192 protein-coding genes, 1 other RNA gene and 1 pseudogene (1 of these 194 cut by a window edge) are annotated in these 230686 nt (G+C 62.1%); 77 read left to right on the forward strand and 117 right to left on the reverse strand.

What is annotated here, in order from left to right:
• Positions 1-25: 25 nt before the first annotated feature.
• Entirely contained in the window at positions 26-1459 is a 1434-nt protein-coding gene (locus tag HB860_RS07620) for a glycoside hydrolase family 1 protein (protein WP_247626224.1), read from the reverse strand.
• 158 nt (positions 1460-1617) lie between these two features.
• On the opposite strand from HB860_RS07620, the gene HB860_RS07625 reads away from it, so the two are divergent.
• Both HB860_RS07625 and HB860_RS07630 read left to right on the forward strand, forming a co-directional pair.
• A complete protein-coding gene (locus tag HB860_RS07625; RefSeq protein WP_247626225.1) occupies positions 1618-2520 on the forward strand; it encodes a LysR family transcriptional regulator in 903 nt (300 codons plus the stop codon).
• Between the two features lie 135 nt (positions 2521-2655).
• The gene (locus HB860_RS07630) at positions 2656-4230 is read left to right on the forward strand and encodes a sensor domain-containing diguanylate cyclase (RefSeq protein WP_247626226.1); all 1575 of its coding nucleotides are present in this window, start codon (positions 2656-2658) and stop codon (positions 4228-4230) included.
• A gap of 12 nt (positions 4231-4242) precedes the next feature.
• Here the strand turns inward: HB860_RS07630 and HB860_RS07635 are convergent, their stop codons facing one another.
• From HB860_RS07635 to fdhD, 3 genes are all read right to left on the reverse strand, one after another.
• Positions 4243-5370 (reverse strand): hypothetical protein, encoded by a 1128-nt coding sequence (locus tag HB860_RS07635; RefSeq protein ID WP_247626227.1) that lies wholly within the window; start codon positions 5368-5370, stop codon positions 4243-4245.
• A 260-nt stretch (positions 5371-5630) separates the two neighbouring features.
• Positions 5631-7928: an FdhF/YdeP family oxidoreductase gene (locus tag HB860_RS07640; RefSeq protein ID WP_247626228.1), complete on the reverse strand. Its 2298-nt coding sequence runs from the start codon at positions 7926-7928 to the stop codon at positions 5631-5633.
• Positions 7912-8697 carry a formate dehydrogenase accessory sulfurtransferase FdhD gene (gene fdhD / locus HB860_RS07645; RefSeq protein ID WP_247626229.1) on the reverse strand — a complete coding sequence of 262 codons (786 nt, stop codon included), beginning with the start codon at positions 8695-8697 and terminating at the stop codon, positions 7912-7914. The genes HB860_RS07640 and fdhD overlap by 17 nt, the downstream gene beginning before the upstream one ends.
• Positions 8698-8858: 161 nt before the next feature.
• On the opposite strand from fdhD, the gene HB860_RS07650 reads away from it, so the two are divergent.
• Positions 8859-9737: a LysR family transcriptional regulator gene (locus HB860_RS07650; protein WP_247626230.1), complete on the forward strand. Its 879-nt coding sequence runs from the start codon at positions 8859-8861 to the stop codon at positions 9735-9737.
• A gap of 107 nt (positions 9738-9844) precedes the next feature.
• Here HB860_RS07650 and HB860_RS07655 read toward each other — a convergent pair whose 3' ends face one another.
• A complete protein-coding gene (locus HB860_RS07655; RefSeq protein WP_247626231.1) occupies positions 9845-13138 on the reverse strand; it encodes an ImpA family metalloprotease in 3294 nt (1097 codons plus the stop codon).
• A gap of 348 nt (positions 13139-13486) precedes the next feature.
• A complete protein-coding gene (locus tag HB860_RS07660) occupies positions 13487-14338 on the reverse strand; it encodes a type 1 glutamine amidotransferase domain-containing protein (protein ID WP_247626232.1) in 852 nt (283 codons plus the stop codon).
• Between the two features lie 130 nt (positions 14339-14468).
• Between HB860_RS07660 and HB860_RS07665 the strand changes: the two genes are divergently transcribed.
• The 5 genes from HB860_RS07665 (at position 14469) to yjfF (ending at position 20282) form a co-directional block, all read left to right on the forward strand.
• Complete coding sequence (locus HB860_RS07665) at positions 14469-15383, forward strand: LysR family transcriptional regulator (protein ID WP_247626233.1); 915 nt, start codon at positions 14469-14471, stop codon at positions 15381-15383.
• A gap of 314 nt (positions 15384-15697) precedes the next feature.
• Complete coding sequence (gene ytfQ / locus HB860_RS07670; protein WP_247626234.1) at positions 15698-16657, forward strand: galactofuranose ABC transporter, galactofuranose-binding protein YtfQ; 960 nt, start codon at positions 15698-15700, stop codon at positions 16655-16657.
• 89 nt (positions 16658-16746) lie between these two features.
• Complete coding sequence (locus HB860_RS07675) at positions 16747-18255, forward strand: sugar ABC transporter ATP-binding protein (RefSeq protein WP_247626235.1); 1509 nt, start codon at positions 16747-16749, stop codon at positions 18253-18255.
• Between the two features lies 1 nt (position 18256).
• Positions 18257-19279, forward strand: coding sequence for a galactofuranose ABC transporter, ATP-binding protein YtfT (ytfT, locus tag HB860_RS07680; RefSeq protein WP_247626236.1), 1023 nt, complete (start codon positions 18257-18259; stop codon positions 19277-19279).
• Positions 19272-20282: a galactofuranose ABC transporter, permease protein YjfF gene (gene yjfF, locus HB860_RS07685; protein WP_247626237.1), complete on the forward strand. Its 1011-nt coding sequence runs from the start codon at positions 19272-19274 to the stop codon at positions 20280-20282. Before ytfT ends, yjfF begins: the two co-directional genes overlap by 8 nt.
• Positions 20283-20497: 215 nt before the next feature.
• Here yjfF and HB860_RS07690 read toward each other — a convergent pair whose 3' ends face one another.
• The 4 genes from HB860_RS07690 to HB860_RS07705 form a co-directional block, all read right to left on the reverse strand.
• Positions 20498-21337: a MetQ/NlpA family ABC transporter substrate-binding protein gene (locus HB860_RS07690; protein ID WP_247626238.1), complete on the reverse strand. Its 840-nt coding sequence runs from the start codon at positions 21335-21337 to the stop codon at positions 20498-20500.
• A 118-nt stretch (positions 21338-21455) separates the two neighbouring features.
• Positions 21456-24623: an efflux RND transporter permease subunit gene (locus HB860_RS07695; RefSeq protein WP_247626239.1), complete on the reverse strand. Its 3168-nt coding sequence runs from the start codon at positions 24621-24623 to the stop codon at positions 21456-21458.
• Positions 24624-24652: 29 nt separating this feature from the next.
• Positions 24653-25843 carry an efflux RND transporter periplasmic adaptor subunit gene (locus HB860_RS07700; RefSeq protein WP_247626240.1) on the reverse strand — a complete coding sequence of 397 codons (1191 nt, stop codon included), beginning with the start codon at positions 25841-25843 and terminating at the stop codon, positions 24653-24655.
• Between the two features lie 168 nt (positions 25844-26011).
• The gene (locus tag HB860_RS07705) at positions 26012-26332 is read right to left on the reverse strand and encodes a hypothetical protein (RefSeq protein ID WP_247626241.1); all 321 of its coding nucleotides are present in this window, start codon (positions 26330-26332) and stop codon (positions 26012-26014) included.
• A gap of 310 nt (positions 26333-26642) precedes the next feature.
• Between HB860_RS07705 and HB860_RS07710 the strand changes: the two genes are divergently transcribed.
• Positions 26643-27536 carry a LysR family transcriptional regulator gene (locus HB860_RS07710; RefSeq protein ID WP_247626242.1) on the forward strand — a complete coding sequence of 298 codons (894 nt, stop codon included), beginning with the start codon at positions 26643-26645 and terminating at the stop codon, positions 27534-27536.
• A gap of 113 nt (positions 27537-27649) precedes the next feature.
• Here HB860_RS07710 and HB860_RS07715 read toward each other — a convergent pair whose 3' ends face one another.
• The 8 genes from HB860_RS07715 to HB860_RS07750 form a co-directional block, all read right to left on the reverse strand.
• Positions 27650-28501: an aldo/keto reductase gene (locus HB860_RS07715; protein WP_247626243.1), complete on the reverse strand. Its 852-nt coding sequence runs from the start codon at positions 28499-28501 to the stop codon at positions 27650-27652.
• A gap of 128 nt (positions 28502-28629) precedes the next feature.
• Positions 28630-29691: an alpha/beta hydrolase gene (locus HB860_RS07720; protein ID WP_247626244.1), complete on the reverse strand. Its 1062-nt coding sequence runs from the start codon at positions 29689-29691 to the stop codon at positions 28630-28632.
• Positions 29692-29796: 105 nt separating this feature from the next.
• Positions 29797-30384 carry a flavodoxin gene (locus HB860_RS07725; protein ID WP_247626245.1) on the reverse strand — a complete coding sequence of 196 codons (588 nt, stop codon included), beginning with the start codon at positions 30382-30384 and terminating at the stop codon, positions 29797-29799.
• A 30-nt stretch (positions 30385-30414) separates the two neighbouring features.
• The gene (locus tag HB860_RS07730) at positions 30415-31176 is read right to left on the reverse strand and encodes a carboxymuconolactone decarboxylase family protein (protein WP_247626246.1); all 762 of its coding nucleotides are present in this window, start codon (positions 31174-31176) and stop codon (positions 30415-30417) included.
• A complete protein-coding gene (locus HB860_RS07735) occupies positions 31154-31633 on the reverse strand; it encodes a (R)-mandelonitrile lyase (protein ID WP_247626247.1) in 480 nt (159 codons plus the stop codon). Before HB860_RS07735 ends, HB860_RS07730 begins: the two co-directional genes overlap by 23 nt.
• Before the next feature lie 97 nt (positions 31634-31730).
• Positions 31731-33179, reverse strand: a complete 1449-nt coding sequence (locus HB860_RS07740; RefSeq protein WP_247626248.1) for a heavy metal sensor histidine kinase — start codon at positions 33177-33179, stop codon at positions 31731-31733.
• Positions 33180-33193: 14 nt separating this feature from the next.
• Complete coding sequence (locus HB860_RS07745) at positions 33194-33883, reverse strand: heavy metal response regulator transcription factor (protein ID WP_247626249.1); 690 nt, start codon at positions 33881-33883, stop codon at positions 33194-33196.
• 98 nt (positions 33884-33981) lie between these two features.
• A complete protein-coding gene (locus HB860_RS07750) occupies positions 33982-35163 on the reverse strand; it encodes an aldo/keto reductase (protein ID WP_247626250.1) in 1182 nt (393 codons plus the stop codon).
• A 250-nt stretch (positions 35164-35413) separates the two neighbouring features.
• Here HB860_RS07750 and HB860_RS07755 point away from each other — a divergent pair, with 250 nt between their 5' ends.
• Complete coding sequence (locus HB860_RS07755) at positions 35414-36466, forward strand: alpha/beta hydrolase (RefSeq protein ID WP_247626251.1); 1053 nt, start codon at positions 35414-35416, stop codon at positions 36464-36466.
• A 157-nt stretch (positions 36467-36623) separates the two neighbouring features.
• On the opposite strand, the gene HB860_RS07760 is transcribed toward HB860_RS07755, so the two are convergent.
• From HB860_RS07760 to HB860_RS07790, 7 genes are all read right to left on the reverse strand, one after another.
• Entirely contained in the window at positions 36624-37463 is an 840-nt protein-coding gene (locus HB860_RS07760) for an SDR family oxidoreductase (protein WP_247626252.1), read from the reverse strand.
• 183 nt (positions 37464-37646) lie between these two features.
• Positions 37647-38507 carry a formylglycine-generating enzyme family protein gene (locus HB860_RS07765; RefSeq protein ID WP_247626253.1) on the reverse strand — a complete coding sequence of 287 codons (861 nt, stop codon included), beginning with the start codon at positions 38505-38507 and terminating at the stop codon, positions 37647-37649.
• A 76-nt stretch (positions 38508-38583) separates the two neighbouring features.
• Complete coding sequence (locus tag HB860_RS07770) at positions 38584-39864, reverse strand: Bcr/CflA family multidrug efflux MFS transporter (RefSeq protein ID WP_247626254.1); 1281 nt, start codon at positions 39862-39864, stop codon at positions 38584-38586.
• 2 nt (positions 39865-39866) lie between these two features.
• On the reverse strand, positions 39867-40355 hold the full coding sequence (locus HB860_RS07775; protein WP_139439414.1) for a (R)-mandelonitrile lyase: 489 nt from the start codon (positions 40353-40355) through the stop codon (positions 39867-39869).
• A 27-nt stretch (positions 40356-40382) separates the two neighbouring features.
• Positions 40383-41411, reverse strand: coding sequence for an MBL fold metallo-hydrolase (locus HB860_RS07780; protein WP_247626255.1), 1029 nt, complete (start codon positions 41409-41411; stop codon positions 40383-40385).
• Between the two features lie 103 nt (positions 41412-41514).
• Positions 41515-42498: an aldo/keto reductase gene (locus HB860_RS07785; protein WP_247626256.1), complete on the reverse strand. Its 984-nt coding sequence runs from the start codon at positions 42496-42498 to the stop codon at positions 41515-41517.
• A gap of 121 nt (positions 42499-42619) precedes the next feature.
• Positions 42620-43768 carry an iron-containing alcohol dehydrogenase gene (locus HB860_RS07790; protein ID WP_247626257.1) on the reverse strand — a complete coding sequence of 383 codons (1149 nt, stop codon included), beginning with the start codon at positions 43766-43768 and terminating at the stop codon, positions 42620-42622.
• Positions 43769-43905: 137 nt separating this feature from the next.
• Between HB860_RS07790 and HB860_RS07795 the strand changes: the two genes are divergently transcribed.
• Complete coding sequence (locus HB860_RS07795) at positions 43906-44874, forward strand: LysR family transcriptional regulator (protein ID WP_202045443.1); 969 nt, start codon at positions 43906-43908, stop codon at positions 44872-44874.
• Positions 44875-45268: 394 nt separating this feature from the next.
• Here HB860_RS07795 and HB860_RS07800 read toward each other — a convergent pair whose 3' ends face one another.
• The gene (locus HB860_RS07800; protein ID WP_247626258.1) at positions 45269-46060 is read right to left on the reverse strand and encodes an NAD(P)H-dependent oxidoreductase; all 792 of its coding nucleotides are present in this window, start codon (positions 46058-46060) and stop codon (positions 45269-45271) included.
• A gap of 95 nt (positions 46061-46155) precedes the next feature.
• Here HB860_RS07800 and HB860_RS07805 point away from each other — a divergent pair, with 95 nt between their 5' ends.
• Positions 46156-47049: a LysR family transcriptional regulator gene (locus HB860_RS07805; RefSeq protein ID WP_247626259.1), complete on the forward strand. Its 894-nt coding sequence runs from the start codon at positions 46156-46158 to the stop codon at positions 47047-47049.
• A gap of 13 nt (positions 47050-47062) precedes the next feature.
• Here HB860_RS07805 and HB860_RS07810 read toward each other — a convergent pair whose 3' ends face one another.
• Together HB860_RS07810 and HB860_RS07815 are read right to left on the reverse strand one after the other, a co-directional pair.
• On the reverse strand, positions 47063-48019 hold the full coding sequence (locus tag HB860_RS07810; RefSeq protein WP_163155083.1) for a TIGR03571 family LLM class oxidoreductase: 957 nt from the start codon (positions 48017-48019) through the stop codon (positions 47063-47065).
• A 37-nt stretch (positions 48020-48056) separates the two neighbouring features.
• Positions 48057-48518 (reverse strand): nuclear transport factor 2 family protein, encoded by a 462-nt coding sequence (locus tag HB860_RS07815; RefSeq protein ID WP_247626260.1) that lies wholly within the window; start codon positions 48516-48518, stop codon positions 48057-48059.
• A 21-nt stretch (positions 48519-48539) separates the two neighbouring features.
• Here HB860_RS07815 and HB860_RS07820 point away from each other — a divergent pair, with 21 nt between their 5' ends.
• Positions 48540-49622, forward strand: a complete 1083-nt coding sequence (locus tag HB860_RS07820; RefSeq protein WP_247626261.1) for a LysR family transcriptional regulator — start codon at positions 48540-48542, stop codon at positions 49620-49622.
• Between the two features lie 237 nt (positions 49623-49859).
• Here the strand turns inward: HB860_RS07820 and HB860_RS07825 are convergent, their stop codons facing one another.
• Complete coding sequence (locus HB860_RS07825; protein ID WP_247626262.1) at positions 49860-50246, reverse strand: hypothetical protein; 387 nt, start codon at positions 50244-50246, stop codon at positions 49860-49862.
• Positions 50247-50513: 267 nt separating this feature from the next.
• Here HB860_RS07825 and HB860_RS07830 point away from each other — a divergent pair.
• A pseudogene (locus HB860_RS07830) lies at positions 50514-50627 on the forward strand (IS5/IS1182 family transposase); the annotation flags it as partial.
• Positions 50628-51108: 481 nt separating this feature from the next.
• On the forward strand, positions 51109-51609 hold the full coding sequence (locus HB860_RS07835; protein ID WP_247626263.1) for a DUF1993 domain-containing protein: 501 nt from the start codon (positions 51109-51111) through the stop codon (positions 51607-51609).
• A 199-nt stretch (positions 51610-51808) separates the two neighbouring features.
• Here HB860_RS07835 and HB860_RS07840 read toward each other — a convergent pair whose 3' ends face one another.
• Positions 51809-52678, reverse strand: coding sequence for a LysR family transcriptional regulator (locus HB860_RS07840; protein ID WP_247626264.1), 870 nt, complete (start codon positions 52676-52678; stop codon positions 51809-51811).
• A 254-nt stretch (positions 52679-52932) separates the two neighbouring features.
• Between HB860_RS07840 and HB860_RS07845 the strand changes: the two genes are divergently transcribed.
• Complete coding sequence (locus HB860_RS07845; RefSeq protein ID WP_247626265.1) at positions 52933-53610, forward strand: nitroreductase; 678 nt, start codon at positions 52933-52935, stop codon at positions 53608-53610.
• Positions 53611-53889: 279 nt separating this feature from the next.
• Here HB860_RS07845 and HB860_RS07850 read toward each other — a convergent pair whose 3' ends face one another.
• From HB860_RS07850 to HB860_RS07915, 14 genes are all read right to left on the reverse strand, one after another.
• Positions 53890-54930 carry an AraC family transcriptional regulator gene (locus HB860_RS07850; RefSeq protein WP_111874814.1) on the reverse strand — a complete coding sequence of 347 codons (1041 nt, stop codon included), beginning with the start codon at positions 54928-54930 and terminating at the stop codon, positions 53890-53892.
• 181 nt (positions 54931-55111) lie between these two features.
• Positions 55112-56572: an efflux transporter outer membrane subunit gene (locus tag HB860_RS07855; protein WP_247626266.1), complete on the reverse strand. Its 1461-nt coding sequence runs from the start codon at positions 56570-56572 to the stop codon at positions 55112-55114.
• A gap of 44 nt (positions 56573-56616) precedes the next feature.
• Entirely contained in the window at positions 56617-59784 is a 3168-nt protein-coding gene (locus HB860_RS07860) for an efflux RND transporter permease subunit (RefSeq protein ID WP_247626267.1), read from the reverse strand.
• Between the two features lie 76 nt (positions 59785-59860).
• Positions 59861-61042 (reverse strand): efflux RND transporter periplasmic adaptor subunit, encoded by a 1182-nt coding sequence (locus tag HB860_RS07865; protein WP_282101182.1) that lies wholly within the window; start codon positions 61040-61042, stop codon positions 59861-59863.
• A 217-nt stretch (positions 61043-61259) separates the two neighbouring features.
• Positions 61260-61529 carry a hypothetical protein gene (locus HB860_RS07870; RefSeq protein WP_247626268.1) on the reverse strand — a complete coding sequence of 90 codons (270 nt, stop codon included), beginning with the start codon at positions 61527-61529 and terminating at the stop codon, positions 61260-61262.
• 84 nt (positions 61530-61613) lie between these two features.
• Positions 61614-61710: signal recognition particle sRNA small type (ffs, locus tag HB860_RS07875), an RNA gene on the reverse strand.
• Between the two features lie 102 nt (positions 61711-61812).
• Positions 61813-62601, reverse strand: a complete 789-nt coding sequence (locus HB860_RS07880; protein WP_247626269.1) for a sulfite exporter TauE/SafE family protein — start codon at positions 62599-62601, stop codon at positions 61813-61815.
• Positions 62602-62693: 92 nt separating this feature from the next.
• Positions 62694-64130: an arginine-ornithine antiporter gene (arcD, locus tag HB860_RS07885; RefSeq protein ID WP_247626270.1), complete on the reverse strand. Its 1437-nt coding sequence runs from the start codon at positions 64128-64130 to the stop codon at positions 62694-62696.
• A gap of 387 nt (positions 64131-64517) precedes the next feature.
• Entirely contained in the window at positions 64518-65279 is a 762-nt protein-coding gene (locus tag HB860_RS07890) for an SDR family oxidoreductase (RefSeq protein ID WP_247626271.1), read from the reverse strand.
• A 71-nt stretch (positions 65280-65350) separates the two neighbouring features.
• Positions 65351-66259: a 3-hydroxyisobutyrate dehydrogenase gene (gene mmsB / locus HB860_RS07895; protein WP_247626272.1), complete on the reverse strand. Its 909-nt coding sequence runs from the start codon at positions 66257-66259 to the stop codon at positions 65351-65353.
• Positions 66260-66318: 59 nt separating this feature from the next.
• Positions 66319-67416 carry an enoyl-CoA hydratase/isomerase family protein gene (locus HB860_RS07900; RefSeq protein ID WP_247626273.1) on the reverse strand — a complete coding sequence of 366 codons (1098 nt, stop codon included), beginning with the start codon at positions 67414-67416 and terminating at the stop codon, positions 66319-66321.
• A complete protein-coding gene (locus HB860_RS07905; protein ID WP_111912052.1) occupies positions 67409-68206 on the reverse strand; it encodes an enoyl-CoA hydratase in 798 nt (265 codons plus the stop codon). The genes HB860_RS07900 and HB860_RS07905 overlap by 8 nt, the downstream gene beginning before the upstream one ends.
• A gap of 141 nt (positions 68207-68347) precedes the next feature.
• Complete coding sequence (locus tag HB860_RS07910; RefSeq protein ID WP_247626274.1) at positions 68348-69505, reverse strand: acyl-CoA dehydrogenase family protein; 1158 nt, start codon at positions 69503-69505, stop codon at positions 68348-68350.
• Positions 69506-69675: 170 nt separating this feature from the next.
• Positions 69676-71187 carry a CoA-acylating methylmalonate-semialdehyde dehydrogenase gene (locus HB860_RS07915; RefSeq protein WP_247626275.1) on the reverse strand — a complete coding sequence of 504 codons (1512 nt, stop codon included), beginning with the start codon at positions 71185-71187 and terminating at the stop codon, positions 69676-69678.
• A 275-nt stretch (positions 71188-71462) separates the two neighbouring features.
• On the opposite strand from HB860_RS07915, the gene HB860_RS07920 reads away from it, so the two are divergent.
• The 9 genes from HB860_RS07920 (at position 71463) to HB860_RS07955 (ending at position 83279) form a co-directional block, all read left to right on the forward strand.
• Positions 71463-72611 (forward strand): isovaleryl-CoA dehydrogenase, encoded by a 1149-nt coding sequence (locus HB860_RS07920; protein WP_247626276.1) that lies wholly within the window; start codon positions 71463-71465, stop codon positions 72609-72611.
• 55 nt (positions 72612-72666) lie between these two features.
• The gene (locus tag HB860_RS07925) at positions 72667-74286 is read left to right on the forward strand and encodes a carboxyl transferase domain-containing protein (RefSeq protein ID WP_247626277.1); all 1620 of its coding nucleotides are present in this window, start codon (positions 72667-72669) and stop codon (positions 74284-74286) included.
• A gap of 10 nt (positions 74287-74296) precedes the next feature.
• Positions 74297-75151 carry an enoyl-CoA hydratase-related protein gene (locus HB860_RS07930; protein WP_247626278.1) on the forward strand — a complete coding sequence of 285 codons (855 nt, stop codon included), beginning with the start codon at positions 74297-74299 and terminating at the stop codon, positions 75149-75151.
• Positions 75148-75282: a hypothetical protein gene (locus HB860_RS22170; protein ID WP_269091827.1), complete on the forward strand. Its 135-nt coding sequence runs from the start codon at positions 75148-75150 to the stop codon at positions 75280-75282. The genes HB860_RS07930 and HB860_RS22170 overlap by 4 nt, the downstream gene beginning before the upstream one ends.
• The gene (locus HB860_RS07935) at positions 75279-77240 is read left to right on the forward strand and encodes an acetyl/propionyl/methylcrotonyl-CoA carboxylase subunit alpha (RefSeq protein WP_247626279.1); all 1962 of its coding nucleotides are present in this window, start codon (positions 75279-75281) and stop codon (positions 77238-77240) included. The genes HB860_RS22170 and HB860_RS07935 overlap by 4 nt, the downstream gene beginning before the upstream one ends.
• A complete protein-coding gene (locus tag HB860_RS07940; protein WP_202045421.1) occupies positions 77237-78208 on the forward strand; it encodes a hydroxymethylglutaryl-CoA lyase in 972 nt (323 codons plus the stop codon). The genes HB860_RS07935 and HB860_RS07940 overlap by 4 nt, the downstream gene beginning before the upstream one ends.
• A 72-nt stretch (positions 78209-78280) precedes the next feature.
• Positions 78281-78694: a MerR family transcriptional regulator gene (locus tag HB860_RS07945; RefSeq protein WP_139439381.1), complete on the forward strand. Its 414-nt coding sequence runs from the start codon at positions 78281-78283 to the stop codon at positions 78692-78694.
• Between the two features lie 303 nt (positions 78695-78997).
• Positions 78998-81901, forward strand: coding sequence for a DUF748 domain-containing protein (locus tag HB860_RS07950; RefSeq protein ID WP_432612673.1), 2904 nt, complete (start codon positions 78998-79000; stop codon positions 81899-81901).
• A gap of 781 nt (positions 81902-82682) precedes the next feature.
• Positions 82683-83279 (forward strand): acetate uptake transporter, encoded by a 597-nt coding sequence (locus HB860_RS07955; RefSeq protein ID WP_005315399.1) that lies wholly within the window; start codon positions 82683-82685, stop codon positions 83277-83279.
• A gap of 69 nt (positions 83280-83348) precedes the next feature.
• Here HB860_RS07955 and HB860_RS07960 read toward each other — a convergent pair whose 3' ends face one another.
• Positions 83349-84158, reverse strand: a complete 810-nt coding sequence (locus HB860_RS07960; RefSeq protein WP_247626281.1) for a zinc-dependent peptidase — start codon at positions 84156-84158, stop codon at positions 83349-83351.
• A gap of 19 nt (positions 84159-84177) precedes the next feature.
• The gene (locus HB860_RS07965) at positions 84178-84609 is read right to left on the reverse strand and encodes a GNAT family N-acetyltransferase (RefSeq protein ID WP_247626282.1); all 432 of its coding nucleotides are present in this window, start codon (positions 84607-84609) and stop codon (positions 84178-84180) included.
• Positions 84610-84919: 310 nt separating this feature from the next.
• Here HB860_RS07965 and HB860_RS07970 point away from each other — a divergent pair, with 310 nt between their 5' ends.
• On the forward strand, positions 84920-86419 hold the full coding sequence (locus tag HB860_RS07970; RefSeq protein ID WP_247626283.1) for an alanine/glycine:cation symporter family protein: 1500 nt from the start codon (positions 84920-84922) through the stop codon (positions 86417-86419).
• Positions 86420-86489: 70 nt separating this feature from the next.
• Here HB860_RS07970 and HB860_RS07975 read toward each other — a convergent pair whose 3' ends face one another.
• Entirely contained in the window at positions 86490-87296 is an 807-nt protein-coding gene (locus HB860_RS07975) for a crotonase/enoyl-CoA hydratase family protein (protein ID WP_247626284.1), read from the reverse strand.
• A gap of 160 nt (positions 87297-87456) precedes the next feature.
• On the opposite strand from HB860_RS07975, the gene HB860_RS07980 reads away from it, so the two are divergent.
• The 5 genes from HB860_RS07980 (at position 87457) to HB860_RS08000 (ending at position 93747) form a co-directional block, all read left to right on the forward strand.
• On the forward strand, positions 87457-89244 hold the full coding sequence (locus HB860_RS07980) for a putative nucleotidyltransferase substrate binding domain-containing protein (protein ID WP_247626285.1): 1788 nt from the start codon (positions 87457-87459) through the stop codon (positions 89242-89244).
• A gap of 2 nt (positions 89245-89246) precedes the next feature.
• The gene (locus HB860_RS07985; RefSeq protein ID WP_247626286.1) at positions 89247-89873 is read left to right on the forward strand and encodes a 3'-5' exonuclease; all 627 of its coding nucleotides are present in this window, start codon (positions 89247-89249) and stop codon (positions 89871-89873) included.
• Positions 89874-89980: 107 nt separating this feature from the next.
• Positions 89981-90292: a DUF485 domain-containing protein gene (locus tag HB860_RS07990; protein ID WP_247626287.1), complete on the forward strand. Its 312-nt coding sequence runs from the start codon at positions 89981-89983 to the stop codon at positions 90290-90292.
• The gene (locus HB860_RS07995) at positions 90289-91944 is read left to right on the forward strand and encodes a cation acetate symporter (protein WP_202045411.1); all 1656 of its coding nucleotides are present in this window, start codon (positions 90289-90291) and stop codon (positions 91942-91944) included. Before HB860_RS07990 ends, HB860_RS07995 begins: the two co-directional genes overlap by 4 nt.
• A 210-nt stretch (positions 91945-92154) precedes the next feature.
• A complete protein-coding gene (locus HB860_RS08000; RefSeq protein ID WP_247626288.1) occupies positions 92155-93747 on the forward strand; it encodes an ABC-F family ATPase in 1593 nt (530 codons plus the stop codon).
• 289 nt (positions 93748-94036) lie between these two features.
• Here HB860_RS08000 and ppiD read toward each other — a convergent pair whose 3' ends face one another.
• The 6 genes from ppiD to tig form a co-directional block, all read right to left on the reverse strand.
• A complete protein-coding gene (gene ppiD / locus HB860_RS08005) occupies positions 94037-95950 on the reverse strand; it encodes a peptidylprolyl isomerase (RefSeq protein ID WP_247626289.1) in 1914 nt (637 codons plus the stop codon).
• 149 nt (positions 95951-96099) lie between these two features.
• On the reverse strand, positions 96100-96372 hold the full coding sequence (gene hupB / locus HB860_RS08010; RefSeq protein ID WP_005315375.1) for a nucleoid-associated protein HU-beta: 273 nt from the start codon (positions 96370-96372) through the stop codon (positions 96100-96102).
• A gap of 240 nt (positions 96373-96612) precedes the next feature.
• Positions 96613-98967 carry an endopeptidase La gene (lon, locus tag HB860_RS08015; protein WP_247626290.1) on the reverse strand — a complete coding sequence of 785 codons (2355 nt, stop codon included), beginning with the start codon at positions 98965-98967 and terminating at the stop codon, positions 96613-96615.
• Positions 98968-99107: 140 nt separating this feature from the next.
• Positions 99108-100382 (reverse strand): ATP-dependent protease ATP-binding subunit ClpX, encoded by a 1275-nt coding sequence (clpX, locus tag HB860_RS08020; RefSeq protein WP_005324108.1) that lies wholly within the window; start codon positions 100380-100382, stop codon positions 99108-99110.
• Between the two features lie 70 nt (positions 100383-100452).
• Positions 100453-101076: an ATP-dependent Clp endopeptidase proteolytic subunit ClpP gene (clpP, locus tag HB860_RS08025; RefSeq protein WP_005324106.1), complete on the reverse strand. Its 624-nt coding sequence runs from the start codon at positions 101074-101076 to the stop codon at positions 100453-100455.
• A gap of 86 nt (positions 101077-101162) precedes the next feature.
• Entirely contained in the window at positions 101163-102473 is a 1311-nt protein-coding gene (gene tig / locus HB860_RS08030) for a trigger factor (protein ID WP_025326817.1), read from the reverse strand.
• Positions 102474-102902: 429 nt separating this feature from the next.
• Here tig and HB860_RS08035 point away from each other — a divergent pair, with 429 nt between their 5' ends.
• Together HB860_RS08035 and yfbR are read left to right on the forward strand one after the other, a co-directional pair.
• Positions 102903-103337, forward strand: coding sequence for a YccF domain-containing protein (locus HB860_RS08035; protein WP_106886933.1), 435 nt, complete (start codon positions 102903-102905; stop codon positions 103335-103337).
• A gap of 90 nt (positions 103338-103427) precedes the next feature.
• Positions 103428-104018, forward strand: a complete 591-nt coding sequence (gene yfbR / locus HB860_RS08040) for a 5'-deoxynucleotidase (protein ID WP_139439396.1) — start codon at positions 103428-103430, stop codon at positions 104016-104018.
• A 100-nt stretch (positions 104019-104118) separates the two neighbouring features.
• Here the strand turns inward: yfbR and lolE are convergent, their stop codons facing one another.
• From lolE to HB860_RS08055, 3 genes are all read right to left on the reverse strand, one after another.
• Positions 104119-105360, reverse strand: coding sequence for a lipoprotein-releasing ABC transporter permease subunit LolE (lolE, locus tag HB860_RS08045; RefSeq protein WP_247626291.1), 1242 nt, complete (start codon positions 105358-105360; stop codon positions 104119-104121).
• Positions 105360-106058, reverse strand: a complete 699-nt coding sequence (gene lolD / locus HB860_RS08050) for a lipoprotein-releasing ABC transporter ATP-binding protein LolD (RefSeq protein WP_042650389.1) — start codon at positions 106056-106058, stop codon at positions 105360-105362. The genes lolE and lolD overlap by 1 nt, the downstream gene beginning before the upstream one ends.
• Positions 106059-106155: 97 nt before the next feature.
• Positions 106156-107391: a lipoprotein-releasing ABC transporter permease subunit gene (locus HB860_RS08055; RefSeq protein ID WP_247626292.1), complete on the reverse strand. Its 1236-nt coding sequence runs from the start codon at positions 107389-107391 to the stop codon at positions 106156-106158.
• 311 nt (positions 107392-107702) lie between these two features.
• On the opposite strand from HB860_RS08055, the gene HB860_RS08060 reads away from it, so the two are divergent.
• Together HB860_RS08060 and mfd are read left to right on the forward strand one after the other, a co-directional pair.
• Positions 107703-108278, forward strand: a complete 576-nt coding sequence (locus HB860_RS08060) for a PilZ domain-containing protein (protein ID WP_025326811.1) — start codon at positions 107703-107705, stop codon at positions 108276-108278.
• Positions 108279-108318: 40 nt separating this feature from the next.
• Positions 108319-111771 carry a transcription-repair coupling factor gene (gene mfd, locus HB860_RS08065; protein ID WP_247626355.1) on the forward strand — a complete coding sequence of 1151 codons (3453 nt, stop codon included), beginning with the start codon at positions 108319-108321 and terminating at the stop codon, positions 111769-111771.
• Positions 111772-111858: 87 nt separating this feature from the next.
• Here the strand turns inward: mfd and fbp are convergent, their stop codons facing one another.
• The gene (gene fbp, locus HB860_RS08070; protein ID WP_139439401.1) at positions 111859-112893 is read right to left on the reverse strand and encodes a class 1 fructose-bisphosphatase; all 1035 of its coding nucleotides are present in this window, start codon (positions 112891-112893) and stop codon (positions 111859-111861) included.
• 362 nt (positions 112894-113255) lie between these two features.
• On the opposite strand from fbp, the gene HB860_RS08075 reads away from it, so the two are divergent.
• Positions 113256-114872, forward strand: a complete 1617-nt coding sequence (locus tag HB860_RS08075) for a peptide ABC transporter substrate-binding protein (protein WP_247626293.1) — start codon at positions 113256-113258, stop codon at positions 114870-114872.
• Positions 114873-114920: 48 nt separating this feature from the next.
• Here the strand turns inward: HB860_RS08075 and HB860_RS08080 are convergent, their stop codons facing one another.
• From HB860_RS08080 to sixA, 3 genes are all read right to left on the reverse strand, one after another.
• Positions 114921-115841, reverse strand: coding sequence for a DMT family transporter (locus HB860_RS08080; protein ID WP_139437830.1), 921 nt, complete (start codon positions 115839-115841; stop codon positions 114921-114923).
• 198 nt (positions 115842-116039) lie between these two features.
• The gene (locus HB860_RS08085) at positions 116040-116246 is read right to left on the reverse strand and encodes a DUF1107 domain-containing protein (protein ID WP_005324080.1); all 207 of its coding nucleotides are present in this window, start codon (positions 116244-116246) and stop codon (positions 116040-116042) included.
• 133 nt (positions 116247-116379) lie between these two features.
• On the reverse strand, positions 116380-116847 hold the full coding sequence (sixA, locus tag HB860_RS08090) for a phosphohistidine phosphatase SixA (RefSeq protein WP_247626294.1): 468 nt from the start codon (positions 116845-116847) through the stop codon (positions 116380-116382).
• A 162-nt stretch (positions 116848-117009) separates the two neighbouring features.
• On the opposite strand from sixA, the gene HB860_RS08095 reads away from it, so the two are divergent.
• Complete coding sequence (locus tag HB860_RS08095) at positions 117010-119784, forward strand: insulinase family protein (protein WP_247626295.1); 2775 nt, start codon at positions 117010-117012, stop codon at positions 119782-119784.
• A 304-nt stretch (positions 119785-120088) separates the two neighbouring features.
• Here the strand turns inward: HB860_RS08095 and HB860_RS08100 are convergent, their stop codons facing one another.
• Both HB860_RS08100 and HB860_RS08105 read right to left on the reverse strand, forming a co-directional pair.
• A complete protein-coding gene (locus tag HB860_RS08100) occupies positions 120089-120736 on the reverse strand; it encodes a thiopurine S-methyltransferase (protein WP_247626296.1) in 648 nt (215 codons plus the stop codon).
• Positions 120737-120853: 117 nt separating this feature from the next.
• A complete protein-coding gene (locus HB860_RS08105; RefSeq protein ID WP_247626297.1) occupies positions 120854-122215 on the reverse strand; it encodes a leucine-rich repeat-containing protein kinase family protein in 1362 nt (453 codons plus the stop codon).
• A gap of 315 nt (positions 122216-122530) precedes the next feature.
• Between HB860_RS08105 and HB860_RS08110 the strand changes: the two genes are divergently transcribed.
• The gene (locus tag HB860_RS08110) at positions 122531-123295 is read left to right on the forward strand and encodes an SDR family oxidoreductase (RefSeq protein ID WP_247626298.1); all 765 of its coding nucleotides are present in this window, start codon (positions 122531-122533) and stop codon (positions 123293-123295) included.
• 52 nt (positions 123296-123347) lie between these two features.
• Positions 123348-124175 (forward strand): bifunctional transcriptional activator/DNA repair enzyme AdaA, encoded by an 828-nt coding sequence (locus tag HB860_RS08115; RefSeq protein WP_247626299.1) that lies wholly within the window; start codon positions 123348-123350, stop codon positions 124173-124175.
• A 329-nt stretch (positions 124176-124504) separates the two neighbouring features.
• Here HB860_RS08115 and HB860_RS08120 read toward each other — a convergent pair whose 3' ends face one another.
• From HB860_RS08120 to HB860_RS08160, 9 genes are all read right to left on the reverse strand, one after another.
• Positions 124505-125206: a hypothetical protein gene (locus HB860_RS08120; RefSeq protein ID WP_247626300.1), complete on the reverse strand. Its 702-nt coding sequence runs from the start codon at positions 125204-125206 to the stop codon at positions 124505-124507.
• Positions 125203-125595 carry a hypothetical protein gene (locus tag HB860_RS08125; RefSeq protein ID WP_247626301.1) on the reverse strand — a complete coding sequence of 131 codons (393 nt, stop codon included), beginning with the start codon at positions 125593-125595 and terminating at the stop codon, positions 125203-125205. The genes HB860_RS08120 and HB860_RS08125 overlap by 4 nt, the downstream gene beginning before the upstream one ends.
• 103 nt (positions 125596-125698) lie before the next feature.
• Entirely contained in the window at positions 125699-126220 is a 522-nt protein-coding gene (locus tag HB860_RS08130; RefSeq protein WP_247626302.1) for a hypothetical protein, read from the reverse strand.
• 238 nt (positions 126221-126458) lie between these two features.
• Positions 126459-127412, reverse strand: a complete 954-nt coding sequence (locus HB860_RS08135) for a hypothetical protein (protein ID WP_247626303.1) — start codon at positions 127410-127412, stop codon at positions 126459-126461.
• Positions 127413-128346: 934 nt separating this feature from the next.
• Positions 128347-128619 (reverse strand): hypothetical protein, encoded by a 273-nt coding sequence (locus HB860_RS08140; protein ID WP_025326799.1) that lies wholly within the window; start codon positions 128617-128619, stop codon positions 128347-128349.
• A gap of 378 nt (positions 128620-128997) precedes the next feature.
• A complete protein-coding gene (gene guaA / locus HB860_RS08145; RefSeq protein WP_247626304.1) occupies positions 128998-130587 on the reverse strand; it encodes a glutamine-hydrolyzing GMP synthase in 1590 nt (529 codons plus the stop codon).
• An 84-nt stretch (positions 130588-130671) separates the two neighbouring features.
• Positions 130672-132135, reverse strand: a complete 1464-nt coding sequence (gene guaB / locus HB860_RS08150; RefSeq protein ID WP_041992212.1) for an IMP dehydrogenase — start codon at positions 132133-132135, stop codon at positions 130672-130674.
• A gap of 274 nt (positions 132136-132409) precedes the next feature.
• Positions 132410-133045 carry a YitT family protein gene (locus HB860_RS08155; RefSeq protein WP_247626305.1) on the reverse strand — a complete coding sequence of 212 codons (636 nt, stop codon included), beginning with the start codon at positions 133043-133045 and terminating at the stop codon, positions 132410-132412.
• Between the two features lie 630 nt (positions 133046-133675).
• A complete protein-coding gene (locus tag HB860_RS08160) occupies positions 133676-136882 on the reverse strand; it encodes an alpha-amylase family glycosyl hydrolase (RefSeq protein WP_247626306.1) in 3207 nt (1068 codons plus the stop codon).
• A gap of 382 nt (positions 136883-137264) precedes the next feature.
• Here HB860_RS08160 and HB860_RS08165 point away from each other — a divergent pair, with 382 nt between their 5' ends.
• Both HB860_RS08165 and xseA read left to right on the forward strand, forming a co-directional pair.
• Positions 137265-138173, forward strand: a complete 909-nt coding sequence (locus HB860_RS08165) for a DMT family transporter (protein ID WP_247626307.1) — start codon at positions 137265-137267, stop codon at positions 138171-138173.
• 108 nt (positions 138174-138281) lie between these two features.
• Positions 138282-139646 carry an exodeoxyribonuclease VII large subunit gene (gene xseA, locus HB860_RS08170; RefSeq protein ID WP_247626308.1) on the forward strand — a complete coding sequence of 455 codons (1365 nt, stop codon included), beginning with the start codon at positions 138282-138284 and terminating at the stop codon, positions 139644-139646.
• Positions 139647-139700: 54 nt separating this feature from the next.
• Here xseA and hutW read toward each other — a convergent pair whose 3' ends face one another.
• The 12 genes from hutW to pspA all read right to left on the reverse strand — a co-directional run bounded on the left by hutW (position 139701) and on the right by pspA (position 150896).
• Positions 139701-141074 carry a heme anaerobic degradation radical SAM methyltransferase ChuW/HutW gene (hutW, locus tag HB860_RS08175; protein WP_247626309.1) on the reverse strand — a complete coding sequence of 458 codons (1374 nt, stop codon included), beginning with the start codon at positions 141072-141074 and terminating at the stop codon, positions 139701-139703.
• 264 nt (positions 141075-141338) lie between these two features.
• Positions 141339-141827 (reverse strand): OmpA family protein, encoded by a 489-nt coding sequence (locus HB860_RS08180; protein WP_139437861.1) that lies wholly within the window; start codon positions 141825-141827, stop codon positions 141339-141341.
• Positions 141828-141861: 34 nt separating this feature from the next.
• On the reverse strand, positions 141862-143109 hold the full coding sequence (locus tag HB860_RS08185; protein ID WP_247626310.1) for a diguanylate cyclase domain-containing protein: 1248 nt from the start codon (positions 143107-143109) through the stop codon (positions 141862-141864).
• The gene (locus HB860_RS08190) at positions 143106-143654 is read right to left on the reverse strand and encodes a YfiR family protein (protein ID WP_162852237.1); all 549 of its coding nucleotides are present in this window, start codon (positions 143652-143654) and stop codon (positions 143106-143108) included. The genes HB860_RS08185 and HB860_RS08190 overlap by 4 nt, the downstream gene beginning before the upstream one ends.
• A 195-nt stretch (positions 143655-143849) precedes the next feature.
• Positions 143850-145397: a transcriptional regulator TyrR gene (tyrR, locus tag HB860_RS08195; protein ID WP_005325319.1), complete on the reverse strand. Its 1548-nt coding sequence runs from the start codon at positions 145395-145397 to the stop codon at positions 143850-143852.
• A gap of 146 nt (positions 145398-145543) precedes the next feature.
• The gene (locus HB860_RS08200) at positions 145544-145882 is read right to left on the reverse strand and encodes a 4a-hydroxytetrahydrobiopterin dehydratase (RefSeq protein ID WP_139437867.1); all 339 of its coding nucleotides are present in this window, start codon (positions 145880-145882) and stop codon (positions 145544-145546) included.
• A 40-nt stretch (positions 145883-145922) separates the two neighbouring features.
• On the reverse strand, positions 145923-146717 hold the full coding sequence (gene phhA / locus HB860_RS08205) for a phenylalanine 4-monooxygenase (protein WP_247626311.1): 795 nt from the start codon (positions 146715-146717) through the stop codon (positions 145923-145925).
• Between the two features lie 221 nt (positions 146718-146938).
• A complete protein-coding gene (locus tag HB860_RS08210) occupies positions 146939-147970 on the reverse strand; it encodes a YcjF family protein (protein ID WP_247626312.1) in 1032 nt (343 codons plus the stop codon).
• A gap of 30 nt (positions 147971-148000) precedes the next feature.
• Positions 148001-149407: a YcjX family protein gene (locus HB860_RS08215; RefSeq protein WP_247626313.1), complete on the reverse strand. Its 1407-nt coding sequence runs from the start codon at positions 149405-149407 to the stop codon at positions 148001-148003.
• A gap of 75 nt (positions 149408-149482) precedes the next feature.
• Positions 149483-149884, reverse strand: a complete 402-nt coding sequence (gene pspC / locus HB860_RS08220) for an envelope stress response membrane protein PspC (RefSeq protein WP_247626314.1) — start codon at positions 149882-149884, stop codon at positions 149483-149485.
• Positions 149885-149978: 94 nt separating this feature from the next.
• Positions 149979-150215 carry an envelope stress response membrane protein PspB gene (gene pspB / locus HB860_RS08225; protein ID WP_247626315.1) on the reverse strand — a complete coding sequence of 79 codons (237 nt, stop codon included), beginning with the start codon at positions 150213-150215 and terminating at the stop codon, positions 149979-149981.
• Between the two features lie 3 nt (positions 150216-150218).
• Positions 150219-150896 (reverse strand): phage shock protein PspA, encoded by a 678-nt coding sequence (gene pspA, locus HB860_RS08230; protein WP_106886961.1) that lies wholly within the window; start codon positions 150894-150896, stop codon positions 150219-150221.
• A 195-nt stretch (positions 150897-151091) separates the two neighbouring features.
• Here pspA and pspF point away from each other — a divergent pair, with 195 nt between their 5' ends.
• From pspF to HB860_RS08260, 6 genes are all read left to right on the forward strand, one after another.
• On the forward strand, positions 151092-152135 hold the full coding sequence (gene pspF, locus HB860_RS08235) for a phage shock protein operon transcriptional activator (protein WP_247626316.1): 1044 nt from the start codon (positions 151092-151094) through the stop codon (positions 152133-152135).
• A gap of 259 nt (positions 152136-152394) precedes the next feature.
• Positions 152395-153990 (forward strand): ABC transporter substrate-binding protein SapA, encoded by a 1596-nt coding sequence (gene sapA, locus HB860_RS08240; RefSeq protein WP_202046176.1) that lies wholly within the window; start codon positions 152395-152397, stop codon positions 153988-153990.
• 76 nt (positions 153991-154066) lie between these two features.
• Positions 154067-155026, forward strand: coding sequence for an ABC transporter permease (locus HB860_RS08245; protein ID WP_139435478.1), 960 nt, complete (start codon positions 154067-154069; stop codon positions 155024-155026).
• Positions 155027-155247: 221 nt separating this feature from the next.
• On the forward strand, positions 155248-156141 hold the full coding sequence (locus HB860_RS08250; protein WP_139435476.1) for an ABC transporter permease subunit: 894 nt from the start codon (positions 155248-155250) through the stop codon (positions 156139-156141).
• Positions 156142-156351: 210 nt separating this feature from the next.
• Entirely contained in the window at positions 156352-157350 is a 999-nt protein-coding gene (locus HB860_RS08255; RefSeq protein WP_005325353.1) for a peptide ABC transporter ATP-binding protein, read from the forward strand.
• Positions 157351-157486: 136 nt separating this feature from the next.
• The gene (locus HB860_RS08260; RefSeq protein ID WP_005325357.1) at positions 157487-158272 is read left to right on the forward strand and encodes a peptide ABC transporter ATP-binding protein; all 786 of its coding nucleotides are present in this window, start codon (positions 157487-157489) and stop codon (positions 158270-158272) included.
• Between the two features lie 145 nt (positions 158273-158417).
• Here HB860_RS08260 and miaE read toward each other — a convergent pair whose 3' ends face one another.
• Entirely contained in the window at positions 158418-159176 is a 759-nt protein-coding gene (gene miaE, locus HB860_RS08265) for a tRNA isopentenyl-2-thiomethyl-A-37 hydroxylase MiaE (RefSeq protein WP_247626317.1), read from the reverse strand.
• Between the two features lie 128 nt (positions 159177-159304).
• Positions 159305-160318 carry a LacI family DNA-binding transcriptional regulator gene (locus HB860_RS08270; RefSeq protein WP_282101183.1) on the reverse strand — a complete coding sequence of 338 codons (1014 nt, stop codon included), beginning with the start codon at positions 160316-160318 and terminating at the stop codon, positions 159305-159307.
• Between the two features lie 250 nt (positions 160319-160568).
• Between HB860_RS08270 and ascF the strand changes: the two genes are divergently transcribed.
• Positions 160569-162023, forward strand: a complete 1455-nt coding sequence (gene ascF / locus HB860_RS08275; protein ID WP_247626318.1) for a PTS cellobiose/arbutin/salicin transporter subunit IIBC — start codon at positions 160569-160571, stop codon at positions 162021-162023.
• A 33-nt stretch (positions 162024-162056) separates the two neighbouring features.
• Positions 162057-163487, forward strand: a complete 1431-nt coding sequence (locus tag HB860_RS08280; protein ID WP_247626319.1) for a 6-phospho-beta-glucosidase — start codon at positions 162057-162059, stop codon at positions 163485-163487.
• A gap of 106 nt (positions 163488-163593) precedes the next feature.
• Here the strand turns inward: HB860_RS08280 and purF are convergent, their stop codons facing one another.
• The 7 genes from purF to lrp form a co-directional block, all read right to left on the reverse strand.
• Entirely contained in the window at positions 163594-165114 is a 1521-nt protein-coding gene (purF, locus tag HB860_RS08285; protein ID WP_139435468.1) for an amidophosphoribosyltransferase, read from the reverse strand.
• Positions 165115-165132: 18 nt separating this feature from the next.
• Positions 165133-165624, reverse strand: coding sequence for a CvpA family protein (locus HB860_RS08290; protein WP_005325372.1), 492 nt, complete (start codon positions 165622-165624; stop codon positions 165133-165135).
• Positions 165625-165810: 186 nt separating this feature from the next.
• On the reverse strand, positions 165811-167106 hold the full coding sequence (serS, locus tag HB860_RS08295) for a serine--tRNA ligase (protein WP_247626320.1): 1296 nt from the start codon (positions 167104-167106) through the stop codon (positions 165811-165813).
• 288 nt (positions 167107-167394) lie between these two features.
• Positions 167395-168732: a replication-associated recombination protein A gene (locus HB860_RS08300; protein WP_247626321.1), complete on the reverse strand. Its 1338-nt coding sequence runs from the start codon at positions 168730-168732 to the stop codon at positions 167395-167397.
• Between the two features lie 152 nt (positions 168733-168884).
• On the reverse strand, positions 168885-169493 hold the full coding sequence (lolA, locus tag HB860_RS08305) for an outer membrane lipoprotein chaperone LolA (RefSeq protein WP_247626322.1): 609 nt from the start codon (positions 169491-169493) through the stop codon (positions 168885-168887).
• A 69-nt stretch (positions 169494-169562) separates the two neighbouring features.
• Positions 169563-172067 (reverse strand): DNA translocase FtsK, encoded by a 2505-nt coding sequence (locus HB860_RS08310; RefSeq protein WP_247626323.1) that lies wholly within the window; start codon positions 172065-172067, stop codon positions 169563-169565.
• 192 nt (positions 172068-172259) lie between these two features.
• Positions 172260-172751: a leucine-responsive transcriptional regulator Lrp gene (lrp, locus tag HB860_RS08315; RefSeq protein ID WP_005300047.1), complete on the reverse strand. Its 492-nt coding sequence runs from the start codon at positions 172749-172751 to the stop codon at positions 172260-172262.
• 150 nt (positions 172752-172901) lie between these two features.
• Here lrp and ald point away from each other — a divergent pair, with 150 nt between their 5' ends.
• The 3 genes from ald (at position 172902) to HB860_RS08330 (ending at position 176449) form a co-directional block, all read left to right on the forward strand.
• Positions 172902-174017: an alanine dehydrogenase gene (gene ald, locus HB860_RS08320; protein WP_205641603.1), complete on the forward strand. Its 1116-nt coding sequence runs from the start codon at positions 172902-172904 to the stop codon at positions 174015-174017.
• Between the two features lie 183 nt (positions 174018-174200).
• Positions 174201-175151, forward strand: a complete 951-nt coding sequence (gene trxB / locus HB860_RS08325; RefSeq protein ID WP_139435455.1) for a thioredoxin-disulfide reductase — start codon at positions 174201-174203, stop codon at positions 175149-175151.
• 56 nt (positions 175152-175207) lie between these two features.
• Positions 175208-176449 (forward strand): diguanylate cyclase, encoded by a 1242-nt coding sequence (locus tag HB860_RS08330; protein ID WP_247626324.1) that lies wholly within the window; start codon positions 175208-175210, stop codon positions 176447-176449.
• A 102-nt stretch (positions 176450-176551) separates the two neighbouring features.
• Here the strand turns inward: HB860_RS08330 and HB860_RS08335 are convergent, their stop codons facing one another.
• On the reverse strand, positions 176552-177022 hold the full coding sequence (locus HB860_RS08335; protein WP_139435451.1) for a glycine zipper 2TM domain-containing protein: 471 nt from the start codon (positions 177020-177022) through the stop codon (positions 176552-176554).
• 17 nt (positions 177023-177039) lie between these two features.
• On the opposite strand from HB860_RS08335, the gene aat reads away from it, so the two are divergent.
• Genes aat through infA form a run of 3 tightly spaced genes read left to right on the forward strand, consistent with a single transcriptional unit; the run spans position 177040 to position 178747 of the window.
• A complete protein-coding gene (aat, locus tag HB860_RS08340) occupies positions 177040-177747 on the forward strand; it encodes a leucyl/phenylalanyl-tRNA--protein transferase (RefSeq protein ID WP_247626325.1) in 708 nt (235 codons plus the stop codon).
• Complete coding sequence (locus HB860_RS08345; RefSeq protein WP_247626326.1) at positions 177744-178460, forward strand: arginyltransferase; 717 nt, start codon at positions 177744-177746, stop codon at positions 178458-178460. Before aat ends, HB860_RS08345 begins: the two co-directional genes overlap by 4 nt.
• Positions 178430-178747, forward strand: a complete 318-nt coding sequence (gene infA, locus HB860_RS08350; RefSeq protein ID WP_231557514.1) for a translation initiation factor IF-1 — start codon at positions 178430-178432, stop codon at positions 178745-178747. Before HB860_RS08345 ends, infA begins: the two co-directional genes overlap by 31 nt.
• 69 nt (positions 178748-178816) lie before the next feature.
• Here the strand turns inward: infA and clpA are convergent, their stop codons facing one another.
• Complete coding sequence (gene clpA / locus HB860_RS08355; protein ID WP_106886978.1) at positions 178817-181069, reverse strand: ATP-dependent Clp protease ATP-binding subunit ClpA; 2253 nt, start codon at positions 181067-181069, stop codon at positions 178817-178819.
• Positions 181070-181129: 60 nt separating this feature from the next.
• A complete protein-coding gene (gene clpS / locus HB860_RS08360) occupies positions 181130-181447 on the reverse strand; it encodes an ATP-dependent Clp protease adapter ClpS (protein ID WP_005325410.1) in 318 nt (105 codons plus the stop codon).
• A 228-nt stretch (positions 181448-181675) separates the two neighbouring features.
• Here clpS and cspD point away from each other — a divergent pair, with 228 nt between their 5' ends.
• Entirely contained in the window at positions 181676-181894 is a 219-nt protein-coding gene (gene cspD, locus HB860_RS08365; RefSeq protein ID WP_005300025.1) for a cold shock-like protein CspD, read from the forward strand.
• A 126-nt stretch (positions 181895-182020) separates the two neighbouring features.
• Here cspD and asd read toward each other — a convergent pair whose 3' ends face one another.
• Positions 182021-183133: an aspartate-semialdehyde dehydrogenase gene (gene asd / locus HB860_RS08370; protein WP_247626327.1), complete on the reverse strand. Its 1113-nt coding sequence runs from the start codon at positions 183131-183133 to the stop codon at positions 182021-182023.
• 329 nt (positions 183134-183462) lie between these two features.
• Between asd and sugE the strand changes: the two genes are divergently transcribed.
• The gene (gene sugE / locus HB860_RS08375) at positions 183463-183777 is read left to right on the forward strand and encodes a quaternary ammonium compound efflux SMR transporter SugE (RefSeq protein WP_139435442.1); all 315 of its coding nucleotides are present in this window, start codon (positions 183463-183465) and stop codon (positions 183775-183777) included.
• Positions 183778-183858: 81 nt separating this feature from the next.
• On the opposite strand, the gene HB860_RS08380 is transcribed toward sugE, so the two are convergent.
• Positions 183859-184557, reverse strand: coding sequence for a B3/B4 domain-containing protein (locus tag HB860_RS08380; RefSeq protein ID WP_205641596.1), 699 nt, complete (start codon positions 184555-184557; stop codon positions 183859-183861).
• A 310-nt stretch (positions 184558-184867) separates the two neighbouring features.
• Between HB860_RS08380 and ycaO the strand changes: the two genes are divergently transcribed.
• The 3 genes from ycaO (at position 184868) to pflB (ending at position 190182) form a co-directional block, all read left to right on the forward strand.
• A complete protein-coding gene (gene ycaO, locus HB860_RS08385) occupies positions 184868-186628 on the forward strand; it encodes a 30S ribosomal protein S12 methylthiotransferase accessory factor YcaO (RefSeq protein ID WP_139435438.1) in 1761 nt (586 codons plus the stop codon).
• Between the two features lie 381 nt (positions 186629-187009).
• Positions 187010-187858, forward strand: a complete 849-nt coding sequence (focA, locus tag HB860_RS08390) for a formate transporter FocA (protein ID WP_139435436.1) — start codon at positions 187010-187012, stop codon at positions 187856-187858.
• A 41-nt stretch (positions 187859-187899) separates the two neighbouring features.
• Positions 187900-190182, forward strand: coding sequence for a formate C-acetyltransferase (pflB, locus tag HB860_RS08395; protein WP_139435434.1), 2283 nt, complete (start codon positions 187900-187902; stop codon positions 190180-190182).
• A gap of 98 nt (positions 190183-190280) precedes the next feature.
• On the opposite strand, the gene phnX is transcribed toward pflB, so the two are convergent.
• The 3 genes from phnX to phnW are packed head-to-tail and all read right to left on the reverse strand — an operon-like array spanning position 190281 to position 193676.
• A complete protein-coding gene (gene phnX, locus HB860_RS08400) occupies positions 190281-191120 on the reverse strand; it encodes a phosphonoacetaldehyde hydrolase (protein WP_247626328.1) in 840 nt (279 codons plus the stop codon).
• The gene (locus tag HB860_RS08405) at positions 191113-192537 is read right to left on the reverse strand and encodes an aspartate aminotransferase family protein (protein WP_247626329.1); all 1425 of its coding nucleotides are present in this window, start codon (positions 192535-192537) and stop codon (positions 191113-191115) included. The genes phnX and HB860_RS08405 overlap by 8 nt, the downstream gene beginning before the upstream one ends.
• Positions 192534-193676 (reverse strand): 2-aminoethylphosphonate--pyruvate transaminase, encoded by a 1143-nt coding sequence (phnW, locus tag HB860_RS08410; protein WP_247626330.1) that lies wholly within the window; start codon positions 193674-193676, stop codon positions 192534-192536. Before phnW ends, HB860_RS08405 begins: the two co-directional genes overlap by 4 nt.
• Before the next feature lie 241 nt (positions 193677-193917).
• Between phnW and phnR the strand changes: the two genes are divergently transcribed.
• From phnR to HB860_RS08435, 5 genes are all read left to right on the forward strand, one after another.
• Positions 193918-194625, forward strand: coding sequence for a phosphonate utilization transcriptional regulator PhnR (phnR, locus tag HB860_RS08415; RefSeq protein ID WP_247626331.1), 708 nt, complete (start codon positions 193918-193920; stop codon positions 194623-194625).
• 134 nt (positions 194626-194759) lie between these two features.
• Positions 194760-195779, forward strand: a complete 1020-nt coding sequence (locus HB860_RS08420) for a putative 2-aminoethylphosphonate ABC transporter substrate-binding protein (protein WP_139435424.1) — start codon at positions 194760-194762, stop codon at positions 195777-195779.
• Positions 195780-196049: 270 nt separating this feature from the next.
• Positions 196050-197144 carry a putative 2-aminoethylphosphonate ABC transporter ATP-binding protein gene (locus tag HB860_RS08425; protein WP_247626332.1) on the forward strand — a complete coding sequence of 365 codons (1095 nt, stop codon included), beginning with the start codon at positions 196050-196052 and terminating at the stop codon, positions 197142-197144.
• Positions 197141-198877 carry a putative 2-aminoethylphosphonate ABC transporter permease subunit gene (locus HB860_RS08430; RefSeq protein ID WP_247626333.1) on the forward strand — a complete coding sequence of 579 codons (1737 nt, stop codon included), beginning with the start codon at positions 197141-197143 and terminating at the stop codon, positions 198875-198877. The genes HB860_RS08425 and HB860_RS08430 overlap by 4 nt, the downstream gene beginning before the upstream one ends.
• An 18-nt stretch (positions 198878-198895) precedes the next feature.
• The gene (locus HB860_RS08435) at positions 198896-200302 is read left to right on the forward strand and encodes an FAD-dependent oxidoreductase (RefSeq protein WP_247626334.1); all 1407 of its coding nucleotides are present in this window, start codon (positions 198896-198898) and stop codon (positions 200300-200302) included.
• Between the two features lie 116 nt (positions 200303-200418).
• Here the strand turns inward: HB860_RS08435 and HB860_RS08440 are convergent, their stop codons facing one another.
• On the reverse strand, positions 200419-200874 hold the full coding sequence (locus tag HB860_RS08440) for a YcgN family cysteine cluster protein (protein ID WP_139435416.1): 456 nt from the start codon (positions 200872-200874) through the stop codon (positions 200419-200421).
• 295 nt (positions 200875-201169) lie between these two features.
• Between HB860_RS08440 and HB860_RS08445 the strand changes: the two genes are divergently transcribed.
• On the forward strand, positions 201170-201868 hold the full coding sequence (locus HB860_RS08445; protein ID WP_247626335.1) for an SDR family NAD(P)-dependent oxidoreductase: 699 nt from the start codon (positions 201170-201172) through the stop codon (positions 201866-201868).
• Between the two features lie 145 nt (positions 201869-202013).
• Here the strand turns inward: HB860_RS08445 and HB860_RS08450 are convergent, their stop codons facing one another.
• The 9 genes from HB860_RS08450 to sdhC form a co-directional block, all read right to left on the reverse strand.
• Complete coding sequence (locus tag HB860_RS08450; RefSeq protein ID WP_247626336.1) at positions 202014-202481, reverse strand: GNAT family N-acetyltransferase; 468 nt, start codon at positions 202479-202481, stop codon at positions 202014-202016.
• 127 nt (positions 202482-202608) lie between these two features.
• Complete coding sequence (sucD, locus tag HB860_RS08455) at positions 202609-203481, reverse strand: succinate--CoA ligase subunit alpha (protein WP_042649072.1); 873 nt, start codon at positions 203479-203481, stop codon at positions 202609-202611.
• Complete coding sequence (sucC, locus tag HB860_RS08460) at positions 203481-204647, reverse strand: ADP-forming succinate--CoA ligase subunit beta (protein ID WP_106886993.1); 1167 nt, start codon at positions 204645-204647, stop codon at positions 203481-203483. The genes sucD and sucC overlap by 1 nt, the downstream gene beginning before the upstream one ends.
• A 106-nt stretch (positions 204648-204753) precedes the next feature.
• Positions 204754-205941: a 2-oxoglutarate dehydrogenase complex dihydrolipoyllysine-residue succinyltransferase gene (gene odhB / locus HB860_RS08465; RefSeq protein WP_139435408.1), complete on the reverse strand. Its 1188-nt coding sequence runs from the start codon at positions 205939-205941 to the stop codon at positions 204754-204756.
• A gap of 92 nt (positions 205942-206033) precedes the next feature.
• Complete coding sequence (sucA, locus tag HB860_RS08470) at positions 206034-208844, reverse strand: 2-oxoglutarate dehydrogenase E1 component (RefSeq protein ID WP_247626337.1); 2811 nt, start codon at positions 208842-208844, stop codon at positions 206034-206036.
• A 115-nt stretch (positions 208845-208959) separates the two neighbouring features.
• A complete protein-coding gene (locus HB860_RS08475; RefSeq protein WP_139435404.1) occupies positions 208960-209676 on the reverse strand; it encodes a succinate dehydrogenase iron-sulfur subunit in 717 nt (238 codons plus the stop codon).
• A 17-nt stretch (positions 209677-209693) separates the two neighbouring features.
• Entirely contained in the window at positions 209694-211460 is a 1767-nt protein-coding gene (gene sdhA, locus HB860_RS08480) for a succinate dehydrogenase flavoprotein subunit (protein WP_202045315.1), read from the reverse strand.
• A gap of 1 nt (position 211461) precedes the next feature.
• Positions 211462-211806 carry a succinate dehydrogenase, hydrophobic membrane anchor protein gene (gene sdhD / locus HB860_RS08485; RefSeq protein ID WP_005326929.1) on the reverse strand — a complete coding sequence of 115 codons (345 nt, stop codon included), beginning with the start codon at positions 211804-211806 and terminating at the stop codon, positions 211462-211464.
• On the reverse strand, positions 211800-212189 hold the full coding sequence (gene sdhC, locus HB860_RS08490) for a succinate dehydrogenase cytochrome b556 subunit (RefSeq protein ID WP_025326734.1): 390 nt from the start codon (positions 212187-212189) through the stop codon (positions 211800-211802). Before sdhC ends, sdhD begins: the two co-directional genes overlap by 7 nt.
• A 423-nt stretch (positions 212190-212612) precedes the next feature.
• Here sdhC and HB860_RS08495 point away from each other — a divergent pair, with 423 nt between their 5' ends.
• The 3 genes from HB860_RS08495 (at position 212613) to HB860_RS08505 (ending at position 214904) form a co-directional block, all read left to right on the forward strand.
• Entirely contained in the window at positions 212613-213899 is a 1287-nt protein-coding gene (locus tag HB860_RS08495; protein ID WP_025326733.1) for a citrate synthase, read from the forward strand.
• Between the two features lie 95 nt (positions 213900-213994).
• On the forward strand, positions 213995-214306 hold the full coding sequence (locus HB860_RS08500) for a DUF4377 domain-containing protein (protein ID WP_025326732.1): 312 nt from the start codon (positions 213995-213997) through the stop codon (positions 214304-214306).
• Positions 214307-214400: 94 nt separating this feature from the next.
• Entirely contained in the window at positions 214401-214904 is a 504-nt protein-coding gene (locus tag HB860_RS08505) for a GNAT family N-acetyltransferase (RefSeq protein ID WP_247626338.1), read from the forward strand.
• A gap of 52 nt (positions 214905-214956) precedes the next feature.
• Here HB860_RS08505 and fabB read toward each other — a convergent pair whose 3' ends face one another.
• Positions 214957-216168 (reverse strand): beta-ketoacyl-ACP synthase I, encoded by a 1212-nt coding sequence (fabB, locus tag HB860_RS08510; protein WP_202045310.1) that lies wholly within the window; start codon positions 216166-216168, stop codon positions 214957-214959.
• A gap of 90 nt (positions 216169-216258) precedes the next feature.
• On the opposite strand from fabB, the gene mnmC reads away from it, so the two are divergent.
• On the forward strand, positions 216259-218283 hold the full coding sequence (gene mnmC, locus HB860_RS08515) for a bifunctional tRNA (5-methylaminomethyl-2-thiouridine)(34)-methyltransferase MnmD/FAD-dependent 5-carboxymethylaminomethyl-2-thiouridine(34) oxidoreductase MnmC (RefSeq protein WP_247626339.1): 2025 nt from the start codon (positions 216259-216261) through the stop codon (positions 218281-218283).
• Positions 218284-218355: 72 nt separating this feature from the next.
• On the opposite strand, the gene HB860_RS08520 is transcribed toward mnmC, so the two are convergent.
• Positions 218356-218961 (reverse strand): DUF922 domain-containing protein, encoded by a 606-nt coding sequence (locus tag HB860_RS08520; protein ID WP_202045306.1) that lies wholly within the window; start codon positions 218959-218961, stop codon positions 218356-218358.
• A gap of 319 nt (positions 218962-219280) precedes the next feature.
• Between HB860_RS08520 and dcuC the strand changes: the two genes are divergently transcribed.
• From dcuC to HB860_RS08545, 5 genes are all read left to right on the forward strand, one after another.
• Entirely contained in the window at positions 219281-220633 is a 1353-nt protein-coding gene (dcuC, locus tag HB860_RS08525) for an anaerobic C4-dicarboxylate transporter DcuC (RefSeq protein ID WP_202045304.1), read from the forward strand.
• A 101-nt stretch (positions 220634-220734) separates the two neighbouring features.
• Entirely contained in the window at positions 220735-222396 is a 1662-nt protein-coding gene (locus tag HB860_RS08530) for a bifunctional metallophosphatase/5'-nucleotidase (RefSeq protein WP_247626340.1), read from the forward strand.
• A 282-nt stretch (positions 222397-222678) separates the two neighbouring features.
• Positions 222679-224322 (forward strand): hypothetical protein, encoded by a 1644-nt coding sequence (locus HB860_RS08535; RefSeq protein ID WP_247626341.1) that lies wholly within the window; start codon positions 222679-222681, stop codon positions 224320-224322.
• A gap of 131 nt (positions 224323-224453) precedes the next feature.
• Positions 224454-224957 carry a M48 family metallopeptidase gene (locus tag HB860_RS08540; protein ID WP_139435395.1) on the forward strand — a complete coding sequence of 168 codons (504 nt, stop codon included), beginning with the start codon at positions 224454-224456 and terminating at the stop codon, positions 224955-224957.
• An 81-nt stretch (positions 224958-225038) separates the two neighbouring features.
• A complete protein-coding gene (locus HB860_RS08545) occupies positions 225039-225803 on the forward strand; it encodes a DUF2927 domain-containing protein (RefSeq protein ID WP_247626357.1) in 765 nt (254 codons plus the stop codon).
• A 129-nt stretch (positions 225804-225932) separates the two neighbouring features.
• On the opposite strand, the gene HB860_RS08550 is transcribed toward HB860_RS08545, so the two are convergent.
• Entirely contained in the window at positions 225933-226187 is a 255-nt protein-coding gene (locus HB860_RS08550) for a DinI family protein (protein ID WP_171273977.1), read from the reverse strand.
• Between the two features lie 256 nt (positions 226188-226443).
• On the opposite strand from HB860_RS08550, the gene HB860_RS08555 reads away from it, so the two are divergent.
• The gene (locus tag HB860_RS08555; protein ID WP_247626342.1) at positions 226444-226713 is read left to right on the forward strand and encodes a type B 50S ribosomal protein L31; all 270 of its coding nucleotides are present in this window, start codon (positions 226444-226446) and stop codon (positions 226711-226713) included.
• A complete protein-coding gene (gene ykgO / locus HB860_RS08560) occupies positions 226710-226835 on the forward strand; it encodes a type B 50S ribosomal protein L36 (protein ID WP_025326720.1) in 126 nt (41 codons plus the stop codon). The genes HB860_RS08555 and ykgO overlap by 4 nt, the downstream gene beginning before the upstream one ends.
• 76 nt (positions 226836-226911) lie before the next feature.
• On the opposite strand, the gene araC is transcribed toward ykgO, so the two are convergent.
• The 4 genes from araC to HB860_RS08580 all read right to left on the reverse strand — a co-directional run.
• Positions 226912-227823 carry an arabinose operon transcriptional regulator AraC gene (araC, locus tag HB860_RS08565; RefSeq protein WP_348773026.1) on the reverse strand — a complete coding sequence of 304 codons (912 nt, stop codon included), beginning with the start codon at positions 227821-227823 and terminating at the stop codon, positions 226912-226914.
• A gap of 132 nt (positions 227824-227955) precedes the next feature.
• The gene (araH, locus tag HB860_RS08570) at positions 227956-228957 is read right to left on the reverse strand and encodes an L-arabinose ABC transporter permease AraH (RefSeq protein ID WP_247626343.1); all 1002 of its coding nucleotides are present in this window, start codon (positions 228955-228957) and stop codon (positions 227956-227958) included.
• Positions 228958-229007: 50 nt separating this feature from the next.
• Positions 229008-230504: an L-arabinose ABC transporter ATP-binding protein AraG gene (araG, locus tag HB860_RS08575; RefSeq protein ID WP_247626344.1), complete on the reverse strand. Its 1497-nt coding sequence runs from the start codon at positions 230502-230504 to the stop codon at positions 229008-229010.
• A gap of 62 nt (positions 230505-230566) precedes the next feature.
• Positions 230567-230686: the end of an arabinose ABC transporter substrate-binding protein gene (locus HB860_RS08580; RefSeq protein ID WP_247626345.1), read on the reverse strand. 864 nt of this gene lie beyond the right edge of the window; the window shows 120 of its 984 coding nt (coding positions 865-984); its start codon lies beyond the right edge, outside the window; it ends in the stop codon at positions 230567-230569.

A 230686-nucleotide genomic window follows, 5' to 3' on the forward strand; every position in this document is an offset into this window, starting at 1 on the left:
GCTGCGCACCGGGCGCATGGGCGCTTTAGAGCGTCTTGCCACCGGAGGCGATCACCTGGCTGTACCAGTGGAAGCTCTCCTTCTTGATGCGGCGCAGCGACCCACCCTGCTCGTCGCGCTCCACATAGACGAAGCCGTAGCGCTTCTGGTAGCCGTTGAGCCAGCTCAGGATGTCGGTGAAGGACCAGGCGCAGTAGCCGAGCAGTTCGACCCCGTCCTGCATCGCCTCCTGGCACGCCTTGAGGTGGCTGTGCAGATAGGCGATGCGGTAGTCATCCTGCACCCGGCCATCCGCGGTCAGCTTGTCGAACTCGCCGAGGCCGTTCTCGGTGATCATCAGCGGCAGGCCGTAGCGGGACGAGAGGCGGCGCAGGGCGATGCGCATCCCAGTGGGGTCTATGGCCCAGTCCCAGTTGCTGGTCTCCAGGTGCGGGTTGGGGGTGGTCCTGTAGAGACCGGGAACGCCGCTCGACGGCGTGGTGCCCTTCTGCCCCGTGGTGTTGATGCGCTGCATGGTCTGACCGCCGAGGGGATTGTCGGTGAAGGTCAGGGTGTAGTAGTAGTTGACGCCTATGTAGTCGGGGGTGCCTTCGCGCAGCAGTTCGAGATCCCCTGGCAGTATCTCGGGAGCCTCGCCGGTTTCTCTCAGGTAGGCGAGCGCCGCCTGGGGGTAGCGGCCGAAGCAGTAGGCATCCAGCCACCAGAGGTTGGTGAACTCCTCGGCATTCTCGAACGCCAGCATGTCGCTCGGGGCGCAGGAGGCCGGATAGGCGGGGGAGTAGGCAAAGCTCGGGCCGATGAGGCCGTTTGGCACATGCTGGCGGAACGCCTTGATGACCCGGGCGTTGGCCAGGAACGCGATGTGGTTGGCGGCGAAGAAGCGCTTCCTGTCCTGCACTGCGGGCGGATGGGTGCCGAGCTGGTAGGCGTTGGTCAGGTTGTAGTTCTGCTCGTTCAGCGACACCCAGTACTTCACCTTGCCGGCGAAGCGCTGATAGAGGGTGACGCAGTAGCGCTCGAAGTCGTCGATGATGCGCCTGTCTTCCCAGCCGCCGTATTCGTCCTGCAGCGCCTGAGGCAGGTCCCAGTGATAGAGGGTCAGCACAGGCTCTATGCCGTGGGCCAGCAGGGCGTCGATGAGCCGCTCGTAGAAGGCGAGTCCCGCTTCGTTCACCTCACCGCGCCCATTGGGGAAGATGCGCGGCCAGCTCACCGAGAAGCGGTAGGCCTTGAGCCCCATTTCGGCCATCAGCGCCACGTCCTCTTCCACGCGGTGGTAGTGATCCACCGCCACGTCCCCGTTGCTGCCTTCGAAGGTCTTGCCCGGCAACTTGGTGAAGAGATCCCACACCGAGGGGCCCTTGCCGTCTTCGTTCCAGGCCCCTTCCACCTGGTAGGCGGCTGAGGCGGCCCCCCAGAGGAAATCTGCGGGGAAGTCGTTGAACTTGGGATGGTGCATCTGGCTTGTCTCCTGCTGCTTGAGGATGGTGCCGCCTCTCCCCTGGGGGGCACTGGCGGGCGTCAAAACGAATTGGCATCAGCATCGAACAGTTCTAGAATTCCGTCCAATGACAATTTTTGCCATTCAATATTCCAAACAGGAATGAAGGAGTCGTGATGGAGTTGCGGGATCTGAAGGCCTTCGTCACCCTGGGGGAGGTCTTGCACTTCGGTCAGGCGGCGGCGCGCCAACACATCACCCAGTCGGCCCTGAGCAAGCAGATCCGGCGGCTGGAGGCGGATTTTGGCGGCGAGCTGTTCGAGCGCAACGCCAGCAGCACCCGGCTCACCCCCCTCGGGCGCGCCCTCTACGGGGATGCCTGCGCCCTGGTGGCCCAGAGCGAGCAGCTCGGTCGCACCGCCCGCGACGTGCTGGCGGGCAATGGCGGCACCCTGCGCATCGGCTTCGGGGTCGCCACCAAGCTGCTGGTGCCCGCCGCCATCGCCCGTTTTCGGGCCAGCCGCCCCGGGGTCGGCATAGAGCTCAACGATCTCTCCACCCATCACCAGTTGCTGGCACTCAGTGAAGGCAGGCTGGATCTCGGCTTCTGCCGCCTGCCCGCCCCCAAGGGCTGGCCGGTGCTGCCCGTGGTGCGCGCCCATTTCGTCGCCGTGCTGCCTGCCGGCTACCAGGGGGTGACGGGGCTCTCGGATCTGCTGGACAAGCCGCTGGCCATACTGCGCCGGGACAAGGCCCCCTCCTTCCACGATCAGTTCGTGCACTACCTGGCCCAGAGCGGGCTGCGCTTTGGGGATATCCAGTACGTCAACGACTTCGCCGCCGGCATCGCCACCGCGGCGGCGGGCATCGCCTGGACCCTGGTGCCCTCCTCCACCATCATAGAGCACCCGGACGTCATAACCCTGCCCTTAGGGGAGGCCGAGGCGAGCTGGATCATAGGGCTCATTCGCCCGCCGGGAGGGGATAACCCCCTCATCGCCCCCTTCTGGCAGACAGTGGCCGAGCTCGGTGATCCCGCCCTCACCGTTCTGGGTGATCAGGGCGGTGCAGAGTCATGACGCGGCCATGGCCGTCGTTCACGACACGGCATCGTTCGAGAACCACATTAACGGTAGCTTTTGAGCAGCCAGCCCCCGTAAAATTGCACCATGGCCCCGGCGCCCGGCGCCAACCGACAAGGACTCGTTTCTCCGATGCTATCTCACTGGCTGCTGAGGTTTGATCTCCATCGCCTCATCCTGGCCCTGGCCGTGCTCGGCGTGCTGGCCACCTTCGGCAACAGCTTCTACGCCATCCATCAGGCACAGCGACAACTGCTGATCGACAGTACCCTGGAGGCCAACCGTGTCTATGCCACCAAGCTGGCCGCCTCCGCCGAGGCCATGCTGAATGCGGCCCAGGAGCAGCTTGCCTACAGCGCCACCCTGCTGGCGCCGCTGCTGCAGGCCAACGACGTCAAGGGGCTGGAGCAGGAGGTGACCCAGTTGCGCGAGCGCACCAACACCTTCAACTCGGTGGCCATAGTCAACACCGAGTCCACCATAGTCGCCGTCTCCCCCGAGACCCTGAAGGTGAAGGGGGCCAAGCTCACCTCCCGCAGCGCCCGCCAGACCCTCGCCAACCAGCAGCCGACCATCTCGGATCCCCTGGTCTCCCTCTCGGGCAACTACCTCATCAGCCTCTCCTACCCTGTGTTCTCGACGGACAGGCGCTACCTCGGCTATGTCGCCGGGACCATCTATCTGCAGTCCGCCAGCGTGCTCTCCAGCCTGCTGGGTCAGCACTACTACCAGGATGGCTCCTACCTCTACGTGGTCGACCGGCAGAAGACCCTGATCTACCACCCCAACCCCAAGCGCATCGGCCAGAAGATAGGTGAGAATGCGGTGGTGGACGAGGTGTTGCAGGGGCGGCAGGGGGCACAAAGCGTGCTCAACTCCCGGGGAACCGAGATGCTGGCGGGCTTCGCCCCCGTGGCCGGTGCGGGCTGGGGAGTGGTGGCCCAGCGCCCCCGCAGCGCCACCCTGGCCGGGCTGGATCAGCAGATGCTCGACATATTGAAGGGGATGATCCCGGTCACCCTCTTCATCCTCTTCGCCATCTGGCTCTCGGCCACCATCATCTCCCGGCCCCTGCGGCAGCTGGCCAACCGGGCCAGGCTGATGGATCAGCAGGAGGCGGCCTCCAACATCTCCAGCATCCGCGCCTGGTACTTCGAGGCGGCCCAGATCAAGCAGGCCATCCTCAAGGGGCTGGGGCTGCTCAACACCAAGATTGACCAGCTGCACACCGACAGCCACACCGACCCTATGACGGGCCTCTTCAACCGGCGGGCCATGCAGCAGATGCTGGACGACTATCAGGCACAGTCCCGGCCCCTGGCGGCCATCGCCCTCGATATCGATCACTTCAAGGGGATCAACGACCACTTCGGCCACGACGTCGGGGACGCCGTCATCGTCGCCCTGGCGACCCTGATGCAGCGGGATCTGCGCGCCGATGCCGCCCTGTGCCGCAGCGGCGGCGAGGAGTTCCTGCTGCTGCTGCCCGGGGTCTCCCTGGTGCAGGCACAGCGGATCGCCGAGCGGCTGCGGATGACGGTGGCAGGCCACGAGATGGATCAGGCCGGGCGCATCACCATCTCCCTCGGGGTCGCCCACTGGCCTGGGGATGCCAGCGATCTCGGTGCAGTGCTCAAGCAGGCGGACAAGGCGCTCTACCAGGCCAAGCACAGGGGCCGCAACTGCGTGGTGGTGGCCGGCGCCTGAGGCCACCCCGCGTCAGAAGCTGTAACCCATCTTGAGGTAGATGCCCCCGTTGTCGTCCTTGCCCATGGCATACTCGAGGTTGGCGACTATGCCCGCCTCCGGCTTGAGCAGATACTGCACCCCCGCCCCCCAGGCCGGGTAGATGTTGGCGCTGTCGGAGCAGTCGAGGGACTCCCCGTTCACGGCATCCCCGTAGAGGCAGGCCACCCCGGCGAAGGCGGTCAGGGTCCAGCGTTCGGCCAGCTTGTAGCGCTCCTCGACCTCCACCGCCGACATGTGCTGGCCCAGGTACTCCCCCGGGGTGTAGCCACGCAGGTAGATGGGGGAATAGGAGCCGCTCGGCGCGTTGTGGGAGAACTGGTTGCGATTGCGCCAGGCGAGCACATGGCCATCCCCGTGGCGCCAGTAGCCCCTGTAGTCGACCCGGTAGATGTCAAAGTCCCCCTCTCCCCCCAGCCCTTCCCGGTAGGCCAGGTTGTTGACGTTCAAATACCAGCCCCGGGTCGCGCTGAAGTCGCTGTCCCGGGAGTCGTGCTGCACCGCCAGCCCGAGCCCCCCCGAGGTGAACCCATCCAGCCCCAGCTCCTCCAGGATCTGATCCGATTGCAGATCCTGTCCCTGCATCTCGTAGTTGGAGTAGGCCGCCATGCCGCCGACGAACCAGTCCCCCTCCACCCGATAGAGGTAGCGCAGGAAGGCGGAGCGGAAGTGGTCCTCGGTCTCGAGGGCACGGCCGGTGCCGAGGTAATCCTGATAGCTGTTGTTGATGTCGCCAAAGATCACCCCACCGACGAGGCGGTGGTGATCCGCGCCGAACGACGTCTTGGCAAAGGCGCTGGTGATGAGGGAGTCCGAGGTGGTGTACTTGCCGGACAGGGTGAACAGGGACGGGCGCGAGCCCTCATCGAACCGGTGCAGGTAACCCACCATCAGGCCCGCCGCCGTGTCCAGCTTGGGGCTGGAGCTCAGCAGGGGCACGAACAGCCAGGGGGAGCGCTCGTCTGGCGGCTCATCCCCCTTTGCCTCGCGCTCGTCACGGCGCGGCTGCGCCTCTTCCTTGGCGGGATCCGCCGCCATCGCGGGGCTGGCCGCCAGGGTGAGGGCCAGGCCGGCCATCAGGGGAGAGATTGCATAGCGCATGTGTGGGTTCCGCACAGGGTAGCGCACGGCAAACCGGCGGCGCTTGGCCACCCTGCCTGGCAGGCGCGTCCGGGTTCAGGTTGCCGGCCGCCCTGCATCAGGGGCCGGAAGAGGGCCGCAGCATAATGGCATCCCCAGGCCCCGACCACAGCAAGATGGTGCGCCATACAATCGCCGTACAGCTTCGCCAAACGAGAGGCCCGGGCGAATAGCTGGCATGAAAAAACCCCTGCCTGGGCAGGGGTTCGGGGGGCGGATGCTTACAGATTGACGGCGAGGCTGGCGGTCTGTGGCTGGCTTGGGGTCACCAGCACGGGCACCGACTTGGAGGTGGGGGTGAAGGAGCCCTCCCCTATGCTCTCTATGGCCACCAGGGGGTTGGTCTCCGGGTAGTAGGCGGCGATGTTGCCCTTGGGGATCTCGTAGAAGATGACGCTGAAGCCGCGCACCACCCGCTCGCGCCCGTCGTTGCAGATGGCGGTCATGTCCACCTGCTGCTCCTCGGCGAGCCCCAGGCGACGGGCATCCTCCTCGTTCATGAAGACCACGTTGCGCCGCCCCTTGATGCCGCGGTAGCGATCGTCCATGCCGTAGATGGTGGTGTTGTACTGATCGTGGGAGCGCAGGCTCTGGAGCAGCAGCACGGGCTCGCCCACCATCTGCTCCGCGTGGCTGGTGCACTCGGGCAGGATGGAATCCGGCAAGCGGCTCGCCCGAAATTCGGCGCGCCCGCTTGGGGTATTCCAGCGCAGCAGGGCGGCGCTGTTCTCCAGGTGGAAGCCGCAAGGCTCCTCGATGCGGCGGTTGAAGTCGTCAAAGCCGGCGATGGTCTCGGCGATGAGATCCCGCAGCAGGGCGTAGTCATCCCGCAGCGCCAGCCAGTCCACTCGATCGCGGCCCAGCGTCGCCTCGGCCATGCGCGCGACTATGTCGATCTCGGACAGGCAGAGCGGCGAGACCGGCTCGTTCATGCCGGTGGAGGCGTGCACCATGCTGAAGGTGTCCTCCACGGTGATCTTCTGCACCCCGGCGCGCTGGGTGTCGAGCTCGGTGCGGCCGAGGCAGGGCAGGATCAGGGCATCCTTGGAGACCATGAGGTGGCTGCGGTTGAGCTTGGTGCTGATCTGCACGTTGAGCTCGCTCCTTCGCATCGCCTCATAGGTGAAGTCGGTATCCGGCGCCGCGGCTGCCAGGTTGCCACCGAGGCAGATGAGCACCTTGCTCTTGCCGCCATGGAGGGCCTTGAGGGCCTCGTAGACGTTGTGCCCCGGCGTACGCTTGAGGCCCACCGGGAAGCGGCGCTCCAGGCGATCGATAAAGGCGGCGTTGGGTTTCTCGTTGATCCCCATGGTGCGGTTGCCCTGCACGTTGCTGTGGCCGCGCACCGGACAGAGCCCGGCCCCCGACTTGCCAATCTGGCCGCACATCAGGTGCAGGTTGACGATTTCGCGAATGGTGTCGACCGAGTGCTTGTGCTGGGTGATCCCCATGGCCCAGCAGCTGATCACGCGCTCGCTCTGGGCGAAGATCTGCGCCGCCCGGGTGATCGCCTCGCGATCCAGCCCGGATTGCGCCTCGATCTGATCCCAACCGGTGGCCTTCACCTGGGCCAGGTAGTCGTCAAAGTGCGCCGTGTGCTGCTCGATAAAGGCGAGATCGATGCGCCCCCCCTGCTCTTCCAGGATGTGTTTCGCCATGCCGCGAATGGCCGCCATGTCACCGCCAAGCTTTGGCGTGAGGTACTGGTGGCTGATGCGGGTGGCCGCCGGGGTCAAAAGCTCTGCCGGGCTCTGGGGGCTCGCGAAGCGCTCGAGGGCCACCTCTTTGAGGTTGTTGAAGGTGACTATCTGGCACCCCTGGCGCGCCGCCTTGCGCAGGGCATTCATCATGCGCGGGTGGTTGGTGCCCGGGTTCTGGCCGAAGACGAAGATGGCTTTGGCGGCGTCGAAATCATCGAGCACCACTGTGCCCTTGCCCACCCCGACAGACTGGATGAGCCCCACCCCGCTCGCCTCGTGGCACATGTTGGAGCAGTCCGGGAAGTGGTTGGTGCCATAGAGGCGGCCGAACAGCTGATAGAGGTAGGAGGCCTCGTTGCTGGCGCGGCCCGAGGTGTAGAACTCCACCTCGTCGGGGCTCGCCAGGCGCTTGAGCTTGTCCGCGATGAGGGCAAAGGCCTGCTCCCAGCTTATTGGCTCGTAGTGATCGGTGGCCGGGTTGTAGCGCAGGGGCTCGGTCAGTCGCCCCTGGTATTCGAGCCAGTAGTCGCTCTGGGTGGCGAGGCGGCGCACCGAATGCTCGGCGAAGAAGGCGGCCCCCACCGTCTTGCCGGTGGACTCCCAGGCTACCGCCTTGGCGCCGTTCTCGCAGAACTGGAAGGCCCCCTGCTTGTTGTCACCCCAGGCGCAGCCGGGGCAGTCGAAGCCGTCGGTCTGGTTGACCCGCAGCAGGTTCTTGATGTTCTGCCGGGTCTTCTGGCTCTGCAGCACCTGCTTGAAGGTGGACTGCAGGGAGGAAAAGCCGCCGGCCTTGGCCGGTTTCTCAATATGACTGGACATGGGGGTCTCCAACGTGATCCTGGGCGCGGGGGCTGGCATAGCAGACCGGGGCATCGGATCTGGGCACATGAATGAGGGTCAGGTTGTATTTCAGGGCCAGTCGCACCGCGAGCTGGCTGGGAGAAGCAAGGCTGATGAGGTGGGCGGCGCCAAATAGCACCGCCTTGTGAATGAGTTCGCTGCCGCAGCGGCTGGTGATGACCAGGGTGGCGGCCTGCGCGGGTTGGCGCAGTTGCATGCCGATAAGCTTGTCCAGGGCATTGTGGCGGCCTATGTCTTCCCGGCAGGCCAGGATCTCGCCGCGCTCGTCCAGCGCCAGGGCGGCATGGAGGGCGCCGCTATGGCGGGCCTTGCTCTGCCAGGGGGCGATGCGCTCGCGCAAGTCCCGCAAACGCTCGGTATCCAGGGGGGCGCCCGGGGTCAGGGGGGCGAGCTCGGGCAGCGCATGCTCTATGGCCTCCACCCCGCAGATGCCGCAGCCGCTGGCGCCGGCCAGGCGGCGCTTGCGTCGCCCCAGCTCGGCCAGGCAGCGGTTGGCGATGGTGATGTCGAGCACCACCCCCTGCTCGGACGGGGTGCTCTGGATGTCGTGCACATCGTGGTTGCCCCCGATGATCCCCTCGCCAAACAGGAAGCCGATGGCGAAGTCGTCGAGATCATCCGGGGTGGCCATCATGACGGCGTGGTTGATGCCGTTGATGTTGACGGACACGGCCACCTCTTCCACCAGCTCATCCAGCCTGGGCAACCGTGAATTGAATGGGATCATGCGAGACGCTTATAACGTGTATTCGGGCCTCAAGTTTAGATAAGTCGCTCCCCCAAAACCAATGAAACAAATCTATTCACTGATAGACAACCTCTATTGCCATGACGATGTCGATTGATTAACTTTGTCAGCCATCCTCCACGCCAGGCGCTTCCTCTTCGATGAACATCAAGCAGTTGCACTATTTCTACGAGCTGGCCCAGCACCGCCACTTCGCCAAGGCGGCCAAGGCCTGCTTCATCACCCAGCCGACCCTGTCCGCCAGCATCACCGCCCTGGAAAAATCCCTCGGCACCGAGCTGGTGGTGCGCAACAGCCAGTTCGTGGCCCTGACCCAGGCGGGGGAAGTGGTGCTGCGCCACGCCGAGCGCATGCTGCTGGAGCAGGACGCCATGCGCCAGGAGCTGAGCCTGTTTGGCGGTGCGCTGTCGGGGGTCCTGCGCATCGGCATGGTGCCCCAGTCGAGCATCGACATCATGCCGCTGCTCAAGCGCTTTAACGACGCCTTCCCCAAGGTCAGCCTGCGCCTGTCGGTGATGACCCACGGCACCCTGCTCGAGCAGCTGGATCTGCACCAGACCGACATCGGTCTTGGCTTTGACGAGCTGCTCACCGAGCATCAGCGCCGCGCCCTCGACGTCCAGCTTCGCCACCCCAACCCCATGGCCCTGCTGGGGCCCCTGCCCCCGCACCTCGCCCCGAGCCAGCCTCTGAGGCTGGCAGACTTGCAGGATCTCCCCCTGATCCTGCCGAGCGCCACCATGCAGTTTCGCCGCTATCTCGACGAGGCCGCCGCCCGCCAGCAGCTCAGCCTGCGGGTGGTGCTGGAGACAGACTCCCTGTTCCACCTGGCCAACGGGGTGAGCCACGGGCTCGGCTGCGCCGTGGTCAGCGCCGGCATCGCCGCCACCGCCCAGCAGCTCTTCAAGCTGCCCTGCCACCCCCTGGTCGATGCGAGCGCAGGCACCATCGCCTTCATCACCCGCAAACACAGCGTCACCCCGGCCATGAAGGCGTTTCTCGCCCTGCTGCAGGCCTGAGCCCTCCCTTGGTGCAGGGCTACGAGTCTCAATACGGGTTCCGCCCGCCTTCTCCAGCAAGCCTGCGCTGACCAAGAAAAAACGCCCCTGAGGGCGTTTTTTCTTTATTAGGGAATAGGACAGCTGGCCGGCGATCCATGGTCGCGAGGCCAGAGGGTGCTGCCATCCGTCCTGGAGAGGGGCAGGAATGTCAGCCCCTCGCTCATGTTGGCGGGCGGGAGATCGTCCTCCAGCACGTACATCCCCATGGGCAGGACGCCCGAGGGCTGGTTCGCCTCCACCTGATCGGCGGCGAGGCGCGAGTAGCGCAGACCCAGCAGATCGAAGTGGCTGCGCCAGTCCTGGCCGGTCAGCCTGCCGAGGGCGACCAGCATGAAGTCGTTGCCCGGTATGTCTCGCACCTGCTTGCCGCCATAGACCCCATGCCCCTGGAAGGGGAAGAGGCCAAAGCCGAGCCTGTCCCTGTTGGCATTCCAGTCGCTCTCGTTGTCGGCAACGGCGCCGAAGATCCGTGAATGCTGGTAGAGCAGGGTGAAGATATTGAAGCCGTTGTTCAGGCGGGTGCCGTCCGCCAGCCTCATGCCGTGGGCGCGCAGTGCCATCTGGATATAAAACGCCATGCGATAGCCGTTGTGGACCGCATAGGCATTGCTCTGCCAGGGCGCCTCGTAGCGACTCTCCCCCGCATCCAGCACCTTGCAGTTAGCCCCCAGCACCACCCGGTTGCCGCTCTTATCCTTCACCCCGGCCGCGTCGGACATGAAGGCGTAGAACAGATCCTTGTGATTCATGTGACCATCTTTGATGGACGCCGTGTTGCCGTCGCGCAGATAGTGGGCCTGCCACTTCACCACATAGGGGAAGATGTTGTTGGAGTTCTCCCCGGCCCGGCTGCCATAGCCGCGCCAGTTGTCAGCATCGCTGGCGGCGGCGTAATGCACATTCAGGCGCTGGGTTTGCAGATTGTGGCCCAGCTCGTGATTGTCCAGCCAACCGGTCGGGCTGATGCTGCCGGAAGAGTCCCAGGGGTTGCCGCTGCAGCCGACCCCGCAATGGGCATTCTGGTCGTAGTTGGCATGCTGGATGATGGTACGGGTATGCAGTGACTCGTCGAGACACTGATCCCCCAGCAGCGCGACACAGGCGCGCCTGACCTCGTCGGGCAGCGACTCCTCCAGGCGCTTGCCCTGGATCTTGAAGCCCGCCAGGGTATAGACGCTGTTGATATGATCCCGGGAGATGCTGTCCAGCAGGGCATCGGTGTCGGCAATGGCCCCCCCGATGGCCCCGGTGAAGCGATCCCGGCGCAGATGCTGCTCGGCGCCATCGGCCCTGAGATCGACATGGGGCAGCTCGGTCTGATCCAGCCGCTCGTTGAAGTCCCGGATCTGCTGCTCATCACTGAAGTCCAGAATGGCTGGATGGCGGGTCACGCCAGTGGCGGCCACCTCCACTTGCAGCGTCCCGTCTCCCCCCTCCAGATAGAGATAGACAGGGCCCCCATAGGGCGAGGTGAAGCTGACGCTGCCGCCCTTGTTAAGAGGAAGCCGCCCGCTGGCCAACTCCAGCGGCGCCCGATAGACCTTCTGCTCATAGGCCCTGTTGGTGTTGGGTCTGTGGTAATTGAGCCGAATGGTAGCGGAAACATCCGCAGTATCCGTGCGACTCAGGGTGATACGTTGCCCCGGCAGGGCATACCAGCCCGTCGAGGTCCACTGCCCGGAATAGGGCACCGAGATGCGGCGGCTGTCGCTGATGACGGCGGGATAGGCGTAATGGGCCTGATCTCCCTTGAACAGCTGGCTGCGATCGACGACGTACTCCCCCAGATCGGGCTGGGCCGGATTGCGGGCACGGGCATAGCTCACCAGCCAGTCGGCAAACATCGCCCGCTGCCAGGCCTGATGCTCATCCCAGGCGATGGGGTAATCGATGGCAGCACGGTATTTGTCGGCCAGCAGCAGGCTGGCTGGCAACAGTGCCAAGCCGTCGCGGGCGAAGGGGCTGATCCCCGCCTTGTCCAGGGTGATGGCGGCATTCCTGAGCCAGTCGGCGCCATTCTTGAACTGCACATTGAACTCATCGACACCCCCGCAGTTGAGGAAGTTGCCGCTGCAGGCATCCAGCCATTGGGTGCTGAATTTCCCCTCCTTAAGGTTCCTCAGCAGCGTATCGACCGCCATCAGCTGGGGATCTGGCGCCATGATGGTGCTCGCCGCCAGATTGCTGACCTTGAGCTTCGACCAGTAGTTGCCCCAGGTCACCAGCCCCATCTCCAGATAGAGGGGCGCCAGCAGGGGGCTCGCCTCTCGCCGGTAGTTGGCTAGCAGCAGCGGGATCCCGGCGGCCTTCGCCTTGGCGATGGCCTGGGCTATGCCCTGGTACCCCAGCCCCTGGCGATCGAGGTCGCTTATCACGATGAGATCCGGCGCCATGCGGTCGATGCAGGCGCCGAGGGCCTGATAATCGCACTCATCGGCCTGGTTGATGCTGTGCGCGTCCGGATACATGGCCTTGAGCCAGTCCCGGATCCCCTCGTTATGGGGGAAATACCAGCTGTCGGCGCGACTCGGCATCTGGGCGGTCAGGATGCGAAGACCATCGTCATCACTATCCCTCCCCCGGGTCAGCCAGCCGATCAGCCCCCTGAGCAGCGCCTCGCTCTGGGGCGTGCGATCCACCGCAAACAGGTTTGCCCCCATGGCTGCCCGGCGATAGTCATCTTGCTCGGAGACCATCACCAGGCCGCGGATCTCGCTCTCCCCCTTGCCATTGATGTTGGAAGGGAGCAGGGTCACGGTGTGTTCGGGCTGGAAGCTGGAGAAGGTGATGGAGTCGTGGCTCGGGTTCCAGCTGATGGCATCCAGACCCCGATAGAGGGTACTGACCAGTTCGGTGCGACGCGCCTCACTGTCGGCGATGGCGCCACGGGCATGGGCGATCAGCTCCATGTCGCTGGCGAGGGCGTGATCCTCGTGGTCAATGGCATGGGCGGCATGCTTGATGAAGCGAGCCGACACCTGACAATCGGCGCCCATGGGAGCTGTGATGTAGTCGTGCCCCTGCTGGGTGCCGTCACAGCCCTCTATGCTATCCAGCACGAAGCCGGCGTCGGGCGCTACGGTGAAACGCCCCCGTTCACCGGCGCTCAGGCGCAGGCTGGCCGGGGTCAGCCGTCCACCCTGGCTGCTGCGGGTGGTGGCCTCGAAATAGACGGGGGCCGTCTCCTGAGTGAAGCTCGCCGAGACCTGGCAATCGCCGCGCATGGGGCCCGTGGTATAAGTGAGGCCGTCCAGCGTCCCCTCACAACCCGCAATCTGCGCCAACACATAGCCTGCGTCGGGTGCGACGGTGAAACGGCCCTGCTCACCGGCGCTCAGACGCAGGCTGGCCGGGCTCAACTGTCCACCCTGGGTGCTCTGGGTGGATGCCTCGAAATACGTTGTTATCGTGGGGGGAATGGCATCGTCTTTCCCGCCCTCTCCACCCCCGCATCCGTTCATGGCAAGGGCCAGCAAGGGTGTGAGAATGACTCTTCTCATCTTCTATCCTCCTCTCTACCAGGCTGTTTGGGGCGGGCAGTGTAGGGGGCGTGCTGCGTAATTTCAACCCTGAACGAATCCCATTTTAGGCTCCGACCGACCGGGCTCTCCTTCCCTCTCCTGGCGGTACTTCACTCCCCCGGGGCGGTCGACCCCGCAAGAGAATGACAGCCCTTTCCATGACGGGCCGGGCTGCGCAAATCGTGTTCAGTTCGCCTCGGTGCGCTTGTCCAGCGCCGCGATGAAGGCGCTCGCCAGGACGTGGTCCGAGAAGGGATTCTGGCCGGTGATAAGCTCGCGATCGACCACCACGCCGGGCTGCCAGGGGGCGACGAACTGCATCTTGCCACCGGCCCGGGCCATGGCCTGCGCCGGGTAGTAGCGCAGCCTGTCGCCCTTGAGCGAGGCTTCAAACACCGCCTCTTCCTCGTCGGAGAAGATGGTCATCCTGTAACCGTCGTAGATCCACTCTCTGGCGCCGTCCGCCTTGCCTGCGATGACAGACAGCTCGAACCCGGCCGGATCCCCCTGCGCCGCCAGCAGCGCGATGGGGCCGTGGCAGATGGCCGCCGTGGGTTTGTGGTTGTCGTGGAAATGGCGCAGCAGGGTGCCCACCTCGGGATCCGTGGCGAGATCGATGAGGGGGGCGTGGCCGCCGGGAATGAAGAGGCCGGCATAGCGCTCGGGGCCGGATTGCAGCACCTCCTTCAGGGAGAGCACCTTGCCGGCGCCAAGCAGCCCCTCCACGACGGCGCCGATGCGCGCCATCGCCTGCGGGTTGCCGCCAAAGTACTGGGGATCGACGGAACTCTTGTCGGCAACGGGCCGGTTCCCTCTCGGGGTCACCGGGGTCAGGGTGTAGCCGGCCTCCAGCAGGGCGGCGGCAGGCACCCCCAGTTCATTCTGGTAGAAGCCGGTGGTCAGGCTCTTGCCCCCTTGCAGCGGCAGTGCGGTCTCGCTCGAGAGCAGCACCAGGATCTCGCCTTTCGGGGCGGCGCTGGCCGCGGCCGAGGTCGCCAGCAGCAGTGACGCCAGCAGGGCCTTGAGGGTGTTCTTCATCTTGATACTCCTTGGAATGGACAGTGATCGCTCGGGCGGCAAGGGCGCCGCGCTGGATGAAGAATTTACCCATTACCTTGTGGCGGATAAACTGACGCCATTGAACTTGTTTATTTACATGGATGAACATATGTCCCGCGCCTTCGACCCCGTTCAGCTCGGCAGCATAGAGCTCTTTTGCAAGGCGGCCGAGCTTGGCAGCTTCACCGCCACGGCGCAGGTGCTGGGGGTGACGCCGGCCTCGGTGAGCCGCTCCATCCAGCGCATCGAAGCCAGGCTCGGCGTCAAACTCTTCAATCGCACCACCCGCAGCGTGCGCCTCACCCACGACGGTGAGCTCTATCGGGCGCAGTGCCAGCAGGCCCTCGATCAGATCGCCGAGGCCGAGCGGGCCATCACGGGACGACAGCGCCACCCTAAGGGGCTGCTGCGCATCAGCGTGGGCACCGTCTATGCCCACCATCGCCTGGTGCCCCTGCTGCCGGGCTTCATGGCGGCCTATCCCGAGATCGAGCTGGAGCTCAATGTCTCGAACAGAAACATCGACTTCGTGGAGGACGGTTACGATCTCGCCATTCGTCTGGGTGAGCCGCGCGACTCCCGGGTGATCGCCCGCAAGCTGGAGGAGGCCAGCGTCGGGGTCTTCTGCTCCCCCGACTATGCCGCTCGCCGCCCGCCCCCGACCTCCCTGGCCGCGCTGCACCAGCACGAACTGATCCAGTTCATCACACCCAGCACGGGGCGCCCCTTCCCCTGGAGCTTCATCGATGAGAAGGGGCTGCCGGTCGAGGTCAGTCTCCACAGTCGGCAGCGGGTGCTGGAGGATGTGCTGGCGGGTCTTGGCTGGGCGGTGGCTGGCGGGGGTCTGTTCCAGATCTACCATTTCGTGGCGGCAGAGGCGCTGCGCCAGGGCAAGCTGGTGGAAGTCATGACCCCCTTTGCGGGGCGATCCCGCCCCTTCTACGCCCTCTATCCCCAGCATCGCCACCTCTCGGCCCGGGTGCGGGCCTTCGTGGATTACCTGCTGGCGGCGGTGCGCCCCTGAGACAAGGGCCCCTCGCCCTTTCCTTTCTCCATACCCGTGCATCAGGCTGGCCTGATTTCAGGCCAAGCCGGATGGCGCCCACGGCGCCGGCTCTGGACACCATGGCTGCCGGAATAAATAAATATGCAGAGAAATCAGCATAAGCCTCGCGCCATATATGAACTTGTCTGCTGTTTGTATGAAGCATCGTGCTGCTGAAAATTTTCTGTGAGCCACCTCCCGTCGTTAAACCCAAGAGCCTATAACCTTGACCCGAACAATAAAAACCTGACGCGTTCCGGTTTATTTCACCATGCATCACAAAGGAGTGTCACATGTATAAGAAAGTGAAACTGGCGGGCATTATCAGCACCCTCATTCTCTCTGCCTCTGCATATTCTGCCGAGATGACGGTGGGCTTCTCTCAAATAGGCTCTGAGTCCGGCTGGCGGGCGGCGGAAACCTCTGTCGCCAAGAGCGAAGCGCAAAAACGCGGCATCACCCTGAAAATTGCCGATGCCCAGCAGAAACAGGAGAACCAGATCAAGGCCATTCGCTCCTTCATTGCCCAGGGGGTGGATGCCATCTTTATTGCGCCCGTGGTGCAGACCGGCTGGGATCCGGTATTGCAGGAGGCGAAAGAGGCCGAGATCCCGGTGTTCCTGCTGGATCGCAACATCACGGTGAAAGATGACAGCCTCTTCATGACCGGGGTTGCCGCAGACAGCGTCCACGAGGGAGAAGTGGCGGCCCAATGGCTCATCAAGCAGCAGGATGGCAAGGCCTGCAACGTGGTGGAATTGCAGGGCACCGTCGGTGCCAGCGTGGCGCTGGATCGCAAGAAGGGCTTCCTCGACACCGTCGCGGCGGTGCCCACCATCAAGATCATCCGCACCCAGTCAGGGGACTTCACCCGCAGCAAGGGCAAGGAGGTGATGGAGAGCTTCATCAAGGCGGAGAATAACGGCAAGAATATTTGCGCCGTCTACGCCCACAATGACGACATGGCCATCGGCGCCATCCAGGCCATTAAAGAGGCCGGGCTGAAACCGGGTACGGATATCAAGATCATCTCCATCGATGGGGTGCCGGATATATTCAAGGCGATGATGGCCGGCGAAGCCAATGCCTCGGTGGAATTGACGCCGAATATGGCAGGCCCCGCCTTCGATGCCCTGCTGGCCTATAAGAAGGACGGCACCCAGCCCCCCAAACTTATCAAGACGGCATCTATTCTGTTCGAGCCAGAGAGTGCCAAGGCCCAGCTCGCGCTGAAAAAAGACATGGGTTATTAATGCCGCTCGCCCGCTGAGCCAGCCTGTTAAATAACACGCCATATCGGCAACGTTGCGATATGGCGCGTTATATCGGAGAGCCCCTATTCATGTCAGAAAATACTCAGGATGTGCTGTTGAACGCCCGCGGTATCTGCAAGATCTTTCCCGGGGTGCGTGCCCTGCATCAGGTGGACTTCTCCCTGCGCCGGGGAGAGATCATGGCGCTGCTCGGCGAGAACGGCGCCGGCAAGTCCACCCTGGTCAAGACCCTCACCGGTGTCTACCAGCCCGACGGGGGGCGCATCGAACTCGATGGCGTCCCCATCTCCCCGACGGACACAGCCCACGCCCAGCGCCTGGGGATCGGCACCGTCTATCAGGAGGTCAACCTGCTGCCGAACATGTCGGTGGCGGACAACCTCTTCATCGGCCACGAACCCCGCCGCTTTGGCTTCATCGACCGGAGCGCCATGACCCGGCAGGCCAGGGCCATCATGGCGGGATACGGCTTCGAGATGGATGTCACCCTGCCTCTGGGTCACTACTCGGTCGCCATGCAGCAGATAGTGGCCATCGCCCGGGCCATCTCCCTGTCCGCCCGGATCCTGATCCTGGACGAGCCCACCGCCAGCCTGGATGCCAGCGAGGTGCAGATGCTCTTCTCCCTGATGGGGAGCCTGCGGGATCAGGGGGTGAGCCTCGTCTTCATCACCCATTTTCTCGATCAGGTCTACGCCATCAGCGATCGCATCACAGTGCTTCGCAACGGCGAGCTGGTCGGCACCCGCGACACCGCCGCGCTGCCACAACTGGAGCTGGTCAAGATGATGCTGGGGCGCGAGCTTGACGACAACGCCCTCAAGCGGGCGGGCAAGACGTTGCGCAGCAACCAGCCCACGGTGTCGTTCAGGGGCTACGGCAAGCGCGGGGTCCTGGCCCCTTTCAGTCTCGACGTCATGCCCGGGGAGATAGTGGGCCTCGCCGGCCTGCTCGGCTCAGGTCGCACCGAGACCGCCGAGCTGATGTTCGGCATAGTGCCGAGCGACAGCGGCGAGTGCCTGGTGCGGGGCAAAGCGGTGACCATCCGCTCTGCGCGCCAGGCGGCTGCCAACGGTTTTGGTTTCTGCCCGGAGGATCGCAAGAGCGCCGGCATCATCGCCTCTGCCTCGGTGCGTGAGAACATGGTGCTGGCCCTGCAAGCCCAGCGGGGCTGGCTGCATCCCCTGTCTCGCAAGGAACAGGACGAGATCACCGCCCGCCTCATCGAGCAGTTGGCCATCAAGACCCCGGGACCGGAGCAGCCCATCCAGTTTCTCTCCGGGGGCAACCAGCAAAAGGTGCTGCTCGCCCGCTGGCTGCTCACCAAACCCCAGTTCCTGATCCTGGACGAGCCTACCCGGGGCATCGACGTGGGGGCCCACGCCGAGATCATCCGCCTCATCGAATCCCTCTGCGCCAACGGGCTGGCCCTGCTGGTCATCTCCTCCGAGCTCGAGGAGCTGGTGGGCTATGCCGATCGGGTGATCGTCCTTCGCGACAGAAAGCAGGTGGCAGAGCTTGCGACGGACGCCCTCAGCGTCCCTGCCATCATGAACGCCATTGCATGTGAGGCCTGATATGACGTCATCCACCCTCCCCCTCCCTGGCGGGCCGACGCGCCCCCGCAGAGCCCTGCCCACGGGCTCGGCTCAGTGCGCCGCCCTGCTCTGCGTGCTGCTCGTCAATGCCCTGGTCGCCGACAACTTCTTTGCCATCCATATCCAGGATGGGCGGCTGTTTGGCAGCCTGATCGACATCCTCAACCGCTGCGCCCCCGTCGCCCTGCTCTCCCTCGGCATGACCCTGGTGATCGCCACCGGTGGCATCGATCTGTCGGTGGGGGCCGTGATGGCTATCAGCGGGGCCACCATGGCCAGCCTGGCCACCGGCGGTCACAGCCTGCCGGTCATCGTCGCCTCCGTGCTTGGGGTGGGCCTCCTGTGCGGCCTGTGGAACGGCCTGCTGGTGGCGGTGTTCAAGATCCAGCCCATAGTCGCGACCCTGATCCTCATGGTGGCGGGCCGGGGCATTGCCCAGCTCATCACCGAGGGGCAGATCATCACCTTCAACAACGAGGCCCTTGCCTGGATCGGCAGCGGCGCCCTCTGCTATCTGCCCACCCCGGTCATCATCACCCTGGGCATGGCGCTGCTGCTCTGGCTGCTGACCAAGCGCACCGCCCTCGGCCTCTTCATCGAGGCGGTGGGGATCAACATCAGGGCCGCCAAGAACGCCGGGCTCAACACCCCCATGGTGGTGATCGCCACCTACCTGCTGAGCGGCATCATGGCCGCCGTCGCCGGCATGATAGTCGCCGCCGACATCCGCGGGGCCGATGCCAACAACGCCGGGCTCTGGCTGGAGATGGACGCCATCCTGGCGGTGGTGATTGGGGGCACCTCCCTGATGGGGGGACGCTTCAACCTCGCCCTCTCCCTGGTCGGCATACTGATCATCCAGGGGGTGAACACCGGGATCCTGCTCTCCGGCTACCAGCCCCAGTGGAACCAGATCGTCAAGGCCCTGGTGGTGCTGGCGGTGCTGGTCATGCAGTCGCCTGCCCTCAACCACCTGTTCCAGCGAGGGACTCGCCATGTTTAAACGCAACCTCCCCCTGATGGTGACCATCATGGTCTTCGTGCTGGGCTATCTGCTCTGCCTGGCCTCCTTCCCGGCCTTCATGTCCACCCGCATCATCTGCAACATACTGACGGACAACGCCTTCCTCGGCATAGTGGCGGTGGGCATGACCTTCGTCATCCTCTCGGGGGGCATAGATCTGTCGGTGGGGGCCGTCATCGCCTTCACCGGCGTGCTGCTGGCCAAGCTCATCGGGGATCTGGGGGTCAGCCCCATGCTGGCCATCCCCCTGGTGCTGGTGCTGGGTGCGGGCTTTGGCGCCCTCATGGGCTGGCTCATCGACACCCTGAAGATCCCCGCCTTCATCATCACCCTGGCGGGCATGTTCTTCCTGCGAGGGGCCAGCTTCCTCATCTCCGAGCAGTCCCTGCCCATCGATCACCCCAGCTTCACCTACCTGTCGAGCCTGTCGTGGAAGGTGCCGGGGGGCGGACGCCTGAGCCTGCTGGCCCTCATCATGCTGGCGGTGGTGGTGCTTGGCATCCTGCTCGCCAACCGCACCCGCTTTGGCAACAACGTCTACGCCATCGGCGGCAACGCCACCTCGGCGGCCCTGATGGGGATCTCGGTGCGCCACACCACCATTCGCATCTACCTGCTCTCCACCACCCTGGCGACCCTGGCGGGCATCGTATTCGCGCTCTACACCTCGGCGGGTTATCCGCTCGCCGCCGTCGGGGTGGAGCTTGATGCCATTGCCGCCGTGGTCATCGGCGGCACCCTGCTGAGCGGCGGGGTGGGCACCGTCTTTGGCTCCCTGTTCGGGGTGCTGATCCAGGGGTTGATCCAGACCTACATCAACTTCGACGGCACCCTCAGCTCCTGGTGGACCAAGATCATCATCGGCCTGCTGCTGTTTAGCTTCATCGCCCTGCAGCGCCTGCTGATCCTGGTCTCGGAACAGCGCAAGGCCGGCAAGCCCACCCCCTTCAAGCGGCAGGTTGCCGTCGCCCCCCTTGAGTGAAACCGTCGCGGGGCCTGCGCCCGGTCAACCCAGGCAGAGGCCCCGCGATAACACGCCTTTATGGTGGCCGGGCGCGAATATTCGCCCGCCCCACCACCCAGTCCCCCTGACCCCCGCAAAGGCACGCGGGGAAGCCGCTCGGGCAAGATGGCGGCCCCGATAGAAGGCAGCATGGATAACCAATAAATCATGAGTGATGGATCATCGGCCATTCATTACCACGCGGGGATAGCCGTCCCTTTATAGTATTTGTCCAGCGCCGCCTTGACGGCCTCATTCTGATAGGAGGCCACCAGGGTTTTTACCCAGGGGGCGCTTTCATTGCCGCTTTTGACCGCGATGAAATTATTGTAAGGATTCTCTTCTGCGGTCTCGGAATAAATACGTTGCTGCTGGCTCAAGCCGGATTTCAATGCCCAGTCCGTATTGACCACGGCGGCATCCAGATCATCCACGGAGCGCCCTATGATGCCGGTATCCAGCTCCTTGATCTGCAATTTCCTGGGGTTGTCGATAATATCCGTGGTGGTCGCCAATATGCCCGAGCCGGGACGCAGCTTGATGACGCCGGCCGACGCCAGCACCCGCAGCGCACGCCCTTCATTGCTGGGATCGTTGGGCACCCCTATGATGGCCCCTTTCGGCAAGGCGCTGACCGCATTGAATTTCTTCGAGTAGAGGCCGATGGGCCACACCGCCGTATTGCCGACCGGCACTATATGATAACCGCGGCTCTTCACCTGATTGTCCAGATAAGGTTTGTGCTGGAATGCGTTGGCATCTATTTCGCCATTTTCCAGTGCCTCGTTGGGCAAGATATAGTCATTGAACTTGACCAGCTCGATATTCAGCCCCTGTTTTTTGGCCTGTGCAGACGCAACGGCCCACACATCTTCATCCTCTCCGCTCATGATACCCAGCCGTATGGTTTCCCCGGCGCTGGCATATCCTGCAATGATGGCGGCAACCAACGGCGTCAATTTAAATAGGGTTTTCAACATAGTTGTGTCCTTGGTAATAAGTGATGACGCCCCGAGATTACGGGGGCGACGCAAGGAGCACAAAGCACAAGATATCCCTTGGATATACCCAAATTGACGAACGCCGGAGCAAATAAAATAGCCCGACGTCAGCGGGCTATGTTCAATCGGTTCATGGCTTCAGCAGCCAGGCTCACTCCTCCATGTTCTGGTCTCCATGGCTCACCAGCGGGCGATTGCCTGCGAGGCGCCGCAGCAGCACATAGAAGAGCGGGGTCAGGAACAGACCGAACAGGGTCACCCCTATCATGCCGGAGAAGACCGCCACTCCCATGGCCGAGCGCATCTCGGCGCCGGCGCCACTTGCCAGCACCAGGGGCAGCACCCCCATGATGAAGGCCAGCGAGGTCATCAGGATGGGCCGCAGCCGCAACCTGGCGGCGTCGATGGCGGCGGCCAGCGGCGCCCGGCCCGCCAACTCCAGTTCACGGGCAAACTCCACGATGAGAATGGCGTTCTTGGCCGAGAGCCCCACCAGTACGATGAGCCCTATCTGGGTGAAGACGTTGTTGTCCCCCCCAGAGAGCCAGACCCCAGCCATGGCCGAGAGCAGCCCCATCGGCACGATGAGCAAAATGGCCAGCGGCAGCGTCAGACTCTCGTACTGGGCGGCCAGCACCAGGAACACCAGCAGGATGGCAAGCGGGAAGACCCACAGCGCCGAGTTGCCAGCCAGGATCTCCTGATAGGTGAGTTCGGTCCACTCGAAACCTATGCCCTGAGGCAAGGTCTCGGCGGCGATGCGTTCGATGGCGGCCTTGGCCTGCCCCGAGCTGAAACCAGGCGCCGGCCCGCCACTGATATCGGCAGAAAGAAAACCGTTGTAGCGCATCGCCCGTTCAGGACCGACAGTGTGATCCACCTTCATCAGGGCCGACAGGGGGATCATCTCGCCCGAGAGCGAACGCACCTTCAGTCTGCCGATATCATCGGCATGGCTGCGATAGCTGGCATCTGCCTGCACCCGCACCGAGTAGGTACGCCCGAACTGGTTGAAATCGTTGACATAAAGCGAGCCAAGGTAGACCTGGAGCGTGTTGAAGATATCGGTCACCTCCACCCCGAGCTGATGGGCACGGGTACGGTCGATGTCGGCAAAGAGCTGCGGCACATTGATCTGCCAACTGCTGAACAGCCCGGTCAGCTCGGGAGCCTTGGCCGCCTTGGCCAGGAAACCTTGCACCGCCTCATCCATCTCCCCGTACCCGAGCCCGCCGCGATCCTCAAGCTGCAACTTGAAGCCCCCCGTGGTGCCAAGCCCCTGCACGGGGGGTGGCGGGAACATCACCACCACCGCCTCCTCGATGCCGGTGAAAGCCTGGTTCAGTTGCGCCGCCACCGCCATGCCGCTCTGATCGGCGCCTCTGCGCTGCTCGAACGGCTTGAGCATGGCGAACACCACCCCGGCATTGGGGCTATTGGTGAAGCCGTTGATTGAGAGCCCGGTGAAAGCAAGGGTCCCCTCCACATTCTCATTGCTGGCCATGATAGCCCCCATCCGCTCGATCACCCTGTCGGTCCGATCCAGGGTGGCACCATCCGGCAGTTGGGCAAAGCCAATCAGGTACTGCTTGTCCTGGGAGGGCACAAAGCCCCCGGGCACGCTCTGGAACAAGCCATAGGTCAGCACCAGCAGGCCGGCAAACAACAGCAGTGTCGGGGCCTTGCGTCGCAAGATCCCCTGCACGCCGGCACCATAGACGCGGGCGCCGCGCTCGAAGCCGCGGTTGAAGCGCGCAAACAGTGGACCAAGCAGCCGCTCCATGCCTCGCGTCAGCACATCCTTGGGCGCGTCATGCCCCTTGAGCAGCAGGGCCGCCAACGCCGGCGAAAGGGTGAGTGAGTTGATGGCCGAGATGACGGTGGAGATGGCGATAGTCAGGGCAAACTGGCGATAAAACTGGCCGGTCAGCCCGGTGATGAAGGCCAACGGCACGAATACCGCACACAGCACCAGGGCAATGGCGATGATGGGGCCGGAGACCTCCCGCATGGCGCGGTAGGTCGCCAGGCGCGGCGACAGTCCCCCCTCGATATTGCGCTCGACGTTCTCCACCACCACGATGGCGTCATCCACCACTATGCCTATCGCCAACACCAGCCCAAACAGGGTCAACGCATTGAGGGAGAAGCCAAACAGCAGCATGACGGCGAAGGTCCCTATGATGGAGACAGGCACCGCCAGCAGCGGGATGATGGAGGCGCGCCAGGTCTGCAGGAACAGGATAACCACCAGTACCACCAGGGCGATCGCCTCGAGCAGGGTGTGCACCACAGAGTCGATGGAGGCGCGCACGAACTGGGTCGGATCGTAGGCGATACGGTACTCGAGCCCTTGGGGCATGGTCTTGGCTATCTGGCTCATGGTGCTGCGCACCTCGTCGGAGATCTGCAATGCGTTGGCGCCCGGTGCCTGGTGGATGCCGATGCCGACCGCCGGCTTGTTATTGAGTTTCGAGCGCACCGAGTAGTCGGCCGCCCCGAGCTCGATACGGGCTATGTCACGCAGGTGCGTCACCGCGCCGCCGCCGCCCGACTTGACGATGATGTCGCCAAACTCCTCCACGCTCTGCAACCGGCCCCGAGCATTGACGGAGAGCTGCAGCTCGGTACCCGGCAGCGCCGGCGACCCGCCGACCACCCCGGCCGCCGCCTGAATGTTCTGCTCACGCAGCGCCGCCACCACATCGCTGGCCGCGAGGCCACGGGCGGCGACCTTGTCGGGATCAAGCCAGATCCGCATGGCATATTCCCCACCGCCAAAGATGGCCACGTCCCCCACCCCCTGGATCCGGGCCAATCGGTCACGCACATTGAGCAGCGCATAATTGCGCTGGTAGTCGATGTCATAGCGATCCTCCGGTGAGACCAGGTGCACCACCATGGTGAGGTCCGGGCTCGCCTTGACCGTGGTCACCCCCAGGGTACGCACCTCCTCGGGCAGGCGCGCCTCGGCCTGAGCCACCCGGTTTTGCACCAGTTGCTGCGCCTTGTCCGGATCCGTGCCAAGACGGAAGGTGACGGTCAGGGTCATGGTGCCATCCGTGGTGGACTGGCTGCCCATGTAGATCATCCCCTCGACCCCGTTGATGGACTCCTCGAGCGGCATGGCCACCGATTCGGCGATCACCTTGGGGCTGGCTCCCGGGTAAGTCGCCCGCACGACCACCTGGGGTGGCACCACCTCGGGATATTCGGAGATGGGCAGAGCATTGACTGCCACCAGCCCCGCCAGCACGAACAGGATGGAGATAACGCCGGCGAAGATGGGCCGGTCGATGAAGAACTTTGACATATTCATGGTGTGACTCTGATGCAATGACGCGGCCATCAGCCGCGACTGGCCGTCCGGGCTTGGGTGGTCGTGAGTGCAGTGGGCTCAATCGGGCTGGGTGCCAGCAGTGTGCCGGGACGCACCCGCTGCAGACCATCGACGATGACTCGCTCCCCGGGCTGCAGGCCACGGGTGACAATACGCTCCCCCTCGACACTCATGCCAAGGCTCACCTCGCGGTACTCGGCGCGGTTCCCCTCGCCCACCACCATGACAAATTGCTTGCTCTGATCCGAGCCGATAGCCCGCTCGCTCACCAACAGGGCGTCGATCTGACGGGAAGATCCCAGCCTGATCCTGGCAAACTGACCAGGGATCAGGCTGCCGTCCCGGTTATCCAGCGTGGCGCGAACCCTGAGGGTGCCGCTGCCGGCGTCCACCTGGTTGTCGATAAATTGCAGACGCCCCTCCAGTGGCGTGCCCGTCATCCCACTGGTGCCAAGCTGTACCGGGGTGTCACCGATCTGTTCACGCGACACCTGCAACCGATCCAGGGTCGCCTCGCTCACATCGAAGCTGGCATAGATGGGGGAGACCGAGACCAGCGTGCTCATGACAGGGGCCGTCGGTCCCGCCGCCACCTGGTTGCCCACTGTGATGTCGAGGCGGCCGATCCGCCCCGAGATGGGCGCCCTAACCCGGGTGTAATCGAGGTTGAGCCGAGCCGATTGCAGGCTCGCCTCGGCGCCGCGCAAGTTGGCAACGGCTTCCAGCTTGGCGTTGTGCAGCTGATCGAGATCCCGCTGAGCGATGGCGTTGGAGGCAATCAACCGCTGCGCACGCGTCAGATCGGATCCCGCCTGAGCCAACCGGGCACGCGCAGCCTCGACCACCGCCTCGGTCTGGGCCACCTGGGCTGCATAGGGGGCAGGGTCTATGGTGATCAGCAGATCGCCGCGCGCAACCAATGCCCCTTCCCGAAAGTGGATCCCCTGTATGGTGCCGGCCACTCGGGGCCTCAGCTCCACCCGTTCCACCGACTCCAACCGGCCGGAGAACGCCTCCCACAGCTTGATGCGATTGGGCATTATCCTGCTCACGGAGACAGGCACAGCGGCCTCGGCCATGGCTGGCGCCTCGGCCTGGCTCTGGTGGGTATAGAGGGCAGCCCCCAGGGCAGATGCCACCGAGAGGGCCACCAGATAGGGCGCCGCACGCCGCGCAGTAAAACCTGTTCTGGCAGTCATATTCACGTAGTCCATTGATGGGGAAGTTCGACGAGAGCAGATGAATTCATCCGCTCTGAAAATAAGGGGGGCGATATTCTGGTCAGTTCTGCTGATGGCAGCAAAAATGCGGGCAGGCCCAGCAGACGAAGCCTGCCCGCAAAACGAAGCACAAAGGGAGTGAGCGGCTTATTCCTGACCGCCACCAAAACCGAACGGCACGCGATACTGCGCCTGTTCATTTCCCAGACTCAGACGCAAATCACCCTGTGTCTTTGCGGGCAGCACGACCCGCTGCTGGCCGGACATCCTGGCCGGCACCCGTGCCAGCAGATCGCCGGCATCGTTGTATACCTCGAGGGCATCGCCCATGCGCTGTCCGGCGTCTTGGGGCTGCCAGTTCACGATCAGAGCGCCGGGGATGGCGTTGATCTTGGCAGGGATGGCGGCCATGGCCAGAGGGGAACTCATCAGGCCGAAGAAGGCCAGCAGTGTGATTGCGTGTTTCATCATCATTCTCACATCGTCAATGGTGGAAGGCCCGCAGGCCAGAACGACGTCTCCTTGTCGGCCATGCCAGAGACACAGTGTCGCGCCAGGCATGGTTTCGCTGTGCACCGCCCCATGGCGGTAATGCGGTGAGCACCGATGTGGTGTTCAGTGACGGCAGTGTACTGGTTGTTGGATAACGTGATTAGACGGGATAATCAGAATGGGTTTATGAGAAAATTTCATTAATTTACGCTAGTAATGATGCCGAGTCGGCGGTTACCCTGCCGGCACGCACCTCCCTCTATCACGACCTTCGGCAGGGCAACTCATGGCAAAAACCAACTACAACGACTTGATCTCCTTCATGGCGGTGGCAAGAGAAGGCAGCTTTACCCGCGCGGCGGCTCACCTGGGGGTATCCCAGTCCGCCCTGAGCCACGCCATGCGGGGGCTGGAGGAGCGACTGGGCATTCGGTTGTTGACCCGGACCACGCGCAGCGTCTCCCCAACCCCGGCGGGCGAGCGGCTGCTTGAACGCCTGCAACCGCATTTTGAGGGGATAGAGGATGAGATCTCGGCGCTCAATGAGCTCAAGGACAAACCCGCGGGCTTGATCCGTATCACTACCGCCGAGCATGCGGCAGACACCTACCTGTGGCCGCGCATATCGCCGCTGCTCAAGGAGTACCCGGACATTCAGGTAGAAATCGATATCAACTACGGCCTGACCAACATAGTCGAGCAGAAGTTTGATGCGGGGATCCGGTTGGGGGAACAGGTGGAGAAAGACATGATTGCGGTGCGTATCAGCCAGGATATGCAGATCGTCGTGGTGGCCTCCCCCGACTATCTCTCCCGCAACCCGGCCCCCCACACCATTCAGGATCTGGCGGCTCATCAATGCATCGGCCTGCGGCTGCCCACCTATGACAACCTGATGCTGTGGGAGTTTGAGCAAGATGGCCAACCCATCAAGGCCCATGTACAGGGTCAGTGCATCTTCAACACAGGCACGCCCGTACTGCGCGCCGCACTGGCAGGCCACGGTCTGGCTTATCTGCCTTCAGACATGGCCGAACCCCATCTGGCCACAGGGGCGCTGATCTCGGTACTGGTCCCCTATTGCCCACGTTTCCCCGGGTATCACCTCTACTACCCCAGCCGGCGCCAGAACTCTCCCGCCTTTCGGCTGTTCCTGGACGCCGTGCGCTTGCGGGCATGATGCCGCTCCTCTCCGGCCGTGGGCACTGTATTCCCTCAGCAGGAAGAACGGTTGGCGGCGAACCGCGCCACCCACCGTCTGTCATCTCCCGACGCCATTGCTGATTGCCCCTGTCAGACGTCGAGCTTGCGCTGGGTCAGCCACTCCACCATGGCGGGGTCGCGGTGAGAGAAGAAGGCGCTGGTCGCCGTATCCAGCGCGGCTATCTGCACCATCTCGTCCTGACTGAGTTCGAAGTCGAGGATGTCGAGGTTCTCCTCCATTCTCTCCTTGCGCACCGACTTGGCCAGCGATGCTATGCCGCGCTGGAAGATCCAGCGTAACACCACTTGTCCCACGCTCTTTCCCCGCTTCGCGCCGATGGCGGTCAGTACCGGGTGCTGGAACAGACCATTTCGGCCCTCGGCGAAGGGGGCCCACGCCTGTGGCTGTATCTGTCGACTCTGCATCCAGGGGGCGGCATGCAGCTGCTGGTTGAAGGGGTTCACCTCTATCTGGTTGACGGCAGGCACCACCTTGTTGAACGCCATGAGATCCGCCAGCCGATCCGGCTGGAAGTTGCTGACGCCGATTGCCCGGATCTTGCCGGCTTGCTGCAACTCCTCCATTGCCCGCCAGGCGCCATGGACATCCCCGTAGGGCTGATGGATGAGATAGAGATCCACATAATCGAGCTGCAGGCGATTCAAGGAGCGCTCGAACTGCGCCTTGGCTCCCTCGTAGCTGGTGTCTTGCAACCAGAGCTTGGTGGTGACAAAGAGCTCGCGGCGCCCGATGCCGCTCTGCCTGATCCCGTTCCCGACCTGAGTCTCATTCTGATAGGAGGCGGCGGTATCGATCAGCCGATAGCCGGTGTCTATGGCCTCGATGACGGCGCGCTCGCACTCTGCCGCGTCTGTCATCTGGAAGACACCAAACCCCAGCAGGGGCATTTCGATACCGTTATTGAGTCTGACTGTGTGCATGACTATATCCTTCCGATAGTGTGTGCCCAGCATAACGCAAGGGGATTGACGAGATTAGACCCGGGATCTTGCTAGGGTTTATTAGCAATATTCATGAATCGCGTCATCACCCTTGCGGTCTCCCCTGGTTATTGCAGACCCTTCTCTTTCAGGAACTGGCTGACCAGATCGGCGATCTGCACATTGTTCAGATCGGAGAAGGGGAAGTGGGTGTTGCCCTTGATGCCGATTTCGGGCAGGTGAACGACGGTGACATCCCCCCCATGCTGGTTGACCTGATCCCGCCACTGGCGAGCCATCGCCAGCCTGACTCGCCAGCTGTCCTGGGCGGGCATGGCGGTCGGTTTGTCCGGGATGTTGTCGCCATACAGGATCAGCACCGGGATCCTGGTCAGGCTCATGAACTGCGCCATCGCCACCGGCTCCCCCTTCAGGGTATCGAACGCGCTCGGCATGGGGGCTGGCAACGCCTGCTCAGGGAAGAGGAAGCCACTGCCTGGTTCGAACGCGACTATGGCCTTCACCTTGTTGCTTTTTATGGCGGTATGCCAGCCAGGTCCGCCCCCCTGGGAGTGGGTGAACAGGATGGCAGGACCACTCTTGTCCAGCACCGCCGCCATGGCATCGGCGATGACGTTGACATCAAAGGGCCCTGTGTTGGGGGTCATCTGGCGGAAATACTGGTTCAGCACCGCTTGATCCTGCGAGAACTGGACGCCGTTGAAATAATCCGGCCAGACGCCGAGGCGGAACTGGTTGAACCACAACTGCTCATCCGGATTGGGGGCCACGGCCCCCTCTACCATGCTGCGACCCGCGCTGCCTCTGCGGGGCTGATCGACCAGATAGGTCGCAAACCCCCGGCGCAGGAACAGGGTCTGGAAACCTTCCCGGCCATCCGGCGTGGTCTGCCAGGTACGGGAAGACTGGCCAGCGCCGTGGAGCATGACGATCGGATACGGGTGCGGGTTGGACGGGATCTGATAGAAGACGCTGGCGTGATCCCCATGGTAGGTCTGACCGGCAGGGTCCAGGGGTTTCCTGGGGTCAAAGGTGCCGGGTGCGGTGACGACGGCGCCCCCTGCGGCAAAGCTGCCTTGCTCCTGGATAACCAGGGGATCGGCATGAGCGGGGGCCACCAGCACCCCCGCCAGCATGCAAAAAAGCAATGATTTACTGAGTCTCTTCATGATTGTGTTCCCTTGTTTGGCCTGTGGCCTCAATCCTGTTTACGTATATGAGCATCACCTGTCGCCCTCACGACGATGACCTGTCTGCCTCGCCCAAAGATGAGATCAACTCCCTCCGGCCTCCAGCCACCGGGCGACTGTCTCGGTCGTTTGCCTCTCCTGATCGCACTCCATGATCAGTGGCGCATCTCGCCTGGCACCTGACGCCAGTCTGGCGAGTACCGCCTCGCTATCCCCGATGCCATAGCCACCGTGGGTGATGAAAGGCACGAGTCGCTTACCCGCCAGATCATGGCCGCTCAGGAAGCTCTTGACCACGGGGGGAACCGTCATCCCCCAGATGGGAAAGCCGACATAAAGGGTGTGATAGCCCGCCATGGTGGCGGACTGTTTCAGCGCAGGGGTCAGCCCAAGATCCCGCTCACGCTGCGCCTGTGCGACGGTCTGGAAGTAATCCGCCGGATACGGGCTCGCTGGCGCTATCTCGAACAGATCGGCTTGCAGCGTGCGCTGGATGACCCCCGCGATCACCCGCGTATTGCCGCTTCGGGAAAAATAGGCGACCAGGATACTGCCGTTGGGTTGTCGCGCCTGCGCGCTGGCGATGGCCTGCCCCAGGGGAAGGTTCACCAGCGTCAAGCCCGGCAACGCCGCCAGCAGCTTCCTTCGGGTGGGGTCATGGTGATCTGGCATGCTGCCTGCTCCTTGGTGACGTCCAGTGCCCTATTTGGTCGCGGCCAGCGCCTGCTGCAGTGCCTTCTGTGCCCGGGTGGCGGCATCGACCTCGCCCTGTTCGCGCAGCAGTTGCACCACCTGATGCAGTTGACCGGCGCTCAGGCCGACCCGTTGGCTGGCACGCATATGGGACAGCAACTGTGCCTCCACCCCAGGCATGGAAGCCAATGCCCCTACCGTCGCCAGTTCGCGGCTCTGCCAATCCAGGTTGTCGCGAGCGAAAATATCGCCAAACAGGTGCGTCTGCAGGTACTGGTTGATCACTGGGGCAAACTCAAAGAGCGGACCCTGTACCGGTGCACCCGAGATCCTGGTCTGGTTGGCAGTCCCCACTCGGCGCAGTTCATCACCGACCGGGATGGGGGTGACGGGCTCTTTTCCCAGAAGATCGTTGATGCCCCGAGCCTTGCGAGCCTCGACAACCTTCATCAACTCATTCAAGGCATTCAGACTGCGAGGAAAACCGGCATAAGCATAGAGCTGAACGAGCACCTCCTTGGCTTCATTCACCGTCAACCCGGCATCCAGACCCCGATTGAGAGCATCTCGTAGCCTCTCCATGTTGCTGGTCGCCATCGCCGAGGCGATCAAGGGAATGGCCTGCTGGCGCGTGGTCAGGGTGTCGGTCACGGATCCTTGCTGGCTCACCTGGGTGGCACCCTCATTGGCGGCCACCCCGTAGGGCAGTCCGGTGCCAAGGAGCAGCAGCGCCGCTGCCGTGATCGCCTTAATGTGCCTGGTATTGTTCATCTGTCACCTTCTCCATCCATTCAACACTCTTGCCATCCACATTGCCGGTCACCGCCAGATGCGTCATCGCACTGCCGGGGGTGGCACCATGCCAATGCTTGACCCCGGGTGGGCAGGAGACGACATCACCGGGACGGATGATCTGTACCGGTTGACCCTCCTGCTGGGTCAAGCCGACCCCCGAGGTCACAATGAGCCGCTGCCCTGCCGGGTGCCTGTGCCAGGCCGAGCGCGCCCCGGGCTCGAAGGTGACATAAGCACCCGATACCGGGATAGCCTGGTCGGCCGTGAAAAGCGGATCGACCCGGACCCGGCCGGTAAAGTTGTCCGCCGAACCGTACACCGCCGCCTGGCTGCCCGCGACGGCGATGCCGGTGGCTGCTCCTTGCTCCGCCGCAATGGCGACACAACTCATAAGCGGCAGCAGCAGAACGAAATAACGCATTTTTCCTGACATGAAACGAGATCCCTTTAGTGAGTGAGCCTGGGGTTAAACCGCTGCCATGCTAGCAAGCACGAGATGTCGTCAGGATGACCCCAGGCTGACGTTCCCGTCAGGATAGACCGGGCATGGAAGTCGCCAATCGCCTCTCCAGTGCGGGAGCTGACTCATGAGCCCGTCCCCTCTGTGCGGACAGTGCAAAAGTGAGTCCAAAGGTATTGACCCCCTCCTCGCTTTGGGCAAACACCTCTCCCCGGTGCATGATCGCCACCGCCCGGACAATGGACAGCCCCAGGCCATGATGGGTGTCGCTGCGGGTCCTGGCTGAGTCAACCCGGTAAAAGCGTTCAAACAGGCGAGACAGATGGGCAGGGGCAATGGGATCGCCGGGGTTTGAGACAGCGACCCAGGCCTGCTCCTCGCGCTGGCTCAGTCTGACGGTGATGGTTCCGTGGGGCGGTGAGTGCCTTGCCGCATTCTCCAGTAAATTGGCGAGTGAACGGTGGAACAGGCGCCGGTCGATATGAGCGCTCACATCCCCTTCCACCTGCAATGAGAGCCGCTTTTCGGCGAGGGAGGGCTCCACATACTCCACCGTCTTGAGGGTCTCTTCCCGCAGCGAAACCCGCTCCAGTTGGGAGGCATGCTCCCCCGCATGGGCATGGGACAAAAACAGCATGTCGTTGACGATGGAAGCCATCCGCTCGAGCTCCTCCAGATTGGAGCCGAGCAAGTCGCCCAGCTCCTCTGGCGAACGCCTGCGGGATAACCCCAGCTGAGTCTGGCCAATCAGATTCGTGAGAGGGGTCCGCAGCTCATGGGCCACATCGGCATTGAAGCTCTCCAGTTGCCGCCATGCCACCTCCTGACGTGCCAAGACGCCGTTGAACGAGGAGGCCAGCTGCTGCAGCTCCTCGGGCAAGGCGTCTGTGTCCAGCCGCTGACCATGGTCTCCCGGCGCCAGTCGATGGGCCTGCTGACTCAAGGCCCCTACCGGGCGCAGACCAATCCGGGCAACGCCATACCCCAGCAAGGCGACCATCAGCACGCCAAGGAGAGTGATGATCAGCAGCGTGCGGGTAAAGGCGTCCAATGTGCTCATATAGGGGGTCGAGTCGATGGACACCACATAGCGCAGCTCGGGCCTTTCCCCATTGGCGGGAATGGTCTTCACCAGCAGGAAGAGCGAGCAGGCCTCCTCCGAGGCCCCGGGCAGTTTGTTGAACCCCTCCTTGAGATCGTCCCAGGCTACCCCAGATGGCGGTATGCCTCCCACGCTGAAGCTAGGATCGTCGCTGACAATCCAATAGTGAACACGGTTCCCCTCGGAGCTGGCCAGATTGGTGAACTTGCTGGCGAGCACTGACCACCCTTCGCTGGAGGTGCGGGCACTGATCCAGGGGCTCATCAAGGATTCACGAAACGACAGCTCGTTGTGCATCTGCTTTTGCAAGGAGTCATGGAGCGAACTCCTCAGCAGCAGACCGGATGCCGAGACGATCAGGACGGCACTCAGGGCAAACATCAGCGCCAGGTGTCCGGAGATGGAGCGTGTGAACATCTTGTTTCCTCCCCTCAAGGGTGCAGGTCCGGCCTGACTTCGAGCACATAACCCATGCCGCGCACCGTGTGCAGCAGCTTGACCTCGAAAGGCGCATCTATCTTGGCTCGCAGCCGTTTTATCGCGACTTCCACGACGTTGGCATCACTGTCAAAATTCATATCCCAGACCTGCTCGGCAATCATCATCTTCGAGAGGATCTCCCCCTGATGGCGGGCCAGCAGACTGAGCAGGGAAAACTCCTTGGCGGTGAGTTCCAGCCGATGGCCGGCGCGCGACACCCGACGCGCCAGCAGATCCAGGTGCATATCGTGGATCTGCAACTGGGTGATGTCCGCGCCATCGGCCCCGCGACGACGCACCAGGGCCTGGATACGGGCAACCAGTTCAATGAGCGAGAAGGGTTTGGGCAGATAGTCATCGGCCCCCAGACGCAGCCCCTTGACCCGCTCGTCCACGGATCCGCGCGCGGAGAGCATCAGCACCGGTGTCTGCTTGCTCGCACGAAGCCCCTCCAGCACCCGATAGCCATCCATGCCAGGCAACATCACATCCAGAATGATGGCGTCATACTCGTACTCCAGCGCAAAATGGAGCCCTTCGGGCCCCTCAGCGGAGACATCGACCATGAAGCCAGACTCTCCCAGTGCGCGACAAAGATATGACGAGGTCTTCTCTTCGTCCTCTACCAACAACAGACGCATGGCATCCACCTCCTTATATCCAGGGCTCGCGCTCATGACAGCATGAACAGGGTGCCGATGGGGCCCAATCTCCATTCATCCCGCCATCGGCCAGCAAGTCAGCGCTTTGGCGGCGCGTCCACATCGGAATAGGCCTGCACCGCGTCCGGCAGACGCTGTCCCTTGATGACGATGGCATCCAGGGATAGGGTGAGCTCCGTCATCTCGGCAGCGCTCAGCTGGATCGCCGCTGCCGACGTGTTTTGCAGCATGTGGTCCATGTTAGTGGTGCCCGGGATAGGCACAATCCAGGGTTTCCTGGCCAGCAACCAGGCCAGCGCTATCTGTCCGGGCGTCGCACTCTTGCGTTCAGCCCAGGTTTTCAGTACGGCCACGAGCCCAAGGTTATGCTCCAGATTTTCGGGGGCGAAGCGCGACTCCGTCCCCCGGAAATCGCCGGGGGCAAAGCGGGTATTCTTGTCGATCCAGCCAGTCAGGAACTGCACCCCCAGCGGGCTCCACGGCACAAACCCTATCCCCAACGCTTCGCAGGTCGGCAGCACAGACTGTTCCGGCCCCCGCCATAACATCGAGTACTCACTCTGAACCGCCGTGACGGGGAGCGCTGCATGGGCGCGTTTCAAGGTGTCGATCCCCATTTCAGACAGGCCCCAGTGCAACACCTTCCCTTGATCCATCAGATCTTTCACCGCGCCGGCAACATCCTCGATAGGCACCAGGGGATCGACCCTGTGCTGATAGAGCAGATCGATACGATCCGTGCGCAGGCGTTTGAGCATTCCCTCGACGACTTGCTTGATGTGCTCGGGCCGACTGTTGAGCCCGGGACGCCGCTCACCGGTCTGTTGATCGATGTTCCAGCCAAACTTGGTGGCGATGACGATCTTGTCTCTGAAGGGCGCCACGGCCTCGCCCAGGATCCGCTCCACTTCGAAGGGACCATAGGCCTCGGCGGCATCAAAGAACGTCACCCCCTGCTCAAAGGCCCTGCGCACTATGTTGACCATTTCAGGGCGCCAGGGGACGGAGGTGTCATATTTGCGGCTCATGTTCTGCACCCCCAGCCCGATGGCCGAGACGTCAAGTCCGCCCAGCTTGCGCCTTCCTGGCCCGGCAACGGGCTGACCTGCGCCTGCGCCATGGGATGGTGGGGATGGCTGAGCCCCGTTGACCTGGGGGATCAACGAGGCAGCGGCCATGCCGGCCCCCGCGATCAGCAACTTGCGTCGCGCCGGCATCGTGGGTGCATCGGGCGTAAACACTGCTGGTTTGCTCTCCATAAGAGACTCCTTTTATGACCAGACGGGTGACGAAGACCACTTCGCATTGCCACATCCTATTGATTGGTTACCAACATTCCCCTGACAGCAAGCTGACAGCCGTGTCAGAAATCCAGGCCAAGGCCACCACCTGACTGACAGCATTGTCATTTCCCCGTCATGGGGCTGACAGCCCCCTCCCCTTACCCTTGTCCGGCAATATCCACCGCGTGCCTCTGGAGCCAGGCCGCGCTTACCCTCGGGAGTCCACATGAAACAGACCTTTCTCAATGCCATGGTGCTGACGGCGCTGGCAGGCTTTGCCACCACCGCCCAGGCCGCCGATCACAGACAAAATCCGTTTACCCTGGCCTATGAAGGGGCCATCACCGAAAACATCCAGGGCAGGGTCAACCTCCACCCGGTGAAATATGACCTGCATGGCATCCAGATAGCCGCGAATGTCTATACCCCTGCCGACTATGATCCCGCCAAAACCTACCCGGCCGTGGTCGTTGCCCACCCCAACGGAGGGGTCAAGGAGCAGGTCGCGGGCCTCTATGCCCAGCGCCTGGCAGAGCAAGGCTACATCGCCATCACGGCGGATGCCGCCTACCAGGGGGCCAGCGGAGGCATGCCCCGCAGCGTCGACAAACCGGCAAACCGCATCGAGGACATTCACGGCATGGCGGATTACCTCGGCCAATACCCCGGCGTTGACAAGGAACGCATCGGCCTGCTTGGCATTTGCGGCGGCGGCGGTTATTCGTTGAAAGCGGCCCAGACCGACAAGCGCTTCAAGGCCCTGGCGACCCTGAGCATGTTTGACTCCGGGCTGGTGCGTCGCAACGGATATCAGGATTCTCAACTCGCCACCGTGCAAGAGCGCCTGAAGCAGGCCACCGATGCCCGCACCAGGGAGGTCACCACGGGTGAGGTGAGCTACTCCGGCGATGCCAACCTGACCGACGAACAGATAGCCAAGCTGCCGTTCGAGCTGTACCGCCAAGGCTATGAGTACTACTGGAAGACCCATGCCCATCCCAATTCGACATTCCGCTACACCACCAGCAGCCTGCTCGACCTGATGAACTTCGATGCCCAGAGCAACATGGAGCTCATCAATCAGCCGCTGCTGATGATGGCGGGGACCAAGGCGGACTCGCGCTACATGACCGAAAGCGCCTTCAAGAAAGCCACCGGCACTGCCAACAAAGAGCTGTTCCTCATCGAGGGGGCGACGCACATTGAAACCTACTGGGTGCCTCGCTACGTGGATCAGGCGATGAGCCGGATCGATGCCTTCTTCGACAAGAACATCTGACGGTGTATCGCTAGCCCGGATCAGGCACTGCACTGGTCAAGGAAACGGCACAGACTCTGGTAGGTTCGTTGCGCAAGCTGTATCAGCTAACCTGCTGGCCCTCAATGCAACAAGAACAAGGTGCATCGATGCACCTTGTTCTCTCACCCCAAGCAAGCTAGTGCGTCGTCTTCAGATACTGGAGTTCGCCGTACCAGTAGCTGGCGGTGGTGCCGCCATCGATTAGGAAGTCGGTTCCCGTCATGAAGCGCCCTTTGTGACTCATCAAGAACTCCCCCAGCTCCCCAACCTCGTCAGGCGTGCCCGCCCGGCCTGCGGGACACAGGCCCAACATGGTCCTGTACCCCTCGCCACGGGGTCCTTTCAGTTCATCGTTGGCCAGCGGCGTGATGATGATGCCTGGGCTGATCGAATTGATAGTGGCTCCACGCTTGCCCCAGGCCGTCGCCTCATACATGACCCGCAACACATTGCAGCGCTTGGAGTATTGGTAGGCTTTAAGGGTATCGTCGATGCCTTGTATCAACGGGAGTGACAACAGCGCCTCCGTGGGTGTCATGGCAAGTTGTTCGCTCTCCTCGGGGGGAATGTTGCCGAGCCTGTGACCCGATTGGGACGAGATGACAATTCCTGATCCCCCTTCACCGATGACCTTGCCGAACTCTTCCAGCAAGACCGCAGTGCCATACAGGTCAACCTTGAGGATGGTTTCAACGCTGGCTTGGGAAGGGGAGACACCGGCCGCATTGATCAGTTGCATGACGGTGCCATGGCTCTGGGCGTGTTGCACCAGCTCGATGATCGACGCCCGTGACGACAGGTCCACGACCAGCACGCTGGTGTCAAAACCGGCCTCTTCCAGGGTCTTGGCCGCTGCCTCTGCATTTTTCTGGCTGATGTCCGCCAGTACCACATGCTTGCCTGCCCCTACCCGCCTTGCAATGGCTTGGCCAATGGACCCGGCCCCAACCAGCACAACCACTTCTTTTTTAGCCATGATATTGCCTCTCTCATTCCATCCCCCATCAGTGGGAGAAGATTGACTCTCATTGATACAAGGTTATCCGATGAACACAGTGGGCTATACACCAGCGAGGATATCTAACACCCCACGAGCCCCCTCCTCCACGACGCTCGCGATCGCCACCAAAAGGTCCTTTTTGGGGATGACGGCCCCTTATCAGGGCGCCATCACCAGGCGCACCCCTATGCTGATCCCGCGATAGTCAGGGTCATAACTACGCCTGAACCCTGAACGCCAACTGGTCGCACTCTGGTGCCAACTGCCGCCACGCACCACCCGCTGCGTGCCGGTTGCAGGCCCTTGTGGATCCGCATTCGGGCTGTGGGCGTAGTAGTCCTCTGCATACCAATCCGCTACCCACTCCCACACATTGCCGTGTATGTCGTACAAGCCCCAAGGGTTGGGTCTCTTGCTGCCTACTGGGTGAGTACCACCACTGATGAAATTCTCACCAAACCAGGCGTACCCCCCTAGCTGGCGCATATCGTCACCAAACGAATAAGCCGTCTTCGTGCCGGCACGCGCGGCATACTCCCATTCGGCTTCGGTAGGCAACCGGTAACGCTTGCGGCCCTCCATCACGTTCAAGCGATCAATGAAGGCCTGTACATCCAGCCAGGATGCTGTGACAGGATGATCGGGTTGGCGGATACGGTCCGCCATACCGGGCAAGTGATAGAAGGAATTGGACCTACTCTTCTCATCGAAGGGACTGCTACCCATCACAGCTTCCCACTGGGCTTGAGTCACTTCAAAACGGCCAAGCCAGAAGGGTTTAGTCAGAGTCACCTCATGGGCGGGCATCTCGCTACGAATCGCCTCAGGATCGCCTGCAGATGCTCCCATGGTGAAGCTGCCTGCCGGAATATAGACAAATGTCATGCCCAGCTTGTTTTGGCTGACATCCCCAGCCTCTGCAGCACGGGTGCTGACAGACAAACAGGATGCAGCCAGGGCCAACACGGGCAGCAGACGGCCAGCCTGTGACCTGAGTGACGGGGTGTGAAGGTTATCCATAGATGTCATCTCCCGGGACAGGCTCTGCCAATGCCGAGCCTGCTTATCCTGCTGTTGATGTAAATAGGTCGATAGTTCATCGCACCGGCTCGGGTTGCGACATCGGCTCGCAAGACGCCTCGGACTCGGTGCGTCGCCACAGTGCAAAGACGAGGCAGCCCACTCCCCCGACAGCCACTATCCAGCCCATGGTCCAGGGGGTGCCATCGGTGCACCAGCCAAGCAGGGCCGCGCTGAACACCCCGCTGCCGTAGTGCATGGCACCGACCAGGGAAGAGGCCGCTCCCGCCTGCTTCGGGAAGAGCGCCAGGGCGCTGGCCACCGAGTTGGCGACGATGAAGCCACTGACCGACATGTAGCAGAAGATGGGCACGGCCAGCCCGGCGACCCCACCCAATCCCCACCAGGCATCGAGGGCCAACCAGAGAGCGGAGGCGGCGGCAGCCCAGGCACCGTAGCGAAACAGGCGCTCGGGCCCCCATTTCGCCACCAGGCGCGTGTTGACGAAATTCAGCACCATCAACCCAAGGATATTGGCGCCAAAGAGCAGGCCATAGGCCTGCGCCGACACCTGGTAGTAATCGACGTAGGCAAACGGGGTTCCGGCGATAAAGGCATAGCAACCGCCGTAGTAAAAGCCGCCGGCGAGGGCATAGCGCAGCAAGCGTCCGTCCATCGCCAGGGCGGCATAGTCTTTCATTGTCACGGCCAGGGACGCCTGGCTTCGGCTCGCCGGTGCCAGGGTTTCGGGCAGGTAGCGCATGGCGATAAGGGCCACGACCCCCATGATGGCCAGCACCCAGAAGATCCCTCGCCAGGACCAGTACAGCAGCAGTTGTCCCCCGAGCAACGGCCCGAGCAGAGGCGCGACCGCCATCATCAGGATCAGGGTCGACAGCATCTGGGCCGCCCGCTCCCTGGCATAGAGATCACGGACCATGGCCCTGGCCAGCACGGGGCCGGCGCAGGCCCCCAGGGCCTGAATAACGCGCCACACCAGCATCTGAGGGGCGGTCTCGGCCAGGGCACAGCCCACCGAGCCCAGAATGAAGAGTCCGATACCGAGCATGATGGGCAGGCGCCGGCCATAGCGATCGCTCGCCGGCCCCCAGAACAGCTGCCCCAGGCTGAAACCGATCAGAAAGGTCGAGATGGTCAGCTCGATCTGGGTCATGTCGGTGTTCAAGTCATGGACCAGCTGCGGCAACGCCGGCAGGTACATGTCGGTGGAAATGGAGGCAAACGACATCAAGGCGCTCAGGATGATCAGGATCCTGAGCTCCTGGGCATGAGCGCGTTCGGGCAGGCTATCCGGGTGTGCCGGTCCGGCAGCGGGCTGACTGTTATTCCCCCGCATGCTCAATCCCGCCCCCCGGCGACGGCGGCGCGATAGTCACCCTCGCTCACCTGCTCAAGCCAGGTCACCACCTTGCCATCCTGCTGTTCTGCCAGCGCCAGGTGGGTCATGGGGGTATCTGGCGCCGCACCGTGCCAATGCTTCACCCCGGCCGGGATCCACACCAGGTCCCCTGGCCGGATTTCCCGGACAGGCGCTCCCGCCATCTGCACCCGCCCCACCCCACTGACCACGTAGAGGGTCTGGCCCAGGGGATGGGTATGCCAGGCGGTGCGCGCCCCCGGCGTGAAGCTGACCAGACCACCGGAGATGGCGGCGGGCGCCGTGCCCTGATAGCGCTGATCCACATAGACATCCCCGACGAAGAACTCGCTGGCCCCCTGGGTTGCAGGCACCTGCCCCGGGGAAAATACCTGTATCGTCTGCTCCTTTGCCTCGGCCTGGCCGAGCGCCATGGCGGCGGCGAGCGTGGTGGCGGATATTGGGTTCATTGTCGACTCCTGCGTTTTAAAAATGTGTCACTGGCGCCACCAGGCGCTGCCCTCGTGGGGGGCCAGCACGTTCAGGGGCTCCCCCATCATCGGGGTGGTCAATGGGATCTGCTGCTCGGCGGCCAGACGGACTATCTGCTCGAGGGGGTCATCCCACTGGTGCATGGCCAGATCGAAGGTGCCGTTGTGCACTGGATAGAGCCACTGCCCGCGCAGATCGTGAAACGCCTGCGCCGTCTGCGCCGGCAACATGTGCACGTACTCCCAACGCTTGTCGTAGGCCCCGGTCTCGAGGAAGGCCATGTCGAACGGGCCGTAGCGCCTGCCAATCTCCTTGAAGCCGTCGAAGTAGCCGCTGTCACCGCTGAAGAAGAGAGTGGATCCCTCCCCGCGAATGACCCAGGAGGCCCACAGGGTCTGGTTGCCATCCCCAAGGCCACGGCCGGAGAAGTGCTGGGCCGGGGTGGCGATGAATTCGATGCCGCCGACCCGGGCCTGCTGCCACCAATCCAGCTCCCTGACCTTGTGCCGGGGGACACCCCAGGCAACCAGGCGCGCCCCAACTCCGAGCGGCGTGATGAAGTGGCCGACCTTCTCTTGCAGCGCCAGGATGGCGTCATGATCGAGGTGGTCGTAGTGATCGTGGGAGAGGATCACCGCCTCTATGGGGGGCAGCGCATCCAGGGTGATGGGCGGCGCGTGCCAGCGTTTGGGACCGAACCACTGCACCGGCGAGGCTCGCTCGCTGAACACCGGATCCGTCAGCCAGAACTTGCCCTGCAATTTGAACAGCAGACTGGAGTGGCCGAGGCGCCACACGTTGTTGTCCGGGGCGGCCATCAGCCCCTCCCGGGTCATGGCCTGCACCGGGATGGCGCGATCCGGCACTGTGCCCTCAGGCTTGGCGAACAGAAAATCCCACCAGAGCCGGACCCCGTCCCAGGTGCTGCGCTGCGGCAGTGCCACGACATTGCTGAACCGCCCCCCCAGATACTGGGAAGAGTCAGGGTGCGCGGGCAGGCCCGGTTTCAATACATAGGAGATAATGCCTGCCATCACGGCTCCTGTTAGCAACCAGAGAGCGCGCCGGCCCCTGGGGACGGCGCGAGAGAGTACAGAGGGGTTCTGCATTCATGAGACTCCTGTTGAGGATCCTGCCTTAGCGACCCACGTTCTTCTGCAGGTGTGACGGATAGCGATCCCCCTCCACCTTGATCCCGGCCAGGGCACGCTGGATGTCTCCCAGATCGGTGGCGCTCAGTGCCACCCGGGCTGCGCCCAGGTTCTCCTCGAGCCGATGCAGCTTGGTGGTGCCGGGTATGGGGGCGATCCAGGGCTTTTGTGCCAGCAGCCAGGCGATCGCAATCTGGGCAGAGGTCACCCCCTTGCTGGCCGCAAGATCGCTCAAGACCGCCACCAGATGCTGGTTGGCCTGGCGCGCCCCCTCGGCAAAACGTGGGACCTGGTTGCGAAAATCCGTGTCATCGAAACGGGTATCGGCCTTGATGGCCCCGGTCAGGAAGCCCTTGCCGAGGGGGCTGAACGGCACAAAGCCGATGCCCAGCTCCTCCAGCAGCGGCAGGATGGCCTGCTCCGGCTCGCGCCACCAGAGAGAGTATTCGCTCTGCAGCGCCGCCACCGGCTGCACGGCATGGGCGCGACGAATGGAGTCGACACCGGCCTCGGACAGACCGAAGTGGCGCACCTTGCCCTCCTGGATAAGGTCTCGCACTGTGCCAGCCACCTCTTCCATGGGGACATCGGGATCGACGCGGTGCTGATAGAAGAGATCGATCACATCGGTGTTGAGCCGGCGCAGGGAAGCCTCGGCAACGGCGCGGATATTCTCCGGCCGGCTGTCCAGCCCATCGGGCACCTTGCCGTTCTTGAAACCGAACTTGGTGGCGATCACCACCTTGTCCCGGAACGGGGCCAGCGCCTCCCCCAGCAGCAGTTCGTTATCGCCAGGGCCATAGGCCTCGGCGGTGTCGAAGAAGGTCACTCCCAGTTCATAGGCGCGGCGGATAAGGTTGATGGCCTGCCCCTTGTCCGTGGCCGGGCCATAGCCAAAGCTCAGCCCCATGCAGCCCAGACCGATGGCCGACACCGTCAGCCCGCTGTTACCCAAAGTACGTGTTTGCATGATGGATCCCTTTTCCTGGAAGGCGCTCTCCTGGGAAAGCGCCATGGTGTGGGTGCCTGGCACCCGCCTGGTGTGATGGTTGGCGGCTCGCTCCCGACAGCGGAGCGAGAGGCACCGCCACTCACATGGCCTTGCGAAGGATGCTGGCCAGCACCTCCTGGGTGTAGGTCTCGGCCAGACCGAACCAGCGGGCGTTGCCCTTGAGGTTCTCCAGGATGGCGGGCAGGTCCGCCTCCGTGATGCCGAGCTGGGAGAGGCGGGTCGGCGTGCCAATCTTGTCGAACCATGTCTCCAGGGCGGCAATGCCTTCCTCGGCGGTTTTCAAGCCGAACAGCTGCTGGGCGAAGCGCTCGAACTGAGCCGGATTCTGGCCCTGATACCACCTCATCCAGGCGGGCATCACCACCGACAGGCCGGCGCCATGGGGCACATTGAACAGGGCGGAGAGCGCGTGTTCGATCATATGGTTGGGGTAACCAAAGCCCGACGTCCCCGCATAGGTCAGGCCGTTCAATGCCAGGGTCGCCGCCCAGGAGAACTCGGCGCGGGCGTTGTAATTTTCGGGGTCTGCCAGCAACTGCTCCGTGGTCTCCAGCACGGTGGCGATGACGGACTCCACCAGGCGGGACTGGATTGCCGGCTGCACCTTGGCGGTGAAGTAGCCCTCGATGGAGTGGGCTATGATGTCCGCCGCCGAGTAGACCAGATAGTCGCGAGAGACCGTCTGCATCAGCGCCGGATTGACGATGGAGACCCTGGGGAAGGTGTGCACCGAGTTGATGGCGAACTTCTCTTTGGTGTCATCGTTGGTCACCACGGCGCCGCTGTTCATCTCGCTGCCGGTGGCAGCCAGGGTCAGGATGGCAAACACCGGCAGCGCCGCCTCGATCTGCCCCTTGCCGACGAACAGATCCCAGACATCCCCCTGATAGAGGCTGCCTGCGGCAATGGCCTTGGCGCTGTCGAGCACGGAGCCGCCGCCGACGCTGAGGATGGCGTCGACCCCCTGCTCCCGTGCCAGGGCGATGGCATCACGCACCTTGGAGATGAGCGGGTTGCTGACGATGCCGCCGCATTCCACGAACGGGATCCCCTGCTCGCCCAGGCTGGCGCTCACGGTAGCAAAGAGGCCATCGCCCTTGATGCGATCGCTGCCATAGGCCAGCAGCACCTTCTTGATGCCGTGCTGGGCCAGGATCTCGCCGATGAGGCGCTCCTTGCCGGTGCCAAACTCGATCCGGGTCGGGTTGTAAAAGCTGAAATTGTCCATCTTGCTCGTCTCGCTGTCCGGGGACATGCCGGGTGGCATCTCGATGGACTGAACTATAAATGGGCAACAAACATCGAACTAGACGGCAAATGGATGAATCAGTTACAACTAAATGATGTAAATCGACGAGAAAGAGCATGATCAGCGAATTGAGATCCATCACCACCTTCGTGCGCACGGTGGAACTGGGCAGCCTCAGCAAGGCCGCCGAGGCCCAGCAGATCTCCCCTCAGGCCGCCAGCAAGGCACTGAGGCAATTGGAGACCTATCTCGGGGTGAGGCTGTTCCATCGCACCACCCGCAGCATGTCGCTGACCGAAGAGGGCCAGCGTTTTCTGGAGGCAGCCCAACCCGCCCTGCTCGGCCTGCAACAGGCGCTGTCGGCCGCGAGGCAGACCCGGGAGGCATTCGCCGGCCCGCTGCGGATCGTGGGGCCCCGCTCGGTCGCGCAGATGATCATAGGCCCAGTGCTGGACGAGTACTGCCGGCTCTACCCCGAGGTCCAGCCCGATGTGCAGCTCGATGACCGCATCGGCAACTGGGTGGAGGAGCGGGTCGATGTGGGTTTGCGGATCGGCCTCTCGCCACAGGATGGGCTGATCGCACGCCGCCTGTTTCCCTTGCAGCTCATCATCTGCGCCTCCCCCACCTATCTGCGCAAACATGGGGTGCCGCACACGCTGCACGATCTGGGCGTGCACCGCTGCAGCGTGTTTCGTCATGCCGGTACCGGCCACCTTATTCCCTGGCATGTAAGGCTTGGTGAGAGCGTGCAGGACCATCTCGTTCGTCCGGCGATATCGACCAATGACGAGACGGTGGAGCTGGGCGCCGTGCTGGCGGGGGAAGTGATAGGTCAGATCGCCGGGCCGACGGCGGCGGCGCACATTCGGGCCGGCCGCCTGGTTCCCCTGCTGCTCGACCACATGACAGACATGTACAGCCTGTTTCTCTACTACGGCAGCCGTGCGGCCCAGCCCGCCCGGGTACGTCGCTTCATCGATCTGGCGGTCGAGCGCCTCACCGACAGCCCGGAGTTCGTGCTCGGCGCCGAGGAGCTGCGCCTTGCCCATGCCCGGGGAGTCGGGGATGCAATGCCCGGATAAGGCGCGATAAGCAGGTGATCGAGCTGTCACCAAGACAGGAGTACCAGGCGACGGCTGACTGACGAAGAGCCCTCCACGAAAGATAGGCGGGCTCACGGTGACGCAAGGGTGCCCCAGGATGTTTCCAGCATCAGCCCAAGGAGTCTGGTTGACTGACCCGGGCTTTCTTCGACGCCAATGACAACCTGGTCGTCGGCCAGGAAACGCCTGTTGAGCCTTCGAGATCCTTGATGCATACGCCGGGTGGCAGGGGGTTGGCGGGGTTGGCGGGGTTGGCCAGTATGGTGGTCACTGGTGGCGACAGCTCATCGCACATCACTGGCCAAGGTAGACGGTGAACGCCCAGCCACTGAGCGGTCACCGTCACCTCGTTGTCGACCAGCATCCGACGTCTTCAAGGGGATGTGAGTGCCTCGTCCATCTTGCTCTGCACCTGAGGCAGGGGGCTCGCCACGGGCTCAAGGATGGCATCCAGATGGCCACGCAACTCTTCAATAGCCCCTGCAACATCCGGCTGCTTCATCACATCGAAGCACGAGAAGGAGGGCAACACCTCGACGCCACAGAACCTGTAGTTGGCCGTGTTGCTGACGAAGACGTCATCCACCGTTTTGCCCTCGAACAACATCTGCCCAGCATCGCCAAATGCCGCCCTCGGCGCATTCCAGGTCAGCGACAGCATGTACTGCTTGCCATGCATCTTGCCGCCAGAGCCATATTGCTTGCGCGGATCCTCGCGCGTCCTGCCATCACCCGACAGGAAGCGCTGCTGGAACATGCCCGCGGTAAATACCTCATCGACATACTTCTTGTAGATCCACGGCATGCCGAACCAGAAGACCGGCGATTGCAGGATGATGATGTCTGCCCACAGATGCTTGTCGACCTCGCCCTGAACGTCGTAGCCCTGCTCTATATATGTCTCCTTCACCCCATAGCCGCGCGCCGCCATCTCTTGCCTGATGACGCCTGCCAGGGTGCTGTTCAGCTTGCCGCCGGAGATGCCTTCAAAAAACTGATGTGCGTTGATGATCAATACGTTTTTCATCGTCTTCTTTTCCTCAATAATCAATGGTCTGATGCGCCTTCTCACTTGCATGTTGGTTTCGGCGTCGTGGGGTTCATCACGCTGACACCTGAGGGAAAGAGGCCCGAGGGCATGGCAATCTGGCGGATTGGTTTTCATGGGTGCCTCCCTCACGGTGAAGGCAACTATAGGCGCCGTATTAGTGCAGAAAAATAGCTTAATCCTGCACATCATATGAAGTTATGCTTCAAGATATGAAACTCAATCAACTCGACGGCCTGATGGCCTTTTGGAAAGTCGCGGAGCATCGCGGCTTCACTGCCGCGTCTGCCGAACTGGAGGTATCGCCTTCGGCGCTGAGCCAGGCGATCAGGCAGCTGGAAGCGCGTCTCGGCGTACGCCTGCTCAATCGCACGACCCGCAGCGTGAGCCTGACGGAGGCTGGGGAGGACTATCTTGCCCGCATCGGCCCGGCACTCGGTCAGGTCATTGTGGCGGGTGAAGAGCTGAACGTCCTGCAAGGTGGGCCCACCGGCACATTGCGCATCAATGCCGCACGCATTTCGACCTCAATGGTGTTGCAACCGCTGCTGGCAGGTTTCCTTCGCGAGCATCCGAACGTGAAACTTGAACTGACCAATGACGAAGGCTTCGTCGACATCGTCGAGCGGGGTTTCGATGCGGGCATTCGCATGGGAGAAGATCTGCACAAGGACATGGTCGCCCTTCCCCTTGGCGGCCCCATCACAGTCGCCATCGTCGCCTCTCCTGATTATCTCGCGCGCTTCCCCGCGCCCAGCCATCCGGACGACCTCGTGCAGCACAACTGCATCCGCTTCCGCTTCGCCGGAACAGGCGCGATCCACAAATGGGAGTTCAAGGTGAATGAGGAAATCGTCGAGTACGAGGTCAAGGGCAACCTGACCATCACGGACACCCTGTTCAGTACGGAGGCGGCACTGGAAGGCGTCGGGATCGCCTACACCTTTGAGCAGCTGGCCCTGTCACACATCAAGGCAAAGCGCCTGACGCGAGTCCTGGCACCCTTCTCGCCGACCTTTCCAGGCTTCTCTCTGTACTACCCCAGCCGGCATGATCAACCGTCCAAGTTGAAGGCATTCATCGAGTACGCGCGGCGAGCGGGATGAATCATCCTTGATCTCACGGGCGAGCAAGCGCCGGTAGCACATGTTCCCCCATCTCGTCGATCACTGCCCTGGCCTCCCGTCGTGAGGGCTTGAGGTTAAGCGCGACATGGCTCACGCCCAGCGCCTGGTGCCGTAACAGTCGCTCGATCAATGCCTTGCGACCGATCCGTACCACGTTGTAATAGCGCTGATAGGGCGCATCGGGGTTGGCATCCAGATCAAAGAAGGTGGCATAACCATATTTGGGTGATGGCTTGTCTCCCGCCTCCTCCGCCAACGCCGAGAGAATGCCGGTGATGGCACTGTCCTCATCCACGGACCAGATCCAGGCATCCATGTTCTTCGCCAACCACGCGATAGACTGGCGGGCACGGCCCACCGCGACCATAGGCAGACTCCCGCACCTGGGCTTGGGATGCAGATCAAGGGTGCCGGACAGGGTCCCATAATGACGGGATGCCTGAGATGGAAAATGCTCCTGCTGTAGCCGTTTGATCATCTCCACCGACTCCTGAAAGCGTTCGGCACGTTCGGCAAAGTCGATGCCAAAAGCCGGGTATTCCGCCGCGCGATCCCCGGTGGACACCCCCAAGATGAAGCGTCCCGCGGTCAGCAAGTCGGTCGATGCGGATTGCTTGGCCACCGAGATGGGATCTCTCAACGGCAATACAATTCCCGCCGACCCCAGGGTGATCTGTCGAGTAATGGCAGCCAGATAGCCCGCATAGACGAAGGGATCCACGACTTGGGCGGCATCGCCAAAGTTAGGGTCATAGAATGGGACATCCCGCAGCCAGATACTGGCAAAACCGGCCTCCTCCGCTCGCTGGACCAGACTCCCATGATCGGTTAAAGAGGGAAAAGGAGTGTCCGGATACGCTTCTACCGGGGTCAACAACCCCACCGTCAGCTGCGTCTCGCCAAACACACGATGAAAGCTGTCCGGCAGCGTTCTTTTCTTGTCTGTCATGTAACCACCTTGATGACGTTGATGTGTCTGCCGTGTCCTATCCGTTAGACGGTTCAGGCCAGACCACATCCAGCACACTGCTGGCAATGCGCCATTGCCCCTGCACGCGGACATACCGATCCAGGTAGCGTCCCAACAGCAAGAAGGGGTGCTGCATGGCGTCCCGGTCTGTCACCAGATCCAGCAGGTAGCAACTGCCGCTGGCCGTGCTCTCATCGATCAGGGTAATGTCGTGATTGGTCACCGCGTGCATGAAAGGAAAGTGCTCGCGCTGCTGGGTATCAAAGACGTGATAGGCCTCTTTGAGGCTTTGCGTTATCTCGGCCAACCCTTTCATGGTACCGACGGTCACCCGCACCTCGGCATCCTCGGTAAAGACCTCTCCTAGGCGATCGGCCTGATTGCCATCCAGAAGCAGGCTGTAGTGCAGGCGCAGGGCGCGGATCTCTTCGCGATCCAACAGGGCGTTGACGCGCTCCATATCAAGTTTGTCAGTCATGCTGATCCTCTGGCTAAGGGGTTGGAAGCAACCAGCCAAGACGGCTGGTTCTCAGATAGTGCCTCCACGGCACCGATAACACGCCGACACAAGGACGAGGTGATTGACGGCCAGTATATTGACTATCAAAAAAAACATAATAGAGTTCATATTCCACTCATTTCGTCATTTAATTCCACAATGAAACAGAGCGAGACGATCTTTTTGGGGGTCGTGGAGTTTGTCGAGACACTGCGGACAGGCACCTTTACCGCGGCGGGTGACCGGTTGGGATTGACTGGTTCCGCGGTTGGCAAGAGCGTAACCCGGCTGGAGCAGAAGCTCGGCACCAAATTGCTGCATCGCACCACCCGCAGTCTGACCCCGACCCCGGAAGGCCAGCGTTACTTCGACGGCTGGATTGCCATCCTGGACGAAATAGACAGCCTGGAGCAGGGAGTGATTGCAGGCAGCCACCAGGTCTCCGGGCGCCTGAATGTCCACCTTCCGGCCGCCTTTGGCCGTCGCCATGTGATGCCCGTCCTGCTCGAATTGGCCAAACAGCACCCTCATCTGGATCTGGCCGTCGCCTTTAGCGAGAAACGGATCAATCTCATCGACGAGGGCGTCGATCTGGTGGTGCGGATCGGGTCAATGGAAGACGACGCTGATTTGGTTGCCCGGCAACTGGGATGCCAGAGACTGGTCGTCTGTGCCAGCCCGGAATACCTGGCGCGCAAAGGTAGACCGCGCCTGCCTGCAGAGCTCACCGAGCACGACTGTATCCTCGGCAGTCAGCGCAGCACGCAACCTACCTGGTTGTTGCGCCGCCCGAATGGCGACACGTTTTCGCAGGTGATAAGGGGTCGCTATCGATTCAGCGATGGGGATGCCATGGTGGCCGCAACGCTGGATGGGATGGGGTTGTCCCAGCTACCCACCTGGCTTATCCACGAACACCTCGCCACCCATGCGCTGGTGACAGTACTGGATGAATATGCGGGAGCGGAGATGCCAATCCATGCGGTATGGCCTCGCTCCCGATATTTGAAACCACGGCAACGCATCGTCATTGACGCCTTGATTGCCGAGGCGCAAAAAGCCACCTCCATCTTCAAGATTTGACTCGGTGTGAACCCGCCGTCTCTGTGTCTGGTAGCTGTGCTTGCTCGCAGTGTAGTGGTCTAATCATCCCAGACACCGTTTTAGGTGGTACAGTCGCCACCCAGACCTGAGGTGTTCAATGACAAGATTACGTCGCTCATTCACTGCCGAGTTCAAGCTGGAAGCCGCATCCCTGGTGCTCGACCAAGGCGATTCATTCAGTAGCCCATCCTTGAACTTGACCACGTCGGCCTTGCTTTAGCCTGTCACAGGGCGATCCCCCAGTGCCTCGAAAAAGGAGCCGAGATAGTGCTTCTGGTTCTTTCGCTCTTTGGGGACCCAGGAGAGAGCCTTTTCCTTCTGATAGCGGTCATTCAGGACTGACAGGAGCGGAACAAGCGGTTTAGCCGCCCGAGTCACCGGCTTGGTGCCCGATTGCTGTTGAGGGGGTTCTGAGGCATCCACTGGCGGTACGGTAGACGTCGGTTTGGATCGCACACAGACAAGCAACTGGGCGACCTTGTGTCGGGCACATAGTTTGTCTCGGGTTTGCAGGGATTTCTTAATCTCTTTACGACGACCACAGGGGAGCGTGGTGACTTTCCGGTAATACCAGATGCCGTGGGGACTGAGCCAGAGATTCATGTCGAGCGCTCCTGTCGTCCACATAAAGTGGATGACCAAGGGGCTCCTGGAGACTAACTTATTGAATTGTCGTCTAAACCATAAGTTGACATAACGCACGACCATAAATCAGTGACTTACGAGAGTTTTATAACCCATAAGTTGACATAAAAATAACCCATAAGCTGACATAGAGTGACATCAACCCCTACGCCCTCCCCCTGTGGTGTGAATCGCTCCTACCATTGCTCACACACGGTTATCGCATCTTTATATTGCAGTCAGCTCAAGTTGTCGCTGCGAACCATGGAAGACTTCATCAACACCTTGTTCCAATTGATGGCGGGGCCTTTGCAATCGCTGGACTATAGCTGTATCAGCACGCGTGCCAAGACCGTCGACAACAATACCCAGATGAGCTAGACCCTGGCAGGTGTGAAAAAATGAACAAGATGAAAGGGCTTGGTATACCTGCTCGTCAGTTATTGGAATGAGTGTTCGCGAAGGGTTGGGGAACAGCAGCCCCACGAAGAATTTGATCAACAGCCCTCCGACACTCACTGCCATGATGAGAAATTTTGTTGCGGTAAAATCCACGCTAATTTCCATTATTGAGAATTAGGTTTTTATTTTTAGTGCTTCCATTCCATCTTTAGAGGGGTAAAATTTATCCATTCGAGTTGGAGCGGAATTTAAAAATGAATCGTGTTGTTGCGATACTATATATTTAGCTATGCGCTACCAGCGATAAGCTGCAACATCCTTAGTAAAAAACCAAGAGTGGATATATAGGGCTCAGTCCCATACCGACTAATTCCATCGGCTCCAAACTATCTAAAAAAAGCTGGGGCGCCATCACATCACCACATACCAAAGGACATTCATGATGTATGCACAAATAACGCAGTTCACAAAAATGCTCCGCAATCTTTCCCTTCTTATCGATAAAGCACAAAAGCATGCTGAGGCGAATAAATTTGAAACAGAAGTTCTTTTGAACTCCCGTCTTTCACCAGATATGTTGCCCTTCACGAGTCAGGTGCAGATGGCGTGTGATACTGCGAGACTAGCCACCTCAGTCTTAACCGGTAAACAGGCTCCGGTTTTTGAAGACGCTGAAGAAACGATCCAGGACCTCAAAGCTAGCATTGAAAAGACCATCGGATATGTCACATCGATGAAAGAAAGCGACTTCTCAGGCTGGGAAGAAAGAATAGTTGCCCCTCCGGGCTGGGCCGGAGCTTTCCTTGGTATAGATTATTTCTACCAACACGCAGTTCCCAACTTTTACTTTCACATGGTGACAGCATACGCGATCCTTAGACACAAAGGTGTCAGGATCGGAAAGATGGATTATATCGGACAACTGCCTTTCCTAAGATGATGGAATAACACTCGCGACTCCATGATTACACCAAGCTCCGGAGAAGCTATGCTCCGGAGCTTTGTTAGCACATTCTACCCATGTTCTACGCTCAGGTGTTTCCGAGGTCTTTTTGTAATATGACAAATATGCTACGCCAAGCCTACTTACAAGTTATAATGACAGGTGCCCTGATAGTTAATCAGGGTTAGCTATAACTTCAGGCCAGCTTGCCAATCCATTCCGTACAAAAATCAATATATGCTCGCACCAGTGCTGAAGGGTGTTTTTGACGAGAGTATACAAGGTGTAGCGGAATTTTCTGAGTAGCTATGCCTGGCAAAAGTTGTATCAGTTCACCACTTTCTAACCAGGGCCTGGCCGAAAAATCCAGTAACTGAGCAACCGCCTTACCGTTCAGAGCGTAATGAATTATGGCCTGCAAGTGATTAGTGGAAAAGCAGGGGGCGTATTTAACTTTTTCGGTTCCAGAAGCCCATTCAAAAAAACCATAATTCAGACTCTCCCAGGCAGCGACTGGAAGCTGGGCCATTTCTTCGAGAGTCTCAGGAGTACCGTGATCAGCTAATAATTTAGGACTTGCTACAAACACCGTTTCCAGATTCATAAGTAATTTGGCTATGACATCATCGCTATTCAGGTCGCCAAACCTGAGCGCCACATCAATACTGTCGCCGAACAAATCAACGACCCTTTCGCTGGAATGACAGAACACGGTGATATCAGGGTAACGTTGCTGAAATTCAATCAATAAATCCCACCACAATGAAAAATTTGGTGGGATAGACAGGCGCAATTTCCCCTGCAGTGAGTGGGCAGCAGTGACGGACTTATGTGCATCCTCCAGTAACTCCACGCCCAGACGGGCCTGTTCAAAGAATTGTTGCCCTTTGTAGGTGGGTTTAACGCCTTGCCGCGAGCGCTCCAGGAGCTGGACTTTCAACTCCTGTTCTAACTCATTAATTTTACGACTTAATGTTGCTATCGGAACTGATGTTCTTTCACTTGCGGCGGAAAAACTACCTGCATTCACTACCGCGATGAACAATTTGGTTGCGTTGAAATCCATTGTTCTTTCCATACTTGGTCATTAAGTTCTTAATTTTGGCTATTCTATTCCATTTTGCAAAGGGTAAAATATCGGACATAGGCTAGACGAACAGGGCACTTTAAAGCGATTAATAGCATCCATCCGCAGTAGCAGACTGCGAGGCCCGGCAATCATGTCGAGAATATGGTGTCCACCGGCACGGGATTTTTCGTTGTCAAATCAATTAGTCAGACAGAAATGGTTTTTATGCCTGACTTTTATAAGAGGTACATATGTCTGAATCAATGTTTTTTCGGGATGTCGTGCGTAAACGTCATTCAGTGCGTCATTTTCTTCCTCAACCTGTACCGGAAGGCATTCTCCGTTCGGTATTGGAGGATGCACAGCTCTCACCTTCAAACTGTAATACCCAGCCATGGCAAACGCATATTGTCTCAGGTTCAAAAAAAGATGCACTGAGCAAGGCCATGTTAGCGGCGGATGACGCAGGACAGTTGACGCCGGACTTCAGTTTTGGCATCAATGATTTCCCTGGCGTCTATCGTGAACGTTACAAAGAGCAAGGCGCGGCCTATTATCAGGCTATCGGCATTAAACGCGATGCTTATGATCAGCGTCGCCATGCTTCACGTCGTAACCTGGAATTCTTTGGTGCGCCACATGTTGCGCTGCTTTTTATGCCGAAAGTGGGCGATAACGTTCGTGTAGCGGGAGACATAGGCATGTATGCTCAGACGCTTCTGCTATCTCTGACTGCTCACGGCTTAGGCGGTGTGCCGCAGACTATGTTGGGTTTTTACGGCGAAACCATTCGCAAAGAACTCGGTATTGAAACGTCATCGAAATTGCTGTTTGGCATCTCTCTGGGTTACCCCGACATGACTCACCCCGCAAATCAATACAGGATTAATAAAGCCCCCCTTAGTGAGAGTGTCATTTTTCATCAGTAATTGAAGTGTTTTTATATTGCTCAGCCCACTTTTCCGTCAGGACTCGTGGGCTGAATTTTTCAATATAGAGAAAGCTCGTCAAAGACGTAGAAGCCAATGGCCGCTGTGAATATTGTCAGTCATAGAGGAGGGAGGTGCATTTCAAAAGGCCGAGAAGGCCGGGATGATCTTGTTATGGACTCTGGATAGCTGCGCGGCCAAAGCGACTCATTCGGCCGCTAAGCCGCGATACGAGTGTCTCACCATTACCTGGACTAAAACGCCGGTTCGCTTTAAGCCTCAAACGCTCCCCCTTCCAGAACCATACACTACCGCACCTCTGGCGACTCTGCGCTGCAACTCGAGCCACTCACCGGGAGATACCCCCTCCCAGCCGTTGAACGCTCGATAAAACGAGTTGGAATCTTCGTAGCCGAGCAGGTATGCCGTCTCGTTGGGCTCTATCGCGCCAGTCTGCAAATAGGAGCGCGCCAGTTCGCGGCGGGTCTCCTCCACCAGTTGCTGAAAAGTGATGCCCTCATCGGTCAACCGCCGTTGCAGAGTTCGCGTACTCATCGCCAGCTCTTTGGCCAGCGATTGCAACGTCGGACGCCGACCTGCGAGAGTGCGTTTCAGCACCTGTTTCACCGCGTAGGTGATTCTGGTGTTTTGGTCATGCTCCTGCAACTCGGCATCGAGCTGCGGGGCAATCACGGCGAGCAGCTCTTCGTTGTGGGTATAAAAGGGAAAATCCAGATCGCTGGAGCGAAACACCAGTGCATTGCGCGACGCATTGAAGGTGATCGGGCAGCCAAAGTGCCCCTCCAGCAACGCGCGATGCTCGGGGCCACGCGTCAATTCGATGCGCAGCGGGCGAATATGCCCGTCAGAGCTGTGTCGTGCCATGGCCGTCATCCAAGAGAAGCCCATATCAGTCATGATATGGGGCGGTTGCTCACTGGTTGCCAGATAATGGGAGTCGATGATCACCTCATCGCCTATTACCTCGACACGGATCTCTTCCGGGCAGACGACCCGTTTGTAACGGGCCAGACGCTGCAGTGCATCTCGTAAACAACTGCTGCACACCGCCGCAATCGCCATCGGATGATTGCGCTCGAGTCGCATATCTGCACCCAACGTGAGACCAAATGCCACATCGCCACAATGGTCTGAGATCGTGCTCCACAGGGAAAACAACTCTGCCGTGGAGGCATAGATTTTCTCTTGCTGGAAAAACAGCTCAGGCAGTCCGGCTTTGCGCTGCAACATCTCTAGCGAGAGACCCCGCTCTGCAATGCGCAGCATCCACTGTTTGGAAATACGAAAACGATCGATCATCGTGTGGTGTACTCAATCAAAGTAGATAACGTGACCTTGTCAGGTCGCTGATACCGCTTGGCGGCATTGGTGGGCCAATGCCGCTTGTTAGCAAAAAATTATCTGACATCACACCATGCAGTCATTCACGTTCTTGATATGTGAAGGTGCCATGTCATCGGCTCACCCAAGGGCCCATTGCTCAGGTTTTGTTGGATGCCTCATCGGCCACATATTCAGGCCAACCGCCGGCCATGGCTCGGTAGAGCGACACCACGGCCAGGGTATATCCGACCCGACTCTGTGCCAACGCATCCTGGCTTTGCAGACGCACGTTTTCGGCATCCAGCAACGCCAGCAGATCGATGGCGCCCTGGTCGAAGCGCACCTTGGCCGCCTCGGCGGCACGCACGCTGGCTGCTGCAGCCTGCTCCAGATGCTGGCGCTGCTGCTCACTGCGTGACACCTGAACCAGTGCATTCTCGGTCTCTTCCAGCGCGGTGAGGACAGCCTTCTGATAGCTGGCCAGCTCAGCGGCTGCCTGCGCATTGCTGGCAGCGATACGCGCGCGAACGCGGCCAACATTCAAGAATGAGCCATCAACACCGAGTATCAGCGACCGGGTCTCGCTGTCCCGTGCAAACAGAGAGCCGGCATCCAATGCCTGAGTACCGATCAAGCCCCCCAGGGTAAATCGGGGGAAGAGATCGGCAGTGGCCACACCGATGCGCGCTGTCGACGCGGCCAGGCGATGCTCGGCAGCAGCCACATCCGGACGGCGGCGAAGCAGCTCGCCGGGCGCCTGCATGGGCACATTGGCAGGCAACTGCGCCAGCGCTGCCGGCGCCGCCAGCTCGCTAATCAATGACTCCGGCACATTACCGGTCAGCACGCCAATCCGGTGGGTGGCCAGCGCAATTTGCGCCTCCAGTGGCGGGATGCTGGCGCGGGTCGTTTCGAGCTGGGCACGGCTTCTATCCACATCAAACGCGCTGGCCATGCCCGCCCCTTGCTGCAGTTGCAGTAGCGACAGGGTTTGCGCCTGATTGGCGGCGTTGTCACGGGCAATGCCCAGCTGCTCCTGCCAGCCGCGCAGCTGGAAGTAGGTCTGGGCCAGTTCCCCCACCACCGCCACCTGCATGGCAGCCATATCATCGGCACTGGCACGGGTGTCGGCGCGCTGCGCCTCCACGGAACGCCGCACGCGACCAAACAGATCCAGCTCCCAGCTAAAGCCGACGCTACCCTGATATTGGTGATAATCGCGATCGGCAGCCGCGACGCCGGGCTGCTGACTGGCACTGCTGCGCTCATTGCTTGCCTGCGAGCTGGCGGTGAGCGTAGGCAGCAAGTCGTACTTTGCACTACCCAGCATGGCATTGGCCTGCTGATAATTGGCCAGTGCCAGCTGCACATCGTGGTTATGACGCAGGGCAAGCTCAACCAGTTTGGTGAGCTCCGGGTCGTTAAATCCGCGCCAGAACGCCGGCCCCGCATCAGGAGCCGGCTCTTGACGCACTGTGGCATCCAAACGGGCATAGCTGCTCACGGCCGGCAGGGCCGGACGTTCAAAGTCCGGTCCGACACTGCACGCTGACAACAGCGCGGCGAGGCTCACTGTGAGCACGCGACGGGATGGATTGGCTTTCGAGTTCACATACATAGCAAAGTCACTCGTCCAAAAAAGAGGTTGGAATGCGCCCGAATTCAGAGCGGATCGCCCACGAAGGTCGACTCGCCATGCTGGACCAAGGGCCGGCCGGAGAGCTTACGCAGCGCCACGTAGAACACCGGGGTCAGGAACAGGCCAAACAGCGTCACCCCCAGCATCCCGGCAAAGACCGTGATACCGGTCACCGAGCGCACTTCCGCCCCGGCGCCCGTGGAGAGCACCAACGGAACCGTGCCGGCGATAAAGGCGATTGATGTCATCACAATCGGGCGCAACCGCAGCCGGCATGCCTTCAACGCGGACTCGACAATGCCGCGACCGTTCATCTCCAGCTCACGGGCAAACTCGACGATCAGGATGGCGTTCTTGCACGCCAGCCCCATCAGCACCACCAGCCCCACCTGAACGAAGACGTTGTTATCACCACCTGTCATCCAGACCCCGAACAGCGCCGAGAGCAGCGTCATCGGCACAATCAGGATCACCGCCAGCGGCAGGGTCCAGCTTTCGTACAGCGCCGCCAGCACCAGGAACACCAGCAAGATAGCCACCGGGAAGACGATAAAGGCGGCATTGCCCTGAGTGGCCTGCTGATAGCTCAAGTCAGTCCACTCGGTGGTCATCCCCACCGGCAATACCTGTCCGGCGATATCGGTCAATTTGCCCATCACCTGCGCCGACGAGAGCATGCGCGGATCGGCCTCACCGGCCAGATCGGCGGCGGGATAGCCGTTAAAACGCAGCACCGGGTCCGGACCGTAGGTTTCCTTGATGGTCACCATCGAACCGATCGGTACCATCTCGCCGCGGGCATTACGGGTTTGCAGCTTGCCGATGTCCTCCACGCTATCGCGAAACGCCCCGTCCGCCTGCGCAATCACCTGCCAGGTACGACCAAACTGGTTGAAGTCGTTCACGTAGGTCGAGCCCAGATAGGTCTGCAAGGTATCGAACAGCTCGGTCAGTGCGACCCCTTGCGCCTTGGCTTTGACGCGATCCACATGGGCATCGAGTTGCGGCACGTTGGCCTGATAACTCGTAATTGGGTACGCCATGCCCGGTGTCTGGGCTACTGTGCCCTGCATGGCCTGCACGGCTTCTTGCAGTTTGCCGTAACCGAAATTGCCACGGTCCTCGATAAACATCTGATAGCCGTTACCGCTGCCGAGCCCCAGGATCGGGGGCGGCATCATCGAGAAGGCGAAGCCCGCTTGCAGGCCAGCGATCTTCTGGTTTATCTCGGCATTGATCTGTGCCGCAGTGCGGCCATTGCGCTCCGCAAACGGCTTGAGCGGTATGAACGCCACCCCGGTGTTGGGCGTGTTGGTGAACTGCAGCGCATTAAGACCCGGGAACGAAATGGTGTGCGCCACCCCGTCGGTCTCTTGTGCAATCTGGGCGACCTTGCGCAGCATCTCGTCGGTGCGGGCAATCGACGAACCTTCCGGCAGTTTTACCCCGGCGATCAGATAGAGCTTGTCCTGGGTCGGGATAAATCCGGGTGGCACCTGCTTGAACATCACACCGGTAGCGCCGAGCAGCAGGGCATAAACCACAAACACGGCGCCACGGCGACCAAGGATACGGGAGATGCTGCGCTCATAGCGCTCGGAGCTCGACTTGAAGATCCTGTTAAACGGACGGAACAACCATCCCAGCAGGTAGTCAATCAGTCGGCTCGGGCCATCCTTGGGCGCATCGTGCGGTTTGAGCAAACGGGCAGCCAGCGCCGGCGACAAGGTCAAGGAGTTGATGGCCGAGATCACGGTCGAGATGGCGATGGTGACGGCGAACTGCTTGTAGAACTGGCCGGTGACACCGGACAAAAACGCCATCGGCACAAACACGGCGCACAACACCAGCGCGATCGCAATGATCGGCCCGGAGACTTCACGCATCGCCTGATGCGCCGCAGCCACCGGCGAGAGCCCCTCTTCGATGTTACGCTCGACGTTCTCCACCACCACGATGGCATCGTCCACCACAATCCCGATGGCGAGCACCAGGCCGAACAGGCTCAGGGTGTTGATGGAAAAACCCAGTACATAGAGGGCAGCAAAGGTCCCCACCACCGACACCGGCACGGCGATCAGCGGAATGATCGAGGCACGCCAGGTCTGCAGGAACAGGATCACCACCAGCACGACCAGCAATACTGCTTCGAGCAGGGTGTCCACCACGGCACTGATCGAATCACGCACAAAGATGGTGGTGTCGTAGACGGCTTCATACTTCACATCAGACGGGAAGGTCTTCTGCATCTGGTTCATCGCATTGATGACCGCATCGCGGATCTCGAGCGCATTGGCGCCCGGCGACTGGAAGATACCGATACCGACCGCATTCTTGCCATCGAGCTGGGAGCGCAGGGTGTAATCGCCGGCTCCGAGCTCAACGCGGGCCACATCGGCCAGACGCACCACTTCTCCGTTATCGCCATTTTTCAGCACGATATCGCCGAATTCCTGCTCGCTGCGCAGACGCCCCTGGGCGTTGATCAGCGTGAGGAACTGGCTGTTTGGCATCGGCTCGGCACCCAGTTGGCCAGCCGACACCTGCACGTTCTGTTCGCGCATGGCGCTGACCACATCACTGGCCGTCAGGCCCAGAGAGGCAATCTTGTCCGGGTCAAGCCAGGCGCGCATGGCATAGTCACCACCACCAAACACTTGGGCATCCCCCACCCCCGGGATCCGCGCCAGCGCATCTTTCACATGCAGCCGCGCGTAGTTACGCAAGTACAGGGTGTCGTACTTGCCGCCTGGCGAAGTCAAATGCACCACCATCAGAAACGTCGGAGACTGCTTCTGGGTGGTCACGCCCTGGCGGCGCACATCTTCCGGCAGACGAGCCTGTGCCTGCGCCACACGGTTTTGTACCTTGACCGCGGCCTCGTCGGGATCAGTGCCCGGACGGAAGGTGATGGTCATCTGCAACACGCCGTCAGAGCCAGCCACCGACTTGAAATACATCATGCCTTCGACGCCATTGATCGCCTCTTCCAGCGGCGTGGCCACGGTTTCAGCGATCACCTTGGGGTTGGCGCCCGGATAGACGGTTCGTACCACTACCGACGGCGGCACCACTTCCGGATACTCACTCACCGGCAAGTTAGGAATGGTGATCAATCCGGCAGCGAAGATCACGATCGACAGCACAGCCGCAAAAATGGGCCGATCAATAAAGAAACGGGAAAAGTCCATGGAATAGGTCCTTAAACAGACTGTTCGAGAGAGACCGGACGCGTCAGCACACGCGCCGCGGTGGACATTGGGGCGGTCATTTCATCGCCGCCGTCAATGCTGCAGCGCCCTGCATCGGGACCTCTCTGGCGTTCACCGGCATGCCCGGCATGAACACTTTCTGATAGCCTTCGATGATCACGCGATCGCCAGCTACCAATCCTTTCTCGATGATGCGAAGCCCCTCGGCTTCCCGTCCCGGAATCACGTCACGACGCTGGGCCTTGCCATCTTTGTCGACCACATAGACATATTTACGGTCCTGATCAGTCAGCAGGGCCTTGTTGTCGATCAGCACGGCATCGGGAATGCGGCCACCTTGCAGGCGCACACGGGCAAACAGACCTGGGGTCAAAAAGCGATCTTTGTTATCCAGAATGGCGCGTACGCGAAGGGTGCCGCTGCTGCGCTCCACCCGGTTGTCGAGAAAGTCGACCTCGCCGGTATGGAGGAAGCCCTCCTCATTGGAGAGCCCGACCTGAACCGGGATCTTGGCGCTGTTGCCACCGAGGTCAGTGCGGGCGCGCTGGGTGTAACGCAGGAAGGCATTCTCATCGATGTCGAAATAGGCATACATCTTGTCTTGCGACACCAGTGTGGTCAGCACGCTCGCAGCGCCGTCTGCCGTGACCAGGTTGCCCTTGGTCACCAGTGCACGCCCTGCCCGACCGACGATCGGCGCGCGTACCTGGGTCCATTCCAGATTGAGCTTTGCCGTATCGACCGCCGCCTGGGCCGCCATCATATCGGCCTGGGCCGCTTTATCGGCAGCGTTGCGCTGCTCCCACAGCTCGGTAGAAATGGCGTGTTGGGCGACCAGCACCTTGGCGCGGCGTGCTTCGTTGCGGCTCTGCGCCGCCACGCTGGTCGCACGAGCAAGCTGTGCATTGGCACGCGCCAGCTCGGCGCGGTAATTGCGGGCGTCGATAGTGAACAGCACATCGCCTTGTTTCACCTCCTGACCTTCTCGATAGTTCACGCTCTCGAGATACCCAGATACACGGGGACGCAATTCGACACTTTGAATCGCTTCAATGCGGCCACTGTATTCATCCCACTGGGTTACCGGATTGACCACAACCTGCGCCGCGCTCACCTCGGGCGGCGCCATCGATACTGGGACGGACTTGTCGTTGCAACCGGCAAGCAACAGGGTACCCAAGGTCAACACCACCAACAAAGGCGATGCGTCATACCGCAAAATATGTATGTTTTTCATATAGATGATTCCAATTGTGGAATAGGAAAAAAACGTGATGTGCGATGGTCAAATCGTCGCCAAAACGGGAGCTTGGTCACAAATTGAGGCAGATCAGAACAATACAAGGGGCAAGACATAACCTATATGCAGAACGCGCCAATTTACTTGCCAAACGCGCCAAACCATTAAGATTGCGTTCATAGAAACTGCTGAGCAGCTAGAAAAGCAGGGGCGATTAATCCGACAGGAGCGGAGCAAGCGGTTTGGTTGCCGGAGTCATCGGCTGGGTGACTGATTGTTCTTGTGGGTCGACTGTGGCGTCTGCGGGTAACTGAATGGGCTTGGGTCTGGAACGCACACAGGCAAGCAGCTGGGTCACCTTGTGGCGTGCACAAAGCTTGTCTCGGGTATGCAGGGATTTTTTGATCTCTTTACGACGACCACAGGGGAGCGTGGTGACTTTCCGGTAATACCAGATGCCGTGGGGACTGAGCCAGAGATTCATCGATGAGCTCCTCGTCGTCCACACAAAGTGGATGACCAAGGGCTCTTGGAGGCTAACTTATTGATTTCCAGAAACAGGTGGTGGCCCCACCAGCCACATCCCGGCACTCGAGTCCCCCGCCTTGGCTGCTACCTTCCGGTCCTGACCAGGTTGACGAGTTATCAATGCGAGAGGACCAATGGGACCACCGGCGAGGAGAATAGGCAAACTGGCCTGCCAATGCAATGGCTTTCTGCCAGGAGACGAACCGTTCGCCTTATTTTTCAACAATCTGCCGAATGGATCAGCTAAACAGCATGAATTTGGCGCCCACCAGCAGCATCAGCAGGGCGAACGCCTGCTTGAGCCGTTTGGGGGAGAGGCGATGGGCCAGCCTGGCGCCGACGCGGGCAAACTGGGTGCTGGTCAGCACTATGCCAAGCAGGGCCGGCAGATAGATGTAGCCGACACTCCACTCGGGCAGATCGGCGTGACCCCAGCCTGCATAGAGGTAGCTCAGGCTGCCCGCCAGGGCGATGGGCATGCTGCAGGCGGCGGAGGCCGCCACGGCGTTGCGCATGGGCACCGAGTTCCAGCTGAGATAAGGCACCGTCATGGAGCCCCCTCCTATGCCAAACAGCGCAGAGAGCCAGCCGATGATGGTGCCCGCGATGCCGGTGCCGACCGGCCCTGGCATGTGGCGCTCCGCCTTGGGCTTGAGGTTGAGCCCCATCTGCAGCGCCATGGTCCAGGCGAAGCAGCCGATGATGATGTTGAGGGTGCTGGCGCTGAGCAGGCTGGCGGTCAGGCCGCCGAGCCAGGCGCCGATGAGCATGCCGGCCCCCAGGCGCCGTATCATCACCCAGTCGACCGCCCCCGCCTCCTGGTGGGCCCGCAGGGAGCTGAAGCCGGTGAAGATCATGGTGGGCAGTGAAGTACCGAGCGCGAGATGGGTAATGATCTCCGGGGCCACCCCCTGGGCATGAAAGCTCAGCACCAGCACAGGCACTATGATGAGACCGCCGCCGATCCCGAACAGTCCCGCCAGCATGCCCGCGAAGGCCCCCAACACCAGATAACCCACAAACAGCATAAAAATTCCTTATATAGCTAAATGGCGGTCAACTTGACCGCCATTGCCCATAAAAAAAGAGATGGTGTTGCGCCATCTCGTTATTGTGCCGATTAATGCAGGGGAATGGTACCGTCCATCACCTTGTAGAAGGCCAGCACGGCGCAACCGAGCAGGGCCGCCGTCATTCCCCGCTCCAGCCGGTTGAGGCTGCGCAGGCCATGGTGCTGGCGCGCCTTCCAGTAGATGAAGATGCCGGGGCTGTAGAGCAGCGCCACCAGCAGCAGGTACTCCACCCCGGCGGCATAGACCAGCCAGCAGCCGTAGACGGTGGCCACCAGGGCCAGCAGCAGATCACGCTTGCGCTGATGGGGCTGGTGCTCGTAGGTGGTGCCCTGCAGCGCCAGCTTGAGGCCATAGGCGCCGGAGAAGACGTAAGGCACCAGGGCCGCCGAGGTGGCGATGTTGACCAGCGCCAGGTAGGTGCTGCTCTGGAAGTAGATGATGATGAGGAAAGCCTGCACCAGGCAGGTGGAGCACCAGAGCGACACCTGGGGGGAGCCGTTCTTGTTCTCCTTGGCGAACCAGGCCGGGAAGACCCCTGTCTTGCCAGCGATGTAGGGTACTTCCGCCGCCAGCACAGTCCAGCTCAGCAGGGCCCCCATCACCGAGATCACCAGACCGATGTTGATGAGCCAGGCGCCCCAGGGGCCGACCACGGCTTCCAGGATCATGGCGGTGGAGGGATTCTTCAGGGCCGCCAGCTGCGGCTGGTTCATCACCCCGAGGGAGAACAGGGTCACCATGACGTAAAGCGCCAGGGCGCCGAGCAGCGCCAGTACGGTGGCACGGCCCACGTCCTTGCGGTGACGGGCACGGGCGGAGACCACCACGGCCCCCTCGATGCCGATGAAGACCCAGAGCGTCACCTTCATGGTGGACTTGACCTGATCCATCACCGAGCCCAGCTCGGTGTTGCCCTGCCCCCAGATGTCCAGGGTGAAGGTATCCATGTTGAAGGCGAGCAGGACGGCGACGCAGAAGACGATGAGGGGCACCATCTTGGCGATGGTGGTGACTATGTTCACCAGGGCCGCCACCTGGATGCCGCGCAGCACCAGGGCGTGCACCGACCAGATGAGGAGAGACGCGAGGGTAATGGCGACCGGGGTGTTGCCGTCGCCGAAGATGACGTTGTCCGGGGTGTCGAAGAAGTAGCTCAGGGCGCTGAATACCACGATGGCGTAGGAGACGTTGGCCAGCAGCTGGCAGAGCCAGTAGCCCCAGGCGGCGTTGAAACCGACGAAATCACCGAAACCGGCCTTGGCGTAACTGAAGATGCCCCCGTCGAGATCCGGGCGGCGCATGGAGAGGTTCTGGTAGACCAGGGCGAGGCAGATCATGCCAAGACCGGTGATGGCCCACCCCAGGGCGACGGCCCCGGCGCTGGCGTGCGCTGCGATGTTTTGTGGCAGACTGAAGACCCCGGCACCGACCATGGAGCCGATCACCAGCGAAATGAGGGCGCCGAGCCCTAGTTTCTTGTCCATCTCAAACCTGTTTTATTAAGCGGCGGCTGAGCATCCGTATTCATACAGCGCGCGACATGGGAGGGGCGATAAATCCGTACCCCGTGAAAAAGGCGGCAACTATATTGCATGACTATTCCGACCGCAATCCTTCGCAGTGCCAATCATGCACCGCCTTGACCGCGCGCAATTCTACAGCACTCACTCACCCGGCCTGTGAGCTGGTTCAAATTCAGAAAGACCCGTTGATCTTTCACGTTTTTCCATGATGTCAGCCCTGTTTTTCAAAGAAGTCCTGCATGCCCATGCAACGGGTCGCGCTGGGCGTCAGGCAGGTCTTTTGGGTAAAGCGGCCATAAAAATGCCCCTGTGCCAGTGGCAAGGGGCATGGGCGGATCGCCGCCGGGGTCAGAGCCGCAGACCGCCGTCGAGATCGATGATCCGGCCGGACAGGTAGTCGTTGGCGAGGATGAACTGCACCGTCTGGGCCAGTTGCTCCCCCTGCCCCAGGGCACCGACCGGAATGGCCTGCTGCATCCGGGCCATGGCTTCGGGCTTCATGGCCGCCGTCATGTCGGTGGCAAAGACCCCGGGGGCTATGCCCATCACCCGGATGCCGTGGCGGGCCAGCTCCCGCCCCCAGGTCACCACCAGGGAGGCGACCCCCGCCTTGCTGGCGGCATAGTTGCTCTGGCCTATGTTGCCGGCGCGGGCGATGGAGGAGATGTTGATGATGACGCCCCCCTGCCCCCCTTTCGCCATCAAGGCCGCCCCCTCGCGGCCGCAGAGGAAGGTGCCGGTGAGGTTGACGTCGATGACAGCCTGCCACTGGGCCAGGCTCATCTTCTCCACCAGCACCCCCTCTTTGACCTTGATGAGCATGCCGTCCCGCAATATGCCGGCGCAGTTGACCAGGCCATGCAGGGCGCCCAATTGCTCCTCGATGGCGGCGAAGGTCGCCTCCACCTCGGGCTCGCTCGCCACGTTGCAGACGAACAGGGCGCAGCGACCATCCCGGCTGCGCACTTCCGCCTCGGTTACCTCCAGATCGGCGCGGTTGACGTCGACCAGGGCCAGCACGGCACCCTGGCTGGCCAGACGCAGGGCGATGGCGCGACCGAGCCCACGTCCGGCCCCGGTAATGGCAATGACTCTGTTATGAATGTCCATGAATGCTCCTGATGAGATGGCCGGTGACTGTCGAGTAAAAGACTATCGGGTAAGAAGGCGGATAGCAGCGCTTAACCCGGATCTGTCTTGTCCCGATAGAGCTCGAGGATGCTGGAGAAATCCTTGGCCCCCTGCCCCTTCGCCGCATGCAGATTGAAGAGGTTGCGGGCCAGCGCCCCCATGGGCACGGCGCTGTGGGCGTGCTCGGCGAGCGCCATGGCGAGCCCCAGATCTTTCACCATCAGCCGGGTCATGAAGCCCCCCTCATACCCGCGGGACGCCGGAGCGTTCTCCATCACCCCGGGCCAGGGGTTGTAGCGCTCCAGGCTCCAGTTGTTGCCCGAGCTCTTGCCCATGATGGTGGAGAGCACGCCCGGATCCAGCCCCTCCTTGACCCCGAGCGCCAGGGCCTCTGCGGTGCCCGCCATGTGGATGGCGAGCAGCATGTTGTTGCACATCTTGGCGATCTGCCCCGCCCCGAGCGCCCCGGCGTGGAACAGGTTCTGCCCCATGCAGGCGAGCACCGGCTTGGCCGCCTCGAAATCGGTGCTCTCGCCACCGACGATAAAGGTGAGGGTGCCCGCCGCGGCGCCTGCCACCCCGCCCGAGACGGGGGCATCGAGGAAGCGGATGCCCCGCGCCTTCGCCGCCGCCCCCACGGCGCGGGCCGAGGCCACGTCTATGGTGGAGCAGTCGATCACCAGGGCCCCCGCCGGCAAGGCCCCCAGCAGATCCTGGCCACCTCCCTCCGACAGCCAGAGCCCGCGCACATGCTCGCCGGCCGGCAGCATGCTGATGGCCAGATCGCAGCCGGTGACAGCCTCGCGGGCATCCCCGGCGACGATGCAACCGGCCTTGATCGCCCGCTCCAGGCTCTCGGGCACCAGATCAAAGACCTGCACTGCATGGCCCGCCCTGGCGAGGTTCGCGGCCATGGGCCCTCCCATGTTGCCGAGCCCGATAAATCCAATCCTTGTCATGCTTTGCTCCTTGCTCCGTTCGTTATCCGGCCCCTCGTCCGGCGCGCCCCTTGGCAGCGCTAGGCCAGGGGATTTGTCCCCTCGGGCCAGCGATAGAAATCCTCAAGCCACTCGGTGCCGGGCCGGGGCGGCTGCCAGCGGGGGGACTTGTCCTTGTCGATGAGCAGGGCCCGCACCCCTTCCACGAAATCCCCCTTGAGCACGCAGTTGACCGAGAGCGCCAGCTCGTCGGCAAACACCTCGGCCAGGGACTGGCGGCGTGCCTGCCAGTACTGGCGCCAGAGGATGGCACGGCTGATGGGGCTGCCGGCGCGGCAGGTGTCGCGGGCCCGGGCCAGATCGGGTTCGTCCAGCTCGCTCCTGTCCAGCCGGTCCAGCACCCCTTGCAGGGTGCGCCCGGCCAGCAGGGCATGGATCCTCGCCTGATGAGGCAGGACCACGGGGGCCGGCAGCTGCTCGCGGGCCTCGGCGTGCAGCCCGCCCAGTAACGTATCTATCTGCTCGCGCGGATCCCCCTTAGCGGCCCAGTCCAGGGCGGCGAGCCGTGCCGGCAGTTCGGCCCGCTCACAGCTCGTCATGGCGTGATCCGCGAGCCCCAGCCCCAGGGCATCGGCGCCGTTGAAACGGGCACCGGTCAGCCCGAGCCAGAGCCCGAGCCGCCCGGGCATGCGGCTCAAGAACCAGCTGGCCCCCACGTCCGGGTAGAGGCCTATGGTCACCTCCGGCATGGCGAACAGGCTCTTCTCGGTCACCACCCGAAAATCGGCGCCGGCGAAGAGGCCGATACCGCCCCCCATGCAGATGCCGTCCGCCACGCAGACGAGCGGCTTGGTGTAGCCGTGGATGTGGTGATCGAGCCGGTACTCCTGCTCAAAAAAGTCGCGGGCATAGGCAAAGAGCGCCTGTTCGCTCTCCTCCTGCCGGCGGTAATAGAAGGAGCGAATGTCGCCGCCGGCGCAGAAGGCCTTCTCGCCAGCCCCCTGCAGCAGCACGCAAACGATGGCAGGATCCTGCTCCCAGGCCGTGAGCGCGTCTTGCAGGCGCTGGATCATCTCAAGGCTCAGGGCGTTGAGGGAGGCGGGGCTGTCCAGGGTCAGGAGGCCGATGAGGTGCCCGTCCGCCGTGGGATGGGTTGCCAGACGCACGGGCTCAGTCATGGGACTCTCCCGCGCTCTTGTCATAGCGCCAGCGCGGGGCACGCTTCTCGAGGAAGGCGGCCACCCCCTCGCGCTGGTTGGCATCGTCAAACAGGGCCAGGAACAGGCTGCGCTCCAGGGGCAGGGCCGCGTCCCTGTGGCCGCTGCGCCCCTGGTTGATGAGCTGCTTGCAGGCGCGCAGGGCGCTGGGGCTCTGACGCTCCACCCGCTGCGCCATCTGCTGCGCCGCCGTCCAGGCGTGCCCTTCGGTCACCACCTCCTCCACCAGCCCCATCTCGTAGGCCAGGGTGGCGCTCACCTTCTCGCCACAGAGGATCATCCGCTTGGCCCAGCCCGGCCCCACCAGCTCGGTGAGGCGCTGGGTGCCGCCGGCGCAGGGCAGCAAACCCACCGAGGCCTCCGGCAGCCCCAGCAGCGCCTGCTGCTCGGCGATGCGAATGTCGCAGGCCAGCGCCACCTCGAGGCCCCCACCCATGGCAAAGCCATTGATGGCGGCTATGCTGACCCCGTGGAAGCGGGCCAGCGCCTCGAAGGCGCGACCGAAGGCCTCTGCCACCTCGCGGGCGTGCTCCGGGTTGCCGTCGGCAAACATCTTGAGATCGGCGCCGGCGCAGAAGAACTTGTCCCCCGCCCCGCGGATCACCAGGGCCACCACGTCGGGGCGGCTGTCGAGCTCCACCATCATCTGCAAGAAGGCCTGCAGGCTGGCCAGAGTCCAGGTGTTGGCGGGCGGGTGGTCGAGCGTGATGTAGGCAACGTGACCGTGATATTCGAGCCTGATCCTTGTCATTGCACTGTCCTTGTCATTAAACCTGCCGCCATGATGACAGGGTTGAATGGAGCCGAAATTCGGCTGGCTCACAAAGCCTGACGAGGGCGCGGCGCCTGTCAGCCCGCCCCGGCAGCAGTCGGAGGACGGCAGCCGCCTCCCCTACTCCAGCGACAGGCCGGGATCCCCCAGCAGGCGGCGGGCGATGATGAGCCGCATCACTTCGTTCGTGCCCTCCAGAATGCGGTGCACCCGGGTGTCGCGCAGATAGCGCTCAAGCGGATACTCGCGGATATAACCATAGCCACCAAAGAGTTGCAGGGCCTCATCGCAGACGCGATAACCCACGTCGGTGGCAAAGCGCTTGGCCATGGCGCACCAGGCGCTCTTGTCCGGGCTGCCGCCGTCGAGCTTGGCGGCGGCCTGACGCACCAGCAGGCGGGCGGCGGCCAGCTCGGTGGCCATGTCGGCGAGGCGGAACTGCACGCTCTGGAATTCGCTGATCGGGTGTCCAAATTGCTGGCGCTGCTGCACATGGGCCAGGGCGTCGTCCAGCGCCTGCTGGGCAGTGCCCAGCGAACAGCTGGCGATATTGATGCGCCCCCCATCCAGCGCCTGCATGGCGAACCTGAACCCTTCTCCCTCCTCCCCCAGCCGGTAGCGGGCGGGAATGCGCACGGCGCTGAAATTCACCTCCCGGGTCGGCTGACTGTTCCAGCCCATCTTCTCCTCCGCCTTGCCATAGCTCACCCCCGGCGTATCGGCGGGCACCATAAAGGCAGATATCCCCTTGGCCCCCTCCCCCCCGGTGCGGGCCATCACCACCAGCACCTGAGTGCTGCCCGCCCCCGAGATGAACACCTTGCTGCCCTCGATAAGGTAATCGTCGCCCTCGCGCACCGCACGGGTCTTGAGGGCGGCGGCATCCGATCCCGCCCCCGGCTCGGTGAGGCAGTAGGAGCCGAGCAGCTCGCCGCTGGCGAGTCTTGGCACCCACTCTGCGGCCACCTCACTCGGCAGCCAGCTGCCCAGCATCCAGCTCACCATGTTGTGTATGGTCAGGTAGGCCGTGGTGGAGGTGCAGCCCATGGCCAGGCGCTCGAAGATGAGGCTGGCGTCGAGCCGGCTCAACCCCAGGCCGTCATATTGCTCCGGGGTGTAGAGGCCGCACAGACCCAGCGCCGCCGCCTGCTTGATGGTGGGGACGGGGAACTCGTGCTCCCTGTCCCAGCGGGCGGCGTTGGGCTTGAGCGCCAGATCGGCGAAGGCACCGGCCGAGTCGACACAGGCCCGTTGGGATTCGGTCAGGGTAAAGTCCATCTTGTTCGCTTCCTCGTTATCTCGATTGCTTGTCGCAGATCCACCCTTAGATGCAGGGACAGCCAGGGTGGGCGTCGATGGGGATGCCGTCGGCCCATCGGCCACGTCTCACCGCAGGTGGATGGTCGTGGTTGGCGCCGATGGGGATGCCGTCGCCCATCAGCCACTCCTCACCGCAGGTGAATGGTCATGTTGGGTCCGGTCGGTATGTCCTCGTCGAACCAGCGCTCGGTCACCGTCTTGGTCTCGGTGTAGAAACGCACCGCCTGCTTGCCGTAGGCGTGCAGATCCCCGTAGAAGGAGCCGCGCCAGCCGGTGAAGGAGAAGAACGGCAGCGGCACCGGAATGGGCACGTTGATCCCCACCTGGCCCACCGCCACCTCGTGGCGGAACTTGCGGGCCGCGGCGCCACAACCGGTGAAGATGGAGGTGCCGTTGCCATAGGGGTTGTCGTTGATGAGGGCGAGCGCCTCGTCCAGGCTCTCCACCTCCAGGCAGGCGAGCACGGGGCCGAAGATCTCCTCCTTGTAGATACGCATCTCGGGGGTCACGCCACGAAACAGGGTCGGCCCCACCCAGTTGCCCACCGGGTAGCCGGGCACGTCGCAAAAACGCCCGTCCAGCAAGCACTGGGCACCCTCGGCCATGCCTGCTTCAATCAGCCCCTCTACCCTGACTTTCGCCTCAGGGCTGATAAGGGGGCCATAGGCGGCCTCTGGATCATGCCAGACACCGGGCTTGACCCTGGCAAACTCGGCGGCGAGCTCCGGGATCCACTCCCTCGCGCTCCCCACGAAGACCGCCACGCTGATGGCCATGCAGCGCTGGCCGGCGGCCCCCACCCCGGCCCCCACCAGATTGCTCAGCACCTGCCCCTTGTTGGCGTCCGGCATGATCACCATGTGGTTCTTGGCGCCCACGAAGCACTGGGCACGCTTGAGGTGGTCGGTGGCGGTGCGATAGACGTGAGCCCCGACCCGGGCCGAGCCCACGAAGCTCACCGCCTTCACGTCCGGGTGGGCGAGCAGCGCATCCACCTGCTCGGCGCCCCCGTGCACCACGCTGAGGATGCCCGCTGGCGCCCCCGCCTCGGTGAACAGCTCGGCCAGCCGCATGGGAGTGAGGGGATCCTGCTCCGAGGGTTTGAGCACGAAGCCGTTGCCGCAGGCCACCGCCAGGGGGAACATCCAGAGCGGTATCATGGCGGGGAAGTTGAACGGCGTGATGCCGACGCAGACCCCCAGCGGCTGCACCCAGGAGTGGCCATCCACCCGGCGCGCCACGTTGCCCATGGTCTCCCCCATGGTCTGGCTGGCGACGCCGCAGGCCTGCTCCACCACCTCGATGCCGCGCCACACATCTCCCCTGGCGTCCGCCAGGTTCTTGCCCGTCTCCTGGGCCAGCAGGGTCGCCAGCTCGTCGTGATGGGCTTTGAGCAGATGCTGGTAGTTGAACATGACCCTGGCCCGCTCGGGGGCAGGCACCTCCCGCCACAGCAGGTAGGCGTCGTGAGCGCGGCGCACTGCCAGCTCCACCTCGGCCGGGGTGGCTCTCGGCACCCGCGCCAGCAGGCTCTGATCCGCCGGATTGGTCACTTCGATCCAGGCCTCGCTCGCGGAGGGGTACGCCTCGCCGCCAATATAGAGCGGCAGATCCCCGTACTGGGTGTGGTGTTGGTTCATGCCGCACTCTCCTTGGCTGCCCGGTGGCCGGCACAGTGCCAGCGCCCCTCAGGCAGGCCGGCAGACCGGATGCACTCGCTGATCATCTTGCTCGCTCCTTGCGTTTGCCCGCTCGGGGGGATGCCCCTTGCAGTCGGCACTCAACGAATTTACCTTAGACTAACAACTCATTTACGTTTACGCTAACGTAAACTTAAATCACAAATGGACTGACCAGTTTCCCTCCGCTTCGGAGGCGCGAGACGGGTGAGCACCAGAGACCAAGGAGAGCAAGGATGCATGCCCTGATGGATGAAACCCTCCGCGCCCTGACCGAACAGGTCGAGGCCTTCTGCCAACAAGTGATAGCACCGCGCGCCGCCGAGATTGACCAGAGCAACGCCTTCCCCCGCGACCTCTGGCCAAAGATGGGTGAGCTCGGACTGCACGGCATCACGGTGGCGGAAGAGTATGAGGGGGTGGGCCTCGGCTATCTGGCCCATGTGCTGGTGATGGAGCAGGTGAGCCGCGCCAGCGCCTCGGTCGGCCTCTCCTACGGCGCCCACTCCAACCTCTGCATCAACCAGATCCACCGCCACGGCACCCCTGATCAGAAGGCCCGCTATTTGCCTGATCTGGTCAGTGGCAAGCACGTGGGGGCGCTCGCCATGAGCGAGCCGGGGGCCGGATCCGACGTGGTCAGCATGCGGCTCACCGCAGTGCGCGAGGGGGATCACTTCGTGCTGAACGGCAACAAGATGTGGATCACCAACGGCCCGGATGCGGACACCTTCGTCATCTATGCCAAGACGGATCCCGCAGCCGGGGCCAAGGGGATCTCCGCCTTCATCGTCGAGGCGGGCACCCCGGGATTCACCACGGCCCAGAAGCTCGACAAGCTCGGCATGCGCGGCTCCAGCACCTGCGAGCTGGTGTTCGACCACTGCGCCGTGCCGGCAGAGAACCTGCTCGGCCCCTTGCACGGCGGGGCCCGGGTGCTGATGAGCGGCCTCGACTACGAGCGGGTGGTGCTGGCCGCCGGCCCCCTTGGCATCATGCAGGCCTGCATGGACGTGGTGCTGCCCTATGTGCGCGAGCGCAAGCAGTTCGGCCAGGCCATCGGGGAGTTCCAGCTGGTTCAGGGCAAGCTCGCCGACATGTATACCCGCCTCGCCAGCAGCCGCGCCCTGGTCTATTCGGTGGCAAGCGCCTGCGACAAGGGCCATACCAGCCGCAAGGATTGCGCCGCCGCCATCCTCTTTGCCGCCGAAAACGCCACCCAGATGGCGCTCGATGCCATCCAGCTGCTCGGCGGCAACGGCTATATCAACGAATACCCCACGGGTCGCCTGCTGCGGGACGCCAAGCTCTACGAGATAGGGGCAGGCACCTCGGAGATCCGCCGCTGGCTCATCGGCCGCGAGCTGATGGGAGATAACGCATGATGCTGCTCCCTTTGTCACCTGCCATCGGCAACAACAACCAGATGGGAGAGAAACCATGAGCCAGATCCACTCCCGCCTGGATACCACCAGCGCCGAGTTTGCCGCCAATCGGGCCGCCATGCAGGCCCTGGTGGCCGATCTCGATGCCCGCCTCGCCGAGATAGCCCAGGGCGGCGGCGCGGCCAACAATGCCCGCCATCAGGGGCGCGGCAAGCTGCTGCCCCGGGAGCGCATCAATCGGCTGCTGGACCCGGGCTCCCCCTTCCTCGAGCTCTCGGCCTTGGCCGCCTGGCAGGTCTATGAGGAAGCTGTGCCCGCCGCCGGCATCATCACGGGGCTCGGCCAGATTGCGGGCCGGCTCTGCCTGCTGGTGGTGAACGACGCCACCGTCAAGGGGGGCACCTACTACCCGCTCACGGTGAAAAAGCACCTGCGGGCCCAGGCCATCGCCGAGCGGTTGCGCCTCCCCTGCCTCTATCTGGTGGATTCCGGCGGCGCCTTCCTCCCCATGCAGGACGAGGTGTTCCCCGACCGGGAGCACTTTGGCCGCATCTTCTACAACCAGGCCCGCATGTCGGCCCAGAACATCCCCCAGCTCGCCGTGGTGATGGGGCTGTGCACCGCAGGGGGCGCCTATGTGCCCGCCATGGCGGATGAATCCATCATGGTAAGGGAGCAGGCCACCATCTTTCTGGCAGGTCCGCCCCTGGTCAAGGCTGCCACCGGCGAGGAGATCAGCGCCGAGGCCCTGGGGGGCGCCCTGGTGCACTGCGCCCACTCCGGGGTGGCAGACCACCTGGCCGAGGACGACGCCCATGCCCTGGCCATCGCCCGCACCCTGGTGAGCAATCTGGGGGAAAACCGCATGCCAGCCTCGGGCTTGCCTGGGTGCCACCCGAGCTACGAGGAGCCCCTCTACCCCGTGGAGGAGCTCTACGGCCTGGTGGGCACCAACCTCAAGCGCCCCTATGACGCCCGGGAGCTCATCGCCCGCCTGGTGGACGGCTCCGTGTTCGACGAATTCAAGGCCCTGTTCGGCGCCACACTCGTCACCGGGTTTGCCCGCATCCAGGGCATGCCCGTGGGGATCCTCGCCAACAACGGCGTGCTCCACAGCGACAGCGCCCAGAAAGGGGCCCACTTCATCCAGCTGTGCAACAAGCGCGCCATTCCCCTGCTGTTCCTGCAGAACATCACCGGCTTTATGGTGGGCAGCCAGGCGGAAAAGGAGGGGATCGCCAAGCATGGCGCCAAGCTGGTCACCGCCGTGGCCTGCAGCCGGGTGCCCAAGATCACCCTGATCGTCGGGGGCAGCTTCGGCGCCGGCAACTACGGCATGTGCGGCCGCGCCTATGAACCCGACTTTCTGTTCAACTGGCCGGGCAGCCGCATCTCCGTCATGGGGGGCGAGCAGGCGGCCGGAGTGCTGGTGCAGGTACGCCGGGACAAGCTGGCGGCCGACGGCAAGACCCTGGGGGATCAGGAGGCGGACGCCATCCGCGCCCCCGTCATCGCGCAATATGAACGCCAGGGGCACCCCTACTACGCCAGCGCCAGGCTGTGGGATGACGGCGTCATCGATCCCGCCCAGAGTCGCACCGTGCTGGCCCTGGCGCTGGCCGCCTGCCAGGGGGCCGCGACCGGCCCGGAACAGTACGGCATCTTCAGGATGTAAGGAGTTCGACATGTCCGATCCACTGTGCAATGACCCCCTGGCCGGCTGCCGGCTTGAGCGCCACGGTCCGCTGGTTGAGCTGGTGCTGGCACGCCCCGCCCGCCACAACGCCCTCGATGCCGATCTGATGCAGGAGCTGCTCGATTACCTGGGGGATCTTGCCCATCGCCACGGCCAGCCCCTGGCCGAACGCCCCCATGTCCTGCTGCTGCGGGCAGAGGGCAGGCACTTTTGCGCCGGCGCCGATCTCAACTGGATGCGTAACCAGCTTCAGGGCGACTTCGATCCCAGTTCGTTTGAAAAGAACCGGGAGGATGCCCGGGCGCTGGCTAGGCTGATGCAAGCCCTGGACGAGCTGCCCTTCCCCACCGTGGCCCTGGTGCAGGGGGCGGCCTATGGCGGAGCGCTCGGCCTCCTCTGTGCTTGTGACATAGTGCTGGCCAGCGAGGACGCCCGCTTCTGCCTCTCAGAAGTGAGCCTGGGGCTGGTGCCTGCGGTGATCAGCCCCTATGTGGTGCGTGCCATGGGGATGCGCCAGGCCCGCCGCTACATGCTGAGCGCCGAGCCCTTCGATGCCATCACCGCCTGCCGCCTCAACGTGGCGCACCGGCTCTGTGCACCGGAGCACCTGCTCTTGGAGGGCCGGGCCTTGGGCATGCGTCTGTGCCGCAACGGCCCGGAGGCGATGAAGGAGACCAAGCGGCTGCTGGCCGCCATCGAGCACCAGCCCGGCCATCAACACGAAGAGATAACCGTCGAGACCATAGCCCGGGTACGGGTCGGACTCGAAGCCCAGGAGGGGATGCAGGCCTTCTTCGACAAGCGCCCCCCCAGCTGGCGCCCCCGTTTCAAGGATGAGACATGACTCAATACCAGCCCATCAAACGCCTGCTGATCGCCAACCGCGGCGAGGATAACCGGGATGCGGATCAACGCTTTTCGCCTCTCAATCTCTTCATGAACGAGTGTGCCTTGACGGACGAGGAGCAGACATGACACATCAGGCTCCCATCAAACGCCTGCTGATCGCCAATAGAGGCGAGATCGCGGTACGTATCATCCGGACCGCCCGCCGCCTCGGCATTCACACCATAGCCCTCTACTCGGACGCCGACGCCCGCGCCATGCACGTGCGGGAAGCCGACGAGGCCTGGCACCTGGGGCCAGCCCCGGCGCGGGAGAGCTACCTCGACGCCGCCAGGGTGCTGACAATGGCCCGCGAGGCCGGGGCCGACGCCGTGCACCCCGGCTACGGTTTTCTGTCGGAGAACAGCGACTTTGCCAACGCCTGCGAACAGCGGGGCTTGCGCTTCATCGGCCCGAGCGGCGCCGCCATCCTCGCCATGGGGGACAAATCCGGCGCCAAGGCACTGATGCAGGCGGCCGGCGTGCCCGTGCTGCCCGGCTATCACGGCGCGGATCAGACGCAGGCCTTGCTGCGTGATCAGGCGCACCAGGTCGGCTTCCCGCTTCTTATCAAGGCCGCCAGCGGCGGCGGCGGCAAGGGGATGCGCCGGGTCGAGCAGATAGACGAGTTTGACGCCGCCCTGGCGGCGGTGAAACGGGAGGCCCTGGCCGCCTTCGGGGATGACAGGGTGCTGCTCGAGCGCTACCTCCCCCGCGCCCGCCATGTGGAGGTGCAGATCTTCGCCGATACCCTGGGCCATGCCATCTACCTGGGGGACAGGGACTGCTCCTTGCAGCGCCGCCACCAGAAGGTGATCGAAGAGGCCCCCGCCCCCAACATAGCCCCGGCGCTGCGCCGCGCCATGGGCGAGGCCGCCGTGGCCGCCGCCCGGGCCATCGACTATGTGGGGGCCGGCACCATAGAGTTTCTGCTGTGCGGGGACGAGTTCTTCTTCATGGAGATGAACACCCGGCTGCAGGTGGAGCACCCGGTCACCGAGGCCGTCACCGGCCAGGATCTGGTGGCCTGGCAGCTGGCGGTCGCCGAGGGCCAGCCGCTGCCCCTCACCCAGGAGGAGGTGGTGCTGGGCGGCCATGCGGTGGAGGCGCGCCTCTACGCCGAGGACGTCGGGGCAGGCTTCTTGCCCGCCAGCGGCCCCATCCAGTGGCTCCACTGGCCACAGGGGGTACGCATCGACACCGGGGTCGCCGCCGGCGATGAGGTGAGCCCCTATTACGATCCCATGATCGCCAAGCTGATCGCCCACGGTCAGAGCCGCGCCGAGGCCTTCGCCAGGCTGGCCGATGCCCTGGCGGCCCTGAGTCTCGGCCCCCTGGTGCACAATGGCCCGCTGCTGCTGCGTCTGTGCGAGGAGCCGGAGGTGCTGGCCATGGTGCACCACACCCAGTGGCCCATTCCGACCGAAACGCTGGCCATACCGGACCTCGCCTGGCCGCTGGCCACCCTCTGGCTCGCCAGTCGCACCGGCCCCTCCCCCTGGCAGCAGGCCCCCGGTTTTCGGCTGGGCGAGAGCAGGAGCCTGACGGCGGCGGTACGGATCGGCGAGGAGGCCCGGGTGCTGACCCTGACCGAGCGCGCCGGTCGGCTCACATGGCAGGGGGAAACCTGCCCCTATGAGCTCGGCACTGATTTTGTCCGCCTGCAGCGGGCGGGCCGCTGGGTGCGCTGCCCCGTCACCCCGGCGGCAGAGGGCGCCTTCGTGCTGCACCTCGATGGCCAGCGCATTCCCTTCGCCGCCGATGATCGGCGCCACAGGCCGCATCATGATCACGACGGGGCCCAGGGCGCCGTGGCCCCCATGCACGGCATCGTGGTGGCGCTGCTGGTCGAGGTCGGGCAACCCGTCGGCAAGGGGCAGCCCCTGCTGGTACTGGAGGCGATGAAGATGGAACACGTCTTGAAAGCAGACAAGGAGGGGGTGATCACCGCCCTCTCCTGCCGCCAGGGGGAGCAGGTGAGCCAGGGCGCCGTGCTGGTGCACTTTACCGACCCGAGCGCAGAGAACGCCGAAGGAGGTGCAGCATGAGCAAGGAGCATGGCACCCCCGTCGACAGGGTCAGCCTGGTGGAGGTGGGGCCCCGGGATGGGCTGCAGAACGAACCCCGCCTGTTGTCGCTGGCGCAGCGGCTGACATTGATCAACCGTCTCGCCGAGAGCGGCCTGCAACGGATCGAGGTGGGGGCCTTCGTCTCCCCGAAGCGAGTGCCGCAGATGGCGGACTCCGCCGAACTGTTCAAGGCGCTGCCCCGCAAGGGAGCGACCCGCTACGGCGCCCTGGTGCCCAACTTGCAGGGCTTGCAGGCCGCAATCCAGGCCAGGGTCGACGAGATAGGCCTCTTCACCGCCTGCTCAGACGGCTTCACCCGCGCCAACATCGGCATCGGCGTCGAAGAGTCACTGATCCGCTTCGCCCCTCTGGTGACGGAGGCACGCCGCCTCGGCATCAAGGTGAGGGGCTACCTGTCCACCGTCATCGCCTGTCCCTATGACGGCCCGACCCGCCCGAAACGGGTCGCCGCCCTGGCCGAGCGGCTGCTGGATCTCGGCTGCCACGAGATCTCCCTCGGCGACACCATAGGGACAGGCACCCCGGGCACCGTAGCCCCCATGCTGGATGCGGTGCTGCACGAAGTCCCGGCCGGCCGGCTCGCGGTGCACTTTCACGACACCTATGGCCAGGGGCTCGCCAACCTGCTGCCGGCGCTCGAGCGCGGCATCCGCACCATAGACTGCTCGGTGGCGGGGCTGGGTGGCTGCCCCTATGCCCCCGGGGCCTCCGGCAACGTCGCCTCGGAGGAGGTGGTCTACCTGCTGCACGGCCTTGGCATGAGCACAGGGGTGAACCTCGACAGGCTGGCCGCCACCGGCCAGTGGGTGAGCGAGCAGCTCGGCCGCCCCAACGGCTCTCGGGTCGGGCAGGCGCTCCACGCCAGGGCCAGAGAGCTGCAACCAGGACTCGATGAGATAGCACAAGGAGAGTGCCATGACCCCTGAAAGCGCCCCCGCCGGGAAGAAGAGCGGCAGCATGTCGTCATGTCAGGAGGTTGACCCATGCAGGATCAGGCCATGAGAGGCGGCAGTTTCTGCGGCAAGGAGAGAACCTACAGCATCTCCGAGCTGGCTCAGGAGTTCGACATCACCCCGCGCACCATCCGCTACTACGAGGACGAGGGGCTGATCACCCCGGCCCGGGAGGGGCAGACCCGCATCTACAGCCACAAGGACAGGATCCGCCTGAAACTGACCCTGCGTGGCAAGCGGCTCGGCTTCAGCCTGGCGGAGATCCGCGAGCTGTTCGACATGTATGACACCGACCGCTCGAGCCGGATGCAGCTGCACTCCATGATCCAGCTCATAGAAGCGCGGCGCCACTCCCTGCGCCAGCAGCTCGAAGACATCCAGATGGTGATGGCAGAGCTCGATGCCGCCGAGCAGCGCTGCATCCACTCCCTCGGCGGCTTGAAGACAGACGCGGATTGACGGGCGCTGGGGGGCGCTCGCCCCCGAATGACGTCATGGCCCTGACAAGGATCCCCTGCTCTCAAGGCCTGGCGCCGCACACCCCGCTGGCCTGCGCCGCCCACCCGAGTTGGCGCGAAAGGCTGCCGACGGCTCAATCTCCCCCCATCCCGAACAGCAAGGCCCCTCGGCCAAAAAGAGTCCCGACCTGGCGCGGGAGGCCGAGCCTTGCTCGATAATTCAGCTAACCCGGACAGAGTAAGGCGCAGCCCGAGAGCCATACCATGATCGAACGGCGATTAATTGCTACCATGTGCGCATCCAATGGAGACCATCATGCTCAAGCCTCTGCCCGCTCGCCTGTTGCGTTACGCCCTCTATCTTGTCGCGCTCTTGCTCATCTGCGTCACCATCTTGCTCTGGCAAGCCCCCAACCTCATCCAGCGCCACCTGCCGGGCTGGCTCGCCACCCATTATGGGCTGCAGCTCACCCTGGGAAAGATAGAGGTCGGGCTGCGCTCCCCCTCCCTCGTGCTGGGGCCCAGCGCCCTGCTCGATGAGCGGCAGCAGCCCCTGCTGTCGTTCGAAGAGCTGAAGGTCATTCCCGCCTTGAAAGCGAGCTGGCGCCAGAGAGCCCTGGTACTGGAGGAGCTGACCCTGACCACCCCCAAGGTGAGCCTGGTGCGCCTGGCGGATAACAAGGGAGAGGCCAGTTTCAACCTGACCGAGGCCCTGACCCCCCTGCTCGACGCCCTGCAGACCAGGGAGCCAGCGCCATCGACCGGCGAGCCCCTGGTGGTGAGCATCGGCAAGCTGGCCCTGGTCCAGGGGCAATTCCACTACCGCGATAGCCGCAAGCAGCGCAGCCCGAGCTGGCTGCCGCCTCTCACCCTCGGCAAGATAGCCCTGCAGCTGCCCGATTTTTCCAGCGCGCCAGCGGCCCTCAACCGCTATCGGCTGAGTGCGACCCTCAATGAGAAGAGCCCCCTCAAGGCCGACGGTGAATTCGACATCATGACAGGGGCCGGCAAGGGGCAGCTCAGCCTCGGCAAGGTCGCCCTCGCCCCCTTCTCCCCGCTCTGGGCCCCCTATGTCAAGGCCACCCTGGCCAGGGGCGAGGCCAGCGCCGAGCTGGCGTACCGGCTCACATCCGGCAAGCAGGGGCTGGCATGGCAGATCGCCAAGGGCAGGCTGACCCTGGTCAACTGGCAGCTCAAGAGGGCAAAGGGCGGCGAATTTGCCCGCTTCAACCAGCTGGCCCTGACCGGGATCCGGGTCGATGGCAGCAAGCAGAGCCTTGAGCTGGATGCCGCCACCCTCAAGGCCCCCGCCGTCACCGCCGTGCTCGATGAGAAGCAGCAACTGGACTTGGCCGCGCTGCTGATCTCGCCGCCCGGCGCCACAGCGGCGGCCAAACAGCCGACAGCGAGCAAGCCCTGGCGCTGGCAGCTCAGAGAGGCCCGCATCAGCCAGGGGGCGCTCAAGCTGACCGAGTCCAGCAGCGGCAAGCCCCTGCTGCGGGAGCTCTCGGGATTGGAGCTCACCCTGGGCCCCCTCGGCAGCCAGCCCGGCCAGAGTAGCCCCCTCACCCTGACCGGCACACTCCCTCCCCAGGCGACATTGGCCTTTGATGGCACCCTGGATCTTGGCCCCTTCGCCCTGAACGGCACCCTCAAGCAGCAGGGCCTGCCGCTCACCCTGGCCCAGCCCTACCTGCAGGATCTGCTGCGCGTCAGCGTGCGGGACGGCCGGCTCGCCAGTCGCACCCGGCTGGACTTTGCCACCGATGACAAGGGGGCCCTCAGCAAGCTGGCGCTGAGCGGCGGGCTCGACATCGAGGGGCTCAACGTGCTGGATCGGGCCGACAACCAGCGACTGCTGCAGATAGAGAAGCTACAACTGAGCGGGCTGCACTATGACGGCATCAGCCAGCAGTTGAAGATAGCCGACATCCTGCTGAGCAAACCCTTCGCCCGCATCGAGATCAATGAGGAGGGTGTCACCAACGTCCAGCAGTTGCTGCTGCCGCAACCGGCCAGCAAGCAGAGCGCGCCCGCACCGCACATCCTCATCGACCAGGTCCGCACCACCCAGGGCAACCTGCGTTTCGCCGATCGCAGCCTGAGCCCGGAGTTCGTGGTGGACATCGCCTCCCTCGCGGGCCAGAGCCGCCACATCACCAATGTCCCGGGGCAGCGCTCCGAGCTCGACTTCAACGGCAAGGTGGACAGATACGCCCCGGTGACCATCAAGGGGGGCGCCAACCTGCTGATCGAGGATCCCGTGCTCGACGTCGCCGTGGCCTTCAACAACCTGGAGCTCACCACCTTCACCCCCTACTCCAGCACCTATGCCGGCTACGCCATCGACAAGGGGCAGCTCTCCATGAAGCTCAACTACAAGTTGCAGGGCAACCGGCTGGAGGGGGACAACGACATCACCATCAAGAAGCTGCAACTCGGCGAGAAGGTCAAAAGCGAGCAGGCCAGGGATCTGCCGCTGGGGCTCGCCATCGCCCTGCTGAGCGACGCCAGCGGCGTCATCAAGATGAACCTCAAGGTGAAAGGCAACCTAGATCAGCCGGATTTCAGCCTGGGCAACATCTTCTGGGACGTGCTCGGCAACACCTTGAGCAAGGCCATCACCTCCCCCTTCTCCCTGCTGGCGTCCCTGACAGGGGGCACCAAGGATCTCGATGAGCTCCCCTTCCTGCCCGGCGATCCCGCCCTCACCCCGAGCCAGCAGAACAAGCTGACCACCCTGGCTCAGGCCCTCAAAGACAGGCCCAGGCTCAGCATGAACATCCGCGGCAAGGTCAACTTCAACGAGGAGCGCCCCATACTGCAGCGCCAGAAGCTGGAGCGGGTGCTGGCCAAGATCACCGGCAACCCGGTGGATCTCGCCCTGCTGGAGCAGGATCCCGCCCTGCAGAGTGCCCTGGCCGAGGCCTATGAGGCCAAGTTCAAAGAAGATCTCGGCACCCTAGCCGATCGCCTGGCGCTCCCGGTCCAGAGCCCGGCCCTGCGCACCCAGGCGGTGATCCTGCTGCGGGACCAGCAGCTGATCACCGCCAAGTCCCTGCGCAACCTCGCCATGCGCCGGGCCCAGAACACCAAGGAGTACCTGGTGGATACCCAGGGCATCACGCCGGATCGCCTGTTCGTGCTCGACAGCCAGGTCAAGGAGAGCGACAAGGAGGCCAAGGTGGTCCTCACCCTGGACAACTGAGCCGCAATGATGGCCCCGGGAAGGGGGGATTTCCCCCCTCTGGCTCGCGCCCTCGGCCCCTCTTTTTGCTCCCTTCTCTGCTCCCTTCTCTGCTCGCCGCTTTGCTTGCTTTCTTGCTAACCGCAGGCCCCTGGCCCTGCACTATCCCTTGTGACCGGGCACCAGCCCGAGAGGGTGGAAAATCCGGCGCTCCCGCACAGGCCAGCTTCCAGGCGCACCTCCGTGAACCTGCACTTCCCCCTCAGGCCGGTTGGCGGCTGATATGCTCGCCTTCCTGTACCCGTGCTTCCTGAAGGAGGCTTCCCGGCTTTGCTGGCCGATCTCCTGGCTCGGGACCAGCACCACCCCCCTGCCCGGCCCCGAGGGCGGTCATGCCTGACCCCGAGCCCCCCCTGCCTGGCGGCGGGGCTGTGCCGTCAATCAGCAGAGGATTCCAGTTGATCAAGTGGCGCTGAACACTTCTTGTCTGATGGCATATGAGGTGAATTTTCAACCCGACATCGCTTGTTCCAACGCGCGGTGGGCCCGCAACCCGGTCATAGCCGCAGACACGCCTTTCGTTGCCCGCTTTCATTTCGGGAGCCTTTCATACAAAAAAGCAACATTGAAAACGTTATCCATTCACCTGTCGTCTACCTGAATGGCACGAATGGTTGGTCACTTAAAATTTCCTGTCATTTTTTTACCATTTAGCCTCCTCACCCCCTTGCTCAGGGCCGAGAGCCTGCCTAAAATCGCGCGTCTTTTATCAACCCCCACCTCTATTTTTGGAGAACGCCACGTGAGCGAAAAATTGGCCAACCCTGCCCCTCTGGGTCTGATGGGTTTCGGTATGACCACCATTCTGCTGAACATCCATAACGCAGGTTTCTTCCCCATCAGCGCCATGATCCTGGCCATGGGCCTGTGCTATGGCGGTCTGGCCCAGATCATCGCCGGCATCATGGAGTTCAAGCGTGGCAACACCTTCGGTGTCACCGCCTTCATCTCCTACGGCACCTTCTGGTGGAGCCTGGTGTTCCTGCTGGTGATGCCGACCATGGGTCTGGCCGAAGCCACTCCCCACGCCTACATGGGCTGGTATCTGCTGATGTGGGGCATGTTCACCCTCTTCATGCTGGTCGGCACCGTCAACTTCCCGCGCGTGAAGCAGTTCGTGTTCGCCTCCCTGACCGTGCTCTTCTTCCTGCTGGCCGCCCGTGACTTCACCGGCAGCACCCTGATCGGCACCATCGCCGGTTTCGAAGGGATCATCTGCGGCGCCAGCGCCATCTACCTGGCCATGGCCACCGTGATCAACGAGCAGTTCGGCCGTACCGTGCTGCCCATCGGCGATCACAAGAAAGCCGCCGCAGTCCAGCTCAAGGCTGCCGCATAATCTGCCGCGCCCATGCAAAAGGCACCCTCGGGTGCCTTTTGTTTTTCTGTCGCCTAGGCATAGAGCCCGTCAGCTGTGCAGCTCGCCATCCCCTGCCAGCCATCGGGTAGCCGGGAAGCGGGCGGCAGGCTGCTGACCATAGAAGCGGGCGAGCTGCTCGTAGACGGCGGGATAGACGGCCCTCAGACGCAGGGGCTCGGTGAAGAAGCTCTCGCTGCACACCGCGAAGAACTCGGCGGGATGGGTGGCGGCATAGGGGTCTATCTGGGTCACCTCTCCCCTGGCCAGCGCGGCATTCATCTCATCGAACGCGCCCTGCAGTGCCTGGGTCCATTGCCGCTGATCCATGCCGCTCGGGAGTGGCGGCCCGCCGTCGGCATCCCCCCCCAGCATGTCGAGCTTGTGCGCCAGCTCGTGGATCACCAGGTTGAAACCATCCCAGTCCCCATCCTGCTGCAACTCGCTCCAAGCCAGCACCAGGGGCCCCTGGGGCCAGGACTCGCCGGCGTTCTCCTCTTCAAACTCGCTCACCAGCCCGAACTCGTCCTGCACCTCCTGGCGGCGGGTGACGGGTTCGGGGATGATGATCACCTCGTGAAAGCCGCGATACCACTCCAGCCCAAGATGCAGTATGGGCAGCACAGCCTGCAGGGCCAGCACTCCCTGCTGACGGGGGGTGAGCTCGACCCCGATCTGGGTCAGCGTCTTGCGGGAGAGGAAGTGGCGGGCCAGTTCGATCAGCTGCTGCTCTTCATCGTGGGAGAAGCCCTGCAAGATGGGCACGGCCGCCAGGGCCTGCTGCCACTCCAGCGCCTCGGGGGCATGACGCTCCCCGGGGGATGCAAGACCGAATACCGCTTTCAACCTGGACCAGAACACACAGACTCCTCATGCCACATCAGAATAATTTCACGAACCGTTTCGGCCGCTCGCCATACCCTTGCGCCAGGTAGAAGCGGTGAGCCCCCTCGCGCTTGAGGCTGCTGGAGAGCTCCAGCTGGCTGCAACCCAAGGCCTGCGCCCGCGCCTCGGCCGCCGCCAGCAGCAGGGCACCCACGCCGCCGCCCCTTGCACCTTCATCGATAACCAGCGCCGAGATCAGGCCCCAGGCTGGTGCAAGGTGCATGGGTTGCAGCCGATGCCATACCAGCACCCCGACCATCTCCCCATGATGGAGGGCCACCAGCACCTCCCGAGCCGGATCCGGCTCGGCCAGCCGTCCGTCCACCTCCTTCCCCGGGGTCGGATAGCCCAGTTGGGCGAACAGCGCCGACAACAGGGCGCCATCCCCCCGCTCGGCGAGACGAATGGTGCAATCATTTTCTCTCATTGTCACTCCTGGCCTCCTATTTGCACTGTGCCCTGCGGGCCCCTGGATCTGGAAAAGATGCACCTGATGGGTAAGTTCCGAATCTTGTCCAGTTCCATACGCCATTTGTTAATGTCAATTCACAAATTAACAAAGTGACAACACTTTTCACTAGGAAGGGCCGATACAAACCGATATGTTAAAACCCGCGGACTAACCAGTCGAAAGTCCCGCACAATACTGAGTGACCCTCTTGGTCACCACATATTTCAATGTTAAGGGAGCGAGGCACAGACCTCGCCAAGACAGCGCAACAAAGGAGTTGTTGTACATGAATGAGATCGTCAATGCCATCAATGGCGTGATTTGGAGCCCAGCGCTCATCTACCTGTGCCTGGGGGTGGGCCTCTACTTCTCCCTGCGCAGCCGTTTCCTGCAACTGCGCCACATCAAGGAGATGGTGCGCCTGATGTTTGATGGCAAGAGCACGGATGCGGGCGTCTCCTCCTTCCAGGCGCTGGCCATGACCCTGGCCGGCCGGGTCGGTACCGGCAACATCGCCGGCGTCGCCACCGCCATCACCTTCGGGGGCCCGGGCGCCCTGTTCTGGATGTGGATGGTCGCCTTCCTCGGCGCCAGCTCCGCCTTCGTGGAGTCCACCCTGGGCCAGGTCTACAAGGAGAAGATCAACGGCGAGTACCGCGGCGGCCCGGCCTTCTACATCGAGAAAGGGCTCGGCATGAAGTGGTACGCCTGGACCTTCGCCATCGCCACCATCTTCGCCTGCGGCGTGCTGCTGCCTGGGGTGCAAGCGAACTCCATCGGCTCCAGTCTGCAGACCGCCTTTGACATCGACCCGAACGTCACCGCCGCCGGTCTGGCGCTGCTGCTCGGCTTCATCATCTTCGGCGGCGTGAAACGCATCGCCAGCTTCGCCAGTACTGTGGTGCCCTTCATGGCGCTCGGCTACATCATCGTCGCCTGCGTCATCATCGCCCTCAACATCGGCCAGCTGCCTGGCGTCATCCTGCTGATCTGGAAGAGCGCCTTCGGGATGGAAGCCGGTTTCGGTGCCATTCTGGGCCTGGCCATCATGTGGGGCGTCAAGCGTGGCGTCTACTCCAACGAAGCGGCACAGGGCACGGGCCCGCACGCCTCCTCCGCCGCCGCGGTGAGCCATCCTGCCAAACAGGGCCTGGTGCAGGCGTTCTCCGTCTACATCGACACCCTGTTCGTCTGCTCCGCCACCGGCTTTATGCTGCTGATCACCGGGCTTTATAACGTACAGGGTCCGGACGGTGCCGCCATCTATACCGGCATCGCCGGCATCGCGGCCGGCCCCGGTTATGTGCAGACCGCCATGGAGAGCATGATGCCCGGCTTTGGCAACTACTTCGTCGCCATCGCCCTGTTCTTCTTCGCGTTCACCACCATAGTGGCCTACTACTACATCGCCGAGACCAACATCGCCTACATCAACCGCAAGATTAACCGCCCCTGGCTCACCTTCCTGCTGAAGCTGGCCCTGATGGCCTCCACCGTCTACGGCACCGTCAAGACCGCCGATCTGGCCTGGGGTCTGGGTGACATCGGGGTCGGCCTGATGGCCTGGCTCAACATCGGTGCCATCCTGCTGCTGCAAAAGCCCGCCTTCGCCTGCCTGAAGGACTATGAGGCCCAAAAGGCCCTGGGGCTGGATCCCGTGTTCCACCCGGAGAAACTCGGCATCAAGAACGCCGACTACTGGACGGGCCGTCGCTCCGAGCAAAACCTGGAGCAGGAACAATCTGGTCACCCGTTCGAGCCGGATGCGGATTCCGTTGCCAAGTGATCAGACGGCACAATGCAAAATGGCAGCTTCGGCTGCCATTTTCATTTGTGCTCTCTTGAGGGGCGACGGCTTAGAGCGCGTTGCGGCGCGGTCCGAACGGCAGGCGCCAGCGAAACAGGCTGTTGAGGGTTGCCCGCCACTGGTTGGGGCGCCCCAGGATCTGCTTCTGCAGCCGGGTCTCCTCTTTTAGCATCAGCTCGTCGCTGCGGGCCCAGGCCTGATGGTAGAGCTGCTTGATCCCCGCCAGTGCATCCGGCGACTTGGTGATCAGGGTCCTGGCGAACTCCCGCGCCGCGTCGAGGGGATCCTCGCAGACCCGGCTCACCAGCCCGAGCGCCCGCGCCTCCTGGGCATCCAGCTCGCGGCCGCTCATGGCCAGCTCCATGGCGGTGTCCACCCCCATCAGATTGCGCAGGGTGACGCTGCCACTCATGTCGGGGATGATGCCCCACTTGATCTCCATCACCGAGAAGCGGCAATCCGGGGTGCTGAAGCGAAAATCGGCCCCGAGCGCTATCTGCAGGCCGCCGCCGAAACAGACCCCCTGGGTCACGGCTATCACAGGCACCGGCAACTGGTGCCAGCCATAGGCGACCCGCTGGGCCAGGTTGGTCGCCTCATCCGCCTCGCGCTTGAGAATATCGAGGGCCGCCACTGGCTGCCTCAGCATGGATTTCACATCCAGCCCGGCGCAGAACGCCCGCCCCTCGCCGTGCAGGATCACCGCCCGCAGCCCCTTGTGCTGCGCGAGCTGCGTCAGCGTCTCGTCGATGGCGCCGAACATGGCCCTGTCCAGGGCATTGAGCTTGTCCCCCCGGGTCAGCATCACCTCGGCGATGCCGTCCCGGATCTCGCATCTGATCCTTGGCTTGTCCATTTCCTTCCTCTTCCTTGTGCCGACACTGGTCATACCACAACGTTACCAGAGTGTTATCGGCAGGTACAGGGAGGCCAGCCCGGCTCTGCGACTAAAGTCGGCTGGCCCCGCCCTGGCCCCTTTGCCAGACTGGCCCCATGCCCACAGGCCGAGAATTGTCATGTCACTCCTGTTCGATTTTGCCCGTCCGCCCTTTGACTGCCTGGGCGAGGCGGCCCGTGAACGACTCGGCCAGCGCCTCAGCATCTGCTACTTCCGCGCCGGCCAGACGGTGCAACAGCCGGGGGATGAGCCCGCCGGCCTCTACCTCGTCATCAAGGGCGCAGTGGAGGAGTCGGCGCCCCACCAGCCCTTCGGCGACTATGGCGTGGGGGACATGTTCGACGTGCGCGCCCAGTTCGACGGCCGCTGCCGTCATCGCTTCAGCGCCCTGGAGGACACCCTCTGCCAGCTGATCCCCCGCGACACCTTCCAGGGACTGTGCGACGCGCACCCCGCCTTCGCACACTATTTCACCGCCACCCTGGCCGAGCGTCAGCGAGAGCAGGAGCGCCGCGGCCAGCTCGGGCAACAGAACCTGGCGGAGTTCATCCTGACCCGCATCGACCCCAGCCACCTGCAGCCGCCCCTGCAGCTCGACAGCCAGACCAGCCTGCTGGCCGCCAGCGAAGCCATGGCCAGCAGGGGCACCGATTGCCTGCTCTACCCGGCCGCCGACGGCAGCCTGAGCCTGGCCACCCGCAAGACCCTGCTCCACGCCCTGACCCTCAAGGGGCTGCCCCTGACGGCAACCCTGGCGGTGCTTACCCCGGCGCCGCTGATCGGCCTGACGCAAGGCAGCTATCTGTTCGATGCCCTGCTGCTGATGACCCGTCACCGCATCAAGCGGCTGGTCATCTGGCAGGGGCAGGAGGTGGCGGGAGTGCTGCACCTGACCCAGGTGCTGGGGCTCTTCTCCGCCCACTCCCATGTGCTGACCCTGCGCATCGCCCGGGCGGACAGCCAGGGGGCCCTGGAGGCGGTGGCCCGGGAGCAGCAGCAACTCATCCGCACCCTGTTTGCCCAGGGGATCCATACCCTGTTTCTGATGAAGCTCATCGCCACCATCAACGAGCAGTTGATCGCCAAGGCCTTCGCCCTGGTGATCCCCCCCGAGGTGCAGGAGCAGGTGTGCCTGCTGATGTTGGGCTCTGAGGGGCGCGGCGAGCAGATCCAGAAGACCGATCAGGACAACGCCCTGATCCTGCCGGATGGCCTGCATTGGCCAGATCGGCAGGCCGATCTGGCCGCCTTCAGCGCCCTGCTCGCGCGCCTCGGCTACCCCCCCTGCCCGGGGAAGGTGATGGTCAGCAACCCGGAGTGGGTCAAGGGGGCCCGCCAGTGGCAGGATGAGATAGAGCAGGCCTGTGTGCGCGCCAGCGAGGCCGATCTGCTGTGGCTCGCCACCCTGGCCGATGCCCAGGCCATCATGGGGGATCGTCCTCTGCTCGCCCCCCTCGCCCGCCACCTGAGAAAGTGCCTGGCCGACCGGCCGGATCTGCTGGCGGAGATGGCCAGGGCGGCGGTCGCCTTTCACACCCCCCTCACCCTCTTTGGCCGGCTGGAGCAGGCCCCCGAGGGGCTGGATCTCAAGCGCGGCGGCCTCTTCCCCCTGGTGCACGGCCTGCGGGTGCTGGCCCTGGAGGCAGAAGTGCTGGAGACCTCGACCCTGGGACGGATCGACGCCCTGGTGGCCGCGGGGCGCCTCAGCCCCGACTATGGCGCCAACCTGGCGGAAGCCTTCCGGCTGTTTGTGCGGCTGCGGCTGCGCAGCCAGCTCAAGGATGGGGACAGCCGGGTACAGGTTGGCGAACTCGCGCACGGGGAGAGGGATCTGCTGCGCCATGCCCTGCATCAGGTGAAGAAGTTCCAGCAGTGGCTCACCTTGCACTTTCGTCTTAGGCAATAGGCATGTGGCGCCGCTGGCAACGTCATTGGCTGGGTAGAGCCTTCCGGGACGGGGAGTTTTCCCCGCTCTTTGCGACCCCCCCCGAGGAGGAGTGGGTGGCGCTGGATTTCGAGACCACCAGCCTGGATCCCGCCAAGGCGGAGATCGTCTCCATCGGGGCGGTGCGCATCCAGGGCAACCGGGTGCTGATCGGCGAGGCCCTCAACATCAGGGTGCAGCCACCGGCCAGCCTGAGCGCGCACTCCGTGGTGATCCACGGCCTGCGCCATCAGGATCTGCAGCAAGGAATGGCGCTGGAAGCCGCGCTGCGTCTGCTGCTAGCCTTCATCGGGCCCCGCGAACTGGTGGGCTATCACATCGCCTATGACTTGCGGATCCTCAATCTGGCCTGCCAGCGGCTCTGGGGGCTGCGCCTGCCCCAGCGTGGCATAGAGGTGAGCCGGCTCTATCACGATCAGCTCTTTCGGCGCTATCCCGACGCCGTCATCGACCTGCATCTGGCCGCCATCTGCCAGCATCTGGGGCTGCCGCCCCTGCCCCTTCACGACGCCCTGAGTGACGCCACCGCCGCCGCCCTCATCTTCCTGCGCCTGCATCAGGGCGGCCCGCTGGCTTATCCCAAAGTCTAATTGCCCGAAAATAACATTTAATTCACATTTTGCTTACATGAGCAGGTCTCCTGCTCGGTAGGGACACCCTTCAATCACAGCTGACACAACCGTCACGGAGAACTGCAATGGAACAGCAACGCTATCTGAGGATCCAGCAAGATCCCAACTTCCAGGAGCTGGTCAGCAAACGCCAGCGCTTCGCCTGGACCCTCTCCATCCTGATGCTGGGGCTCTACCTGGCGTTCATCCTGCTCATCGCCTTCGCCCCGGGCTGGCTTGGCACCCCGCTCAGCGACGGCTCCAGCATCACCCGCGGCATCCCGGTTGGCGTGGGCCTCATCGTCGCCTCCTTCGTGCTCACCGGCGTCTATGTATTCCGGGCCAACAGCGAGTTTGACGAGCTGAACCAGAAGATCCTCAAGGGAGTGCAATCATGAAAGGCAAGTCTCTGCTGCTGCTCGGCAGCCTGTTGTCCACCCCCCTGCTGGCGGCCGATGCGCTGACCGGCGAGGTGCAACGCCAGCCCCTCAACATCTCGGCCATCGTGATGTTCGTGGCCTTCGTGGCCGCCACCCTCTTCATCACCTACTGGGCCTCCAAGCGCAACCGCTCGGCCTCCGACTACTATGCCGCCGGCGGGCGCATCACCGGCTTCCAGAACGGTCTGGCCATCGCCGGCGACTACATGTCCGCCGCCTCCTTCCTCGGCATCTCCGCCCTGGTCTACACCTCGGGCTATGACGGCCTCATCTACTCCATCGGCTTCCTGGTGGGCTGGCCCATCATACTGTTCCTGATCGCGGAGCGGCTGCGCAACCTCGGCAAGTACACCTTCGCCGACGTGGCCTCCTACCGCCTCAAGCAGACCTCGGTGCGCAGCCTCTCCGCCAGCGGCTCCCTGGTGGTGGTCGCCCTCTACCTCATCGCCCAGATGGTGGGTGCCGGCAAGCTCATCGAGCTGCTGTTCGGCCTGCAATACCATGTGGCCGTGGTGCTGGTCGGCATCCTGATGGTGCTCTACGTGCTGTTCGGCGGCATGCTGGCCACCACCTGGGTGCAGATCATCAAGGCGGTCATGCTGCTCTCCGGCGCCTCCTTCATGGCTATCATGGTGATGAAGTCCGTCAACTTCGACATCGGCGCCCTGTTCAGCGAAGCGGTCAAGGTCCATGCCAATGGCGCCGCCATCATGAGCCCGGGTGGCCTGGTCGCCGACCCCATCTCCGCCATCTCCCTTGGACTGGCCCTGATGTTCGGCACCGCCGGTCTGCCCCATATCCTGATGCGCTTCTTCACCGTGAGCGACGCCAAGGAAGCCCGTAAATCGGTGTTCTATGCCACCGGCTTCATCGGCTACTTCTACATCCTGACCTTCATCATCGGCTTCGGTGCCATCCTGCTGGTCAGCACCAACCCGGACTTCAAGGACGCCACCGGCGCCCTGCTGGGGGGCACCAACATGGCGGCCGTCCATCTGGCCGACGCCGTGGGTGGCAGCCTGTTCCTCGGCTTCATCTCTGCCGTGGCCTTCGCCACCATACTCGCCGTGGTCGCCGGGCTGACCCTGGCTGGCGCCTCTGCGGTCTCCCACGACCTCTATGCCTGCGTCATCAAGGAAGGCAAGGCCAACGAAGCCGACGAGCTGCGCGTCTCCAAGATGACCACGCTGGTGCTGGGAGTGGTGGCCATCGGTCTGGGCATACTGTTCGAGAAGCAGAACATCGCCTTCATGGTGGGCCTGGCCTTCTCCATCGCGGCGAGCTGCAACTTCCCGGTGCTCTTCCTCTCCATGTTCTGGTCCCGCCTCACCACCCGCGGCGCCGTCTATGGTGGCTGGCTGGGCCTCATCAGCGCCGTGACCCTGATGATCCTGGGCCCGACCGTGTGGGTGAAGGTACTGGGCCATGCCCAGGCGATCTTCCCCTACGAATACCCGGCGCTCTTCTCCATGGCGCTGGCCTTCATCGGGATCTGGTTCTTCTCGGTCACCGACAAGTCCCAGAACGCCTCCGACGAGCATGCGAAGTTCTTCCCGCAATTCGTCCGCTCCCAGACCGGGCTCGGTGCCTCCGGCGCCTCCGCCCACTAAGCTTGTCTGACTCCCCCAAGCCGGCCCAGTGCCGGCTTTTCTTATTCCGGGCCTCCCCCTCGCCTCTCCTTTCCCTCCCCTCAGGTGAACGATGCCTTTTTCGCCACCGGGTCCCCGTTGCAATGGGCCCCGATCACAGTTCCTGCTAAAACTTTCGGGGGATCTGTGCCATAATGCGCGCCATTTGACAGACAACCCGGGACATCTCCTTTGTTAAGCAGCAACAACATCACCATGCAGTTCGGCGCCAAGCCGCTGTTTGAGAACATCAGCGTCAAGTTTGGCGGCGGCAACCGCTACGGCCTCATCGGCGCAAACGGCTGTGGCAAGTCCACCTTCATGAAGATCCTCGGCGGCGATCTGGAGCCCACTGGCGGTAATGTGAGCCTGGACGTCAACGAGCGCATCGGTAAGTTGCGCCAGGATCAGTTCGCCTACGAAGAGATGCGCGTGCTGGACGTGGTCATGATGGGTCATAGCGAGCTGTGGGCCGCCATCGCCGAGCGCGATGCCATCTACGCCAATCTGGAAGCCACCGACGACGACTACATGAAAGCCGCCGAGCTGGAAGGCCTGGTCGCCGAGTATGACGGCTATACCGCCGAATCCCGCGCCGGCGAGCTGCTGCTGGGTGCCGGCATCCCCATCGAGCTGCACAACGGCCCCATGAGCGAAGTGGCCCCGGGCTGGAAACTGCGGGTGCTGCTGGCACAGGCGCTGTTCTCCAACCCCGACATCCTGCTGCTGGACGAACCGACCAACAACCTGGACATCAACACCATCCGCTGGCTGGAGCAGGTGCTCAACGATCGTGAAAGCACCATGATCATCATCTCTCACGACCGTCACTTCCTGAACTCCGTCTGCACCCACATGGCGGATCTGGACTACGGCGAGCTGCGCGTCTACCCGGGCAACTACGACGAATACATGACGGCGGCCACCCAGGCCCGCGAGCGTCTGATCGCCGACAACGCCAAGAAGAAGGCCCAGATTGCCGATCTGCAATCCTTCGTCTCCCGTTTCAGTGCCAACGCCTCCAAGTCGAGCCAGGCCACCTCCCGCCTCAAGCAGATCGACAAGATCAAGATCGAGGAAGTGAAGGTCTCCAGCCGTCAGAACCCCTTCATCCGCTTCGAGCAGGAGAAGAAGCTCTACCGCAACATCCTGGAGATCGAAGGGCTGTCCAAGGGGTATGGTGAGGAGCCGCTATTCAAGGGCCTGAGCATGATGCTGGAAGTGGGCGAGAAGGTCGCCATCCTGGGTACCAACGGCATCGGTAAATCCACCCTGATCAAGACCCTCATGGGCGAGCTGGCACCGGACAGCGGCACCATCAAGTGGTCCGAGAATGCCCAGATCGGCTACTACGCCCAGGATCACGCCGACGATTTCGACACCGATCTCAACGTGTTCGACTGGATGTCCCAGTGGAAGCAGCCCAACGAAGACGAGCAGGCGGTACGCTCGGTGCTGGGTCGTCTGCTGTTCTCCCAGGACGACATCAAGAAGCCGGTCAAGGTGCTCTCCGGTGGCGAGCAGGGCCGCATGCTGTTCGGCAAGCTGATGATGCAGCGTCCCAACATCCTGATCATGGATGAGCCGACCAACCACCTGGACATGGAATCCATCGAATCCTTGAACCTGGCGCTGGAGATGTATCAGGGCACCCTGATCTTCGTCTCTCACGACCGTGAGTTCGTGTCGTCCCTGGCGACCCGTATCATGGAACTGACCGAGAACGGCATCCGCGACTTCGGCGGCACCTACGAGGATTACCTGCGCAGTCAGGGCGTGGTGTAACCCCCGGGTCTTACATCGTGAAACCGGCGCCAGTGGCGCCGGTTTTTTTATGCCTCCGTGCACCCCTGCGAGCGTCCCCCACGGCAAGGGAAGGATTGGGGAGCAAGAGTGCTGTGCAAGAGCCGCGCACTCCCATGCAGCCGTCCGGCTTATCCCAGGATAGACAGCACAAGCCGGTGTCAGGCCTCACCCCTCTTCAGCCCGCCCGCGCTTGCCGAGCGGACACGTGTTCGGGACATAAAAAAACGGCTCCATCAAGGAGCCGTTTTCAATTGAGGGCGTGTATCGATTACTCGACGGTCGCCTCCACGTCGGTGAAGTACTCAATCTTGGCCGCTTTGCGCAGCTCGTCGATCAGCGACTTGTAGTCGGCCTGGGCCTTGCCCTGACCGAGCTGGCCTTGCAGCAGGCTCACCATCTGGGAAGGCTCCTTGGTCACATTGACCTTGTCCAGCGCCACCACCACGCGATCGCCATTGGCTTCGGCCACCAGCTCGACACTCGGCTTGCCATCCTTCGGATGGGGCATGCGGAACGCCTGGGCCAGCAGGTTCTGATCCATCTCCTGGGCGAAGCGGGAGACACCCTTGTGGCTCTCCACCTTCAGCCCGAGGGCGGTCAGATCGGCCTGGATGTCCTCGCCGGCGTGCAGCTTGTCCAGCAGGCCCTGGGCCTTGCCACGGGCCACTTCGCTGGCCTTCTCATGCTTGATGGCCGCAATCACCTGATCCTTGATCTCCGCCAGCGGCTTGGCCGCCTTGGGCTGGTGACCCATGATGTGCAGCACCAGCGCCTTGCCATCGGAGAGCTCGATCACGTCGGAGTTGGTGTTCTCGTCGCGCAATTGCTCGGAGAAGGCAGCCGCAAGCACCTTGGGATCATTGAGGGGCGCCTGGGCATCGGCCTGGCTGAAGTAATCAGACGAGATCACCTTCAGACCCATGGCTTCGGCAGTCAGATCCAGGGAGTCCGGGTTCTCGAAGCTGCTGTCGGCCATCTTCTGCTGCTCGGCGAAGAACAGCTCCTTGGCCTTGTCCGCTTGCAGACGGGCGATGGTTTCGCTCATCACATCCACGAACGGCTTGGTCTTGCCAGGCTCGACGGCCAGCAGCTTGATGATGTGGAAACCAAACGGGCTCTTCACCACGGTGGAGAGATCGCCGGCCTTGGCCAGCGCAAAGGCAGCCTGCTCGAAGGCAGGATCCATCACCCCTTTCTCGAACCAGTCCAGTTCGCCGCCCTTCTTGGCGGAGAAGGTATCGCTGGAGTTGGCTTTGGCCAGGGTCGCGAAGTCTTCACCGCCCTTGACCTTGGCCAGCAGCTCGTCAGCCTTCTGCTGGGCCGCCTTCTCATCCTTGCCAAAGGGGATCAGGATGTGTGCCACGCGGCGACGCTCGGCACGCTGGAACAGGTCCTGGTGCTGATCGTAGTAATCCTGGGCATCCTGCTCGGTCACCTTGATGTTCTTGCCGAGGTTGGCCGCATCCAGCAGCAGGTAGTCGACCTTGACCTTCTCGTCGTTCATGAAGCGGCCGCTGTTGGTCTTGTAGAACTGATCCACCTCGGCGTCGCTCACCTCGACCTCACCCAGGTAGGCGGAGGCAGCCAGGCGCACCAGGCGCAGATCCCGGGTCTGGTTGTAGAGCTTGTCGAGCTGCTCGGCCTCGCCCTTGAGGGCGAACTCGGAGCCCAGCACGGCGCCCATCAGTTGCTGGCGCACCATGTCCTGGCGCAGGGAGTCGCGGAACATCTCGGGGGTCATGCCGGCACGGCGGATCAGCTGCAGGTAGCGATCGTTGTTGAACTTGCCGTCCTCGGCAAACTCCGGCATGGCGACGATGGCCTGCTTGATCTGCTCGTCACTGACCCGCAGGCCGAGCTGACGGGCCTTGTCATCGATCAGCGCCTGATCGATCAGCCGGTCCAGCACGCCGCGGCGGAACTGTTTCATGTAGTCGGGGTTGGCGGCCAGCTGGTTGAAGGCCTCACCCATTTGGGATTCCATGCGGGCCCGCTCGTTGCGATAGGCATTCTCCAGTGCGGGGGCACTGATGTCATTGCCGTTGACGGTAGCGGGGGCGGTACGTGCCGGGCCATTGAGGTAGCTGCCTACACCGGCCAAGGCAAAGGAGAGGATGATCAGGCCCAAGATAACCTTGGCTACCTTGCCCTGCGCCCCTTCGCGTAGTTTATCCAACATCATGTTTGTACTTATGCTCCCGAACTCGATGGGCATGAATAATGAAAAGGCGCACCGATTGCGATGCGCCTTGGTCAATCAGTATGAGGGAGAGCCCTCTCACTTGTCTGGTCAGCGACCAAGGTCGGAGCCGATGAAAATCAGCGCCCGGCTTAGTTGACCGCGTCTTTCAGGGCCTTGCCGGCTTTGAAGGCAGGAACTTTACCGGCAGCGATTTCGATGGTCGCACCAGTTTGCGGGTTACGGCCAGAACGAGCGGCACGCTCGCGAACGGCGAAAGTACCGAAGCCAACCAGAGCAACCTGGTCACCCTCTTTCAGGGCTTCACCAACGGCGTCAATGAAAGCATCCAGCGCACGACCAGCGGCAGCTTTGGAGATATCAGCACCGTCTGCAATCTTGTCAATCAGTTGAGATTTATTCACTCTTATATTCCCCTTTTATCGAACATCGCTGCGGCACTGATTTCCCTGGCCACAACAAGTGGAGGTTTTATAACAAGCCTCCTGATCAGTTGCAAGTGACAATCTGGCGCAAACCCGCGCCACATCACGCATTGCGACTCATCATGAGTACCCGATCGGTGGTCAAGGCTACTTCCGTTATCCGGCGCATGCAAGCCTTAACCACCCCCCGAATGCGCCAAATTTGCGGCGCATCAACATTTACACGACAGAAACGCGTTCGAAACCCTGCGGATTGTCCTGCAACGCCAGTGCAAGCACCTCATCAATCCAGCGAACCGGATAAATTTCAAGGTCTTGTTTGACATTGTCCGGGATCTCCTCGAGATCGCGTTCGTTCTCTTTCGGGATGAGCACCCGCTTGATACCGCCACGGTGAGCCGCCAGCAGTTTCTCCTTGAGCCCCCCGATGGGCAGCACTTCGCCCCGCAGGGTGATCTCGCCGGTCATGGCCACGTCGGCACGCACCGGGTTGCCGGTGAGGCTGGAGACCAGGGCGGTACACATGGCGATACCGGCGCTCGGGCCGTCCTTCGGGGTCGCCCCTTCCGGCACGTGCACGTGGATGTCGCGCTTCTCGTAGAAGTCGGCATTGATGCGCAGCTTCTCGGCACGGGCCCGCACCACCGTCATGGCGGCCTGGATGGACTCCTGCATCACGTCACCGAGGGAACCGGTATAAGTGAGCTTGCCCTTGCCCGGCATGTTGGTGGTCTCGATGGTGAGCAGATCGCCCCCCACTTCGGTCCACGCCAGCCCGCACACCTGACCGATCTGGTTCTGATCGGTGGCCTTGCCGTAATCGAAACGCTGTACCCCGAGGAACTCCTTGAGGTTCTCCTGATTGACCTGAACATGCTTGATGCTCTTGTCCAGCAGGATGCGTTTGACCGCCTTGCGACAGATCTTGGAGATCTCGCGCTCCAGGCTACGCACCCCCGCCTCGCGGGTGTAGTAGCGGATGACGCCGATCAGGGCGGAGTCTTCGATGGTGATCTCGGACTCCTTCAGGCCGTTGCGCTGGATCTGCTTGGCCACCAGGTGCTGCTTGGCGATGTTGAGCTTCTCGTCCTCGGTGTAACCGGACAGACGGATCACTTCCATCCGGTCCAGCAGCGGACCCGGGATGTTCATGGAGTTGGAGGTGGCCACGAACATCACGTCCGACAGGTCATAATCCACTTCCAGATAGTGATCGTTGAAGCTGCTGTTCTGCTCGGGATCCAGCACTTCCAGCAGGGCGGAAGCGGGATCGCCGCGCATGTCCGAGCTCATCTTGTCGATTTCATCGAGCAGGAACAGCGGGTTCTTCACGCCGACCTTCGCCATCTTCTGGATGAGCTTGCCGGGCATGGAGCCGATATAGGTGCGGCGGTGACCGCGGATCTCCGCCTCGTCACGCACGCCGCCGAGCGCCATGCGCACGTACTTGCGACCGGTCGCCTTGGCGATGGACTGACCGAGCGAGGTCTTGCCCACACCGGGAGGCCCGACCAGACAGAGGATGGGGCCCTTGAGCTTGTTCACCCGCGCCTGCACCGCCAGGTACTCGAGGATGCGATCCTTGACCTTGTCCAGGCCATAGTGATCCGAATCCAGCACCTCTTGGGCCTTGGCGAGATCCTTCTTGACCTTGGAGCGGGCCTTCCACGGCACCTGCACCATCCAGTCCACATAGCTGCGCACCACTGTGGCTTCTGCGGACATGGGGGACATCATCTTCAGCTTGGCAAGCTCGGCCAGGGCCTTCTCACGGGCATCGTCCGGCATCCCCGCCTCGTCAATCTTGCGATTGAGGGCTTCGAATTCGTCCGGGCTGTCTTCCAGCTCACCCAGCTCTTTCTGGATGGCCTTCATCTGCTCGTTGAGGTAGTACTCCCGCTGGCTCTTCTCCATCTGCTTCTTGACCCGGGAGCGGATGCGCTTCTCGACCTGCAACAGATCGATCTCCGACTCCATCATGGCCATCAGAAACTCGATGCGCTCGGACACAGAGGCGATTTCCAGCACCTTCTGCTTGTCTTCGAGCTTGAGCGGCATGTGGGCCGCCATGGTGTCAGCCAGGCGCGCCGCATCGTCGATCGCCGAGATCGAGGTCAGCACCTCGGGCGGGATCTTCTTGTTGAGCTTGATGTAGCCTTCAAACTGGCCGATGGCGGAGCGCACCAGCACATCCTGATCCTTCTCCTCGATGGGGGCAGACGCTATGTACTGCGCCTCACCGACGAAGAAGTCCTTGTCATCGATCATCCGCTCAAGACGGGCACGCTGGCCCCCTTCCACCAGCACCTTGACGGTGCCGTCAGGCAGCTTGAGCATCTGCAAAATGTTGGCCACTGTCCCGACGGAGAAGATCTCCTCCACCGTCGGCTCGTCAGTTGACGCATCCTTCTGGGCCACCAGCAGGACTTTCTTGTCCTGCTCCATGGCCGCTTCCAGACAGCGAATGGATTTTTCCCGCCCCACAAAGAGTGGAATGACCATGTGGGGGTAAACCACCACGTCACGAAGAGGCAGGACGGGAATCTCGATGCGTTCTGAACGCTCTAGGTTCATATATGTCCTCTCGGCTTGTTATACCGTTGGCAAAGCGCTTGGCTGAGTATATGGGGGCGCAAAGATGAGATTCAATCGCCTTGGCCGTAAAAAGCATGAAAGGGGCAAAATGCCCCTTTATGTGATTAAAAATCAGTCAGTTACTCTGACGCGGCGGCCTGTGTCTCGGGATTGTCGTAGATCATCAGGGGGGCGGAGTCCCCCTTGATCACCGTCTCGTCGATCACCACCTTGCTGACCCCTTCCAGGGAGGGCAGGTCATACATGGTGTCGAGCAACACGGCTTCGACGATGGATCTCAGGCCACGGGCACCGGTCTTGCGCTCCATCGCCTTGCGCGCGATGGCGTTCAGGGCGTCGTCACGGAACTCCAGCTCCACCTCTTCCAGGGCAAACAACGCGGCGTACTGCTTGGTCAGCGCGTTCTTCGGCTCCTTCAGGATCTGGATGAGGGCCGCTTCGTCCAGCTCGGTGAGGGTCGCCACTACCGGCAGACGACCGATGAACTCGGGGATGAGACCGTACTTGATCAGATCTTCCGGCTCCACCTTGGCAAAGTTCTCACTCAGGGTCGCCTTGGCATTCTTGGATTTGACGTCGGCACCAAAGCCGATGCCGGTCCCCTTGACGGAACGCTGCTCGATCACCTTGTCCAGGCCGGCGAAGGCGCCACCACAGATGAAGAGGATCTTGGAGGTATCAACCTGCAGGAACTCCTGCTGCGGATGCTTGCGGCCCCCTTGCGGCGGCACGGAAGCTATGGTGCCTTCGATCAGCTTCAGCAGTGCCTGCTGCACCCCTTCCCCGGAGACATCGCGGGTGATGGAGGGGTTGTCCGACTTGCGGGAGATCTTGTCGATCTCGTCGATGTAGACGATGCCGCGCTGGGCCTTCTCCACGTCGTAGTCGCACTTTTGCAGCAACTTCTGGATGATGTTCTCCACGTCCTCGCCCACATAACCGGCTTCAGTCAATGTGGTGGCATCGGCCATGGTGAAAGGCACATCCAGCAGACGGGCGAGCGTCTCGGCCAGCAGGGTCTTGCCGCTGCCGGTCGGGCCAATCAGCAGGATGTTGGACTTGCCAAGCTCCACACCACCGGACTCGCTGCCGCTGCGCAGACGCTTGTAGTGGTTGTAGACGGCAACTGCCAGCACCTTCTTGGCGTACTCCTGCCCGATCACGTAGTCGTCCAGATGAGCGCGGATTTCATGAGGGGTCGGCAGCTCGCTACCATCGCGCTTGGGAGAGATCTCGCGGATCTCCTCGCGGATGATGTCGTTGCACAGCTCGACACACTCATCACATACGTAGACGGAAGGGCCAGCGATCAGCTTACGCACTTCATGCTGGCTTTTGCCGCAGAAAGAGCAATAAAGCAGCTTGTCGCCCTCACCCTTGCGTTTCTCTGTCATTCAGCGACCTCGTTTTATCAATAGAGGATGGATCGTCCTGTTGAGTTTACAACAGGACGGGATACCCTGCTCAGCCGCGCTGGCTCAGGATGCCGTCAACCAGACCATAGGCCACGGCCTGCTCGGCCGACATGAAGTTGTCACGGTCGGTGTCGCGTTCGATGGTGGCCATGTCCTGTCCGGTATGGAAAGCCAGACGATCGTTCAGGGTATTCTTGATTTTCAGGATCTCCTGGGCATGGATCTGGATGTCAGATGCCTGGCCCTGGAAGCCACCCAGCGGCTGGTGGATCATCACCCGAGCGTTAGGCAGGCAGAAACGCTTGCCCTTGGCACCGCCGGCCAGCAGGAAGGCGCCCATGGAGCAGGCCTGCCCCATGCAGACGGTGCTGACGTCCGGCTTGATGAACTGCATGGTGTCATAGATGGACATCCCCGCAGTGACGGCACCACCCGGCGAGTTGATGTAGATGCTGATGTCCTGATCCGGGTTCTCGGACTCCAGGAACAGCAGCTGAGCCACCACCAGATTCGCCATGTGATCCTCAACCTGACCGGTCAGGAAGATCACCCGCTCCTTGAGCAGACGGGAATAGATGTCATAGGAACGCTCCCCTTTCGCCGTCTGCTCGACCACCATAGGGATGAGCGCATTGCGTGGGGATTCAGTCACATCGTTATAGTTCTTGTACATAAGGCATTGTCCCTAAAATAAAATGGCCCGAGTGGAGATCACACGAGCCATTATACTTAACAGTTTTGACCTTAAGTCAAATGTTCTTAGGCAGCGGCACCGGACTTGTTGATCACTTCGTCGAAGGCAACTTCTTTCTCGGTCACTTGCGCCTTGGACAGGATCAGGTCGATGGCTTGATCTTCGATGGCCAGGTTACGAACGCCGTTCAGCATCTGCTCGTTCTTCTGGTAGTACTCGATCACTTCCTTCGGATCTTCGTAGGCAGTGGCCATGGACTCGATGATGCTGGTCACACGGGCGTCGTCAGCCTTGATCTCGTTGGTGCGGATGACGTCACCCAGCAGCAGACCGACGCGTACGCGACGCTCGGCTTGCGCCTGGAACAGCTCGGCCGGCAGCTCGGGAGCGTTGCCGCCCTGGAAGCCACCGAAACGCTGCAGGGCTTGCTGACGCAGGGCATCGATTTCCTGGGCAACGGCAGCCTTCGGCAGATCGATCTGGTTGGCTTCAACCAGGCCGTTCAGCACCTGCTCTTTCACGCTGTTCTTCAGGGCTTGAGCCAGTTCGCGCTCCATGTTCTTGCGCACTTCGGCTTTCAGCTCTTCGACGCTGCCGCTTTCGATGCCAAAACGCTTGACGAACTCTTCGGTCAGCTCAGGCAGAACCTGCTCTTCAACCTTGTTCAGCTTAGAGGCGAACTTGGCCGCTTTGCCCTTCAGGGCTTCGGCGTGGTAGTCAGCCGGGAAGGTCACCTCGATGGTGAACTCGTCGCCCGCTTTCTTGCCCAGGATGGCGTCTTCGAAGCCAGGGATCATGCGGCCGGCGCCCAGTTCCAGAGTGAAACCTTCAGCCTTGCCACCGTCGAACTCTTCACCGTCGATGGAACCGACGAAGTCCAGGGTGACACGCATGCCATTGGCGGCAGCGGCATCGACGTCAGACCAGGTGGCATGCTGCTTGCGCAGGGTGTCGATCATGTTGGCCAGGTCGGCATCCTTGACGGAGGCAACCGGCTTCTCGACCTTGATGCTCTCGAGACCGGCAACTTCAAACTCCGGGTACACTTCGAAAGTGGCGGTGAATTCGAAATCCTGGCCTTCCTTGATCTCTTTCGGATCCATGGTCGGCGCACCGGCCGGGCTCAGTTTGCTCTCGATGATGGCCTTGATGAAGTTGTTCTGCATCATTTCATCGGCAACGCGGGCATGGGCCATGGCGCCGAACATCTTCTTGATGATGGCAACCGGAGCCTTGCCAGGACGGAAACCGTCGATGCGACGAGTCTTGGCCAGGCCATTCAATTCTTTACGCACGGCAGCGTCAACGGTAGCAGCCGGTACAGTGATGGTAAGACGGCGTTCCAGACCTTGGGTTGTCTCTACAGAAACTTGCATTCTTTTACCTCGTTCAACTCAGCACTGTGTGCTGACCCTTATTACCCCTGGGCAAAGCCCGGAGTCTTCCTGTTTATAAAGACAACGACTGTCTTTGTGATGAGAAAATATGACGCGACATTATAGCGGCGCACATTGGTCGCGTCGAGCCGCACATCCCCCATCCGGGGCACAGACAGCACAATTTGCGCAAGACTGCCTCCTATATGGGGAAGCCTTGCGCCGAGTTCAAGCATCAGGTTCGCAATAATTTGCGCTTGCTCACCCTTTTGCACGTCACGCTATGCTTTTTACATCTCCCGGCGTCGTCGGGAGAGGTGCTGTCAGGGGGTCTGCGACCCAAATTGTCCGCCTTCTCGCATCAGCCATTGCGTCCCTCGGCGCCGCTCGCTATGGTGACTGCCAATTTATGAGTCTGGAGAGACCCACATGTCCTTTTTCCGCTTCTTGTTCAATCTGCTCTGGTTTGTACTGGGGGGCGTCTTTATGGGGCTGGCCTGGTGGCTGGCCGGGCTGCTCTGCTTCGTCTCCCTGATCGGGATCCCCTGGGGACGGGCCTGTTTCGTCATCGGCACCTTCACCTTCTTCCCGTTTGGCAAGCAGGCGGTCAACCGCAAGACAATGACGGGCCAGAGCGACATCGGCACAGGGGCCCTCGGGATGATTGGCAACATCCTCTGGTTCCTGGTGATCGGCGTCTGGCTGGCCATAGGCCACATCGCCTCGGCCCTGGCCTGCTTCGTGACCATCATCGGCATCCCGTTCGGTATCCAGCACCTCAAGCTGGCGCTGATTGCCCTGGCCCCCATAGGCCAGATGATAGTCACCAACCACGAGGCCGAATCCGGTCGCTATATTCGCTAAGCAAGAATGCATCGCCAGGCTATGCCTGGGATGTCAAAAAAGGGCAGACTAGGGTCTGCCCTTTTTCATTGCCCCAGTTCGAGGTCCTCCATGCTGCCCAGCCACTTCTTCGCCAACCTCGCCCGCATGCGGCTCATCTACCGCTGGCCCCTGATGCGCAACATACAGCCGGAAAACATCGCCGAGCACAGCCTGCAGGTGGCCATGGTGGCCCACGCCCTCGGCGTCATCAGCAACCGGCTGTTTGATGGCAAGGTGGATGCCAACCACGCCGCCGTGATGGCCCTCTACCACGACAGCAGCGAGGTGCTGACCGGCGATCTGCCGACCCCGGTCAAGTACTTCAACCCCGAGATAGCCCGCGAGTACAAGAAGATTGAACTCGCCGCCGAACAGCGCCTGCTGGGGATGCTGCCCCCCGAGCTGATGGAAGACTTTCGCCCCCTGCTCGACTCCGCTGCCCAGGACGACGCCCTCGCCCGGCTGGTGAAGGATGCCGACACCCTCTGTGCCTATACCAAGTGTCTGGAGGAGATAAATGCAGGCAACCGGGAGTTCGAGCCCGCGCGCAAGCGCCTCGAACAGATGCTGGAGGCCAGGATGAACCCGGCCATGCGCTACTTTATCGATGTGTTCGTGGCGAGCTTCTCCCTGCCCCTCGATGAGCTCAACGCCCACTAAGCCAGTCGGAACGACCAGAAGAGAGAAGGGCCCGCCGGTGCAGACCGGCGGGCCCTTCTTTTTCAGCATATTGCCAGGCTTGGCAGAGCTGGCTCGCGGATCAGTGACCCAGCTCCCGGGAGGGCACCAGACCGCTCGCCCGCCAGGCGGGATAGAGGGTGGCCAGCAGACTCATCAGGATGGCGGCACTGGTCACTATCACCAGATCCTGCATGTGCAGCTCGGTCGGCAGGAAGTCGATGAAGTAGATGTCCGGGTTCAGGAAACGATGGCCGATGAGCTTTTCGATACCGCTCAGGATCTGGGTCAGCTTGCTCGAAAGCAGCCCCCCCAGCAGGGCACCGAGCAAGGCACCGAGCACCCCGTTCACCATCCCCTGGATGACGAAGGTGAGCCGGATCTGGCCCGGGCTCGCCCCCATGGTCTTCAAGATGGCGATCTCGTTGCGCTTCTCGTTCACCGCCATCACCAGGGTGGAGACGATGTTGAAGCAGGCCACCGCCACCACCATCAGCATCACCACGTACATGACGGTGCGCACCATCTGGATGTCCTGATAGAGATAGCCTTGGCGGCTCATCCAGCTGCTGATGTAGACGTAGTGCGGGAATTTGCGGGCGGCCGCCACCGTGATGGACTGCGCCTTGAGCACGTCGTTCACCTTGAGGCTGAAGCCTTCCACCGCGCTGCCCATACCGGTGATGGACTGGGCATCGGCCAGGTGCATGAAGCCGAGCACGCCGTCGAGCTGGCCGCCTATCTCCAGCAGCCCCACCACGGTCAGGGTCTCCCGCCGGGGATTCTTGATCCCCGTCTCGTCTCCCCCTTGGGGCAGCAGCAGGGTCACGGGATCACCTATCTTGACCCCCAGCTTGTCGGCGATGGTCTTGCCGAGGATCACCCCGTGATCGCCCGCCTGCAGTTCACGAAAACCCAGCCCTGTCATGTAGTTGCCAGCGTCCGACAGGTTCGCCTCGAGCTCGGGCAGCACGGCGCGCACCTGCACCCCCTTGATGGCGGAGCCGTGCTCCAGCAGGCCATCGAGGCGGATGACAGGGGCCGCGGCCTCGATCCCGGGCTGGGCCAGCAGGTAGTCCCGAAGCCTCGGCCAGTCCGGCAGGGGCGCCTCCATGCCGATGAGCTCACCGTGGGGCACCACAGAGAGCACCCGGTTCTTGAGCTCCCGCTCGAAGCCGTTCATGGCGGAGAGGCCAAGAATGAGGGCCATCACCCCGAGGGCGATGCCGATCAGGGAGGAGGCGGAAATGAAGGCGATGAAGCCGTTGCGACGGCGGGAGCGGCTGTAACGCAGGCCCAGAAAGAGGGGCAGCGGCTTGAACATCAGGCGACCTCCGCCATGATGCCGCTCACCAGGGTCACCCGGCGGTGCAGCTTGGCGGCGAGGCTCAAGTCATGGGTGACCACCACGAAGGCCGTGCCCAGCTCCCGGTTGAGCTCGCAGAGCAGTTCGTACACCGCAGTGGCGCTGGCGTGATCCAGGTTGCCGGTGGGCTCGTCCGCCAGCACCAGGCTCGGCTCGTTGACCAGGGCACGGGCGATGGCCACCCGCTGGCGCTCGCCACCGGACAGCTCGGAAGGCCTGTGATTGAGACGATGGGAGAGCCCCACCCGCCCCAGCATCCGGGTCGCCTTGTCGGTGGCGCTCGCCACCGACTCACCGGCGATCAGCAGCGGCATGGCGGTATTTTCCAGCGCGGTGAACTCGGCCAGCAGGTGGTGGAACTGATAGACGAAGCCCAGCTCCTGATTGCGAAAACGGGCCTGGGTCTTGCTGTCCCAGTGGTGGATATCCTGCCCCTTGAACAGCACGGCGCCGCTCGAGGGGTTGTCCAGCGCCCCCATCAGGTGCAGCAAGGTGGTCTTGCCCGAGCCCGAGCTCCCCACCACCGCCAGCATCTCGCCGGGGGCGACGCAGAGATCTATCCCCTTGAGCACCTGGGTCTCCAGATTGCCCTCTTTATAGACATGGTTGAGGGCCTGACAGCGCAGCAGAGGCTCGCAGGACTGGGGTTCATTCATAACAGGGGCTCCACTTATACCGGTGACCACATTGGCACCAGTCACAACGCCGGCACTCGCACCGGAGGTAACAACAGAAGATGATGGATTCACAGCGCTATTCATAACGTAATGCCTCGGCCGGTTTGACCCGGGCCGCACGGGCCGCCGGATAGAGGGTGGCACTGAAGCTCAGCAGCACGGCCCCCAGCAAGATGGTCATGACCTGGGCGGGTTCGACGATGACCGGCAGACCGCTGCCCCCCGCCGCCATATAGAGGTTGAGCCCCACCGCATCGAGCAGGGGGTTGAGTCCGAACGACAGGGCCAGCCCCGCCAGACCGCCGAACAGGGCGCCGATGACGCCGCTCGACGCCCCCAGCACCATGAAAATCTTGACGATCCCAGACTCGCTCATGCCCATGGTCCGCAGTATGGCCACCTCCCCTTCCTTGTCGGTGACCACCATCACCAGGGCGGAGAGGATATTGAAGGTGGCGACCGCGATGATCAGCACCAGCATCAGCCCCATCATGCGTTTCTCCATGGCCACCGCCTGGAAGAGTTCGCCCCGCTCCCGGCGCCAATCCTGCCACTCCAGCCCGTCCGGCAGCGCGGTTTTCACCACCTGATCGGCGGCGAAGGGATCGTCGAGCCAGAGGCGGATGCCGCCCACCGTCTCCTCGGGCAGGCGCAGCAGGCGCTGGGCGTCCCCCAGGGCAATCAGCGCCACCTGGCTGTCCACGTCGGCGCCGACCCCGAAGATGCCGGAGACGGTGAAGATCCGCTGGGCCGGTACCCGGCCAAAGGGGGTGAAGCGGGTCCCTTCGGTCAGGATGAGACGCACCTCGTCGCCAATGGAGACCTTGAGGCGGTTGGCCACCCCCTGCCCCAGCACTATGTGGTATTGGCCGCGCTGCAGGCTGTCCAGCCATCCCCCCAGCATCTGGGCATGGAGGATGTCATCCTTGGGCCAGCGCGCCGGATCTATCCCCTGCACGCTCACCCCGGTGAGCTGGCCCGGGCTTTGCAACATGCCCTCGCTGTCGAGCATGGGGGCCGTGGCCACCACGTGGGGCAACTTGTCGAGATCGGGCAGGCCGGGCGGATGGGCATCGATGCGCCCCGCCGGATTGGTCACCACCACGTGGGGGATCACCCCGAGAATGCGCCCCTTGAGCTGCCCCTCGAACCCGTTCATCACCGAAATGACCACCATCAGGGCCGCAACCCCGATGGCGATGCCAAAGGTGGAAAACAGGGAAATAAAGGAGACGAAGCGGTTACTGCGTCGCGAGCCTGCATAACGCAGGCCTATGGCCAGCGAGAGTGGCTGAAAAAGTCCGGTCTTCAAGGATATCTACGTTGCCAACAAAATAAGATGCCGGATAATAGGGTCTGTTGACGCCTCAACGCAAGCCGCGTTGCCGCAGCAGATGACGCCGGGGCTGGCGCAATGGCCCATTCCCCTGAGCCCGAGAGGCCGCCCATGGCGCCATGTTTCGCCCGATGCGCAGGCCCCCGCCGCCATGTTGCGCCGCCACAGTGACGGGAGAGCCCCGGGGACGGCCGGAGATGGCGTCCCGCGCCAGGCCGGGGACGCCGCCGCGAGACAAGGTCAACAGCGCCTTTAAAAATCGTCTATGACAACAAGGGATAGCCTCCATGCAGGAACAGTTCTTCAGCGTCACCCATGCCACGCCGGTCAATGTGATCCCCATGCCGGCCGACTTTCACCTGCCGACGCTGGAGGCCCTTGATGCCGAGCTGCCCGAGCCCTTTCGCATCGCCTCCGCCATCACCTCCATCGATCTGGTGAGCAGCCGGTTGCTGCGCAACCAGAACGAGTCCATGCACGATCTGGTGGAGATCATCAACCAGCAGTCCCGCAAGATCGACATGATCATGGGCTTCGTGCTGGCGGCGCAGGATCACCCCGAACATCGCTTCCACACCCTGCGCTTTGGCGCCGGTCAGCTCACCTACCTGCACCCGCACCAGGGGCACGGCGAGCCGCCGCAGCTGCACCAGCTAGTGCGGCTCAAGATCTTCCTGCGGGAAGAGGCCTCCGCCGTCTACTGCTATGGCGAGGTCAAGCAGCGGGAGCCCGGCGAGCACGGCACCCATGTGGTGCTCGACTATGTGCGGATCCGCGAGGATGACAGGGAGCTGCTGGTGCGTGCCAGCCTGCATGTGCAATCGAAACAGCTCAAGCTGCGTGCCCAAGAGCGTCAGCGCTAATCACAGCCAACGTCAACGTTAAAAGAATCGAACGATGCCAATGAAACTCCCCGCCTTGCCCGCCAAAGCGGGCCAGAAATTGACTCTTGGCCAGCTGGTCGGCAGCAGCCTGGCGCTGGTCGCCGCCCGCCTCACCCGGGAGGCCAACCGCCCCGTCCTGCTGGTAACCGCCGATACCCCGAGCGCCCTGCGCCTCGAACAGGAGCTTGGCTTCCTGCTGGCCGATCAGGGTTGCCCCGTGCTGATGTTCCCGGACTGGGAGACCCTGCCCTACGACACCTTCTCCCCCCATCAGGACATCATCTCCCAGCGGCTCGAGACCCTCTACACGCTGCCGCAGATGAGCAGCGGCGTGCTGATCGTGCCCATCTCCACCCTGATGCTGCGCACGGCGCCCCAGGCCTATCTCGACAAATACAGCCTGATGGTGACCAGCGCCCAGCGCCTCAACCTGCAACAGTTGCGGGGACGGCTGGCCGAGGCGGGCTATGTGGCGGTGGAGCAGGTGCTGGAGCACGGCGAGTTCGCCGCCCGCGGCTCCCTGTTGGATCTCTTCCCCATGGGCAGCAGCCGCCCCTATCGCATCGACTTCTTCGACGACGAGGTGGACTCCATCCGCCCCTTCGATCCCGAGAGCCAGCGCTCCAGCGAGCCGGTCAAGTCGGTGAGCCTGTTGCCCGCCCGGGAATTTCCCACCGACGAGGCCGCCATCGAGCTGTTTCGCGGACAGTTCCGCGAGCAGTTCGAGCTGTCGCGGGCGGAGGGCTCCGTCTATCAGGAGGTGAGCAAGGGGCGCTGGCCCGCCGGCATCGAATACTATCTGCCGCTCTTCTTCAGCCAGACCGCCAGCCTGTTTGACTACCTGCCGGACAACACCCTGCTGCTCACCGTGGGGGAGATCTACCCGGCGGCCCAGCGCTTCTGGAACGACATAGGCCAGCGCTATGAAGACAGGCGCTGGGACAACACCCGCCCCCTGCTGCCCCCCCAGCAAATTTACCTGCCGGTGGAGCAGCTGTTTGCGGCGCTGGGCCAGTATGGCGCCGTGCGCCTGCAGGAGGCCGCCACCGACGGCGGTGCGGGCCAGCACGACTTGCCCATAGCCCCCCTGCCCGACCTGCAGCTCGATCACAGCAAGGAGCAGCCCCTGCTGGCCCTCAGCCAGTTCCTGCAAGGCTTTGCCGGCCGCACCCTGTTTGCGGTGGAGTCCGAGGGGCGGCGCGAGGGGCTAGGCGATCTGCTGGCGCGGATCGCGCTGCAACCCAGGGAGTTCGCCTCCCTCGAGGAGTTCGTCGGGAGCAAGGCGCGTCATGGCCTGCTGGTCAGCCCGCTGGAGCGGGGATTCCTGCTGGAACCCGCCGGGGCAGAGGCCCTGGCCCTCATCACAGAGACCGAGCTGCTCGGCGGCAAGATCAGAAGCAAGCGGCAGCGGGAGAAGAGCAAGAACCTGAGCTCGGATGCGGTGATCAGAAACCTCGGCGAGCTGACCCAGGGCCAGCCCGTGGTGCATCTGGATCACGGGGTCGGCCGCTATCTCGGGCTCGAGACCCTGGATGCCGGCGGCCTGCCCACCGAGTTCCTCACCCTGGAATACGCCGGTGGCGACAAGCTGTTCGTGCCGGTCACCAACCTCCACCTCATCAGTCGTTACACGGGTTCCGATAACCCCCCCAGCCACAAGCTCGGCGGCGAGGCCTGGGTCAAGGCACGGCGCAAGGCGGCGGAGAAGGTGCGCGACGTGGCGGCCGAGCTGCTCGACGTCTATGCCCACCGTGCGGCCCGGGCCGGCTTTGCCTTCAAGCACGACAAGGAGAGCTACCGCCAGTTTGCCGCCAGCTTCCCGTTCGAGGAGACAGAGGATCAACTCAACGCCATCAATGCGGTGCTGGGGGACATGTGCCAGGCCAAGAGCATGGACCGCCTGGTGTGTGGCGACGTGGGCTTTGGCAAGACAGAAGTGGCGATGCGGGCGGCCTTCGTGGCGGTGCACGGCGGCAAGCAGGTGGCGGTGCTGGTGCCCACTACCCTGCTCGCCCAGCAGCACTACGACAACTTCCGCGACCGCTTCGCCAACTGGCCGGTGCGGGTGGAGGTGCTGAGCCGCTTCCGCTCCGCCAAGGAGCAGACCAGCGTCTTGAAGGAGCTGGCCGATGGCAAGGTGGACATCATCATAGGCACCCACAAGCTGCTCGGCTCCGAGCTCACCTTCAAGGATCTGGGGCTGCTCATCGTCGATGAGGAGCATCGCTTCGGGGTGCGCCAGAAGGAGAAGATCAAGGCGCTGCGGGCCGATGTGGACATCCTCACCCTCACGGCAACACCTATCCCGCGCACCCTCAATATGGCGATGTCCGGCATGCGGGATCTCTCCATCATCGCCACCCCGCCCGCCAAGCGGCTCGCCATCAAGACCTTCGTGCGCCAGCACGAGCCGGCGGTGGTGCGCGAGGCGGTGCTGCGGGAATTGAAGCGCGGCGGTCAGGTCTACTACCTGCACAACGACGTGGAGAGCATAGAGAAGTGCGCCAGCGATCTCGCGGAGCTGGTGCCGGAGGCGCGCCTTGGCATCGCCCACGGCCAGATGCGCGAACGCGACCTCGAGCGCATCATGTCCGACTTCTACCACCAGCGCTTCAACCTGCTGGTGTGCACCACCATCATAGAGACCGGCATCGACGTGCCGAGCGCCAACACCATCATCATGGACAGGGCAGATCACCTCGGTCTGGCCCAACTGCACCAACTGCGGGGCCGGGTCGGCCGCTCCCACCACCAGGCCTATGCCTACCTGCTCACCCCCCATCCCAAGCTGATGACCAAGGATGCGGCCAAGCGGCTCGAAGCCATCGCCTCGCTGGAAGATCTCGGGGCCGGCTTTGCGCTCGCCACCCACGATCTGGAGATCCGGGGCGCGGGCGAGCTGCTCGGCGACGATCAGAGCGGCCAGATCGAATCGGTGGGCTTCACCCTCTACATGGAGATGCTGGAGCAGGCGGTGGAAGCCCTCAAGCATGGCAAGGAGCCGTCGCTTGAGCAACTGATGAGCCAACACACCGAGGTGGAGCTACGCCTGCCGGCACTGTTGCCGGACGACTACATCCCGGACGTCAACATGCGTCTGTCCATGTACAAGCGCATCGCCAGTGCGGCGGACGAGCAGGAGCTGCGCGAGCTGAAGGTGGAGCTCATCGATCGCTTCGGCCTGCTGCCGGAGCCGACCAAGACCCTGATGGAGATCGCGGCCTTCCGCCAGCGGGCCACGGCGCTAGGCATTCGCCGAGTGGAGATGAGCGATCGCGGCGGCTACCTGGACTTCACCCAGGAGACCAGGGTCAACCCGACCTATCTGGTAAAACTGCTCTCCGAGCAGCCACGTATCTATAAAATGGATGGCCCCACCCGATTGCGCTTCCAGGTACCGAACCAGGAGAGGGCCATGCGGCTGAAACTGGTGGATGCCCTGCTGACGGATCTCGCCAGCCACAGCCTCTAATGGCCAGGAGCGCCAAACAAAACGGGAGCCATATCGGCTCCCGTTTTTTATGTGGCTATTGCCGCGACCAGGGCGACAAACCGGGCATCACCCCTGACGGGCCGGATCCTCGTGGGCGGAGAATTCCCGCATGAAGGCCTCGGCCCGCTCCACCATCCTGGTGGAGCCGACGAAGTAGGGGGTGCGCTGGTGCAGCGCCGTGGGCTGGATGTCCATGATGCGGCCAAAGCCGTCGGACGCCTTGCCACCGGCCTGCTCCACCAGGAAGGCCATGGGGTTGCACTCGTAGAGCAGGCGCAGCTTGCCGTTCGGGGAGTTGGTGCCGGACGGATAGATGTAGATGCCGCCCTTGAGCAGGTTGCGGTGGAAATCCGACACCAGGGAGCCGATGTAGCGGGAGGTGTAGGGCCTGTGGGTCGCCTCGTCCCGCTCCTGGCAATATTTCAGGTACTTCTTCACCCCGTCCGGGAACTTGATGTAGTTGCCCTCGTTGATGGAGTAGATCTTGCCCTCCTCCGGGATGCGGATGTTCTCGTGGGAGAGGCAGAAGCAGCCGATGGAAGGGTCGTAGGTGAAGCCGTTGACCCCAAACCCGGTGGTGTAGACCAGCATGGTGGAGGAGCCATAGACCACGTAACCGGCGGCCACCTGGCGGTTGCCCGGCTGCAGGAAGTCCTCTAGGGTCACCCCGGCCCCCGGCTTGCTGACCCGGCGGTAGATGGAGAAGATGGTCCCGACCGAGACGTTGACGTCTATGTTGGAGGAGCCGTCCAAGGGGTCAATCAGCACCACGTACTTGGAGTGGCGGGAGAGCTCGGAATCGAAGGAGACGAAGTCCTCCTCCTCCTCGGACGCCATGCCGCACACCTCGCCACGGGCCTCGAGGGCCGCCTTGAAGCGCTCGTTGGCATAGACGTCCAGCTTCTGCTGCACCTCCCCCTGCACGTTTTCGGCGCCCATGGAGCCGATGATGTCCGCCAGCCCCGCCTTGTTGATCTCCCGGTTCACCACCTTGGCAGCCAGACGAATGGAGCTGAGCAAGGAGGTCAGCTCGCCGGTCGCGGTAGGGTAGTCCGCCTGCTTTTTGACGATGAACTCGCCCATGGTGATCATGTTTCGCATTCTTGTTCCTTTAAGATCGTTTCCGTTGGCCGTTGAAAACGTTTGCAACGTGTCGGCAAAAAAAGTGCCGATCCTCGGCAGCGTTGTTTTGTAACCTAATGTAACGCCTGTTTTTTGTTTTTGCAGCGAATTAAGCCGCCGTATAAATCGCCAGAATACCGCGCCACCACGGGCTTTCACCGTGAAAAAAGGGTGCCATCCGGCATCTTTCATCATGTTAATTCGTGACAAGAATGCTATTTCACCCCGCCCCTGCCCGTCCGCTGCTCTCCGCCGGCACCCGCCGCTCCCCCTCTTGAGATCTCCGCCTCGATCCAGCACACTGGCTCGGCTTTGGAAGCAAAAAAACATAAGGATATTCAATGAAAAGGACTCTCATTGCCGGCGCGGTTGCCGCCCTGATCTCCCTCCCCGCCCTGGCGGCCCAGGTGCCCGAAGGCACCAAGCTGCTGCCCGGTGCCCAGCAAACCTTCGTGCGCAACATAGGCACAGAGCCCGCCTCCATCGACCCCCAGATGGTGGAAGAGAGCGCGGGCAGCGACGTCGTCAACGATCTGTTCGAGGGGCTCTACACCCTGGATGGCGACGGCAAGCTGCAGGCGGCGGGGGCGCTCGGGTACGAGCTCGATGACTCCGGCACCGTCTACACCTTCAAGCTCAGACCCGATGCCAAGTGGTCCAACGGCGAGCCGGTGACGGCGGCGGACTATGTCTATGGCTGGCAGCGGGCGGCGGATCCCAAGAACGCCTCCAACTACGCCTGGTTCATCGAGCTGACCGGCGTCGCCAACGCCAGCGACGTGGTGCAGGGCAAGAAGAGCCCGGATGCCCTCGGTATCAAGGCCCTCGATGACTACACCCTGCAGATCACCCTCAAGGCCCCTGTCCCCTTCTTCCTGAAGACCCTCTCCCACTACACCACCTTCCCGGCCCCCAGGGCCACCATAGAGAAGTTCGGTCACGAGTGGGTCAAGCCAGGCAACATCGTCTCCAACGGTGCCTTCGCCCTCAAGGAGTGGACCCCGAACGAGCGGCTCATCGCCGAACGCAATCCCCATTACTGGGACAACGAGCACACAGTGCTGAACAAGGTGATCTACCTGGAGATCGTCTCCGATACCGCGGCCTACAACCGCTATCGCGCCAGCGAGCTGCACTACACCACCTATCCCCTGGAGCAGTATCAGCAGATCAAGCGCCAGAGCCCGGAGGAGCTGGTAAGCGCCCCCATGCTCGCCACCTACTACTACGTGTTCAACACCCAGCGCAAACCCTTCGACGACGTCAGGGTGCGCAAGGCGCTCTCCTTGGCCATCGACAGGGACACCATCACGGAGAAGATCCTGGGACAGGGGCAGCTCTCGGCCTTCAGCCTGACCCCGCCGAGCGTGGATGGCTTCGAGCTCAAACGCCCCGCCAGCGAGCTGATGAGCAAGGAAGATCGCATCAAGCAGGCCAGGACGCTGCTCGCCGAGGCGGGCTACGGGCCGCAGAATCCGCTGGATGTGGACATCCTCTACAACACCAACGAGGGGCACAAGAAGATAGCGCTGGCCATCTCCTCCATGTGGAAGCACAACCTGGGGGTCAAGGCGGAGCTCAACAACATGGAGTGGAAGACCATGGTGTCGGCCCTGAACGAAGGGGATTTCGGGGTCAGTCGCTACTCCTGGAACGGGGATTACAACGATGCCTCCACCTTCCTCGACATCATGACCTCCAGCAGCAGCGCCAACAGCGGCAAGTGGTTCAACAAGACCTATGATGCCCTGCTGGCCAAGGCCCATGACGCCAAGGATCCGGCCGAGCGCAACCGCCTCTATCAGGAGGCCGAGGCACTGATCGACGCGGAGGCCCCCATAGCCCCCGTCTACTTCTATGTGAAGTCACGGCTGCTCAAGCCCAACGTCAAGGGCTATCCCTACCAGAACCCGCAAGATCTGGTCTATGCCAAAGACCTCTATCTGACGGCGCAGTGACGCAGGCACCAGACCAAAAAGACCGCCTCCTGGGCGGTCTTTTTTATCCTACTTCTCCTGACAGCCCGCCATCGCGAGCCGGGCCCGCCGCCGTACCCTCACAGGCTTGACCAGCAGCTGCGCCAGCAGCACTCCCAGCAGTGTCATGCCGCCGCCGATCAGGTGATAGCTGGTGAGCCGCTCCCCCAGCCAGCTGATGGCAAGGGCGGCCGTCATCACCGGCAGCAGGTTCATGAAGATGGCGGTGCGGCTGGCCCCGAGCAGGGCGATGCCCTGCATCCAGAGCCAGGGCGAGAGGGCCGAGGTCGGGATCCCCGCATAGAGGATCAGCCAGAGCGCGCTGCCATCCGGCCAGTGCCCGTCCACCAGCAGATAGAAGGGGGTGAGGAACAAGAGGCTGCAGAGCACCTGGCCGTAGAGCATGGACCAGTTGTCGAGCCCCAGATCCCAGCGCTTGAGCAGCACGCTGTAGAGCGCATAGGTGGCCGCCGAGAGCAGCATGTAGACGGAGCCGATGTGAATGCCCTGGGTGAACAAGCGGGTCGGATCCCCCTGCCCCAACAGGATGGCGAGCCCCAGGATGGAGATGACGCCGCCGACGAGGGCCCCCCAGGTGGGGCGCTCGCGCAGCAGCCAGATGCTGAGCAGCACCGTCATCAGCGGGGTCAGCCCCATCATCAGCCCGATCTCGGTGGCCCCCAGGGTCTGGGCAGCGTAGTAGCCAAAGGTCTGGTTCAGCACCATGCCGAGCAGGGCCAGCATGGCCAGCTTAGAGAAACCGGCCCGCAGCTTGTCCCGCATGCGCCAGGCCCGCCGCGCGAGAAAGGGGGTCAGTACCAGGGCCGCCACCATCCAGCGCGACCAGGCCAGGGCGGCCGGCGAGAGCACCCCCACCGCCAGCTTGCTGACGATGCCGTTGCCGGCCCAGATGGCCATGCAGGAGAAGGGGAACAGGAAGGCAAGGGGCATCGCTATGTCCAGAGAAAGGGGGTGGATATTTCGCGGGAGTATAGAGAGGCAAACAGGATAAGCAAGCATGCTGATACGGGGCGCGGCAACCTTATCCGGAAATCGATATTAATGGGTTCAAACTGCTTCACTCAGCCCCAGATACAATCATGCCCGCACTGGGCGGGCATGAGGGGGAGATGACACCATAGATGCGACTCAAGCGGCATCCATGTGCAGCCTCGATATCAGCTCGTTGACTTCGAGCACCGTCTGGCGGTGGGGAATATCGGCTTGCAGTGGCATCATCAGCAGGCCCGACTGGAAATCGAAACGCCCCCTGCCGTGGATGTAGATCCGCCCCTTGAAGAAGGTTTTGACATGCTTTGCCACCATCAGTGGCAGGTACTTCTTGAACACTCTCATCGTTTGCAACCTCTTGCAGTTGTATCCGTATGACAGCAGCTTATGCGAGATAATTCCGTAAATTTTGTATAAAAAACCGGAAAAATCGACTCTCTCTTCCCCAAAAAACCAATCTGTAACTTTTTATTAACTTTTACCGTATTGTATGCGGTCCTTCCAGCCAGAGCAAGACCCCCTTGCCATCTCGCCACTCGATGCAGGCCAGACCCGAGGTGGCAAACATGGGCGCACCCGCCGCCGGACAGAGGCTCTGCACCAGATACCCGACCAGGGGCAGGTGGCTGACCATCAGGATGTTGTCGTGGGTCGCCGCCAGCGCGGTGAGATAACTCGCCACGAAGGCCGGATCCCCGTAGGGGGTGATCTCGCCGCTCTCCTCGACCTTCAGGGCCTCGGGCAGCTCGGCAGAGATGGCCTGCCAGGTCTGTCTGGCACGCAGGTAGTTGCTGTGGATCACCAGGCTCAGGGAGCCGGCCAGCTGAGGGGCCAACCAGCTCGCCATGTGGATGGACTCTTCGATGCCTTGCTCGGTCAGTGGACGCTGTTCATCAGTCTTTGCGTTCATGCCAGCCTGGCCATGACGCATGATGTAGATTTTCATTACAACCTCGCCCAGGGGGCCTGTTTAAATAGCGGGGGGATCTTACCCCGCCATCTCGGGGGAAACAATTGCGCTACCTCTCAGAAAAGGGTTTGCCTCGTGAGATAGCGGGGTCGATAATCATGTTTAAATTCAAATAAATTCACCGCGAGTCACGCCCCAATGAGCCCATATGCCAGTCCCAACGACCATCGGCGGTATCACTATCTGGAGCTGGCAAACCGGCTCAGGGTCTTGTTGATCTGCGATCCCGAGACCGATAAATCGGCCGCCTCCCTGGCCGTCAACACCGGCCACTTCGATGACCCGGTCGATCGCCAGGGCATGGCCCATTTCCTTGAGCATATGCTGTTCCTCGGTACTCGTACTTATCCCAAACCCGGCGAGTACCAGCAGTTCATGAGCCGCCATGGGGGCAGCAACAACGCCTGGACCGGCACCGAGTTCACCAACTTCTTCTTCGACATCGACAACGGCTTCTTCGAAGCGGGGCTGGATCGCTTCTCCCAGTTCTTCATCTGCCCCACCTTCGCCCCCGAGTGGGTCGACAAGGAGCGCAACGCGGTCGACTCCGAATACCGCCTCAAGTTGCAGGACGATGTGCGCCGCAGCTATCAGGTGCACAAGGAGACGGTCAACCCGGCCCACCCCTTCTCCAAGTTCTCGGTCGGCAACCTGGATACCCTGGCGGATCTGCCCGGCCGGGATCTGCGCTCCGACCTCATTGCGTTCTACGAAACCCACTACAGTGCGGATCGCATGGCGCTGGTGATGCTCTCTCCGGCATCCATTGAAACCCAGCTGGCCTGGTGTGAGCGCTTCTTCAGCACCATTCCGGATCGCCGCCTGGGCCCCCCCGCCCTCTCGGCCCCCCTCTACCGGCTCGATGATCTCGGCATCCGCATCCAGATAGCCCCGGTCAAGGAGACCCGCAAACTGGCGCTGACCTTCCCGCTGCCGAGCGTGGATGCCCTCTACGACAAGAAGCCCCTCACCTTCCTGAGCCACCTCATCGGCTACGAAGGGGAAGGCAGCCTGCTCTCTCTGCTCAAGGCGAGAGGCTGGGTCAACCAGCTCGCCGCCGGTGGCGGCATCAGCGGCGCCAACTTCAAGGACTTTGGCATCAGCTTCGGCCTCACTCCCCTCGGGCTTGCCCATGTGGACGACATCATCGCCGACCTGTTCGGCTACCTGAAACTCATCGAACGCCATGGCCTGCAGGCCTGGCGTTATGACGAGAAGCGCAGCGTGCTGGAATCCGCCTTCCGCTTCCAGGAGCGGGGCCGGGCGCTCGACACCGTCTCCGGCCTCGTGCTCAATCTGTTCAGCTATGCCCCGGACGATCTGCTCCACGGCGACTACATGATGCGCGAGTACGATGAGCCCCTGATCCGGCGCTTCCTCGCCAAGCTGACCCCCCACAACCTGCGGGTGACCATACAGGCGCCGGAGGTGAGTACGGATCGCCTCGCCCGCTGGTATCAGACCCCCTACAGCGTCCAGAGCATCACCGAGGCGGAGAAGATCCGCTGGCAGCAGAGCGAGCCGGATCCCGCCTTGCACCTGCCCTCCCCCAACCCCTTTATCAGCAACCGCCTCGATGCCAGGACGCCGTCCCTCAGCGCCGACATGCCGGCCTGTCTGGTCGACCGCCCCGGTTTTCGGCTCTGGCACCTGCACGAGCACCTGTTTGGAGTGCCCAAGGGGAGCCTCTATATCTCCATCGACAGCGAGCATGCGGTCAGAAGCCCGCGCCACATCGCCATGGCCAGGCTCGCGGTGGAGCTGCTCACGGATCACCTCAATGCCCTCACCTACCCGGCCGAACTCGCCGGGCTCGGCTACCAGATCTATGCCCATCAGGGGGGCTTTACCATCAACCTGAGCGGCTTTGCCGACAAGCTGCCGCTGCTGCTCGACATGATCCTCGGCAACAGGACCCTGGGCTACCCGGATCCGGCGCGCTTCAGCGAAATCAAGGAGCAGCTCATCCGCAACTGGGAGAACCAGTCCAAGACCAGGCCCATCTCCCAGCTGTTCAACCAGCTCACCAGTTTGCTGCAACCGAACAACCCGCCGTTCGAGCAGTTGCTGCGCCACCTGCGCACCATAGCACTCGACGAAATGCCCGACTTCGTCAGCCGGCTCTTTGCCGAGGTGCACATAGAGACCCTGGTGCACGGCGACTGGACCGCCGCCGAGGCGCTTGAACTGGCCGCCCTGCTGGAGCGTCACCTCGGCGTCAGCAGCCAGCCCAGTGCCGAGACCCGCCGTCCCCTCATCTCCATACAGGACAGGGGCACCCTCATTCGCGAGCAGGGGTGCGATCACGAAGACTCGGCGCTGCTGGTCTATTACCAGTCCCGCACCACCCGGGCGCGGGATCTCGCCTGCTTCACCCTGGCCAACCACATCATGTCCTCCACCTTCTTCCACGAGCTGCGCACCCGCCAGCAGCTCGGTTACGTGGTGGGGGCCGGCAACCTGCCCCTCAATCGTCACCCCGGCCTCATCTTCTATATACAGTCGCCGGTGGCGGGGCCGCAGATCTTGCTGGATGCGGTGGAGGAGTTCATCGATCTCTTCCCGCTGGCCATGCTGGAGTTCACCGAGCAGCAGTGGCAGGACAGCAAGGCGGGCCTGCAGGCCCAGCTCAGCGAGCGGGATGCCAACCTGCGCAGCCGCGGCCAGCGGCTCTGGGTCAGCATAGGCAACAAGGATCTGGGCTTTGATCAGCGGGAGCGGGTGCGCGAGGAGGTGGGCAGGCTCAGCCGCGCCGATCTGGTGCGCTTTATCACCCAGTTGCGCTCGCGCACCTCGGATCGGTTGATCCTCTGCAGCTATGGCCTGGGCCACGAGCACGACGAGCGGATCACCGGCCAGTTCATCGACGATCCCAAGGCGTTCCGGCTCAATGCCGCCACCTTCGAGGCCTGATCAGGCCTCGACTCCCTCCCGTCCCACGGCAGATTGCGGGCAATAAAAAGCCGACCCCTGGGGGTCGGCTGGAAAAACCATAATCAATTGCGACCAGAGCCGCCAAAAGTGAACATGAGCGTGAAAATCAGACACTGAGTCGATGAACGGCCGAATGGTTCAAACCAGAGCGTATCGGTCGACACCTGCAGTGATTGAGAAACAGCCTCATCTTAGGCATTCCCCCGATTTGTCACGTTGATCTATGTCAAAGGAGGTAAAGAAGCTCATTTATCCTCTTCATTGGCGGGATCACGCCGTCGCCTCAGCCCCGACGGATCAGGCGATAGGCCACCTCATCGAAATAGGAGAGCTGCCCCGAGAGCACCCTGGGGTGATCCAGCTCGGCGGCGCGCCCCAGCACCTCCACGCTAAAGTCGCGCTCGAACAGGGTGCGCACCTCCATCTCCCCCACCGAGAACGGCGGCTGCACCTGCTGCTCCGGCTGATACTCAAGCGTCACCAGCAGCACCTGACCACCCGCCTCGATAAGGCGGCTCATCAGGGTCGCATACTGGCGGCGCATGGCTGTCGGCAGGGCGATGAGGGCGGCCCTGTCATAGGCGAGCCGGTAGCGGCGGCCAAGCTCGGGGGCGGCGAAGAAATCCCCCTGATAGATGCGCAGGTCGTCGTGCTGGTGACACCGATAGGGGCCCACCTCGCTTGTCTCTGCACTCAGATTGTTCTCGTCAAAAAACTGGGTAATGGCGAGCTCGGAGAGCTCGAAGCCATCCACCGGATGCCCCTGAGCGCTCAGCCAGAGCAGGTCGCGGGACTTGCCGCACAGGGGCACCAGCACGGGCTCACCCTGCTGCTGGGCCGACCACCAGGATTGCAGCCAGCGGTTGAAATCAGCCTGATGAAAGCCAATCCGATTCTCTTTCCACTTCTGATGCCAAAACGCCGCTTCCATCCTCATCCTCTCGTCATCTGCAATGATGCATCAATATCACAACTTCATCGGGGCGGCGCAAGCCTTGTTCTCCACTGCACCGGGAGCGAGGGCCCGGTGACACCCAGCCGACCGCACTCAGGCGCAGGCGGGCTCAGCAGCCATGGTGGCCGCCACGGTGTCTATCCGGGCAAGAATCTCTGCAAACGAGGGGCGCTGCAACACAGCCTCCAACAGACACGCTTCGGCCAGTGAATGGAGCGCCCCAAGCGCCTCGTCCCTGGGATGGCAGCGCGCCAGCAGCTCCTCCAGCAGGCAGCCAAAGGCCCTGACCTCCAGGCGCTCGAGCCGGGCAGCCCGCTCGCGATCGGCGCCGTCATAACAGGAGGCGGCGCCGAAATCCCCGAGCAGCACCCGGCCCTGTTCCTGAACAGAGTGCAGCAGAGAGTGCAGCAGGTTGTGAGCGTAGAGATCCCCGTGCAGGATGCCCCGCCCGTGCAGATGCAGCGCGGCACTCGCCACCCCCTGCGCCATGGCAAGCAGCGCATTCGGGGTGAAGGTCAGATCCGCCGGATAGACATCCCGGGTGCAGGAGTCCAGGCTCGGCGGCCCCGCCAGGTTGACAAAATCAGGGTCTATCAGCGCCATCACCAGGGCCGGCATGCCAGAGGGGTGGCCGCTGACTCGGCCCGCCACCCCGATGAGATTGGGGTGCCTGCCTGCGGCGAGCGACACCGCCATCTCGCAGCGAGGCAGGCCATCGCTGGTCATGGCCCCCTTGAAGAGCTTGACCGCCACCCCCTGCGTCCCCTCATCAGAGCGCAGTGCTGCGCGGTGGATAACCCCGGACGCCCCCTGCCCCAGTTGCTCCCCCAGCGTCAACGCCTGCCAGGGGATCTCGGCCGCGGTTGCCGTCTCGCCGAGTCGGCGCTCCTGCTCGTCGCTAAAGGGGTTGCCTGCATAGGCCAGCCAGGCGAGGCGCGGCAAACCGAGCAGCCAGTCGGGAAGCGCCTCCAGCCGGTTGGCGGCGATGCGCAACAGCTCCAGACGCTGGCAGTTGGCCAGGCTCGCCGGCAGCTCGCGCAGGCGGTTGCCAGAGAGCATCAGCTTTTGCAGGGCGGCGCACTGCCCCAGCTCGTCCGGCAGCCGTTCGATGGCGTTGTCGGTCAGGATCAACCAGCGCAGCCCCACAGGCAGTGACGCGGCGGGAACCGTAGCGATCCGGTTGGCCTTGAACCCCACCATGGTGAGTGCAGGGCAGCGCCCCAGCACCTCGGGCAGCTCGGTGAAGCGGTTCTCGGAGCAGAAGATAATGCGCAGCCTGGTGAATTCGGCCAGCTCGTCAGGGAGCCGATCCAGATCATTGCCAGTGAGATCCAGCACCTCCAGCGTCTCCTTGAGGCTTAAGATCTCGGAGGGGAACACCGTCAGGTTTTCACAAAGCTTCAAGTGGCGGGCGCCGCAGAGTTCGCCTGCGCGCAGCTGTTCCAGAGTATGCATGGGATCGTCTCTATCGGGGTGGCCGGCTCGCGGCCAATGGCGCCGCCGGGCACTCGCCCGGCGGCCACAAAGGAGGGGCATTATAAAGAACGACGGCCAGAGATCCCCTGTTTTGTTGCCACCAGGACGCACACAGGCACCAGCCGCGTAAAGAAAGAGAGCAAGATCCGGGTCGTCGTGACGGGGGCCAGCGACCATAGTGGACTCGAACCAAAACCGGGTTTGAACCAAAGCGGCTCGAACCCATCCACTTGTCTGCCAATCCTGCATGGGCGCCGTCACCTGGCGCCATGCACATCTAGCGAGGGATCTGCCATGTCACAACTGTCCAACAAGGTCGCCATCATCACGGGAGCCAGCTCCGGCATCGGCCGCGCCAGCGCCATCCTGTTTGCACGGGAGGGGGCCAGGGTCGTGCTGGGGGCACGCCGCCAGCCCGAGCTGGATGCCCTGGTGGAGGAGATCAGGAAATTCGGGGGCCAGGCGGTGAGCCTCGCGGGGGATGTGAAAAGCGAATCTTACGCCAGCGCCCTGGTGGAGCTGGCCGTGGGGCGTTTCGGCGGGCTCGATGTTGCCTTCAACAACGCCGGCACCACGGGGGCACCGGGCAGCGCGCAGGAGATGGCACTGGCCCAGTGGCATGAAACCCTGGATACCAACCTCACCAGCGCCTTCGTGGGGGCCAAGCACCAGATCCCCGCCATGCTGGCGCGCGGGGGCGGCTCCCTTATCTTTACCTCCACCTTCGTCGGCCATACCCTGGGGCTGCCCGGCATGGCGGCCTATGCCGCCAGCAAGGCGGGCCTCATCGGCCTGACCCAGGTGCTGGCCGCGGAGTTCGGGGCGCAGGGGGTGCGGGTCAACGCCCTGCTGCCGGGGGGCACCGACACCCCCATGGGACGCGCCTTTACCGAGACGCCGGAAAGCCTCGCCTTTGTGCAGAATATGCATGCCCTCAAACGGCTGGCCCAACCGGAGGAGATCGCCCGCTCGGCCCTCTATCTTGCGTCCGATGCATCCAGCTTTACCACCGGCATTACCCTGCTGGCCGATGGTGGGGTATCTATTTGTCGCACATGACGTGGTCGCCCCCAAACACCCTGCGACCGCAACCTTATCGTGAGAGCGCCTTATGTCCGATTACGCCCGCATCAGTGATGCCATTGCCTTTATTGCAAGCCAGGTGGCGCGCCAGCCCACCCTGGACGAGATAGCGGCGCACGTTCACTTAAGCCCCTTTCACTTCCAGCGGCTGTTCAGCCGCTGGGCCGGAGTGACACCCAAACGCTATCTACAGGTGCTGACCCTGGAGCGGGCCAAGGCGCTGCTGCAGGAGTCGCGCTCCCTGCTGGAGGTGGCCGATACCCTGGGCCTGAGCAGCGGCTCGCGGCTCTACGATCACTTCGTGCAGCTGGAAGCGGTGACACCGGGGGAGTACAAGCAGCGCGGGGCCGGGCTGGTTATCGATCACGGGGTGCACGACACCCCCTTCGGCCAGGCGTTCGTCGCCCTGACCCCGCGGGGAGTGTGCAACTTCTCGTTTCTCGATGACAAGGCCCCAGAGGCGCCGCTGGCCGCCCTCGCCCAGCGCTGGCCTGCGGCAGAGCTGCGAGAAGCGCCATCACGCACCCAGGGGGTCATCCACACCATGTTCGATGGCAGCAAGACGCCGGATCGCCCCATCTCCTTGCACGTGAGCGGCACCAATTTCCAGATCAGCGTCTGGCGGGCGCTGCTCGAGATCCCGCCCGCCAGGGTGGTGAGCTACGCCCAGGTGGCCAGCGCCATCGGCAACCCCAAGGCCGCCCGTGCCGTGGGGCTGGCGGTGGGCGCCAACCCCGTCGCCTTGATGATCCCCTGCCACAGAGTCATCCAGCAAAACGGCAAGCTCGGCGGCTATCACTGGGGTGAGACCCGCAAACAGGCGATACACGCTTGGGAAGCGGCGAGGTATGAGTAAACTTCTTGCCCTTTATGCGCTGCTTGCTATGGGAAAAATCGAGCCAACTTGGCCGAAAAGAAACAGACCATCAGATATCACCGGACAGTCGCCCGGCGATATCTGGGGGAGTGATAGGGTATTGAAGGAGGAGAACGCCCCTCTGTTGTTTTATCACGGGACATGGTTGTGTTCAGCCTGTTCCGCGAACACAAAGATGTTGAAAGCAAAGTCAATGCAGTACGGCTGACCCAAGATGATTAACGCCTTGTGTGTCCTTAACTCTCGTTTATGTGGCCTAACCTTTATTTAAATGGCAACATGTAATACCGTCCAGTTTCAAGTTTTTGTTATGTTTTCGTGCGACTGTTTAAGCCTGCCAATATTTCTTTTTCAATATGGTCAATTGCTCTATCAATCTTGGATAATAAATTATCACAATTTGCAACGTTATTTTTATTTCGATAAATCATAATGTCATTATATGTTCGATCAACCTGACTCCAGTAGCGAGTATTAGCTATTTCACTTTCTCTTGTGATCTCAAGACTCTTCATGGTTAACCCATCTTCATAAACTGAGTGAATGTCTTTACTTATTCGATATAGCTTGTGATCGTTTGTACCAACCCAGTTGTCTACTTTATACCTTTTGCCATTGACAGATATTGTATGATTCAGGTTTTCGCTAAGATTTGAACCATTTAACCAATATATATCCATCGCTGCATCGAAACAAAAATATTGATACTTATCGAGAGATGATTTAATTCTCGCAAAGTTATCAAGGATATCAGCCTTCCTTTTTATTATGTTTGCTGGTAATTTGTTAAGTTCTTTTGGATTTACATCCCAAAAAGCATATTTGGCAAGTTCTATTTCATAAGCACTAACAATATTCAAAAGGGAAATTATACTATGTAGATATATAGCAAACTGTTGTTCTGCCGGAATGTCTTTATAGTTGATTTTAATGTTCTGAATTTGCATCATTGACACATAAAATGGACCATAGGTACATCTTGCATTATCAGGTAGCTTGCGGAACTTCATTTTTTATCTGTCGAATTAGAGTCGTATTCTCGATGTGTTGCTTCAACATCATCCTTGTGAGCTGGCCAGAATTTTTTGCAGAAACTTTCATATGCCACATAGGAATTTTCTACATGGCGATCTGGCATTTCATTCATACCGATAGCAGCTAGACTAAAGTTTCCATTTTGTAGCAAATTAACTAAAGGAAGTAGGCCAACTTTTTCTACATCATCAATAGTTGGATTTAGAGGCAGTATCTCCATTCTCTGCAAAGAGCAATTATCAAGATTAATTTTCGCTATTTTACCTTCATTAAGCAGATCCCATGAATATTTTACTGTAAGTTCTCGCTCAGCTTCATTTTTAAATAAGCAGGGCTTTATAAATCTTATTTCTGAGTTATTCACGCCATATTTACCCGTTCTAAAATATAACGCCTTATTAACTAGTAGGAAAAAGAGAAACTTTTTTGAAATCCAGCAAAGTGACGTTGAAAGATTTGTTAGTGTATTAAGGCACGATGGATTGTGCTAGCTGCTCATATAACTGCATATATGCTTCAAAGTGACTGGTACCAGATTGCACTATAGGTTGCCCAAAGTTTTTTTGAACCGCCATTGTTAAGAGCGATCCTGGTCCAAGCCCTTGTTTTAGCTGTCCATTCTGAGGGCTTAAAAACCAAATAGTTGTAGACTTAAAATCTGTTTTACACTTTTCTGAGTCATGTGCTACTCGATTTCGAATAGAATTAGCTCCTTTTAATAGATCATTTTTATTTGAAAGGCAGGTATACGTATGTTGACTAAAGAAGAAATCTGCCATTCTCCAAACCCATCGAGGCTCACTTACTTTTAAATAGTGCTTTTGAGGATCATAGCTTGCTGACTGGGATAGCAACTCATAAGCATGGTTTATGGAATCTCCGGACCCATACTTATGTGTTGGAGAATACCCATTGTCCGCAACTGCACCAGCAACATACCTAACCAAGGTTCGCTCTAAAAATTCCTCCCAGGCCGAGACCACGCCCATGAAAGCTAGCTCTGTAACTTGATTAACATACTTTGGGTGAATTCCCACTTGATTAGATGGCGCACCTTTCTTGGTAATTGATTTACAGCCAAAACTAGAGCTCGAGCAGAATTTATTTCCTTTAAAAAAGCGTCTCGGACATGATTCACTTTTGGTGGCCTTCCCGCCATATTTTATCCTTATTTATACACTAACTTTTACTTATGGGGCTGCGTAGCAGTCCTACACCGAGTTTTTGTTATGCTTTTTGAAGAGGTGCCGCGAAGTCAACATTAATAATATATATTTTATTGGTTTTATTCTCTTTCGTGTGTTTCACTTCACCCTTAATTTCATAAATTCTTGCTTTTATATCTGCGGATAATTCTCTATCAATTGAATATTTGCTTAGTTGTTTTATTTCTACAGTAGCGGATGTGCAGCCACCAATTTCACGAGCTGTTATCAATGTGTCCCATTGAGGTTCATAAGACAGCCATGCATAATCACCACGGATCAATGAGTCGCTCTCAAACCATCGTTTACCCACAAGACCATAAGTTCTTGTATTGGTATTATTGTTGTTTGCGCTTGATTTTGAAAAACCACTAATATTTGCCGCACTGATACCAGCATCAGCAGTTACGCTCGCACCAATTAACGATGAGTTATCATTTTCATCTTTTTCTATAATTTCTATTTTTGTAGCGCCAAGATTTATTAATATTTTTAAGAGCTCTGCTTCACGCTCCTCAAGGAGGATATTATCATAGTCATTTTCTGGCATATATGTATCAGATTTTTTGGTGTTCGCATAATTCGCTAATGGATGTAGTCTGTATGCATGACCAACGATTGGATGTCCTGGTGGGAATTTAAACCCACGGGCTCTACATTCTTTTACTGTTAATCCATTTTTATCCAAGAATTTTTCAATTTCTTTAACTTCGGTTTCATTTAATCGAGTGTCATCTGACTTTTTGTTCGTTAATGCTTTATAAATTGATGGGCTCGCAATCGCTGCATTTAAAATTAATGCTGTTGGAAGTGATACTAACGAAGCTGCAGATAATACACCACTGATAACACCTGCTGTTGTACTTATTGAATTGTTTTCTGTTTTAATAAGTTGATTTGATGAGTCTGGTAATGTGAAGTTTGGTTTGTATTCTTTTTCAGAAAAATTATCTTCTATAATATATATTTTGTCCATGACATACCTTTTAAAAAACATATCTGTGATTAGATGGAAGGTGCTACTAATCCGAAAGAAGTGCCATCCGTATGACTCTGCGCCTTCTTAACAACCATAAAAAATATTTAAAATCATTACGTTAACAAACAATCACCAGTATCTGAACGTATTCGCTTGACTTCCTATTTTTTCTCTATTACCGCCACTGTATAAAAACACAGTTTGTAACTCAGCTATGGGTAGCTTCACCGAACTCCGCCTGCGTGTACAAAAATAAAATCAGGACAGTGATGCACCTGCATCACTGCAACACCCGCATAGAAAAAACCTGACGGCGCAGGATCCGCTATTTCATATCCTTCCATACACTGCGGCCCTACTGATACTCGGAGTACTCGTGCCATTCCTGAATAACACCCAAGCTACCGCCCGGCAGCCTCCAGTTTGCTGCCTTTAACCCACTCGGTGTCTCTGGTCTGCGGCATCGGTGACTCCAAAGAGGCCATACCCAGACGGCTATCCTAGCGAGCGAGAGCGACAAGAAAAAGCGGAAGGTGGGCGTTTCCCAAGCCAGATCAAGAAATTACCCCATCTTGGGGGCGTATCAGCAGCTCGCATCACCCTCTTGCATCAAGATGGGGCATCGAAACGGCGGGTATCCGGCTCCATTGCCCGCGCAGCTCCTGACGGACAGGGCTTGCTCCTCTCCCCTGCCCGGAGAAACCACAAGCCTGCCACCATGTGTGGGAGCGAGAGATGGGGCTCTGCCGATCGGCTCGGGCACTCACCATGACAACTTGGCAATAGAGCCCTCAACCCCTGCGCCAGAGGCAAAATTTTCTCTCAAACGATGGCAAAAAGAAAAGACGCCCTAAGGCGTCTTTCTTATTTTCAGGCTTTGGAGCAAACAGGTTGGACGCTCAACGCCCTCCCCGCCTTGCCCGCAACCCGATCAGATCGGGGTGATGGAGGTGATATGGGCCGACCCATCCAGCGACTGGAAGATCTGCACCACCGCTTCCCCGTGGATCGGGTTGGGCAGCGGCACAGTGCTCTTGCATTTGAAGCGGTAGTTGGTGCCGGCGACGACCTGGGTGGAGACTTCAAAGGGGGTGTACTGCACCCCGACAAATCCTTCCAGCGCCTGGTTGAATACCGCCTGATCTTTGGCGCTCAGCTTGTGGTAGGCAGTCCATCCACCCAACAACACTGCTTGTTCTGACATAACAAACCCTCCGTGATCGCTTGTCCCTACTCGCTTGGCTGTTCGGGTTCCGCCCCGTTGATTCAAGTGGTATCCGGACTCCACCGGGGGGTCATCACTGCCGTTTGACGTGATGACGATGGGCAGTTTGCGCAGCTGTCAGCTCGTGAGTCACCCCTCCCCCTTGCAATGAGCGCCTGATGATAATGGTCTCAATTGGCATGAGAGAGCCTAGTGCGGGATAGTGAAAATGCCCCTGTCACATATGACAGGGGCAAAGCGGTGAAAAAGCTGCTCAAAAAACGAAGATGTGTGGCGCAAACGATTGGAAAAAGAAAAGGCGCCTCAAGGGCGCCTTTTTGACAGTTTTGCGTGATCGCAGGGAGAGGCGTCAGCCGCTTATTCCCATTCGATAGTCGCGGGCGGCTTGCCGGAGACGTCGTACACCACGCGGGAGATGCCGTTGATCTCGTTGATGATGCGATTCGACACGTGGCCGAGGAAGTCGTACGGCAGGTGGGCCCAGTGGGCGGTCATGAAGTCGATGGTCTCGACGGCGCGCAGCGCAATGACCCAGTCGTACTTGCGACCATCGCCCATGACGCCGACGGAGCGCACCGGCAGGAAGACGGCGAACGCCTGGCTGACCTGGTTGTAGAGGTCGGCCTTGCGCAGCTCTTCGATGAAGATGGCGTCAGCCTTGCGCAGCAGGTCGCAGTACTCTTTCTTCACTTCGCCAAGCACGCGCACGCCCAGGCCCGGACCCGGGAAGGGGTGACGGTAGAGCATGTCGTAGGGCAGGCCGAGTTCGAGGCCGACACGGCGCACTTCGTCCTTGAACAGCTCGCGCAGGGGCTCCACCAGACCCATCTTCATCTCTTCCGGCAGGCCGCCGACGTTGTGGTGAGACTTGATGACATGGGCCTTGCCGGTCTTGCTGGCAGCGGATTCGATGACGTCCGGGTAGATGGTGCCTTGCGCCAGCCAGCGGGCGTTTTTCAGCTTCTTCGCTTCGTCGTCAAACACCTCGACGAAGACGCGACCTATGGTCTTGCGCTTGGCTTCCGGCTCGTCGATACCCGCGAGAGCAGAGAGGAAGCGTTCTTCGGCGTCGACCTTGATGATGTTCAGGCCGAAGTGATCGCCGAACATGTCCATCACCTGGGTGCCTTCGTTCAGGCGCAGCAGGCCGTTGTCCACGAAGACGCAGGTCAGGCGATCGCCGATGGCGCGGTGCACCAGCATGGCGACCACGGAGGAGTCCACGCCGCCGGAGAGGCCCAGGATCACCTCGTCGTCACCCACCTGCTCGCGGATGCGGGCAACGGCGTCGTCGATGATGGTGGCCGGGGTCCAGAGGCACTCGCAGCCGCAGATATCCTTGACGAAGTGCTCCAGCATGCGGGCACCCTGGCGGGTGTGGGTCACTTCCGGGTGGAACTGCACGCCGTAGAAGCGACGGGCCTCATCGGCCATGGCCGCATGGGGGCAGGTCGCGGTCTGGGCTATGGTGGTGAAACCTGCGGGGATCTCGGTGACCTTGTCGCCGTGGCTCATCCAGACATCCAGCAGGGCATTGCCGTTGTCGGCGATGGCGTCTTCGATGTTACGCAAGAGCGCACTGGTCTTGCCGGAGTGGCCCAGCACTTCGACCTGGGCATAACCGAATTCACGCAGGTTGGAGGACTGCACCTTGCCGCCGAGCTGCTCGGACATGGTCTGCATGCCGTAGCAGATGCCGAACACCGGCACGCCGGCGTTGAACACGTACTCGGGGGCGCGCGGGCTGCCCGCCTCGGTCACGGATTCCGGGCCGCCGGAGAGGATGATGCCGCTCGGATTGAACTCGCGGATCTGCTCTTCGGTTACGTCCCAGGCCCAGAGCTCGCAGTAGACGCCGATTTCACGGACGCGACGGGCGATGAGCTGGGTGTACTGGGAACCAAAATCCAGGATAAGGATACGGTGGGCGTGAATGTCTTTAGTCATTTTATTCCTGCATCAGGCTGATGTTGTCACAAAAAGCACGGGATAAAAAAATGGTGGAAAAACGGGGCGCAGGGCCCCGTTTTATCAGCCCATCCGGTAGTTGGGGGCTTCTTTGGTAATGGTCACGTCGTGGACGTGGGACTCTTTCATCCCGGCGCCCGAGATGCGCACGAACTCGGCCTTGGTGCGCATGTCGTCGATGGTGGCGCTGCCGGTCAGGCCCATGGAGGAGCGCAGGCCGCCCATCTGCTGGTGGATGATCTCCTTGAGGCGGCCCTTGTACGGCACGCGCCCTTCGATCCCTTCCGGCACCAGCTTGTCGGCGGCGTTGTCGGTCTGGAAGTAGCGATCGCTGGAGCCCTTGGACATGGCGCCGAGGGACCCCATGCCGCGGTAGGACTTGAAGGAGCGACCCTGGTAGAGCTCGATCTCGCCCGGCGCCTCTTCGGTACCGGCAAACATGGAACCCACCATGACACAGCTTGCGCCGGCGGCGATGGCCTTGGCCACGTCACCGGAGAAGCGGATGCCGCCATCGGCAATCACAGGCACGCCGGTGCCTTCCAGGGCGTCCACAGCGTCGGAGATGGCGGTGATCTGGGGCACGCCCACACCGGTCACGATACGGGTAGTACAGATGGAGCCCGGGCCGATACCGACCTTGACCGCGTTGACGCCAGCGGCGACCAGCGCCTTGGCGCCAGCGGCGGTGGCGACGTTGCCGCCGATGATTTGCAGGTCAGGGTAGGCTTCACGGGTCGCCTTGATGCGATCCAGCACGCCCTGGGAGTGGCCATGGGAGGAGTCAATCAGCAGCACGTCCACACCGGCTTCCACCAGGGCGGCGACACGCTCTTCGTTGCCGGCACCGGCACCGACGGCGGCACCGACCCGCAGACGCCCGCGCTCGTCTTTACAGGCGTTCGGCTTGCGTTCGGCTTTCTGGAAGTCTTTGACGGTGATCATGCCCTTCAACTTGAAGTCGGCGTTGACCACCAGCACCTTCTCGATGCGGTGCTTCTGCATCAGGGCAACCACCTCTTCGCGAGGGGCCCCTTCACGCACGGTGACCAGACGATCCTTCTGGGTCATGATCTGTTCAACGGTCTGGGAGAGATCGATCACGAAGCGCACATCACGGCCGGTGATGATGCCCACCAGCTGGTTGCCGTCAGTCACCACGGGGTAACCGGCGAAACCGTTCTTGTGGCTCAGCTCCTTGATCTGGGCGATGGTCATGTCAGGGCGTACGGTGACGGGGTCGGAGACCACGCCGCTCTCGTACTTCTTGACCTTGCGCACCTCGGCAGCCTGCTGCTCGATGGACATGTTCTTGTGAATGAAGCCGATGCCGCCTTCCTGGGCCAGTGCGATAGCCAGACGGGCTTCGGTCACTGTGTCCATGGCAGCGGAAATCATCGGAATATTCAGGGAGATAGCAGACGTGAGCTTGGTACGCAGGTCGGCGGTATTCGGAAGAACAGTGGAGTGGGCTGGAACCAACAGTACATCGTCGAAGGTCAGCGCTTCTTTGGCAATCCTGAGCATGGCAATATCTCACCGTTGAGGAGTGGGGGTGTAAAATATTGCCGACAAATTTTACTCATGCATTGGTCAGTGGTAAAGAAGTTTTTTGAATTTTTTATGGTGTAGCCCGGTTTAACGCCGCCAACGGGGCAAAAAACCAATAAATTCAGGCGTAACCATGCCTTTTTTCGCGACAAGATGATCTTTTTTGCCGTTGGCAGCCAAATGCCCGCCAAGGGCCCGTCGGGTCACTTTTCAACTCTTCCCCTCCCCCGCGCGCCGCAGGGGACCCGACTCAGCCCCCCTGATAGCGACCGGGTTTGTGCCAGTTCATCAGCATGGCGTTCATGGCGAGCGCGCTCAAGGTAGACCAGAGCAGCAAAGAGAACGGCAGGGTGAGCAGGGAGAGGACAAATACCAGCACATCCAGTACCATCTGGCTCTTGCCCGCATTGATGCCGGTGCGCCTTTGCAGCCAGAGCGTCACCACGCCTATGCCTCCCACCGAGGCGTTGTGGCGGGCCAGGGACAAGACCCCCATGCCGAGGAAGGTGCCCCCCACCAGGGCCGAGAACAGGGGGTGGACATAGCTCACCGTCAACAGCAGCGGCACCGCCTGGGTGGCGGCCGAGAGGGCGACGTTGACGATCAGCGTCTTGACCATGAAGGCCCGTCCCATGGTGACATAGCCAAACACCAGGAAGGGCAGGTTGGCCAGGAAGAAGAGCACCCCTATGGGCAGGCTGCTGACATGGGCGAGCAGCAGGGCTATGCCCGCGATGCCGCCGGTGATCATGCCGGCGCACTTGAGCAGATTGAGACCGACGGCGATAAACATGACGCCGAGCACCATGCCGTAGACATCGTCCTTGAGGGTGTGGGCCAGCCCCTTGTCCACAGAGAGTGGCTGCATGGTCATTTCACCTTCCATATGACTCCTTAACACGAATTGATTGTGGCGTCCCTTGCCCGAAAACCAGGCCGTTCCGGCACGGATGGCGGCGGTGCATTCAGCCTGCTGGCACCCGCCCCCGACCTTGCGGCCCCCTGCCCCTGACATCGCCATCATGGGCATGACAAGTCACAGCAAAAAGAGCGCCAATCAAAACAAGAGTCCGAGATACCATCAAAAATCAAATTTAAATTCCGCATTACCATCAAAAAACAGATGGATCATACCAATCCGGGGATAACCTCCCGTGCCGGATCAGCATGTTTACCCAGTCACCCCGAAAACATGTCGCGGTCATCCCTGATTAACTCGCTTTTTCGGTTTATCATGCCGATAAAATGCCACTTTGCAGCATGAAAGATGCCCATAAGGAGGGCGCCATGGGGGCGATACGGCGTGTTTCTGCGGGATTGGGCTCAAGGGCAAACAACAAGGGGTTGCACCATATAGGGGCAAACGCACCAAAGACGTGCAATTTGGGGCCCTGCGTTTGCCTCCCCCGGCGCGATCCGGGCGGGGTGCGCCTGCTCTACCTCCCCCGCTTCACGCCTCGGCGCCATAAAAAAGTCGGCCCCAGGGCCGACTCGCTGCACGCCGTGACAGGCTTCCCTATTTGAGGTATTTGCCGTCAGCCCCCACCTTGCCCGGGCCGTTCAGCACCCAGACTCGCGCCGAATAGGCGGGCACCTGGAAGCTCAGGCTGCCGTTGCTGACGCTCTGGCTCGCGCCGGTCACCGCGTCCCTGTAGGTGCCGTTCTTCAGGCCGCTCAGGCTTATCTGCTGGGCCGAGTTGGCCGCGAGGCCCACGGCGGCGTAGCTGCCTTGAGCGCTCAGGTCACGCACGAAGCTGATACCGCTCCCCCACTCGTTCACCTGGCTCATGGGCGCCTTCTGCAGGGCGGGCACCGCCTTGCGGATCTGGTTCAGGCGCTTGATGTGCTGATAGAGCGGATGGCTCGGGGTGGCCGGGTTGTCCAGCACCTCCCCATAGTAGGCGCGACCGGTCTGATCCACCGTCATGGTGGCGCCGTCGATGTCCTGGGGCTTGCCCGCCTGGAACATCACCTCCTCCCCGTAGTAGAGGGTCGGGATACCCCGCGCGGTCCAGAGCAGGTTGTAGGTCATAGCCGCATTGCCCTCTTCCCCGCCGTAGCGGTACTTGAAGTCATTGTCCGGCCCCACGTCGTGGTTCTGGAAGAAGGTGATGAGCTTGGTGGCATCCCCATAGACCCAGTCCATGGCAAAGATCCCCCCCACCCCGCCAAAGCTCCCCTTGGTGACGTTGTCACGGAAGGTGGAGAAGAGGGAGAAGTCCAGCACCGAGAGACCTGAATCGCCCCCTGCGCGGGGATCCGCCGGGTTGGCCGTGGTGCGGGTATACCACCAGGGGCGGATCACCGCGGAGGCGTTGTCGTTGGCCAGCTCAGAGCCCCAGCCGGTGCCCTTGACCAGGTTCTCGCCAAACACGAACAGCCCCGGCTTGTGGGCCTGCCAGTCGTGGACATAGGTCAGCAGCTCGTCCCGCTCTATGTGCTTCAAGGTATCGATGCGGATGGCGTCCACCCCCATGTCGAGGTACTGGTGGATGGCGCCGTTGAGGTACTCCTTGACGTTCTGGTTGCCGGTGGCGAGATCGATGCAATCCCCCGCCATGTGCTTGCGCTGCAGGGCGAGCGGGCTCTCCCAGTCGCCGCCGGACATGAAACCGTCCAGGTGATACCAGGCGGGATCCAGGGTCTGGGCGTCGATGCCGAAGAAGCGGTTCGGGTTGTAGCCTGCGCTCGGCACCGTGGCGCCGGTCTTGGGGTCCACCAGGGGCTGGGTGCCCGCCGGATCGGACTGGCAGCGGGCCTTGTACCAGTCGGGGGCCGCCGGGTTGTCGTCGTCACAGCGGTTGGCGCTGGCGTAGTCCCCGAGGTTGCCCTGATAGGGGCCGTTGTTGATGAGCCCCTGGCTGGAGCCTGCCGGCACGTAGTACTTGACCGGCAGGCGATCGATCCAGGTTTTGCCGCGCAGGCCGTACTGGCTGGAGTGGTTGAGCACCACGTCCTGTATCACCTTGAGCCCCTTGGCGTGGGCGGCCTGGATGAACTCCCGGTAGCCCGCCCCCGGTGACTCCAGACGGGGATCGACCCGGTAGAAGTCGTAGGCGTGATAGCCGTGGTAGTCGAGGCCGGAGCGGTTCTCCACCGGCGGCGTCACCCAGATGGCGGTGAAGCCGAGATCCTTGATGTAGTCGAGCTTCTCGATGAGCCCCTTGAAGTCGCCACGCCAGTGGGGATCCCCCGCCTTGTAGCGGTCCCGGTTAAAGTAGTTGTTGCTCCCGTCCCCATCGTAGAAGCGGGCGGTCAGCAGGAAGTAGATGCTCTCGGCGCGAAAATCGCCGCTCGCCACCGGGGTCTCGCCAATCTGATAGCTGAAGCTCTGCAACCCTTGATTGCCACTGGCGTCGATGGCGAGGGTGCGGATCACCAGATCGGTGCCGCTCCCCTTGTCGCTGGCGAGAATGGCCTGACCGGCGTAGAGGGGGGACGCCGTGGTGGGGGTGCTGCCATCCGTGGTGAAATGGACGGCGGGGGCGCTGTCGTTATCGTCGCTCACTCCCAGGGTGATGGACTGGCTATCCACATAGCTCCCCGGGGCCGGTGTGGCGGTCACGGTGGGCGCCTGATTGTCGGCGCCGGCGAGCGGTGCCACCTCCAGCGTCCTGTCCTGGCTATCGAAGCAGATGTGGTAACGGGTGTTGGCGCTCACCTTGTAGTCCTGGGCCGGGTAGGCCTCGGTCCAGTCCCCCTTGCGGTCAATCTTGAAGCGGGGGTTGCTGCTGCCAAAGGCCTGCTCGGTACAGAAGGTCACTCCGTCCTCGCTAGTCATGGGGGTCAGGCCCCAGTTGTTGGGGGTGCCGCGGAAATACCAGCTGCCGCCGGTCTGGGGGGCGGCAACCACCAGGCTCACGCTGCTGCTGCTCTTGGCCCCCTGATCGTCGGTGACCGTCAGGCCATAGGTGAAGGTGCCCGCCTGGGCTGTGTTGACGCTGATGCTCTCCGTGGTCTCGCCGCTGCTCCAGAGATAGCTCGCTATCTGGCCGTCGGGATCCGTGGAGTCGCTGCCGCTCAAGGTCACGGCATCCCCCACAGCGACATTCAGGATGCCCCCCGGGGTGATGACGGCGATGGGGGGCTGGTTGTCGTCCCCAAGCGCCGTGATGCTGTAGGCCTGGGTCTGGTCGTTGACCTGGAAGCGCACATTGCCGGTGCCGCTCCAGAGGATGTCGCCGCCGCTGCGCTCCAGCACGCCGTCGCCGTTGCTGTCGCCGAAGTTGACGGCCCAGTCCCCCGCCTGATCGAACTTGAGCCGCTGGCTCGCCTTGCCATCCATGTAGGCGTCGGCCTGCCACAGGTGATCCGCCACCAGCGTCATGGGCAGGCTGGCCCAGCCATTGAAGGTGCCGCGCACCTTGAGCTGCGGCAGCGTGCTGGCAAACCCCGCCCCCTCGCAACTCGCCACCGCCGTGGTGGTGATGGCCTGGGTGCCGGCATGGATGCGGATCTGATAGGAGGTATTGGCCGTGACCGCGTAGTCGGCGCTCGGGTAGCTCTGCTGCCAGTTGCCGTAGCGGTCGATTTTAAAGCGCGGGCCGCCGCTGGCATCCCCGCTCTGGAAGAGCTGGCAGGTATCAAAATTGACGCCGTCCGTCGACGTCATGGCGGTCGCCGCCCATCCATTCGCGGTGCCCCGGAAGAACCACTCCGCCGCCGTGCTCGGCGCCGTGATCAGGGTTCCCAACAATCCGGCCGCGAGTATCCATCTAGCCATTGATAGTCCTTTATTTTCATTGTTTTGTGTGTGACGCCTGTGTGCCCAGGCATTCCCCCATCCGCTACAATCCCGCCTTCGGATGAGCCCGACCAGTCTAGAGTCCCGAGTGACCGACTCATGGCCAGCACGCGCAAAATGTGACCGGCGTCGACCTCGCCATTGGCTGTATGTGATTGATAGCGCTTTCATTTCTTTGCATGGGACTGAAGGGGAAGTCCTCACGTGGGGATAGAGCCACGGCGCTCGTGGCTGTCACATCGGGGAAGATGATCAGCCCCTTGCCTCCTGCACTGGGCCGTTGCCATTGGGGGCGCTTGCCGCCATGATGCAAGGCCCCTTGCCATCTCGGGTAGCAGGGCACTTCATTCAGGGAGAGAAGATGAGAACATCGGATTACGTGCGGCTGCTGGTGCTGGCGGCCATCTGGGGCGCCAGCTTCCTGTTCATGCGCATCGCGGCGCCCGCCTTCGGCTCGGTCAACACCACCTTCCTGCGGGTCTTCTTCGCCCTGGTCGGGCTCGCCGCCATGCTGTTGCTGCTGCGCACCCCCATGCAGTTTCAGGGCAAGCTCAAGTCCGCCATGGTGCTCGGCATCATCAACTCGGGCGTGCCCTTCCTGATGTACGCCATCGCTGCGCTCTGGCTGCCCGCCGGTTATTCCGCCATCCTCAACGCCACCACGCCCCTGATGGGGGCCCTCATCGGCTTCTCCTTCTTCCACGAGACGCTGACCTTGCGCAAGTGGGCCGGGGTCATGCTGGGGCTGATGGGCATAGCCCTCATCACCACCACGGGGGAGGTCGACCTGAGCGGTCAGCTGGCCATCGGGGTGCTGGCCTGCCTCATCGCCACCGCCTGCTATGGCTGCGCCGGCTTCCTCACCCGGCGCTGGATCAGCGAGCGGGGGGGCCTGGACGCCAAGCTGGTAGCCTTTGGCAGCCAGCTCGGTGCCTGCCTCTTCCTGCTCCCCTTCTTCGGCTACACCCTGGCGACCGGCCCCGCCGTCGACTGGGCCCAGCCTGGGGTCTGGGCCAGCGTGCTGGCGGTCGGCTTCATCTGCACCGCCCTCGCCTATCTCATCTACTTCAGGCTGATCGCCGATATCGGGCCCCTGCGATCTCTCACGGTCACCTTCCTGATCCCGCCCTTTGGCATACTGTGGGGCTATCTGGTGCTCGGCGAGACCCTCACCGGTGGCTTCGTGGCGGGCGGCGCCATCGTCTGTCTCGCGGTCTGGCTGGTGGTGAGCCCGAGCAAGAGCGCCAAACCGGCCAAGGCACAAGCCTAGGCTGAGCGTCATCTGCCGGGCCTCATGGCTCGGCAGATGGACGCAACTGGGGTAAGATGACCCCCATCGTTTCTCCCCGCCCCGGCGGACACAGCAGCAGGGCCAGCCTTGAACCACCTCGACGAATCCAGCCAGAGCAGGCAACAGCAGATCTTCACCGTCACCCGCCTCAACAGTGCCGTGCGCATGATACTGGAGCAGGATCTGGGGCTGGTGTGGCTGACCGGCGAGCTCTCCAACCTGGCGATGCCAAGCTCGGGCCACTGGTACTTCTCGCTCAAGGACATGTCGGCCCAGGTGCGCTGCGCCATGTTCAAGGGCAACAACCGCCGGGTGCCGTTCCGGCCGCAAGATGGCATGCAGGTGCTGGTGCAGGCGCGGGTCTCCCTCTATGAGCCCCGCGGCGACTACCAGCTCATCATCGAATCCATGCAGCCCGCCGGGGACGGCATGCTGGCCCTGCGCTTCGAGGAGCTCAAGCGCCGCCTCGGCGCCGAGGGGCTGTTCGACGAGGGGCGCAAGCGTCCGCTACCCCGCGAGCCGCGCGCCGTGGGGCTGATCACCTCGGCCACCGGCGCCGCCCTGCACGACATGCTGACGGTGCTGGGGCGCCGCGCCCCGGATCTCCCGGTCTTCATCTACCCGACCCAGGTGCAGGGCAGCGCCGCCATCGGCCAGATCGTCTCCGCCATTGCCCTGGCCAACCGCCGCGCCGAGGTGGATGTGCTCATCGTCGGGCGCGGCGGCGGATCGCTCGAAGATCTCTGGTGCTTCAACGAGGAGGCGGTGGCCCGCGCCATTGCCCACTCCGCCATCCCGGTGGTGAGCGCCGTGGGCCACGAGGTGGACGTCACCATCAGCGACTTTGCCGCCGATCTGCGCGCCCCCACCCCCTCCGCCGCCGCCGAGCTGGTGGCACCGGACAGGAGCGCCCGCGCCCAGCGTCTGGTGCACCTCAAGCAGCGCCTGGTGCAGGCCATCTCCCGGCGACAGACCGCTGCCCGCCACGGCTTCGTGCTGCTGCAAAAACGGCTCGACCATCAGGATCCCAAACGCCGGCTGGAGCAGCAGTCCCAGCGTCTGGACGAGCTCTCCGGCCGCCTGCAGCAACTGCTCAATCTGCGCCTGCATCAGGGGGAGCGGCGCCTCGCGAACCTCGAACTGCGGCTGCAGGCCAGGAGCCCGGAAAAACTGCTGGCCGCCGGCAAGCGTCGCCACCAGCTGGCACAAGAGCGGCTCCATACCCTGATGAACAAGCGCCAGGATCTCGCCGCCCACCGCCTCGCCATGCTGAGTGCGCGCCTCGACGGGATAAGCCCGCTGGCCACCCTGGGGCGGGGTTACTCCATCACCCGCACCCCCAGTGGCGAGGTCATCAGCCGCGCCGCCCAGGTGAGCCCGGGCCAGCAACTGGTCACCACGCTCGCAGAGGGAGCGCTGCGGGTGCGGGTGGAGGACGTGAACAACCAATAACGAAAGGGGGCCGTCAAGCGGCCCCCTTTCCTTTCTCGTCTTGCTCCCTGCCCGCTACCCCCGCGAGTGATGCCGGGCCCCGCCCGGATGAGCGGCGGGGGTTGCCGCCTCCCCTCCCAGGGGATGTGACTGCAGATATTCAAACAAGCCCGCCTGCAGATTGACGTTCCAGAAGCGCCCCGCCAGGGTCAGCGCCAGTGTCTCCCCGGTCAGCTCGGCCAGGCCATGCTGTTGCCAGCGTTCAAAGAGCGGCAGCAGATGGGCCCGCAAGGGAGACGGCAAGCGCCCGAGGGCGAGCCAGCCGGTATCGAGACCACCGCGCAGCAGGCCGTCGATGGACGCGCTGGGGTTGGGCCTCATCACCATGCCGGGGGCACGCTGACCGGCCGCCAGCGCCTCGTGCCAGGCCCCTAGATCCCGGCCATACATGAGGCCGTGGCCATGAATGCTGCCCCCCGCCCCCGCACCGAAGGGGAGGATCTCGGCGCCGCGCTTGGCCATCTGGTTGTAGCGGCTCTGCTCGGCCTCGCTTCGCCGCCAGTGGCTGCAGGAGAGCCGCTGCCACCCCCCCTGCTCCAGGGTGCGGGCGCCATAGGCATACATGGCCGCCCGCTGCTGGCCATCGGCACACCAGCCGAGCCGGCCCTTCTCCTGCGCCCGCTCCAGATTGGTGCCCTGCATGGGGATGAGCTGGTAGAGATCCACCCCGTGCACGCCGCTGGCCATCACGTCCGCGATGTCCTGGCGCCACAGGGCGTCATCCTGCCCCGGCAGGCCGAAGATAAGATCGGCAACAATTACCGCCTCGTCATCCCGGGTCAGCTCCCCCAGCCGGGCGAGCAGTGTCTCCCTGTCGTCGAAACGGGCCGCCTGCTGGCGCACTGCTGTGTTGAAGCTCTGCACCCCGAATGAGAAGCGGTTGAAGCCCCCCGCCAGGGCCGTCTGCCACTTCTCGTCATCGAAGCCGTTGAGCCGCCCCTCCAGGGTCAGCTCCGCATCCGGGGTGAGGGGGAAGGCGCGAATGGCGCTGGCCAGCCGCCCCAGATCCGCCGCCGCCATGTCGGTCGGGGTGCCGCCCCCCACGTAGACGGCCGAGAAGGGCTCGCTCTGTGCGAACGGCGTCTTAGCCGCCCGGCTCAGCTGGTCGCACAGGGCCGCCATATAGTGGCTCATGCGCGCCGGGTTGGCGCCGTTTTCGAAGAAGTTGCAGAAGCTGCAGCGCTTGCGGCAGAAGGGAACATGGATATAGAGCGCCCGCTCCTGGGCCTCGATCGGCCGCTGCCACCAGGCTTGCCAGCCGGCGTCGCCCAGCATCAGGGGGGCTGCGCCGCCCCGGCTGGCATGGGCCGAGGTCTTGGCGCCAAAGGCGAATTTCAGGGGATCCGGGGTGGCGAGCCCCGTCATGGTCGGGGTGAATTGTGGCGTCATCACTGGCAGGTTACCGTCTGGAAATAATACAAATGATAACGAATATCAGTTAACCTCCGTGTTGTGCTGGATCAAGTCAGGGACATTGAGAGGGCGTCATCTTATCCCTCTGCTTGGACGCGAGAGAGCATACAAAGCGGGATCATGCAGGAGGCGTGGCAGGAAGAGAGCCACTCTCCGGCGGGAGAGTGGTGGCACACACGCGGTCAGGCCAGAGAAGGGATCCCGGCGGCAGGATCAGGGCGCTGACGCTGGCTGGGCAGATCAGCCGTTGTCTATGATGATGGCGACCCGGCGGTTCTCCGCCCGCCCGGCGGCGGTGCCGTTATCGGCGATGGGCGCCTCTTCACCGCGTCCACGGATGTCCAGGTTGGCTGCGGGCATGCCCACAGACGCCAGCACCTCGGCCACGGACTGGGCCCGTTTCAACGAGAGCTGCTGGTTGTAGGCCGCCTCGCCGTTGGAGTCGGTGTGACCGTCTACCCGGGCCCGGTTCAGCCCCACCTCAATCAGGGCCCTGCCCAAGGCTTCCACCACCTGGCGGGTGCCGGGATTGAGGGCCCCCACGTTGTTGGCAAAGAGCACCTTGTTGGAGATATCCAGGGTCCAGCCCTCGTCGGTCAGGTGAAACCCCTGCTCCTTGAGTGCGGCGATCTGCGCCTCGGTGAGACCCTGGGGGGCGCTCTGACAAGCCGCCAGCCCACCGAGCAAGAGTGCGAACAGGCCTGCTCTCATCAGGTTGAAAAACGTCATCATTCTTGTCCTTTCATTATTTTCAATATCAATTTCAAGTGGTTGTCTTATGGTCTCCGGATCCTTCCCTGCGTTGTCGTTTGGATTCATACATGGCGCCGTCGGCGGCCTGCAACAGGGCATCCGCCGTCTCCCCCTGCTCGGGGTAGAGGGCGGAACCGACGCTGATGCCGACCCCCAGATGACGACCATCGCTCAAGACCACCGGGGTGCTCATCGCCTGCTGGATCCGCATCACGACCTCCTGCACCTCACTCCCCTGATGCACCGGGGAGAGCAGGACCACAAACTCGTCCCCCCCGAGGCGACACACCAGGTCCATGGGCCTGAGCTGATGCTGCACCCGCCGCGCCAGCGCGATGAGCACCTCGTCACCAATGGCATGGCCCAGGTTGTCATTGATCTGCTTGAAGCGATCACAGTCCAGATAGAGCAGGGCGAACCGCTCCTGCCGGGTGCGCCCGGCCTGGATGGCCTGCCCCAGCCGCGCCTCGAACAGCGCCCGGTTGGGCAGTCCGGTGAGGGGATCATGGGTCGCCTGGTGCAGCAGGGTGGCGTTCTCCCGCTTCTGGTGGGCCTGCCAGGCCTCCAGCTCGTCGAGCAGTGAATTGAAGTCCTCACCCAGCTCGTGCAGCTCGGCGATATTGGCCGCCGGCACCCGCTGCTTGAGGGCGCGCTGGCGGCTGACGTTGTAGGCGACCTCGGCCAGGGCCTTGAGGGGCGCCGTGATGGAACGCTGCATCCGGCGCGCCACATAGAGCGCCCCCAGGATACTGAGCAGCAGGCACACCAGGGTCGCCATCAGGGTCTGCAACAGGAAGCGCAGCAGGTGCTGGCCGTGACCGACCAGGTGGACCTGGGCTATCTCCCTGCTCTCACGCACTATGGGCTGCTCCACAGGTCCCGGCAGGATCAGCTGGGCCAGATGCTGCTCCAGACTGGTCCAGGGGGTCGTGATGTCCCGGCGCCAGCTCGCCAGCACCTGACCGCCGGGCAGCAGAATGCTGGCGCTGGCCACGTCCTCCCGGGAGGTGATGGCCTCGAGGGCATCCTTGGCCGCATCCTTGTCATCGAACACCACGGCCGCTTCCGCGGTGTAGCTGATGGCCCGCGCCACCAGCTTGAGGTTGTGATCCGCATAGAGGCGCAGCGCCAGCAGCGCCGTGATGGTCAGGAAGAGGCCCGCCATGCAGACGGCGGTCAGGGAGATCATCATGTGGGTGCGCCCCAGGCTCTGGCGCAGGGTGAGCCGCGGGGCGACGGTGTGGATCCTGGCGCTCATCGTGCCTCCTCATCCGCTCTTGCGAGCTTCAGCACGGCCGGGTGCACCCGCACGCCGCTGCGGGCCAGCGCATCCAGGTTGACCCGAAAACGAACCCTCTCCTTGCGGGCCTGCAGGCAGAACACCGCATCGGCGATGCACTCGCTGCTCTGCTCGCTGATGCTGAGGATGGCGTATCCCCGCAGACGCTCGAACAGGGAGAGCCGCTGCTCGGGGGCCAGCACCCCCAGATAGATGACATCGCAGCGCTGGATCAGCGCCTCGTCGTCGACCTCGTAGCGATGCACATCGACCGGGCGGCCATTGGCCTGCTGGCTGATGGTGAGCAGCGACGCCGCATATTCCGTGGGCGCGGCCACGCAGAGCCGCAACCTGGCAGGCTCGCTGGGCCAGCGGGTGTAGCTCAGGATATCGAGCACTGTCTGGCGCACCAGCTCGCTGCGCACTTCCGCCGAGGTCGCCGGCGCCGCCTCGCAGGCCAGCACCCAGAGGCAGCACAAAGGCGTCAGCCACGCCAGGATCCGAAAAGAGGAGAATAACTGCATGATGCCCGCGCTTATGCCCACGTCGGTACCCGGGAGGTCCGACGCCCATGGAGGGAGTGCCAGAGAGGAATCGCACCGAGCTTATCAGCCGCCCAGCGGCTGCCTATCCGTCCTGGTCTTGGCTGCGTCACCGACCGACGCAGCGAGGGCAGCCCCACAGACCAGGACGGCGGCCCCGGGGGCACGCCTGCAGGCTTACTTCTTGCCAATCCCATATTCACGCAGCTTGTTGGCGATGGCGGTATGGGAGACCCCGAGCCGCTTGGCCAGTTGGCGAGTAGAGGGGAAGGCCGGGTAGAGCCGCTCCAGCAGCCGGCTCTCGAAGCGTTTCACCGCCTCGTCGAGCCCCCCTTCGAACCACTCGTCGATGAGGGGCATGGCATCCGCCGCCACCGGCAAGTCAACGTGCTCGGGGCCGAGTTCGTCCCCTTCCAGCAGGGTCATGGCCCGGTAGAGGCAGTTGCGCAGCTGGCGCACGTTGCCGGGCCAGCGGTAGGCGGTCAGGTACTCGGCCATGTTGCGGGTAAAGCGCGGGCGCGGGCGCTGCAACTCGCTCGCGAAGCGGGAGACGAACTGCTGGGCCAGCGCCATGATGTCCGCCTTGCGCTCGCGCAGGGGGGGCAGCGCCAGACTCAGCACATTGAGGCGGTAGTAGAGATCTTCCCGGAACTTGCCTTCGTGCACCAGATCCAGCAACTGCTTCTGGGTGGTGCAGATGAAGCGCACGTTGACCCTCACCTCCTGCTCGTCCCCGACCCGGCGAAAGACCCCGTCCTGCAGCACCCGCAGGAACTTGGTCTGCAGATGGGGGGACATGTCGCCTATCTCGTCCAGCATCAGGGTGCCGCCGCTCGCCAGCTCCAGCACCCCGCGCTTGCCCTCGGTGTTGTTGCCAAAGGCGCCGGGGGCATAACCAAACAGCTCGCTCTCGGCCACGTTGTCCGGCATGGCGGCGCAGTTCAGCGCCATGAAGGGGTGGCTGGATCTCAGGCTGGCGCCGTGACAGGCGCGGGCCAGCAGCTCCTTGCCGGTGCCGGTCTCCCCCACGATGAGCAGGGGGGCATCCTGCATCGCGAGTTTCGCGGCCTGGGCCAGCACCTCCTTCATCTTCTGGCTCTCGGCCTGCAGGTGCTCGAAGCCCCCCACCTCCACCGCGTGGAGCGCGCTGAAGTGCATGCCGACCCGACGGGCGGATTTGAGCACCACCACGGCGCCGGCCAGGGCCTGCTTGCCCTTCTCTTCTGCCACGAACAGCGGCATCAGATCCCCGAGGTACTCCTCGCCGCCGAGGCTGAGTTTGCAGGTCTGGGGCTTGATCTCGCTCGCCTCCAGCCAGCGGGCGAAGGAAAACCCCTTGACCAGGGATGCGAGCGCCACCCCGCGCACCTCTTCCGGCGGCAGCGCCAGCGTGGTGAGGGCGGCCTGGTTGGCCTGGGTCACCCGTCCCTTGCTGTCGAGGGAGAAGACCAGATCCGGCAGCGCCTTGAGCAGGGCCTCTATCTCGTGATGCTCTCGCTCGGAGGGCATATAGGGGATGGTCTTGACGTCATAGACGCCGGGAATGCGGCGGATCTCCGGCATCAAGTGCTGGAAATCGCGAAACTCCAGCTCGGGGAAATTGAGATAGATGATGCCTGAGGTATCGATTTCGATGCCGCGCAGATCGATGTTGTGCTCCACCAGTCGGTCGAGCAGTTCCCGGGTCAGGCCCAGACGGTCTTCACAGCTGACTTCAAGACGCATTCGGCACACACTTCCTAGCTAACATTCTGAATAGCCGGATGATACAGACTCGATCCCGCCAGTGCGAGCGCTCCCCCATAAAAATGCGGGCCTGCCCCGTTTTCACCGGGCAGGCCCTCTCAATGGGGATGCAGAGGCGCGGGATCTCAGCTCAGCAGCTCGTCGGTGCGTGCCGCCATGATAAAGTCGTTGCGATGCAGGCCGCCTATCTTGTGGGTCCACCAGCTCACTGTCACCTTGCCCCACTCGGTCAGGATCGCCGGGTGGTGGAACTCGGCCTCCGCCAGCTCCCCTAGCCGGTTGGTGAAGGCCAGCGCCTCCTTGAAGTTGCGAAAGGCAAATTCACGCCTCAGTTGCAGCTCGCCGTTCACCACCAGGGGCTGCCAGTCGGGGATGGCGTGCATCAGCTCGCTCAGCTCCTGCTCGGTCACCCTGGGGGCATCGGCGCGGCACGCTTCGCACCGCTGGTTTGCCAGTTCAGACATTCGGGACTCCTTTCATCGATACAATGGGTTGAAAACGGGTTCAGCTCGCCTGCCGACCAGGGGCCGGGGCAAAGCGGGGCGAACGCAGGCCGAGGCGACGGGCCTCGGCCACCGCCGCCATGATCTCCTGCGGCCCCAGGCGGTAGAGACAATCCAGGCTTGGCAGCACGAAATAGACGGGCTGCATGATGTCGATGCGATAAGGGGTGCGCAGCACCTCCAGCAGATCGAAGGGTTGCAGCACCGGCTGCCCGGAAAGGGCATAGGCGGTCTCGCCGATGGAGGAGAGGATGCCGCCACCGTAGATGCGCAGCCCCTCCCCCTCCTGCAGGAGACCAAACTCCACGGTGAACCAGTAGAGCCGCGCCAGATAGACCCGATCCTCCTTGCTGGCGTTCAGCCCGAGCTGGCCATAGAGGTGGGTGAAGTGGGCAAAGGCGGGGTTGGTCAGCATGGCGCAGTGGCCGAAGATCTCGTGGAAGATGTCGGGCTCCTGCAGGTAGTCGAGCTCGTCCCGGCGGCGGATGAAGGTGGCCACCGGAAACTGGCGATCAGCGAGCAGGGCAAAGAAGCGATCAAAGGAGATGAGGGCGGGCACGGCGGCCACCGACCAGCCGGTGGTGGGGGTCAGGGCGGCGTTTATCTCCCCCAGTTGCGGGATGCGATCCCGGGGCAGTGCCAGCCTATCCAGCCCCGCCCTGTATGCGTCGCAGGCCTTGCCCTCGAGCGCCGCGAGCTGGCGCGCGATCAGGATCTGCCAGGTCCCCTGCTCTTCCTCCGAGTAGTGGATGACGCCCTGTACGTCCGGTTGGTGTGCTGTGTAGCGGCTTGCCATGATCCCTGCCATCTCCTGCCCCTAGGGGGCCCCTTGTCGTTGCTCTTCAGGATCACTGTAACGGCTTGCCCAGCAAAAAAGCAGCCGACCCCGAGGTCGGCTGCCTGCCACAGATGTAAATAATTTGTGACATCCAGATCTGCTTTCCCGGGGCGCTGTGGTGGTGCAAACGACCCGCACGGGGAGAGATCAGGCAGGGTGATCCCCGCCCTTGAATGGCGCTATGACTTGCGAAGATAGCCCGCCAGCTGGCCGACAAGCCGTTTGCGCAGCTCCCCGAGCCTGGGTTTCTCGTCCGCACACCAGGGCAGCGGGCGGCACGCCTCTATGGTGCGCAGGCCCAGGCGGGCGGTGAGCAGGCCGGCCCCCACCCCTTGCGCGGCGCGAGCGGAGAGCTTGGCGGTGAGCTCGGCCCCCAGCAAGTCCATCCCCACCTCGGTCACCAGCTCGGTGGCACCGGCGTAGAGCATGTTGCGAAACACCTGGCGGATGAGGCGAATGCGGCTCCAGTAGCCGAGCTCGATGGCATAGACATCGGCGATGTCCTCGATCATCCGCAGGTTGCGCCACAGCATCAGCATCATGTCGACAGTGGCGAGCGGGCTCAGGGCCACCAGCACGGCGGCCTCCCCCGACCACTTGGCGACCCTGGCCTGGGCGAGTTTATCCCGCTCCCCCAGCACCAGCTGGCTGTAGAGGGTCAGCACCTCTCGATCGCTGTGGCTCTCGTCGAGCTGGGCCAGCCAGGTGCTATACCCCTCCCGCCCCTTGTCGCCGCTCTTCTCGGCCAGGGCCTCGCAGAATGCCTGCCCCTGCCCCACCCCCTGATGGGCGAGCAGATCTTCGGCCCTTGAGCGCACATCCTGGCGCCGCTTGAGGGTGCGCAGCCGCAGCCACTCGCGCCCGACCACGCCGGCCGTGCCCACCGCCACCAGGCCCGACGCCAGCAGCCAGGCGCCGCCCCAGAGCGGGGTGGTGAGAAACTGGTCGTAGAGGAAGGCGCCAAACTGCCCCAGGGAGAGCAGGCCGACCGCCCCCAGCCCCCAGCCCAGCAGGCGATGGCGACGGCGAGGCCTGACAGTGAGTGCGGATTCGACCTCGGTGAACTCGTCCAGCGCCTCCAGAGGCTCGAAGCTCTCCTCTTCCAGCCGCTGGGCCGGGGCCGGGGGCGGCGTCTCGCTCGCCACCGACAGGGTCGGCTCCAGGATCACCTTGCCTTGCAGCGGCACCTTCTGTGTTGTCTGATCGTTCATCTTGTTGTCTGCTCCTTGGTGCGGCGCCGGTTATTCGAGGTGATCCCCGAGCAGGAACTCCAGTGCCGCGTCCAGCCGGATATGGGGCAGCGCCTGATGGGCGCTCATGGGCATGGGGCGAAATGCCTGAAAATCGAAGCCCTGGGTGTGCCACCACTGAGCGGGTGGAATATGGGGTGGCACCTCCCCCGGGAAGAGCAAGAGCGGCTCCCCGGCCAGGCTGGTGCCGCGGATGGCCGGAAACTCGCGACCATTGGCGACCCCCTTGCCCACCTCGGTGGCCTTGATGGCGGCCAGCGCTAGGCATTCGGTCTCTATCCCCTCGAAGCGGGCCTGACCCCGGCCGCTGCTCACCAGATGCTGGAGCAGGGAGACCAGGGGCCCGTGCTGCTCCGGGGTGACGTGATCGGCCTTGCTCGCCACGAACAGCAGCTTGTCGATGCGCGGGGAGAACAGCCGGCGCCACCAGTTGCTCTTGCCATAGGCGAAGCTCTCCATGATGCGGGCGATGGCCTGCTGCATGTCGCCAAAGCTGGCGGCCCCGGCGTTGAGGGGTGCCAGGCAGTCCACCAGCACTATCTGGCGATCGAAGCCCGCGAAGTGCTGCTGGTAGAAGCCCTGCACCAGGTGCTGCTTGTACTGCTCGAAGCGCTGCTTGAAAGTGGCGTAGAGGGTGCCATCGGCGGGCTCCCGGGCTGGCTTGTCCCACACCCAGGGCACGAATTGCAGCAGCGGCGCCCCGGCATACTCCCCCGGCAGCACGAAACGGCCTGGCTGGATGAGGTGCAGCCCGAGCTCCTGCTTGCAGGCGTGCAGATAGTCGGTGTAACGGGCCGCCAGCTCGCAGGCCGGCCGCTCCTCAAAGGCTTGCTCGGCCTGCCAGCCGGGGGTCAGCCAGTCGGCGGCCAGGGCCTGCAGCTCGGGGCGACGCAACTGGGTTGCCACCTGCTCGCTCCACTGCTCGTAGCTCAGATCCAGCAGCGGCAAGTCCAGCAACCACTCGCCTGGGTAGTCCACCAGATCCACATAGAGGGTGGAGATCTCCCCCAGGTGCCGGCGCAAGGGATGGCGGGTGCGGTAACGGATTTCCAGGCGCACCTCGGCCACCCCACGGGTCGGCTCGGGCCAGGCGGGGGGGTCACCAAACAGGGCATCGAGGCCCCGCTCGTAGGGGAAGGTGGGGATGTGGGCGTTTTGCTGGGGAACCCGGCGGGCGCCGAGGATCCGCCCCTGACGATGGGCATCCCACAGGGGCAGACGGCCGTCGATGGCGGCGTGCTCCAGCTGGTTCACCAGCGCCGTGATGAAGGCGGTCTTGCCGCTGCGCGACAGGCCGGTGACCGCCAGCCGGATGTGGCGATCCCGAGCCCGGTTCACCACCTCAAAGGCCTTGTGCTGCAGCACAGACCATGACTGTTCGAGTTTGTTGCGTATCAAGGCGGGTCTATTTCTCCTGTCACAGCCGAACCATGGGGATAAGGGCCGGGCCACAGCCTCGCGCCCTTGCGGTACTTACAGCTTGCTGAACTCGCGCTGCAGGGTGAACTCCTTGGAGGTCACCAGCTTCTCGAGGCGCTGCACCCTTGGCTCGAGCGCGTCGAGCTCCTGGGCGATGCGACCGAGCGCCTGATGGGGAGTGACGCCGGCCTGCCAGCTGCGCGCCTTCATCCGCACCTCGGCAAAGTCCGCCTCCTGCTCCCCAAACAGGGTGGCAGGTTTCTTGTCGAGCAGAAACCAGGCGGCTACGTAGGCGGTGAAGGTGATGAAACCGGCGAAGATGAGGCCGCTGATGGCCAGCAACCGCACTATCCAGGTCTCCACCCCGAAGTAGTCGGCAAGGCCGGCGCAGACGCCGGCTATCTTGCCCTTCTGGGGATCCCGGTAGAGATTGCGAGAGTTATTCGAGGCGCTCATACCTTGTTCCTCCAACCCGGAACCTCGGCATCCGGAATGAAACCCGGTGTACCGACCGACGCAGGCTGCATGTGATGGCAGCAATGGATGGCATTCATACCCTGTTCCTCCAGCCCGGGACCTCGGCATCCAGAATGGATTCCAGGGCCCCGACTCTCTCCTGCATCTTCTCGGCACGGACCAGCAGGCCTTGCAACTGCTCCCGCTCATTGTCGGCGAGACCCGCACCAATCCGGCCCTTGGCGCGATAGTGCAGCACCAGCCAGATGGGGGCCACTACGACCATGAAGACGATGAGTGGCGTCGCCAATATCCCAAGAATGTCTTCCATTCATCACTCTCCTTTCGAGGCAGTGTCGCTCTGGCCGAGCTTCTGGCGCATGGCCTCGAGCTCGCGGCTGATCTGATCGTCCGCTTCCAGCTCGGCAAACTGCTGGGCGAGGGCCTTGTCGGACTGTCCCAGATCGGCACGGGCTTCCATCTCGTCGATGCGACGCTCCATGCGCTCGAACTTGCTCACCACGGCCTGGCTGTCGCCACGGGCCACCTGGCTTTGCACGTTCAGGCGGCTGCTGGCCGCTTCGCTGCGAATGGCCATCGCCTTCTGGCGGGCACGGGCGTCTTCGAGCTTGGCTTCCAGCTGGCGGATCTCGTCGCCCAGCTTGTCGATGCCGCTGTCCACCGCCTGCTGCTCGCGATAGAGCGCCTCGGCCAGCTCGCTCTGCTTGTTCTTCTCGATGAGGGCGGCCCGGGCCAGATCCTCGCGCCCCTTGGTCAGGGCCAGCTCGGCCTTGGCCTGCCATTCGTTCACCCGCTCCTGATGGCGGCTGACCTGACGGCCGATCTCTTTCTGGTTGGCGAGGAAGCGGGCCAAGTTGGAGCGCTCCTTCACCAGTTCATCTTCCATCTCCTGGATGATCAGGCGCACCATCTTCTGGGGATCCTCGGCCTTGTCGAGCAGGGACGTCAGATTGGAATTGATGATGTCGGCTAGGCGGGAAAAAATACTCATGGTTCTACTCCTGTGATGGGCATTGGGTTGTTTCTCCATTGACAATGGCAACTTGTGTGCCAATCTGGAACAATAATTAACTTGTTGATTTATATGGGCACTCTCCATGAGTTTCAAGACGCCCGGAACAAGAGATGATTAAAATAACCAACTTTTGGTAAGATTAACCAGATTTTTCAACGAACAGGGATCAGGATGACCACGGCCACGGAAAGTCTGTTGGGTGAGTCCAACGCGTTTCTAGAAATCATCGAGCAGGCCTCGCGACTCGCCCCCCTGCGCAAACCCGTGCTTATCATCGGCGAGCGGGGGACCGGCAAGGAGCTCATCGCCCACCGCCTACATTATCTCTCGGATCGCTGGGATCAAAGCTTTGTCACCATCAACTGCGCCACCTTGAGCGAGAGCCTGCTGGAAACCGAGCTGTTCGGCCACGAGGCGGGCTCCTTCACCGGCGCCGCCAAGCGCCATCAGGGTCGCTTCGAGCGGGCCGATGGCGGCACCCTGTTCCTCGACGAGCTGGCCACCACCAGCGCCCGGGTGCAGGAGAAGCTGCTGCGGGTCATCGAGTACGGTGAATTCGAGCGCGTAGGCGGCGCCAAGGCGCTCAAGGTGGATGTGCGCCTGGTGTGCGCCACCAACGAGGATCTGCCGCAGCTGGCGGCCCGGGGACAGTTTCGTCACGATCTGCTGGACCGGCTGGCCTTCGACGTCATCACCCTGCCCCCGCTGCGGGAGCGGCGCGAGGACATACTGATGCTGGCGGAGCACTTCGCCCACGGCATGACCCGGGAGCTGGGGTATCCGCTGTTTGCCGGCTTCTCCCGCAAGGCGACCCAGTTGCTGCAAGACTACCCCTGGCCCGGCAACGTGCGGGAGCTCAAGAACGTGGTGGAGCGCAGCCTCTACCGTCAGGGCAATCCGCAGTTGCCGCTCTCTGAGCTGGTGATCAACCCCTTCGACTCCCCCTGGCGCCCCCGGACCGGCAGCCCGTCCCCGGTGGCCACCGAGGCGCCCTCGGCAAGCGGCCCCCAGGCCATGAGCCTGCCGCTGGATCTCAAGGGGGCGGTGGCGGAATACGAGATTAATTTACTCAAGCAAGCGATGCAGCAATCCCAGTATAATCAGCGCAAAGCCGCCCAATTGCTGACCCTGAGCTATCACCAGTTCAGGGGCATGCTGCGCAAATACCAGCTGCTCGAGGGGGATGACAACAATGGCAATGCGGACAACGACTGACCCTCTGCCACCACCCGTTCCGGAGCATGCTGTGCAAATACCAGCTGCTCGTGGAGGATGACAACAATGGCAATGCGGACAACGACTGACCCTCTGCCATCACCTCCGTCGAGACATGCCAGGTAAATACCCGCTGCTCGAGGGAATTGACGAGGGGGAGGTTCGCGCCCCCCGATGGGATGCCCTGCCCGGCAGGATCCCGCAACGCGCCCGCCCTCTGGCGGGCAACTCTGTCTGAAAACATGGTTCCAACATGAGAATGCTCACACCACTGCTGCTCGGTCTCCTGGTACTGGTCACCGGCTGTCAGAAACAAGACGATGCCTCCAGGACCGGACTCATCTATTGTGCCGACGGGGCGCCCAGGTCCTTCAACCCGCAGCTTGCCAATTCAGAGGCGACCCTGGATGCCAGCGCCCGCCCGCTCTACGATCGCCTGCTCGAGGTCAATGCCAATACCCTCAGCATCGAGGGGGGCCTCGCCACCCACTGGCGCAGCAGCGAGGATGGCCTCTCCTATACATTGACGCTGCGCAAGGGCGTGACCTTCCATCGCACCCCCTGGTTCAACCCGACGCGCCACTTCAACGCCGACGACGTGCTCTTCACCTATCATCGCCTGCTGGACGAGCACCACCCCTTCCACCGCATCTCGGGTGGCGAGTACCCCTATTTCCACAGCCTGGGGCTCGGCAGCCTCATCAAGCGGGTCTACAAGAAGGGCCCCCATGAGGTGGTGTTCGAGCTGAACCGGCCGGATGCCTCCTTCCTCGCGACCCTGGCCAGCGACTACGCCATCGTGCTCTCGGCCGAATATGGCGAGCAGATGGACAAGGCAGGCACCCCGGAGCTGCTGGACAGCCGGCCCATAGGCACAGGGCCCTTCAGCTTCAAGGAGTACCGTCACAACGAGTTCGTGCGCTACCTGCGCCACCCCGGCTACTGGGGCGGCGAGGCGAAGATTGAGCAACTCATCTACGACATCACCCCCAAGTCATCCAAGCGGCTCGCCAAGCTGCTGACCGGCGAGTGCGACGTGATGAGCACCCCCTCCGCCAGCCAGCTGTCGGTGATAGGCAAGGACTCCCACCTCACTCTGTCGGTGCAGTCGGGGATGAACGTCGCCTTCCTCGCCCTCAATACCCGCAAGGCCCCCTTCAACAAGGTGCAGGTGCGCCAGGCGCTGGCCAGTGCCATCAACGTGCAAAACCTGCTGCAGGCGGTCTATTTCGAGACCGGTCAGCCCGCCGCCAGCCTGCTGCCGCCACTCTCCTGGGGCTACAACCCCTCCCTGACCCAGCGCAAGCCCGACCTGAAGCTCGCCCGCCAGTTGCTCAGGGATGCCGGCTACCCTAACGGGTTCGAGATGCAGGTGCTGGTGCAGCCCGGTGCCCGCCCCTACAACCCGGACGGCCTCAAGACGGCCCAGCTGATGCGCAGCGATCTCGCCAAGATAGGGGTGAAGCTCAAGATAGTGCAGCAGGCCTGGCCGGTCATCGAGACCCGGCTCGCCAAGGGGCAATATGACAGCCTGCTCTCCGGCTGGATCGCCGACAACGCGGACCCGGACAACTTCTTCCGCCAGCTGCTGAGCTGCGCCGCCGTCGAGCGGGGCAACAACTACAGCCGCTGGTGCAGCCCCGCCTTCGATCAGCTGCTGGACGATGCGGTGACCACACCGCAACTCGCGTTCCGTCTGCGCAACTATTACTATGCCCAGTCCCTGCTGAGCGAACAGTTGCCGCTCATCCCGCTGGCCCATGCCCTGCGCACCCAGGTGAGCCGCAGCGACATCCAGGGACTGACCCTCATGCCCTTTGGCGGCACCACCTTCAACCAGGCCCATCGGGAGTGAACATGGCTGACATCCATTCCACAGCTGGCATCTGGCCTCCCTTCCCATCGACGCAGCCCGGCGCGGAGGCATAAGCATGTTTTTTTATATTCTGCGCCGCATCACCCTGCTGGTGATCACCCTGCTGGTGCTGACCATGGGGGCCTACCTGCTGGAGTTTCGCCTCATCGGTCAGGTGCTGGACTTCTGGCACGGCTACCCGGACTTCCTGCAGCGCATCGCCATCGGCGATTTCGGCCTCTCCAGCGTCTCCGGCCTGCCGGTGCTGGACGAGATCCGTCACTACTTCCCGGCGACCCTGACCCTCTGTCTCGCGGCCTTTGCCATCTCGCTGCTGGTGGGGATCCCGCTCGGGACCCTGGCGGCCCTCTATCAGGGGCGTAGCCTGGATCTCTCCATCATGGCCGCCGGCCTCATCGGCTACGCCGTGCCCGTCTTCTGGCTGGCGCTGCTGATGGTGATGTTCTTCTCCCTGGATCTCGGCTGGCTCCCCTCCTCCGGCCAGATCAGCCTGCTCTACGACGTTCCCTCCATCACGGGGATCGCCATCGTCGACGTGCTGATGAGCCAGGAGCCCTGGCGCGAGGCCGCACTGCGTGACGCCCTGCGCCACCTGGTGCTGCCCTCCCTGGTGCTGGCCGTGGTGCCCACCACCGAGGTGATCCGCCACGTGCGCAGCTCCCTCATCGACGTGATGAAGCAGAACTACATCAAGGCCGCCGCCAGCCGCGGTCTCTCCCGCCGCCAGATCGTCTGGCGCCACGGCCTCAAGAACGCCCTGCCCCCCGTGCTGCCCCTGCTCGGCCTGCAGCTCGGCAGCGTGCTCACCTCCGCCATGATCACCGAGGTGGTGTTCGACTGGCCCGGGATCGGCCGCTGGCTGGTGAGCAGCATAGCGCTGCAGGACTATGCCGCCATCCGCGGCGCCTTCCTGGTGGTGGCCAGCTTCGTCATCTTCATCAGCGTCAGCACCGAGTTGCTGACCACCATCATGTATCCGGCACGACGCAAAGAACTCTATGCAAAACAAGACTGAGTATGCCCACAGCGGCGCAGACGCCAGCATGTCGGCCTCGCGCTGCTCACCCCCTTCATGCTGTATCCGGCACGGCGCAAAGAACGCTATGCAAAACAGGACTGATTGGGCTCCTTTGGCGAGACGCGGTCGCATATGCGGCCCCCTTGTCCGCAACCGCGCAAGATACCCTATGCAACACAAGACTGACCCCGCTCATGGCCAGGGCTGGAGCCTGCATCATGCACGATAAATCGAACATCTATCCGGAGCTCAGGATCCTCTCCCCCCTGGAGCAGACCTGGGCCTCCTATCGCCGCAATCCGCTGGCCATGGGGGGGCTCTGGTGCTTCGGCCTGCTGTTGCTCATCACCCTGGTGGGCCCCCTGGTGGTGCCCTACGGCATCGATGATCAGCACAGCGGCCGCCTGCTGCTGGCCCCCTCCTGGGCCAGCACGGGGAACATCGACTACTTCCTCGGCACCGACGATCTGGGCCGCGACATCCTCTCCCGCCTCGTGGTGGGGGCCCGCCTCACTTTCGGCAACGCCTTGCTGGTGGTGGTGATAGCGCTCCTCGTCGGCTCCGCCATCGGCATCCTCGGCGGCATGAGCAAGGGGGTGAAGTCGAGCGTGCTCCATCACCTGCTCGATACCCTGCTCTCCATCCCCTCCCTGCTGCTGGCCATCATAGTGGTCGCCATCCTGGGGCCCGGGCTGTTCAACACCCTGATCGCCATCACGCTGGCGTTGATACCGCCTTTCATCCGGGCGACCTACAACGCCGTCCACGCCGAGATGCAGAAGGAGTACATCATCGCGAGCCGCCTCGACGGCTCGCCCCCCTTGCGGATCATGCGTCTGGCCATACTGCCGAACATAGTGGAAACCCTGGTGACCCAGACCACCCGCACCCTCTCTGCCGCCATCCTGGATATCTCGGCGGTGGGCTTCCTCGGCCTCGGGGCCCAGTCACCCCAGCCGGAGTGGGGCGCCATGCTGGCGGATTCGAGCGATCTCATCTATCTGGCCCCCTGGACGGTGACCCTGCCGGGCATGGCCATTCTGTTCAGCGTGCTGGTGACCAACCTGGTGGGTGAAGGCATTCGCGAAGCGCTTAAAGAAGGGAACGACTGATGCAATGTTCTAGGCCGAAGAAAGGCATGCTCACCCTGGTTCTCCGCCCATGGCTGTACGGCGTGCTGGTCAACCCATCGCTGGTGGGTGAAGGCATTCGCGAAGCGCTTAAAGAGGGGAACGATTGATGATACTGCGGCTCTATACCATCAAGGACGGCATGGCCCAGATGCAGCACGCCCAGCCACACCCTCATGAGGAGCGCCACTGATGCCCCTGCTCGACATACGCAACCTGACCATAGAGATCGACACCCCCCAGGGCAAGGTCAAGGCGGTGGACAGGGTCAGCCTGACCCTGAACGAGGGGGAGATCCGCGGCCTGGTAGGAGAATCGGGCTCGGGCAAGAGCCTGGTGGCCAAGGTGATCGTCGGCATCCAGAAGGACAACTGGACGGTGCGCGCCGACCGGATGCGCTTCAACGACATGGACTTGCTGACCATGGCCCCCAAGGAGCGGCGCCGCATCATGGGCCGGGAGATCGCCATGATCTTCCAGGACCCCATCAGCTGCCTCGACCCCTCGGAGGAGATAGGCACCCAGCTGGAAGAGGCCATCCCCACCAGCGCCTTCGCCGGCAAGTTCTGGCAGCGCTTCCAGTGGCGCAAGAAGCGGGCCATCGCCCTCTTGCACCGGGTCGGGGTCAAGGATCACCGCAAGGTGATGCGGGCCTATCCCCACGAGCTGTCGGATGGCATGTGCCAGAAGGTGATGATCGCCATGGCCATCGCCAACCAGCCGCGGCTGCTGGTGGCGGACGAGCCCACCAGCGCCATGGAGTCCACCACCCACTCCCAGATCCTGCGGCTGCTGGACAAGATGAACAAGCTGGGCAACACCACCATCCTCATCATCAGCAACGACATCGCCGCCATCGCTAACCTGACCGACACCATCAACATCATGTACTGCGGCCAGATGGTGGAGGTGGGCACCCGGGATCAGATCCTCGAATCCCCCCGTCATCCCTATACGGACGCCCTGCTCAAGTCCATTCCCGACTTCGACAAGCTGGTGCGCCACAAGTCCCGGCTCGAGACCCTGCCCGGGGTGATCCCCCCCCTGCAGCACCTGCCCATCGGCTGCCGCCTCGGCCCCCGCTGCCCCTACGCCCAGAAGCAGTGCGTGCAGACCCCGCTGATGAGCAAGGTCAAGGGACACCAGTTTAGCTGCCACTTCCCCTTGAACATGGAAGAGCCGAAGAAATGAACCCGAGTCATCACCAGCCCATGCCCAATCAGCAAGGCCAAGGGACATCCATGCCCCAGCTGCCACTTCCCGCTGAACATGGAAGAGCCAAAGAAATGAGCCTGATCGTGAATGTCGTCATGAAGGAGCCAAGCCTGTGATCGAACCCGCCCTGTTGCAGGTCAGGGGCCTGTGCAAGACCTATCAGAACCGCACCGGCCTGTTCCGGCGCCAGGCGGTGGAGGCCATCAAGCCCCTGTCGTTTGATCTCGGAGTGGGCCAGACCCTGGCCATCGTCGGGGAGGCGGGCTCGGGCAAGAGCACGCTGGCGCGGATCCTGGCCGGCATGATAGAGCCGAGCGGCGGCGAGATAGCCATCGAGGGGCAGCCCCTGGTTCACGGTGACTATCAGACCCGCTGCAAGCTGCTGCGGATGATCTTCCAGGACCCCAATACCTCGCTCAACCGAAAGATTCGGGTCGGCCAGATCCTGGAGACGCCGCTGCGCCTCAACACGGCCCTGAGCGAGGAGGAGCGTAGGGAGAAGGTGATCCAGACCCTGCGCATGGTGGGCATGCTGGCGGATCACGCGCTCTTCTACCCCCAGATGCTCTCCGCCGGTCAGCAGCAACGGGTGGGGCTGGCGCGGGCGCTGATCCTCAACCCGAAAATCGTGGTCGCGGATGAGGCGCTCTCCACCCTGGACATCTCGGTACGCTCCCAGATCATCAACCTGCTGCTGGAGATGCAGGAGACCATGGGGCTGAGCTATGTGCTGGTGGCCAACGATCTGGGCATCGTCAGCCACATCAGCGACGAGGTGCTGGTGATGCACGAGGGCCGGGTGGTGGAGCGCGGCAAGACCTTGCGGGTCTTCGCCGATCCCCAGCACGACGTGACCCGCCGCCTCATTCAGAACTACAACAACGAATACCGCCGCTGATCCCCAGCCGCTCCCCCTCCGGCCCATGGGCCGGGCATAAAAAAACCCGGCCTGATGTCACATCAGTCGCCGGGGGATTGCGCTCAAAAAAGTGATTGCGTCGCTCGTAGTAGGAACACCGAGATAGTAGGCAGCCCCTTTGGGCTCAACAACTGTCAGATCTGACAGGCAGGCCGCTATGGAACCTGAATTGCGGGTCCGGCGAGCAGATAAGCTCGGCTTCAATCCGGCCAAAATAGGCGACCCGCTCGCTGATATCCTCCCCGGCGTATTGCTCGGCCAGTGCCAGATAGTCCTGGTAGTGGCGCGCCTCCGATCGCAGCAGGGAGACATAGAAGCGGCCCAGCTCCTCGTCCAGGTGAGGGGCAATCTTGGCAAAGCGCTCGCAGGAGCGCGCCTCTATGTAGGCGCCGATGATCATCTTGTCCACCACGGCCGCCGGCTCGTAGGTGCGCACGTGGGCCAGCAGGCTGCGGGCATAGCGGGAGGCGGTGACGGGCCCGTAGGGGATGCCGCGGGCCTGCATGATCTCCAGTACCTGCTCGAAGTGATGCAGCTCCTCCTGAATGAGCCGCACCATGGGGAACAGCAGGGGATTGCGCTCGAGCTCGGCGAACACGCTTCTGTCGGACTCGCCCATGGTGCGTTTGCCGAGGATCTCGGCCTTCTCGGGGATGGCGTCCAGCTCACGGTAAAATTCGAGCTTGGGCAACAGGTAGCGCTTCTCCTTGGGCAGGCAGTAGCGACGCACCAGGCTGTGGGCCGTCAGGGCGGCCTTGTTCTCGCAGTTGGCGTGATCGATGAGCAGGGTCGGCAACTGGGCGGGATCCCGCGCCATCTCCACCCACTCATCCGGGGTCTCGCAATGCAGGAACTGGCGCACGGGGGCTAGCAGGTCATCCATCTGAACTCTTGCACTCTCTGGTTGGTCTTGATTGGCATACATTGATGCGGCTCGATACGACGGGCTAGGCCCGCGAAGGGGGCCCATGCTAACGGATCCCGCCCCGCCTGCCCAGCACAGAGGCAGCCTCACTCCAGCAGGCGCTTGAGGGAGTCGCGCCGGACCAGCTTGCCACTGAAAGAGGGCAGCGCCTCGGGCTCCCCCTCCTCCACCATGGTGATCAGCCGGCTGATGGTCTCCTGGATCATCTCGGTCACCGGCATCTTGACGCTGGCCAGCGACGGAATGACGTAGGGAGCCAGGGCGATGTCGTCGAACCCCACCACGGAGACCTGCTCCGGCACCGACACGCCGCACTCGTGCAACTGCTTGATGGCGCCGATCGCCATGTCATCGTTGCTGGCGATCAGGGCACTGAAGCTCACCCCGCGCGCCAGCAGGGTCGAGACGGCGGCCGCGCCGCAGGCGGGGGTCCACTTGCCGGGGACGATCAGCGCCTCTTGCACGGGAATGTCGTGCCGGGCAAGGGCCTCGCGGTAGCCGGCGAGGCGCTCCATGCCGGTGGGGGAATCCGCCGAGCCCGTGATGAAGGCGATGTCGCTGTGCCCCATCTCGACCAGCCTCTCCACCACGGCCGCGGCGGCAGCCTGCTGATCGGAGTAGACGCAGTGCGCCGGGTGGCGCCGCAGCCGCCGGTTGAGCACCATGATGGGCTGGGAGTGCTGCTCGATGAGCTCGTCCATCTCCTCGACGCCGAGAAAGCGCGGGTAGATGATGACGCCGTCACAGCGGGAGTCGAGCAGGTACTGGATGGCCTGTCGCTCCTCCTCGGCGCTGTGCTTGCCATCGGCCAGGATCAGCTGCCGGCCCCTATCTTCGGTCAAGCGCGCCGCGTGGGAGAGCAGCTCGCTGAAATAGACGCCGTGATAGAGGGTGTTGGTCACCACCAGCCCCAGGGTCTGGGTGTTTTTGGTGGCCAGCTGCCTGGCCAGCAGGTTGGGGCGATAGCCGCTCTCCTCTATGGCCTGGAACACCCGATCCCGGGTCTCCTGGCTGGTATAGCCATTGCCCGACAGCACCCGGGAGACAGTCGCCTTCGACACCCCTGCCCGCTTCGCCACCTCCAGCATAGTCGTCATCATCTTCCCCTCTTCTCGACGGGCCGCAGTGTACTGCACGGGACCCGCTTGTGCTAACGAGAATGGGCGCAGGCCAACCCTTTCAGTGATCCCATTCACGCTTCTGCACAATGGCGGTGCGACCGTCTTGTCTGTGAGTATGAAACTGCGCATGCTGTGTGGAACCGGTTCCACAATGCAGTTTCATTCCCGTTCTTCCCGTCGTCAATGACGGGGATCGACAGGCCTCATTTGGTAAGAAGGATACGACTAGATGTCAAAGAACTACGCGGCCCTGGCCGGCAAGGTCATCACGGCCCTCGGCGGAACCGGCAACATAGTCGCCGTGACCCACTGCATGACGCGCCTGCGCTTCGTGCTGCAAGACCCCACCCTGGTGGACAGTCCAATGCTCAAGGCCACTGCCGGGGTACTTGGGGTGGTCAGCAGTGATAACCAGTGCCAGGTGATCATCGGCAACATGGTCTCCCACGCCTATCGCGAGGTGCTTGCCCAGTTGCCGGAAGGCGCACAGGGAGACCTGCCAGCGGCCAAGCCAGGCTTCAGCCTGCGGCGCATGGGCGCCGCCATCCTCGACGCCCTGATCGGCACCATGTCGCCGCTCATCCCGGCCATCATCGGCGGCTCCATGCTCAAGCTGCTGGCCATGGTGCTGGAGATGACCGGCGTGCTGGAGAAAGGCTCCTCGACCCTCACCATACTCACGGTGGCCGGGGACGGCGCCTTCTTCTTCCTGCCCCTGATGGTGGCCGCCTCCGCCGCCGTCAAGTTCAAGACCAATATGTCGCTCGCCATCGCCATCGCCGGCGTGCTGGTGCACCCCAGCTTCATCGAGCTGATGGCCAGGGCCGCCGAGGGGGAGCAGGTGACCTTCGCCCTGATCCCGGTCACCGCGGTGAAATACACCTACACAGTGATCCCGGCCCTGGTGATGACCTGGTGCCTCTCCTACATAGAGCGCTGGGTCGACAGGATCACCCCGGCGGTGACCAAGAACTTCTTGAAGCCCATGCTGATAGTGCTCATCGCGGCGCCGCTCGCCATCCTGCTCATCGGTCCCATCGGCATCTGGATTGGCACCGCCATCTCGGGCCTGGTCTACACGGTCCACGATTACCTGGGCTGGCTGTCGGTGGCCATCATGGGGGCGCTCTGGCCGCTGCTGGTGATGACCGGCATGCACCGCGTCTTCACCCCGACCATCATCCAGACCATCGCCGAGACCGGTAAGGAAGGCATGGTGATGCCCTCCGAGATAGGCGCCAACCTCTCCCTCGGCGGCTCCTCCCTGGCCGTCGCCTGGCGCACCAAAAACCCCGAACTGCGCCAGACCGCGCTGGCGGCGGCCGCCTCCGCCATCATGGCGGGGATCTCCGAACCCGCCCTCTACGGCGTCACCCTGCGATTGAAGCGCCCCCTCATCGCCAGCCTCATCAGCGGTTTCATCTGCGGCGCCGTGGCCGGCATGGCCGGGCTCGCCAGCCACTCCATGGCGGCCCCCGGGCTCTTCACCAGCGTGCAGTTCTTCGATCCGGCCAACCCCATGAGCATCGCCTGGGTGTTCGCCGTGATGGCGCTCTCCGTGGTGCTCTCCTTCGTGCTGACCCTGGTGATGGGCTTTGAAGACATACCTGTGCAGGAGCAGACACCCCGGACGCCAGCCCGGGCCGACGCGGCCATGCCGGGCCAGCCGGCCACCAGCCTGTGAATTCATATCATCCGACATGACAAGAGGTAACCGATGTCGATAACCAGATTTCCCCAAGGCTTCCTCTGGGGCGGCGCCCTGGCCGCCAACCAGGCAGAAGGCGGCCATCGCGAGGGGGGCAAGGGGCTGACCACGGTGGACATGATCCCCCATGGCGCCAACCGCATGGCGGTCAAGCTTGGCCAGGAGAAGCGCTTCACCCTGCGGGATGACGAGTTCTACCCAAGCCACGAGGCCATCGATTTCTACCACCGCTACAAGGAAGACATCGCCCTGATGGCCGAGATGGGCTTCACCGTGTTTCGCACCTCCATCGCCTGGAGCCGGCTCTACCCGAACGGCGACGAGCAAGACCCCAATCCCGAGGGCATCGCCTTCTACCGGGCCCTGTTCCAGGAGTGCAGAAAGTACAACATCGAGCCCCTGGTGACCCTGTGCCACTTTGACGTGCCCATGCACCTGGTGGTGGAGTACGGCTCCTGGCGCAACCGCCAGATGGTGGACTTTTTCACCCGCTATGCCCGCACCTGCTTCGAGCAATTCGACGGCCTGGTGAAGTACTGGCTCACCTTCAACGAGATCAACATCCTGTTGCACAGCCCCTTCTCCGGCGCCGGACTGGTGTTCGAGGAGGGGGAGCACCAGGAGCAGGTCAAATACCAGGCGGCCCACCACGAGCTGGTCGCGAGCGCCCTGGCGACCCAAATTGCCCACGAGGTCAATCCGGCAAACCAGGTGGGTTGCATGCTGGCGGGGGGCAGCTTCTACCCCTACTCCTGCAAGCCGGAAGATGTCTGGGCCGCGCTGCAAAAGGAGCGGGAGAACCTGCTGTTCATCGACGTGCAGGCGAGAGGCGCCTACCCGGCCTATGCCGCCCGGGTGTTTCGCGAGAAGGGGATCCAGCTCGTCAAGGCGCCGGAGGATGATGAGATCCTCAGGCACAGCGTCGATTTCGTCTCCTTCAGCTACTACGCCTCCCGCTGCGCCTCGGCCGACATGAACGCGGGCAACACCAGCGCCGCCAACGTGGTCAAGTCCCTGCGAAACCCCCACATCGAGGTGAGCCAGTGGGGTTGGGGCATAGACCCGCTCGGCCTTCGCATCACCATGAACAGCCTGTACGATCGCTACCAGAAGCCCCTGTTCCTGGTGGAGAACGGCCTGGGGGCCATGGACGAGATCAACGCCGATGGCGAGATAGTGGACGACTATCGCATCGACTACCTGCGCGCACACATCCGCGCCATGGGGGATGCCATTGAAGACGGGGTGCCGCTGTTGGGCTACACCAGCTGGGGCTGCATCGATCTGGTCTCCGCCTCCACCGGCGAGATGAGCAAGCGCTACGGCTTCGTCCACGTGGACAGGGACGATGCCGGCCAGGGCACCCTGGCGCGCAGGCGCAAGAAGTCGTTCTGGTGGTACCGACAGGTGATCGCCAGCAACGGGGAAGATCTGGCATGACGAGGGCCGCCCCGCAGAGGAAGGGGCGGCTTGCGACAGAGACAAAAACAGAGATGGGGGCCTGGGCCCCCATCTCTGTTTCATGTCGACGACAGTCAGAAAACGTTTAACTGCCTTCGTTGAAGATCTCCAGGTTGCTGGTCCCTTCCTGCCACTCGCGCACCGCCTTGCTGTCGTCGTTGCGCAGGGCGTTCAGGTGATCCAGATAGCCCTGATCCACGTCCGAGGTCACGTAGTGGCCATTGAACACCGAGGTCTCGAAGTGGCGCAGCTCGGGGTTGATCTCCCGCACCGCCTCTTCCAGATCTTCCAGATCCTGGAAAATCAGGCCATCGGCGCCGATCAGCTTGCACACCTCTTCCACTTCACGGCCATGGGCGATCAGCTCGTTGGCGGTGGGCATGTCGATGCCGTAGACGTTGGGGAAGCGGATTTCCGGTGCCGCCGAGGCGAAGTAGACCTTGGCTGCCCCTGCTTCACGGGCCATCTGGATGATCTGCTCCGAGGTGGTGCCACGGACGATGGAGTCATCCACCAGCAACACCTTCTTGCCCTTGAATTCGGAGCTGATGGCGTTGAGCTTGCGACGCACCGACTTCTTGCGCTGGGTCTGGCCCGGCATGATGAAGGTACGGCCGATGTAGCGGTTCTTCACGAAGCCCTGGCGGTAAGGCAGGCCCAGGGTGTGGGCGATCTCCAGCGCCACGTCGCAGGAGGTCTCGGGGATGGGGATGACCACGTCCACGTCGAGATCTTCCCACTCCCGTGCAATCTTCTTGCCCAGCTTGCGGCCCATGTTGAGGCGGGCGGCGTAGACGGAGACCTTGTCGATGCACGAATCTGGGCGGGCGAAGTAGACGTACTCGAAGATGCAGGAGCTCATCTGGGGGTTCTCCGCACACTGCTCGGAGAAGAGCTGGCCCTGCTCTGTGATGTAGATGGCCTCGCCCGGGGCGACGTCACGCACCGTCTCGAAACCGATGGCGTCGAGGGCCACGCTCTCGGAGGCGAGCATGTACTCCACCTGGCCCTGCTCGTCGGCGCGGCGGCCCAGGATCAGCGGACGGATGCCGTTGGGATCGCGAAAGCCGATGAGACCGTGGCCGATCACCAGGGACACCACGGCATAGGCGCCGCGGATCTGCTGGTGCACCTTGCGCACCGCAGAGAAGATGTCCGCAGGGGCCAGCGCCATCTTGTCGCACAGATCCAGCTCGTGGGCCAGCACGTTCAGCAGCACTTCGGAGTCCGAGGTGGTGTTGATGTGGCGGCGGGCCACCTTGAACTGCTGCTCCTTGAGATCCTTGGCGTTGGTGAGGTTGCCGTTATGGGCCAGCACCATGCCGTAGGGCGAGTTCACGTAAAAGGGTTGGGCTTCAGCGGCACTGGAGCTGCCTGCGGTGGGATATCTGACATGTCCTATGCCGATATGCCCCTTCAGTCGCTGCATGTGGCGCACTTCAAACACATCCTTCACCAGGCCGTTGGCCTTGCGTTGCCGGAAGTTTCCACTGTCAATGGTCACGATCCCGGCGGCATCCTGTCCCCTGTGCTGCAACACCGTCAAGGCGTCGTAGAGGGCCTGATTGACGGGGGTGGTGCCAACTATACCGACAATACCGCACATGTCTTTGCTACCTCGAAGTCACTGTACCTGTTGAAGAAAACTGGACGAGTTCAGCATGAACCCGAAAAACCACTGGATCACCGGCTTGAACTCGGGAACCAGCTTGGACGCCACCCACCAGTCGCTCTGGGAGAGGCTGGTGAAGGTATCCATAAAAAACAGCAGGGCACTGACGATCAGTACCCCGCGAATGGCGCCAAAACAGACCCCCAGCACCCGATCCGTGCCGGAGAGTCCCGTCTTTTCCACCAGCAAGCCCACCACGTAGTTGACCACGCTCCCCAGGATCAGGGTCGCCACGAAGAGGGCGGCGATGGCCAGGCCGTTGCGCACCATGGCGTCGGAGAAGGAGGTGAAGTAGACGGCGAGATCCGGATAGAAATGGCTGGCAATGAAAAAGGCGACGAACCAGGTGACGAGGGACATGGCTTCCTTCAGGAAGCCGCGCACCAGGCTGATGAGGGCAGAGAAACCGACGATGCCGATGATGGCGTAATCAATCCAGACCATAGAAAAAGATGTCCTGCGAAATTGCGGCGCAGTCTAACAAAAACGATTGCGCAATGCTTGATAAAAATGTGTTAAAGGTTCAATGGAGCGCCGAAGGAGACCGCTCCTCGCCCCTGCCGGGGGCGGCTGGCGCCCAAATGCACAACGCCATGGCAATGCCATGGCGTTGTGGTCAGCAAGGGGGGCTTAGCCGATGTGGGTCAGGCCGCCCATGTAGGACTGCAGCGCCGCCGGGATGGCGATGCGGCCGTCTTCCTGCTGGTAGTTCTCGATCACCGCCACCAGGGTGCGGCCCACCGCCAGGCCAGAGCCGTTCAGGGTGTGCAGCAGCTGCGGCTTGCCGTCCACACGCACGCGGGCCTGCATGCGGCGCGCCTGGAAGTCGGTGCAGTTGGAGACGGAGGAGATCTCGCGGTAGGTGTTCTGGGCCGGCAGCCAGACTTCCAGATCGTAGGTCTTGGCGGCGCAGAAGCCCATGTCACCGGTGCAGAGCGCCATCACGCGATAGGGCAGCTCCAGCAGTTGCAGTACCTTCTCGGCGTGGCCCACCATCTCTTCCAGCGCGTCCCAGGACTTCTCCGGGTGCACCAGCTGGACCATCTCGACCTTGTCGAACTGGTGCATGCGGATGAGGCCCCGGGTGTCACGGCCATAAGAGCCGGCTTCGGAGCGGAAGCAGGGGCTGTGGGCCGTCATCTTGATGGGCAGTTCCTGCTCGTCGAAGATCTCGTCGCGGGCCATGTTGGTGAGCGGCACTTCGGAGGTCGGAATGAGGGAGAACTTGCGCACCTTGCCCTCGTCTTCCCCTTCCCCCTCGATACCTGTGTTGAACAGGTCCTGGGAGAACTTCGGCAGCTGGCCGGTGCCATACAGGCTGTCCGGGTTCACCAGATAGGGCACGTAGCATTCGGTGTAGCCGTGCTGCAGGGTGTGCAGGTCCAGCATGAACTGCGCCAGGGCGCGGTGCAGGCGGGCAATCTGGCCCTTCATCACCACGAAGCGGGCGCCGGAGAGCTTGACGCCGTTCTTGAAGTCCACGCCCTTGACCGCTTCACCTATGTCGATGTGATCCCGTACCGGGAAGCTGAACTCGCGCGGGGTGCCCCAGCGACGCACTTCCACGTTGTCGTTCTCGTCGCGGCCCACCGGGGTGGTGTCGCTCGGCAGGTTGGGGATGGCGTCCGAGATGGCCTTGATGTCGGCCAGCAGTGCCTCGAGCGCGACCTTGCTGGTCTCCAGCTCGTCGTTGATCTTGGTCACTTCGGCCTTGAGCGGAGCCACATCTTCGCCGCGACGGGCAGCCTCACCGATGGACTTGGAGCGGGCGTTGCGCTCGGCCTGCAGCTCCTGGGTACGGGACTGCAGATCCTTGCGTTTCTCTTCCAGAGCATTGACAGCCGCTACGTCCAGCGCGTAGCCACGTGCAGCCAGACGAGCGGCGGCCTCTTCGATATCGCTGCGCAGATATTTGGGATCCAGCATGGTTTACCTACTTTTTTTTAATGGGATCTGGGCCTGGGTCATCCGCCCTGGCGAGAAAACAGATCCGGAAGTTAACATCGGTTGGCGCACCCCTATGTCTTCGGAATCGGGCCTTCGAAATCAAGAAGATGGTGCAAGGCCAAGACAAGCGGGGTCAGAGGGGCAGTGTAGCAGACCGCCCCCCCGCCCGAACAGGGCGTATTGCTGTCGTTTTTGCCAAGCTTGACGGCATCGGCAAGCTTATCTTCGCCGATCCGAGGGATTCCCATGCCGCCCGGCAACCCGCCCTTACTTGTCTCTCTGGCGCGGGCTCTGCCGGTCCAGCTCGCGCAGATAGTCGAGCTTCTGGGCGATCTGCTTCTCGAGGCCCCGATCGGTGGGCTGGTAGTAGTGCTTGCCCGCCAGCTCGGGGGGGAAGTACTCCTCGCCGGCGGCATAGGCCCCGGGTTCGTCGTGGGCGTAGCGGTATTCGGCGCCATAGCCGAGCTCGCTCATCAGCCTGGTGGGGGCGTTGCGCAGGTGCGGCGGCACCTCGAAGTCCGGCAGGTTTCTGGCGTCATTGAGCGCCGCCTTCCAGGCGGTGTAGACCGCATTGCTCTTGGGGGCGCAGGCGAGGTAGACGATGGCCTGGGCGATGGCCCGCTCCCCTTCCGCCGGACCGATGCGGTGGAAGCAGTCCCAGGCCGAGAGCGCCACCTGCATGGCGCGGGGATCGGCGTTGCCCACGTCTTCCGAGGCAATGGCCAGCAAGCGGCGGGCGATGTAGAGCGGATCGCAACCGGCGCCCACCATGCGGGCATACCAGTAGAGCGCCGCATCCGGCGCCGAGCCGCGAATGGACTTGTGCACCGCCGAGATGAGGTCGTAGAAGTGATCCCCCCCCTTGTCGAAGCGCGCCACGTGCTCCCCCACCACGGCGGCGAGCAGGGCGCTGTCGATCACCCTCTCCCCTGCCCCATTGGCCTCGGCCATGTCGGCCAGGAGCTCCAGGTAGTTGAGGGACTTGCGCCCGTCTCCATCCACGGCTTTGGCCAGCGCCGCCTTCACCCCGGGGGCAAAGGTGAGGCTGGGGTCGTTGAGGCCACGGGGATCTGTCATCGCCTGATCGAGCATGGCGAGGATGTCCTCCTCCTCCAGCCGCTTGAGCAGGTAGACCCGGGCCCGGGAGAGCAGTGCGTTGTTGAGTTCGAACGAGGGGTTTTCGGTGGTGGCGCCGATGAAGGTGATGGTGCCGTCTTCGATGTGGGGCAGGAACACATCCTGCTGGCTCTTGTTGAAGCGGTGCACCTCGTCTACGAAGAGGATGGTGCGCACCCCGCGCCAGCTGTTCTCCTTCGCCTTGTCGATGGCGGCGCGGATCTCCTTGATGCCGGAGGTGACCGCAGAGAGCCGCTCCACTTCGGCCTGGCAGTAGTGGGCCATCAGCTCGGCGAGGGTGGTCTTGCCGGTGCCGGGCGGTCCCCACAGGATCATGGAGTGGCAGTGCCCCGCCAGGATCGCCTTGCGCAGGGGCTTGTCCGCCCCCAGGATGTGCTGCTGGCCTATGTACTGATCCAGGGTTTGCGGCCGCATCCTGGCCGCCAGCGGACGAAAGTCCGACGAGAAATCCAGCGACAAATTGCTCATCTGTATTGACCGTTCAGTATCACGCATACCGCCATGGAAAAACGGACCGACGCGACATCCAACAAGAGGTTACTCATCTCTATTGACCCCCAGCGTCACGCCCGTCGCCGTTGACAGACGGGCTGACGATAAATCCAGCGACCGCCTGCTCATCAGCGCTGATCGTCCAGTGCGACCCCCTTGGGTATCTTGAACACGAACTCGTTGCCCTTGAGCACCGGCTTGCGGTTGAAGCTGCTCAAGACGAATTCGCTCCACTGCCCCTGGGCCTCTTTCACGTCGAACCGGCTGATGTTGTTCTGACGGTCGAAGGTGATGCGGAAGGAGGCGATCAGCTCGTCCTTGTTGCGGCTGGCGACTGTGTAGACGTCCCCTTCCTGGGTCACGTCGTAGTTCTTCCAGAGCCCGACATCGTTGCCGGCGATCAGCACGAAGGGGGTGTTGAGCACCGCATCCTTCATCTTGAGGGCGGTGACCTGCTCGACGAAGGGATCATAGACCCACACATCCTTGCCGTCCGCCACGATCAGGCTCTCGTCCGGGGTCGTAGTGTGCCAGTTGAAGCGGTTCGGGCGCTGCACCAGCAGGGAGCCGCTCGCCTTCTGCAGCTCCTTGCCCTTGCTGTCATAGACGGTCTGGGCAAACTTGGCCGAGAACAGGCTGACACCCGTCAGCTTCTGCTTGAGATCGCTGGCCGCATCGGCCCACACCTGGCTGCTGGCGAGCAACAGTACAGAACCCATCAATAATGCTTTTTTCATCGCGATTCCCGTTGAAGAGGGTCAGATAAAAGGCCATGTCCGCAGACATGGCCAGGATGATATGAAGGCTTAATCACGCACCGGGGGCGGTGCCAGCACGTCGCGCTGGCCGTTGCCCCCCGGAGAGCTGACGATGCCCTGGTTTTCCATCTGCTCGATGAGACGGGCCGCCCGGTTGTAACCAATCTTGAACTTGCGCTGCACGCTGGAGGTCGAGCCACGGCGGGATTCCACCACGAAGGCGACCGCCTCGTCGAACAGGGGATCCAGCTCCTCGTCACCCCCGCCGCCGTACTCGCCGCCACCGCCCTCGCCATCCGACTCACCGGAGAGGATCTCGTCGATGTAGTTCGGCTCGCCGCGCAGTTTCCAGTCCGCCACCACCTTGTGCACCTCGTGGTCATCGACGAAGGCGCCGTGGACCCGGGTCGGGTTGGAGGTGCCGGCGGGCATGTAGAGCATGTCCCCCATGCCGAGCAGGGATTCGGCGCCGCCCTGATCCAGGATGGTGCGGGAATCTATCTTGCTCGACACCTGGAAGGAGATCCGGGTCGGGATGTTGGCCTTGATGAGGCCGGTGATGACATCCACCGAGGGGCGCTGGGTCGCGAGGATCAGGTGAATACCGGCCGCCCGCGCCTTCTGGGCGATACGGGCAATCAGCTCTTCCACCTTCTTGCCGACGATCATCATCATGTCGGCGAACTCGTCCACCACCACCACTATGTGGGGCAGCTTCTCCAGCTCCGGCGGCATCTGATCCATGGAGTCACCCGGACGCCACAGGGGATCCCGCAGGGGCTCGCCCTCGGCGGCCGCGGCCAGCACCTTGTCGTTGTAACCCTTGAGGTTGCGCACCCCGACCGCAGACATCAGCTTGTAGCGACGCTCCATCTCGCCGACGCACCAGCGCAGGGCGTTGGCCGCATCCTTCATGTCGGTGACCACCTCGGTCAGCAGATGGGGGATACCTTCGTAGACCGAGAGCTCCAGCATCTTGGGGTCGATCATGATGAAGCGCAGATCGTCCGGTGTCGACTTGTAGAGCATGGAGATGATCATGGTGTTGACCCCCACCGACTTGCCGGAACCCGTGGTACCGGCCACCAGCAGGTGGGGCATCTTGGCGAGGTTCACCACCACGGGTTCCCCCGCGATGTCCTGCCCCAGCCCCATGGTCAGCGGATTGTGGCTGCCAGAGAAGGCCTCGCAGTCCAGGGTCTCACGCAGGTAGACGGTCTGGCGCACCCGGTTGGGCAGCTCGATGCCGACGAAGGTCTTGCCCGGGATAACCTCCACCACCCGCACGCTGCTGGCGGAGAGGGAACGGGCGAGATCCCGCGACAGGTTGGTGATCTTGCTCGCCTTCATGCCCGGCGCCAGATCCAGCTCGAAGCGGGTGATGACCGGGCCCGGATAGACGCCGACCACCTTGGCCTGGACGTTGTAGTCGGCGAGTTTCGCCTCCACCAGCCGGCCCATGCGGTCCAGCTCGTCCTTGCTCATCATCTGGGTCTTGGCGGGCGGGCGGTCGAGCAGCTCTATGCTCGGCAGCGGCGCCATGGCGGGCTGGGGGCGACGCTTGGGCTTGACCGGTGCGGCCACCGCAGGCGCGTCAGCCTCCTCCCCTTCCGCCCAGGGCAGATCGAGTTCGTCATCCCCGTCATCGGCCAGGGCCGGCTGACGGCGGGCATTGGCAACGGCGGCGCGCTTGGGTCTGGCCACGGGCGCCGGCTCGTCCTCTTCATCATCGAATTGCGGATCGAACTGGAAGGTGTCGTCATCGAGCTCCGGCAGCCATTCGTCAGATTTTGACTTCTGGCTCCCCTTGGCCTTGGGGTTGCGCGTCCAGCTGCTATGGGGCTCGTCCTCTTCCTCGTCGAGATCCAGAGCGCCCACGCCCCCTTCCAGCAGGGGATCCGGCCCCTCAAAACGGGGCTGGCGCCAGCCGCCGGTCAACCAGCGGCCCAGGGTCGTCGGGAAATGGTAGATGGCGCTGACGCTGCCGGTGCAGGTGGCACCTATCCGCTCGACTATGGTGAGCCAGGACCAGCCGGTGAACAGGGTGATGCCGGTGGCCACGAAGCAGAGCAGCATCAGGTTGGCCCCGACGCCGCCAAACAGGGGCACCACGGCGGAGGCTATCACGTCTCCCACCAGGCCGCCTGCGGAGAAGTTCTGCAAGTCATTGAAGTTCATGCTGGCGATGGCGGACATGCCGAGCACCGTCAGGACGAAGCCGATGATGCGCACCGACAGGGTGAGATAGTCCACCTCCAGCAGCCGGCTCGGGCGCCAGAACAGGCTCCAGCCGAGCAGCACCACCAGGGGAGGCACCAGATAGGAGAAGGCCCCGAAGGTGAACATGGTGATGTCGGCGAGCCAGGCACCGGCGCTGCCCGCCAGGTTCTTCACCTCTCCCTGCCAGGAGGTCTGGGACCAACCGGGATCGGCGGGATGGTAGGTCAACAGGGCAAGCAAGAGATAGGCAGCCATCAGGGTGATGGCGATCAAGACGGCCTCGAAGATCCGTTGCGTACCTGACAAAGGAGTAAACAGCTTTTTATCGGCCAAACTCCGGCTCCTTTCTGAAAACATGTAATGCGGGGATAGGGGGCCTAGTATCCCTGAAAAGCCCACCGATTGTCAGCCAGTGCCTGAGGGCGGGGCCATGAATACAGTAATAAGAAGAAACGAGCGGACCGGCCGCTCGTTTCTGACTATCGTGACTCGTCGTGGTGCTTGCAAGTCACAGCACAATCCCGCTTATCGGGTGCTGATCACCAGACGGCTGCTCTGCTTGACCTCTTCCATCACCACATAGGTACGGGTGTCATTGACGCCGGGCAGACGCAGCAGGGTTTCCCCCAGCAGGCGGCGATAGGCCGACATGTCGCTGACGCGGGTCTTGAGCAGATAGTCGAAATCACCGGACACCAGATGGCACTCCTGGATCTCTTCGAGCACCTGAACAGCCTTGTTGAACTGTTCGAACACGTCGGGGGCGCCACGATTGAGGGTAATTTCCACGAACACCAGCAGAGACGCATCCAGATAATGAGGGTTCAGAATAGCGGCATATCCTTCGATATAACCTTGACGCTCGAGGCGACGAACCCGTTCCAGACACGGTGTGGGACTCAGGCCAACTCGTTTGGACAACTCAACGTTCGAAATCCTGCCATCCTTTTGCAGTTCATTCAGAATGTTGCGGTCAATCCTGTCCAAATCCTTTAGCCGACTCTTAGCTTCCATCATTTAATTCCATCCTTTGGCTATTTTTTGGTAAGAATCACCAGTCATTTTATAATAATGGTCACAAATCCTGTCAATACCTGAATATACTAGGCGCAAATGTTGCTTAACATCTGGGCAACATAAACCACCAATCGATAGACGAGGGATAGCATGATTATCGGTGTACCTAAGGAAATAAAAAACCATGAATATCGCGTAGGCATGGTTCCGGCCAGTGTACGTGAACTGACAGCACGAAACCATACCGTTTTCGTCCAAAGCGGCGCAGGAAATGGCATTGGCTTCAGTGACGCAGATTATCTGGCTGCCGGAGCCGAAATTCTGGCCTCCGCGGCAGACGTTTTCGCCAAGGCGGAGATGATCGTCAAGGTCAAGGAACCCCAGGCGGTGGAACGCGCCATGCTGCGTCCGGGCCAGACCCTCTTTACCTACCTGCACCTGGCGCCAGATCTGGCCCAGACCCGGGAGCTGGTCGACAGTGGCGCCGTCTGCATCGCCTACGAGACCGTCACCGACGGCCGTGGCGGCCTGCCCCTGCTGGCCCCCATGTCGGAAGTGGCCGGACGCATGTCTATTCAGGCCGGCGCCCAGGCGCTGGAGAAGTCCCGCGGCGGCAGCGGCGTGCTGCTCGGCGGCGTGCCCGGTGTGGAGCCGGCCAAGGTGGTGATCATCGGTGGTGGCGTGGTGGGTTCCAACGCAGCCCGCATGGCCATCGGCCTGCGTGCGGACGTGACCATACTCGACAACAACATCGACACCCTGCGCCGTCTTGACAGCGAGTTCCAGGGGGCGGCCAAGGTGGTCTACTCCAATCGCGAGACCCTGGAGCGCCACCTGCTGGCGGCGGATCTGGTCATCGGCGGCGTGCTGGTGCCGGGCGCCACTGCGCCAAAACTTGTCAGCCGTGACCACATTGCACGCATGAAGCCGGGCTCCGCCATCGTGGACGTGGCCATCGATCAGGGCGGCTGCGTCGAGACCTCTCACGCCACCACCCACGAGGATCCCACCTTCATCGTCGACGAGGTGGTGCACTACTGCGTGGCCAACATGCCGGGCGCCGTGGCGCGGACCTCCACAGTGGCCCTGAACAACGCCACCCTGCCCTTCATCATCAAGCTGGCGGAACAGGGCTATCGCGGTGCACTGCTCGGCGATCCCCACCTGTTACACGGCCTGAACGTGATGGCGGGCAAGATCACCTGCAAGGAGGTCGCCGTGGCGCACAACCTGGCCTACACGGATCCCCTGACCCTGCTGAACTGATCCCGCCCCCGCAAGGGAGCGTCGATGAGTGAAAATCCGCCCGCGATGGGCGGTTTTTTTATGGCGCAATCCGGCCACCCTCCCCCCTCTTTGGCGATTGCCACAATCGACGCCCTGGCCTTTGACCCCGGATCACGAATTACCTACAATCGCGCAAACTCATCACGTCTCGGAAAACACATCATGAGCCAAGTCACTCATAGCAAACTGCTGATCCTGGGATCAGGCCCGGCGGGTTACACCGCCGCCGTCTACGCCGCCCGCGCCAACCTCAATCCCCTGCTCATCACCGGCATGCAGCAAGGTGGTCAGCTGACCACCACCACAGAGGTGGAAAACTGGCCAGGGGACGCGGAAGGGCTGACCGGCCCGGCCCTGATGGAGCGCATGAAAGAGCATGCGGAAAAATTCGATACCCGCATCCTGTTTGATCACATCAATGAAGTGGAGCTGACCCAGCGCCCCTTCCGTCTCAAGGGTGACAACGGTGAATACAGCTGCGACGCGCTGATCATCGCCACCGGCGCCTCCGCCAAGTACCTGGGGCTGCCTTCCGAGGAGTCCTTCAAGGGCCGTGGCGTCTCCGCCTGTGCCACCTGTGACGGCTTCTTCTACCGCAACCAGGAAGTGGCCGTGGTCGGCGGCGGCAACACCGCCGTGGAAGAGGCGCTCTATCTGGCCAACATCGCCAAGAAGGTGCACCTCATCCACCGCCGCGACGAGTTCCGCGCCGAGAAGATCCTGATCAAGCGCCTCAATGACAAGGTCGAGAGCGGCAACATAGTGCTGCACACTCACCAGACCCTGGACGAGGTGCTGGGTGACAACATGGGCGTGACCGGCGTGCGCCTGCGCAGCACCCGCGACGACTCTACCTCCGAGCTGCCGCTGATGGGGGTCTTCATCGCCATCGGCCACCAACCCAACACCCAGATCTTCGAAGGCCAGCTGGCGATGGAAAACGGCTACCTCAAGGTGCGGGGCGGCCTGGAAGGGTTCGCGACCCAGACCAGCATCCCGGGCGTGTTTGCCGCCGGCGACGTGGCCGACCACGTTTACCGTCAGGCGATCACCTCAGCCGGTACCGGCTGCATGGCGGCCCTGGATGCCGAGCGATATCTGGACGCACAATAAGCACAAGGATATAAAGGGCATGCCAAGTGGCATGCCCTTTTCTTTTAAGGAGCCGGATGAAACGGAAAATTTTGATTGTGGAAGACAGCCTGACGGTGCGCCGCATGTTGACCCAGGCCATTGCGCAGCAAACCGGGCTGGAGATAGATGCGTTCGATACCCTGGAGGGGGCCCGTGACTGCCAGGGCGAAGAGTACGTGGTCGCCCTGGTGGATCTCACCCTGCCGGATGCCCCGAGCGGAGAAGCCGTCAGCGTGCTGCTGGCGCGGGGCTTGCCCGTGGTGATCCTCACCGCCGACATCAGCGAGGAGAAACGGGAAGCCTGGCTGGAGGCCGGAGTGCTGGATTACGTGATGAAGGATTCACGCCACTCCCTGCAATACGCCGTCAGCCTGGTGCACCGCCTCTACCTCAACCAGGCCATCGAGGTACTGGTGGTGGATGACTCCCGCACCTCCCGTCATCGCACCGCCGCCCAGCTGCGCAAGCAGCTGCTGCTGGTGCACGAGGCAACCTGCGCCCGGGATGCCCTGGCCCTGCTGGAGCAGCACCCCGCCATTCGCCTGATGCTGGTGGATTACTACATGCCTGAGATAGACGGCATCAGCCTGGTGCGGATGCTGCGGGAGCGCTACAGCAAGCAGCAGCTCGCCATCATCGGCATCTCGGTATCGGACAAGCACGGCCTCTCTGCCCGCTACCTCAAGCAGGGGGCGAACGATTTTCTCAACCAGCCGTTCGAGCCCGAGGAGCTGCAGTGCCGGGTCAGCCACAATCTGGAGGCCCTTGAGCAGTTCAACAGCATCCAGGAGTCGGCCAATCGTGACTACCTGACCGGGCTCTACAACCGGCGCTACTGGTTCAACGAGGGGCAGAAGTGGTTCGAGGAGCATCAGCGTCAGCAGGCGCAGCTCGCCCTGTGCGTGCTCGATGTGGATCATTTCAAGCAGGTCAACGATCACTGGGGCCATGCCATCGGCGATGAGCTGCTCTGCCACCTGACCCGGCTGCTCACCCAGTTCTTCCCGGATGCCATGATAGCCCGTTTCGGTGGCGAGGAGTTTGCCCTGATGGTGCCCCACTGCCCGGTGCCCGTGCTGCTCAAGCGGCTGGAAGGGTTGCGGCAACAGCTGCGTCAGCAGCCGCTGTCACGGGAAGTGCCGCTGTTTGTGCGCGCCAGCTTTGGCGTCATCAATGTCGGGCGGCTCTCCATGGACGAGGCGCTCTGCGAGGCAGATCGCCAGCTGTATCAGGCAAAGAACACGGGTCGTGACAAAATAGTATCCCAGGACGCCTGAGCACGTCTCGAGTGAGACGCTCCGTGTAGTACCGCCCGGCGCCCCTTGCGGCCGCCGGGTTATTCTCCCTCCTCACGCCATCCCTGCCGCCCACGGGGTTCCTCAATAGGTCTTGTCGACCCGCACCCCATCGCTGAAATAGAGGATGCGCACCTTGTCTCCGCTCGCAAACACCATGGCAGGATCGTAATCCTGGATCACGTTGATGAGCCCGTCCTGCTCATTGCGGATCAAGAGTTCCACCAGCTTGTTCTCCACCACGCTGCCGCCGGACTGATAGTGCTGCACCGCGGCCGCCCCCGCCAATGCCCCCACGGCGGTGGCGATCTCCCGCCCATGACCGCCGCCAAACTGGTTGCCAAGCAGCCCCCCCAGCACGGCGCCACCCAGGGTTTTCCAGCCGGTATGCTCGGACTCCACCACCTGGCGCTGGGTGATGTTGCGCACCGTATCCACCTGGCCAAACACCACCTGATCCACGGGGCGCGCCGTGTTGCGCTCATAGGGTGCAGCCCAGGCGGGCGCCGTGACAAAGCCGAGCAAGCTGGATACTATCAGGATAATGGCCTTCATCTGTGAACCTCTGTCTTATGTCTCGCTATCTCACCGAACTGGATGATGAGCTGTGCTGGTTTCCCTCCCCCAGCCATGCGCTGGAAGAGCCCAACGGTCTGCTGGCGATCGGGGGAGATCTCTCCCCTGCTCGATTGCTGGCAGCTTATCACAGCGGGATCTTTCCGTGGAATGAGCCACACCAGCCGCTGCTGTGGTGGTCGCCGGATCCCAGGGGGGTGATAGTGCCCGATGAGCTGCACATAGGGCGCAGCCTGCAGAAGTGTCTGCGCCGCACCCCCTTCGACATTACCATCGATAGCGCCTTCGATGAGGTGATAGCGGCCTGCGCCGCCCCCCGTCGCAACGCCAGTGGCACCTGGATAAGCGCCCCCATGATCGACGCCTATCGGCTGTTGCACCGCCTGGGCCATGCCCACTCCATCGAGATCTGGCAGGATGGTAAGTTGCAGGCGGGGCTCTATGGTCTCTCCCTTGGCCGCCTCTTCTGCGGTGAATCCATGTTCAGCCGCATCGATAACGGCGCCAAACTGGCCATGGTGGCGCTCTGTCGTCACTTTTCACGCCATGGGGGGGCCCTCATCGACTGCCAGATGCAGAACGACTTCCTGGCCACCTTGGGGGTCCAGGAGTGGCCAAGAAGCCGCTTTCTGACCACATTGGCGAGCCTGATCAGGCAACCACTGCAGGACGGTTGCTGGCAGCAGAGGAGAATCAGTCTATGACAGAAGAAGTGATCCTCAAGGTAGGCCTGACCCCCAGACACCCGTGCAGCTACCTTGGCCATGAGCAGGAGCAGTTGCTGGTACTGATGGATCATGAGCTGCTCAATGCGGCCGGTTACGAACGACTGCTGACGGCGGGATTCAGGCGCAGTGGCAACGACATCTATCGCCCCCATTGCCCGGCCTGCAGCGCCTGCCAGTCACTACGCATCCACAGCGAGCGTTTCGTGCCGAACCGTAGCCAGAAACGCGTTCGTCAGCTGAACCGGGATCTCGAGCTGGTACTGAGTTACGACGACAAACCCGAGTATTACCAGCTCTATGAGCGCTACATCCGCGAGCGCCACCACGATGGCAGCATGTACCCACCGAGCCGGACCCAGTACAAGGGATTCCTGCACTGCGACTGGATGCCACCGCTCTACATGGAGATACGCAAGGAGGGATGCCTCATCGGCGTGGCCACCACTGACCTGCTGCCTCACTCCATGAGCGCCATGTATACCTTCTTCGATCCCGATTATGCCGACCGATCTCTGGGCACCTTTGCCATTCTGAGCCAGTTGGAACTGGCCAGGCGCACCGGTCGCAGCTGGCTGTATCTGGGCTATCTGGTGGAGGCCTGTCGCAAGATGAATTACAAGCGCCAGTACCTGCCCCACGAGCTGCTGGTGCAGGGAGAATGGAAAAATATCGACACCAAGCCCGAGTAAACTTTACACATAGCCTTAAATCCGGCATGATCCAGCGGTTTTTTGTTGTGGCTTATCAAGAGGATTCAATGGCTAAAGAAGACAGTATTGAGATGCAGGGTACCATTCTCGAAACCTTGCCCAATACCATGTTCCGTGTGGAACTGGAAAATGGTCACGTGGTTATCGCTCATATTTCCGGCAAGATGCGCAAAAACTACATCCGTATCCTGACTGGGGACAAAGTAACGGTGGCTCTGACTCCGTACGATCTCTCCAAGGGACGTATTGTTTTCCGCTCTCGCTAAGCCAGGAATTCAGCAAAAAACCCCAGCCTCGCGGTTGGGGTTTTTTGTCGTTTCTGGCCTCAATCACATTTAGTGAGAGACAGCTTCAACATTGACCTGGAAGTCAAAGCTGAGGCTGTTATTCACCAGCTCCACTCTCACCACTCCGCCATCGACCAGTGAACCGAACAGGATCTCATTGGCCAACGGCTTCTTGAGGTGCTCCTGAATGACCCGCCCCATGGGTCTTGCACCCATTGCCCGATCATAACCCTTCTCGGCCAACCAGTGGCGCGCCTCTTCAGATACCTCCAGTGACACCCCTTTGGCATCCAGCTGTACCTGCAGCTCGACGATGAACTTGTCGACCACCTGATGGATCACCGTCATGTCCAGATGGTTGAACCAGATGGTGTGATCGAGCCGGTTGCGGAACTCCGGGCTGAAGGTCTTGTTGATCACCGCCATGGCATCGTGGCTCATGTCCTGCTGCTGGAAGCCAATGGACTTGCGCTGGGTCTCCTGTACGCCCGCGTTGGTGGTCATCACCAGGATCACGTTGCGAAAATCGGCCTTGCGTCCGTTGTTGTCCGTCAGGGTGCCATTGTCCATCACTTGCAGCAGCAGGTTGAAGACATCCGGGTGCGCCTTCTCGATCTCGTCCAGCAGCACCACCGAATGGGGATGCTTGAGCACCGAGTCGGTTAGCAAGCCGCCCTGCTCGAAGCCCACATAGCCGGGAGGCGCCCCGATCAGGCGGGAGACGGTATGGCGCTCCATGTATTCGGACATGTCAAAGCGCAGTACCTCGACCCCGAGCGCCTTGCCGAGCTGCTGGGTGACTTCGGTCTTGCCCACCCCGGTCGGGCCGGCAAACAGGAAGCAGCCCACAGGGCGACGCTCGTTGCCAAGGCCGGAACGCGACAGCCGGATGGCATCGGTCAATACGGTGATGGCCTTGTCCTGGCCGAACACCACCATCTTGAGGTTGCGCTCCAGGTTCTTCAGCACCTCCTTGTCGGAAGAGGAGACTGATTTCTCCGGGATCCGGGCAATCTTCGCGACTATGGCCTCGATCTCCGGCACATTGATCACTTTTTTACGCTTGCTGACCGGCAACAGACGTTGCCCCGCCCCCGCCTCGTCGATCACGTCGATGGCCTTGTCCGGCAGGTGTCGATCATTGATGTACTTGGCGGAGAGCTCGACCGCGGCGCGGATGGCCTTGACGGTGTAACGCACGCCATGGTGCGCCTCATAACGGCTCTTGAGCCCCATCAGGATGCGGGTGGTGTCATCTATGCTCGGCTCGACGATGTCGATCTTCTGGAAGCGGCGCGCCAGTGCCCGATCTTTCTCGAAGATCTGGGAATATTCCTGATAGGTGGTTGATCCCACACAGCGCAGCAGACCATTGGAGAGCAGCGGCTTGATGAGGTTGGCCGCATCCAGCTGACCGCCGGAGGCTGCACCCGCCCCAATGATGGTATGGATCTCGTCGATGAAGAGGATGGCCCCTTCCTGGCGCTCGATCTGCTTGAGCAGTACCTTGAGGCGCTTCTCGAAGTCGCCGCGGTACTTGGTGCCTGCCAGCAGGGAGCCCATGTCCAGAGAATAGATGGTGCTGTTTGCTATCACCTCGGGCACGTCACCCTTGACGATACGATACGCGAGCCCCTCGGCGATGGCAGTCTTGCCCACCCCGGCCTCCCCCACCAGCAAGGGATTATTCTTGCGGCGACGGCAGAGCACCTGAATGGTGCGACTCAGCTCCTGATCGCGACCGATCAGCGGGTCGATGCGCCCCTCCAGCACCAGCTGGTTGAGGTTGGTGGCAAAGCTCTCGATCTGGGCGGAGGAGACCTCATCATCGGACTCGGCATTGTTGCCGCCACTCTCGGGCTTGCTGTCTTTGCGCACCCCGTGGGAGAGGAAGTTCACCACGTCCAGCCGGCTGATTTCGGCTTTTTTCAGGAAGTAAGCGGCCTGGGACTCCTGCTCGCTGAAGATGGCGACCAGCACATTGGCACCGCTCACCTCGGTATTGCCCGACGACTGGACATGGAACACGGCACGTTGCAGCACGCGCTGGAAGCCAAGGGTCGGTTGGGTTTCTCTGTCTTCGTCATCGCGGGGGATGAGCGGGGTCGTTTGATTGATGAATGCGCGAATTTCCTTGCGCATCTGCTCCACATCCGCACCACACGAACTCAGCGCCTCATGGGCTGAGCTGTTATCCAGCAGGGCTAACAACAGGTGCTCGACGGTCATGAATTCGTGGCGCTCGTCACGGGCCAGTTTGAAAGCCTCGTTCAGCGTCTTTTCTAGATCTTTGTTCAACATAGGCACCTCCCCTCAGTACAGCAACAATGCGGTGTCGTTATCGCCATCAAGTCATCAGATTCAAGCCTTTTCCATGGTACATAGCAGTGGATGTTCGTTGTTACGTGAATAGGTGTTGACCTGGACCACTTTGGTCTCGGCAATCTCGGCGGTAAAAGTGCCGCAGACTCCCTTACCACTATAATGCACGCTCAGCATGACCTGAGTGGCCTTCTCCAGATCCATACCAAAGAACCTTTGCAGCACCTCCACCACGAACTCCATCGGTGTGTAGTCATCGTTGTTCAAGACGACCTTGTACATGGGTGGCGGTTGCAGCTTCGTTTTCTCTGCTTCTGCAATCTCTTCATTAGCAAAGAGTTCTTTCTGCTTGCTCATAGTTGCGCTTTGGTACCTCTAGATTACTACCGTCTCGCTCAAGATTGTCAATAGACTTGTTAACCAGATCACATCGGTTGTTAACAACTTCTTGACTCGCTTAAAAGTTGGACTAGATTGGTTACTTGCTAATCGGCGCCCGTCTGCTACGGGGTGATGCTCTAGTTATATAAGGCTGGCGCAGGTTACTCAACGACTTCAGGGTAATCAATAAAAGGATGTAGATGTATGGCAACCGGAACAGTCAAGTGGTTCAACAACGCAAAAGGATTTGGGTTTATCTGTCCGGAAGGCGGTGGTGAAGACATCTTCGCTCACTACTCCACGATTCAAATGGAAGGTTACAAGACCCTCAAAGCGGGTCAGGCAGTCAACTTTGAACTGCAGCAGGGGCCGAAAGGAAATCACGCCTCTGTCATCGTGCCAAACGAAGCACAGAACATGTAAGAGTCAAACTGGATAAATCGAAAAACGGCATCCCACAAGGATGCCGTTTTTTTATGTCGCTCGGTGTGTCGGTACAATAAGAAAGGCTAGGCCTTCCTTATTGTGTGCTCTTGCGAGCTATCCCTGTCAGCGCGCCAGCAGGATGTTGAGCATGCGGCGCAGGGGCTCGGCGGCGCCCCACAGCAGCTGGTCACCCACGGTGAAGGCCGCCAGGTATTCCGGGCCCATGTTGAGCTTGCGCAGACGACCTACCGGGATGCTGAGGGTGCCGGTGACGGCGGCCGGGGTCAGCTCACGGGCGGTGATGTCGCGATCGTTGGGGATCACCTTGACCCAGTCGTTGTGGGCGGCCAGCAGGGCCTCGATCTCGGGAAGCGGCACGTCTTTCTTCAGCTTGATGGTGAAGGCCTGGCTGTGGCAACGCAGGGCGCCGATCCGCACGCAGAGACCATCCACCGGAATAGCGGCATCTTCGATCCCCAGTATCTTGTTGGTCTCGGCCTGGCCCTTCCACTCTTCGCGGCTCTGGCCGTTGTCGAGCTTGGTGTCGATCCAGGGGATCAGGCCACCAGCGAGCGGCACGCCGAAGTTGTCCACCGGCAGGGTGCCGGAGCGGGTCTTCTCGGTGATCTTGCGCTCGATGTCGAGGATGGCGGAGGCGGAATCCGCCAGCTCCACCGCCACTTCGTCGCGCAGCAGCCCCATCTGGGTGACCAGCTCGCGCATGTGGCGCGCGCCACCGCCCGATGCGGCCTGATAGGTGGCCACGCTCACCCACTCCACCAGATCGGCCTTGAACAGGCCCCCCAGGGCCAGCAGCATCAGGCTGACGGTGCAGTTGCCGCCCACGAAGGTCTTGATCCCCCTGTCCAGCGCCTCGTCGATCACGTCGCCGTTGACCGGATCCAGGATGATGACGGCGTCCTTCTCCATGCGCAGGGAGGAGGCGGCATCAATCCAGTAACCCTGCCAGCCAGCGGCCAGCAGACGGGGATAGACATCCTTGGTGTAGTCGCCACCCTGAGCCGTGATGATGATCTCCTGCGCGGCCAGCGCCTCGATATCGAAGGCGTCCTGCAAGGTGCCGGCATCGACGCCGAAATTGGGGGCGGCCTCACCGGCCTGGGAGGTGGTGAAGAAGGTGGGTTGAATGCGGGCAAAATCCTTCTCTTCCTGCATCCGGCTCATCAGTACCGAACCCACCATGCCACGCCAACCGACCAAACCAACTTTTTTCATAATGTCCTACCCTGGATAGCTGCTGTAAAAATGAAGTCTCATATGCCGTGATCCCTTGCCGGACGCGGGTCCGTTCACAAATCGGCCACAAGCATGATGTGTAATTAATGCGTCTGTCCACATTACGGATTGTGGCGACGGGCGCAAGTCGAATTGCGCAATATTCTGTGTCGTTTGCCGCAATAACCATGGGTTCCGGGCCACCGCGCTTGGCGAACTCCCCATCGGTCAGGCATCATGATGTCCGACTGGCAACCACTGCCCCCTGGGGACGACCCCAAGGCCTTCTTGACTCGCAGGGACGACCCTGCCCCGCCTGGAATACTCATATGCCCTGGTTACTGCTGCTACTGGCCGGCCTGTTCGAGGTCGCCTGGGCCATCGGCCTCAAGTACACCGACGGTTTCAGCCGTCCCCTCCCCACCCTGCTGACCCTGATCGCCATGGGGGTGAGCGTGTTGTTGCTCGCCATGGCGGTCAAGCAGCTGCCCCTTGGCACCGCCTACGCGGTCTGGACCGGCATAGGCGCGGTCGGCACGGTGTTGATGGGGATCTGGCTGTTCAACGAGCCGGCCACCCTGGCCCGTGTGCTTTGCCTGCTGCTGATCATCGGCGGTATCCTGGGGCTCAAGTTGATCGGCTGATAACGAGATGGAAGCCTAGTCCCACGACGTCCCAGCAGCGCGTATAAAACATGGCCACCCTGGGTGGCCATTCTGTTCTCCTCATGCCCCGCCGGGGTTTCCTATCAGCACGCTCTCTATCCGGGCGCCCGGCATCATCTGCCTTAACCCCTCGATCAGCCGATCACCGGCCTCCTGCAGCGCCGCCAGCGGCATTTCAGGCAAGCTTTCCAGGATGAACCACATCTGCCCGGACTCGGCGCTGAGCCGGGTTCTGGTCCCCTGACGCCAATTCCAGCGGCGACAGGTCACGCCTCTGTCATCACACCAGACCACCTCGCCAGGTTCGGGGGTCTCGTGGGCAGGGGCCCCCTCCTTCATGGTGTCAAACAGCTCGGTGCCATCGGCAATGATCAGCCGGGGCGACCCCTCATAAGCGGTGAGATCCTCCCCACCGACGGGGATGGCGTATTCGATGCTGATGGCGTTGTAGAGATCGACGACGGGATCGATGCAAGGCAGGCTGCCCTCCCGTTGCACCCGCTTGAGCAGCGCCTGTGCCGAGCAGGGGGTACGCTGGGGCTTGGCACCGAAGCGCTTGAACACCTCCCCCCAGGCGGACAGATGCTCCTGTGCCCAGGGCGCACCGCCCGCCGCGACGGATTGGCAGGCCCGCGCCAGCGCTTGTGCGCCGACGTTGCGATCGACCATGGTGGCCCCGTCTACCTGGATGCTCAGGGCCCGGAATCCCGGGGCCAGCCTGGTCACCCTGGCATCAATCTGTGGTGTCATGAATGGCATAGCAACTCCCAATAAATGATCCGTGGTGAAGGCGATAACGGCAGACGAGGCCAGATGACCCATCCCCGGAGGGCACGCCCGTGATGCTTGTCACCACCAAGAAACAAGTCGGCACTATGATGGGCGACGGCATGACATAAAAAAATCTACTTTTTCTTAATGTTGTTCAGGAGAGCTAATAACCCAGACTATCCAGGCCGCCGACAGCCCCCTGACCCGCACCTGGAATGGGATTGTCCTGGCCGCTTTTCCCGCCACTCATGCTATTATCTGCGACCGAACATGAGCCATTAAAAATCAGGATATTGTGATGACCGACCACACTTTTATTCCCGGCAAGGACGCGGCGCTGGAAGACTCCATCGAGCGGTTCCAGACCAAGTTGCAGGCCCTGGGGTTTGATATCGAAGAGGCCTCCTGGCTCAACCCCGTGCCCAACGTCTGGTCCGTGCACATCCGGGACAAAGAGTGCGCCCTCTGCTTCACCAACGGCAAGGGAGCCAGCAAGAAGGCGGCCCTGGCTTCGGCCCTGGGGGAGTATTTCGAGCGTCTCTCCACCAACTACTTCTTCGCCGACTTCTATCTGGGCGAGCAGGTGGCAAATGGTGACTTCGTCCACTACCCGAACGAGAAGTGGTTCCCCATCCAGGGTGACCAACTGCCTGCCGGCCTGCTCGACAGCTTCACCCGCAAGTTCTACAACCCGGATGGCGAAGTGACGGCCGACATGCTGGTGGATCTGCAATCCGGCAACGAGGAGCGCGGTATCGTCGCCCTGCCGTTCGAGCGTCAGTCCGATCATCAGACCGTCTATATCCCGATGAACATCATCGGCAACCTCTATGTCTCCAACGGCATGAGCGCCGGCAACACCAAGACCGAGGCCCGCACCCAGGGCTTGTCCGAGGTCTTCGAGCGCCACGTGAAGAACAAGATCATCGCCGAGGCCATCAGCCTGCCCGAGATCCCGAGCGAGGTGATCGCCCGCTATCCCGGCATCAAGGCCTCCATCGATGCGCTGGAGGCCGAAGGCTTCCCCATCTACAGCTTCGATGCCTCCCTCGGCGGACGTTATCCGGTCATCTGCGTGGTGCTGCTCAACCCGAGCAACGGCACCTGCTTTGCCTCCTTCGGCGCCCACCCGCGCTTCGAGGTCGCCTTCGAGCGCACCGTCACCGAGCTGCTGCAGGGCCGTGGCCTGAAGGATCTGGACGTGTTCGTGCCGCCGTCATTCGACAACGAGCAGGTGGCGGATCACCACAATCTGGAGACCCACTTCATCGACTCGTCCGGCCTCATCAGCTGGGATCTGTTCAAGCAGGAGTCCGACTTCGAGTTTGCCGACTGGGACTTCCGCGGCACCTCCCAGCAGGAGTTCGACCACCTGATCGGCATCTTCCACGAGCTGGAGCAGCCGGTCTACATCGCCGACTACGAGCACCTGGGCGTCTACGCCTGCCGCATCCTGGTGCCGGGCATGTCCGACATCTATCCGGTGGAAGATCTGCTGCTGGCCAACAACACCATGGGCGCCCACCTGCGGGAGACCATACTGGCGCTGCCGTCCCTGGAGTGGGACGCGGAGCAGTACATGGCGCTCTTTGATCAGCTGGATGAAGAGGGTCACGACGAGCGCACCCGGGTGCGCGAGCTGCTCGGCATCGCCGCCGCCAAGGGCACAGCCCTGCACACCCTGCGGGTCGGTGAGCTCAAAGCCATGCTGGCGCTGGCCGCGGGCGAGCTGGAGAGCGCACTGGATCTCATCGACTGGACCATGGAGTTCAACCAGTCGGTGTTCCCGGCGGATCGCGCCCGCTACTACCGCGCCCTGCGCGCCTGCGTCGAGCTGTTCCTGGACGAGGATCGTGACCCCGAGCAGTACCGCCCGGTGTTCACCCGCATGTTCGGGGAAGAGACCCTGGCGCAGGCCTGGGCCCACGCCAGCGGCGAGGCGCGTTTCCACGGGCTGGAGGCGGCCGATCTGTCCCTCTCCCAGTTCCCGCTGCATCAGAAATTGCTCGCGGCCTACGAGAAACTGCAAAAAGCCAAACGAATCCATACGTGGAACTGATATGCTAGTGTGACGAAGGGGCCTGATGGCCCCTTCTGTTTTATGGTCTACGCTTTGGCGGGCCCTTACTCAAAGATGAAATAAATAACAAAAAATACCTCTTAGGGGGTTGTCAAATTGAGGTTCATCATGTTCGGGGGGTGTAAAGGTGCATTGCCGGTGCTTTTTTTGATGAGAAAGATATAAATCATTAAAAATCATGACATTAAAAATAGACCCATTTCTGTTTCACCTGAAACCTGGTGTAAAGTCAAGCTTCCGGATGAAGAAAAAACCTGTAGTAAAATTACATTCACAATCTGTAATTCTTGATCGGAGTCAATTTTGGGGATCAGCCCCTTTGTTATGATTTCCACAGGCAAAATATGCAGGTACTGAGAATTGAAAGCAGAATCTCCCTTTGATTGTCTGAAGCCCGAAGCCATAGCCGCGCTGGCAGAAGACATTACCTATGCCAAGGCAACCAAGCCCGCCCACAAGGTCATTCCTCTGGCCATCACGGCAGGTGCTTTCATCGCCATCGCATTCGTCTTCTACATCACGGTCACCACGGGATCGAGCGGCATGGCCTGGGGCATGTCCAAGCTGGTCGGCGGTCTCTGTTTCTCCCTCGGTCTCATTCTGTGCGTGCTGCTCGGTGCCGAGCTGTTCACCTCCACCACCCTGACTCTGGTGGCCAAGGCCGCCAACCGCATCAGCTGGGCTCAGCTGTTCAAGAACTGGGGTCTGGTCTACTTCGGCAACCTCATCGGCGGGCTCATCATAGTCGCGCTCATCATCATGTCGGCCGAATACACGGCGGCGGATGGTCAGTGGGGGCTGAATGCCATGAAAGTGGCCCAGCACAAGATCCATCACACCTTCTTCGAGGCCCTGGCGCTCGGCATCCTCTGCAACCTCATGGTGTGTCTCGCCGTGTGGATGGCCTTCGGCGCCCGCAGCGCCACCGACAAGGTGATGGTGATGCTGCTCCCCGTCGCCATGTTCGTGGCCTCCGGCTTTGAGCACAGCATCGCAAACATGTTTATGATCCCGGTCGGCATCGCCATCCATGCGGTAGCAGGCCCGGAATTCTGGCAGGCCATCGGCCAGGACCCGGCATCGTTCGCCGATCTGACCGTATCCAACTTCGTCCTAAACAACCTCATTCCGGTCACCCTTGGTAATATCATTGGTGGCGGCGTCATGGTTGGTCTGACTTACTGGTTTATCTTCCGTCGCCATCATTAAGGATGGCGGCAGACACATAAATACCTTGAGAGGTAATGAAAATGGCAGAACTTAACGAACAGTTCCAAAAAGCATGGGAAGGCTTCGCGGCCGGTGAATGGCAGACCTCTGTCAACACCCGTGACTTCATCCAGAAGAACTACACCCCGTATGAAGGTGACGAGTCCTTCCTGGCTGGCGCGACCGAAGCCACCACCAAGCTGTGGGACAAGGTCATGGAAGGGATCAAGATCGAGAACCGCACTCACGCGCCGGTCGATTTTGATACCGACCTGCCCTCCACCATTACCGCTCACGATGCCGGCTATATCGACCAGAGCCTGGAGCAAATCGTCGGTCTGCAGACCGACAAGCCGCTCAAGCGCGCCATCATCGCCAACGGCGGTATCAAGATGGTCAAGACCTCTTGCGAAGTCTACGGCCGTCAGCTCGACCCCATGGTCGAGAAGATCTTCACCGAGTACCGCAAGACCCACAACCAGGGTGTGTTCGACGTCTACACCAAGGACATCCTGAACTGCCGTAAATCCGGCGTAATCACAGGTCTGCCGGATGCCTACGGCCGTGGCCGCATCATCGGTGACTACCGCCGTGTTGCCCTGTACGGTATCGACTTCCTGATGGCCGACAAGCTGGCCCAGTTCAAGTCCCTGCAGGCCGATCTGGAAAACGGTGTCAACCTGGAAGCCACCATCCGTCTGCGCGAAGAGATCTCCGAGCAGCACCGTGCCCTGGCCCAGATGAAGGTGATGGCCGCCAAATATGGCTGCGACATCTCAGTGCCGGCCAAGACCGCCAAAGAAGCCGTACAGTGGACCTACTTCGCCTACCTGGCGGCAGTCAAGTCCCAGAACGGTGCCGCCATGTCCTTCGGTCGTACCTCCAGCTTCCTGGACGTCTACATCGAGCGTGACCTGAAGAAAGGCCTGCTGACCGAGCAAGAAGCCCAGGAGCTGATGGACCACATGGTCATGAAGCTGCGTATGGTTCGCTTCCTGCGTACCCCGGAATACGATTCACTGTTCTCCGGCGACCCGATGTGGGCCACCGAGACCCTGGCCGGTATGGGCGTTGATGGCCGTACCCTGGTCACCAAGAACAGCTTCCGTATGCTGAACACCCTGTACACCATGGGCCCGTCCCCTGAGCCGAACCTGACCATCCTGTGGTCCGAGAAGCTGCCGGTCGGTTTCAAGAAGTACTGTGCCAAGGTATCCATCGAGACCTCTTCCGTTCAGTACGAGAACGACGACCTGATGCGTCCGGACTTCAACAACGATGACTACGCCATCGCTTGCTGTGTGTCCCCGATGATCATCGGCAAACAGATGCAGTTCTTCGGCGCTCGTGCCAACCTGGCCAAGACCATGCTGTATGCAATCAACGGCGGTATGGACGAGAAGCTCAAGATCCAGGTCGGCCCGAAAACCGAAATGGTCAAGTCCGAGTACCTCGACTACAACGACGTGATGGATCGCTTGGATCACTTCATGGACTGGCTGGCCAAGCAGTACGTCGCCGCCCTGAACATCATCCACTACATGCACGACAAGTACAGCTACGAAGCCTCCCTGATGGCGCTGCACGACCGTGACGTCTATCGCACCATGGCGTGCGGCATCGCCGGTCTGTCCGTGGCGGCCGACTCCCTGTCTGCCATCAAGTACGCCAAGGTCAAGCCGGTTCGTGACGAAGATGGTGTCTCCATCGACTTCGAGATCGAAGGCGAGTACCCGCAGTTCGGTAACAACGACGCCCGCGTCGATGACATCGCCTGTGACCTGGTCGAGCGCTTCATGAAGAAAATTCAGAAGCTCAACACCTACCGCGGTGCCGTGGCTACCCAATCCGTGCTGACCATCACCTCCAACGTGGTGTACGGCAAGAAGACAGGTAACACCCCGGATGGCCGTCGCGCCGGTGCGCCGTTCGGCCCGGGTGCCAACCCGATGCACGGTCGTGACCAGAAGGGTGCGGTTGCATCCCTGACTTCCGTCGCCAAGCTGCCGTTCGCCTACGCCAAAGATGGTATCTCCTATACCTTCTCCATCGTACCGAACGCCCTGGGCAAAGACATGGAAGCCCAGAAAGCCAACCTGGCCGGCCTGATGGATGGTTACTTCCACCACGAGTCCAACCTGGAAGGCGGTCAGCACCTGAACGTCAACGTGATGAACCGTGAAATGCTACTGGACGCCATGGAAAACCCGGAGAAATATCCGCAGTTGACCATCCGCGTATCCGGTTATGCCGTTCGCTTCAACTCCTTGACCAAGGAGCAACAGCAAGACGTCATCACCCGTACCTTCACCGCTTCTCTGTAATAGAGTCTCGGTGAACAAAAACCGGCGCCCAGGCGCCGGTTTTTTTATGTCTGCGTTTCAGGGCAAAGGCGGATAGCGCCTCCCCTTCCCTCTTCTGATCAGGGTCGCTCACCAGCCGCCAGACGGCGGTTGATATCGGCAATCACAGGGGCGATGTCGGCCAGGGTGTCGATGACATAGTGGGCCCCCGCCGCCCGCAGCTTGGCCTCGGCCGGTACACGTCGGGCGGCGATCTCGGTTTCGCTCATGGCGGCAAACTCCTCCCAGGTGGCGCCAAACTCGTTGCCGGAAACCGACAGCCCCACCGTCCACATGCTGGCGTTCAGCCCTTCTCTGATGCCTGGCACGGCGTCATCCACCTTGATGCAGCGATGCACGGCGCTCACGCCCAGCTCAATCACGTTGGCCAGCGCCATCCAGGGGCCGGGGCGGCCACCGGCCTTGAGATCGTCGGTGGCGACCCAGTGATCCGGGCGATAGCCGTGATCGGCCGCCGCCGGTACCAGCGCCTCCATCACGGGGCGGGGATAGCCGGAGCAGGAGCCGATCTGCAGCCCCTGCCCCCGCAGTGCGTCCAGCACCGGCAGCACCCCGGGGATGGGGGCGGCGAAGCGGGTCACAGCAGCAATCTGCAGCGGCATAAAGGTGTGATAGAGGTGGTCCACCTCGGCGTGGCTCATGGTGTGGCCGAAACGGGCCAGCCAGCGCGCATCCACCGAGGGCAGACGGCCCAGCGCGGCGATATGATCCCACTTGCCAAGGCCCATGGGCTGGCGCGCCTCATCCAGGGTCACAGCAAAGTCATAGGCGCGGGCGAAGGCCTCGACGAAGATGGAGGTGGGGGCGAAGGAGCCGAAATCGACGACGGTGCCGGCCCAGTCGAGGATCAGTGCCTCTACATCGGTGGCCGGGTGGATGGCAATCTGCAAGTCAGTCATGGTGATCTTCCTGTTCCGGTGAGAGTGCGATCTCGCCAAGAGCGCGATCGAGAATGTTGATGGCCTGCACCAGATCGGCGCGGGCGATATTGAGCGGGGGCGAGAGCTGGATAACGTTGCCCTGGGAGACCTTGAAGCTCAGCCCCAGCGCCAGACAGCGGTAGAGCAGCCGCTCGGCGGCCTGGCTATTGCGGGTGCGACTCTGGTGATCGACCACCAGATCGAGCGCCCACAGGAGGCCGATACCGCGCACTTGTCCTATCAGCGGGTGACGCTCGGCCAACTTGCCGAGCTCGGCCGCCATAAAGCGGCCATCCTCCTGCGCTTTTGCAAGCAACCCCTCTTCGCGGATGGTAGCGATGGTCGCGAGCGCCGCCGCGCAGCCGATGGGGCTCTTCTCGTGGGTGTAGTGACCAAGAGAAATAGCTGCCGCCTGATTGAAACGGTCGCGGGTAATGAGCGCCGCAAACGGTACCACCCCGCCCCCCAGCCCCTTGCCCAGACAGATGATGTCTGGCTCGATGCCGAACTCTTCGAAGCTGAACCAGTGGCCGGTGCGGCCCAGGGCATTGGGGATCTCGTCGACGATCAGCAACACCTTGTGGCGATCGCAGATCTCCCGCACCCGCTGCCAGTAGGCCTTCGAGGGCACCTGCACATCGGTGTTGCGGATGGGCTCGGCGATAAAGGCCCCGATCCCCCCCTCCTTCTCGATGACGTACTCCAGATAATCGGCGTAGTGCAGGTCGTCCCCCTCCCCGCGATACCAGACGCCGCGATAGCGGGTGGGGGGTGGAATGCGCTCCACCCCGGCCATCAAGGGGCCTATGCCGGCGCGAAAACAGGCTTCGCCGCCCACCGAGATGGCATCGAGGGAGGCGCCGTGAAAGGCATCCCACAGGGACACCACCTTGCTGTTGCCGGTGATGAAGCGGGCGAGTTTCAAGGCAATGCCCACCACCTCGCTGCCGCCCGGGGCGAACAGCACCCGGTTGAGATCGCCGGGAGCCAGTTCGGCCAGGGTGCGGGCACAATCGATGGCGACCTGATGGGTGTAGCGGCGGGGTGCGAACGGCAGATCGGCGAGCTGCTGCTGCACCGCAGCCACCACCTTGGGGTGGCCGTGGCCCAGCTGATGGACGCTGTTGCCGTGAAAATCGAGGTAACGCGCGCCCGATACGCTGGTCAGCCAGCTTCCCTGCGCACTCTCAAGCAGATCCAGACAGGGGGTGGAGAGGGCCTGATGGAGAAAGTAGCGGCTATCCTCCGCCAATCCGGCCTGTACATCTTCGCTCTGGCCTGCCCACCAGCGCGCCCGCCCCTCGCCGAGGTTGATATCCCCTTCGCTGTCGGCGCGGCCGCTGCCATGCAGCTTATCGTCACGCAGATCAGGACCCTGAGCCAGCATGCTGGTCATCGCGCGTCCCCTTGCCAGTAGCAGGCGCTGGCCATGGCGGCGAGCAAGCAACGCACCCGCTCTGGGGTCACGTCGCCAATATTGCCGATGCGGAAGCAGTCGGCCTGGGAGACCTTGCCCGGATAGATGACAAAGCCCTGTGCCTTGAGCCGCTGGTAGAAGTCGGCGAAGCGGTAGTCTGGGTGGACCGGAGAGTAGAAGGCGGTGATGATGGGGGATTGCCATTTTTCTGGCAGCAGCGGCGCAAAGCCGAGCTCGGCCATCCCCGCCACCAGGGTGCGCTGGTTCTCGCCGTAGCGCCGATGGCGGGCGGCGATGCCCCCCTCTTCTTCCAGCTCGCGCAGCGCCTGGGCAAAGGCGAGCACGGTATGGGTGGGCGAGGTAAAACGCCACTTGCCCCCCTGCTGCTCCATGGTCTGCCACTGGGCGTGCAGGTCGAGGGAGACAGAGCGGGCGCGACCGGCGCAGGCCGTCAGCGCAGCGCGGCGGGCGATGACGAAGCCAAAACCCGGCACCCCCTGGATGCACTTGTTGGCGGAGCTGATGAGAAACTCGATGCCAAGGCGGCCCATGTCGATGGGGATGCCGCCAAAGCTGCTCATGGCATCGACGATAAGACGAATGCCGCGGCGCTGGCAGAGCTCGGCCACCTCGTCGAGCGGGTTGAGCATGCCGGTGGTGGTCTCGCAGTGCACCATGGCCAGATGGGTGATCTCGGGGTGGCGCGCCAGCATGGCGTCGATGGCGGCAGGCTCGGGGCGGGTTGTCTCGCCGCAGTCCAGCTCATGGTGGCGCAGGCCGAGGCAGCGGGCCATCTCCCCCATGCGGGCCCCGTAGGCGCCGTTGTTGATGATCAGCAGGCACTCATCGCTACCGATGGCGGAGCCCAGCACGCTCTCCACCACATAGCTGCCGCTCCCCTGCAGCAGCACGGCGCTGTAGTCGCTCTCATATTCCGGACCGGTGGCGAGGCGCACCAGCTCGCGGCGGATGGGCTCCACCACGCCCAGGTTGTAGTCCGCATCCCAGGTGCAGCTGTCTTGCAGCATGGCGGCACGCACGGTAGCTGTGGTCGAGAGGGGGCCAGGGGTCAGCAGCAGGTAATCGACGGCGGCAGGGGCCGCAGGAATATGGGTCATGATTTCGCTCCTTTTGGTATATACCAGAATGAGCGCATTGTGGGTAACTACCCCGCCAAGGTCAAAGGGGTGGGGCCACGTGCAACAAAAAATTCATTTTCAGCGCCGGGATCGCGATAATCTAGGAAGCCTGAACAACAGGGGCAACACTGGTCTCTACCAACATTTTTTGACGCCGCCGTTTAACGACCGAGCAGATAATCAGCCCATTGCCCAACTCATTGCATAACCAGGGATTTTCATGAGCAAACCCCAATACCTGCAGATCAAGGATGCCCTCGCCAACCAGATCCTGGCGGGGGGCCTGGCCTCCAACGACAAGCTCCCCTCCGAGCGGCTGCTGGGGGAGCTCTACGGCACCACAAGGGTCACCATCCGCGAGGCGCTGGTGCAGCTGGAGGCGAGCGGCCTCATCTATCGAGAGGATCGCCGTGGCTGGTTCGTCACCCCGCCGCGCTTTAGTCTGAACCCCAGGCGCACCTCCAACTTTCACCAGATAGTGAGGGAGCAAGGGGGAGAACCGCGCACCGAGCTCTTGGAAAAAAGCCGCCAGGCGGTGCCGCCCGCGCTGATGGCGCGGCTGCAGCTCAAGCCGTTCGACAGCCTGTTTCTGCTCAAACGGCTGCGCTATGCCAACGGGCGCGCCATCTGCTATTGCGAGAATCACTGCCTGCCCGAGCGGGTGCCCGGCCTGCTGGAGCTGGATCTTGCCGGCAGCCTGACCGAGATCTATCAGGCCCATTACGATCTCCACTACGCCCGCATGCAGGTGCGCTTCTTCCCCACCGCCCTGCCGGACGAGGTGGCCAAGGCGCTGGGGGCCACCGCCGGTCTGCCCGCCCTGCGCCTCGAGCGGCTCAACTTCGACCAGCACGGCCGGGTGCTCGACTTCGATCTGGAGTACTGGCGCCACGACAGCCTGGAGATCGAGGTAGATACCCAGGATTAGGAACAGACAAGTCAAGAGCGGACAATCCCGTGCGGCAAAACGTCACGGGACCGTCACCTGAACGTCATAAAGATCCCCTAGCCTCTCTCTCGACCAATCTGGTTTATACCAAACCAATTCATATGGAGAAGAGGATGAAACAGGGAACCCCTTTGCTGGCCGCCGCCGTGCTGGCCGCCATGACAGCCCCGGCACTGGCCGCGACCGATCTCACCGTCTACACCGCTTTCGAGCCGGAGCAGCTCGGCGAGCTGAAAACCGCGTTCGAGCGCCAGCACCCGGATATCAGCATCAAGTGGGTGCGTGACTCCACCGGGGTGGTCACCGCCCGCTTGCTGGCTGAAAAAGCCCAACCCAAGGCAGATGTGGTGTGGGGACTGGCCGCCACCAGCCTGATGCAGCTCGATCAGCAGCAGATGCTGACCGGTTACGCCCCCAAGGGGCTGGAGAAACTCGACAGCCGTTTTCGTGACGGCAAGGCCGAACCGCACTGGATCGGTCTGGACGCCTTCTTCAGCGCCATCTGCTTCAACAAGGTAGAGGCGGAGAAACAGGGGATACCGGCCCCCACCAGCTGGGCGGATCTCACCAAGCCCGTCTACAAGGGCAAGGTGATCATGCCCAACCCCAGCTCCTCCGGCACCGGTTACCTCAGCGTCGCCGGCTGGCTGCAGACCATGGGCGAGCAGCAGGGCTGGCAATTCATGAACGGCCTGCACCAGAACATCGATCGCTACACCCACTCGGGCTCGGCTCCCTGCAAGCTGGCCGCCAGCGGCGAGACGGTGATCGGCATCTCCTTCGACTTCCCGGCCACCAGCCTCAAGGCCAAGGGGGCCCCCATAGAGGTGGTGTTCCCGAGTGAAGGCTCGGGCTGGGACATGGAGGCCGCCGCCATCATCAAGGGCACCCCCAAGCTGGAGGCCGCCAAACAGCTGCTCGACTTTGCCGCCACCGAGCAGGCCAACGCCCTCTACAACAAGTCGTTCGCTGTGGTCGCCATCCCTGGGGTCGCCCAACCAAGAGCGGGCTATCCGGCGGATATCAAGGGTCAGATGATCGACAACGACTTTGGCTGGGCTGCCCGCGAGCGCAACGCCATCCTGACCCAGTGGAGCGCCAGCTTCGACGGCAAGACCGAAGCCAAACAGTAAGCGTGAACCACAGCGGTCCGTGCACGCCCGACGAACCGCCGCCAATAACCCCCTTGCCGAAGGCCAACGCTTGTTGGCCTTCGCTTTTTGGTTTAGATCCCATGTTTGTGTCGCCCTCGATGGGCGGCTCCCCGCCCGTCTGTACGCGGCACAGCCACCTGCCGGCGACCCATCGTCATCGGACTGTCATCAAGCTGTCATCCCCTTATCACCTGACCGTCACACTTCACCGGCAAACTGGTATATACCAAATCAGTAGCGAGTCGAACCATGACCCAGCCCTATCTGGACATTCAACATCTCAACAAGCAGTTCGGTGCTTTTCAGGCCCTCAAGGGGATCTCTCTGACCATTGAGCCGGGGGAGTTCATCTGCTTTCTCGGCCCCTCCGGCTGCGGCAAGACCACCTTGCTCAGAGCCATCGCCGGGCTGGATCTGCCGGACAGCGGCGAGATCTGGCAGGGGGGGCGCAATATCTCCCGCCTGCCCCCCCAGCAGCGGGATTTTGGCATCGTATTTCAGTCCTACGCCCTCTTCCCCAACCTGACGGTGGCCCAGAACATCGCCTTCGGCCTTGAGAATCAGGGGCTGGCGCGGGATCTCATCAAGGAGCGGGTCGATCACTGGCTGGGGCTGGTGGATCTCACTGCCCAGTCCCACAAATACCCGAGCCAGATCTCCGGCGGCCAGCAGCAGCGGGTGGCGCTGGCCCGGGCGCTCGCCCTCTCCCCCGGCCTGCTGCTGCTGGACGAACCCCTCAGCGCCCTGGATGCCCTGGTGCGCACCCACCTTCGCAGCGAGATCCGCGCCCTGCAGCAGCGCCTCGGCATCACCACCATCATGGTGACCCACGATCAGGAAGAGGCCCTGACCATGGCCGATCGCATCGTGGTGATGGAGGGTGGCCGCATAGTGCAGGTGGGCACCCCGCAGGAGATCTATCACCAGCCTGCGAGCCGCTTCGTGGCAAGCTTCGTCGGCACCATGAACTTCCTCGAGACCCTGGTGCTCGGCCCCAATCAGGTGCGCCTCAACGAACAGCCTTTGACCCTCGCCAACCGCGCCGCCGCCGGCAGCAAGCTGCAGGTGGCGATCCGCCCCGAGGCCATCACCCTGGGCGCCTCCCATGAGCCTTATCTTGGTCAACATGGCGTAGAAGCAACCATAGATCAGGTGGAGTTTCTCGGCGCCGCCCAGCGCCTCATCTGCACCGCCGACACCTATCTGGGCCCCCAGCAAGTTCTGGTGGAGCGCCCGACCCACGAGCTGCCCCGCCACGAGCAGGGGGGCTGGCGCAGCGGCATGCGCTGCACCCTGCACTGGCCCGCCGGGGCGATGCAGATCTTTGAAGGAGATGGCGCATGAGCTCCCCCCTCACGACCTCATCCCCCTTGTCCCCGTCGCAACCGCAGCGCGCCCCCCTCTGGCGGCGCTCTTGCACCGGCTGGAATCGGGATCAACTGCTGCAACTCCTGCTGCTTGTGCTGGGTATCGCCCTGCTCACCGGCGGCCTGCTGCTGCCCCTGCTCACCATGCTGCAAAAGAGCCTGCAAGATGAGAACGGCCTCTGGGTGGGCCTTGCCAACTTCAGCGCCTACTTCGGCTCCCCCCATCTGGGTCGCACCCTCGGCAACACCCTCTGGCTCGGGGTACTGATCACCACCCTGGTGGTGACCATCGCCTTCGGCTACGCCTATGCCCTCACCCGCACCTGCATGCCGGGCAAGGGGCTGTTTCGTCTCGTTGGCCTGATCCCGCTCTTGATGCCCTCCCTGCTGCCCGCCATCAGTCTGGTCTACTGGTTTGGCAATCAGGGGATCGCCAAGGGGCTGCTCGGCGGCGAGAGCATCTACGGCCCCATCGGCATCGTCATCGGTCTGGGCTTCTGGTGCTTTCCCCACGCCCTGATGATCCTCATCACGGCGCTCGGCCAGAGCGATGCCCGCCTCTATGAAGCCTCCCGGGTGCTCGGCAGCAGCGGCTGGCGCACCTTTGTCACCGTCACCCTGCCCACCGCCCGCTATGGCCTGCTCAGCGCCGCCATCGCCGTGTTCACCCTCACCATCTGCGATTTCGGGGTGGCCAAGGTGATTGGCGGTCAGTACAGCGTGCTGGCCACCGACATCTACCGCCAGGTGATCGGGATGCAGAACTTCTCCCTCGGCGCCGTCGCCAGCGTCACCCTGCTGCTGCCGGCGCTGCTGAGCTTTGCCCTGGAGCACAGGGTGCGCAGCAAGATGCAGGAGCAGAGCAGCACCAAGGCGGTGCCCTATAGCCCCAAGCCCCATCGGCTGCGGGATCTGCTGGCGCTCGGTTGGTGCACCCTCTGGGCCCTGCTGTTTCTGGCACTGGTCGGCATGGCGGTTTACGGCTCCCTGGTGCAGTTCTGGCCCTATAACCTCGGGCTGACGCTGGATCACTACGCCTTTGACAGCAACAGCGTCTATGGCTGGCAGCCCTTTACCAACACCCTGCAGCTCGGCCTCTATACCGCCATCACAGGCACGGTGCTTATCATGGTGCTGGCCTGGGCGCAGGAGAAGGGGCGCCACTTCCCATGGCTTCGCCAGTTGCTGCATCTGCTCGCCATGCTGTCGCTGGCGGTGCCCGGCATGGTGCTGGGGCTGGGTTACATCTTCTTTTTCAACGGCAATCCGCTGTTTGGCAGCCTCCATGGCACCCTGCCACTGATGGTGCTCTCCTGCGTCATCCACTACTACACAGTGGGGCATATGACGGCGGTGACCAGCCTCAAGCAATTGCCCAGGGAGCTGGAGCTGGTGGCCATCTCACTGCGCATTCCACTCTGGAAGGCGTTCTGGCGCGTCACCCTGCCCACCTCCCTGCCGGCACTGCTGGAGATCTTTATCTATCTGTTCGTCAACGCCATGACCACCACCTCGGCGGTGATCTTCCTCTATTCCAGCGACAGCGTGCTCGCCTCCATCGCCGTCCTGAACATGGAAGATTCCGGCGACACCGCCACGGCCGCCGCCATGGCCACCCTGATCCTGCTGGCCGCCGCCACCGTCAAGCTGGCCCAGCTGTTCCTGAGCCGAGCCCTGCTGGCCCGCACCCAGCGCTGGCGCCACTCATAACCTTGTCGAGGAGTCATCATGTCCACTCTCCCCTTCTGGCTGGCCGAGGCCCTGGCCGCCGAACAGCCCGCTCCCCCAACGCCCCTTCAAGGCCAGCACGAGGTGGATGTCTGCATCGTCGGCGGCGGCTTTACCGGGCTCTGGAGCGCCATCGCCCTTAAACAGGCCGAGCCACACTTGCGTATCATGGTGCTGGAGAAAGATCGCTGCGGCAGCGGCGCCTCCGGGCGCAATGGCGGCTGCCTGCTCACCTGGTCGGCCAAGTATTTGACACTGAAGCGCCTGTTTGGCGAGCAGCAGGCCGCCTGGCTGGTGCAAGGCTCCGAACAGGCGGTGCACGAGATCGCCCGCTTCTGCGAGGCGCATCAGATTGAAGCTGAACTGAGGGTCGAGGGCACCTGCTACACCGCCACCAGCGAGGCCCAGCGCGGCCTGATGGATCCGGTATTGCAGGAACTCAAGCGAGCCGGCCTTAACCAGTGGCAGGCGATTGAAGAGAGTGAACTGGCCAGCCAGAGCGGCTCCCACGTTCATCTGGAAGGGCTCTACAGCCCTCACGCCGGTTCGGTGCAACCGGCGCTGCTGGTGCGCGGCCTGCTGCGGGTAGCGCGGGAGCTGGGTGTCGAGGTCTATGAAGGCTCCCCCATGCAGCGCCTCGAAGGGGGACAGCCTGCACGGGTACAGACGCCAGAGGCCATCGTCCACGCCCGCAAGGTGGTGCTGGCCCTCAACAGCGCCATGACGGCGCACTTTCGCGAGTTTCGCCGCAGCATAGTGCTGGTCTCCTCGGACATGGTGATAACCGACCCGGCACCCCAGGCGCTGGCCACCCAGCAGCTTGAGCACGGCCGCTCCGTGGTGGATGGCCGCACCTTCGTGCACTACTACAGATCCACCCCGCAAGGGCGGCTGATGCTGGGCAAGGGGGGCAACACCTTCGCCTTTGCCAACCGCCATCTCGCCGAGTTCGATGCCCCCAGCCGCTATCTTGCCCCTCTCACCCGCACCCTGCGCCGCTTCTTTCCGGCGCTCAAAGAGGTGCCCATCGCCGCCAGCTGGTGCGGCGCCTCCGACCGATCTGTGGATGGCCTCCCCTTCTTCGGCCACTGGCGAGAGCAGCCCAACATCGTCTATGGCCTCGGCTATTCGGGCAACGGGGTGGCCCAGAGCTGGATGGGCGGCCAGATCCTGGCGGCCCTGGTGAGAGACGAGTTGCGGGAGGAGGACAAGCCGTGGCGCGAATGCGCCCTGGTGAGCGGCCCCCGCGGCTATTTCCCGCCCGAGCCCTTGCGCTGGCTGGGGGCCATGGCGGTACGCAATGCCATCCGGCGCAAGGAGCAGGCGGAAGACGAAGGTCGCCCGGTGGCCTGGTATGACAGACAGTTGGCCAAACTTGCCGATGCGGCGGGCAAGGCGGACAAATAAGCGCCTTCGCAGAGCACTGTGGAAATCGCCAGAAAGCCGAAGGGGCAGGAGAGTATGACTCCCCTGCCCCTTCGCTGTTGATACGGTTCGGCGGCTGGCCCGAAAAGGGTCTGGCGTTAGCTGGCCCAGGTGATGATGTGATCGATCCAGTCGCCGGCATGGGCCTCGTGCACCACCTTGCCGCGCACCGACTGACCAGCCTGGTGCATGGCGCTGCGGCTGCCGGTGATAAGCGGATGCCACTCTGGCAGGCTCTGCCCCTCCGCCAGCAGGCGGTAGGCACAGCTCGACGGCAGCCAGTCGAACTCGGCAATCTTGTCGAAGGTGATCTGCAGGCAGTCCGGCTCTTTCTTGAAGCGGTTGCCGTAGTCGGAGCATTGGCAGGTCTTGGTATTGAGCAGGTTGCAGGCCACGTTGGTGAACACCAGCTCCTCGGTGTCCTCGTCAATCAGCTTGTTCAGACAGCACTTGCCGCAGCCGTCGCACAGGGACTCCCACTCCGTCATGGTCATCTGTTGCAGGCTCTTCACCTGCCAAAAGGGGGCGCTCTGCACGGGTTCACTCTGCTGCATAAAGGTAGGCTCGCTCAATACACTGACAAGCGCGTGGTTATACGCCCTATGGCCCGATTTTTCAAGGTTGGCGGAGGTTTTGCCTATCGTATGAGGTCGATGCGATTACCGACGATTCATGTGATCCCATCCAGATAATCAGGTTGGTAGATCTCCATCTAACGGCTGTCATTTCTACCCACTGATGGGCGGAAATAGCTGTGGCATACTAGCCTCCCCCGCAGATCCGAATATGCTCTGCTATTCGAACCTGCGGATGAACATAAACTGGCCATATGGATTAATGGGTGGTGTGATGAAGGCAGTATTGATAACGGGGGCAAGCAGAGGATTAGGGCTGGCACTCGTCCAAACTTTTTATGAACACAAGTATCAGGTTTATGCTGTTGTCAGAACTGTCAATGCCTATGACATGCTGACGGCTACATACCCTGGAGTCTCTGTGCTTGTTGCTGATGTAACTCATGAAAACTATGAGGCACAGCTTTCCGAGTTTATAGAGAACACGAAGATAAATATTGTCATAAATAATGCTGGCTCCGCTGGTACTCCGGGTATAGATACCAAACGCAGCACAGGCGACCAACTCATTTATGAATTTAAAACGCACTGTGTCGGTGCTCTTTCTACCGTCAAAGCCCTGCTGAGCCATGCAAATAGAATGCAACCATCCTTGATCGTCAATATCAGTTCAAGGAGAGGATCATTGAACATGCAAGCAGCAGGCGCAACCAAGGGAATTAAGTGCTCTTTCTCTTATCGCATTGCGAAGGCGGCCCAGAATATGTTGTCACTCTGCATGGCGGATGATTTGGAAAGCATGGGTATTAAAGTGATCTCGGTCCACCCCGGGGCACTGCTCACCAAAATGGCCCCTGCCGATGCGACGCTGATACCGGAGCAATCCGCAAGCAGACTGGTTGACATGATCGAACGTGATGATGTTAATTCACGGGATTTTATTTGCTTGGAAACAGGCAAACTTCCGTGGTAAATCGCAACGTTGACTCGAACAATACGGTCTCAAACACAGGCTTGTAGTTTACGAGCCATTCAATACGAATGGCCAATCACAGCAAACTCTCACAATCAGGTAGGCCAAATGTAACCAATCTTGCGACCTCCCCTATAAACCATTTTTATACAGCCGCGTGCCATACCATGATGGTCGTTTCCCAGTGACCATGATTTGATTCATGTATTGCGTTGAAGCCTTGTTCACGATAGAAGTCAACGTTATGTGTTTCGCATTGCAAGTACAGTGTCACAACACCACGGGAAACAGCCATGTCCCTGGCAACATTAATCATTTTTTTGGCGATGCCTTGTCTACGGTGTGCAGCAGGAACATAGACACCACCAATCCAGAACTCATATTCAGGGTGGTTTTTATTCTCCTGGATTTTCAGCTCCAATGTTCCAACCAGTTCTCTACCGTCATGTGCAACCAAGCTAAATGGAAAGTTTCTATTTAAAGCTATGCCTTCAACCTTTCTACGTACCATCTCTTTCGTAACACCGGGCACATGAGAGGCCCATTCATCGAAATACCAGTCGACGATTGTCGATACTTCATGCGGATTATCCGCAAGCAATGAAATTTCCATATATCCTCTTTACCAAGTTAAAAATCATTCTTAGATTCACGAGAATGGATAATAATGTCAAATCATGAGAAATAAAAATGCCGCCCTAGGGCGGCATTTTGCTATCAGAGATAACAGGCAAAAGAACTTACCAGCCGGTTACTTCACGCAGGGCTTTGCCGATATCGGCCAGGGAGCGCACGGTTTTCACGCCGGCATCTTCCAGGGCGGCAAATTTCTCGGCCGCAGTGCCTTTACCACCGGCGATGATGGCGCCCGCATGACCCATGCGCTTGCCAGCCGGGGCGGTGACGCCCGCGATATAGGAGACCACCGGCTTGGTGACGTGGGCCTTGATGTAGGCCGCGGCTTCTTCCTCGGCGCTGCCGCCGATCTCGCCGATCATCACGATGGCTTCGGTCTTGGGATCGTTCTGGAACATCTCCAGGATGTCGATGAAGTTGGAGCCCGGGATGGGGTCGCCACCGATGCCGACGCAGGTGGACTGGCCGAAGCCCTCGTCCGTGGTCTGCTTGACCGCTTCGTAGGTCAGGGTGCCGGAGCGGGAGACGATGCCCACCTTGCCCGGCTTGTGGATGTGACCCGGCATGATGCCGATCTTGCACTCACCCGGAGTGATGACGCCCGGGCAGTTCGGCCCAATCATGCGCACGCCGGTTTCCTGCAGCTTCACCTTGACCTGCAGCATGTCCAGGGTCGGGATGCCTTCGGTGATGGTGACGATGAGCTTGATGCCGGCATCGATGGCTTCCAGGATGGCGTCCTTGCAGAACGGGGCCGGCACATAGATGACGGAGGCGGTGGCGCCAGTGGCTTCCACGGCGTCACGGACGGTGTTGAACACCGGCAGGCCCAGGTGGGTGGTGCCACCCTTGCCCGGGGACACGCCGCCGACCATCTGGGTACCGTAGGCAATCGCCTGTTCGGAGTGGAAGGTACCCTGACCGCCGGTGAAGCCCTGGCAGATCACCTTGGTGTCTTTGTTGATCAGAACGCTCATTATTTGGCCTCCGCTGCTTTAACCACTTGCTGAGCTGCGTCAGTCAGACTCGTTGCGGCGATGATATTGAGGCCGCTGTCGGCCAGTTTACGAGCACCCAGTTCGGCATTGTTGCCTTCCAGACGCACTACCACGGGCACCTTGACCCCCACTTCCTTGACCGCACCGATAATGCCTTCCGCGATCATGTCGCAGCGCACTATGCCGCCGAAGATGTTGACCAGCACGGCTTGTACCTTGCTGTCGGAGAGGATGATCTTGAAGGCCTCGGTCACGCGCTCCTTGGTGGCGCCGCCGCCGACGTCCAGGAAGTTGGCCGGTGAGCCGCCGTGCAGGTTGACGATGTCCATGGTGCCCATGGCCAGGCCCGCGCCGTTGACCATGCAGCCGATGTTGCCATCGAGCGCCACATAGTTCAGCTCCCACTGGGCGGCGTGCGCTTCGCGGGGGTCATCCTGAGACGGATCGTGCATCTGGCGCAGCTTGGGCTGACGATACAGGGCGTTGGCGTCGATGTTGATCTTGCCGTCCAGGCAATGCAGGTTGCCCTTGTCGGTGATGACCAGGGGGTTGATCTCCAGCAGGGCGAAGTCGCAGTCCAGGAACATCTGGCCCAGACCCATGAAGATCTTGGTGAACTGCTTGATCTGATCGCCGACCAGACCCAGCTTGAAGGCCAGCTCGCGGGCCTGATAAGCCTGCGGGCCTACCAGGGGATCGATGGCCGCCTTGTGAATGAGCTCCGGGGTTTCGTGGGCGATCTTCTCGATGTCCACGCCACCTTCGGTGGAGGCCATGAAGACCACGCGGCGGCTGCCACGATCGACCACGGCGCCCAGATAGAGCTCCTTGGCGATGTCGGTGCAGGACTCTACCAGGATCTTGGTGACCGGCTGACCGTTGGCGTCAGTCTGATAGGTCACCAGGTTCTTGCCGAGCCAGTTCTGGGCGAAGGCGCGGATCTCGTCCTTGCTCTTGGCCAGCTTGACGCCGCCCGCCTTGCCACGGCCACCGGCGTGGACCTGACACTTGACGACCCAGGTATTGCCGCCAATCTTGTCGGCCGCTTCGGCCGCTTCCTGCGGGGTAGCGCAGGCATAACCTTCGGAGACCGGCAGGCCATACTCGGCAAACAGCTGTTTTGCCTGATATTCATGCAGATTCATAGATGCTCTATCCGTGTTGTAGGTATTTCCGTCCGGGGCTCGTGTTTCTCAATCCCCTGTGAATGGGGGCCTGGGCGGCCCCTCGTTATCTTTCAGTCACTCTTGCTCAGACATCCAGCAGCAGACGGGTCGGGTCTTCCAGCAGCTCCTTGATGGAGACCAGGAAGCCCACGGACTCGCGGCCGTCGATGATGCGGTGATCGTAGGAGAGCGCCAGGTACATCATCGGCAGGATCTCGACCTTGCCGTCGACGGCCATGGGTCTGTCCTGGATCTTGTGCATGCCCAGAATGGCGCTCTGGGGCGGGTTGATGATGGGGGTGGACATCAGGGAGCCAAACACGCCGCCGTTGGTGATGGTGAAGTTGCCGCCGGTCAGTTCATCCACGGTCAGCTTGCCGTCACGGCCCTTGCCGGCCAGATCCTTGATGGCCTTCTCGATATCGGCGAGGCTCATGTTGTCGCAGTCGCGCAGCACAGGGGTCACCAGACCACGGGGGGTGGAGACGGCGATGCTGACGTCGAAGTAGTTGTGGTATACCACGTCATCGCCGTCCAGCGCCGCGTTCACTTCCGGGTAGCGCTTCAAGGATTCGACCACGGCCTTCACGTAGAAGGACATGAAGCCGAGCTTGATGCCGTGCTTCTTCTCGAAGATCTCGCCGTACTGCTTGCGCAGCTTCATGATGGGCGCCATGTTGATCTCGTTGAAGGTGGTCAGCATGGCGGTGGTGTTCTTGGCCTCCAGCAGACGCTCGGCGATGCGCTTGCGCAGACGGGTCATGGGCACCCGCTTCTCGGTGCGACCGGCCAGGGGGGCTATGGGCGCCACCGGTGCGGCGGCCACGGCGGCGGGGGCTGCCGGCTTGCCCAGGTTCTTGATGAAGGCATCCACGTCTTCCTTGGTGACGCGACCGCCCTTGCCGGTGCCGGTCAGCTTGGCCACGTCGATGTCGTGCTCGGCCACCAGGCGGCGCACGGAGGGGCTCAGGCCGTCGGCGGCGTCATCGGCCGCCGCTTCCACCGGCTTCTCCTTGGTCTCTTCACCGGCCACAGGGGCCGCCTTGAGGATGGCGATCAGCTGGCGGGAGAGCACGGTCGCGCCTTCCAGTTGCAGGATGTCACCCAGTACGCCGGCTTCCGGCGCGGGGACTTCCAGCACGACTTTATCGGTTTCGATGTCAACCAGTACTTCGTCACGGGCAACCAGGTCGCCCGGTTTCTTGTGCCAGGTGGCGATGGTGGCGTCCGCCACTGATTCCGGCAGGTCCGGTACCTTGATCTCGATAGTCATGTAATCAGTTCCTTGTTACTTCTTGGCCAGCAGGCTTGTTCCAGAGACGGAGAGGGTCGGCTGCACAGAGCCCCCTCCCCTTCGCAACTCGTTTATTCCAGGGTCAGCGCGTCTTCCACCAGGGCTTTCTGCTGCTTGGCGTGGACAGACATGTAACCGACGGCCGGTGAGGCCGAGGCCGGGCGACCGGCATAACGCAGACGGGCATGGCTTGGCAGCACGCTGTCATAGTGATGACGGGTGCTGTACCAGGCGCCCTGGTTCTGCGGCTCCTCCTGACACCAGACGAAGTCGGTGACGTGGGCATAATCGGCCAGGATGGCGCGCACTTCCTCTTCCGGGAAGGGGTAGAGCTGCTCGATCCGCACCAGGGCTACATCCTGCTGCTCGGCCTTGCGACGGGCATCGAGCAGGTCGTAGTAGACCTTGCCGGAGCAGAAGACCACCCGCTTGACCGCTTTCGGATCCAGCGCATCGATCTCGCCGATGGCGTTCTGGAAGGTACCTTCCGCCAGCTCGTCGAGCTTGCTCACCGCCAGCGGGTGGCGCAGCAAGGACTTGGGCGTCATCACGATGAGCGGACGGCGCATCGGGCGCACCACCTGACGGCGCAGCATGTGGAACACCTGGGCCGGGGTGGAGGGCACGCACACCTGCATGTTGTGCTGGGCACACATCTGCAGATAGCGCTCCAGACGGGCGGAGGAGTGCTCCGGGCCCTGGCCCTCATAGCCGTGGGGCAGCAGCATGGTCAGACCGCACATCCGGCCCCACTTCTGCTCGCCGGAGGAGAGGAACTGATCCACCACCACCTGGGCGCAGTTGGCGAAGTCGCCGAACTGGGCTTCCCAGATGGTCAGACCGGCCGGCTCGGCGCTGGCGTAGCCATATTCGAACGCCAGTACCGCGTTTTCGGTCAGCACCGAGTCGTAGATCTCGAACGGACCTTGCTCGTCGTGCAGGTTGCACAGCGGGGTGTAGGTGCTCGCATCGGTCTGATTGTGCAGCACGGCGTGGCGGTGGAAGAAGGTGCCACGGCCGGAGTCTTCCCCGGTGAAGCGGATGCGCGCGCCCTTGTCCACCAGAGTGGCGTAGGCCAGGGTCTCGGCAAAGCCCCAGTCCACCAGCTTCTCACCGGCGGCCATCAGGCGGCGGTCTTCGTAGATCTTCTCGACCTGGCGTTGCAGCACATGGGTCGCCGGGTACTGGCTGATGCGCTCGCCGAGGGACTTGAGGTGATCCATGGGCACTGTGCTGTCGTAGCTCATGGCCCAGTCGTGACCCAGATACGGGGTCCAGTCCACGGAGTGCAGCTCCATGGGACGCCACTCCTTGCTCACCCGCTCGCCCCGATCCAGGGTATCGCGGTAGTCGTTGACCAGGGTAGTGGCCAGCTCGGGGGTGATGGTGCCTTCACCAATCAGCTGATCGGCGTAGATCTTGCGCGGCGTCGGGTGCTGCTTGATCTTCTGGTACATCAGGGGCTGGGTCGCGCTCGGCTCGTCCGCCTCGTTGTGACCGTGACGACGGTAGCAGACCAGCTCGATCACCACGTCGCGCTTGAAGGTGTTGCGATAATCCAGCGCAATCTGGGTCACCAGCACCACGGCTTCCGGGTCATCCCCGTTGACGTGCAGCACAGGTGCCTGCACCGCCTTGGCGATGTCGGTACAGTATTCGGTGGAGCGCAGGTCACGTTGATAGGAGGTGGTGAAACCAACCTGGTTGTTGATGACGATGCGCACAGTGCCGCCGACGCCGTAGGCACGGGTCAGGGACATGTTGAAGGTCTCGGCCACGACCCCCTGCCCCGCGATGGCGGAGTCACCGTGGATGGTGATGGGCAGGACGCTGGAGCCGTCCTTGTCACCACGGCGATCCATACGGGCACGCACGGAGCCGATGACCACGGGGTTGACGATTTCGAGGTGGGACGGGTTGAAGGCGAGCGCCAGGTGGACGTTGCCGCCCGGGGTGGCGAAGTCGGAGGAGAAGCCCATGTGGTACTTCACATCCCCGGTGCCCCAGGATTCCCCGTGCTTGCCGGCGAACTCGTCGAACAGGTCCTGGGCGCGCTTGCCCAGCACGTTGATCAGCACGTTCAGGCGACCGCGGTGGGCCATGCCGATGACGGCCTCCTTGCAGCCCTGCTCACCGGCGCGGCGGATAAGCTCTTTGAGCATGGGCACCATGGCATCGCCCCCTTCCAGGGAGAAACGCTTGGCCCCCGGGAACTTGGCCCCCAGGTATTTTTCCAGCCCTTCGGCGGCGGTCAGGCTCTCGAGGAAGCGGGTCTTCTCCTCGGTGCTGTAGTTGCCCTTGGCTTCGATGGATTCAAGACGGTCTTGCAGCCAGCGCTTCTCCTCGGTGGAGGTGATGTGCATGTAGTCTGCACCTATGCTGCTGCAGTAGGTCTTCTTCAGCGAGGCGTAGAGATCGGAGAGCACCATGGTCTCGCGACCGATGGCGTAGGAGCCCACGTTGAAGGTGGCCTCCATGTCTGCGCCCTGCAGGTTGTGAAAGGCCGGGTCGAGTTCGGCAACGGTTTCACGCTGCCACAGGCCCAGCGGATCCAGATTGGCATTCTGGTGACCACGGAAACGGAAGGCGTTGATCAGCTGCAGTACGCGCACCTGCTTGGCATCCACCTGGGGATCGGAGACCGGGGCGCTGTAACGGGAGGGATCCTTGGCCAGGCGGCGGAAATAGTCGCGAACCTGGGAGTGGGGTTGTTCGACTGCATGGCCATTGACCTGGGGCAGCTCGCTAAACAGGCTGCGCCACTCTTCGGCCACGGAGTCGGGGTTTTCCAGGAAGGATTCGTACAAATCCTCAATGTAGCTTGCATTCGCACCAGCCAGGTGAGATGACTCCAACCAGGCCTTCATCACGCCGTTATGCATTTCTATCCCTTGTACATCTTGTTCACTGCAGCGCAGCTTGTAGGGTCATAGCCATCCCGGGACGGGATGGCTATCCAGAGGTCGGGCCCGGCGCAAGGCGCCTCAGGCCCTGGTATCAAACAGCCCGGTTGAGCAACATCGACTTGATCTGACCGATGGCCTTGGTCGGGTTCAAGCCCTTGGGACAGACGTTCACGCAGTTCATAATGCCGTGGCAGCGGAACACGCTGAAGGCGTCATCCAGGTTGCCCAGTCGTTCGGCAGCCGCGGTGTCGCGGCTGTCCGCCAGCCAGCGGTAGGCGGCGAGCAGCCCGGCCGGGCCGATGAACTTGTCCGGGTTCCACCAGAAGGAGGGGCAAGAGGTGGAGCAGCAGGCACAGAGAATACACTCGTACAGGCCATCCAGCTTGGCGCGCTCTTCGGGGGATTGCAGGTGCTCACGCACGGGCGGCAGTTTTTCATCGTTGATGAGGAAGGGCTTGACCTTCTCCCACTGGGTGTAGAACTGGGTCATGTCGATCACCAGATCGCGGATCACTGGCAGACCAGGCAGGGGCCGGATGACGACCTTGTTGCCCTTCTTCAAGAGATCGGAGAGCGGGGTGATGCAGGCAAGACCGTTCTTGCCATTCATGTTGAGACCGTCCGATCCACAGACCCCTTCGCGGCAGGAGCGGCGGAAGGAGAGCGTGGGATCCAGCTCCTTGAGCTGGATCAGTGCGTCGAGCACCATCATGTCGGAACCTTCAGGAATATCAAGACGATATTCCTTCATATGTGGGACGTTATCAACATCCGGGTTGTATCTGTAAACAGAGAATGTGACGTTCATTGTGGTTGCCTCCGCAATCAGTAAGTCCGCACCTTGGGTGGGAATGCCTCACGGGTTTTCGGAGACATGTTGACAGCACGACGGGTCATGGACTCGGTGTCCGGATGATAGAGGCTGTGGCACAGCCAGCTCTCGTCGTCACGCTCCGGGAAGTCGAAGCGGCTATGGGCGCCCCGGCTCTCGGTACGGAAGTTGGCGGCAACCGCGGTGGCAAACGCCGTCTCCATCAAGTTGTCCAGCTCCAGGCACTCGATGCGCTGGGTGTTGAACTCCTTGGAGGTGTCGTCCAGACGGGCATTCTTGAGGCGCTCGCGGATGAGTTTCAGCTCGGCCAGCCCTTCTGCCATGGCGTCCCCTTCGCGGAACACGGAGAAGTTGTTCTGCATGCAGCGCTGCAGGTCACGGCGGATCTCGGCGGGATCCTCGCCATTGCGGTTGTTCTCCCAGCGATTGAAGCGGGCCAGCGCCGCGGCGATGTCGGACTCGGAGGCCTCGCGGCCATGATCCATCTCCCCCAGGGTCTCCACCAGGTGCATGCCGGCGGCACGACCGAACACCACCAGATCCAGCAGGGAGTTGCCACCCAGACGGTTGGCACCGTGCACGGAGACGCAGGCAATTTCCCCCACCGCGAACAGGCCGACCACGGGGACGTCGTTGCCGTCTTTATCCTGGGTCAGACACTGGCCGTTCACGCTGGTCGGCACGCCGCCCATCATGTAGTGGCAGGTGGGGATGATGGGAATGGGTTCCTTGACCGGATCCACGTGGGCGAAGGTGCGAGAGAGCTCGCAGATGCCCGGCAGACGGGATTCCAGCACCTCTTTGCCGAGGTGATCCAGCTTGAGCTTGATGTGCGGGCCCCAGGGACCGTCGCAGCCACGGCCTTCGCGGATCTCGATCATGATGGAGCGGGCCACCACGTCGCGACCGGCGAGATCCTTGGCGTTGGGCGCATAACGCTCCATGAAGCGCTCGCCATCTTTGTTGAGCAGATAGCCGCCTTCACCACGGCAACCCTCGGTCACCAGCACCCCTGCCCCGGCGATGCCGGTGGGGTGGAACTGCCAGAACTCCATGTCCTGCACGCCGACCCCGGCGCGCAGCGCCATGCCGACGCCGTCACCGGTGTTGATGTGGGCGTTGGTGGTGGACTGGTAGATGCGACCGGCGCCGCCGGTGGCAAGCACCGTGGCCTTGGCCTTGAAGTAGACGACTTCGCCGCTCTCCATGTCGATGGCGGTGCAGCCGACGATGTGACCGTCCTGGTTCTTCACCAGATCCAGCGCATACCACTCGGAGAAGACGGTGGTCTTGTTCTTGACGTTCTGCTGATACAGGGTATGCAGCAGGGCGTGACCGGTCCGGTCGGCAGCCGCCGCGGTACGGGCCGCCTGCTCGCCGCCAAAATTCTTGGACTGACCGCCGAAGGGGCGCTGATAGACAGAGCCGTTGTCGAAGCGGGAGAAGGGCAAGCCCATGTTCTCCAGCTCATAGATGGCCTCGGGGCCGGTCTTGCACATGTATTCAATCGCTTCCTGGTCACCGATGTAATCGGAGCCCTTGACGGTGTCATACATGTGCCACTGCCAGTTGTCGTCATGGGCATTGCCCAGGGCGACCGTGATCCCGCCCTGGGCGGAAACCGTGTGGGAACGAGTCGGGAAAACCTTGGAAAGCAGTGCGCAGCTCTTGCCGGACTGGGCAATCTGCAGCGCGGCGCGCATGCCGGCACCACCGGCACCGATCACGACCGCATCAAATTCACGAGTTGGAATAGTCACCTTACACACCCCACAGCACGACGAAACCCGTCATCAGATAGACGAACAGCACCACCACCAGCGCAAACTGCAGCGCACCGCGCAGCCCGACCGGCTTGATATAGTCGGTCAGCACCTGCCACAGACCGATCCAGGCGTGGATCAGGACGCACAGCAGCGTCAGCAGGGTGAAGACCTTGGTGAAGGTTGTGGCGAAGAAGCCGGTCCACACCTCGTAGGTGATGTCGTTGAAGGCGACAAAGCCCACCAGATAGAGGACGTAAGCCGTCATGATGAGGGCGGTGGCGCGGATCAGGATGTAATCATGAACACCGCTGCGCCCGAAAGTTGCAGAATTGGTTACCATACCAGTACCCCCGCCAATACCGCCAGAATCCCGGTAATCACGAAGCCCACCCGGGCACTCTGATTCGCGGAATCCAGCTCTTCCCAATGCCCCATGTCCATGACCAGATGACGCAGGCCGCCCACTATGTGGTATGCCAGCGCAGTCAGGATCCCCCACAACACGAACTTGACCAGGAAGTTGTCCATGATGGCAACGACGGTTTCAAATCCTTCGGGAGAGGAGAGTGAAGTTCCAAGCATCCACAGCAAGATGGCCAGCGCCACAAAGGTGATGACCCCTGAGACACGGTGCAAGATGGAAGCGATGGCGGTGACAGGAAAGCTGATCGTTTGCAGGTCGAGGTTTACAGGTCTCTGTTTATTTTTCACGGCTTTGCCCACTCAGCTCCATTGAGCACGTTAGTTATTGTTTTCACACGCTTTGAGGGCGAGGAGTGGCATTTGTTAGGTTTTTGTTACCAAAACAACTCGGAAAAGCCAAAAACAACATTTTAGATATCACATCTGGCTTTGCGAAAGCGTTTCAAACACCGACGGCCATCACCCACGAGGCGCAGTATATCGGCGGCCTTAACCAATGACAATCAATTAGCTACATAGAAAACCCAAAACCGTAAACCAGATCTCACAACCGCTTTAACAAGTCATTAATGATCATTCAGGAAAATTGACAAGAGAGTGGTTCTCTGGTTCAAATAAGGCGCTCCAGCCGCCGTGGTACGGGTAAGAACCTTTGCCAGCGTCATGAAAGTCGTAATAAAGTAGGACTGGAACCAAATTATAAAAGAGCAAAGGAGACGTGCTATGGCTGATAAGATAGCCACCCTACATCTGCCCGGAAAAGAGCCGGTAGAACTACCGATCCTGTCCGGTACTGTTGGACCCGATGTAATCGATGTCAGAAAACTGGGCTCGCAAGGGTACTTCACCTTCGACCCCGGCTTTATGGCCACCGGTGCTTGCAAATCATCCATTACCTATATCGACGGAGATCAGGGTGTCTTGCTGCACCGTGGTTATCCCATCGCCCAGTTGGCCACCCAGGCCAGTTACCTGGAAGTCTGCTACATACTGCTGTACGGCGAGGCGCCCACCAAGACGCAATACGCGGAATTTGAACGCCTGGTCACCCGCCACACCATGGTGCACGAGCAGATCGCCTTCTTCTTCCGCGGCTTCCGCCGTGACTCCCACCCCATGGCGATCATGTGCGGTGTGGTCAGCGCCCTGTCCGCCTTCTATCACGATGCCCTCGACATCAACAACGAAGAGCATCGCGAGATCTGCGCCTTCCGTCTGCTCTCCAAGATGCCGACCCTGGCCGCCATGTGCTACAAGTACTCCATCGGCCAGCCCTTCATGCAGCCGCGCAATGCCCTCTCCTATGCCGGCAACTTCCTGCACATGATGTTTGGCGTGCCGACCGAAGAGTACAAGGTCAACCCCATCGTCGAGCGCGCCATGGATCGCATCTTCACCCTGCATGCGGACCACGAGCAGAACGCCTCCACCTCCACCGTGCGTCTGGCCGGCTCCTCCGGCGCCAACCCGTTTGCCTGTATCGCCGCGGGGATCGCCTCCCTGTGGGGTCCGGCCCACGGCGGTGCCAACGAAGCCTGCCTCAAGATGCTCGAAGAGATTGGCTCCGTGGATCGCATCCCCGAGTACATTGCCAAGGCCAAGGACAAGAATGATCCGTTCCGCCTGATGGGCTTCGGTCACCGGGTCTACAAGAACCACGACCCCCGTGCCACCGTGATGCGCGAAACCTGCCACGAGGTACTGACCGAGCTGCAGATCAAGGATCCGCTGCTGGATGTGGCCATGGAGCTGGAGCGCATCGCGCTCTCCGACCCCTACTTCATCGAGAAGAAGCTCTACCCGAACGTGGACTTCTACTCCGGCATCATCATGAAGGCCATCGGCATCCCCATGTCCATGTTCACCGTGATCTTCGCCATCTCCCGCACCATCGGCTGGATTGCCCACTGGAACGAAATGCACTCGGATCCGGATCAGAAGATCGGCCGTCCGCGTCAGCTCTATACCGGCCTGGCCCAACGGGATTTCACTCCCCTCGATCAGCGCTGATCCGGCGAGTTGTCATGGTTTGTTACAAAGGCGGTCATTGACCGCCTTTTCATTTGAGGGTTTAATCGCGCCCTTTTACGCCAAGGACACCCATCATGAAACCCTTGCTCCTCTGCTCCGCCCTGTTGCTCAGCGCCTGCCAGAGCACCCCGACCACCCAGACCCTCTATGTCCAGGACAAGCTGGCCGACTGCGTCGGTGTCGCCCCCATGAAGTGCATGCAGGTGCGCAGCCAGCCGGGCGAGAGCTGGACCCTCTTCTACCAGCAGATCGAGGGCTTCACCTTCGAGCCTGGTTTCCGCTATCAACTGGAAGTGCGTACCGAACAGCTCACCGACGTGCCGGCAGACGCCTCCTCGGTGCGCTATCAGCTGATCAAGGTGGTGAGCAAAGAGGCCGTTCGCTAAGCCAAGAGAGGCTGCGGTTCAATTTGCACGCCCCCTGGGTTATGCTGACCCCCTTCTTTCAAGGGTTGACCAGGGGCACGCGCCCTCAAGTACGATGATCAAGATCAGAACCATACGGGCCCTCGACTGGCCCGCCATCATGGCCATTCAGAGCGAGTGCTACCACCAGCTGGAGCCCGAGCCCCTCGAGGTGATGAGCAACAAGGCAGAGCTCGCCCCCGCCTGCTGCTGGGTCGCCGAGCGTCAGGGCCGGGTGCTCGGTTATCTGCTCTGCCATCCCTGGCGTGCCCACCAGCCCCCGCCTCTCTCGGTGCCGATGACGGCGCTGGCCGGTCATGAAGAGTTCTATCTGCACGATCTCGCGGTCTCGGACCAGGCCCGCGGTCTGGGCGTCGGGCAGCGACTGCTGGCCACGGCGTTCGATTTCGCGAGCCGCGAAGGGTATCGCCATGCAGGTCTGGTTGCGGTTCAGGATGCCCCCGCCTTCTGGCGCAAGCAGGGCTTCGTGCCAGCCAAAACCCCCAAGTCGCTGGAGGAGTACGGCGAGGGCGCCGTCTATATGCGACTGCCGCTGACCGAGCCGGCTGAGATGATCTGACCCATAAAAAAGGCGCCTTTCGGCGCCTTTTTCTATGTCAATCCGGTGAGCATCAAGCCTTGAACTTGCTGAACACCAGGGAGGCGTTGGTACCGCCAAAGCCGAAGCTGTTGGACATGACGGTATTGAGATCGGCGGCTTCGTACTCGCGCACTATGGGCAGACCCACGGCCTTCTCGTCCAGGTTCTCGATGTTGATGCTGGGGGCGATGAAGCCGTGTTCCATCATCAGCAGGGAGTAGACGGCCTCGTGCACGCCGGCGGCGCCCAGGGCATGACCGGTCATGGCCTTGGTGGCGGAGAGCTTGGGCGCATTGCTGCCAAACAGGGTCTGGATGGCTTCCAGCTCCTTGGTATCACCGACCGGGGTGGAGGTGCCGTGGGTGTTGATGTAATCCACAGAGCCGACACCCTGCATCGCCATCTTCATGCAACGCACCGCGCCTTCACCGCTCGGGGCGACCATGTCGTAGCCGTCGGAGGTGGCACCGTAACCGGTGATTTCGGCATAGATGTGGGCACCACGGGCCAGGGCATGTTCCAGCTCCTCGACCACCAGAATGCCGCCGCCACCGGAGATGACGAAACCGTCGCGGTCCGCATCATAGGTACGGGACGCCTTCTCCGGGGTGTCATTGTACTTGGTGGAGAGGGCACCCATGGCATCGAACTGGATGGTGGAAGACCAGTCCAGCTCCTCGCCGCCGCCGGCGAAGACGATGTCCTGCTTGCCAAGCTGGATCAGCTCCAGTGCGTGACCGATGCAGTGGGCAGAGGTGGCACAGGCGGAGCTGATGGTGTAGTTGACACCCTTGATCTTGAACGGGGTGGCCAGGCAGGCAGAGGTGGTGGAGGACATGGTGCGCGGCACCATGTAGGGACCCACGCGCTTGACCCCTTTCTCACGGGCGATGTCCGCAGACTCGGAGGTGTTCTTGCCGGAGGCGCCGCCGGAGCCGACCACTATGCCGGTACGCTCGTTGGAGACCTGATCCTCTGGCAGACCCGCGTCAGCGATGGCCTGCTCCATGGACAGATAGGCATAGGCCGCGGCGTCACCCATGAAACGCATGACTTTACGGTCGATCAGTTCAGACGGATCGAGTTTGATGTTACCCCAGACACGGCTGCGCAGGTTGTACTGTTCAAACTGCTCGGAATAGGTGATGCCGGATTTGCCTGCTTTCAGGGAGGCCAGCACCTCTTCCTTGTTGTTGCCGATACTGGAGATGACGCCGATACCGGTGATCACTGCTCTTCTCATTAATTCATCTCGTCTGGAAAAACTGGCACCGAGTCTACCCGCTTTCGGCTGCCAAACTGGTCTGCTTTCACGTAGAATGCCCGCGAATTTATGACGCGAGCAGAGGAAAACGTGAGTCAAACATCCTTACATCATGCCCGATTGGACTGGAATGAAGCGGGAACTCCAGTCTCCAGTGAGTTCGGGGATGTGTACTTTTCCAATGATAACGGTCTAAGTGAAACCCGCTACGTCTTTTTATTGCAAAATCACCTACCGGCACGATTTTCGCACCACGATAGTGACAGTTTCGTGATTGGCGAAACAGGTTTCGGCACAGGTCTTAACTTTCTGGCGACAATGGCCGCCTTCCTGGAACAGGCCCCCCAATCCGGCAACGGCTCGCACCTGCACTTCATCAGCTTCGAGAAATACCCCCTGGCCCAGGCCGATCTCTGCAAGGCCCTGGCGGCCTGGCCCGAACTCGCGTCCTTAAGCCAGCCTCTCATCGACCAGTGGCCGCTGCCGGTCTCCGGCTGCCACCGCCTCATTTTTGCCGGCGGCCGCATCCGCCTCGATCTCTGGCTTGGCGACATCAAGGAGATGCTGCCCCAGGTGCCTCACGGCCCCCAGGGTCTGGTGGATGCCTGGTATCTGGATGGCTTCTCGCCTGCCAAGAATCCCGAGATGTGGACACAAGCGCTGTTCGATGGCCTCGCTCGCCTCGCCCGCCCCAGCGCGACCCTCTCGACCTTTACCTGCGCCGGTTTCGTGCGCCGCGGTCTGATTGACGCCGGCTTTGCCATGAAGAAGGTGAAGGGACACGGCAGCAAGCGGGAGATGCTGGCTGGGAGGCGGGAGGACAAAGTGCCCGAGCAGAGCATCTCCCCCTGGTATGCCCGCCCCGCCGGCCGGGACGGCGAGGTGCTGATCATCGGCGGCGGCATCGCCTCGGCCATGACGGCGCTCTCCCTGGTGGAGCGAGGCCGCAAGGTGACCCTGCTGTGCGAAGAGGGCGAGCCCGCCACCGGTGCCTCCGGCAACCGGCAGGGGGCGCTCTATCCCCTGCTCAACGGGGAGCACGACGCCCTGTCGCGCTTCTATTCCCTCGCCTTCGGCTATGCCCGCCAGCGGCTGCTGACCCTGGCCGCGCGCCATCCCGTGGCCTTCTCCCTGTGCGGCGTCACCCAGCTCGGCTACGACGACAAGTCCGCCGCCAAGCTCGCCAAGATGGGTCAGGGTCCCTTCCCCCCCGAGCTGATGCACCCACTCTCTGCCTCGGAAGTTGAGCAGGTGGTCGGCCTGCCCTGCGGCCACGGTGGCGTCAGCTACCCCCTGGGGGGCTGGCTCTGCCCGGCGGATCTCACCCGCGCCGCCCTGAAAGAAGCGCAAGCCAGCGGTCTGCTGCGCCTTGAGTACCACACACCGGTGAGCACCATCAGCGAGCTGGCAGACGGCTGGCAGGTGGAGAGCCTGGATGGCCGCCAGTGGCAGACCCCCAACCTGGTGGTGGCCGCCGGTCACCGGCTGCCCGCCCTGCTCCCCTTCGCGGAGCTGCCGCTCTACCCGGTGCGCGGTCAGGTGAGCCATGTGCCGACCACGGCGCGGTTAAGCCAGCTCAGGACTGTGCTCTGCTACGACGGCTACCTCACCCCGGCCCACGACGGAGCGCACTGCATCGGGGCCAGCTATGGCCGCAACCAGAGCACCCTCGCATTCAGTGCCGAGGAGCAGGCTCAGAACCGGGCGCGGCTGCAAGCCTGCCTGCCGGATCAAAGCTGGCCTGCCGAGGTGGACGTGAGCGGCAACGAGGCGCGGGTGGGTGTTCGCTGCGCCAGCCGGGATCACCTGCCGGTGGCAGGGCCAATCGCCAGATTGGCAAGCCTGGCGGATCAAGACCCTAAAGCCCCCGCTGATCAGCAGCGCGCGCTGCCCCTGCACGCCGGTCTCTATGTGCTGGGGGCCCTCGGCTCCCGGGGTCTGTGCTCGGCGCCGCTCTGCGGTGAGCTGATAGCGAGCGAGATCTGCGGGGATCCGCTGCCGCTGGCCGCCGATCTGCTGGAGGCGCTGCATCCGGCCCGCTACTGGGTACGCAGGCTGCTCAAGGGCAAGCCCCTGCGCGATCCGGCGTCCTGATCCCCACCCAGGTTGGACCTCAAACAAAACGGGCTTCCCCAAGGGAAGCCCGTTTTTTATTGGCGATGACGATCAGCGGCCCTCTGGCCAGCTGACCCCGAGCTTGCGCCCCCGATCGGTCTGCTGCGCCAGGGTGGCGAATCGATCCCGGGTCGCCTCCAGCACCGCCTGCCCCTGTTGCCAGCCCTGGTACTGCAAGGCGGCGCAATCCCGGGCGACGGGCAACTGGGCGAACCGGATGCCGAGCTGGCTGACGCTTTCGAGCAAGATGTCCTTGTGACGGCTCTCGTAGTCGAACATGGCCGCCACCAGCTTGTCCCACTTCTGCCGCTCCGCCGCGGACGCCCTGCCCTTGTCCATCCAGTTCGGCACCCTGACCTGGATGCGGGCCGTCACCTGGGCCTGATCCAGCTCGCAGCGCGCCGGGGTCGCCCTGGTCTGCAACTGCCAGGAGAGCTGATAGCTGGCCCTGCCGATATGGCCGTCCGCCTGGGCAGGCGACAAGGCGGTGATCTGGCGCATCACGGCGGCCACATCGGCCCCTGATACCCGATAGAACTGGAAATCGACCTTGATATCGGGCGCCACCCGAATACCTGCATAATGGGAGGGTGCTGCTCCGATTGAGGCGGCATATATGAGGGCCGCCACCGCCCCTGTCTTGCTGAAGAGTCCCATCGTCGTGCTGCCTTGCTCCTTGTGAGTCCGGCGTAATTTCAATTAATAATCAATGAATTAATAGTCAGTGTGGGAGATTAACCGCGATCAGGGGCGCTGTCACCTGCTCTCGGAGCCGGGGGAGGCAAAGGGGCCGCTTCCACCCGTTCAGAATGGGGATTTGCAAGGGAGATCACAGCCAGCCGCCATCCCCATGGCGAATTACTCCTTATGAGGTAATAATCCCGGCGTTTTTGTTGGCACATGTCGAGCTAGCCAGTCCAACCCTCTGCTCAGCCCGTTAGATGCCCGACGTCACTCCATACTCAGGAACCTATTTATGATGGAACTCCTTATTGGCACCCTGGTCACCCTGGCCGTGGGTCGCTACATCTTCAAGGGCTATTCGGCGACCGGGGTGCTGCTCAGCGGCGGCCTCTTGCTGCTGGCGATCACCGCCCTGATGGGCAAGGCGGTGCTGCCAGCCAGCGTCACCTCCACCGGCCACGTGGCCACAGACGTGTTCGAGTACGTGCGCTTCCTGCTGGTCGACAGGGGGGGCGGCCTCGGCATGCTGATCATGGTGCTGTGCGGCTTTGCCGGCTACATGAGCCACATCGGCGCCAACACCATCTTGGTGAAGCTGGCCAGCAAGCCCCTTGGCATCATCAAGTCCCCCTACATATTGCTGGTGGCCGCCTACCTGGTGGCCTGTGCCATGTCGCTGGCGGTGAGCTCCGCCACCGGCCTCGGCGTGCTGCTGATGGCAACCCTGTTCCCGCTGATGGTCAACATGGGGATCTCCCGAGGCGCCGCGGCCGCGGTGTGCGCCTCCCCGGCCGCCATCATACTGGCCCCCACCTCCGGGGACGTGGTGATGGCCGCCCAGGCCGCCAACATGGAGCTCATCGAGTTTGCCTTCAAGCTGACCCTGCCCATCTCCCTGACGGCCATAGCCGCCATGGCGGTGACCCACTTCTTCTGGCAGCGCTATCTGGACAGAAAGTCCGGCGAGCACAACGAGGCGGTTGCCCCGAGCGATCTCATCACAGACGCCCCCGGCTTCTACGCCATACTGCCGTTCACCCCCATCATCGGCGTGCTGCTGTTTGACGGCAAGCTGGGCCCCAAGCTCGACATCGTCACCATCATCGTCATCTGTCTGGTGCTGGCCGCCCTGCTGGAGCTGGTGCGCAAGCGCAACGGCCGCGAGCTGCTGGACGGTCTGCAGGTGTGCTGGCGCAGCATGGCCGACGCCTTCGCCGGCGTGGTCATGCTGCTGGTGGGAGCCGGGGTCTTCGCCCAGGGGCTGATGGGGCTCGGCTTCATCGCAAACCTCTTGGATCTGGCCCAGAGCTTTGGCACAGGCGGCGTCATCATCATGCTGGTGCTGGTGGTCATCACCACCCTGGCCGCCTTCACCACAGGCTCGGGCAACGCCCCCTTCTACGCCTTCGTGGAGCTGATCCCGCACCTGGCCACCAGTCTGGGCGTCAATCCCGCCTACCTGGTCATCCCCATGCTGCAGGCTTCCAACCTGGGTCGCACCATCTCGCCGGTCTCCGGGGTGGTGGTCGCCTGTGCGGGCATGGGCAATCTGTCCCCGTTCGAGGTGGTCAAACGCACCTCCATGCCGGTCGCCGTCGGCCTCTTGGTGGTGATCCTCGCCACCCAGATCCTGGTGCCTGCCTGAGTACCGTCTGACGCTTTTCCAGCCCGGCGTCTGCCGGGCTGGCATCCCCCCCTCCCCTTGCAGTAGACTCGGTGCTCTTTTTCCCTAAGGAGGACCGAGCCTTGAGTATTACGGTTCAACTTGCCCACTTCAGCGACTGCCACTCCCATTTCGATGGCGCGCCCATGCGCTTCTCCCCAGAGGGTGAGTCCGAGTGGCGCACCCAATGTGGCGGCTACGGCCGCATCCTGACCCGGCTGACCGCCCTGCGCCAGCAGGCCGCCGCCGCGGGCCAGACCTGCCTGCTGCTGCACGGGGGTGACACCTTCCAGGGGTCGCTCTATTTCAACCGTTTCAAGGGGCGGGCCAACGCCGACCTGCTCGGCCTGCTGCGACCGGATGCCATGGTGATCGGCAACCATGAGTTCGATCTCGGCAACGGCCCCCTGGTGGAGTTTCTGCGCCAGCTCGACTATCCGGTGCTGGCCGCCAACCTCGACAGCAGCCAGGAGCCAGCCGATGCCCCGCTGCGGCTGCACGGCTTGCCACAGCTGTTTGATGCCAGCCGCCCCTGGCACAGGCGCGTCATCGACGGCGTCCCCTTCGCCCTGCTCGGCATCACCTTGCCGCAGATGGCCGCCATCGCGAGCCCGGATCCCCATACCCGCTTCCACGGCATCGAAGAGACCCTCAGCGCCGCCCTCGGCGAGATCAAGGCCGAAGGAATAGAGCACATCATATTGCTCAGCCACCTTGGGCTGGAGCAGGACAAGCGGCTGGCGGCCCGCTTCCCCGAGCTCAGCCTGATTGTCGGTGGCCACACCCACAGCCAGCTGGGGGATCTGGCCCCGCTCGGACTGATGAGCGAGGGGAGCTACCCCTTGATGATCGAGGGGGTCGCCATACTGCATGCGGCCCACAGCGCGCTGTGTCTCGGGGTGTGCGAGCTGGAATTTGATGAGCGCGGGCGCGTTTGCCAAAGCCGCGGCCAGCTGGAGTGGCTGCCCTGGCAGCCCTGGCCCTTTGCCTCGCCCCCGCCGGCAGGTCTCCATTTCTGCGAGCCGGCCCCCGAGATCGAGCAGCATCTGGCCAGGCGCTACCGGCCCGAGCTCGAGACCATGACCCGGCGCATCGTGACCCGCCTCGCCGGGCCACTGCACCATCAGCGCCTGCCCGATGCCGCCCTGCCCGCCGGCAGTCAGGTCGCCCCCCTGGTGGCAAGCGCCATGCTGGCCGGTGCCCGCGAGCAGGTGGGTCAGGTGGACTTCGCCCTGCACAACGCAGGGGGGGTGCGCTGCTCCCTCGAACCCGGCCCCTTAAGCGAGGCGGACATCGCCGGGCGCCTGCTGCCCTTTGCCATCCCGCTCACCCTCTACCGGGTGCACGGCCATGAGCTGGCAGAAGCGCTGGAGGGGGCCATCGACAACGCCACCAACAACGGCGTGGTCGGCAATGGCAGCGGCAGCTTCCCTTACACCGCCGGGATGCGCTTCAGTTATCAGGCAGACAGGCCCAAGGGGAGCAGGATCACCCGCCTCGAATGGGAGGCGAGCCCGGGGCAGTGGCAGAGCGTCGAGATGGATGCCATCTATCGGGGGGTCTCCAGCGCCTACACCGCCTCCGGCAAGGAGGGCTACACGGCCCTGGCCCGCACCCTGACCCAGCACAATCAGGAGCTCGGCATCACCCTGGCCGATGCCTTTATCCGCTGGGCCCGCCATCTGCCCGAGCTGGCCCCCCTGCCGGCACTGGTGGAATACCAGGGCGCCAGTCCCATGGCCTGAGGCCCCTCGCCGGGCCCTCCCCTGTCAAGGCGCCGCTTTTCTTCGTGAGAGCGGCGCTTGTTACATTTTTCAAGCACAGTCCCCAGCCCCATTGCAGCGGACTGCCGGCCTCGGCAACACCAGTCAACAGCTGGTCTCGCTAATCATTTAGCCCACTGCGGGCACTGAAAACGCTACTTTTATACATTATTTCAAACACATCACCCCAGCCCATTGCATCGGACTGCCGGCCTCGGCAAGATAGGCCCGCTTTTACGTCTTTCCCGCAGGAACAGGTCATCCATGAATCACGCCATCCGTTTTACCCCTCAGCGCTACAACCCCGGGCTCAAGCCGCTGGTTGTCCTGCTCACCGCCCTGATGGCGCTGCTGTTTTGCTTGCGCAACCCGCTGTTCCACGGCATGGCGCCCGGCTTTGATGCCTCCCTGTTCGCTGTGATGGGCAAGATGTGGAGCGAGGGGGGCGTGCTCTATCGGGACATGATCGACATCAAGGGCCCCATGATCTTCGCCCTCGATGCCCTCGGCTACTCCCTGGGCGGCTTCTTCGGGATCTGGCTGCTGGAGTGGGTGCTCTGCTGGCTCGGTCTGCTCGCCAGCTGGCAGGCGTTCTCCCAGCTGGGGCTCTCCCTGCGGGCCCGCCTCGGCAGCATGCTGGCGATCCTTGCGCTCTACAGCACCCGCTACTACTACGGCAACATGACCGAGGACTGGACCTTCCACCTGGCCCTCATCGCCCAGTGGGCCTTCATCACCCTGCTGCTGGACAAGCAGTTTCGCTGGGGCCCGGCCCTGGTGGCGGCCCTCACCTTCGCCATCGTGGCCTGGATGCGCACCAACAACGGCGCCTTCTGGGGAGCCTGGTATCTGGTGCTGTTCTGCCACTGGTGTCTGCGTGAGCAGTGGCGCTGCGCCTTCGGCCTGCTCTGCTCCAGCCTGCTGGGGCTGGCCCTGGTCGGCGGCCCGCTGTTTGCCTACTTCCAGCACCACGGCTTGCTGGACGAATTCAAATACTACGCCTTCGGCATCTTCTTCGAGGGGAGCTATGGCAACGGCTTCTCGCCGGAAGTGGGGGCCGTCGGCTTGCTGCGCACCGGCCTCGTCATGCTGCTGCCTGCCTTCATGGTGCTGATGCTGGGACGCCGCCAGGAGTGGTATCTGCCCGCCCTCTGCGCCACCCTGTTCGGCGTGCTCTTCACCCTGATCGCCAACTCCGTCTCCGGCCACGTGTTCGATCACTACGACGTGCTCTACCTGCAGCTTGGCCTGCTGCCTCTGGCCTGCCTGCTGGATCGCAGCGAGCAGCAGTCCGATGCCCTGGGCCTGCTCTGCATCTCCCTGGTGGTACTGACCGCGAGCTGGCTGCTGGCCCAGCAGCTCGGTTATGGCTGGAGCACCAAGGAGTGGTCGCTTGAACGGGTGCGCGAAGTGCTTGGCAACAGCCTCCTGTGGGCCCTGCCGGTGCTCATCCTGGTGCCGCTGTGGCGCGCCTGGGATGTGCGCAGCGCCACCCCCTGGCTTGCGTCGCTCGCCATGCTGGCGCTGCTGGTCAACAACGCCTGGGAGGGCAACCTCAAGGGCAAGCCGTTCAATCCGCCGGCCCAGGTGCGGGTCGACAGGATCAAGGCCGAGACAGGGCCGACCGACAAGATCTGGGTCGACGGCATACAGCCGCAATACTATCTGTGGACAGATCGCCAGCCCGCCTCCGCCTATCTGTTCTTCGCCAACGTCAATCCGCCCTATGACGTGCGCGAACGGGTGCTGGCCGACATCCGGCGGCAGGATCCCAAGTTCATCATCGCCAAGCCGGAGCGGGTGGCAGAGCAGCTGAAAACGCCGAGCTCTCCCTCCAGCCTCGCCTTCTATCAATATCTGACGGACCGCTACCAAGAGGTGGATCCGGGTCTCTATCGCCGTCGTTGAGACAGATTGACGAAAGTCGGGGCCGTCGCTGGCAACAGCGACGGCCCCTTTCATTGACGTGCAGACCTGTGTTCAAGGGGGCCCATCATGATTACAATGGCGCTCTTTTTTAGTGTGAAGGGGGAGACATCATGGCGGAACTGACCTATCTGGGGGGCTATCCTGATCCCCTCAAGCACCAGGTACAGCAGTTGATCGCGGCGGGAAAACTCGGCGAGATGCTGGCCAAACGCTACCCCGAGACCCACCTCGTCCAGAGTGACAAGGCGCTGCTTGCCTACACCATGGAGCTGAAAAACCGCTACCTGAAAAGCTCGGCACCGCTCTCCAAGGTGATCTTCGACGGCAAGATCAATGTGATCAAGGATGCCCTCGGCCTGCACACCTATGTCAGCCGGGTACAGGGCAACAAACTCAAGGCCAAGAACGAGATCCGCATCGCCGCCCTGTTCAAGGAGGCCCATCCCGCCTTCCTGAAGATGATAGTGGTGCACGAGCTGGCCCACTTGCGGGAGAAGGATCACAACAAGGCCTTCTATCAGCTCTGTCAGCACATGGAACCGGACTATCATCAACTGGAGTTCGATCTCAGGCTCTGGCTCACCTGGCGTGACATCGAACGCACCTCGGGCTGACCCTATCGATTGCAAGGAGGCAAGATGATCCCAGGGCACACTCGTTCAGGGCGCAGCCCTCGGCATACCGCGCCAGGCCGGATGCTGGCCCTGTGGCTCGCCGCGCTGCTGCCCGGCTCCCTGCAGGCCACCGAACGCTGGCAGAGCAACGACTATCTGGTCCAGAGCTTCATGGAAGTCGCCATGAAGCGGGAATATGGCCATGAGAGCCAGGTACACTTCTCCCGCTGGCAAGGCCCCATCCGCCTCAAGCTCATCAACGAGTTTGGCGACAAGGCGCTGCAGGCCGAGGTGGTCAAGGTACAGAGCCAGCATCTGGCCAGGATCACCGGCCACCCCATACAGCTCGTCAACGACAACCCCAATCTCACCCTCATCATGACAAGGCACCAGCAGATGGCCAGCTGGGCCGGCCGAACCATGCGCCAGGATGACTCTGTCGGCATTGCCCTCAAGGAGGGGGTCTGTCTGGCCAATTTCGCCACCAATGCCCGTTACGAGATCACCCGTGCCACCATCATCATCCCGGTGGACTACAGCCGGGCCAAGGGCCGCTTCCTGGATTGCGTGGTGGAAGAACTCACCCAGGTGATGGGGCTGCCCAACGACTCGAACAAGGTGTTTCCCTCCATCTTCAATGACAACAGCATCGACAGCTTCCCCACAGGTCTCGACTATGTGCTGCTCAAGCTCGCCTACCATCCCGCCCTCCAGGCAGGGATGACGGCCGACGAGGTGCGCACTGCCCTGCCCATTGCCCTCAAGGCGCTTCGCGCCAATGGCGACATCGCAGAGGCCAACCAGCGGGTACAGAGCGGCAGCCTCAAACGCTGGGCCGGGCTCTGAATCTCCTGGCCTGGCTAAGTGCCCGGTTGCCTGCCCACAAACACGAAACGCAGCCTTGAGCTGCGTTTCGTTCAAATCGGGGTGAACGCCAGCCCGATCAGGACAGGCAAATCGACAACCACCCCCTGATCAGGCCTCGGCGCCTTCTGCCTCCGGCATCCAGCTCTCGGCGTTCTCCCACACTTCCTGCACCATGGCTTCGGCCAATTCCCTGTCCTCTTTGCTGGCGCGGCTGACCGTCAAGGCCATGGCACTGCCCGGGGCGACCCGCACATGCAGATCAGGGAATCGCTCGCCCAGTTGCTTGAGCAACTCCTGGCGCAGCGCCTCCATGGTCGCAGTGGGGATCTGATGTTTTCTGTCGATGATGATTTCCAGGCGCATAGGATACGTCTCCATGATGGTTAACTGTATTTTTATACAGTAAAAACCAAAAGTAAAGACTCAACTTCTCGTTCCCCTTCCATCGCTCAACAATCCATCACTCCCCTCTGTCATGACCTCATCCGCATTCCCCCTGCTTCCCCTTTCTCAGCGCGTTCCATCCTGCCTGGCCACCTCGGGAGAAAAAAATGGTTGATATTGATTCTCATCCGTCGCATTATGATTTGGTGTTATAACATAACAAAAAGAGACAATCATGCGCCCCGACATTCACCCTCAATACCGCAAGGTCCTGTTTCACGATCTGGCCAGCAACACCTGCTTCCTGATCGGATCCACCTTGCAGACCGATCGCACCAGGCAGTGGGAAGATGGCAACACCTATCCCTATGTGACGCTGGACGTCTCCAGTGCCTCTCACCCCTTCTATACCGGCAAGCAGAAGCAGGTCGGCAAGGAAGGACAAGTCGCCCGCTTCGGTCAGCGATTCGGCCAATTCTTCAACAAAGGAAAAGAGAAGTCATGAAGGTACTCGCCTCCCTGAAATCCGCCAAGTCACGTCACCCGGACTGCCAGGTCGTGCGTCGGCGCGGCAAGCTGTTCGTGATCTGCAAGAGCAATCCCAGATTCAAGGCTCGCCAGGGCTGATATCGGCAACGACAAGGCCCAGGCCCCCAAATAAACAAGCCCTCATCATGAGGGCTTTGTCATCTCTGGGTTCTTCTCACAACGGGGTGGCGCACTTGCGGTATTCGGTGGGGCTGACCCCGACCCGTTTCCTGAACACCCGCGAGAAGTAGAGCTGATCGTCATAGCCCACCTGCTGGCCTATGGTGGCCACCGACATGGGGGTGGTCTGCAGCAGCAGCTTGGCCCGCATGATCCGCTGATCCTCGCGCCAGCGCACTATGCTCACCCCCACCTGCTCGCGAAACAGGTGGGCCAGCCGTGAAGGGGACAAAAACACCTGCTCCGCCAGCGCCTCCACCGAGATCTCGGCGCAGAGCGATTCGCTCAGGATCTGGCACGCCTGGTGAACTCTGTGATCTAGGGTGGGATAGGCACTGAGGGACGAGGCCTCGTAACAGCGAATCAGCAGCCGCTCAAGCAGGTTCATGGCGAGCTGTTCCGACATGGGCCTCAGCTGCTGGTGGGTCTCTTCGATGTCGAGGAAGAGGGCGTCGAATTCGGCGAGCAAGCCGGCGTCAGCCAGTTGCAATCGCCCCACCCGCTCCGTCACCTGGGGCCACTTGAGCCAGTCGGCCCAGTAGGCCCGCGGCCGGAAATAGACCCAGCGGTGATACCACTCCCGGGCATCCGGCGCCCGGCCGTAATAGTGCACGGCCGCCGGCGGAAACAGCAGCAGGTCCCCCGGCTCCACGGTGAAGGCCTGATCCCCCTGAAAGATCTGCCCCTTGCCCCTGATGGTCAGGTTGACGATGAAGCCTTTCATCCCCAGGGGCCTGTCGATGATGAAGTCGAGGGCGCTCCCCTGCTCGATGGGGGTCATGCCCGAGACCAGGAAGACGTCGAAGGCGTAGCCCGGCAACAGGGGGTTGAGTTGTTTCGGCTTCTCTTTTTGCATCGAGGACATGGCGGAAAACAGCGCTTGGGTAAAAAAATCGGCTTGGGCCATTGTAGAGATCCGGCGTTGGAACAACCTATTTTCGCAAGCGGCCTGATGTGAATTTATTGAACTGGCTCACAGCTTGCCTGAAGGAGGCACCAGGCCAGCATGGGCCGACCTGGTGCCGGAGGGGACAACCGCTCAGGCGCGCGCCTTGCGCACCTGCTTGTAGCGGTCGAACAGCACGGCGGCGAGCAGGATGAGGCCGCGCACCACGTACTGGGCAAACGGGGAGATGTTGAGCAGGTTCATGGCGTTCTCCATCAACCCCAAAATCAGCACCCCGGCGATGATGTAGGAGATCTTGCCGATGCCCCCCTTCATGGAGACGCCCCCCAGCACACAGGCGGAGATCACCACCAGCTCGAAGCCGATGGAGGTCATCGGCTGGCCCGAGGTCATGCGCGAGGCGAGTATGATCCCCGCGATGGAGGCGATGAGCCCGGTCATGGTGAAGATGATGATCTTGGTGCGCACCACGTTGACCCCGGCCAGGCGCGCCGCCTCCTCGTTGCCCCCCATGGCCAGGGTGTTGCGGCCGAAGGTGGTCTTGTTGAGCAGCAGGCCGAACAGCACGAAGCAGAGCGCCGTCAGCCAGACCGGGGTCGGGATGCCGAGCAGGGCGGAGTTGCCGAGCTCGAAGAAGCCCTCCTCCACTATGCCCACCGCCTTGCCGTCGGAGATGATGTAGCCCACCCCGCGCGCCATCTGCATGGTGGCCAGGGTGGTGATGAGGGCGTTGATCTTGAATTTGGCCACGACGATGCCGTTGATGAGGCCAAACAGCACCCCCACCGACATGCCTGCCAGTATGCCGACCGTGATGCTCTCGGTGGCGTTGATGCCGACTGCGCAGGCGACGCCGGAGCAGGCCACCACTGAGCCCACCGACATGTCGAACTCGCCGGAGGCGAGGCAGAACAGCATGCCGCAGGCCACCATGCCCGACATGGAGACGGCGAGCCCGAGCCCGCGCATGTTGATCAGGCTGGCGAAGTTGGGCACCAGCGCGCAGGCCAGCAGGAACAGGATGGCGAAGATCACCAGCATGCCGTATTGATCCCAGACGCGGGCCAGTTGCAGGCGGGAGCCGCTGGCCGCCGAGACGGTCGCGGCCTGACCGGCTGAGGTAGTTGTTGTCATGGTATTTCTCCTGAAGTTTCCGGGTGCTATCGCGTTACAGTCACGGGGGATTAACGGGCCGGCATGGCCAGATTGAGCGCCTTGACCTCGTCGGCCTCATGGTGGGATAGCTCCCCTGCTATCACCCCCTCCCGCATGACCATGATCCGATCCGCGATGCCCAGCACCTCCGGCAGCTCGCTGGATACCACCACCACGGCGATGCCCACCTTGGCCAGATCGTAAATCACGTTGTAAATCTCGTTCTTTGCCCCGACGTCGATGCCGCGGGTCGGCTCGTCGAGCAGGATCACCTTCATGTCCTCGGAGAGCCAGCGCCCCAGAATGGCCTTCTGCTGGTTGCCGCCGGAGAGGTTCATGATGGCCTGATGGGGGGACGGGGTCTTGACCCGCATGTCGCGGATCCGCAGCCTCGCGTTCTCGTCCTCCCACTGCTGGTTGATCCAGAAGCCGCCCCACGCCTGGTGGCGGCGGGCGCTGATGTTGATGTTCTCCTGCACCGAGTGGATGGGGATGATGCCGAGCGCCTTGCGGTCTTCGGTGCAGAGCATGATGCCGCTGCGAATGGCGTCGATGGGATTGCGAATGACCACCGGCTTGCCGAACACCGCTATCTCGCCGCCTCGGGGCTTCTCGGCACCGAAGATGAGCTTCATCAGCTCGCTGCGACCAGCCCCCACCAGCCCGAAGATGCCGAGGATCTCCCCCCGTCTGACCTCGAACGAAATGGGCGCCCTGAGGCCAGGCCCCATCAGGTGCTCCACCTTGAGGCCCGTCTCCCCGAGCGCTCTGGGGCTGTAGCCATAGATGTCGGTCAGCTCCCGTCCCACCATGGTCTTGACCAGCAGATCCCGGTCCACCTCGGCCATGGAGGCGAAGGTGCGCACGAATTGGCCATCCTTGAATACCGTGATGGCGTCGCACAGGGCGAAGATCTCGTCCATGCGGTGGGAGACATAGAGAATGACCTTGCCCTCGTCCCGCAACTGGCGGATGACCCGAAACAGCTGCTCAATTTCGCGGGACGACAGGCTGCTGGTCGGCTCGTCGAAGGCGATGACGCTGGCGTCCCGGGTCAGGGCCTTGGCGATCTCCACCATCTGCCATTGCCCGAGGGACAGGTACTTGAGCGGCGTCTCCGGCGACACATCCATGCCGAGACGCGCCAGCTGTCTGGCCGCATCCTGATAGAGCTTCTCCCTATCGATGACGCCGCGCCGGGTGGGCAGCTGCCCCAGGTAGATGTTCTCCGCCACGCTCATCTCGGGCACCAGATGCAGCTCCTGATAGATGATGGCGATCCCGCTCTCCAGGGCGTCGACCGTGTCTTGAAACACCTTCTCCTGGCCCGCCAGCTTCACCACCCCGGTGGTGGGAGCCTGAAAGCCGCTCAGGATCTTGAGCAGGGTGGATTTGCCCGCGCCGTTCTCCCCCATCAGGGCGTGCACCGAGCCCTGCTGGCAGCAGAAGGAGACGTTCTGCAGCGCCTTGACGCCGGGGAACTCCTTGCTGATGCCGCAAAACTCCAGATAAGGAACTTGATTCATGAGATGACTCCAGCCAGCCGGCACGGCGCAGGGCGCCATGCCGGCATATCAGGGATTGGCGATCACAGACCTTTCTTCTGCAGCTCGACCTTGAAGTTGTCGCGGGTGATGAGCACCACGTCGGTCACCTCGGTGAACTTGGCCGGCTCTGCGCCGTTGACCACCCAGTCATGGAGCATCTG

It is taken from the genome of Aeromonas genomosp. paramedia (genome assembly GCF_023093515.1).
Taxonomy (GTDB): domain Bacteria; phylum Pseudomonadota; class Gammaproteobacteria; order Enterobacterales; family Aeromonadaceae; genus Aeromonas.

Coding starts and splice junctions, on each gene's coding strand:
- HB860_RS07620 (WP_247626224.1), bottom strand. CDS start 1,459: ATGCACCATCCCAAGTTCAACGACTTCCCCGCAGATTTCCTCTGGGGG.
- HB860_RS07625 (WP_247626225.1), top strand. CDS start 1,618: ATGGAGTTGCGGGATCTGAAGGCCTTCGTCACCCTGGGGGAGGTCTTG.
- HB860_RS07630 (WP_247626226.1), top strand. CDS start 2,656: ATGCTATCTCACTGGCTGCTGAGGTTTGATCTCCATCGCCTCATCCTG.
- HB860_RS07635 (WP_247626227.1), bottom strand. CDS start 5,370: ATGCGCTATGCAATCTCTCCCCTGATGGCCGGCCTGGCCCTCACCCTG.
- HB860_RS07640 (WP_247626228.1), bottom strand. CDS start 7,928: ATGTCCAGTCATATTGAGAAACCGGCCAAGGCCGGCGGCTTTTCCTCC.
- fdhD (WP_247626229.1), bottom strand. CDS start 8,697: ATGATCCCATTCAATTCACGGTTGCCCAGGCTGGATGAGCTGGTGGAA.
- HB860_RS07650 (WP_247626230.1), top strand. CDS start 8,859: ATGAACATCAAGCAGTTGCACTATTTCTACGAGCTGGCCCAGCACCGC.
- HB860_RS07660 (WP_247626232.1), bottom strand. CDS start 14,338: ATGAAGAACACCCTCAAGGCCCTGCTGGCGTCACTGCTGCTGGCGACC.
- HB860_RS07665 (WP_247626233.1), top strand. CDS start 14,469: ATGTCCCGCGCCTTCGACCCCGTTCAGCTCGGCAGCATAGAGCTCTTT.
- ytfQ (WP_247626234.1), top strand. CDS start 15,698: ATGTATAAGAAAGTGAAACTGGCGGGCATTATCAGCACCCTCATTCTC.
- HB860_RS07675 (WP_247626235.1), top strand. CDS start 16,747: ATGTCAGAAAATACTCAGGATGTGCTGTTGAACGCCCGCGGTATCTGC.
- ytfT (WP_247626236.1), top strand. CDS start 18,257: ATGACGTCATCCACCCTCCCCCTCCCTGGCGGGCCGACGCGCCCCCGC.
- yjfF (WP_247626237.1), top strand. CDS start 19,272: ATGTTTAAACGCAACCTCCCCCTGATGGTGACCATCATGGTCTTCGTG.
- HB860_RS07695 (WP_247626239.1), bottom strand. CDS start 24,623: ATGAATATGTCAAAGTTCTTCATCGACCGGCCCATCTTCGCCGGCGTT.
- HB860_RS07700 (WP_247626240.1), bottom strand. CDS start 25,843: ATGACTGCCAGAACAGGTTTTACTGCGCGGCGTGCGGCGCCCTATCTG.
- HB860_RS07705 (WP_247626241.1), bottom strand. CDS start 26,332: ATGAAACACGCAATCACACTGCTGGCCTTCTTCGGCCTGATGAGTTCC.
- HB860_RS07710 (WP_247626242.1), top strand. CDS start 26,643: ATGGCAAAAACCAACTACAACGACTTGATCTCCTTCATGGCGGTGGCA.
- HB860_RS07715 (WP_247626243.1), bottom strand. CDS start 28,501: ATGCACACAGTCAGACTCAATAACGGTATCGAAATGCCCCTGCTGGGG.
- HB860_RS07720 (WP_247626244.1), bottom strand. CDS start 29,691: ATGAAGAGACTCAGTAAATCATTGCTTTTTTGCATGCTGGCGGGGGTG.
- HB860_RS07725 (WP_247626245.1), bottom strand. CDS start 30,384: ATGCCAGATCACCATGACCCCACCCGAAGGAAGCTGCTGGCGGCGTTG.
- HB860_RS07730 (WP_247626246.1), bottom strand. CDS start 31,176: ATGAACAATACCAGGCACATTAAGGCGATCACGGCAGCGGCGCTGCTG.
- HB860_RS07735 (WP_247626247.1), bottom strand. CDS start 31,633: ATGTCAGGAAAAATGCGTTATTTCGTTCTGCTGCTGCCGCTTATGAGT.
- HB860_RS07740 (WP_247626248.1), bottom strand. CDS start 33,179: ATGTTCACACGCTCCATCTCCGGACACCTGGCGCTGATGTTTGCCCTG.
- HB860_RS07745 (WP_247626249.1), bottom strand. CDS start 33,883: ATGCGTCTGTTGTTGGTAGAGGACGAAGAGAAGACCTCGTCATATCTT.
- HB860_RS07750 (WP_247626250.1), bottom strand. CDS start 35,163: ATGGAGAGCAAACCAGCAGTGTTTACGCCCGATGCACCCACGATGCCG.
- HB860_RS07755 (WP_247626251.1), top strand. CDS start 35,414: ATGAAACAGACCTTTCTCAATGCCATGGTGCTGACGGCGCTGGCAGGC.
- HB860_RS07760 (WP_247626252.1), bottom strand. CDS start 37,463: ATGGCTAAAAAAGAAGTGGTTGTGCTGGTTGGGGCCGGGTCCATTGGC.
- HB860_RS07765 (WP_247626253.1), bottom strand. CDS start 38,507: ATGGATAACCTTCACACCCCGTCACTCAGGTCACAGGCTGGCCGTCTG.
- HB860_RS07770 (WP_247626254.1), bottom strand. CDS start 39,864: ATGCGGGGGAATAACAGTCAGCCCGCTGCCGGACCGGCACACCCGGAT.
- HB860_RS07775 (WP_139439414.1), bottom strand. CDS start 40,355: ATGAACCCAATATCCGCCACCACGCTCGCCGCCGCCATGGCGCTCGGC.
- HB860_RS07780 (WP_247626255.1), bottom strand. CDS start 41,411: ATGGCAGGCATTATCTCCTATGTATTGAAACCGGGCCTGCCCGCGCAC.
- HB860_RS07785 (WP_247626256.1), bottom strand. CDS start 42,498: ATGCAAACACGTACTTTGGGTAACAGCGGGCTGACGGTGTCGGCCATC.
- HB860_RS07790 (WP_247626257.1), bottom strand. CDS start 43,768: ATGGACAATTTCAGCTTTTACAACCCGACCCGGATCGAGTTTGGCACC.
- HB860_RS07795 (WP_202045443.1), top strand. CDS start 43,906: ATGATCAGCGAATTGAGATCCATCACCACCTTCGTGCGCACGGTGGAA.
- HB860_RS07800 (WP_247626258.1), bottom strand. CDS start 46,060: ATGAAAACCAATCCGCCAGATTGCCATGCCCTCGGGCCTCTTTCCCTC.
- HB860_RS07805 (WP_247626259.1), top strand. CDS start 46,156: ATGAAACTCAATCAACTCGACGGCCTGATGGCCTTTTGGAAAGTCGCG.
- HB860_RS07810 (WP_163155083.1), bottom strand. CDS start 48,019: ATGACAGACAAGAAAAGAACGCTGCCGGACAGCTTTCATCGTGTGTTT.
- HB860_RS07815 (WP_247626260.1), bottom strand. CDS start 48,518: ATGACTGACAAACTTGATATGGAGCGCGTCAACGCCCTGTTGGATCGC.
- HB860_RS07825 (WP_247626262.1), bottom strand. CDS start 50,246: ATGAATCTCTGGCTCAGTCCCCACGGCATCTGGTATTACCGGAAAGTC.
- HB860_RS07835 (WP_247626263.1), top strand. CDS start 51,109: ATGATGTATGCACAAATAACGCAGTTCACAAAAATGCTCCGCAATCTT.
- HB860_RS07840 (WP_247626264.1), bottom strand. CDS start 52,678: ATGGATTTCAACGCAACCAAATTGTTCATCGCGGTAGTGAATGCAGGT.
- HB860_RS07845 (WP_247626265.1), top strand. CDS start 52,933: ATGTCTGAATCAATGTTTTTTCGGGATGTCGTGCGTAAACGTCATTCA.
- HB860_RS07850 (WP_111874814.1), bottom strand. CDS start 54,930: ATGATCGATCGTTTTCGTATTTCCAAACAGTGGATGCTGCGCATTGCA.
- HB860_RS07855 (WP_247626266.1), bottom strand. CDS start 56,572: ATGTATGTGAACTCGAAAGCCAATCCATCCCGTCGCGTGCTCACAGTG.
- HB860_RS07860 (WP_247626267.1), bottom strand. CDS start 59,784: ATGGACTTTTCCCGTTTCTTTATTGATCGGCCCATTTTTGCGGCTGTG.
- HB860_RS07865 (WP_282101182.1), bottom strand. CDS start 61,042: ATGAAAAACATACATATTTTGCGGTATGACGCATCGCCTTTGTTGGTG.
- HB860_RS07870 (WP_247626268.1), bottom strand. CDS start 61,529: ATGAATCTCTGGCTCAGTCCCCACGGCATCTGGTATTACCGGAAAGTC.
- HB860_RS07880 (WP_247626269.1), bottom strand. CDS start 62,601: ATGCTGTTTGTGGGTTATCTGGTGTTGGGGGCCTTCGCGGGCATGCTG.
- arcD (WP_247626270.1), bottom strand. CDS start 64,130: ATGGACAAGAAACTAGGGCTCGGCGCCCTCATTTCGCTGGTGATCGGC.
- HB860_RS07890 (WP_247626271.1), bottom strand. CDS start 65,279: ATGGACATTCATAACAGAGTCATTGCCATTACCGGGGCCGGACGTGGG.
- mmsB (WP_247626272.1), bottom strand. CDS start 66,259: ATGACAAGGATTGGATTTATCGGGCTCGGCAACATGGGAGGGCCCATG.
- HB860_RS07900 (WP_247626273.1), bottom strand. CDS start 67,416: ATGACTGAGCCCGTGCGTCTGGCAACCCATCCCACGGCGGACGGGCAC.
- HB860_RS07905 (WP_111912052.1), bottom strand. CDS start 68,206: ATGACAAGGATCAGGCTCGAATATCACGGTCACGTTGCCTACATCACG.
- HB860_RS07910 (WP_247626274.1), bottom strand. CDS start 69,505: ATGGACTTTACCCTGACCGAATCCCAACGGGCCTGTGTCGACTCGGCC.
- HB860_RS07915 (WP_247626275.1), bottom strand. CDS start 71,187: ATGAACCAACACCACACCCAGTACGGGGATCTGCCGCTCTATATTGGC.
- HB860_RS07920 (WP_247626276.1), top strand. CDS start 71,463: ATGCATGCCCTGATGGATGAAACCCTCCGCGCCCTGACCGAACAGGTC.
- HB860_RS07925 (WP_247626277.1), top strand. CDS start 72,667: ATGAGCCAGATCCACTCCCGCCTGGATACCACCAGCGCCGAGTTTGCC.
- HB860_RS07930 (WP_247626278.1), top strand. CDS start 74,297: ATGTCCGATCCACTGTGCAATGACCCCCTGGCCGGCTGCCGGCTTGAG.
- HB860_RS22170 (WP_269091827.1), top strand. CDS start 75,148: ATGACTCAATACCAGCCCATCAAACGCCTGCTGATCGCCAACCGCGGC.
- HB860_RS07935 (WP_247626279.1), top strand. CDS start 75,279: ATGACACATCAGGCTCCCATCAAACGCCTGCTGATCGCCAATAGAGGC.
- HB860_RS07940 (WP_202045421.1), top strand. CDS start 77,237: ATGAGCAAGGAGCATGGCACCCCCGTCGACAGGGTCAGCCTGGTGGAG.
- HB860_RS07945 (WP_139439381.1), top strand. CDS start 78,281: ATGAGAGGCGGCAGTTTCTGCGGCAAGGAGAGAACCTACAGCATCTCC.
- HB860_RS07950 (WP_432612673.1), top strand. CDS start 78,998: ATGGAGACCATCATGCTCAAGCCTCTGCCCGCTCGCCTGTTGCGTTAC.
- HB860_RS07965 (WP_247626282.1), bottom strand. CDS start 84,609: ATGAGAGAAAATGATTGCACCATTCGTCTCGCCGAGCGGGGGGATGGC.
- HB860_RS07970 (WP_247626283.1), top strand. CDS start 84,920: ATGAATGAGATCGTCAATGCCATCAATGGCGTGATTTGGAGCCCAGCG.
- HB860_RS07975 (WP_247626284.1), bottom strand. CDS start 87,296: ATGGACAAGCCAAGGATCAGATGCGAGATCCGGGACGGCATCGCCGAG.
- HB860_RS07980 (WP_247626285.1), top strand. CDS start 87,457: ATGTCACTCCTGTTCGATTTTGCCCGTCCGCCCTTTGACTGCCTGGGC.
- HB860_RS07985 (WP_247626286.1), top strand. CDS start 89,247: ATGTGGCGCCGCTGGCAACGTCATTGGCTGGGTAGAGCCTTCCGGGAC.
- HB860_RS07990 (WP_247626287.1), top strand. CDS start 89,981: ATGGAACAGCAACGCTATCTGAGGATCCAGCAAGATCCCAACTTCCAG.
- HB860_RS07995 (WP_202045411.1), top strand. CDS start 90,289: ATGAAAGGCAAGTCTCTGCTGCTGCTCGGCAGCCTGTTGTCCACCCCC.
- ppiD (WP_247626289.1), bottom strand. CDS start 95,950: ATGATGTTGGATAAACTACGCGAAGGGGCGCAGGGCAAGGTAGCCAAG.
- lon (WP_247626290.1), bottom strand. CDS start 98,967: ATGAACCTAGAGCGTTCAGAACGCATCGAGATTCCCGTCCTGCCTCTT.
- clpX (WP_005324108.1), bottom strand. CDS start 100,382: ATGACAGAGAAACGCAAGGGTGAGGGCGACAAGCTGCTTTATTGCTCT.
- clpP (WP_005324106.1), bottom strand. CDS start 101,076: ATGTACAAGAACTATAACGATGTGACTGAATCCCCACGCAATGCGCTC.
- tig (WP_025326817.1), bottom strand. CDS start 102,473: ATGCAAGTTTCTGTAGAGACAACCCAAGGTCTGGAACGCCGTCTTACC.
- HB860_RS08035 (WP_106886933.1), top strand. CDS start 102,903: ATGTCCTTTTTCCGCTTCTTGTTCAATCTGCTCTGGTTTGTACTGGGG.
- yfbR (WP_139439396.1), top strand. CDS start 103,428: ATGCTGCCCAGCCACTTCTTCGCCAACCTCGCCCGCATGCGGCTCATC.
- lolE (WP_247626291.1), bottom strand. CDS start 105,360: ATGTTCAAGCCGCTGCCCCTCTTTCTGGGCCTGCGTTACAGCCGCTCC.
- lolD (WP_042650389.1), bottom strand. CDS start 106,058: ATGAATGAACCCCAGTCCTGCGAGCCTCTGCTGCGCTGTCAGGCCCTC.
- HB860_RS08060 (WP_025326811.1), top strand. CDS start 107,703: ATGCAGGAACAGTTCTTCAGCGTCACCCATGCCACGCCGGTCAATGTG.
- mfd (WP_247626355.1), top strand. CDS start 108,319: ATGAAACTCCCCGCCTTGCCCGCCAAAGCGGGCCAGAAATTGACTCTT.
- fbp (WP_139439401.1), bottom strand. CDS start 112,893: ATGCGAAACATGATCACCATGGGCGAGTTCATCGTCAAAAAGCAGGCG.
- HB860_RS08075 (WP_247626293.1), top strand. CDS start 113,256: ATGAAAAGGACTCTCATTGCCGGCGCGGTTGCCGCCCTGATCTCCCTC.
- HB860_RS08080 (WP_139437830.1), bottom strand. CDS start 115,841: ATGCCCCTTGCCTTCCTGTTCCCCTTCTCCTGCATGGCCATCTGGGCC.
- HB860_RS08085 (WP_005324080.1), bottom strand. CDS start 116,246: ATGAGAGTGTTCAAGAAGTACCTGCCACTGATGGTGGCAAAGCATGTC.
- sixA (WP_247626294.1), bottom strand. CDS start 116,847: ATGAAAATCTACATCATGCGTCATGGCCAGGCTGGCATGAACGCAAAG.
- HB860_RS08095 (WP_247626295.1), top strand. CDS start 117,010: ATGAGCCCATATGCCAGTCCCAACGACCATCGGCGGTATCACTATCTG.
- HB860_RS08100 (WP_247626296.1), bottom strand. CDS start 120,736: ATGGAAGCGGCGTTTTGGCATCAGAAGTGGAAAGAGAATCGGATTGGC.
- HB860_RS08105 (WP_247626297.1), bottom strand. CDS start 122,215: ATGCATACTCTGGAACAGCTGCGCGCAGGCGAACTCTGCGGCGCCCGC.
- HB860_RS08110 (WP_247626298.1), top strand. CDS start 122,531: ATGTCACAACTGTCCAACAAGGTCGCCATCATCACGGGAGCCAGCTCC.
- HB860_RS08115 (WP_247626299.1), top strand. CDS start 123,348: ATGTCCGATTACGCCCGCATCAGTGATGCCATTGCCTTTATTGCAAGC.
- HB860_RS08120 (WP_247626300.1), bottom strand. CDS start 125,206: ATGAAGTTCCGCAAGCTACCTGATAATGCAAGATGTACCTATGGTCCA.
- HB860_RS08130 (WP_247626302.1), bottom strand. CDS start 126,220: ATGGGCGTGGTCTCGGCCTGGGAGGAATTTTTAGAGCGAACCTTGGTT.
- HB860_RS08135 (WP_247626303.1), bottom strand. CDS start 127,412: ATGGACAAAATATATATTATAGAAGATAATTTTTCTGAAAAAGAATAC.
- HB860_RS08140 (WP_025326799.1), bottom strand. CDS start 128,619: ATGTCAGAACAAGCAGTGTTGTTGGGTGGATGGACTGCCTACCACAAG.
- guaA (WP_247626304.1), bottom strand. CDS start 130,587: ATGACTAAAGACATTCACGCCCACCGTATCCTTATCCTGGATTTTGGT.
- guaB (WP_041992212.1), bottom strand. CDS start 132,135: ATGCTCAGGATTGCCAAAGAAGCGCTGACCTTCGACGATGTACTGTTG.
- HB860_RS08155 (WP_247626305.1), bottom strand. CDS start 133,045: ATGGAAGGTGAAATGACCATGCAGCCACTCTCTGTGGACAAGGGGCTG.
- HB860_RS08160 (WP_247626306.1), bottom strand. CDS start 136,882: ATGGCTAGATGGATACTCGCGGCCGGATTGTTGGGAACCCTGATCACG.
- HB860_RS08165 (WP_247626307.1), top strand. CDS start 137,265: ATGAGAACATCGGATTACGTGCGGCTGCTGGTGCTGGCGGCCATCTGG.
- hutW (WP_247626309.1), bottom strand. CDS start 141,074: ATGACGCCACAATTCACCCCGACCATGACGGGGCTCGCCACCCCGGAT.
- HB860_RS08180 (WP_139437861.1), bottom strand. CDS start 141,827: ATGACGTTTTTCAACCTGATGAGAGCAGGCCTGTTCGCACTCTTGCTC.
- HB860_RS08185 (WP_247626310.1), bottom strand. CDS start 143,109: ATGAGCGCCAGGATCCACACCGTCGCCCCGCGGCTCACCCTGCGCCAG.
- HB860_RS08190 (WP_162852237.1), bottom strand. CDS start 143,654: ATGCAGTTATTCTCCTCTTTTCGGATCCTGGCGTGGCTGACGCCTTTG.
- tyrR (WP_005325319.1), bottom strand. CDS start 145,397: ATGCGTCTTGAAGTCAGCTGTGAAGACCGTCTGGGCCTGACCCGGGAA.
- HB860_RS08200 (WP_139437867.1), bottom strand. CDS start 145,882: ATGTCTGAACTGGCAAACCAGCGGTGCGAAGCGTGCCGCGCCGATGCC.
- phhA (WP_247626311.1), bottom strand. CDS start 146,717: ATGGCAAGCCGCTACACAGCACACCAACCGGACGTACAGGGCGTCATC.
- HB860_RS08210 (WP_247626312.1), bottom strand. CDS start 147,970: ATGAACGATCAGACAACACAGAAGGTGCCGCTGCAAGGCAAGGTGATC.
- pspC (WP_247626314.1), bottom strand. CDS start 149,884: ATGAGCGCCTCGAATAACTCTCGCAATCTCTACCGGGATCCCCAGAAG.
- pspB (WP_247626315.1), bottom strand. CDS start 150,215: ATGGAAGACATTCTTGGGATATTGGCGACGCCACTCATCGTCTTCATG.
- pspA (WP_106886961.1), bottom strand. CDS start 150,896: ATGAGTATTTTTTCCCGCCTAGCCGACATCATCAATTCCAATCTGACG.
- pspF (WP_247626316.1), top strand. CDS start 151,092: ATGACCACGGCCACGGAAAGTCTGTTGGGTGAGTCCAACGCGTTTCTA.
- sapA (WP_202046176.1), top strand. CDS start 152,395: ATGCTCACACCACTGCTGCTCGGTCTCCTGGTACTGGTCACCGGCTGT.
- HB860_RS08245 (WP_139435478.1), top strand. CDS start 154,067: ATGTTTTTTTATATTCTGCGCCGCATCACCCTGCTGGTGATCACCCTG.
- HB860_RS08250 (WP_139435476.1), top strand. CDS start 155,248: ATGCACGATAAATCGAACATCTATCCGGAGCTCAGGATCCTCTCCCCC.
- HB860_RS08255 (WP_005325353.1), top strand. CDS start 156,352: ATGCCCCTGCTCGACATACGCAACCTGACCATAGAGATCGACACCCCC.
- miaE (WP_247626317.1), bottom strand. CDS start 159,176: ATGGATGACCTGCTAGCCCCCGTGCGCCAGTTCCTGCATTGCGAGACC.
- HB860_RS08270 (WP_282101183.1), bottom strand. CDS start 160,318: ATGATGACGACTATGCTGGAGGTGGCGAAGCGGGCAGGGGTGTCGAAG.
- ascF (WP_247626318.1), top strand. CDS start 160,569: ATGTCAAAGAACTACGCGGCCCTGGCCGGCAAGGTCATCACGGCCCTC.
- HB860_RS08280 (WP_247626319.1), top strand. CDS start 162,057: ATGTCGATAACCAGATTTCCCCAAGGCTTCCTCTGGGGCGGCGCCCTG.
- purF (WP_139435468.1), bottom strand. CDS start 165,114: ATGTGCGGTATTGTCGGTATAGTTGGCACCACCCCCGTCAATCAGGCC.
- HB860_RS08290 (WP_005325372.1), bottom strand. CDS start 165,624: ATGGTCTGGATTGATTACGCCATCATCGGCATCGTCGGTTTCTCTGCC.
- serS (WP_247626320.1), bottom strand. CDS start 167,106: ATGCTGGATCCCAAATATCTGCGCAGCGATATCGAAGAGGCCGCCGCT.
- HB860_RS08300 (WP_247626321.1), bottom strand. CDS start 168,732: ATGAGCAATTTGTCGCTGGATTTCTCGTCGGACTTTCGTCCGCTGGCG.
- lolA (WP_247626322.1), bottom strand. CDS start 169,493: ATGAAAAAAGCATTATTGATGGGTTCTGTACTGTTGCTCGCCAGCAGC.
- lrp (WP_005300047.1), bottom strand. CDS start 172,751: ATGATGGAAGCTAAGAGTCGGCTAAAGGATTTGGACAGGATTGACCGC.
- ald (WP_205641603.1), top strand. CDS start 172,902: ATGATTATCGGTGTACCTAAGGAAATAAAAAACCATGAATATCGCGTA.
- trxB (WP_139435455.1), top strand. CDS start 174,201: ATGAGCCAAGTCACTCATAGCAAACTGCTGATCCTGGGATCAGGCCCG.
- HB860_RS08330 (WP_247626324.1), top strand. CDS start 175,208: ATGAAACGGAAAATTTTGATTGTGGAAGACAGCCTGACGGTGCGCCGC.
- HB860_RS08335 (WP_139435451.1), bottom strand. CDS start 177,022: ATGAAGGCCATTATCCTGATAGTATCCAGCTTGCTCGGCTTTGTCACG.
- aat (WP_247626325.1), top strand. CDS start 177,040: ATGTCTCGCTATCTCACCGAACTGGATGATGAGCTGTGCTGGTTTCCC.
- HB860_RS08345 (WP_247626326.1), top strand. CDS start 177,744: ATGACAGAAGAAGTGATCCTCAAGGTAGGCCTGACCCCCAGACACCCG.
- infA (WP_231557514.1), top strand. CDS start 178,430: ATGGAAAAATATCGACACCAAGCCCGAGTAAACTTTACACATAGCCTT.
- clpA (WP_106886978.1), bottom strand. CDS start 181,069: ATGTTGAACAAAGATCTAGAAAAGACGCTGAACGAGGCTTTCAAACTG.
- clpS (WP_005325410.1), bottom strand. CDS start 181,447: ATGAGCAAGCAGAAAGAACTCTTTGCTAATGAAGAGATTGCAGAAGCA.
- cspD (WP_005300025.1), top strand. CDS start 181,676: ATGGCAACCGGAACAGTCAAGTGGTTCAACAACGCAAAAGGATTTGGG.
- asd (WP_247626327.1), bottom strand. CDS start 183,133: ATGAAAAAAGTTGGTTTGGTCGGTTGGCGTGGCATGGTGGGTTCGGTA.
- sugE (WP_139435442.1), top strand. CDS start 183,463: ATGCCCTGGTTACTGCTGCTACTGGCCGGCCTGTTCGAGGTCGCCTGG.
- HB860_RS08380 (WP_205641596.1), bottom strand. CDS start 184,557: ATGCCATTCATGACACCACAGATTGATGCCAGGGTGACCAGGCTGGCC.
- ycaO (WP_139435438.1), top strand. CDS start 184,868: ATGACCGACCACACTTTTATTCCCGGCAAGGACGCGGCGCTGGAAGAC.
- pflB (WP_139435434.1), top strand. CDS start 187,900: ATGGCAGAACTTAACGAACAGTTCCAAAAAGCATGGGAAGGCTTCGCG.
- phnX (WP_247626328.1), bottom strand. CDS start 191,120: ATGACTGACTTGCAGATTGCCATCCACCCGGCCACCGATGTAGAGGCA.
- HB860_RS08405 (WP_247626329.1), bottom strand. CDS start 192,537: ATGACCAGCATGCTGGCTCAGGGTCCTGATCTGCGTGACGATAAGCTG.
- phnW (WP_247626330.1), bottom strand. CDS start 193,676: ATGACCCATATTCCTGCGGCCCCTGCCGCCGTCGATTACCTGCTGCTG.
- phnR (WP_247626331.1), top strand. CDS start 193,918: ATGAGCAAACCCCAATACCTGCAGATCAAGGATGCCCTCGCCAACCAG.
- HB860_RS08420 (WP_139435424.1), top strand. CDS start 194,760: ATGAAACAGGGAACCCCTTTGCTGGCCGCCGCCGTGCTGGCCGCCATG.
- HB860_RS08425 (WP_247626332.1), top strand. CDS start 196,050: ATGACCCAGCCCTATCTGGACATTCAACATCTCAACAAGCAGTTCGGT.
- HB860_RS08430 (WP_247626333.1), top strand. CDS start 197,141: ATGAGCTCCCCCCTCACGACCTCATCCCCCTTGTCCCCGTCGCAACCG.
- HB860_RS08435 (WP_247626334.1), top strand. CDS start 198,896: ATGTCCACTCTCCCCTTCTGGCTGGCCGAGGCCCTGGCCGCCGAACAG.
- HB860_RS08440 (WP_139435416.1), bottom strand. CDS start 200,874: ATGCAGCAGAGTGAACCCGTGCAGAGCGCCCCCTTTTGGCAGGTGAAG.
- HB860_RS08445 (WP_247626335.1), top strand. CDS start 201,170: ATGAAGGCAGTATTGATAACGGGGGCAAGCAGAGGATTAGGGCTGGCA.
- HB860_RS08450 (WP_247626336.1), bottom strand. CDS start 202,481: ATGGAAATTTCATTGCTTGCGGATAATCCGCATGAAGTATCGACAATC.
- sucD (WP_042649072.1), bottom strand. CDS start 203,481: ATGAGCGTTCTGATCAACAAAGACACCAAGGTGATCTGCCAGGGCTTC.
- sucC (WP_106886993.1), bottom strand. CDS start 204,647: ATGAATCTGCATGAATATCAGGCAAAACAGCTGTTTGCCGAGTATGGC.
- odhB (WP_139435408.1), bottom strand. CDS start 205,941: ATGACTATCGAGATCAAGGTACCGGACCTGCCGGAATCAGTGGCGGAC.
- sucA (WP_247626337.1), bottom strand. CDS start 208,844: ATGCATAACGGCGTGATGAAGGCCTGGTTGGAGTCATCTCACCTGGCT.
- HB860_RS08475 (WP_139435404.1), bottom strand. CDS start 209,676: ATGAACGTCACATTCTCTGTTTACAGATACAACCCGGATGTTGATAAC.
- sdhD (WP_005326929.1), bottom strand. CDS start 211,806: ATGGTAACCAATTCTGCAACTTTCGGGCGCAGCGGTGTTCATGATTAC.
- HB860_RS08495 (WP_025326733.1), top strand. CDS start 212,613: ATGGCTGATAAGATAGCCACCCTACATCTGCCCGGAAAAGAGCCGGTA.
- HB860_RS08500 (WP_025326732.1), top strand. CDS start 213,995: ATGAAACCCTTGCTCCTCTGCTCCGCCCTGTTGCTCAGCGCCTGCCAG.
- HB860_RS08505 (WP_247626338.1), top strand. CDS start 214,401: ATGATCAAGATCAGAACCATACGGGCCCTCGACTGGCCCGCCATCATG.
- fabB (WP_202045310.1), bottom strand. CDS start 216,168: ATGAGAAGAGCAGTGATCACCGGTATCGGCGTCATCTCCAGTATCGGC.
- mnmC (WP_247626339.1), top strand. CDS start 216,259: ATGACGCGAGCAGAGGAAAACGTGAGTCAAACATCCTTACATCATGCC.
- HB860_RS08520 (WP_202045306.1), bottom strand. CDS start 218,961: ATGGGACTCTTCAGCAAGACAGGGGCGGTGGCGGCCCTCATATATGCC.
- dcuC (WP_202045304.1), top strand. CDS start 219,281: ATGATGGAACTCCTTATTGGCACCCTGGTCACCCTGGCCGTGGGTCGC.
- HB860_RS08535 (WP_247626341.1), top strand. CDS start 222,679: ATGAATCACGCCATCCGTTTTACCCCTCAGCGCTACAACCCCGGGCTC.
- HB860_RS08540 (WP_139435395.1), top strand. CDS start 224,454: ATGGCGGAACTGACCTATCTGGGGGGCTATCCTGATCCCCTCAAGCAC.
- HB860_RS08545 (WP_247626357.1), top strand. CDS start 225,039: ATGCTGGCCCTGTGGCTCGCCGCGCTGCTGCCCGGCTCCCTGCAGGCC.
- HB860_RS08550 (WP_171273977.1), bottom strand. CDS start 226,187: ATGCGCCTGGAAATCATCATCGACAGAAAACATCAGATCCCCACTGCG.
- HB860_RS08555 (WP_247626342.1), top strand. CDS start 226,444: ATGCGCCCCGACATTCACCCTCAATACCGCAAGGTCCTGTTTCACGAT.
- ykgO (WP_025326720.1), top strand. CDS start 226,710: ATGAAGGTACTCGCCTCCCTGAAATCCGCCAAGTCACGTCACCCGGAC.
- araC (WP_348773026.1), bottom strand. CDS start 227,823: ATGGCCCAAGCCGATTTTTTTACCCAAGCGCTGTTTTCCGCCATGTCC.
- araH (WP_247626343.1), bottom strand. CDS start 228,957: ATGACAACAACTACCTCAGCCGGTCAGGCCGCGACCGTCTCGGCGGCC.
- araG (WP_247626344.1), bottom strand. CDS start 230,504: ATGAATCAAGTTCCTTATCTGGAGTTTTGCGGCATCAGCAAGGAGTTC.